Origin of the sequence: Sphingobacterium sp. DR205, from assembly GCF_011064245.1 — a bacterium.
Lineage (GTDB): Bacteria > Bacteroidota > Bacteroidia > Sphingobacteriales > Sphingobacteriaceae > Sphingobacterium > Sphingobacterium athyrii.
In genome coordinates this window covers 2,768,228-2,998,913 of the sequence record NZ_CP049333.1, presented here as the reverse complement: position 1 = coordinate 2,998,913, position 230,686 = coordinate 2,768,228, and the positions used below count along the sequence as shown (strand labels likewise).

At 41.1% G+C, this 230,686-nt stretch carries 200 protein-coding genes and 8 tRNA genes (2 of these 208 cut by a window edge); 95 read left to right on the top strand and 113 right to left on the bottom strand.

Features of this window, described 5'->3' with window-relative positions; all coding sequences use genetic code 11:
- Window positions 1-263, top strand: the final stretch of a protein-coding gene (locus G6053_RS12650) for an NAD(P)H-binding protein (protein WP_165306653.1). It extends 397 nt beyond the left edge of the window; 263 of the gene's 660 nt are visible here — the last part of the coding sequence; its start codon lies beyond the left edge, outside the window; it ends in the stop codon at window positions 261-263.
- 105 nt (window positions 264-368) lie between these two features.
- Window positions 369-1,781 carry an alkaline phosphatase gene (locus G6053_RS12645; RefSeq protein WP_165306652.1) on the top strand — a complete coding sequence of 471 codons (1,413 nt, stop codon included), beginning with the start codon at window positions 369-371 and terminating at the stop codon, window positions 1,779-1,781.
- Window positions 1,782-1,821: 40 nt separating this feature from the next.
- Here the strand turns inward: G6053_RS12645 and G6053_RS12640 are convergent.
- The 3 genes from G6053_RS12640 to G6053_RS12630 all read right to left on the bottom strand — a co-directional run bounded on the left by G6053_RS12640 (window position 1,822) and on the right by G6053_RS12630 (window position 2,109).
- Window positions 1,822-1,894: transfer RNA gene (locus G6053_RS12640), tRNA-Thr, on the bottom strand.
- A 36-nt stretch (window positions 1,895-1,930) separates the two neighbouring features.
- Window positions 1,931-2,003 (bottom strand) — tRNA-Thr (locus tag G6053_RS12635).
- Window positions 2,004-2,036: 33 nt separating this feature from the next.
- Window positions 2,037-2,109: transfer RNA gene (locus tag G6053_RS12630), tRNA-Thr, on the bottom strand.
- Between the two features lie 274 nt (window positions 2,110-2,383).
- On the opposite strand from G6053_RS12630, the gene clpB reads away from it, so the two are divergent.
- Window positions 2,384-4,984 carry an ATP-dependent chaperone ClpB gene (clpB, locus tag G6053_RS12625; protein ID WP_165306651.1) on the top strand — a complete coding sequence of 867 codons (2,601 nt, stop codon included), beginning with the start codon at window positions 2,384-2,386 and terminating at the stop codon, window positions 4,982-4,984.
- 71 nt (window positions 4,985-5,055) lie between these two features.
- Here clpB and G6053_RS12620 read toward each other — a convergent pair whose 3' ends face one another.
- Window positions 5,056-5,550 carry a redoxin gene (locus tag G6053_RS12620; protein ID WP_165306650.1) on the bottom strand — a complete coding sequence of 165 codons (495 nt, stop codon included), beginning with the start codon at window positions 5,548-5,550 and terminating at the stop codon, window positions 5,056-5,058.
- Window positions 5,551-5,639: 89 nt separating this feature from the next.
- Complete coding sequence (locus G6053_RS12615) at window positions 5,640-6,746, bottom strand: ISAs1 family transposase (protein WP_165306649.1); 1,107 nt, start codon at window positions 6,744-6,746, stop codon at window positions 5,640-5,642.
- Between the two features lie 205 nt (window positions 6,747-6,951).
- On the opposite strand from G6053_RS12615, the gene purN reads away from it, so the two are divergent.
- Window positions 6,952-7,524 (top strand): phosphoribosylglycinamide formyltransferase, encoded by a 573-nt coding sequence (gene purN, locus G6053_RS12610; protein ID WP_165306648.1) that lies wholly within the window; start codon window positions 6,952-6,954, stop codon window positions 7,522-7,524.
- 253 nt (window positions 7,525-7,777) lie between these two features.
- Here purN and G6053_RS12605 read toward each other — a convergent pair whose 3' ends face one another.
- Window positions 7,778-9,013 carry an MFS transporter gene (locus tag G6053_RS12605; protein ID WP_165306647.1) on the bottom strand — a complete coding sequence of 412 codons (1,236 nt, stop codon included), beginning with the start codon at window positions 9,011-9,013 and terminating at the stop codon, window positions 7,778-7,780.
- 92 nt (window positions 9,014-9,105) lie between these two features.
- Here G6053_RS12605 and G6053_RS12600 point away from each other — a divergent pair, with 92 nt between their 5' ends.
- The 9 genes from G6053_RS12600 (at window position 9,106) to G6053_RS12560 (ending at window position 18,494) form a co-directional block, all read left to right on the top strand.
- The gene (locus G6053_RS12600; RefSeq protein WP_121124591.1) at window positions 9,106-9,603 is read left to right on the top strand and encodes a DUF4442 domain-containing protein; all 498 of its coding nucleotides are present in this window, start codon (window positions 9,106-9,108) and stop codon (window positions 9,601-9,603) included.
- Window positions 9,604-9,643: 40 nt separating this feature from the next.
- Window positions 9,644-10,060, top strand: a complete 417-nt coding sequence (locus tag G6053_RS12595) for a transposase (RefSeq protein ID WP_165306646.1) — start codon at window positions 9,644-9,646, stop codon at window positions 10,058-10,060.
- A gap of 81 nt (window positions 10,061-10,141) precedes the next feature.
- The gene (locus tag G6053_RS12590; protein WP_108631889.1) at window positions 10,142-10,789 is read left to right on the top strand and encodes an SCO family protein; all 648 of its coding nucleotides are present in this window, start codon (window positions 10,142-10,144) and stop codon (window positions 10,787-10,789) included.
- Window position 10,790: 1 nt separating this feature from the next.
- Window positions 10,791-11,210 (top strand): cytochrome c, encoded by a 420-nt coding sequence (locus tag G6053_RS12585; protein WP_165306645.1) that lies wholly within the window; start codon window positions 10,791-10,793, stop codon window positions 11,208-11,210.
- 220 nt (window positions 11,211-11,430) lie between these two features.
- Complete coding sequence (locus G6053_RS12580) at window positions 11,431-12,021, top strand: TetR/AcrR family transcriptional regulator (RefSeq protein WP_165306644.1); 591 nt, start codon at window positions 11,431-11,433, stop codon at window positions 12,019-12,021.
- Between the two features lie 4 nt (window positions 12,022-12,025).
- Window positions 12,026-13,351 (top strand): TolC family protein, encoded by a 1,326-nt coding sequence (locus G6053_RS12575; RefSeq protein ID WP_108631892.1) that lies wholly within the window; start codon window positions 12,026-12,028, stop codon window positions 13,349-13,351.
- Between the two features lie 28 nt (window positions 13,352-13,379).
- A complete protein-coding gene (locus tag G6053_RS12570) occupies window positions 13,380-14,537 on the top strand; it encodes an efflux RND transporter periplasmic adaptor subunit (RefSeq protein WP_165306643.1) in 1,158 nt (385 codons plus the stop codon).
- Window positions 14,538-14,573: 36 nt separating this feature from the next.
- Window positions 14,574-17,744 (top strand): multidrug efflux RND transporter permease subunit, encoded by a 3,171-nt coding sequence (locus G6053_RS12565; RefSeq protein ID WP_108631893.1) that lies wholly within the window; start codon window positions 14,574-14,576, stop codon window positions 17,742-17,744.
- Between the two features lie 138 nt (window positions 17,745-17,882).
- Window positions 17,883-18,494 carry an HAD family phosphatase gene (locus tag G6053_RS12560; protein ID WP_108631894.1) on the top strand — a complete coding sequence of 204 codons (612 nt, stop codon included), beginning with the start codon at window positions 17,883-17,885 and terminating at the stop codon, window positions 18,492-18,494.
- A gap of 136 nt (window positions 18,495-18,630) precedes the next feature.
- On the opposite strand, the gene G6053_RS12555 is transcribed toward G6053_RS12560, so the two are convergent.
- A complete protein-coding gene (locus G6053_RS12555) occupies window positions 18,631-20,016 on the bottom strand; it encodes a hypothetical protein (protein WP_165306642.1) in 1,386 nt (461 codons plus the stop codon).
- Between the two features lie 14 nt (window positions 20,017-20,030).
- Window positions 20,031-20,636: an RNA polymerase sigma factor gene (locus G6053_RS12550; RefSeq protein WP_104382096.1), complete on the bottom strand. Its 606-nt coding sequence runs from the start codon at window positions 20,634-20,636 to the stop codon at window positions 20,031-20,033.
- Window positions 20,637-20,862: 226 nt separating this feature from the next.
- Between G6053_RS12550 and lysS the strand changes: the two genes are divergently transcribed.
- The 6 genes from lysS to coaA all read left to right on the top strand — a co-directional run bounded on the left by lysS (window position 20,863) and on the right by coaA (window position 27,304).
- The gene (lysS, locus tag G6053_RS12545) at window positions 20,863-22,581 is read left to right on the top strand and encodes a lysine--tRNA ligase (RefSeq protein WP_165306641.1); all 1,719 of its coding nucleotides are present in this window, start codon (window positions 20,863-20,865) and stop codon (window positions 22,579-22,581) included.
- Window positions 22,582-22,855: 274 nt separating this feature from the next.
- Complete coding sequence (locus G6053_RS12540) at window positions 22,856-23,911, top strand: patatin-like phospholipase family protein (RefSeq protein ID WP_165306640.1); 1,056 nt, start codon at window positions 22,856-22,858, stop codon at window positions 23,909-23,911.
- Window positions 23,912-23,942: 31 nt separating this feature from the next.
- Window positions 23,943-25,175, top strand: coding sequence for a spore maturation protein (locus tag G6053_RS12535; protein ID WP_165306639.1), 1,233 nt, complete (start codon window positions 23,943-23,945; stop codon window positions 25,173-25,175).
- Between the two features lie 170 nt (window positions 25,176-25,345).
- A complete protein-coding gene (locus tag G6053_RS12530) occupies window positions 25,346-25,726 on the top strand; it encodes a methylglyoxal synthase (protein ID WP_108631899.1) in 381 nt (126 codons plus the stop codon).
- 18 nt (window positions 25,727-25,744) lie between these two features.
- Window positions 25,745-26,149, top strand: coding sequence for an OsmC family protein (locus tag G6053_RS12525; RefSeq protein WP_241254989.1), 405 nt, complete (start codon window positions 25,745-25,747; stop codon window positions 26,147-26,149).
- Window positions 26,150-26,344: 195 nt separating this feature from the next.
- On the top strand, window positions 26,345-27,304 hold the full coding sequence (coaA, locus tag G6053_RS12520) for a type I pantothenate kinase (RefSeq protein WP_108631901.1): 960 nt from the start codon (window positions 26,345-26,347) through the stop codon (window positions 27,302-27,304).
- Here the strand turns inward: coaA and G6053_RS12515 are convergent.
- On the bottom strand, window positions 27,301-28,143 hold the full coding sequence (locus G6053_RS12515; RefSeq protein ID WP_108631902.1) for a mechanosensitive ion channel domain-containing protein: 843 nt from the start codon (window positions 28,141-28,143) through the stop codon (window positions 27,301-27,303). The two genes, coaA and G6053_RS12515, sit on opposite strands and share 4 nt — an antisense overlap.
- 178 nt (window positions 28,144-28,321) lie before the next feature.
- Between G6053_RS12515 and G6053_RS12510 the strand changes: the two genes are divergently transcribed.
- The 5 genes from G6053_RS12510 (at window position 28,322) to G6053_RS12490 (ending at window position 35,980) form a co-directional block, all read left to right on the top strand.
- Window positions 28,322-30,421, top strand: coding sequence for a cation-translocating P-type ATPase (locus G6053_RS12510; RefSeq protein ID WP_165306638.1), 2,100 nt, complete (start codon window positions 28,322-28,324; stop codon window positions 30,419-30,421).
- A 163-nt stretch (window positions 30,422-30,584) separates the two neighbouring features.
- Window positions 30,585-33,152, top strand: a complete 2,568-nt coding sequence (gene gyrA, locus G6053_RS12505; RefSeq protein ID WP_165306637.1) for a DNA gyrase subunit A — start codon at window positions 30,585-30,587, stop codon at window positions 33,150-33,152.
- A gap of 5 nt (window positions 33,153-33,157) precedes the next feature.
- Window positions 33,158-34,258: a tetratricopeptide repeat protein gene (locus G6053_RS12500; RefSeq protein WP_108631905.1), complete on the top strand. Its 1,101-nt coding sequence runs from the start codon at window positions 33,158-33,160 to the stop codon at window positions 34,256-34,258.
- Between the two features lie 2 nt (window positions 34,259-34,260).
- Entirely contained in the window at window positions 34,261-35,433 is a 1,173-nt protein-coding gene (locus G6053_RS12495; RefSeq protein WP_165306636.1) for a tetratricopeptide repeat protein, read from the top strand.
- 31 nt (window positions 35,434-35,464) lie between these two features.
- Window positions 35,465-35,980: a hypothetical protein gene (locus tag G6053_RS12490; protein WP_165306635.1), complete on the top strand. Its 516-nt coding sequence runs from the start codon at window positions 35,465-35,467 to the stop codon at window positions 35,978-35,980.
- A gap of 239 nt (window positions 35,981-36,219) precedes the next feature.
- Here G6053_RS12490 and G6053_RS12485 read toward each other — a convergent pair whose 3' ends face one another.
- Both G6053_RS12485 and G6053_RS12480 read right to left on the bottom strand, forming a co-directional pair.
- Window positions 36,220-36,654 (bottom strand): FKBP-type peptidyl-prolyl cis-trans isomerase, encoded by a 435-nt coding sequence (locus tag G6053_RS12485; RefSeq protein ID WP_165306634.1) that lies wholly within the window; start codon window positions 36,652-36,654, stop codon window positions 36,220-36,222.
- Between the two features lie 199 nt (window positions 36,655-36,853).
- Window positions 36,854-37,264, bottom strand: a complete 411-nt coding sequence (locus G6053_RS12480) for an OsmC family protein (protein ID WP_108631909.1) — start codon at window positions 37,262-37,264, stop codon at window positions 36,854-36,856.
- A gap of 199 nt (window positions 37,265-37,463) precedes the next feature.
- On the opposite strand from G6053_RS12480, the gene G6053_RS12475 reads away from it, so the two are divergent.
- Window positions 37,464-37,715 (top strand): hypothetical protein, encoded by a 252-nt coding sequence (locus G6053_RS12475; protein WP_108631910.1) that lies wholly within the window; start codon window positions 37,464-37,466, stop codon window positions 37,713-37,715.
- Between the two features lie 53 nt (window positions 37,716-37,768).
- Entirely contained in the window at window positions 37,769-38,953 is a 1,185-nt protein-coding gene (locus G6053_RS12470) for an MFS transporter (protein ID WP_165306633.1), read from the top strand.
- Between the two features lie 65 nt (window positions 38,954-39,018).
- On the opposite strand, the gene fabV is transcribed toward G6053_RS12470, so the two are convergent.
- A complete protein-coding gene (fabV, locus tag G6053_RS12465; protein ID WP_108631912.1) occupies window positions 39,019-40,221 on the bottom strand; it encodes an enoyl-ACP reductase FabV in 1,203 nt (400 codons plus the stop codon).
- 161 nt (window positions 40,222-40,382) lie between these two features.
- On the opposite strand from fabV, the gene G6053_RS12460 reads away from it, so the two are divergent.
- Complete coding sequence (locus G6053_RS12460; protein WP_108631913.1) at window positions 40,383-41,321, top strand: multidrug resistance efflux transporter family protein; 939 nt, start codon at window positions 40,383-40,385, stop codon at window positions 41,319-41,321.
- Window positions 41,322-41,339: 18 nt separating this feature from the next.
- Here the strand turns inward: G6053_RS12460 and G6053_RS12455 are convergent, their stop codons facing one another.
- The 3 genes from G6053_RS12455 to G6053_RS12445 form a co-directional block, all read right to left on the bottom strand.
- Window positions 41,340-43,130, bottom strand: coding sequence for an ABC transporter ATP-binding protein (locus G6053_RS12455; protein WP_165306632.1), 1,791 nt, complete (start codon window positions 43,128-43,130; stop codon window positions 41,340-41,342).
- Between the two features lie 132 nt (window positions 43,131-43,262).
- The gene (locus G6053_RS12450; protein WP_108631915.1) at window positions 43,263-44,057 is read right to left on the bottom strand and encodes a S1/P1 nuclease; all 795 of its coding nucleotides are present in this window, start codon (window positions 44,055-44,057) and stop codon (window positions 43,263-43,265) included.
- Between the two features lie 22 nt (window positions 44,058-44,079).
- On the bottom strand, window positions 44,080-44,541 hold the full coding sequence (locus tag G6053_RS12445) for a DUF4268 domain-containing protein (RefSeq protein WP_108631916.1): 462 nt from the start codon (window positions 44,539-44,541) through the stop codon (window positions 44,080-44,082).
- Between the two features lie 100 nt (window positions 44,542-44,641).
- Between G6053_RS12445 and G6053_RS12440 the strand changes: the two genes are divergently transcribed.
- Entirely contained in the window at window positions 44,642-45,178 is a 537-nt protein-coding gene (locus G6053_RS12440) for a lipocalin family protein (protein WP_241254988.1), read from the top strand.
- Here the strand turns inward: G6053_RS12440 and G6053_RS12435 are convergent.
- Complete coding sequence (locus G6053_RS12435; protein WP_165306631.1) at window positions 45,175-45,480, bottom strand: hypothetical protein; 306 nt, start codon at window positions 45,478-45,480, stop codon at window positions 45,175-45,177. The two genes, G6053_RS12440 and G6053_RS12435, sit on opposite strands and share 4 nt — an antisense overlap.
- A gap of 117 nt (window positions 45,481-45,597) precedes the next feature.
- The gene (locus tag G6053_RS12430; RefSeq protein WP_108631917.1) at window positions 45,598-46,902 is read right to left on the bottom strand and encodes an ammonium transporter; all 1,305 of its coding nucleotides are present in this window, start codon (window positions 46,900-46,902) and stop codon (window positions 45,598-45,600) included.
- 256 nt (window positions 46,903-47,158) lie between these two features.
- On the opposite strand from G6053_RS12430, the gene G6053_RS12425 reads away from it, so the two are divergent.
- Complete coding sequence (locus G6053_RS12425; RefSeq protein ID WP_108631918.1) at window positions 47,159-48,211, top strand: outer membrane beta-barrel protein; 1,053 nt, start codon at window positions 47,159-47,161, stop codon at window positions 48,209-48,211.
- A gap of 190 nt (window positions 48,212-48,401) precedes the next feature.
- On the opposite strand, the gene G6053_RS12420 is transcribed toward G6053_RS12425, so the two are convergent.
- Together G6053_RS12420 and G6053_RS12415 are read right to left on the bottom strand one after the other, a co-directional pair.
- A complete protein-coding gene (locus tag G6053_RS12420; protein WP_165306630.1) occupies window positions 48,402-49,736 on the bottom strand; it encodes an OmpA family protein in 1,335 nt (444 codons plus the stop codon).
- 78 nt (window positions 49,737-49,814) lie between these two features.
- Entirely contained in the window at window positions 49,815-50,222 is a 408-nt protein-coding gene (locus G6053_RS12415; protein ID WP_165306629.1) for an NUDIX domain-containing protein, read from the bottom strand.
- 103 nt (window positions 50,223-50,325) lie between these two features.
- Here G6053_RS12415 and G6053_RS12410 point away from each other — a divergent pair, with 103 nt between their 5' ends.
- Together G6053_RS12410 and G6053_RS12405 are read left to right on the top strand one after the other, a co-directional pair.
- The gene (locus tag G6053_RS12410) at window positions 50,326-51,345 is read left to right on the top strand and encodes a L,D-transpeptidase (protein WP_165306628.1); all 1,020 of its coding nucleotides are present in this window, start codon (window positions 50,326-50,328) and stop codon (window positions 51,343-51,345) included.
- A gap of 81 nt (window positions 51,346-51,426) precedes the next feature.
- On the top strand, window positions 51,427-52,188 hold the full coding sequence (locus tag G6053_RS12405; protein WP_241254987.1) for a murein L,D-transpeptidase catalytic domain family protein: 762 nt from the start codon (window positions 51,427-51,429) through the stop codon (window positions 52,186-52,188).
- A gap of 59 nt (window positions 52,189-52,247) precedes the next feature.
- On the opposite strand, the gene G6053_RS12400 is transcribed toward G6053_RS12405, so the two are convergent.
- The gene (locus tag G6053_RS12400) at window positions 52,248-52,946 is read right to left on the bottom strand and encodes a prolyl oligopeptidase family serine peptidase (protein WP_108631922.1); all 699 of its coding nucleotides are present in this window, start codon (window positions 52,944-52,946) and stop codon (window positions 52,248-52,250) included.
- 223 nt (window positions 52,947-53,169) lie between these two features.
- On the opposite strand from G6053_RS12400, the gene sbcD reads away from it, so the two are divergent.
- From sbcD to gap (G6053_RS12370), 6 genes are all read left to right on the top strand, one after another.
- A complete protein-coding gene (gene sbcD, locus G6053_RS12395) occupies window positions 53,170-54,375 on the top strand; it encodes an exonuclease subunit SbcD (protein WP_165306627.1) in 1,206 nt (401 codons plus the stop codon).
- Between the two features lie 4 nt (window positions 54,376-54,379).
- The gene (locus G6053_RS12390) at window positions 54,380-57,418 is read left to right on the top strand and encodes an SMC family ATPase (RefSeq protein ID WP_165306626.1); all 3,039 of its coding nucleotides are present in this window, start codon (window positions 54,380-54,382) and stop codon (window positions 57,416-57,418) included.
- An 82-nt stretch (window positions 57,419-57,500) separates the two neighbouring features.
- Window positions 57,501-57,701, top strand: coding sequence for a hypothetical protein (locus G6053_RS12385; RefSeq protein WP_165306625.1), 201 nt, complete (start codon window positions 57,501-57,503; stop codon window positions 57,699-57,701).
- A 259-nt stretch (window positions 57,702-57,960) separates the two neighbouring features.
- Complete coding sequence (locus G6053_RS12380; protein ID WP_165306624.1) at window positions 57,961-59,055, top strand: AI-2E family transporter; 1,095 nt, start codon at window positions 57,961-57,963, stop codon at window positions 59,053-59,055.
- Between the two features lie 233 nt (window positions 59,056-59,288).
- Window positions 59,289-59,924, top strand: coding sequence for a redoxin domain-containing protein (locus tag G6053_RS12375; RefSeq protein ID WP_165306623.1), 636 nt, complete (start codon window positions 59,289-59,291; stop codon window positions 59,922-59,924).
- A gap of 6 nt (window positions 59,925-59,930) precedes the next feature.
- A complete protein-coding gene (gene gap, locus G6053_RS12370) occupies window positions 59,931-60,938 on the top strand; it encodes a type I glyceraldehyde-3-phosphate dehydrogenase (protein ID WP_108631928.1) in 1,008 nt (335 codons plus the stop codon).
- A 353-nt stretch (window positions 60,939-61,291) separates the two neighbouring features.
- Here the strand turns inward: gap (G6053_RS12370) and G6053_RS12365 are convergent, their stop codons facing one another.
- On the bottom strand, window positions 61,292-62,071 hold the full coding sequence (locus G6053_RS12365; protein WP_206531932.1) for a TIGR02757 family protein: 780 nt from the start codon (window positions 62,069-62,071) through the stop codon (window positions 61,292-61,294).
- 9 nt (window positions 62,072-62,080) lie between these two features.
- Window positions 62,081-63,115, bottom strand: coding sequence for a quinone-dependent dihydroorotate dehydrogenase (locus G6053_RS12360; RefSeq protein WP_165306622.1), 1,035 nt, complete (start codon window positions 63,113-63,115; stop codon window positions 62,081-62,083).
- Window positions 63,116-63,175: 60 nt separating this feature from the next.
- Between G6053_RS12360 and G6053_RS12355 the strand changes: the two genes are divergently transcribed.
- Both G6053_RS12355 and G6053_RS12350 read left to right on the top strand, forming a co-directional pair.
- Window positions 63,176-65,095, top strand: coding sequence for an ABC-F family ATP-binding cassette domain-containing protein (locus G6053_RS12355; RefSeq protein ID WP_108631931.1), 1,920 nt, complete (start codon window positions 63,176-63,178; stop codon window positions 65,093-65,095).
- Between the two features lie 131 nt (window positions 65,096-65,226).
- Window positions 65,227-65,299: transfer RNA gene (locus G6053_RS12350), tRNA-Lys, on the top strand.
- Between the two features lie 905 nt (window positions 65,300-66,204).
- On the opposite strand, the gene G6053_RS30915 is transcribed toward G6053_RS12350, so the two are convergent.
- The 10 genes from G6053_RS30915 to G6053_RS12300 all read right to left on the bottom strand — a co-directional run bounded on the left by G6053_RS30915 (window position 66,205) and on the right by G6053_RS12300 (window position 81,116).
- Entirely contained in the window at window positions 66,205-66,339 is a 135-nt protein-coding gene (locus tag G6053_RS30915) for a transposase (protein WP_165306621.1), read from the bottom strand.
- Window positions 66,340-66,747: 408 nt separating this feature from the next.
- A complete protein-coding gene (locus G6053_RS12340) occupies window positions 66,748-68,601 on the bottom strand; it encodes a carbon starvation protein A (protein ID WP_206531931.1) in 1,854 nt (617 codons plus the stop codon).
- 47 nt (window positions 68,602-68,648) lie between these two features.
- The gene (locus G6053_RS12335; RefSeq protein WP_165306620.1) at window positions 68,649-70,571 is read right to left on the bottom strand and encodes an FAD-dependent oxidoreductase; all 1,923 of its coding nucleotides are present in this window, start codon (window positions 70,569-70,571) and stop codon (window positions 68,649-68,651) included.
- Complete coding sequence (locus tag G6053_RS12330) at window positions 70,561-71,502, bottom strand: hypothetical protein (RefSeq protein ID WP_165306619.1); 942 nt, start codon at window positions 71,500-71,502, stop codon at window positions 70,561-70,563. The genes G6053_RS12335 and G6053_RS12330 overlap by 11 nt, the downstream gene beginning before the upstream one ends.
- Complete coding sequence (locus G6053_RS12325) at window positions 71,495-73,972, bottom strand: hypothetical protein (protein WP_165306618.1); 2,478 nt, start codon at window positions 73,970-73,972, stop codon at window positions 71,495-71,497. Before G6053_RS12325 ends, G6053_RS12330 begins: the two co-directional genes overlap by 8 nt.
- Window positions 73,972-75,654 (bottom strand): RagB/SusD family nutrient uptake outer membrane protein, encoded by a 1,683-nt coding sequence (locus G6053_RS12320; RefSeq protein WP_165306617.1) that lies wholly within the window; start codon window positions 75,652-75,654, stop codon window positions 73,972-73,974. The genes G6053_RS12325 and G6053_RS12320 overlap by 1 nt, the downstream gene beginning before the upstream one ends.
- A gap of 9 nt (window positions 75,655-75,663) precedes the next feature.
- Entirely contained in the window at window positions 75,664-78,762 is a 3,099-nt protein-coding gene (locus tag G6053_RS12315; protein ID WP_165306616.1) for a TonB-dependent receptor, read from the bottom strand.
- Between the two features lie 72 nt (window positions 78,763-78,834).
- Entirely contained in the window at window positions 78,835-79,929 is a 1,095-nt protein-coding gene (locus G6053_RS12310; RefSeq protein ID WP_165306615.1) for a FecR family protein, read from the bottom strand.
- An 88-nt stretch (window positions 79,930-80,017) separates the two neighbouring features.
- Window positions 80,018-80,611, bottom strand: coding sequence for a sigma-70 family RNA polymerase sigma factor (locus G6053_RS12305; protein WP_165306614.1), 594 nt, complete (start codon window positions 80,609-80,611; stop codon window positions 80,018-80,020).
- A 202-nt stretch (window positions 80,612-80,813) separates the two neighbouring features.
- Window positions 80,814-81,116: a hypothetical protein gene (locus G6053_RS12300; RefSeq protein ID WP_165306613.1), complete on the bottom strand. Its 303-nt coding sequence runs from the start codon at window positions 81,114-81,116 to the stop codon at window positions 80,814-80,816.
- Window positions 81,117-81,395: 279 nt separating this feature from the next.
- Between G6053_RS12300 and G6053_RS12295 the strand changes: the two genes are divergently transcribed.
- Window positions 81,396-82,331 (top strand): 1-phosphofructokinase family hexose kinase, encoded by a 936-nt coding sequence (locus G6053_RS12295; protein ID WP_108631938.1) that lies wholly within the window; start codon window positions 81,396-81,398, stop codon window positions 82,329-82,331.
- 95 nt (window positions 82,332-82,426) lie between these two features.
- Complete coding sequence (locus G6053_RS12290) at window positions 82,427-83,140, top strand: hypothetical protein (RefSeq protein ID WP_108631939.1); 714 nt, start codon at window positions 82,427-82,429, stop codon at window positions 83,138-83,140.
- A gap of 42 nt (window positions 83,141-83,182) precedes the next feature.
- On the opposite strand, the gene G6053_RS12285 is transcribed toward G6053_RS12290, so the two are convergent.
- The 5 genes from G6053_RS12285 to G6053_RS12265 all read right to left on the bottom strand — a co-directional run bounded on the left by G6053_RS12285 (window position 83,183) and on the right by G6053_RS12265 (window position 90,572).
- Entirely contained in the window at window positions 83,183-84,193 is a 1,011-nt protein-coding gene (locus tag G6053_RS12285; protein WP_165306612.1) for a YihY/virulence factor BrkB family protein, read from the bottom strand.
- A gap of 96 nt (window positions 84,194-84,289) precedes the next feature.
- Window positions 84,290-85,573, bottom strand: coding sequence for a hypothetical protein (locus tag G6053_RS12280; RefSeq protein WP_108631941.1), 1,284 nt, complete (start codon window positions 85,571-85,573; stop codon window positions 84,290-84,292).
- The gene (locus G6053_RS12275; protein WP_108631942.1) at window positions 85,566-87,584 is read right to left on the bottom strand and encodes a hypothetical protein; all 2,019 of its coding nucleotides are present in this window, start codon (window positions 87,582-87,584) and stop codon (window positions 85,566-85,568) included. The genes G6053_RS12280 and G6053_RS12275 overlap by 8 nt, the downstream gene beginning before the upstream one ends.
- Before the next feature lie 96 nt (window positions 87,585-87,680).
- The gene (locus G6053_RS12270) at window positions 87,681-88,313 is read right to left on the bottom strand and encodes a response regulator transcription factor (protein ID WP_108631943.1); all 633 of its coding nucleotides are present in this window, start codon (window positions 88,311-88,313) and stop codon (window positions 87,681-87,683) included.
- A gap of 12 nt (window positions 88,314-88,325) precedes the next feature.
- Window positions 88,326-90,572 (bottom strand): ATP-binding protein, encoded by a 2,247-nt coding sequence (locus G6053_RS12265; RefSeq protein WP_108631944.1) that lies wholly within the window; start codon window positions 90,570-90,572, stop codon window positions 88,326-88,328.
- Window positions 90,573-90,717: 145 nt separating this feature from the next.
- Here G6053_RS12265 and G6053_RS12260 point away from each other — a divergent pair, with 145 nt between their 5' ends.
- Complete coding sequence (locus G6053_RS12260) at window positions 90,718-90,939, top strand: SMR family transporter (RefSeq protein WP_108631945.1); 222 nt, start codon at window positions 90,718-90,720, stop codon at window positions 90,937-90,939.
- Window positions 90,940-90,992: 53 nt separating this feature from the next.
- Window positions 90,993-92,288 (top strand): DEAD/DEAH box helicase, encoded by a 1,296-nt coding sequence (locus tag G6053_RS12255; protein WP_108631946.1) that lies wholly within the window; start codon window positions 90,993-90,995, stop codon window positions 92,286-92,288.
- A gap of 161 nt (window positions 92,289-92,449) precedes the next feature.
- Here G6053_RS12255 and G6053_RS12250 read toward each other — a convergent pair whose 3' ends face one another.
- From G6053_RS12250 to recQ, 3 genes are all read right to left on the bottom strand, one after another.
- A complete protein-coding gene (locus G6053_RS12250) occupies window positions 92,450-93,523 on the bottom strand; it encodes an SGNH/GDSL hydrolase family protein (RefSeq protein ID WP_165306611.1) in 1,074 nt (357 codons plus the stop codon).
- Window positions 93,524-93,620: 97 nt separating this feature from the next.
- Complete coding sequence (gene kdsA, locus G6053_RS12245) at window positions 93,621-94,436, bottom strand: 3-deoxy-8-phosphooctulonate synthase (protein ID WP_046672855.1); 816 nt, start codon at window positions 94,434-94,436, stop codon at window positions 93,621-93,623.
- Between the two features lie 18 nt (window positions 94,437-94,454).
- The gene (recQ, locus tag G6053_RS12240) at window positions 94,455-96,644 is read right to left on the bottom strand and encodes a DNA helicase RecQ (RefSeq protein ID WP_108631948.1); all 2,190 of its coding nucleotides are present in this window, start codon (window positions 96,642-96,644) and stop codon (window positions 94,455-94,457) included.
- A gap of 101 nt (window positions 96,645-96,745) precedes the next feature.
- On the opposite strand from recQ, the gene G6053_RS12235 reads away from it, so the two are divergent.
- From G6053_RS12235 to G6053_RS12220, 4 genes are all read left to right on the top strand, one after another.
- A complete protein-coding gene (locus G6053_RS12235) occupies window positions 96,746-97,711 on the top strand; it encodes a KpsF/GutQ family sugar-phosphate isomerase (protein ID WP_108631949.1) in 966 nt (321 codons plus the stop codon).
- Window positions 97,712-97,809: 98 nt separating this feature from the next.
- Window positions 97,810-98,184, top strand: a complete 375-nt coding sequence (locus G6053_RS12230; protein ID WP_104382153.1) for a DUF1573 domain-containing protein — start codon at window positions 97,810-97,812, stop codon at window positions 98,182-98,184.
- A gap of 96 nt (window positions 98,185-98,280) precedes the next feature.
- Window positions 98,281-99,480, top strand: coding sequence for a pyridoxal phosphate-dependent aminotransferase (locus G6053_RS12225; protein WP_108631950.1), 1,200 nt, complete (start codon window positions 98,281-98,283; stop codon window positions 99,478-99,480).
- A gap of 160 nt (window positions 99,481-99,640) precedes the next feature.
- Window positions 99,641-99,934, top strand: a complete 294-nt coding sequence (locus G6053_RS12220) for a hypothetical protein (protein ID WP_108631951.1) — start codon at window positions 99,641-99,643, stop codon at window positions 99,932-99,934.
- A 59-nt stretch (window positions 99,935-99,993) separates the two neighbouring features.
- Here the strand turns inward: G6053_RS12220 and cmk are convergent, their stop codons facing one another.
- From cmk to topA, 3 genes are read right to left on the bottom strand one after another with little or no spacing between them, the layout of a single operon-like run.
- The gene (gene cmk, locus G6053_RS12215; protein WP_108631952.1) at window positions 99,994-100,689 is read right to left on the bottom strand and encodes a (d)CMP kinase; all 696 of its coding nucleotides are present in this window, start codon (window positions 100,687-100,689) and stop codon (window positions 99,994-99,996) included.
- Complete coding sequence (locus G6053_RS12210; protein ID WP_104382157.1) at window positions 100,689-101,102, bottom strand: hypothetical protein; 414 nt, start codon at window positions 101,100-101,102, stop codon at window positions 100,689-100,691. The genes cmk and G6053_RS12210 overlap by 1 nt, the downstream gene beginning before the upstream one ends.
- A 2-nt stretch (window positions 101,103-101,104) precedes the next feature.
- Window positions 101,105-103,504: a type I DNA topoisomerase gene (topA, locus tag G6053_RS12205; RefSeq protein ID WP_108631953.1), complete on the bottom strand. Its 2,400-nt coding sequence runs from the start codon at window positions 103,502-103,504 to the stop codon at window positions 101,105-101,107.
- Between the two features lie 363 nt (window positions 103,505-103,867).
- Here topA and G6053_RS12200 point away from each other — a divergent pair, with 363 nt between their 5' ends.
- Window positions 103,868-104,779 carry a glycerophosphodiester phosphodiesterase family protein gene (locus G6053_RS12200; RefSeq protein WP_108631954.1) on the top strand — a complete coding sequence of 304 codons (912 nt, stop codon included), beginning with the start codon at window positions 103,868-103,870 and terminating at the stop codon, window positions 104,777-104,779.
- A 99-nt stretch (window positions 104,780-104,878) separates the two neighbouring features.
- Here G6053_RS12200 and G6053_RS12195 read toward each other — a convergent pair whose 3' ends face one another.
- Window positions 104,879-105,694, bottom strand: a complete 816-nt coding sequence (locus tag G6053_RS12195) for a patatin-like phospholipase family protein (RefSeq protein WP_108631955.1) — start codon at window positions 105,692-105,694, stop codon at window positions 104,879-104,881.
- Window positions 105,695-105,804: 110 nt separating this feature from the next.
- Here G6053_RS12195 and G6053_RS12190 point away from each other — a divergent pair, with 110 nt between their 5' ends.
- The 3 genes from G6053_RS12190 (at window position 105,805) to ppk2 (ending at window position 111,505) form a co-directional block, all read left to right on the top strand.
- Window positions 105,805-106,509 carry a DsbA family oxidoreductase gene (locus G6053_RS12190; RefSeq protein ID WP_165306610.1) on the top strand — a complete coding sequence of 235 codons (705 nt, stop codon included), beginning with the start codon at window positions 105,805-105,807 and terminating at the stop codon, window positions 106,507-106,509.
- Window positions 106,510-106,578: 69 nt separating this feature from the next.
- Window positions 106,579-110,121, top strand: a complete 3,543-nt coding sequence (gene smc, locus G6053_RS12185) for a chromosome segregation protein SMC (RefSeq protein WP_108631957.1) — start codon at window positions 106,579-106,581, stop codon at window positions 110,119-110,121.
- Between the two features lie 574 nt (window positions 110,122-110,695).
- A complete protein-coding gene (gene ppk2, locus G6053_RS12180; protein ID WP_108631958.1) occupies window positions 110,696-111,505 on the top strand; it encodes a polyphosphate kinase 2 in 810 nt (269 codons plus the stop codon).
- 75 nt (window positions 111,506-111,580) lie between these two features.
- Here the strand turns inward: ppk2 and pckA are convergent, their stop codons facing one another.
- Window positions 111,581-113,197, bottom strand: a complete 1,617-nt coding sequence (gene pckA / locus G6053_RS12175) for a phosphoenolpyruvate carboxykinase (ATP) (RefSeq protein ID WP_108632893.1) — start codon at window positions 113,195-113,197, stop codon at window positions 111,581-111,583.
- A gap of 245 nt (window positions 113,198-113,442) precedes the next feature.
- Here pckA and G6053_RS12170 point away from each other — a divergent pair, with 245 nt between their 5' ends.
- Window positions 113,443-114,279 (top strand): MBL fold metallo-hydrolase, encoded by an 837-nt coding sequence (locus tag G6053_RS12170; RefSeq protein WP_108631959.1) that lies wholly within the window; start codon window positions 113,443-113,445, stop codon window positions 114,277-114,279.
- 107 nt (window positions 114,280-114,386) lie between these two features.
- Here G6053_RS12170 and G6053_RS12165 read toward each other — a convergent pair whose 3' ends face one another.
- The 4 genes from G6053_RS12165 to rpe form a co-directional block, all read right to left on the bottom strand.
- Window positions 114,387-115,259: a hypothetical protein gene (locus G6053_RS12165; RefSeq protein ID WP_108632894.1), complete on the bottom strand. Its 873-nt coding sequence runs from the start codon at window positions 115,257-115,259 to the stop codon at window positions 114,387-114,389.
- A 176-nt stretch (window positions 115,260-115,435) separates the two neighbouring features.
- Window positions 115,436-117,703: an aconitate hydratase gene (locus G6053_RS12160; RefSeq protein ID WP_108631960.1), complete on the bottom strand. Its 2,268-nt coding sequence runs from the start codon at window positions 117,701-117,703 to the stop codon at window positions 115,436-115,438.
- Between the two features lie 50 nt (window positions 117,704-117,753).
- Window positions 117,754-120,516, bottom strand: a complete 2,763-nt coding sequence (locus G6053_RS12155) for a bifunctional aconitate hydratase 2/2-methylisocitrate dehydratase (RefSeq protein WP_108631961.1) — start codon at window positions 120,514-120,516, stop codon at window positions 117,754-117,756.
- Window positions 120,517-120,883: 367 nt separating this feature from the next.
- A complete protein-coding gene (gene rpe, locus G6053_RS12150) occupies window positions 120,884-121,564 on the bottom strand; it encodes a ribulose-phosphate 3-epimerase (RefSeq protein WP_108631962.1) in 681 nt (226 codons plus the stop codon).
- 152 nt (window positions 121,565-121,716) lie between these two features.
- On the opposite strand from rpe, the gene G6053_RS12145 reads away from it, so the two are divergent.
- Both G6053_RS12145 and G6053_RS12140 read left to right on the top strand, forming a co-directional pair.
- Entirely contained in the window at window positions 121,717-123,834 is a 2,118-nt protein-coding gene (locus G6053_RS12145; protein WP_108631963.1) for an HDIG domain-containing metalloprotein, read from the top strand.
- A gap of 127 nt (window positions 123,835-123,961) precedes the next feature.
- Window positions 123,962-124,051, top strand: a tRNA-Ser gene (locus tag G6053_RS12140).
- Between the two features lie 104 nt (window positions 124,052-124,155).
- Here the strand turns inward: G6053_RS12140 and G6053_RS12135 are convergent.
- A complete protein-coding gene (locus tag G6053_RS12135) occupies window positions 124,156-126,171 on the bottom strand; it encodes a site-specific recombinase (RefSeq protein WP_165306609.1) in 2,016 nt (671 codons plus the stop codon).
- Between the two features lie 243 nt (window positions 126,172-126,414).
- Between G6053_RS12135 and G6053_RS12130 the strand changes: the two genes are divergently transcribed.
- The 9 genes from G6053_RS12130 (at window position 126,415) to G6053_RS12090 (ending at window position 136,702) form a co-directional block, all read left to right on the top strand.
- Window positions 126,415-127,284, top strand: a complete 870-nt coding sequence (locus G6053_RS12130) for an SH3 domain-containing protein (RefSeq protein WP_108631965.1) — start codon at window positions 126,415-126,417, stop codon at window positions 127,282-127,284.
- Window positions 127,285-127,337: 53 nt separating this feature from the next.
- On the top strand, window positions 127,338-129,713 hold the full coding sequence (locus G6053_RS12125) for a hypothetical protein (RefSeq protein ID WP_108631966.1): 2,376 nt from the start codon (window positions 127,338-127,340) through the stop codon (window positions 129,711-129,713).
- A 714-nt stretch (window positions 129,714-130,427) separates the two neighbouring features.
- On the top strand, window positions 130,428-131,270 hold the full coding sequence (locus G6053_RS12120; protein WP_165306608.1) for a DUF3347 domain-containing protein: 843 nt from the start codon (window positions 130,428-130,430) through the stop codon (window positions 131,268-131,270).
- Window positions 131,271-131,556: 286 nt separating this feature from the next.
- A complete protein-coding gene (locus tag G6053_RS12115) occupies window positions 131,557-132,489 on the top strand; it encodes a TIGR01777 family oxidoreductase (protein WP_108631968.1) in 933 nt (310 codons plus the stop codon).
- Between the two features lie 58 nt (window positions 132,490-132,547).
- Window positions 132,548-133,408: a fumarylacetoacetate hydrolase family protein gene (locus G6053_RS12110; RefSeq protein ID WP_165306607.1), complete on the top strand. Its 861-nt coding sequence runs from the start codon at window positions 132,548-132,550 to the stop codon at window positions 133,406-133,408.
- A gap of 168 nt (window positions 133,409-133,576) precedes the next feature.
- Window positions 133,577-134,596: a methionine ABC transporter ATP-binding protein gene (locus tag G6053_RS12105; RefSeq protein ID WP_165306606.1), complete on the top strand. Its 1,020-nt coding sequence runs from the start codon at window positions 133,577-133,579 to the stop codon at window positions 134,594-134,596.
- Entirely contained in the window at window positions 134,589-135,242 is a 654-nt protein-coding gene (metI, locus tag G6053_RS12100) for a methionine ABC transporter permease MetI (protein WP_165306605.1), read from the top strand. Before G6053_RS12105 ends, metI begins: the two co-directional genes overlap by 8 nt.
- A gap of 254 nt (window positions 135,243-135,496) precedes the next feature.
- Entirely contained in the window at window positions 135,497-136,309 is an 813-nt protein-coding gene (metQ, locus tag G6053_RS12095) for a methionine ABC transporter substrate-binding lipoprotein MetQ (protein ID WP_108631972.1), read from the top strand.
- 12 nt (window positions 136,310-136,321) lie between these two features.
- The gene (locus tag G6053_RS12090; protein WP_241254986.1) at window positions 136,322-136,702 is read left to right on the top strand and encodes a YchJ family metal-binding protein; all 381 of its coding nucleotides are present in this window, start codon (window positions 136,322-136,324) and stop codon (window positions 136,700-136,702) included.
- 83 nt (window positions 136,703-136,785) lie between these two features.
- Here the strand turns inward: G6053_RS12090 and G6053_RS12085 are convergent, their stop codons facing one another.
- Window positions 136,786-138,222 carry a cation:dicarboxylase symporter family transporter gene (locus G6053_RS12085; RefSeq protein ID WP_108631974.1) on the bottom strand — a complete coding sequence of 479 codons (1,437 nt, stop codon included), beginning with the start codon at window positions 138,220-138,222 and terminating at the stop codon, window positions 136,786-136,788.
- A 175-nt stretch (window positions 138,223-138,397) separates the two neighbouring features.
- Window positions 138,398-138,748 carry a 4Fe-4S dicluster domain-containing protein gene (locus G6053_RS12080; RefSeq protein WP_046672889.1) on the bottom strand — a complete coding sequence of 117 codons (351 nt, stop codon included), beginning with the start codon at window positions 138,746-138,748 and terminating at the stop codon, window positions 138,398-138,400.
- Window positions 138,749-138,905: 157 nt separating this feature from the next.
- On the opposite strand from G6053_RS12080, the gene G6053_RS12075 reads away from it, so the two are divergent.
- From G6053_RS12075 to G6053_RS12050, 6 genes are all read left to right on the top strand, one after another.
- Window positions 138,906-139,919, top strand: a complete 1,014-nt coding sequence (locus G6053_RS12075; protein ID WP_165306604.1) for an acyl-CoA reductase — start codon at window positions 138,906-138,908, stop codon at window positions 139,917-139,919.
- Between the two features lie 55 nt (window positions 139,920-139,974).
- The gene (locus G6053_RS12070) at window positions 139,975-140,178 is read left to right on the top strand and encodes a fructose-6-phosphate aldolase (protein WP_108631977.1); all 204 of its coding nucleotides are present in this window, start codon (window positions 139,975-139,977) and stop codon (window positions 140,176-140,178) included.
- 5 nt (window positions 140,179-140,183) lie between these two features.
- Entirely contained in the window at window positions 140,184-140,864 is a 681-nt protein-coding gene (locus tag G6053_RS12065) for an ATP-binding cassette domain-containing protein (RefSeq protein ID WP_108631978.1), read from the top strand.
- Between the two features lie 158 nt (window positions 140,865-141,022).
- Window positions 141,023-141,571: a nucleotide exchange factor GrpE gene (locus tag G6053_RS12060; RefSeq protein WP_108631979.1), complete on the top strand. Its 549-nt coding sequence runs from the start codon at window positions 141,023-141,025 to the stop codon at window positions 141,569-141,571.
- Between the two features lie 10 nt (window positions 141,572-141,581).
- On the top strand, window positions 141,582-142,739 hold the full coding sequence (gene dnaJ, locus G6053_RS12055; RefSeq protein WP_165306603.1) for a molecular chaperone DnaJ: 1,158 nt from the start codon (window positions 141,582-141,584) through the stop codon (window positions 142,737-142,739).
- Between the two features lie 314 nt (window positions 142,740-143,053).
- The gene (locus G6053_RS12050; RefSeq protein WP_108631981.1) at window positions 143,054-143,641 is read left to right on the top strand and encodes an outer membrane beta-barrel protein; all 588 of its coding nucleotides are present in this window, start codon (window positions 143,054-143,056) and stop codon (window positions 143,639-143,641) included.
- A gap of 65 nt (window positions 143,642-143,706) precedes the next feature.
- On the opposite strand, the gene G6053_RS12045 is transcribed toward G6053_RS12050, so the two are convergent.
- Window positions 143,707-144,480 (bottom strand): C40 family peptidase, encoded by a 774-nt coding sequence (locus tag G6053_RS12045; RefSeq protein WP_108631982.1) that lies wholly within the window; start codon window positions 144,478-144,480, stop codon window positions 143,707-143,709.
- Between the two features lie 73 nt (window positions 144,481-144,553).
- Between G6053_RS12045 and G6053_RS12040 the strand changes: the two genes are divergently transcribed.
- Window positions 144,554-145,027 (top strand): universal stress protein, encoded by a 474-nt coding sequence (locus G6053_RS12040; RefSeq protein WP_165306602.1) that lies wholly within the window; start codon window positions 144,554-144,556, stop codon window positions 145,025-145,027.
- 91 nt (window positions 145,028-145,118) lie between these two features.
- Here G6053_RS12040 and G6053_RS12035 read toward each other — a convergent pair whose 3' ends face one another.
- The 6 genes from G6053_RS12035 to G6053_RS12010 are packed head-to-tail and all read right to left on the bottom strand — an operon-like array spanning window position 145,119 to window position 151,347.
- A complete protein-coding gene (locus G6053_RS12035; protein WP_165306601.1) occupies window positions 145,119-146,294 on the bottom strand; it encodes an RsmB/NOP family class I SAM-dependent RNA methyltransferase in 1,176 nt (391 codons plus the stop codon).
- Between the two features lie 7 nt (window positions 146,295-146,301).
- The gene (locus G6053_RS12030) at window positions 146,302-147,585 is read right to left on the bottom strand and encodes an ABC transporter substrate-binding protein (protein ID WP_165306600.1); all 1,284 of its coding nucleotides are present in this window, start codon (window positions 147,583-147,585) and stop codon (window positions 146,302-146,304) included.
- Entirely contained in the window at window positions 147,542-149,092 is a 1,551-nt protein-coding gene (gene guaA / locus G6053_RS12025) for a glutamine-hydrolyzing GMP synthase (protein ID WP_165306599.1), read from the bottom strand. The genes G6053_RS12030 and guaA overlap by 44 nt, the downstream gene beginning before the upstream one ends.
- A gap of 42 nt (window positions 149,093-149,134) precedes the next feature.
- On the bottom strand, window positions 149,135-149,971 hold the full coding sequence (gene pyrF, locus G6053_RS12020; RefSeq protein ID WP_165306598.1) for an orotidine-5'-phosphate decarboxylase: 837 nt from the start codon (window positions 149,969-149,971) through the stop codon (window positions 149,135-149,137).
- Window positions 149,972-149,990: 19 nt separating this feature from the next.
- Window positions 149,991-150,584, bottom strand: a complete 594-nt coding sequence (locus tag G6053_RS12015) for a TlpA disulfide reductase family protein (RefSeq protein ID WP_165306597.1) — start codon at window positions 150,582-150,584, stop codon at window positions 149,991-149,993.
- Window positions 150,585-150,603: 19 nt separating this feature from the next.
- Window positions 150,604-151,347 (bottom strand): RluA family pseudouridine synthase, encoded by a 744-nt coding sequence (locus G6053_RS12010; RefSeq protein ID WP_165306596.1) that lies wholly within the window; start codon window positions 151,345-151,347, stop codon window positions 150,604-150,606.
- Between the two features lie 83 nt (window positions 151,348-151,430).
- On the opposite strand from G6053_RS12010, the gene panB reads away from it, so the two are divergent.
- The 6 genes from panB (at window position 151,431) to G6053_RS11980 (ending at window position 158,730) form a co-directional block, all read left to right on the top strand.
- Complete coding sequence (panB, locus tag G6053_RS12005; protein ID WP_108631990.1) at window positions 151,431-152,246, top strand: 3-methyl-2-oxobutanoate hydroxymethyltransferase; 816 nt, start codon at window positions 151,431-151,433, stop codon at window positions 152,244-152,246.
- 9 nt (window positions 152,247-152,255) lie between these two features.
- The gene (locus G6053_RS12000) at window positions 152,256-152,858 is read left to right on the top strand and encodes a hypothetical protein (protein ID WP_165306595.1); all 603 of its coding nucleotides are present in this window, start codon (window positions 152,256-152,258) and stop codon (window positions 152,856-152,858) included.
- A gap of 85 nt (window positions 152,859-152,943) precedes the next feature.
- On the top strand, window positions 152,944-153,099 hold the full coding sequence (locus G6053_RS11995) for a 30S ribosomal protein THX (protein ID WP_108631992.1): 156 nt from the start codon (window positions 152,944-152,946) through the stop codon (window positions 153,097-153,099).
- Between the two features lie 170 nt (window positions 153,100-153,269).
- Complete coding sequence (locus G6053_RS11990) at window positions 153,270-154,331, top strand: efflux RND transporter periplasmic adaptor subunit (protein WP_165306594.1); 1,062 nt, start codon at window positions 153,270-153,272, stop codon at window positions 154,329-154,331.
- Window positions 154,332-154,337: 6 nt separating this feature from the next.
- On the top strand, window positions 154,338-157,421 hold the full coding sequence (locus G6053_RS11985) for an efflux RND transporter permease subunit (RefSeq protein ID WP_165306593.1): 3,084 nt from the start codon (window positions 154,338-154,340) through the stop codon (window positions 157,419-157,421).
- A gap of 7 nt (window positions 157,422-157,428) precedes the next feature.
- The gene (locus G6053_RS11980; RefSeq protein ID WP_165306592.1) at window positions 157,429-158,730 is read left to right on the top strand and encodes a TolC family protein; all 1,302 of its coding nucleotides are present in this window, start codon (window positions 157,429-157,431) and stop codon (window positions 158,728-158,730) included.
- A 70-nt stretch (window positions 158,731-158,800) separates the two neighbouring features.
- Here G6053_RS11980 and G6053_RS11975 read toward each other — a convergent pair whose 3' ends face one another.
- Window positions 158,801-159,067 (bottom strand): hypothetical protein, encoded by a 267-nt coding sequence (locus tag G6053_RS11975; protein ID WP_172394354.1) that lies wholly within the window; start codon window positions 159,065-159,067, stop codon window positions 158,801-158,803.
- A 325-nt stretch (window positions 159,068-159,392) separates the two neighbouring features.
- Between G6053_RS11975 and G6053_RS11970 the strand changes: the two genes are divergently transcribed.
- Window positions 159,393-160,118, top strand: a complete 726-nt coding sequence (locus tag G6053_RS11970; RefSeq protein ID WP_165306591.1) for an acyl-ACP thioesterase domain-containing protein — start codon at window positions 159,393-159,395, stop codon at window positions 160,116-160,118.
- 47 nt (window positions 160,119-160,165) lie between these two features.
- Here G6053_RS11970 and G6053_RS11965 read toward each other — a convergent pair whose 3' ends face one another.
- From G6053_RS11965 to G6053_RS11890, 16 genes are all read right to left on the bottom strand, one after another.
- Window positions 160,166-160,795 carry a gluconate 2-dehydrogenase subunit 3 family protein gene (locus tag G6053_RS11965; RefSeq protein ID WP_165306590.1) on the bottom strand — a complete coding sequence of 210 codons (630 nt, stop codon included), beginning with the start codon at window positions 160,793-160,795 and terminating at the stop codon, window positions 160,166-160,168.
- A 19-nt stretch (window positions 160,796-160,814) separates the two neighbouring features.
- A complete protein-coding gene (locus G6053_RS11960) occupies window positions 160,815-162,248 on the bottom strand; it encodes a Gfo/Idh/MocA family oxidoreductase (protein ID WP_108631998.1) in 1,434 nt (477 codons plus the stop codon).
- A gap of 20 nt (window positions 162,249-162,268) precedes the next feature.
- Complete coding sequence (locus tag G6053_RS11955) at window positions 162,269-163,954, bottom strand: GMC family oxidoreductase (RefSeq protein ID WP_108631999.1); 1,686 nt, start codon at window positions 163,952-163,954, stop codon at window positions 162,269-162,271.
- A 42-nt stretch (window positions 163,955-163,996) separates the two neighbouring features.
- The gene (locus tag G6053_RS11950; RefSeq protein ID WP_165309623.1) at window positions 163,997-165,241 is read right to left on the bottom strand and encodes an MFS transporter; all 1,245 of its coding nucleotides are present in this window, start codon (window positions 165,239-165,241) and stop codon (window positions 163,997-163,999) included.
- A 94-nt stretch (window positions 165,242-165,335) separates the two neighbouring features.
- Window positions 165,336-166,259, bottom strand: a complete 924-nt coding sequence (locus tag G6053_RS11945; protein WP_165306589.1) for a TIM barrel protein — start codon at window positions 166,257-166,259, stop codon at window positions 165,336-165,338.
- A gap of 16 nt (window positions 166,260-166,275) precedes the next feature.
- Entirely contained in the window at window positions 166,276-167,298 is a 1,023-nt protein-coding gene (locus tag G6053_RS11940) for an FAD:protein FMN transferase (RefSeq protein ID WP_241255012.1), read from the bottom strand.
- Between the two features lie 13 nt (window positions 167,299-167,311).
- Window positions 167,312-168,625 (bottom strand): Gfo/Idh/MocA family oxidoreductase, encoded by a 1,314-nt coding sequence (locus G6053_RS11935; RefSeq protein ID WP_108632002.1) that lies wholly within the window; start codon window positions 168,623-168,625, stop codon window positions 167,312-167,314.
- A 29-nt stretch (window positions 168,626-168,654) separates the two neighbouring features.
- Complete coding sequence (locus G6053_RS11930) at window positions 168,655-169,623, bottom strand: SUMF1/EgtB/PvdO family nonheme iron enzyme (protein WP_108632003.1); 969 nt, start codon at window positions 169,621-169,623, stop codon at window positions 168,655-168,657.
- Between the two features lie 237 nt (window positions 169,624-169,860).
- Window positions 169,861-170,451: a hypothetical protein gene (locus tag G6053_RS11925; RefSeq protein WP_165306587.1), complete on the bottom strand. Its 591-nt coding sequence runs from the start codon at window positions 170,449-170,451 to the stop codon at window positions 169,861-169,863.
- 5 nt (window positions 170,452-170,456) lie between these two features.
- On the bottom strand, window positions 170,457-171,200 hold the full coding sequence (locus tag G6053_RS11920; RefSeq protein WP_165306586.1) for a hypothetical protein: 744 nt from the start codon (window positions 171,198-171,200) through the stop codon (window positions 170,457-170,459).
- 406 nt (window positions 171,201-171,606) lie between these two features.
- On the bottom strand, window positions 171,607-171,870 hold the full coding sequence (rpmA, locus tag G6053_RS11915; RefSeq protein ID WP_046672918.1) for a 50S ribosomal protein L27: 264 nt from the start codon (window positions 171,868-171,870) through the stop codon (window positions 171,607-171,609).
- A 43-nt stretch (window positions 171,871-171,913) separates the two neighbouring features.
- The gene (gene rplU / locus G6053_RS11910) at window positions 171,914-172,225 is read right to left on the bottom strand and encodes a 50S ribosomal protein L21 (RefSeq protein WP_028068281.1); all 312 of its coding nucleotides are present in this window, start codon (window positions 172,223-172,225) and stop codon (window positions 171,914-171,916) included.
- Between the two features lie 149 nt (window positions 172,226-172,374).
- On the bottom strand, window positions 172,375-174,417 hold the full coding sequence (locus G6053_RS11905; protein WP_108632005.1) for a M13 family metallopeptidase: 2,043 nt from the start codon (window positions 174,415-174,417) through the stop codon (window positions 172,375-172,377).
- Window positions 174,418-174,484: 67 nt separating this feature from the next.
- Window positions 174,485-175,993, bottom strand: a complete 1,509-nt coding sequence (locus G6053_RS11900) for a bifunctional GNAT family N-acetyltransferase/carbon-nitrogen hydrolase family protein (protein ID WP_121121925.1) — start codon at window positions 175,991-175,993, stop codon at window positions 174,485-174,487.
- Between the two features lie 151 nt (window positions 175,994-176,144).
- Window positions 176,145-176,486, bottom strand: coding sequence for a DUF3467 domain-containing protein (locus tag G6053_RS11895; RefSeq protein ID WP_104382326.1), 342 nt, complete (start codon window positions 176,484-176,486; stop codon window positions 176,145-176,147).
- 37 nt (window positions 176,487-176,523) lie between these two features.
- Window positions 176,524-177,642, bottom strand: coding sequence for a M42 family metallopeptidase (locus G6053_RS11890; protein ID WP_108632007.1), 1,119 nt, complete (start codon window positions 177,640-177,642; stop codon window positions 176,524-176,526).
- Window positions 177,643-177,805: 163 nt separating this feature from the next.
- On the opposite strand from G6053_RS11890, the gene lgt reads away from it, so the two are divergent.
- The 4 genes from lgt (at window position 177,806) to G6053_RS11870 (ending at window position 181,681) form a co-directional block, all read left to right on the top strand.
- Window positions 177,806-178,621 carry a prolipoprotein diacylglyceryl transferase gene (gene lgt / locus G6053_RS11885; protein ID WP_108632008.1) on the top strand — a complete coding sequence of 272 codons (816 nt, stop codon included), beginning with the start codon at window positions 177,806-177,808 and terminating at the stop codon, window positions 178,619-178,621.
- Window positions 178,622-179,089: 468 nt separating this feature from the next.
- Window positions 179,090-180,280 (top strand): tryptophan synthase subunit beta, encoded by a 1,191-nt coding sequence (trpB, locus tag G6053_RS11880; RefSeq protein WP_241254985.1) that lies wholly within the window; start codon window positions 179,090-179,092, stop codon window positions 180,278-180,280.
- 123 nt (window positions 180,281-180,403) lie between these two features.
- Window positions 180,404-180,946 carry a L,D-transpeptidase family protein gene (locus G6053_RS11875; protein ID WP_165306585.1) on the top strand — a complete coding sequence of 181 codons (543 nt, stop codon included), beginning with the start codon at window positions 180,404-180,406 and terminating at the stop codon, window positions 180,944-180,946.
- A gap of 162 nt (window positions 180,947-181,108) precedes the next feature.
- Window positions 181,109-181,681 (top strand): AraC family transcriptional regulator, encoded by a 573-nt coding sequence (locus G6053_RS11870; RefSeq protein WP_165306584.1) that lies wholly within the window; start codon window positions 181,109-181,111, stop codon window positions 181,679-181,681.
- Window positions 181,682-181,789: 108 nt separating this feature from the next.
- Here G6053_RS11870 and G6053_RS11865 read toward each other — a convergent pair whose 3' ends face one another.
- The 7 genes from G6053_RS11865 to G6053_RS11835 form a co-directional block, all read right to left on the bottom strand.
- A complete protein-coding gene (locus tag G6053_RS11865) occupies window positions 181,790-183,970 on the bottom strand; it encodes a DUF4954 family protein (RefSeq protein ID WP_165306583.1) in 2,181 nt (726 codons plus the stop codon).
- Window positions 183,971-183,977: 7 nt separating this feature from the next.
- A complete protein-coding gene (gene glmS, locus G6053_RS11860) occupies window positions 183,978-185,819 on the bottom strand; it encodes a glutamine--fructose-6-phosphate transaminase (isomerizing) (RefSeq protein WP_165306582.1) in 1,842 nt (613 codons plus the stop codon).
- Window positions 185,820-185,971: 152 nt separating this feature from the next.
- The gene (locus tag G6053_RS11855; RefSeq protein WP_165306581.1) at window positions 185,972-189,154 is read right to left on the bottom strand and encodes an efflux RND transporter permease subunit; all 3,183 of its coding nucleotides are present in this window, start codon (window positions 189,152-189,154) and stop codon (window positions 185,972-185,974) included.
- Window positions 189,155-189,219: 65 nt separating this feature from the next.
- Entirely contained in the window at window positions 189,220-190,275 is a 1,056-nt protein-coding gene (locus G6053_RS11850; protein ID WP_108632014.1) for an efflux RND transporter periplasmic adaptor subunit, read from the bottom strand.
- A gap of 14 nt (window positions 190,276-190,289) precedes the next feature.
- Window positions 190,290-191,633, bottom strand: a complete 1,344-nt coding sequence (locus G6053_RS11845) for a TolC family protein (RefSeq protein WP_108632015.1) — start codon at window positions 191,631-191,633, stop codon at window positions 190,290-190,292.
- Between the two features lie 28 nt (window positions 191,634-191,661).
- On the bottom strand, window positions 191,662-192,261 hold the full coding sequence (locus G6053_RS11840; protein WP_108632016.1) for a TetR/AcrR family transcriptional regulator: 600 nt from the start codon (window positions 192,259-192,261) through the stop codon (window positions 191,662-191,664).
- Window positions 192,262-192,433: 172 nt separating this feature from the next.
- Window positions 192,434-193,105 (bottom strand): NUDIX domain-containing protein, encoded by a 672-nt coding sequence (locus G6053_RS11835; RefSeq protein WP_077434873.1) that lies wholly within the window; start codon window positions 193,103-193,105, stop codon window positions 192,434-192,436.
- 182 nt (window positions 193,106-193,287) lie between these two features.
- Between G6053_RS11835 and pfkA the strand changes: the two genes are divergently transcribed.
- From pfkA to G6053_RS11805, 6 genes are all read left to right on the top strand, one after another.
- Window positions 193,288-194,268, top strand: coding sequence for a 6-phosphofructokinase (gene pfkA, locus G6053_RS11830; RefSeq protein WP_104382337.1), 981 nt, complete (start codon window positions 193,288-193,290; stop codon window positions 194,266-194,268).
- Between the two features lie 18 nt (window positions 194,269-194,286).
- Complete coding sequence (locus tag G6053_RS11825) at window positions 194,287-195,138, top strand: hypothetical protein (RefSeq protein WP_104382338.1); 852 nt, start codon at window positions 194,287-194,289, stop codon at window positions 195,136-195,138.
- Between the two features lie 4 nt (window positions 195,139-195,142).
- Window positions 195,143-196,141: a type I glyceraldehyde-3-phosphate dehydrogenase gene (gene gap, locus G6053_RS11820; RefSeq protein ID WP_108632017.1), complete on the top strand. Its 999-nt coding sequence runs from the start codon at window positions 195,143-195,145 to the stop codon at window positions 196,139-196,141.
- Between the two features lie 177 nt (window positions 196,142-196,318).
- Window positions 196,319-196,394 (top strand) — tRNA-Phe (locus G6053_RS11815).
- 48 nt (window positions 196,395-196,442) lie between these two features.
- Window positions 196,443-196,515, top strand: a tRNA-Gly gene (locus tag G6053_RS11810).
- Between the two features lie 5 nt (window positions 196,516-196,520).
- Window positions 196,521-196,605 (top strand) — tRNA-Leu (locus G6053_RS11805).
- Here the strand turns inward: G6053_RS11805 and G6053_RS11800 are convergent.
- The 26 genes from G6053_RS11800 to G6053_RS11675 form a co-directional block, all read right to left on the bottom strand.
- Entirely contained in the window at window positions 196,571-198,181 is a 1,611-nt protein-coding gene (locus G6053_RS11800; protein WP_165306580.1) for a recombinase family protein, read from the bottom strand. The genes G6053_RS11805 and G6053_RS11800 overlap by 35 nt on opposite strands.
- Window positions 198,182-198,502: 321 nt before the next feature.
- On the bottom strand, window positions 198,503-198,808 hold the full coding sequence (locus G6053_RS11795; protein ID WP_165306579.1) for a hypothetical protein: 306 nt from the start codon (window positions 198,806-198,808) through the stop codon (window positions 198,503-198,505).
- 51 nt (window positions 198,809-198,859) lie between these two features.
- Window positions 198,860-200,020, bottom strand: coding sequence for a hypothetical protein (locus G6053_RS11790; protein WP_165306578.1), 1,161 nt, complete (start codon window positions 200,018-200,020; stop codon window positions 198,860-198,862).
- A 32-nt stretch (window positions 200,021-200,052) separates the two neighbouring features.
- Window positions 200,053-200,853 carry a DUF3560 domain-containing protein gene (locus tag G6053_RS11785; RefSeq protein WP_165306577.1) on the bottom strand — a complete coding sequence of 267 codons (801 nt, stop codon included), beginning with the start codon at window positions 200,851-200,853 and terminating at the stop codon, window positions 200,053-200,055.
- A 25-nt stretch (window positions 200,854-200,878) separates the two neighbouring features.
- Window positions 200,879-201,694 carry a DNA adenine methylase gene (locus tag G6053_RS11780; protein ID WP_165306576.1) on the bottom strand — a complete coding sequence of 272 codons (816 nt, stop codon included), beginning with the start codon at window positions 201,692-201,694 and terminating at the stop codon, window positions 200,879-200,881.
- A gap of 37 nt (window positions 201,695-201,731) precedes the next feature.
- The gene (locus G6053_RS11775; protein WP_165306575.1) at window positions 201,732-202,649 is read right to left on the bottom strand and encodes a hypothetical protein; all 918 of its coding nucleotides are present in this window, start codon (window positions 202,647-202,649) and stop codon (window positions 201,732-201,734) included.
- Window positions 202,650-202,659: 10 nt separating this feature from the next.
- On the bottom strand, window positions 202,660-202,926 hold the full coding sequence (locus G6053_RS11770; protein WP_165306574.1) for a hypothetical protein: 267 nt from the start codon (window positions 202,924-202,926) through the stop codon (window positions 202,660-202,662).
- A gap of 21 nt (window positions 202,927-202,947) precedes the next feature.
- Window positions 202,948-203,781 (bottom strand): hypothetical protein, encoded by an 834-nt coding sequence (locus G6053_RS11765; RefSeq protein ID WP_165306573.1) that lies wholly within the window; start codon window positions 203,779-203,781, stop codon window positions 202,948-202,950.
- 24 nt (window positions 203,782-203,805) lie between these two features.
- Entirely contained in the window at window positions 203,806-204,342 is a 537-nt protein-coding gene (locus G6053_RS11760; protein WP_165306572.1) for a hypothetical protein, read from the bottom strand.
- A 16-nt stretch (window positions 204,343-204,358) separates the two neighbouring features.
- Complete coding sequence (gene traN / locus G6053_RS11755) at window positions 204,359-205,192, bottom strand: conjugative transposon protein TraN (protein WP_165306571.1); 834 nt, start codon at window positions 205,190-205,192, stop codon at window positions 204,359-204,361.
- A 30-nt stretch (window positions 205,193-205,222) separates the two neighbouring features.
- Window positions 205,223-206,473 (bottom strand): conjugative transposon protein TraM, encoded by a 1,251-nt coding sequence (gene traM, locus G6053_RS11750; protein WP_165306570.1) that lies wholly within the window; start codon window positions 206,471-206,473, stop codon window positions 205,223-205,225.
- 58 nt (window positions 206,474-206,531) lie between these two features.
- Window positions 206,532-206,759, bottom strand: coding sequence for a hypothetical protein (locus G6053_RS11745; RefSeq protein ID WP_165306569.1), 228 nt, complete (start codon window positions 206,757-206,759; stop codon window positions 206,532-206,534).
- A 2-nt stretch (window positions 206,760-206,761) separates the two neighbouring features.
- A complete protein-coding gene (gene traK / locus G6053_RS11740) occupies window positions 206,762-207,379 on the bottom strand; it encodes a conjugative transposon protein TraK (RefSeq protein ID WP_165306568.1) in 618 nt (205 codons plus the stop codon).
- Window positions 207,380-207,474: 95 nt separating this feature from the next.
- A complete protein-coding gene (gene traJ, locus G6053_RS11735) occupies window positions 207,475-208,464 on the bottom strand; it encodes a conjugative transposon protein TraJ (protein WP_165306567.1) in 990 nt (329 codons plus the stop codon).
- A 10-nt stretch (window positions 208,465-208,474) separates the two neighbouring features.
- Window positions 208,475-209,113, bottom strand: coding sequence for a TerB family tellurite resistance protein (locus G6053_RS11730; RefSeq protein WP_165306566.1), 639 nt, complete (start codon window positions 209,111-209,113; stop codon window positions 208,475-208,477).
- A 22-nt stretch (window positions 209,114-209,135) separates the two neighbouring features.
- Window positions 209,136-209,780, bottom strand: coding sequence for a hypothetical protein (locus G6053_RS11725; protein ID WP_165306565.1), 645 nt, complete (start codon window positions 209,778-209,780; stop codon window positions 209,136-209,138).
- A 34-nt stretch (window positions 209,781-209,814) separates the two neighbouring features.
- A complete protein-coding gene (locus G6053_RS11720; RefSeq protein ID WP_165306564.1) occupies window positions 209,815-210,237 on the bottom strand; it encodes a hypothetical protein in 423 nt (140 codons plus the stop codon).
- Window positions 210,238-210,241: 4 nt separating this feature from the next.
- The gene (locus G6053_RS30590) at window positions 210,242-210,940 is read right to left on the bottom strand and encodes a conjugal transfer protein TraI (protein ID WP_241254984.1); all 699 of its coding nucleotides are present in this window, start codon (window positions 210,938-210,940) and stop codon (window positions 210,242-210,244) included.
- Complete coding sequence (locus tag G6053_RS11710; RefSeq protein ID WP_346774524.1) at window positions 210,937-213,483, bottom strand: TraG family conjugative transposon ATPase; 2,547 nt, start codon at window positions 213,481-213,483, stop codon at window positions 210,937-210,939. The genes G6053_RS30590 and G6053_RS11710 overlap by 4 nt, the downstream gene beginning before the upstream one ends.
- On the bottom strand, window positions 213,480-213,818 hold the full coding sequence (locus G6053_RS11705) for a DUF4133 domain-containing protein (RefSeq protein ID WP_241254983.1): 339 nt from the start codon (window positions 213,816-213,818) through the stop codon (window positions 213,480-213,482). Before G6053_RS11705 ends, G6053_RS11710 begins: the two co-directional genes overlap by 4 nt.
- Window positions 213,815-214,642 carry a hypothetical protein gene (locus tag G6053_RS11700; RefSeq protein ID WP_165306563.1) on the bottom strand — a complete coding sequence of 276 codons (828 nt, stop codon included), beginning with the start codon at window positions 214,640-214,642 and terminating at the stop codon, window positions 213,815-213,817. The genes G6053_RS11705 and G6053_RS11700 overlap by 4 nt, the downstream gene beginning before the upstream one ends.
- A 7-nt stretch (window positions 214,643-214,649) precedes the next feature.
- Window positions 214,650-215,042, bottom strand: a complete 393-nt coding sequence (locus G6053_RS11695) for a hypothetical protein (RefSeq protein ID WP_165306562.1) — start codon at window positions 215,040-215,042, stop codon at window positions 214,650-214,652.
- Window positions 215,043-215,053: 11 nt separating this feature from the next.
- Entirely contained in the window at window positions 215,054-215,371 is a 318-nt protein-coding gene (locus tag G6053_RS11690) for a DUF4134 domain-containing protein (protein WP_346774523.1), read from the bottom strand.
- Window positions 215,372-215,402: 31 nt separating this feature from the next.
- The gene (locus G6053_RS11685; RefSeq protein ID WP_165306560.1) at window positions 215,403-215,822 is read right to left on the bottom strand and encodes a hypothetical protein; all 420 of its coding nucleotides are present in this window, start codon (window positions 215,820-215,822) and stop codon (window positions 215,403-215,405) included.
- A gap of 526 nt (window positions 215,823-216,348) precedes the next feature.
- Window positions 216,349-217,197 (bottom strand): RteC domain-containing protein, encoded by an 849-nt coding sequence (locus G6053_RS11680; protein ID WP_165306559.1) that lies wholly within the window; start codon window positions 217,195-217,197, stop codon window positions 216,349-216,351.
- A gap of 270 nt (window positions 217,198-217,467) precedes the next feature.
- On the bottom strand, window positions 217,468-218,349 hold the full coding sequence (locus G6053_RS11675) for a LytTR family DNA-binding domain-containing protein (protein ID WP_165306558.1): 882 nt from the start codon (window positions 218,347-218,349) through the stop codon (window positions 217,468-217,470).
- Between the two features lie 87 nt (window positions 218,350-218,436).
- Between G6053_RS11675 and G6053_RS11670 the strand changes: the two genes are divergently transcribed.
- The 6 genes from G6053_RS11670 to G6053_RS11645 all read left to right on the top strand — a co-directional run bounded on the left by G6053_RS11670 (window position 218,437) and on the right by G6053_RS11645 (window position 227,376).
- A complete protein-coding gene (locus tag G6053_RS11670) occupies window positions 218,437-218,781 on the top strand; it encodes a hypothetical protein (RefSeq protein WP_165306557.1) in 345 nt (114 codons plus the stop codon).
- A gap of 132 nt (window positions 218,782-218,913) precedes the next feature.
- Window positions 218,914-219,555 (top strand): RNA polymerase sigma-70 factor, encoded by a 642-nt coding sequence (locus G6053_RS11665; RefSeq protein ID WP_165306556.1) that lies wholly within the window; start codon window positions 218,914-218,916, stop codon window positions 219,553-219,555.
- 81 nt (window positions 219,556-219,636) lie between these two features.
- Window positions 219,637-220,800, top strand: a complete 1,164-nt coding sequence (locus G6053_RS11660; protein ID WP_165306555.1) for a FecR domain-containing protein — start codon at window positions 219,637-219,639, stop codon at window positions 220,798-220,800.
- Between the two features lie 131 nt (window positions 220,801-220,931).
- Window positions 220,932-224,513: a SusC/RagA family TonB-linked outer membrane protein gene (locus G6053_RS11655; RefSeq protein ID WP_241254982.1), complete on the top strand. Its 3,582-nt coding sequence runs from the start codon at window positions 220,932-220,934 to the stop codon at window positions 224,511-224,513.
- Between the two features lie 3 nt (window positions 224,514-224,516).
- Window positions 224,517-225,911, top strand: a complete 1,395-nt coding sequence (locus tag G6053_RS11650; RefSeq protein ID WP_165306554.1) for a RagB/SusD family nutrient uptake outer membrane protein — start codon at window positions 224,517-224,519, stop codon at window positions 225,909-225,911.
- A 19-nt stretch (window positions 225,912-225,930) separates the two neighbouring features.
- Entirely contained in the window at window positions 225,931-227,376 is a 1,446-nt protein-coding gene (locus tag G6053_RS11645) for a TlpA disulfide reductase family protein (protein WP_165306553.1), read from the top strand.
- Window positions 227,377-227,411: 35 nt separating this feature from the next.
- Here G6053_RS11645 and G6053_RS11640 read toward each other — a convergent pair whose 3' ends face one another.
- The 3 genes from G6053_RS11640 to G6053_RS11630 form a co-directional block, all read right to left on the bottom strand.
- The gene (locus tag G6053_RS11640) at window positions 227,412-227,714 is read right to left on the bottom strand and encodes a hypothetical protein (RefSeq protein ID WP_165306552.1); all 303 of its coding nucleotides are present in this window, start codon (window positions 227,712-227,714) and stop codon (window positions 227,412-227,414) included.
- 68 nt (window positions 227,715-227,782) lie between these two features.
- Window positions 227,783-228,091, bottom strand: a complete 309-nt coding sequence (locus G6053_RS11635; protein ID WP_165306551.1) for a hypothetical protein — start codon at window positions 228,089-228,091, stop codon at window positions 227,783-227,785.
- A gap of 273 nt (window positions 228,092-228,364) precedes the next feature.
- Window positions 228,365-228,508: a hypothetical protein gene (locus G6053_RS11630; RefSeq protein WP_165306550.1), complete on the bottom strand. Its 144-nt coding sequence runs from the start codon at window positions 228,506-228,508 to the stop codon at window positions 228,365-228,367.
- A gap of 391 nt (window positions 228,509-228,899) precedes the next feature.
- Here G6053_RS11630 and G6053_RS11625 point away from each other — a divergent pair, with 391 nt between their 5' ends.
- On the top strand, window positions 228,900-229,679 hold the full coding sequence (locus tag G6053_RS11625) for a sensor histidine kinase (RefSeq protein WP_165306549.1): 780 nt from the start codon (window positions 228,900-228,902) through the stop codon (window positions 229,677-229,679).
- Window positions 229,676-230,392, top strand: coding sequence for a LytTR family DNA-binding domain-containing protein (locus G6053_RS11620; RefSeq protein WP_165306548.1), 717 nt, complete (start codon window positions 229,676-229,678; stop codon window positions 230,390-230,392). Before G6053_RS11625 ends, G6053_RS11620 begins: the two co-directional genes overlap by 4 nt.
- Here G6053_RS11620 and G6053_RS11615 read toward each other — a convergent pair whose 3' ends face one another.
- A protein-coding gene (locus G6053_RS11615; RefSeq protein ID WP_165306547.1) for a lantibiotic dehydratase crosses the window boundary here: on the bottom strand, window positions 230,393-230,686 show its 3' portion. 2,517 nt of this gene lie beyond the right edge of the window; 294 of the gene's 2,811 nt are visible here — the last part of the coding sequence; its start codon lies off the right edge, out of view; the stop codon is at window positions 230,393-230,395.

Genomic DNA, 230,686 nt, shown 5'->3' with positions numbered 1-230,686 from the left:
TTAAGGCACTTGATTTTGGCAAGCTTATTATTGTACAACCCGGCGGTTTAATCCGTCCAAACACAGATCGCGTAGGTGAAAAGATTGGCATAAGTGCATTAAAGGCCTTTAATCGCATTGGCCTTTTCAAGAACTACGAAGCGCTTCCTGTTGCCCGCGTAGCCTCGGCGATGCTGCAGGCTATTCGCAACTGTAGAGAATCCGTCAACATCATCTCCGTAAAAGACATCAAACAATTAGCAGAAACAGCAAATCAGCAGTAACTGCCACATCTCAGGGCTGTATAAAGAACATTCATAATAATGAATTAACAATTAGCTAATGCTGACTTGTTAATTTGCGGTCATTTATTATTATTTATCACGCTAATGAAAAAACATTTTTTATTCCTCCTTCTCTTTGCCTTTATCCAGGTATTTCCGGCTTTCAGCCAAGAAGCGAAATATATCTTTTACCTGATTGGTGATGGAATGGGCCTCAATCAAGTCAACCTGACTGAAATATACCGCGCCGAAACCCAGCAAAAAAATAGTACCGTACCGCTCGTGTTTACTCAATTCCCCCATGTTGGCTTTGCTTCAACACATTCACAATCCAACGGCGTTACCGATTCTGGAGCCGGTGGTACTGCACTTGCTGTAGGTAAAAAAACAAAGAATGGTGTTATCGGGATGGATAGCACAGGAACAGTACCTTATAAAAGTATCGCTTATGCAGCCAAAGAAAAGGGAAAAAAAGTCGGCATCATCACTAGTGTAAGCATTGACCATGCCACGCCAGCATCGTTTTATGCCCATCAGCCTGACCGTGATATGTACTACGAAATCGGAAAAGAAATTATCAGCTCCAATTTTGACTTCTTCGGCGGATCCAATTTCCTAAAACCTGAAACAAGCTTTGACAAAAAGACAGCACCCTACCTTTTTCCATTATTCGAAAAGGCAGGATATCAGGTCTTAAAGGGAAAAGATGCCTATACGCAATACCCGCGCAAATCTGATAAAATTATCCTCATGAACACCGAGGGAACGGCGACTGATGCGTTAAAATATGCCATAGATCAAAAGCCCGCTGACCTAAAGCTTGCCGATATTACTGCCGCAGCTATCCAATCGCTGGAACTGAATAACAAAAATGGGTTCTTTTTAATGGTCGAAGGCGGAAAAATAGACTGGGCCTGCCATGCAAATGATGCTGCTACTACCATCCGGGAGGTGCTGGACTTTAACTCCGCTGCGGAACTGGTCTTTGAATTCTATAAGCAGCATCCCAATGAAACGCTTATTGTCGTGACAGCAGACCACGAAACAGGCGGATTGGGTATCGGCAACGGCAGCTCGACATTAAAAACTAAATTGCTGGCAAATCAAAAATTATCGCATGCCGAACTGTCTAATGAAATCGGTAATCTGCGCAAAAGTAAAGCAAATGCTTCCTGGGATGATCTAAAAAACTTACTTTCGGCACAAACAGGGCTGTATAATCAGGTAAAAGTAAATACAGATGACGACAAAATGCTGAAAGAGGCCTTTCAGCGAAGCTTTGTCGACCATCAAAATGAGACAGCAAAAAGTCTATATGCAAGTGATGACAAAATCGCCGCTTTAAGCATCGCCATACTGAACCGCATGGGCTCAATAGCCTGGGCTTCCAACAACCATTCGGCAGCCTATGCACCCGTTTATGCCATTGGTGTGGGCGCTGAACTGTTCAATCAGAAAATGGATAATACCGATATACCGAAGAAAATAGCAATAGCTGCCAAGCTGAGTCTGGATTAAAAACAAAAAATCCTCAGGAATAATTCCTGAGGATTTTTTGAGCCTCTTATCGGGATCGAACCAATGACCTACTGATTACAAGTCAGTTGCTCTACCAGCTGAGCTAAAGAGGCCTTTTTTAAATGAATTTTAATGAGTGTCGCTCAAAGAGCCTCTTATCGGGATCGAACCAATGACCTACTGATTACAAGTCAGTTGCTCTACCAGCTGAGCTAAAGAGGCTTTTTAAAGAAGTTTAATGAGTAGTACTCGAAGAGCCTCTTATCGGGATCGAACCAATGACCTACTGATTACAAGTCAGTTGCTCTACCAGCTGAGCTAAAGAGGCATTCACTTCTTTTCAATCTTTAAAACGACCGTCCGTTTTAAGATGCTGCAAATATCGAAAGCCTAAATCAAAAATGCAAGTCTACCGCTATAATTTTTGTCCTTGGCATTGACAAATAATTCAAAATCAACAGCATTATTTTTACAATATGAAGATTTGTCATGATTCAATAAATATTAATGCCATTTTTTCCGAAATAACCCATAAAACCCGAATGGCATTTCAATTGTTATAGATGAAGCACAGCAACAAAACTTTAATTAAGCGATACAGCATGAACTTTAACAACTACACAATCAAAGCCCAAGAGGCTATACAAAAAGCTTCGGAGATTGCCGCTGGAAATCAACAACAGGCCATCGAGACAGCACATATCCTAAAAGCATTACTATCTGTGGATGAAAACGTTGTCAGCCACCTCTTAAAGAAACTGAACGTCAATGTCACTTACCTTGGCACTGAGCTTGACAAGCAAATCGAGGGTTTCCCAAAGGTAAGCGGAAGCAATATCTACCTGAGCAGTGGTGCCAACAATGCGCTACAAAAAGCGCAGGGATACCTCAAAGAATTCAACGATGAATTTGTCTCTGTTGAGCACTTGTTATTGGGTATATTGGCCACTTCGGACAAAACATCCACCCTATTGAAATCCCAAGGTGTGACCGAAAAAGATTTAAAGACGGCCATTAAAGGACTACGTGGCAACAGCCGCGTCACCGATCAAAATGCGGAAGCTACCTATAATGCATTGGGCAAATACGCCCGTAATCTAAACGAGTATGCTGAATCCGGTAAGCTCGATCCGGTCATCGGCCGGGATGAGGAAATCAGACGTGTGATGCAGATTCTTTCACGGCGTACCAAAAACAACCCTATACTCGTTGGTGAGCCCGGAGTCGGTAAAACAGCTATCGCTGAGGGAATCGCCTACCGGATTATTAAAGGCGACGCACCGGAAAACCTCAAATCCAAAATTGTCTTTTCTTTGGATATGGGTGCCTTGGTGGCCGGAGCCAAATACAAAGGTGAATTTGAGGAACGTCTAAAAGCTGTTGTCAAAGAAGTCACCGATTCCAATGGAGAGATCATTCTATTCATAGATGAAATCCATACCTTGGTCGGTGCCGGTGGCGGCGAGGGTGCAATGGATGCCGCAAACATCTTGAAACCCGCATTGGCCAGGGGGGAGCTACGTGCCATTGGAGCCACTACACTCAATGAATATCAAAAATACTTTGAAAAGGATAAAGCTTTGGAACGCAGATTCCAAAAAGTCATGGTGGAAGAGCCGGACACCCAGGATGCGATATCCATTCTTCGGGGATTAAAAGAGCGTTATGAAACACACCATAAGGTGCGAATCCTCGACGAATCCATTATCGCTGCAGTGGAACTGTCACAACGCTATATTTCAGACCGCTTTTTACCGGACAAAGCAATTGATCTGATTGACGAAGCAGCTTCAAAATTGCGCCTGGAGATGGATTCCGTACCCGAAGCGGTCGATGAGCTGGAACGTCGTATCATGCAACTGGAGATTGAACGCGAAGCATTGAAACGTGAAAATGACGACAAAAAGGTACAGGAACTCTCAGAAAGCATTGCCAACCTATCCGCTGAACGCGATACGCTACGGGCTTCTTGGCAAGAGGAGAAAAGCTTAGTCGACAATGTAAACCAGGAAATTGAAAACATCGAAAACTATAAGCTTGAAGCCGAACAGGCGGAACGTTCTGGTGATTACGGCAAAGTAGCGGAACTGCGTTACGGAAGAATCAAAGAGGCACAGGAAAAAGTAGAGAAACTGAAAGCTGAACTGGCTGAGAAACAGGAAAGCAAACGCATGCTCAAGGAAGAGGTAACTTCGGAAGATATTGCTGATGTTGTTGCCAAATGGACAGGCATCCCTGTCAGCAAAATGATTCAGTCTGAACGTGAAAAACTGCTGAATCTGGAAGAAGAGCTCCACAAACGGGTAGCGGGTCAAAACGAGGCCATCGAAGCCATTTCAGATGCGATCCGCCGCTCCAGAGCTGGACTGAACGATGCGAAGCGTCCGATAGGCTCATTCATTTTCCTAGGTACAACTGGGGTCGGAAAAACCGAACTTGCTAAAGCCCTGGCCGAATTTCTCTTCGATGATGAACAGTCCATGGTGCGTATCGACATGTCCGAATATCAGGAACGCCATGCCGTATCCCGTTTGATCGGTGCGCCTCCGGGATACGTAGGTTATGATGAAGGCGGTCAGCTCACAGAGGCTGTACGGAGACATCCCTACTCGGTCGTATTGCTCGATGAAATCGAAAAAGCACATCCAGATGTATTTAATATCTTATTGCAGGTACTGGATGATGGTCATCTGACGGACAACAAAGGCCGTACGGTCAACTTTAAGAACACGATCATTATCATGACCTCCAATACGGGTTCACACATTATCCAGGATAATTTTAGTCATTTGAATGACGGCAATAAAGAGGAGATCATTGCAAAAACACGTACCGAGGTATTTGACCTGCTTAAACAGTCGATCCGTCCGGAGTTTCTGAACCGTATTGACGAGGTGATCATGTTCACACCATTGAGCAGAGATGAAATCGCTGATATTGTGAGACTTCAATTTGCCCATGTCCAAAAACAACTGGCCGAACAGAATATCTTTATCACGGCGTCTGACGAAGCGATGGACTGGTTGGCACAACTCGGTTACGATCCGATCTATGGTGCCAGACCGTTGAAACGCGTCATTCAGAAACGTATTCTGAATGAACTTTCCAAAGAAATCTTATCCGGCAAAGTCAGCCGCGATTCCATCATACGGCTGGATGTGTTCGACGGAAAATTTGTCTTTATCAATAAACAGCAAGATTAACACCTGTTGTTTCATAAAGTAAAAGCCCCGCTTCATCAGTGGGGCTTTTACTTTTAGGAAACAATGATCGTTTAATTCGGAACCCCTATGGCTTTGAGCAATTTTTTCACATCGTCTTCACCATCAAGATGCTGCACCAATGTTCTGGTTTTCCCATCATAAATATAAAGGGAGGGATAATTACTCGGGTTAAATTTTTCAATAAACTGCGTTCCGCCATCATACAAAAATTTCACGTTGGCCGCCCCCTTCAATGCTTTGGCATGCATATTAATAAATCCATCCACATAAACCTTATCATTCATCGAAATAAGGTAAAAACTAACATTTTTGAGCTTCTGTAAATTCTGTGCGATGCCCGCTCCCATTTTTTGACAATGCCCACAGCCCGGATCGTAAAAATCAAGGACGATATAGCCTGTTTTAGGCAACCTGTCCGAACTGAACTTACCCGTCTGATACACCTCTTCGAATGTAAATGCGGGTATCGTTTTTGGCGCCTGGGCAAACACGGGCTGAAAAAGGAAAAATCCACAGGCAAGAAATAGGGAACAGAGTAACTTCATGTTAGAGAATTTTAAACAGACAATGAATATTCAATTAAATTTTAATCAATTATACTAAAAACGCGGTTCTATTCGCAGGGTCAACGCATTTAAATTTGATTAAAAATTTGCATTAGATACTTATCATCCCATCCCGCTTTGAGTCTCTTTGTGACCAATGAGCCCTTTGATGTATCCTTTTTGAGCAGATTGAGTCCTATTTTTCTAATATATGAGAAGTTGTCGGCGGCATTCTTTGTTCTCTTTCTTTGCCTGTCCTCATTAAATATCATATCCAGTGACCAGTGCAACTTGTTTTCCACGCCCCAGTGTAACCTGATATAACTATTGAAATGTGCAGCTTTTTCATTCAAGCTGCTGATATAATAGCGCTGTTCTGTGGTCACCTTGTTTCCTATCTCCCTTGTGGAACTTATGCGTACCACCGATTTTATTGAAGCCCATGAAATACTGTTGTCTATGAAGGTAAGGTCGGTGATCACCTCGCATTTACGGCTTTCTATGCGTCCGTGCCCTTTCTCCTGGGCGAGATCTGCGTCTGCTGGAAGCTGGTTTTCAAATCGACCCTTTATCTGATCCAATAGTTCCTGTTGGTTTCCCTTGACCGATAGGATATAATCCGCCTTGTTCTCTACGATCTTCTGTGCAATATCGACTTGGGTACCCATAGCATCTATGGTCACGATACTCCCTTCTATGTCCAGCAGTTCCAATAAAAGGGGGATTGCGGTGATCTCGTTGCTCTTATCAGAGACTTTCAATTGTCCCAATACCAGCTCATTACTGGATGCCCATGCGCTCACCATGTGTATTGGACTCTGGGAATGAAAACTATCCCTTGAACCCCTAATGCTCTTCCCATCTATACTGATGACCTCCTTTTTGATCGACTCATTCTTCAGGCTACCTGCCCATTCTACGAACATTTTTTCAAACAACTTGGGCCGAAGACCGCTAAAGACACGATTGATCGTGTCGTGTGAGGGAATCCCATGAGGCAGTTTGAGAAAACCTTTGAGAAAACCAAGCTTGGTTTTACCGAAAGCCTCAATGGAATCCCAGGATTCAGCACCACAAAGTACACCAAGGATCGACAGAATGATGATGTCACTCAAAAGATGCTTCTTGTTCCGGCTAATCCGGTGGTCGGGAAACTGTTCAAAATAGTGATGGAGGGTACTCTTTTTCTCTAACATGATGGAACAAAGATACCTCCATCAGAGCATTAACGAAACACATATTACCAACATCGAAAACCTAAAAATGTGGAAACTCTCCTGAATTTTTTATTTTTAATGCGTTAGCCCTGGTTCTATTCGTCAATATTTTAGTTTTTTTACAAAAAATGCGTAAGTTTGGGCTAATTTTTAAATCGATCAAATCTATTAACACTCATTAATCGTGAAAAAACGAATTGCCATTTTTGCTTCAGGTTCAGGATCCAATGCTCAAAAAATAATGGAACATTTCAAATACTCAGATGAAGCTGAGGTTGCGCTGATCCTATCCAACAATCCTGATGCTTACGTTATTCAACGCGCTGACAATTTTGAAATTCCAGCACATATATTCGATCGCAATGAATTTTACAACACAGATAATATCGTTAACATTCTTAAAAATTTAAATATCGATCTGATTGTTTTGGCCGGCTTCCTATGGCTGGTACCCAATAATCTTTTAAGAGCTTATCCGAATCAGATCATTAACATCCACCCTGCTCTCCTGCCTAAATACGGCGGTAAGGGCATGTACGGAGACCATGTGCATAAAGCTGTTTTAGCCAACAAGGAAGAAGAACACGGTATCACGATTCACTTTGCCAATGAACACTTTGATGAAGGTGAAATTATTTATCAAGCCAAGTTTAAGGTAGATCCCAATGATACCCTGGATATCATTAAGTTTAAAGGTCAACAATTGGAACATCAACATTTTCCGAAAGTGATTGAGAATCTAATCAAAAAAATGTAAAAACATTATTTTTTATTTAGAACTATTTTAAACAAATAGTAACTTTGTACCATGAACGAAGTTATTGAATCCTTTGTGGAACCGTGTGAGGGTGAGGGCAAAGCAAGCCCATTTCAATTTAGAAGCGCTGCAATGAATCCTTTTTCTGATTTTTCCTGCATCTGTTTCAAAAAATGCTGCAAGAAATACAAAGAAGGGAAACGTTGCAAAAAATGTCCCGGCCGAAAAAAATAGCCAGTTTAGATCCAGCTCGTTATTCCTCGAGATAGTTGAGATCTTTATCAAAGCTCTCCTCAAGTTGCGAGAGGGAATATATAGCAATACCTGAAAGCAGCAATACCATCGTAATTGCCGCAGGTACAATACCAAAAGAATTTACTAAAAGTCCATATAACATGGTCGATGGGATCAAGGCTCCTCTGACAAAATTAGGAGCGGTCGTTGCGACCGTAGCCCGCAGATTTGTACCGAATTGCTCCGCCGAGATCGTCACAAAGGTTGCCCAGTACCCTACTCCAAGCCCCATAATAAACGCCAAAATCAAAAACTTATCGGCGGTAATTCCAGTACTTAGCAGATACCATAATGAGCTGGCAACAATAATCAATTGGCAGATAAAAACAACTTTCTTCCGTGATTTTAAAACCTGTGCAAATACTCCTGCCAAAACATCACCTAAGGAAATTCCGATGTAAGCAAACATCACCCCTTTGCCTGCGCTTAAAGTCTCAGATGCACCCAACGCCTTTCCGATTTCCGGAGCCTGTGTCACCAACACCCCGACCACAAACCAGATTGGCAGACCGATGCAAAGACAATTAACATAACGTTTCAATCGGCTCTTATCTGTAAAAAGCATCCTAAAATCACCTTTCGGCACATCCTTTTTATCCTGTTCTTGAAATAAGCCCGATTCAAAGGAACCGACACGTAATAGCAGTAATAATAGGCCCATTCCACCGCCAACAAAATAAGCGGTGCGCCAATTGAATTCCTCGGAAACAAAGTAAGCAAGAATAGCACCCATTACCCCAACACTGGCCACCAGCATTGTTCCATAACCGCGTTTCGACTTATGCATACTTTCCGAAACCAAGGTAATCCCCGCCCCCAGTTCACCGGCCAATCCGATTCCCGCGATAAACCGGATAATGCCATATTGCATGACATCGTATACAAAACCATTGGCAATATTCGCTAATGAATACAGGAGAATAGAACCGAACAAGACCTTTAAACGCCCGAATTTATCCCCGATAATCCCCCAGATAACTCCGCCCAAGAGCAGACCGCCCATTTGCATATTAAGTACAAATTCGCCTTTTACCCGCATCTCCGCTACCGGAACCCCAATATCCGTAAAGGATTGAATGCGGACAATGGAAAAAATAATGAGATCGTATATATCGACAAAATATCCCAGCGAAGCTATTGTCACCAATAACCATACTTTCTTGCTCTCAGCCTGTTTATCTTTTAATGTTGACATTTTAGGTTTTTTGATGCCGTAAAAATACCATAGTGAACGAAGAAAACCAAGATTTCAGAAAATAATCCGCCACATTGTTTTATTTTTGCAAGATGAGATACAGTCCGCGTGCATTAACATGGCTCTTGCGCTTTTACCCGCCTTTTTTATTCCAGGGAATCTGGGTAAAAAAGATCAGTCCCGGCTTCAAAGGAGCCGAGGTAAAAATTTACAAGACCCCATTCAATATCAATACCAATAGAACCTTGTTTGGCGGGACCATCTTTGCTGCGGCGGATCCTATATTTCCGATCCTGATTGATCAGTACCTTCAAAAAACTGGCTTTAAAAAAACCATTGCCTGGCTTAAATCATCAAAAATAGATTTTAAAAAACCGGGCAAGACCAGTGTGGGCTATTCGGTGCAGCTTTCGGACGAACTGCTTGCGGAATGTACCCAGACTATACGTACAAAAGGTAAAATCATAAAAAACCTGAGTTTGGAAATCAAAGATAAAAATAATGAGCTATGCGCTGTAGTGCATTGTGAAACCTACATTCGTGACTTGAATTTTACATTCCCGGATAGAAATCAAAAGCTCGGGCAATAAGAAATTGATATCTTTGTCCAATTACCAAAAAAATAGAAACATGAACAAAATCGCTTTCATGGCTATCGCATCCTTGGCAATAGCGGCATGTGGAACCACCGGCACAAATAATGTAAAGGCTTTACAGGATTCAACAATTAAAATCCATGATGAAATCATGCCTCAGATCGCCCATTTTGACCGCGATGCAGTCAAAATTGACTCCATCTTAAACAACTTAAAGACGCTTAAAGCAGCTAAGGCCGATTTGGACACTACAGCTACAAGGAAAGATCTCGGCATATTAAAAGCGAATTTGGAAAGTGCGACGGACCATATGATGGACTGGATGAAAGATTATAATCCAGATAGCACCGATGTTAAGTATTTTGAAGTTGAACTGCAGAAGGTGTCAGACATGAAAAAAATATTTGACGAAGTTTCCAAGGAAAGCCAGGAAAAATTAAAAAATTTCTAAAGCAGCCGCTCCATGCGCCAACAGCTTGTAGCTGGAGGAAATACCCCCGCGGGTGAATCGATAATAAAAGAATAAAAACAGATGAAATCTATAATTAAACTTTGTTGTGCCACAGGCCTATTGCTTGGTTTATTCTCCTGCAAAAACACGAGTCAGTCGAGCTTGCCCATTTACGGCGAACGTGAAGCCGTCGAGAAAACCGTTGACGGAAAGCAAGTCGTAGATACGGTCTATCATACCATCCCGGCATTTAAATTTTTAAATCAAGACAGTGTGATGATCTCAGACCAGAATTTTGAGGGCAAGGTATACATTGCCAACTTCTTTTTCACCCATTGTCCGAGCATCTGCCCAACAATGAACCGTAATCTATTGAAAATCTACACACAATATAAAGACAACGATGCCGTCCGTTTTTTGTCCCATAGCATAGATTTTAAATACGATCAACCCTATGTACTGAAAGATTACGCAAATAAGCTGGGCGTGAGCAACGACCACTGGCAATTTGTTTCAGGCACAAAAGCTGACATATATGGCATCGCCAACCAATACCTTGTGTATACAGCAGAAGATAAAAATGCCCCCGGGGGTTACGACCACCAAGGCTACCTGGTCTTAATTGACAAGGATAAACGTATCCGTGGTGCTTATGACGGGACAAATGACGAGCAGGTAAAAAAGCTGATGGAGGACCTACCAAAGTTGTTGAACGAAGCTAAAAACTAATATGCGCGCGCTTTTTACGACCTGTTTTATCATTGGTGCCCTCCTATTGGTGCTCATCGGCTGTCAGAATGAAGTTGACATCAGAACAGCACAGTACAGCGTCAATGGTCAAAAAGTGTATATTACACATTGTCAGAATTGCCATGGCGAAAAGGGCGAAGGATTAGGAAACCTGTACCCTCCCCTGACGGATGTCAAATTCCTGGAAAGCAATCGGCAAAAACTTGCCTGCATGATCAAGTACGGGGCTACCGGAGCATTGGAAGTCGCAGGAAAGAAATTCAATTCCACCATGCCGGCTTCAAATCTTTCGGCAGTTGATATCGCCTACGTACTGACCTACATCAACACAAAGATCAATAAAGGCAAGGATATCTTTCCCTTGGCGGAAGTAGAAAAACAGCTGAAAAACTGCCAATAAAAAAGGAACTTTAAAAGTTCCTTTTTTATTGCCCTATCCGCAGCATATGCCTCAAATTAAGCCACTAAAAAATAATTGCCCGAAGCCAAAACAATTTAAATCTTTTTTCCTTATTGTAGTATTGATCCAAATTGTTTAGCTTTTATTGATTTATAACAATAATCTGACATTTTGCATTCAAATTAATTGTTAATTTTGCACCCGAATGAACGTTCGATTGATGCATACAAATGAAAAAATAGCAGCTGTCTTTGCTGCCACACTTAAACTTATCCATACCAACGGCTTCCATGGGACGCCGATGAGTAAAATTGCACAGGAGTCGGAAGTAGCGATAGGTACAATCTATCACTATTTTCCTTCTAAAGATGATCTGATCTTTGCGCTTTTCAAACATTGTCGCTCGTTACTGAATGATTACATTTTTGATGGCATCAAAGAAGACTTTGACTACAAAGCGTCTTTTTTTCATGTGTGGCGCAATTTTGTCAAGTTCTATTTAGAAAATGCCCAGATCTTCAGTTTTTTTGAACAGTTTTTTTCTTCTCCATACTATGAAAAGAATAAAGCTGAAATACAAGAACCTGTAGGTGGTCAGAATAAAGTCCTGGATTTTTTGCAGGAAGGCATTGATAAAAAGATTCTAAAACAAGTAAATGTCCACCTGTTGGTGGCTAGTTATATTGGGGTAGCTTTGTCTACAGTACACAACATCAAATTCAAAGATCTTCAATTCTCTGAACAAAATCTGAAGGAGCTGATGGAAATTATCTGGGACGGTGCTGTTAATAGAAATAAAATAATTAATTAGATATATGAAGTTCAATAAAATCGTTTATTCCTTAGCGACCCTATCGCTTTTGAGTAATACAGGATTTGCACAACAGCAATCTGAAAACTTGCCGCCAAATGCGACGCTTCAGCAGCTGATAGATTATGCTTTGCGGAATAAGATTTCGGTCAAACAAGCAGAACTCGATGAGTCCATAGGTGAAAAAGATATAGACATTTCGCTCTCTGGCTGGTATCCGCAACTTGGTCTGACGGGCAATTACAATCACAATGTGAAATTACCAACCATGTTTTTCAATGGTGCTAATATTCCAATGGGGACTAAAAATAGTAGCGCTTTAACGCTGCAGGCAGACCAACAGATTTTAAATCCTGCGTTAATGCAGGCGAAAAAAGGTGCTGATTTGCTCCGCCTGAGTAACAAACAGAACACGGAGAGTCAAAAAATTGACGCAGTGGTTGACGTGAGCAAAGCTTACTATGACATTCTGACTTCAGAAGAACAGATTAAAATCGTACAGGAAAATATTGCGCGTCTGCAAAAGCAATACAATGATGCCCATTCGCGCTATGATGTCGGTGTAGTCGATAAGACCGACTACAAACGTGCTCAGATTGCCCTCGCAAATGCCAGAGCAGATGAAAAACGTACCGTTGAGCTCCGTAAGTATAAATATGACTATCTAAAACAGCTGCTTGCCTTGGATAAAGGGCAAAACCTGACACTTTCCTTCAACAATACGAATATGGAAGGGCAGGTTTTATTGGATACGACTGCCGGTATCAATGTTACAAATCGCATTGAATTCCAACAATTGCAAACTTCCAAAAAAATTCAGGAATTAAATACTCAATATTATAAATGGACATATCTTCCCAACATAAGTGTTTTCTATAACTATGCATTTAATTATAGAAATAACAGCTTTGGCAAATTGTACAATGATAATATTCCGAGTTCTGTTGCGGGTCTGAACTTATCGTTACCTATTTTTCAAGGGTTCAAACGCAAGCACCAAATTAACAAATCAAAGTTGCAGGAAGAACGCATCGATTGGGACATCAGGAATTTGGAAAATACGGTCAACACAGAATATTCGATGGCCAGGGCAACTTATAACGCTAATCTAAATGACTGGAAAACAGCGCAGGAAAATGTTGTCCTTTCCAAAGAAGTTTATGAAACCATCAAATTGCAGTATGATGAGGGGATTAAAACTTACTTGGACCTCATGACTGCGGAGACTGATCTTAAAACAACACAATTAAACTATTTGAATGCCCTTTATGCGCTATTGTCAAGTAAACTGGATGTTCAAAAAGCAATTGGAGCGATCCAAACTAATTAATCAATTCAAACGGAAACTAATACAAATCATGAATAAAAGACAATTATTATTCGCTTTCTTCCTTGGGACGGCTTTAGTATGGACCTCTTGTGGAAATAAAGATGCAAAAAAGCAAGGTGCAGCACAGGCTCAGGCTGAGAAGGTTGTTCCTGTTACCTTTGGCGCAGCATCACATGAGATTGTTACGGGAACAATAAGTTATCCCGCAACAGTCAAACCGTTGAACGAAGCAGATTTATTTGCCGAAGTAAGCGGTTATATTACCAAAATATATGTTTCAGACGGTGCTGTGGTCTCTAAAGGACAAGCCTTGTATGAGATTGACGGAACACGTTATAATGCTGCAGTACAACAGGCAAAAGCAAGCCTGCAAGTAGCACAGACCGAGCTTGACCGTCAAAAAAGAGATTTGGCACGTTACCAGACATTGGCTGACAAAGATGCGATCGCCAAACAAGTATTTGACAATGCAGTATCCGCTGTCGCTTCGTCACAGGCGCAGGTAGAATCTGCCCGCGCAGCGTTGGTTACGGCGAGTACAAACTTGTCACGCTCTACGATACGCGCACCATTTGCAGGAACTGTAGGTATATCGCAAGTACGTTTAGGTGCTTTGGTCAATCCAGGAACTACCCTATTGAACACTTTATCTTCAACAAGCCCTATTGCCATTGAATTTCAGGTGAACGAAAAAGATATCAGCAAATTTGTTCAAATGCAGAGCAGCCGCTCTTCATCGGACCTTTCACTTCTATTGCCGGACGGAAGCACTTATGAAGGAAAAGGCAATATAACAACAATTGACCGCGCTGTTGATCCAGCAACAGGAACAATTAAAGTCCGGGCTACTTTCCCCAACAATTCCAATGCATTAAGAGCTGGTATGAACATTACGATGAATGTTTCTACGACTTCAGCAAACGAGGAAATCGTTGTGCCTTACAAGGCGGTTTTTGAGCAATTGGGTGTATTCAATTTATATGCCGTTAATGATAGCAGTAAAGCAGAAATCCGTCAGGTAAAATTAGGCATTAAAGCCGGTGACAAAGTTGTCATTAAAGAAGGTGTCAAAGATGGTGAAAAAATCATTGTTGATGGTGCCATGAACGTCCAAAATGGTGTTAAAGTTGTCGACGCTGCCACTGCCGCCCAACAAGCTGCAAAAGGTGCTCCACAAGGAAAATAACAACATTAATTTTTAAGAGAATCTAAAAAATATAGAATGATTTCAGAAGTATTTATTAAGAGGCCAGTTACCGCAATCGTTATTTCGATATTGATTTCAATTATCGGGATTATTGCTGTTTCTACGTTGCCAATTAGCCAGTATCCTTCTATTGCACCTCCAACGGTAACGGTAACAGCTAATTACACAGGAGCAGATGCACAGACGGTTGAACAGACCGTGACGACTCTGATCGAGAGTCAGATCAATGGTACACCTGGCATGATTTATATGTCGTCAAATAGTACTTCAAATGGTCAAGCAACAATTACTGTCACATTTGAAGTAGGTACTGACATTGATATTGCAACCCTAGACGTACAAAACCGTGTCGGGATTGCCGAGCCTGCCCTTCCAGAAGCGGTAAGACGTTTGGGAATCACTACCCGTAAGGCCAACAACGATATCTTGATGTTGGTTGCTTTAACTTCACCAAAAGGAACAAGATCCGAAAATTTCTTGGCCAACTACAACAACTTATACGTAAAAGATGCGCTATTACGTGTTAAAGGCGTCGGTGATGTGACCGCTTTTGGGCAACCATTTTCAATGCGTGTATGGCTAGATGCAAACAAATTAGCCAATCTAAGCATGACTCCTGCTGATGTATCGACAGCAATTGCGGAACAAAATTCCCGTATACCTGGCGGTAGCGTTGGTGGACGTCCACAAGAGTCTTCGACAGTATTTGAATATCCGGTCATTACCGATAGTGACCTTTCAAATCCCGAAGACTTTGAAAACATCGTCGTTAAGACCAACAAAGATGGGTCGATCGTACTTTTAAAGGATGTTGCGCGTGTTGAATTAGGTCAATTCAATTATGGTACATCGTCTACCGTAAATGGCATGACCTCATCTGCGATGATGATCAACCAAACGCCAGGTGGAAATGCCGTAGAATCTGCAGAAGGTATTGTTGCGGCTTTGGAAAAATTAAAACAATCTTTCCCAACTGACGTCGATTATACCATTAGTTATGAGACCGTGTCTGTGGTAAATGCATCTATTTCCTCGGTTATCCACACCTTGGTTGAAGCATTGATCCTGGTAACCGTCGTGGTTTTCTTCTTCCTACAAAGCTGGAGAGCAACTTTAATCCCTGTTCTGGCGATTCCTGTATCGATTATTGGTACATTCATCTTCTTCCTGATGTTTGGTTTCTCTGTGAACAACTTGACCATGCTTGCCTTTGTACTGGCCATCGGTATTGTGGTGGATGATGCCATCGTTGTGGTGGAAGCCGTGCAGCACTATATCGACCATTATAAGCTGGACGCAAAAGAAGCAACACGCCGTGCCATGGGTGATATTACAGCACCGGTTATCGCAATTGCCTTAATCTTGGCGGCAGTATTCGTTCCTGTAGGTTTTATCCCGGGGATGGTCGGTAAATTGTATCAACAATTTGCGATCACCATTGCGGTATCGGTTATGTTATCCGCATTCATTGCCCTTTCGTTGACACCAGCATTATGTTCGATTCTTTTGAAACCAACAGCCGTACATGAGGGTGCTAAAGGTTTGAACAAGTTCTTCTACAAATTCAACGTATGGTTTGAAAAAGTAACGATCAGATATTCAAAAGGTGTACAACAATCGATAAAAAAAGCGCCACTTGTATTGATCATCCTTTTATGTATTTTCATCGGTACAGGCTGGATGTTTACGACCAAGCCAACAGGATTTATTCCTTCCGAGGATGGTGGTGCCTTTTTTGCAGGTATTACGCTACCAGAGGGTTCTTCTTCCGCACGTACAAATGAGGTGCTTAAAGAGATTGAGGCCGATCTACATAAGACTTTTCCTGAAATCAAATATGTGACCGCGATCTCTGGTATCAATATCCTGAACCGTGCCTTCAAATCCAATGGTGCGACAGTTTTCGTGTCGCTCAAACCTTGGGAAACACGGACACGTACGGCCAGCGATATTGCCGGTATGATCATGGGTAAATACATGGGTTATACCAAAGCAAGGGTATTAGCGGTAACACCACCAGCTATTCCGGGCTTAGGTACATCCGGAGGTTTCTCCTTGCAGGTACAAGATTTACAAACGGTAAATATCAAGGATTTCGAAGCTACAGTGGGTAAATTCCTCATGGCTGCCAACCAACGTCCAGAAATTGGAATGGCTTATACGATGTTTAATACCAATTCTCCAAACTACAAATTGGAAGTCAATCGTGAACAGGCTAAACGTATGGGAGTTCCGATATCAAGTATTTATTCGACGATATCGTCCTATTTGGGTAGTAGCTATGTTAATGACTTCACCAAGTATGGCCGTAGCTATCGTGTCGTTACACAAGCCGATATCCCTTATCGTATGAATATCGAAGACATCAACAAACTTTATGTCAACAATACGATGGGCAACCCGGTACCAATGGGTACGCTCGTTAAATATGAGCTGATAACGATGCCGTCGATCATCAACCACTACAATATCTTTAGAAGTATCGAGATCAATGGTAGCTCGGCTCCGGGTTACTCGTCTGGGGATGCATTGAAAGCCTTACAGGAAGTTGCAGCACAGACTTTACCGGAAGGGTTTGATTATCAATTCTCCGGACTTTCACTACAGGAAATGCAGTCGGGATCAAAAACCATTCAGATCTTTGCCTTATGTATCCTGTTTGTATTCTTGCTGTTGGCGGCCCTGTACGAAAGTTGGTCAGTACCATTCTCTATCCTTCTATCGGTTCCTTTAGGGGTATTTGGAGCGATTTTGACCCTAACGTTGATACCATCTTTAGATAATAATATCTATGCACAGATCGGTTTGGTAACCATTATCGGTCTGGCGGCCAAGAATGCGATCCTGATCGTGGAATTTGCCAAAGAACGGGTTGACATCGGAATGAATCTCTATGAGGCAACATTGGATGCTGTAAAATTGCGTTTACGTCCGATCATCATGACTTCTTTCGCCTTCATCCTGGGTATTATTCCATTGATGTTGTCACACGGTGCCGGTGCCATCTCCCGCCAAACAATCGGCTGGACGGTATTCGGTGGTATGACCGCAGCGACACTTTTGGCAATCTTTATCGTTCCCGTCCTGTTCGTTGTGATTACACGAATGGCCTACGGTAAGAAAAAATTAGCTGAATTAGAAGCCAATTTCGATGAAGAAAAAGCAAAGAACTTAAGTGCACACTAAGCAAACAACGGTTTGCGGCATACGGTACTAATTCTAACAGTACGCTTAAGCGGCCTTTCTTTCCGACGAAAGAAAGGCCGCTTGTTTTTTGCGCTTCCAATTATAATTTTTAATTTTACCGCACACGATTAAAAACATATGTCACCTGAATCACAACGCAAATTTGAACAACTAAATCTTCTTGCCGAATCCTATGATGCCTTACTATTTGATGTCGATGGCACATTGGCGGACAACATGGATGCCCATAAACAAGCTTATAAAGCTGCCGCCAAACAATATGGCGTTGAGCTTGATGTCAATCTCATTGACGAAACTGCCGGCTGGCCTACGGTAGCCGTTGCTGCGGAAATCAGCAAACGCTATGCTGTCGACTTTGACCACGAGGAATTCTCCACACTTAAGTCCACGATATTTAGAGATGAATATGTTTTTAAAACAAAACCGGTCGATTATGTTGTTGAGCATTTGAAGTACCAAAAAGGTAAAAAACATATTGCTGCCGTCTCCGGCGGAACAAGGACAACTTTGTCCATGACCCTAAATACTATCGGAGTATGGGATGATCTTGAAACGTTAGTCTGTGCGGGAGACACTCCAGAAGGTAAACCATCCCCACAACCGTTTCTGCTTGCAGCTTCGCAGTTGAACATCGCTCCAGAAAAATGCTTGGTCTATGAAGACGGGGTTCCCGGCGTTGAAGGTGCTAAAGCCGCAGGAATGGGCTGGGTCCGCATAGATGAACTATAAACAGGCTCAATGATTCAACATAAAAAAGCCCTTGAATTGAAATTCAAGGGCTTTTCCTTTATGACTGACTCCTCAGTTTTTTTGCGGACTGCTCAACTCGGGGAGGATCCGCTTTTTACGTTTTCGACAACTTGTATTAGAAGCTGGTGATAATTTTCACACCGCCATTGCTGTAATTCAGATCAGACGACCGCAAACCTCCAACGGGTAGTTTGTAATAAGGTTCCACAGAGATGGAAAGTTTGCCGACTTTCTGTTTTCGTCCGACCGAGAAGTTCACAAACCCATTCACACCTTTATCATCTACGTTCTTATCTGCGGATGTTTGTTTATACTCTTTATTGTTGGTTTCATAAATCGTAGCCCGTTCCTGATCCAGTACACCGACATAGGAAACCCCTACTGAGGTATAGAAATTTTTACTGATCGCATAACGGACATCAACAGGAATATCCACGGTTAAGATTTTACCGGAAACGCGTTCGTTACTTTTAGCATCTTTAGCATCCGCTGTGCGCATCACCAAAGGATTATTCAAACTGCTGGGCTGTGAAAGATAACTTGGGGCATCGGCAACAAACGAATTGGAAGCCATCGCCGGTGTGATGGGCGTATTTCCTGACATCGCTCCATAATGCTGGATAGAAGCACCGGATCGGATACTGATCTTACTCGAAACATTATAAGCCAGGGCAACTCCGCCCCCGAGGGTGATGCTCTCCGAAGTAGAAGCCGGTGATACAAATGCCCCCAGTTCCCATTTGCTGTCAAGATCATTCCCGTTTCTCAGAGCGACAGTACTCTTCCCACTTCCCTGCTGCCCAGCATATAGCGCAGAAAGGCGTGCAGCTTCGAGCTGTGTCTGTGTGTAGGATGAAACGGTATTTGAATTTGTTGATGCCACAGTTGAATTGGATGGCGCACCAACCTTTGTTGCCCCCGGGATAGCCGACGAAGCAGCAACTGTAGGGTCATCCAGATTGATCCTTGCGGAAAGGGTACTGTTGCGCAATTGCATGTTCTGCCCCGCACCTAAAGCGGCAAGATTATTTGATACACGAATATTATTCCCGCTTACTGCTTTTCCATCAAATAAGACAAACCGTTGTTTTTGACTATCATCAGCAGAAGGACTTTCCACTTTCGAATAGGTAAACGGTCGATCACGCATCAGTTCCTGTTCACTCAATCCCTGTGCCCCGGTCACATCGGACAACGAACGTTGAATAGACTCCTTTAAATCTTTGTTGTCCGCGAGCACCTCACTATCTTTCTGTTGCTGGGTTACAACCGGCGAAGATGGAATGACTGCAGAATTATTTTTCACCCCCCAATAGCCCGCACCAAAACATAAAAGTACCGCGGCAGCCGCACTCCAATATTTCCATGCGGAAGAAGGTGGTGTTGCTACCTCATGCGTTGATGCAAATTTTTCCCAGGAACCTTCCCGATAAGGTAGTTCATGGTCTTTTAATTGCCCAATGATCTCTTCTATCAATTCTTTTTTCTTATTGCCTTCCATGGTAACAACACTATTTATCTTATTTCTTGCACTACACCTGTATAGTCCAAGTATAATTTTCTGAGTTTTTGCTTTGCCCTTGTCAAGTACGTACGTGACGTACTATCCGGTATATTTAGCATTTGGGCAATTTCATCATGCGAATACCCTTCTATTTCATAGAGATTAAAAATAGTTTTCTGAATTTCGGGGAGCTGATCCAACAAGCTCAAAATCTCATTTACCTCCAAGCGGCTATCCAATTGCACCGATGGCGTATGCATATCCCCTTCGGCCATATCTTCAACGGAATACAACTGTTTTTTGCTCCGCAGAAAGTCAATTGAGATATTTGCAGCAATTCGACCGATCCATGCCCGAAACGATTTTTCGAGGTTCTCCGCATCAATATCCCTATTGAAGGACTCCAATTTTCGAAAAATCCGGACAAAGCTCTCATTCACAAGTTCCTCGGCATCGACATCCTGTTTGACATAGCGGATGATGATTGCCATTAGGTAGCCATAATATTTTTTATAGACAAAAGCCTTGCCGTCCTCGCGATTTCGCAAGCAACGTTCCAAGGCATCATGTAAAGATGATAGCTTCTTGTTATAAAAATATGACTGAATAATTCCCACTTAAACTATTTAAATATTAAGCTTCAAATAACGAAAATAAAATTATAAAACTTAAAATCAAATAGTCGAATGTCCCCGCTTAATATCACTATTTAACTATTTTTCTTCTTTTAACGGTCGCCATTTGTATTTCGCTACAGCGCTTTTCAAAAAAAATCAATAAAAAGAATTGAAAAAAATGGCTATTTTTGCATGATTTTCACATTTTAAATATTATTCAGACCGAATGAGTACTGTATTATCCGAACAGGAACAACTTAGAAGACAGGCGATGCAATCGTTGTTGGATATGGGAATCGAGCCTTTTCCAGCGAATGAATTTGTCGTCAATGCACATGCTGCCGATATTTTAGAAAACTACGATAGAGATAAATTGAATTATAAGAACATTACCATTGCCGGCCGCATTATGAGCCGTCGTGTGATGGGAAGTGCTTCATTCTTTGAAATCCAAGATTCTACCGGCCGTATTCAAGCTTATATTAAGCGTGATGATGTATGCCCTGATGAAAATAAAGATCTCTACAATGTTGTTTTCAAAAAACTATTGGATATCGGCGATATTGTAGGTGTCAAAGGATATGTTTTCACGACACAGACTGAAGCGATTGCAGTACACGTAGAGGAACTTACGGTATTATCCAAATCCTTACGTCCCCTTCCAGTGGTTAAATCCGCTGAAGGCAAAACATTCGATGCCTTTACGGATCCGGAGCAACGTTACAGAATGCGCTATGTTGACTTAATTGTAAACCCTGCCAATAAGGATATATTTGTCAAACGCACCAAACTTTTTAATGCCATGCGTCAATTTTTTAACGACGCCGGTTATATGGAAGTAGAAACACCCGTTTTACAGTCTATTCCCGGAGGTGCCGCAGCACGTCCGTTTATCACCCACCACAATGCATTGGATATTCCATTATACCTTCGTATTGCGAACGAACTTTATTTAAAAAGACTGATCGTAGGTGGTTTTGACGGGGTGTACGAATTTTCCAAAAACTTCCGTAACGAAGGAATGGACCGCACGCATAATCCCGAATTTACGGCCATGGAAATCTATGTAGCTTACAAAGACTACAACTGGATGATGGATTTCACAGAACGCCTTTTGGAGCATTGTGCACTTGCAGTAAACGGTACCACACAAGCAACTTTTGGCGAACATAAAATTGATTTCAGGGCGCCATATAAGCGTATCTCGATGACCGATTCCATCAAAGAATTCACAGGATTTGATATCACCGGCAAAACCGAAGAAGAAATCCGTTTAGCCGCAAAAGGTATGGGTATCGACGTTAACGAAACAATGGGTAAAGGCAAATTGATCGACGAGATCTTTGGTGCGAAATGTGAAGGCAACTACATCCAGCCAACATTTATCACCGATTATCCGAAAGAGATGTCACCATTGACCAAAAAACATCGCGATAATCCGGATTTAACAGAACGTTTCGAGTTAATGGTCTGTGGAAAAGAGATTGCCAATGCTTACTCCGAATTGAATGACCCAATTGATCAACGCGAACGTTTTGAAGATCAATTGAAACTTTCAGAGAAAGGGGATGATGAGGCCATGTTTATTGACCAGGATTTCTTGCGTTCTTTAGAGTATGGTATGCCACCTACTTCCGGTTTAGGAATAGGTATGGATCGCCTGATTATGTTTCTGACCAATAATGCTTCTATTCAGGAAGTATTGTTCTTCCCGCAGATGCGCCCTGAAAAGGTAACAAAAGTTGCGGACGTAAAGGACTATGAAGAGCAAGGTATTCCTGCCGCTTGGGTACCGGCATTACAAAAAATGGGCTTTACAACCATCGAAGCCTTAAAAGAAGCCAACCCAAATAAGGTTTTTAATGATCTTGGCGGCATGCGTAAAAAATTAAAACTAGACATAACTATGCCGAGTAAAGACGAAGTACTGGCTTGGTTTAACTAATACAATGACACTAACAGCGGCGGACTAACATCCGCCGCTGTTATTTAGGGTATCCTCCCATATCCCCACAGGATAGTGCCTAAATATCCCGGTCAATAAAACCTAAAATTCCCGATTAAGAAACAGTGGCCCCTCTCATTTACCATCCAACGCAAACATGCGCCTGATTGTGATCGGCTATATTTTTATTACAAAAACCTTCGCCTCAAAAGGGCAATCTAAATTGTAAACATTTTCTATATTTACGTATCTTGAATTAAAATAGCGTTAGCGTATGAAGAGCATACTCGCCCTTGATGGAGGTGGTATTCGAGGGATTATCCCAGCTATGATACTCGTGGCTTTGGAGGAAAAATTACAAAAAAAAACAATGGATCCCAATGCGCGGATCGCCTCTTATTTTGACTTTATTGCCGGCACCAGCAGTGGCGGAATTCTTACAAGTATCTTATTGTTTCCGGACGAACGGGATCCTACGCATCCCAAGTTTTCAGCCCGCGATGCTTTAAATCTATTCGTCAACCACGGGACAGAAATCTTCCACACCTCCAAATGGCGTCGTTTTCTGGGTGAATTCGGCCTGGTGAGTGAATTGTACTCTTCGGCCGCCTTGTCTAATGTGCTGGACAAATATTTCCAAAATGCGCGGTTAAGCCACCTGATCAAGCCCTGCATTATCACAGCCTATAACATCGAGCTCCGTAAAAATCATTTTTTTAGGCAACAGAAGGCAATCACCCATGGCGAAGCGCGGGACTTTTACCTCAAAGATGTCTGCAAAGCGACTTCGGCAGCCCCGACGTTCTTTCCCGTTGCCGAAATCTATTCCATATCCAATACCAGATATCCGCTCATAGATGGTGGAGTGTTTGCGCAGAATCCCTCCATCTGCGGCTTGCTTGAGGTGTTAAAAGCCTTTAACAGTACACAGATCAACGATATGTTTATGGTTTCCTTGGGCACCGGGGTATCGAAGACAGCCTACAATTACGAACACTTCAAGAAAAAGCTTGCCATTCAGATCGGCCCCGCACTTGTGGACATCATGACGAGTGCCTCTTCCGAAAGTACCGAATTTTTTATCAAGCAATTATTCAGAAGCAATGGGAAACAGCAGAATTACGTTCGTCTGGAGCCGGCAAATCTATCCAGTATCAATGCTTCCCTTGATGCAGCCTCACCAAACAATATCCAAAAACTCATCTCCTTATCGGATAAGCTGATCAGTGAACATGAGGATACACTGGATTATATCATCGAACACCTCATCAAAGAAAAGAATCAGAATAAGAAGAAAAATCCTTGGAGCCAGTTGATGGATAAATTCTAAAAGGTTACTTTTACGCATATTTAAATCTATTATGGCATTAAACTACGTATGGGTTGCATTTTTTTTAATCACATTTGCCGTAGCCCTGGTAAAACTTATCTTTTTCGGAGATACCGAAATCTTCCAACAAATTGTCAATTCCATCTTTGACAGCGCTAAAACCGGAGCTGAAATCTCCTTGGGGCTGGTCGGGATGATGACTTTCGCCCTGGGAATCATGAAAATCGGTGAGAAAGGCGGCATGATCAATATCTTCGCAAAAATCGTAGGGCCTTTTTTCCATAAATTATTTCCCGAAATCCCTAAGAACCATCCTGCTCTCGGATCTATTTTAATGAATTTTTCTGCCAATGCGCTGGGTCTGGATAATGCAGCAACACCTTTGGGCCTTAAGGCGATGAAGGAACTCCAGGAACTGAATCCCAATAAGGAAACGGCAACGAATGCACAGATTATGTTCATTGTGCTCAACGCATCCAGTCTTACCTTATTACCGATTTCCATTATGGCTTACCGCAAGGAAGCGGGTGCACCGGATCCCTCCGACGTCTTTCTTCCGATTTTGATCGCAACCTTCTTTTCGACTTTAGTAGCTTTGATCCTTGTTGCCCTTTATCAAAAAATAAACCTATTCAACCGAGTCGTTTTAAGCTATTTAGGCGCCATGGGTTTATTTATCGGTGGATTATTATATTATTTCTCGGGACTACAACAAGCCGAAATAGAGATCTTCAGCAAAGTATTTGGTAATGTGATCCTGTTTAGCCTCTTCACTTCTTTCATAGGTTTGGCGCTTTTTCGCAAAGTCAATGTCTACGATTCTTTTATTGAAGGTGCTAAAGAAGGATTTGAAGTTTCTGTCAAAATTATTCCTTATCTGGTGGCCATGCTGGTCGGCATCGCTGTTTTTAGAGCCTCAGGAACAATGGATTATATGGTTGCGGGAATATCCAAAGGTATTGCCTTATGTGGTTTAGATACTTCCTTTGTTGATGCTCTGCCAGTCGCATTTATGAAACCGCTCAGTGGGTCAGGTGCGCGTGGACTGATGGTTGACTTAATGAATGCCAAAGGGCCTATGGACTTTGCGGCACGTGTCGCCTGTGTTATTCAGGGTTCCACTGAAACAACTTTTTACGTACTGGCGGTCTACTTTGGCGCCGTGGGGATAAAACGGACCAGACATGCCTTGCCTTGTGCCCTATTGGCTGAATTGGCGGGCGTGATTGCCGCTATTATTATATCCTATATTTTCTTTAAATAGCATTTTACAAGCATTGCTTAAGTTTAGAAGATACAGGTAGACATATTATAAAAAACAAATCTGACTGTGCCCTGTCGTAAAAAGATACTTGCCGATAGACACATAAATCTGTTGAAGATGGCTTTTTAGCCATCGGACGCAAATACAAATGAACAAATAATTAGATAGGGATGAAAAAAACAATCGCACTGATCGCCCACGATGGCAAGAAACCAGAAATGGTTGCTTTTGTCAAAGACCACCAGGATTTACTGGAGCATGCTCATATTATCGCAACGGGAACGACCGGTTCCTATGTGCGGCAGACAGGACTTCCAGTGGAGTTAAAATTAAGCGGCCCGATGGGGGGCGATGCACAGATCGCCGCACTAGCCGCTGAAGGTAAAGTAGATGGCATTATCTTCTTTCGTGATCCACTTGGTAAGCACGCCCACGAACCTGATATTCAAATGTTGATGCGTGTGTGCGACCTTTACAATGTTCCCTTGGCCACCAATCCTGCCACCGGAAGCTTAATTATTGAAGGATTATTGGAAGATCTTGTCGACTAACAAACCATTTTATTTAAGATGATGGAAAATGAAGTTATTGTCACCATAGGTGAAACACCTTATACCACGACCGTACAATATGGTAAACACCAGATTATTGCCGATGAGCCCGAGGACTTGGGTGGACAGGATCAGGGAATAAATCCCACACCGCTGCTGCTCTCTTCGTTAGGCACCTGCAAAGCAATCACCGTAAAAATGTATGCCGACCGAAAAAGCTGGCCTCTGGAAGAAGTTATTATCCGCCTTTCGCATGAAGTGCAGACCAGTGAACAGCAACAGACCACCTATATACAATGTCATATTAGCTTTAAGGGTAATCTGGATGACGAACAAAAGAAGAGACTGTTTAAGATTGCCGAAAAATGTCCTGTACATAAAATCTTAACTAATCCTATTGTAATAACTTCAAATCATTTGTAATTGTTTCTTGGGATAACGGGCGACACTAATTATATTTGTCCGCACAAAAAATCTTCGCACAACAATACCTGCCAATTGCAGTAAAAGATAATGAAGGTTCTTATATGCCGCTGAATAGTTGAAAAGTGCGCTGTAACAGCGAAAAATAAGCAGGACATCAATAACATATAAACGTTCAATAAAAATAGCAATTCGATGCAATTGGATCCACAAATAGCAATAGACTCTCCTTTTAGATCAATTAAACGGGAAGACTGGAAAAATCTAAATGGAAAGGTATTGCACAACTTCAGTTCCGAAGATCTTGACAACCTGCATGCGCTCAATGAGCCATTGACAAACCAGGAGATCGAAGAAGTCTATTTTCCGCTGAGCCATTTGCTGGAAATTCACATTGACCGTTTCCAAAGCCTGCATCAGCGGACAAATCGTTTTTTTGGGAAAGAAGAAAGTAAATTACCTTATATCATCGGTATTGCGGGCTCTGTCGCTGTCGGAAAAAGTACAACGGCCAGGGTGTTGCAACGGGTGCTGAGTATGCTGCCTTCAAAACCAAAGGTGGATCTGGTGACCACGGATGGTTTTCTCCATCCCAATCAACAACTGATCGAAAAAGGAATTCTGAACCGCAAAGGATTTCCGGAAAGTTATGATGCCAAACGGCTGATCCATTTTCTTTCTGCGGTTAAATCCGGAGCACCTAAAATTATGGTTCCGGTATACAGCCATCTGGTTTACGATGTATTACCCGATGATCAGCACCAGATCATTGAACAACCGGACATCTTAATCGTCGAAGGAATCAATGTGTTACAGGTCAATTCACAACGCCCCCGCAAAGGACATAGTGTCTTCGTTTCCGATTTTTTCGACTATTCGATCTACGTACATGCCAGTGAGAAAAACCTCATCGAGTGGTATACCAACAGGTTTGAATCCCTACGGGCGACCGCTTTTCAGAATCCGGCTTCGTTTTTCCATAAATATGCAGATATGTCACCCGAAGAAAGTCATGCGATGGCCGTCAATATCTGGAATGAGATTAATAAGCCAAACCTGATCAAGAACATCTTACCGACCCGCTATCGCGCCGATCTTATCCTGGAAAAAGGCAGCCATCATTTTGTCAAAAATGTGAAAGTCAGAAAGATCTAACTGACCGTTCCCTTAAATTGAAGAACCTCATTCAGAATCTTGCTCTGCACTTGCTGGTGAATCCGGTTACTTGAGGATATCGTGCTGACCTCAACTTTATATTTTACATAGTCTTTGGCTAAGTCAGCTATTTTCACCGTAAATCCCTGGCCATGATCCAGATTGGAATTATGCTGAAATAAGGGGTTAAAGTACTCTTCCAGCACTTCTACAGGAACGGCACGATCCATCGGCAATTCAAATTTTACGACAATTTTATTGGATTTCTGCGATGTTTTATTGACCAGGGTTGCCGTAAACACCAAGTTGTTCGGGATCATGACCGCATCATCATCCTCGTCCCGGACGACGAGATTGGCCAGCGTAATGTCGACGATTTTACCTTGATATTCCCCTATTTTAATGCGATCACCGACGGAAAACTGATCCGAAAACATAATGATCAGGCCCGATATCATATTGGTGATATATTCCCTGAAGATAACGGCGATGGCCATCGCCACAATCGTCATGCTGGTTATAAAATCTTTCGGGTTGATACCGACTGCAATCATCAAACTAACAATGATAAAAAACACATTTCCCACAGTTGCCACACGTGTAATTCCCAGTACAAAGTTACCACGGACAACCTGATGTTCATTGCGGCTGTTGTAAAGCTTGACGAGGATAAAATGACCGATCGAAATTAGTACACTGGCCGTCAGAAACGTATTCAGTCCGTAGGCCATGTTCAGTATGACCTCCCGCTGCTTATAAAAAGACTCGAATTGTACAAATGAAGCCGTCAATGCAACGAGTAGAATAATCCGTATGATAAAGGAAATAGATTTTGTCATTTTTAAACGTTGATGATTTGCAAATAAAAACAAATTTATCGTTTTTCTCCACGGTGCCGAAGATTTTTTTTCCTGTACAGTAGCGCTAAAGCAGTCGTGGAACTAAACAATTTTACTTTACGTAAAGAGCATTATCAGGAAATACCTATCTTTGCCTAAAGACATTACATGCTATTAAATGAAGGAATCCAACGTGCAAACTGAACTCAACGTAACCGGAATGCACTGCACAAATTGTGCTATTTCAATCCATAAATACCTAGAAGACAAGGGTGCTAAGGAGATCTACGTTGATTTCGCTTCAGATGAAGTAAAGTTCTCCGCTATCCCCCAAGATCAGGTTCCGCAGCTTGTCAAAGGTATCGAGTCATTGGGCTATAAAGTCATTAAGGATAAAGACAGCAAAGTAAGCTTTTGGAAGTCCGTTGAACTCAAATTTTTGATCTGCCTACTTTTTACCATTCCGCTATGGAGTCATATGTTTGTGACTCTCCCCTTGCTCCACGATCCCTATATACAGCTGGCTTTCTGTACACCGGTTTATCTTGTCGGTTGTTTCTACTTTGGTAATAGTGCCCTGCGTTCGCTATGGAATAAAATGCCCAACATGGATGTGCTTATCTTTGTCGGATCCACTGCGGCATTTGTCTACAGTGCTATTGGCACTTATTACCATATGGGGCACGATTATCAGTTTTACGAAACCTGTGCAACAATTATTACCTTAGTCTTTATGGGTAATGTGCTTGAAAAACGCGCTGTTACCAAAACCACATCCGCCATCAAAGATCTGGTCAAATACCAAGACATTAAAGCGATTAAAATTGAAGGCGATAACGAAATTGAAATTAGGGCTAAAGAGATCAAATCCGGGGATATTCTGAAAGTGAATACGGGAAGCCTGATTCCGGTGGATGGTGATATTCTGGATGGCCATGCCTGGATCGACGAATCCATGCTGACGGGCGAGAGTCTCCCGATCGAAAAAACAAAATATGATGCCGTGATCGGCGGCACATTGCTGAGCGCCGGCAATATCCGCATTTCGGCCACTAAAGTAGGGTCTAAAAGCGTTTTATATCAGATCATTCAGTTGATTAAAGACGCACAGAGCAAAAAGCCGCCCATTCAAAAATTTGGTGATAAAGTGGCGGCCTATTTTGTACCTATTGTTGTCATGATCGCATTTTTCACTTTTTTTATCGCCTACTTTATTGCCCAATTGCCGCTACAGCAGGCATTGATGAATGCCATTGCGACACTTGTGGTCTCCTGTCCCTGTGCGATGGGCCTGGCCACACCTACAGCAGTGATGGTCGGTCTGGGCCGGGCAGCCAAACAGGGCATCCTCATCAAGGGCGGCAGCACAATCGAAGAGCTGTCAGAAATCAAACAGATCGTTTTTGATAAAACGGGAACGCTGACAACAGGCGATTTTAATATCAAAGCCATTCAGACCTTTGGTATAGCGCAATCGCAGGTGGAGTCAATCATTGCACAGCTGGAAAGTTATTCCAGCCACCCAATTGCCCAATCTATCCGCAAGCATCTCAAGGAGATCAAGTCATACCGCATTATATTCAAAGAAGTCAACGAAATAAAAGGACAGGGAATATTTGCCACGGACACCAATGGAAACAGCTATTCCATCTGTAATGCTAAAATTGGCAGGAAAGATTATTCCAACAGGTACGACCTGACGCTGACCATCAATGAGGTTGTCATTGCAGGTATCGTGCTGGAAGATCAGATCAAGCCCTATGCAAAAGAACTTGTACAGTACCTAAAAGATAAAGGAATCCGTCCTATCCTATTGAGCGGTGATAGGCAAAGTAAATGTGAACGGGTGGCACAAAAACTTGGTATAGCGGATGTTTACTGGGAAAAATCACCCAGCGAAAAATTGGCGATCCTTTCGGATCTCAAAAAAACGGCCGCTACGGCAATGGTAGGCGACGGCATTAACGATGCCCCTGCCCTTACGGCAGCGGATGTCGGTATTTCACTCGGCGACGCAACACATATTGCCATTCAGTCCGCAAAAGTCATACTGCTGAACAGCGATCTGAAATCTATCGAAAAGCTACTGCAGATAGGTCATCACACCTTACTGACCATCAAGCAGAATCTTTTTTGGGCATTTGCCTATAATATTATCGCAATCCCATTGGCAGCAGCAGGATTCTTAGGTCCTATGCTGGCGGCTTTAAGCATGGCCTTCTCCGATCTCATTGTCATCGGTAATTCGATCCGCCTACGCTTTAAAAAAATGAAATAAAAACGATACGGCATAAGTACCAAGACAATCCATAAAAGATTGTCTTTTTTGTGTATATTAGGGCTCAATTCATTCGCTTTTGAGGTTAAATTTTTGTAACTTCGCATGCGTAGCAAGCCAATTAAAAAGGCTTGCTTACTAGTTTTATTGAAACCAAATTCATATGGCTGAAGAAACAGAAAACGACAACAATCTTGTTCCGGCAAACGACCGGATTATCCCAATCAATATCGAGGATCAGATGAAGTCTGCTTACATTGACTACTCCATGTCTGTCATTGTATCCCGGGCTCTTCCTGATGCACGTGACGGCATGAAGCCTGTACACAGACGTGTTCTTTATGGTATGTTGGACTTAGGGGTTACCAGTGGTAAACCTTATAAAAAGTCTGCCCGTATCGTTGGTGACGTATTAGGTAAATATCACCCACATGGTGATTCCTCCGTTTACGACACCATGGTTCGTATGGCTCAAGATTGGAGTTTGCGCTACCCGCTGGTGGATGGTCAAGGTAACTACGGTTCCATTGACGGTGACCCTCCTGCGGCAATGCGTTATACAGAGGCGAGGTTAAAGAAGATCGCCGAAGAAATGCTATCCGATATCAACAAAGACACCGTTGATTTCCAAAATAACTTTGACGACTCCTTGCAGGAGCCTACCGTATTGCCAACACGTATCCCTAACCTCCTGGTCAATGGAGCTTCAGGTATCGCCGTAGGTATGGCAACCAATATGGCCCCGCACAACCTCTCGGAGGTCATTGATGGTACTATAGCCTTCATCGATAACCGTGATATTGAAGTACCTGAATTGATGCAACATATCAAAGGCCCTGACTTCCCTACGGGAGCATTGATCTACGGGTATGCCGGTGTTCAGGATGCTTGTAATACAGGCCGTGGCCGTATTGTCATGCGTGCTAAAGCCGAAATCGAAACGACCAAATCCGGAAAAGAACAGATTATTGTGACCGAAATCCCTTACCAGGTGAATAAGGCCAATATGATCGAACGTACTGCCGATTTGGTCAATGAAAAGAAATTGGAAGGTATTTCGGCGATCCGCGATGAGTCTGACCGTACTGGTATGCGTGTCGTTTATGACATTAAACGTGATGCCAACGCCAATGTTGTTTTAAACAACCTATTCAAATATACAGCGCTACAAACTTCTTTTTCAGTCAATAATATCGCCTTAGTTAAAGGAAGACCTGTACTGATGAATCTAAAAGATATGATTCGTGAGTTTGTTGAGCATAGACACGATGTTATCGTCAGACGTACACGTTACGAATTGGCGGAAGCTGAAAAACGTGCGCATATCTTGGAAGGATACTTGATCGCCCTGGATCATTTGGATGAAGTCATCAAATTAATCCGTAACTCCGATACACCTGAGGATGCACGTGTTGGATTGATGGAGCAATTCGGTCTATCCGATCTCCAGGCCCGTGCTATTCTAGATATGACCTTGCGTCGTCTGACAGGACTGGAACGTGATAAGATCAAAGAAGAATATGCTGAATTGATGAAAACAATTGACTATTTGAAATCTATATTGGCAGACGAAGAGCTCCGCATGAAGATCATCAAAGATGAGTTAATTGAGATCAAAGAAAAATATGGTGACGAACGTAGGTCGCAGATTGTTCATTCTGCCGAAGACATGCGTATGGAAGACTTTATTGATGACGAAGAAATCGTGATCACAATCTCCCATAACAGCTATGTAAAACGTACGCCGTTATCCGAATATAAACGTCAAGGTCGTGGTGGCCGTGGATCAATCGGAACAAACACGCGTGAAGAGGATTTCACCGAACACATCATTACAGCCTCAGCGCACAACTACATGCTCCTATTTACCGAGGCAGGTCGCTGTTTCTGGTTGCGTGCATTTGAGATCCCTGAAGGAAGCCGTACTTCGCGTGGCCGTGCACTTCAAAACATCATCAATGTACCGAAGGAAGAGAAAATTAAGGCCTTTATCTTAGTGAAGAACCTGAAAGACCAGGAATACCTGGAAAACAACTTCATTATCATGTGTACTAAAAAAGGTACCATCAAGAAAACGTCTTTGGAAGCCTATTCCCGCCCGAGAGCAAATGGTATCAATGCGATCAACATCAACGAAGGTGATCAATTGATCGAAGCTTGTTTGACTACAGGAAGCAGCGAAATTGTGATGGCACTGCGCTCAGGAAGAGCTATTCGCTTTAATGAGTCTACCGTCCGCCCAATGGGCCGTACAGCAACAGGCGTTCGTGGTATTACCCTTTCTTCCGAAAGTGATGAGGTGATTGGCATGATTAGTGTCAATGATTCAGAAACAACGGTGTTGGTGGTTTCGGAGAAAGGCTACGGAAAACGTACGGATATCGAAGATTACCGGGTTACAAATCGTGGTGGTAAGGGTGTCAAAACAATCAATGTAACTGATAAAACAGGTGAATTGGTTGCCATAAAAGGCGTTACAGACGCAGAAGACCTTATGATCATCAATAAATCAGGTATTGTTATCCGGATAGCTGTAGAAGAATTACGTGTCATGGGCCGTGCAACACAAGGTGTAAGACTCATTAACCTGAAAGACAACGACGAGATCGCTTCGATCACAAAAGTAGATCGCGAAGAAGAATCGGATGAAGAGTCTGGCGATGAAAATTCAACAGAAGCGGATAATGAAGGATTAACTTCTGGAGAAAATATAGATTCAAACGAAGAATAAACTGAATGAAAAACTTACTGATATCATTGTTCATATCTGCAAGTAGTTTAACTGTTGCTGCCCAATCAAATTTGAAAGAGGGCAGCAACAGTTTTGCTTTATATACCAAAACTGGCGATTTTAAAAATCTTGAAAACGCCAGAAAGTTTGCAGATGCTGCATTCCAATCCAAAAAAGATTCGGCATCTGTCAACAACAACCTGCTGAGGGCTTTGGTATATAGCTCACTGGCAGTTGCGGATTCAACTCGAAAACAGCAGTATAAATTAGACCCTATCGACATATCCATCAAATCATTAAAATTGCTGGATGCGAAAAAAGCACGTCGAAATTTTCCGGCTGAGATGGATTATATTCGTCAAAATCTTGCTGGTGCCATCTCCTATCAAGGCGGTGCTGCTTTAAAGGACGGAAAGTTTGATAAAGCATACCAGGCTTACCTTCGCATAGACTCGCTCGGTTTTAAGAATAGCGACCTCAAATATAATCTTGCGGTACTCGCCGGAAAAAACAAAGATTATATGAATTCCATCAAATATTATGATGAACTCATTAAAGGAGAAAACCCTAAGCCGGGCTACTTTCTGGAATTAGCACAAATTTATGGCCTGGGAGGTACTAAACAGGATGTCTTAAACGTTTTAGAAAAAGGACATGCTGTATTCCCTGAGAATAAGCAGATACTTTTTAGATTGATCGATGTGTATTCAGCCAACAGTTCGTATGATGCCATATTGAATGTGATTGCTGATGCCATTCGTCTGGAGCCTGAAAATGTTGAATTAAATTACATTGCCGGCTATTCTTACGAAAATGCAAATGATCTAAAAAAAGCAAAAGAGTATTACAATAATGTATTGCGGTTAGATCCAAACAACTATGAATCTAATTTGGCACTAGGCTTAATTAATCTTGAAACGCTATTAAAAGATCCGACGAATCAAGATATTCAGGATTTAACGGTCGAATATCTATTAAAAGCAAACGAGATCAAACCCTATGATGTAAATGCCTTGAAGGCACTGGCAAAATATTATACACTTATTGATGATGCCTCACAATTAGACAGGGTAAACTTATTATTGAATCAATTAACAGTTAAATAGATATGAATTTAAAATCTCTATTATTATTAGCGGCAATAGGTACTGTATCTACATCAGTTTCTTTCGCCCAAACGGGTAACGTAAAAAAGGCAAAAACTGGTCTTGCAAAATTTCAGGAATTAAAAGAAGCCGGTACTGCTCAATTAGGCCTGCCTAATCTTAAATCAGCAAAAGAAGCCATCGACGCTGCTGTTATCAACGAAAAAACAAAAGATAATGCAGAGGCTTGGACAGTTTATGCTCTCGTTAACGCAAACCTATCAACTATAGATAAATCCTCTGAACTGGCAAAATTAGCAGAAGATGGTATTGCCAAAGCAAAACAATTGGATACTGATGGTGCCAACAAAGCGAACATCACTGTGGCTGAGCAAATTCTTGGACAATATAACTTCAATATCGGTGCTGAAGAGTATCAGGCACAGAAATATGCCGATTCTTATAATTCATTCACCAAAGCATTGACTTACCTTCCCGGAGACACATTGGTGACTTACTATAGCGGTGTAGCAGCATTGTCCAACAAGGATTATAAAAATGCAATCGAGCGTTACAAAGAACTGATCCCTAGAAAAGACTTTTCTTCACATAAAACAATTATGGTTGATCTACCTAAATTGTATTTAAATGTAAAAGACACGACTTCTGCTTTGGAATACGCGAAGAAAGCTGCTGAGGCTTATCCGGATGACAATGCGGCAATGACGCAAAATATCGAATTGAATCTGATTACAGGTCACGAAAAAGAGACTATTGATGCCATCACTGCCCAATTGGCGAAAGATCCTTCAAACAAAAGTTTGAACTATTATTTAGGAATTGCACAGTCATCCGCAAAAAATGACGAAGCGGCAATTGCGGCTTATAAGAAAGCATTGGAAATCGATCCGAACTTCTTTGAAGCCAATACAAATTTAGCGATCACGTTGATGAACAAAACACGTGAAAAGCTTAATGTCGTAAACAACAACAGAAAATTGACACAGGCGCAATATAACACCGAAGTGGATAAGATCAAGGCAGAGTTGAAATCGGTATTGCCTTATTTGGAGAAAGCGGTTGCCCTACAGCCGAAAAATGCAGACGCTTTAACAAATCTTAAAAACTATTATGTTTTCATGCAGGACGAAGCTAAGACAGCTGAGATCAATGCGAAAATCAAAGAATTGCAATAATAACTGGAGTAAATTTTTCTAAAATAGATAAATGAAATCCTCGGTTTTTCCGGGGATTTTTTATTGCTTTTCCCCGAAGGAGCCGCAACATTTCCCTGAGGGAATTCCAAATACACCAAGGAGAATTTACTTTTTCCAGTGGGGGACGCTCCATCCCCTTAGGGGAAACCTAAATACACCAAGGGGAATTTACTTTTCCCAGTGGAGGACGCTCCATCCCCTTAGGGGAATCCAAAAACTCCTTAAGGGAATTTACTTTTCCCAGTGGAGGACGCTCCGTCCCCTTAAGGGAAACCTAAATACACCAAGGGGAATTTACTTTTCCCAGTGGGGAATGCTCCGTCCCCTTAGGGGAATCCAAAAACTTCTTAAGGGAATTTACTTTTCCCAGTGGGGAACGCTCCGTCCCCTTAGGGGAATCCAAAAACTCCTTAAGGGAATTTACTTTTCCCAGTGGGGAACGCTCCGCCCCCTTAGGGGAGTTCAAAAACTCCTTAAGGGAATTTACTTTTCCCTTAAGATTAACCTAGAAAATAAGCGTGATTAAAATCCGCCTTGAAGACATCTAAAACAGCGATTTTAGCAAATATTTTATCACAAATCAATAAATTTTAGGGGTAAAATAGTGCCAAACCGAATTTTGTGCTTTTTGCATTTTGGCACAATTTTACCCCTTTTATCTTCATTTTTTTTTGTATGAGGCAGTTCCTATTACAAATTTCGGGTAGGCTCAAAATTCGGTGCGAAGCTACGCATTTAACTCATAGTAATCTTTTCAATAAATCCTCACAGAATCGCAATCAGCTCAATCTGAAAAACCAAGGTACACTCTCCGCCTTTTCGTGGCAGGAGCTCTTCCTTGCCGTAAGCCAAATGTGGTGGAAGATACACTTGCCATATCGATCCCACGGGCATCATGCACATCGCCTCTTGCCAGCCACGGATAAGTTCATTGATATAAAATGTTTCCGGACGTTTACGTTTATAGGAGCTATCAAATACCGTTCCGTCCAACAGTTCACCCTTGTAATGACAGATGACCTTGGAAGCCTTCGTCGGAATCTTGCCCGCACCTTCTGTCAATATTTTATACTGTAAACCTGACTGACAGACGATCACACCGTCTTTCGTCGCATTCTCCGCTAGAAATACGAGACCTTCGGCCCTATTCTTTTCAAATAATGCCGTAGCATTTAGCTTACTTTTCTTTTTTTGTACCAAAATAATTTCGTTTAACTTTCCCTCACCGCAATCAGTTGGATTTATACATACCCGCGAAGTTTACCGGTATACAATAGACTGATCAGAGACCAAAGTAACGGCTTTTTATTTTTTTAATGAAAAAATGCAGTGATTTTTAGGATTTCCTAAAACATCACTGCATTGCTATGGTCGTTAAACCATTTTTATTCCGGCTTCTTTATACCAAAGTAGCCTGTAACGTTTTTTCGAAGCTAAATGCTTTGCTTACGGGACAATTCTCTTTTGCTTTTTGAGCGAGTGCCTGAAATTCCGATTCATCAATGGATGGCACTTTCGCCGTCAATTCCAATTCAGAACGGACAATTGCGCCATTTTCAAAAACAATGGTCGATACGGTTTTGAGTTCATCGGGAGAAAACCCGGCTTCGGTTAAAAATGCGCTCAGCTGCATGGTAAAACATCCGGCATGCGCAGCGGCCAACAACTCTTCCGGATTGGTACCCACACCATCCTCAAATCGTGTTGAAAATGAATATTGGGTATGATCTAATACGGTACTGTCTGTTGTTAAATTCCCTTTACCTTCTTTTAGGTTCCCGTTCCATAGGGCTGTTGCTTTTCTTCTCATGATTGCTCTTTTGTTGTTATATGATTATTAATGAATACTATTCTGATCTTCAAAACTTCGCGATAAAGTCTCATCATCCATCATCTGACTCCCCCCTTTTATTGAACAAACAACAGAATAAAAAGTTGTGTTTTATTCCGCAAAATCATGTCGCACATCCGAATAAAGTCTCGTTATTCAATATAATAAAACTAAACTCATGAATAAATTAGCGTATCTCCTCATCCTAACAGCAGCATTTACTTCTTGCAAAACCCCTCAGCGCAGCCAGCAGGCACTTATCCGGGAATGTCCTGAAGAGAAAATTGTCAACAAAATCCCGGGGCCGCCGGTAAAAGGAGAATCTGAAAAAATCTATTATATCTATCAGGGTAAAAAGGTCTCACCGAAACAATTCGATCAGGAATGGCTCGATAAAAATTGTGAGATTAAAGAGACAGTGGTGTACTAACTTTATTTTCAAAAGCAAGGATAAACAGGTATTTTTGCCTAAAATTTTTTAAAATGACAATTTCTCTTCCCGAGGTCAATAAAAAGATTTTAGGCTATGTATCTTTAACTTTCCTTGGTTATTTCACGATTGGCTTATCACTTGCGACCTTACCCATTTTTATCCATCAAATTCTAGGGTTTAATACAATTGTCGCCGGACTGGTCATCAGTGTACAATATATTGCCACCTTTTTACTTCGGGGTTATGCCGGCAAAATCGTGGACACCAAAGGCCCAAAAGTCTCCGTCCTCCGCAGTATGCTCTTTTTTGCGCTTTCGGGAATTTTACTTTTGCTGGTCTTTTTATTCCGGTCACAACCGTTGATTAGTTTAAGTTTATTGCTGGTCACCCGGCTGTTCACCGGTATTGGCGAGGGGCTGGTCGGAGCCAGTCCGATCAACTGGGCTTTATTGGAACTCGGGGATGAACACGCAGCCAAGGCTATTTCATTTAATGGGATTGCGAGCTATGGCGCACTTGCCCTCGGAGCACCGTTGGGTGTACTTATGGTTGACCATATAAATTATGAATCGCTGGGGATACTCACCTGTTTAATAGGGATCCTGGGTTATCTCTACAGCAGATCAAAAACGCCTTATCAGGTAATCAGCAAAAAAACAGCTGCTGTCAGTTTCAGGCGAGTGCTTCTTACTGTGGCTCCATTCGGAATTTGCCTGGCCTTGGGTGGCCTTGGTTTTGGGAGTATTTCCACCTTTATGACGCTATATTATGAGCACTTCAATTGGCAGAATGGTGCGGCTTGTTTGACGGTCTTTGGTGTTTTCTTTATTCTGACAAGACTTGTATTCAACAAAGTAATCGATCAATATGGCGGTCTAAAAGTAGCCTTAATTAGTCTTTTTGTCGAAACATTGGGCCTCCTGGTCATCGCCCTGGCCTTCCACCCCCTTTGGACCCTTGTTGGGGCCGCACTGACGGGACTGGGATTTTCGCTTGTTTTCCCGGCTCTTGGTGTGGAGGCAATCAAAAGGGTGCACCAGAATCAACAGGGTTCAGCATTAGCTGCCTACGGACTATTTATCGATATTTCCCTAGGCATTACAGGCCCTCTGATCGGTTTCGTTGCCAACAATGTCGGCATGACGGGCATCTACCCTTTCAGTGCCATCATGGTATCCATCGGTTTTGCAGTCGTCGGAAATTTATTATACAATCGAAGGACAAAGCTTGCCTGATGATCGGCACCAACAAAAAAGGCTAACCAAATTGGTTAGCCTTTTTTATTACCATATATCTTCAATTAGCTTTCGATACTTGGCACAGCAACCACCTCATTGGTATCTGCGTTGTAATCTATACCATCGAAGTTAAAACCAAATAAATTGAAAAATTCATTACGGTAACCTTCGATATCGGAGATTTCTTCCAAATTTTCTGTAGTTGCTTTTTCCCACAATGCAGCAACTTCCGCCTGAACATCTGCACGCATCTCCAGGTCGTCAACACGAATTCGGCCTTTATCATCAAGCAATACATTGCCATCAGCAGTATAAAGGCGCTCGGCAAACAAACGTTGCATCTGTTCGATCGTACCTTCGTGGATTCCCTTTTCTTTCATCACCTTATACAATAGGGAAATGTACAAAGGCACTACCGGGATCGCAGAACTGGACTGTGTCACCAATGCTTTGTTAACCGAAACGTAAGCCACACCGTGCAGATCACTTAAGATCGCATTGATAGCAGGCACAGTACCTTCCAAATCGTCTTTCGCACGGCCAATTGTTCCGTTACGGTAGATCGGATAAGTCAGTTCAGGTCCGATATAAGAATAAGCAACTGTTTTTGCGCCATCAGCCAAAACGCCGGCAGCTTTCAGATCTTCGATCCAAAATTTCCAGTCTTCCCCACCCATTACAGCAACCGTATTCGCGATATCCTCATTATTTTCTATAGGTTGGATCGTGATATCCGACACAACGCCTGTGTGAAAGTCTACCGTTTTATTGGTAAAAGGTTCCTGAATAGGTTTTAAAACTGAAGCATGTGCGACACCTGTTTTCGGATGCGTACGACGTGGAGACGCTAAACTGTAAACCACTAAATCGACCTGTCCCAGATCCTTTTTGATCAATTCAATGGTCTGTTTTTTTATGTCATCTGAAAATGCGTCACCATTGATACTTTTGGCGTATAGTCCAGCTTCATGGGCTTCTTTTTCAAAAGCTGCAGAATTGTACCAACCAGCGGTTCCCGGTTTACCTTCTGCCGCAGGTTTTTCAAAAAATACACCGATTGTAGCAGCTCCAGAACCAAATGCTGCAGAAATCCGGGACGCAATACCAAATCCTGTTGAAGCACCTATGACGAGGACTTTCTTTGGACCATTCGCGATCTCACCCTTTGATTTCACGTATTCAATTTGATTTTTAATGTTTTGCGCAGCCCCTTGTGGATGCGAGGTTAAACAAATAAAACCTCTAGTTCTTGGTTGTATAATCATCTTGATTAATTTTCTTACTACTTGTTTTATTGATTAGGCAAAATAAGGAATTTTAAATGAGAAAATTGCCATAAAAATCAATTACTTTTTGTTTCATTTCCGATTAAACGGCCATTTGCGTACTTTCACCATACGAAATAGACATCGCATTCATTTTATTTATGTCCTCCCAATTTACAATAAAAAACAATAAAAGTACGGCACTTTTTTTAGGAATATTAGCCGCATTATTTTTCGCAAGTACTTTTGTCCTCAACCGTATCATGGCTGTTTCGGGAGGAAGCTGGCAATGGACAGCAGCCTTACGCTTCCTTTGGATGCTTCCTGTCCTGTTGCTTATCGTAGCTGTACGGGGCAACTTAGGCCCGCTCTTCCATGCGATCAAATCCAATCTGCTGCAATGGCTGCTGTGGAGCACCATAGGTTTTGGTGTATTTTATGCCACGCTGACATTTGGTGCGAGCTTCGGTCCCTCCTGGCTGGTTGCCAGCACCTTTGAATTCACCATTATCGCCGGGATGTTTATAGGCCCTTTACTGGAGAAAAAAGGGCATCGAAAAGGAATATCCAAAGCTTCACTTCTTTTTTCGATCATTATTTTTTTGGGAATTGTACTGATGCAAATCTCCGAAGCACGGGCCACTTCCTTTAAATCCATGTTATTGGGCACGATCCCGGTATTGATCGGAGCAATTGCCTATCCCCTGGGCAACCGTAAAATGATGCAAATCGCGGGAAATAAATTGGATGCTTTCCAACGAACGTTGGGCATGACCCTATGTAGTATGCCTTTTTGGATCCTGCTCAGCATCTTTGGTTATATGAACAATGGCCTTCCAACGGAAAGTCAGCTGCTACAAACCCTAATGGTTGCCCTCTTTTCGGGTGTAATTGCCACGCTCCTATTCTTTAGCGCAACGGATATCGTGCGCAGCGACCCCAAAGCACTCGCCGCCGTAGAAGCGACGCAAGCCATGGAAGTCATCTTTACGCTATTGGGTGAAATCATTTTATTACATGCCGCGCTTCCAAATAGCTATTCCTGCATAGGGATTGGCCTGGTCGTCATTGGAATGATCTTGCATAGTCGCTCAAATTAAAATGCGAGAACAGCACTATTAATTTTCATTTGCCTGTAAGGTCTTACTGATCTTGCTTAAATTAAGGCTATTGGCCATGGCCGAAAAAATCTCATGGTAGGTACCTTTCGCCAGGTAGAGGTCTTCATGTTGCCCCTGCTCGACAACGCGACCTTTCTCCATGACAATGATCGCATTGGAGTCTATTATCTGGGAAATGCTGTGCGACACGATAATTACCGTACGATCTTTCTTAATCGCATCCAGGCTATTTTTAATCTGCTCCGTAGCAATCGCATCCAGATTTGCAGTAGGCTCATCCAGAAAAATAATGGGCGGATTTTTCAGAAACAGCCGTGCGATGGCAATACGCTGTTGCTGTCCACCGGAAAGCGATTGTGCATCCGTCTCATATCCTTTTGGCAATTCCAGGATCTGCTGATGGATATAAGCTTTCTTTGCGGCTTCCACGATCTCCTCAGGCGAACTTCCGATCTTGCCATATTCAATATTTTCAAATATTGTTCCTTTAAATATATGATTGCGCTGCAGCACCATGCCGATATGCTGCCTGAGGAATGCGGTATCATAATCCGCAAGATCAACACCATCCAGTAGAATCTGGCCCCGTGTCGGCTCATAAAATTTATCCAACAAATTGATAATCGTACTTTTACCGGCACCGCTTAATCCGACCAGGGCAGTAATTTCATTGGGTTTAATGGCAAAACTGACATCCCTTAAAGCCTGTGTCCCGTTAGGATACGCAAAGAAGACATTCCGCAATTCCAGGTGTCCTCGAATTTGCACCGGTCGATAAGTTCCTTTCGATTCAATCTGATCATCAGATTCAAGTATCTCAAAAAAAGATTCCGAATAGATTAAGGCATCATTGACCTCATCGTAAATGCGGTGCAATTGGCGAATCGGTGCCGAAACATTATTAAATAGCATAATATGAAACATAATCGCTCCAATCGTAATCTGACCGGATAACACTAGATAAGCAGTCAGGACGATAATAATTACAACCGCGATCTGTTCCACAAAATTTTTAATGCTATCGTAAAAGAAGCTTGTCTTGCGAGTTTCCATCTGATTTTCGGTCATTTCGTATTGGATCTTTTCATGCCGTTTCGCTTCTTCGGGTTCGCGCACAAAAGATTTAATAACGAGAATGGAGTCAATCAGACCGATGATCCGGTTATTTTTCGATTCGCGGTATTTGCGCATCTGTCGCCTAAAACCTGTTAATTTAGAAGCCTGCGTCTGACTGATATAAAGATACAATGGGATTACCGCCAGCCCCACCAGTCCCACGTATACGTTAGCATAGAACATGCAGGTCAGTGCAATGATGGCATTGGCAAACAAGGGCAGAATATCGATAAAGAAATTCTGTACCAAACGTGTAAGTGAGCTGATGCCTGCGTCGATACGTGTCGCCAGCTTTCCGCTTTCATTATCCGTGGAGGTGTAAAAAGCAAGTTTATAGGTCAAAATCCGGCTAACAATAGCCTGTGAGAAATCACGCGCGATATAAATCCGAAGTTTCTCGCCATAAAATTTTTGTCCAAACTGTACCAATGCGTAAACAATTTCCTTCAGCAACAGCACCGCACTGATGACCCCGACAATATACATTCCCTTAGAAAGCGGCTCTTTGGCCACCATCAAAGCGTTGATGGTATCTACCGTATACCGCAAAATAAAAGCATTGATCTGCGCAGCCAATGATCCGACAACGGTCAAAAGCAGGGTATAAACAATCAATTTACGGTAAGGACGGGCAAAGGGAATAATTTTTTTAAAGAGCTGTGGAATGGTCATGAAGAAAGATTTACAATGAGCAAATAACAAATAAGCGTGGTGCTTTGTTTAAAAATAAACGGAAATCCTGTCACAAAAAAGTCGTACCATGAACCATGGCACGACTTAGGCTGCATATTTACTTATTTTAGACTATCCAAAAATACGGTTCAGCACCTTAGCTAAGCGTAATCCGCCTTTTAATAAACATTGTTCCATCGTATCTTTATTTTGATAAACATACGAATACGACAAATTCGCATTATTCGCTACGTCGGCATAAATTTTCTCAGCAAGCTGATTGGATTCGTATAGCCAATTAGACAACTCTCCGGCGGCCAATTGTTCATTTTCCTTTTTTCCATTAACATCCAATACAGTTGCATATTCGGTATAGCTATATTTTTCATTGTCTACCAAATCACTATCCCAGACACGGTGAATATTGGATTTTTTTCCAAACCAGCTTACCTCAATCTTATTTCCCCCTTGGTCTTCGGCACGACTGACATGCATGGGCTGATGGGCATCCCCCAGGATATGGATCAAGAAATAGAGATTCTGTTTCTGCTGATCCAGCGACATGTTTTTATCTGCAAAAGATTGCTCGATACGGATGGCCGTTTTGTATAAATTCTCGTCAGCCGAACGTTCGAGTCCCTGTTGAAACTCTGCCCATGGCAGATTTGAATTTAGATTTATAAAATGTGAATTTCCCAATTTCTTAAATTCAGGATTGGGATCCGACTTGATAAAATCTCCCCAATTTGCCCAATATGCCAGCTTTTGCTGTCCAATGATTTTTCCGATATTCTTCTTTGCTTTTCTGTTCAAATGACGCTCCGCAATTTCTGCGACAACGCGATGCCCAATGGTCCCCCAGGCATATACCGATGAAAGTTGAAAGCATAAAGCTACAGCCAACAGACCCTTAATCACTTTTTTCATTGCTATATTTATTTTATTGTAATTATTTAAAGATATCGAACGCATATTTTGCCGAAGACCAGAACTCATCCAGCGCAATCATCCGTGGTTTAAAGAAAGCGATCAGTTCTCCCCATTCCGCTTCCTTAAAAATGCTATGGCCCACCAACGTTTTATAGATCTGACAGTAGGGCTTACCGTACGCATCATAACTATCCAAATCCCATTCCCAATCCTCTCCAAGCGTAGCATGAAGCAACCCTTTATACTGCATGAATTGCTCTGCCATTAATGTACGGATCCCGGCATCCGAATGAGACCAGATAATTGCTATTTTCGCCGTATTATTATCAGCATCCATCTTAAAATACAAATGCTTGACACCGGTTTTATAGTTAATCCAATTGACCTTTTCGCCGTCCGCAGCTGAATGTAGGGACATGAATTGTCCAAATTTGGTCCAGAATAGCTGTTTTAATTGCTTTACCTCTTCTCTAGAATACACAAATACAATTTTTAAGTCAACAAAATTAAGAAAATAGCGCGGTATGCCTAAACCATATTGGTATTAAAATTGTTGTTTTATCAACAAACAACTCCAAAAGATGAATATAGACAAGAAAAAATCGCTCTTACTGCTGACCGCTGTGGCTTTGGGAACGGTGGCATACAATGCCTTAAAGCCCGTCATCTCGCGTCCAGATGTAGTAGATCCTTTTGATTTAGATAAATACCTCGGAAAATGGTTTGAAATTGCCCGGCTGGACTTTCGCTGGGAAAAAGGGCTCAGTCAGGTTTCGGCAGAGTACACCAAGAATAAGGATGGAACAATCCGGGTCAATAATCAAGGTTACTCGGAAGAAAAAGAACGCTGGAAGCAGTCCATCGGAAAAGCTAAATTTATCAATGGTCCCCACGAAGGCGCATTGAAAGTATCATTCTTTGGCCCATTCTACAGTGGTTATCATATTGTAAAAATAACGCCCGATTACAGCTATGCCCTTGTCTTTGGAGACAACCTCGATTACATGTGGATTCTGGGCAGAAATACCGAAATTCCGGACAAGATCAGGAATGAATTTCTTACTTATGCTTTACAATGTGGCTACGAAACCGGCAATCTGGTCTGGACAAAGCATTAATCAAAAATTGGCGCGAGTACCTGATAATTGAGCGTTGGATCCTGGGCTAAAACATCTGCGATCTCCTGAAGGTCCTGCTGATTGATCACATTTTTGATGCCTGCATTATACAGACTCGCAAGAAATAGTGCAGCTTCACGCTTTTCAGCTAACCCTAAGATGGAGCTTCCAACATAGAAATTGAGTACAGATGCAGCGTAGTCACCAAATATATGGAAACCAAAATCACCATTTTTTTGTAATGCATGACGCATCATTTTCTCAAAATCCGAACGCAAGGTTTCTTTTGTTGTATCTTTCATAACAAAAACTAAATAGTGCAGATATTCGCCCTGTTGGGCAAAGGTGCAAAAAAAATCCCAAACAATGCCGTGTGAAAAGCATTGTTTGGGACAATTAAACGATTTTGACCTTAGTAATTAAAGTGCTTCAGCGTGCTGAGAAACGTCCAAACCAAGTTCCTCGTCTGTTTCCTCTACACGTAAAGGAGAAATCAGATCCGTTACTTTTAATAATACTAAGGAGCCTACGAAAGCAAAGAATGATACCGCAAACAAGGCTACCGTATGCACAAAGAATAATTTCGTTTCACCAAAAAACAAGCCATTGTCAACAACCAATGGATTTACATTATGGTGTGCAAATACTCCAGTCAGCACCATCCCTACCATACCACCTACACCATGACAAGGAAATACATCCAACGTATCGTCGATGCTGGTTTTGCTTCTTAAATAGACAACTAGATTACTAATCAATGCAGCGACTAATCCAATGACCATGGCGTGAGGAATGCTCACAAATCCTGCTGCTGGCGTAATTGCTACAAGTCCTACAACTGCGCCGATACATGCCCCCATTGCAGATGGTTTTTTACCGCGGATAATATCCACAAATATCCACGCCATTGCCGCCATAGCCGAAGCGGTCGTTGTGGTTGCAAAGGCATAAGCTGCTAGCGAGTTTGCACCGCCGGCCGAACCTGCATTAAATCCGAACCAACCGAACCACAACAAAGCAGTTCCTAAGATGACATAACTTATACGCGCTGGATTATGTGTCTGTGATTTACGGCCTTTTAGATAAATTGCAGCAGCCAATGCCGCCCAGCCTGCTGACATATGCACAACAGTACCGCCGGCAAAATCAAGCACACCGAATTTTGCTAAAATTCCTTCCGGATGCCAAGTAGCATGCGCCAATGGCATATAAATAAAGACACCGAACAAGATAATAAACAACATATAAGAGTTAAATCGGATACGCTCAGCAAATGCACCGGTAATGAGTGCTGGCGTAATGATCGCGAACTTCAGCTGAAACATGGCGAATAAGACCAAAGGTATGGTCGGTAATGCACCCCAAGCGACATTCCCTAAGGTACCTTTCATCATAAAGAAGGTGCGTGGGTCACCTATAATTCCGCCGATATCATCACCAAAGGCTAAACTGAATCCAACAATAACCCATAGGATCGTCATCAGACACATACAGATAAAACTCTGCATCATCGTTGAGATCACATTCTTTTTACTGACCATTCCCCCGTAAAAAAATGCCAAGCCGGGTGTCATAATCAACACCAATGCTGAAGAAGTCAATAACCAGGCTGTATCCCCCGTGTCAAACTCTACTTTATCCAATGCAGATAAATCTATCGAAGGAAATACAAGTCCTAATACGCCCAAAAGTACCAGAACAAAGAGTGGAATAATTTTTTTCATTTTTTTAAACTGATTAGTGTTTATTAATACGTCAATAAATTTTAAATAAAATACAAAAACAAAACAAAAACCCTTTCTTACTTATTGTTTTGACAAATATAAACTCTTTTTATTGAAAAATTACTATCAAATATTATTTTTTATGATATTTTTTACATAATTTCACAGAAAACAAAAACAAAACCACAAAAACCTATAAAAAAACAAAGAAAAATCAACAAAAATTCAAACAGATCAAACTTAAAACCTTATCAACATGAAAAAAATATTAACAATCATCATTTTTTCAATAATTTTCATACAAAAATCAAAATCACAAGAAGAAAACAAAGAAAAACCTATTGAAATATCCGGATCTGTGGATACTTACTGGAAATATGATTTCCAAAACAAGCCTAATATCAACACCTATTTTACGGAGGACAATAATTCAGTCTCGATCGGAATGGTTGACCTCGCAGTAAAGAAACATTTTAAAAAGGCTTCTTTTGTAGGAGAACTCTCCTTCGGTCCACGTGGACAATATCGTTCTATTATTAATGGAGACGGCCAGCCAGGTGATGATAAGAACAGCTTTCACATTCAGAATTTATATGTGGGCTATGATCTTACCGACAAACTGAATCTGACTGCCGGATTCATGGGTACATTCGTGGGGTTTGAAGTCATCTCTCCCACTTACAATTTTCATTACTCCACTTCTTATTTATTCGGAGCCGGCCCTTTTCAGGATGCAGGTTTGAAAGCGACTTATAGTTTTTCTGACAAATTTGCGTTAATGGTCGGTATATTTAATGACTGGAACGTTTATCAAGATCTGAACGGGGTCTCACATATCGGCTCACAACTAGCGTATAGACCTAACGAGAAAGGCAGCTTCTACTTAAATTTCCTAAGCGGATCTTCTGTTGGGGGCAAAGAGAACTACAGCTCGGGCACGCTTGTGGACTTTGTGGGAAATTACGACTTCACGCCTAAATTCTACCTTGGCGTAAACGCCACACATTATAAGAGAAGAGCAGAAGGCGGATACACAGGGGTAGCACTTTACCCAAGAGTTCACCTGTCAGAACATTTCGGAATTGGATTACGGGAAGAGTTCTTCCAAACGCACAAAGAAGAAGCCAATGGTATTCCAAGTTCCAATATGTTAGCCACCACATTGACCGCTGAATACAATTACCATGGTTTCAAATTCATTCCCGAAATAAGAATTGATAAAAGCAATACTGAAAAGTTCGTTAAGAATGACCTATCTCCGACAAAATCAGCCGGCCAGTTTTTATTAGCCTGTGTATATAGCTTCTAGATCAGCGATGCAACACTTTATTCTCCGCTATAATACCCATAAAATGAGTTTAAATTATCTCGAAATTGATATAATACCATAAAATTCCAACTATTAACAGAAAAAGCGGATTCATTAGGATCCGCTTTTCTATCTTACATTTTTTACGCCAAACTTATCTCGCTAACCTCAGTTCCATGTTCAAGCCGCATCACCGGACACTGACAGAGACATGCCGATCTAAAATCCGGTCAGTTTCCGGAGCATCGGCTGCGTATTTCGCAAATTGTGATCCATAGCCCTCCGCTCCGACGATCTGTTTAGAGAGTCCCGCCTTATCCAAATAATCTTTCACGGCATTTGCCCGATCCAATGATAATTTTTTGTTGAAATCTTCATTTCCGGTTTTATCGGTATAACCACCAATTTTCACGTTGGCTGCAGGAAAAGCTTTTAGTATTTCCGCCAGGTTACTGAGCTGCACCTGACTTTCGGGCAAAACCTTTGCCGTGCGGGTTTCAAAATTAAGATTATCAAAATCAAACCAGGTATTTTTCAGGGAATCTTCACCCAAGGATTTATAATCGGATTTTAAGAACTGAACCAATTGCTCCTCTATTCCGCTCTTAAATGCGGCAAGTTTTCCTCCATTGGGCAACATCACATCTAAATGCTCACGACCAATCTGGCCGGCAGCTCCGCTAACCATTGCATTTCCGGAATCAACCTGTCCCCGATTGACACTCGTGTCCGTAGCACCTTCTTTTTTACCACTGCTACAGCCCTTGCCAAACCAAAACCAAAGCAGCGCAATAACAATCAACGCAATTAAGATTTTCCACCAGCCGCCACCCGAAGAACCCGTCGAAGCAGCCGCGGGCCTGGCAGCTTCCGCCCGCGGTAATGCCAACGGCTCTTTATGTGCTTCCAGTTCATTCGCCGGATTAATAAGCGGCGTTTCAAGCAAAGCTTCCTCGGGCGCGGAAAAATGTCCGCCATCAAATAATTTCCCAAAAGCACCTAAACTTAATCCCGCAGGGATAGCTGCCGCAAATGCAGTTTTATTCGCTTTTAGTTTCTGGCTCACCCCTTCCACATCCCAATTTTGTCCTTTATTAGTTAAACTGGAAAAGATCGCCGGCAAAGAAAAACCCATCAATTTCTTCACCGAATCAGCATTAAAACCCAGATACGCAGCAACAGTAGTTAATACGGTGTCCAAGCCGTCACCGAATATTGACGTCAGTATATTGCCATACCCAGCATTTCTTTCCTCCGGCTGCCCTTCGAGGTCCCCAGCATCCGTGTGCCCACCCAGTATCTGACCGGGATCAAAACTTGAAAAATGCTGTTTTGCCTGTTCCAAAATCGCTCCGATCCCGCCACTATTTTCTGACTGTTGACTCAACCCCAGAAACAAAGCCGGGACGACAGCATTTAAGCTCTGCTTTACCTGTTCATTATCCTGGTTTAAACTTTGTCCGACCCTGGCAAGCAACTGTTGATCAAAAAAGTCTTTTGCCGATTTTAAAAGCTGATTTTCCATAACCTTCGTCTATTAATTATTAATTGATAAAGCACTAACAAACAAAGCCTTAATTTGTTCACATCAAGCTACGCTACTTTAAAAATCCCCGGATAGCCACTTGGGCACGACAAACTCTGCCGCCAGATGTGCCAGCTGATAATTTTGCCAGTTATCTTTTCTGATCCATTGCACTTCTTCCAATTCCGCCTGCGGCAGAAAAGTAAATTGAGCGTCGAGTTTTATCAGATAGATACGCCCCTCCACAAGGGTGTCTATCTCATTCACGGCCTGTGTACAATGTTGCCCAATAAACTGTAAGGGCGTACCGCTTGCGTCAAATTGCAGTTCCTCCCGGAGTTCCCGGACCAATGCTGTCACATCATCTTCACCGACAGCAATCTTCCCACCGGGTAATTGAAAATAGTAAGATCCTTTTTTTCTCACCATCAGCAGATCGCCATCCGGACCGATCATCATTGCTGAACAAATTACAATCTTATGCATACCTTTTACTTGAAATTACAAAACTAACTTTTTGTCAATCATTTAAAAAATGTGTTTTATTCTTATATTTAAAGAATAAAACAATAATTTATATAGCCCATATATGAATAAAGGATTAACGTGTATCGTATTTAGCCTATTATTTCTGGCATTGGCATGCCAACAGGAAAAGAAAAGCACAGTACAAAAAGAACAGCCAATTAAGCATCAGGAAGCTGTCCCCGACAAAAAACAGGAGGAGAAGCCGAAGATGGTCACTGCAGAAGATATTGTTATCAAAAAAGATCTGCTCTACAAAAAGTACACGTTGGAAGATACCTACCCTTATAAAGATACTACACGCGGTTTTCAGTGGGATAAAATAAAGGAAAAGCTGGCTTTCGTTGAAAATTTCCAGCAGACTCCTTCGCGCTATGCCGTTCTTCAGAATTATCAGAATGAAAAAGGAGAAGCTCCTACGATTAAAGATTTCAAACGAGATGCATACAAACGCGTTGCTGACAGCTTCAATGTGGCTCGCTATCAAGCCGCCCCGTTATACGACCCGATTACGGATAAGCCGGTTCGTTATGGACGTGACGGATGGCTAGTCCGCGTCAAAGGAGCAGATACCCTCGCCCGGGTACCTATCGCCGGTGTTTCATTTGAAGGAGAATACACTGTCCCCAAACGCTATCTACGCCTGATAAGCGATAGTGTGCAGTTTAACATTATTAACGTTGTCGATGTTAAAAACCAAAACATCTGCACACTGGAAAAAGTGGGCAAAGAATGGCTTATCCGCAGCATGAACCCGGTCACCAGCGGCCGCCACAAACCTCCACACGCACAGGAAACACCGACAGGACTTTTTGTTGTACAGGAACACAAATCAAAAATGTTCTATTTCGAAGACGGCACACGCACCTATGCGGGCTTTGCCCCTTACGCTACCCGATTTACCGCCGGAGCCTATATCCACGGGGTACCGGTCAATAACCCCAAGGGCAGCATCATCGAATATAGTGAAAGTTTGGGCACCACACCCAAGTCACACATGTGTGTCAGAAATGCGTCATCTCACGCCCAATTTGTCTATAAACGGTCAAAAGACCTCTCCTCACTGGTCATCGTTATTGATTAACAATATTTAACATTCTGTAAATCAAATATGTATTAACTTTAATAATTATTTTTGTAAACATCTACACAGAAAAGGAGGAGAATGGGAAATACGTTTATGTTTCTTTTGATGGCACTAAATACAGCACTGTCGTCAAAAGAAGATTTAAAAACAACAGTTCAACAGACCAATGCCCATCATATAAATGTAGAACGTCAACGTACGGAAGTTGATTCTTTATATGATGAAATGAATTTAAGCCCTGTATTAAAATACGAGGCGTTTCGACAAGCGATGGAAGGCAGAAAAAAGCTATCCATTCACAACAAAGCTATTATGACAGTCATTGACTTTTCCTTGGCATCCACGGAGAAAAGACTTGTTGTGCTTGATCTGGAGAACAAAAAGGTGCTTTTTAACACCTTGGTGTCACACGGTAAAAATAGTGGCGAAAACTATGCCACAAATTTTTCAAATCAACAGGAGTCTTTAAAAAGCTCGCTGGGATTTTTTATGACCGAAAATACCTATAATGGGGAAAATGGCTACTCACTGGTATTAAATGGTCTTGAGGAAGGAATAAATGACAATGCCAAAGCACGGTACGTGGTCATGCATGGTGCAGACTATTGCAGCACAGGAACAATATCCAGCCTGGGAAGATTGGGTAAGAGCTATGGCTGTCCTGCCGTACCCCGTGAATATGCGGGCCCAATTATCAATACCATTAAAGACGGCACCCTGCTCTTTATCTATGCAGATAATCCCGATTATCTAGCTAAAACCCATATCATCCATCAACCGAATGTATTAATGGCGCAATTCAGCCGAAAACAACGGCTTGAAAATGCAGATGAGGGTTAAAATAACAAAAAGGCTGATGAACATCAGCCTTTTTGTTTTATAATACCCATTTGTAAACCTTAGGATTTATGCTTTTTCTTAAATTTTAACATCCAGTCATAAATCGCATCATCGTGAAATAAACGTTCGACACTGCCGTGCGTTCCGCCTTTGATCACATTTAAGCTCACATCAGCATCGGGATCGGCCTTTTTTATGGCATTCATAATTTTTTTGGACTCTGAAATTGGTACAGCACGATCAGCCGTTCCGTGATGCAACCAAATTGGCACCTGGCTCAGGTTGGAAGCATATTGACTCGATCCACCCCCACAAATCGCCACGGCCGCCGCAATACGGTCCGGATATTTTCCGGCAACATCCATGGTACCATAGCCTCCCATACTCATTCCACATACATAAATACGATCAGGATCAGCATGATAATGTGCGATAACATAATCTATAATTTCGATCACTTTATCCGGATCCCAACCGCCGCGGGATTGGGGAGCGACAATAATTCCGGGCACCTCCTGCCCCTTATTGATTGCATATAACACCCCATAGCGTTTGACGCGATCTAAATTTGTACCCGATAAGCTCCGCCCATGCAAAAACACAAAAACAGGCTGCTTTTCAGATTCCGCAGTATCCCTATCGGCATCTTTCAATAAAAAAGGATAAGCAGTTTCCCCTTTGATTGCTTGTATCTCCTGTGCATTTAACTTCGTAAAAAACAGAAAGAAAACACATAAACAGAGGTAAATTTTACGCATAAATTTAATTTATCAACGATTACTTAGCTTAATTTTGGAAGACTAAAAATACAATTAAATGATTTTTACCGACCGCTTTTAACAACTTTTAACATTTCAGTAGTATCCAGCGACACCGTTTAAAGCTACGCCAGCATAAATTTAGACGGATATGCAATTATAATTGCATATCCGTCTAAATTTATCTTAGTTTGTACTATCTGGTAAAAATTAAGGGCTCATCATGAAAATACTTCATACTGCCGATTGGCATTTAGGAAAGCGATTGGACAGCTTTTCCCGCATGGATGAACAACACTTGGTCATGGAAGAGATTATCCAAATAGCTGATCAACAAGAGGTGGATCTGGTGCTTATTGCAGGTGACCTTTTCGACAGCTTCAATCCCGGTGTAGAAGCCATCGAGCTTTTTTACAAAACCATCAAGCGACTGGCAAAAAATGGTATGCGCCCTGTAATCGCCATTGCCGGGAACCACGATTCGCCGAATCTGATCGACGCACCGGATCCCTTAGCCCGTGCATCGGGCATTATCCTTATCGGTCATCCCAATGCACTTGTTACACCATTTACTACCGAAGGTTTCACTGTCACCCACACGGACAAGGGTTTTATCGAGCTTCATATTGACCGCCACGACTATCCTATCCGAATACTCCACACAGCTTATGCCAACGAGATCCGGCTCAAACAATATCTCGGCGAAGAGAAAGAAGTTCAATTAAATAGAGCGCTCGCAGAAAATTGGCGAAAGCTGGCTGAAGCTTATTGTGACGACAGGGGTGTCAATATTCTGACGGCACACCTCTATATGAATAAAATTGGCACCCCGCTGATCGAAGAGCCTGATGGAGAAAAACCCATTAAAATCGGAAATGCTGACCTGATTTATTCCGAATCTATCCCCGATCAGATTCAGTATACGGCTTTGGGCCATATCCACGGATTCAAAAATATCGGTTCCGCGCAAAAGCCTGTTGTATACGCTTCATCACCGCTTTGCTATAGTTTTGCTGAAGCGGGACAGACAAAGTATGTGAACATCGTCAATGCTGTACCTGGCGAAGACGTCACATACGACCAAATTGCACTCCGTCAGGGAAAATCACTGGTCCGAAAATCATTTACGGATATTGGCCAATGTATCACCTGGCTGTCCGAAAATCCCGAAACATTCGTGGAGTTAACGCTAAAATCGCAAACATTCCTGAAAGCTGAGGACCGTAAACTGATTTACCAGACGCATTCAGGAATCGTCTATTTAATCCCTGTTGTTCAACATGATCAACAAAATACGCTGGATAAAAAAGAAATTAATCTGACCCAAGATATCGCCACGCTCTTTACCGATTATTTCAAATCCAAAAATGCCAACCAGGCGCCCAATGAAGACATTCTTAACCTCTTTCGCGAAATACTAAATTCTTAAGCCCATGATCCCTTTAAAGTTAATTGTAGAAGGTATATATTCATACCAGGAACGTCAGACAATAGATTTCTCAGCATTGACAGAAACTGGCCTTTTTGGGATCTTTGGCGCTGTCGGTTCCGGAAAATCTTCAATTTTGGAAGCAATTACCTATGCCTTATATGGCGAAACGGAGCGATTAAATGCACGGGATAAACGTGCTTATAATATGATGAACCTCAAATCAAACCGTTCGTATATCGAATTGGATTTCATTAATTTCGAAAACCGCAGGTTCAGGGCCACCCGGGAATTTAAACGAAACTCCAAAAATTTTGAGGATGTCAAATCGCCAACGGTAGTATTATACGAAAACATTAATGAAGAATGGATTCCGCTGGAAAGCAGTAACGTACAACCTATCATAGGATTAAGCTACGAAAATTTCAAAAGAACGATCATTATCCCCCAAGGACAGTTTAAGGAATTTATTGAACTGGGTGCAAAAGAACGCACCGATATGATGAAGGAAATCTTTCAGCTCCATCGCTTCGACCTGCAGGACAAAGTCGCTACGTTATATAAAAAAAACCAATCCGAGCTGGATCAGCTCAACGGTCAATTGATCGGTTTCGAAGAGATCAACGGCGACCGCATCCAGGCAATGCAGGACAAGTTGCTTGAAGAACGTAAATCTTTCATCCAGGTGCAAGATAGCAACACGATCCTTCTGGAGAAATTCCAGGCCCTTAAAAATCTGAAAGAAGATTTTCTGGAATTGCATAAAATGAAGACGCGATTTCAGCAGCTGACAAACCAGCGGGCAGAAAAAGAACATTTACGTCAGCGCATGATACGCTTTGAAGAGGCCTGGACAAATTTCTACCATATCCTCCAGGCACAGGAGAAATTGAGGCAGGAACAAGTTCACGAACAGGGCAGGCTGCAGCACGAAGAAACGAAAGCCAATGAAATCCAAAAGCTTACCCAACAGTTGTCGCTGCAACTCCAACAGATTAGACCCCAGTACGACCGCTTAGCAGAACGGCGAATAAGTGAACTGGATCTGGAGCTCATTCTGCAGCTGATCCAGTTTTCGGCAGAAATAAAAGTTTTAAAAGAAAGTGCTGAGAAAGGGCGAAACTTTGTCCTGGAGACCAAAGAGCAGCAGACGCAATGCAAAATCAGCATCCGAGATACAGAAGCCTTGCTCCTTGATCTAAAACAATCGCGACCATCGGCCAATGAACTGATGGAGCTGGGCCAGTGGTATACTCAGCAACAGTCTATCCTTCAGCGAGAGGTTGAACTCCATCAGCAACTTCTTGAACTGGAGACCGCAATAGCTGACCTGAAAAACAACTTGCTGAGCTGCGGATTTGATGCCCTCGAATTTGAATCCAAGTATAACAGTGAATTACGAACGCTTGAAAGCAGACTTACCAAACTAAACGACGAGAAAGCACATCTTTTGTTACAGCAGAAGCTGACACAATTTGCTGAGAATCTAAGTGCGGGTTCCCCCTGCCCTTTATGTGGAGCGCTGGAACACCCGGCCATCGCTGAGCATATGGACATTAGCCAGGAGCTCGCCGATAATCAAAAGGCGATCACGGAAATTACCGCAAATATAAAATCCAGGACTGATCAAAAATTTGAGTTTGAAAAACTCCTGCTCCGACTGCAGTCACTAGAAGCCCAGAAAAATGACCTTAATGTAAAAAGTCAGGTAAACGAATCCCTTAAATCCAGCCACCTACTTCAATTTACCTGGACAGATTACAGCAGTACAGATGCGTCAATTTATACACAAAAAAAACAAGAACTTACCAAAATTGAAACCCAGATCGTAGCGACGGAACACATGCTGACCAACCACCAGCTGGTCTTGGTCGATATTGAGAAGAAGCTTGAAAGGGCTAACAAAAGACTAAATGAGCTAGAAGTTGATGAAGTGCGAAAACAAACTCAAATCAACCAAAATATGGGCCATTTAAAACATTTGAAATGGTCAGATTACCAGTCTTTGGAACAGACGTCCATCGAAAGTGAGTACAAGACGCTGAAAGCAGAAAATCTGCAGATAGAACAGCATTTTAATACCTTAACGGAGCAGTTAAATGGATTAAACAGCCAATTTGCAGCACAAAATAGCTTGGTACAAGCTATTCTTGAAAGGATTGACAAAATAAAAGCTGAGGCCCTTCAAACCGAAACCACGCTTGGGCAACTGCTACAGACTTCTACATTTGACACAATAGATCAGGTCAAAGAGACTTTGGCGGAGAACCTTCCTGTACAACAGATCCGGGCAGAACTGGAACAGTTTCAGATCCAGTTTGAAACCCTCAAAGCCCAAATCGCGCAGCTGGACGAAAAGCTTACAGATCAAGTTTACGATGAGGAAGCTTTCATCGCGCAGGAGAATGCTTTGAAAGAAAGCTCCCATCAGCTAAAAGTGCTCACAGAGAATGTTGCCAAATACGAGCAGGAGCTGCATCAGCTGGAAACTGCTTATAAGAAAAAGGAGGTTTTACTTCAACAACAAGCAACGTTAAACTTGCGTAATGACAATCTAAAACAGCTCTTTAACCTCTTTAAGGGTGCAGGGTTTGTGCAATATGTATCTTCGATCTATTTACGTCAGCTCTGCGATCATGCGAATATCCGCTTTCATCGCATGACCCGCAACCAACTGAGTCTACAGATCAATGAAAACAATGAGTTTGAAATCATCGACTATCTGAATGAAGGAAAAAGCCGGAGTGTTAAGACACTCTCCGGGGGGCAAGCTTTTCAGGTGTCATTGAGTCTGGCCCTGGCCCTGGCCGAAAGTGTACAATCCAATACCAAAGCCACAAAAAATTTCTTTTTTATTGACGAAGGTTTTGGCACCCAAGACATCGCCTCCGTCAATATCGTCTTTGAGACCTTACTTGATCTTCAAAAAGAAAATCGGATCGTAGGTATTATCTCCCACGTGGAAGAGTTGAAAGAACGGATTCCACTATCACTTTCCATAGAAAAGGATGAAGAACGGGGCAGTCAAATTTTTATCAATTAATTGCAAATCTTAAGGAAATTTTGTAAATTAGGGATAGCACCGGTAGCCAAAAGACTGGTGCCATAACCAAAAACGAAAGATTATGGGCTTATTTTCAAATAACAGAAAAGGGAAAGGGTCGCATCCTTTTTTTCATAAATCAGCTAAATCAACCGTTCATCCAGCTGCTGCAAATACCAATCCATCCATTGTGCAACGGACAGCACGATCCGTGCTCTTCGTCAAGCAATATGATATTATGAGCATCTTAAAAGAAATTTTAATGCCACAGAATCAGAATTAACGATACTAAAAATCCAATTTATTTAAGCGGAATGATCGTTGTTCCCTTCTCGTTTATATATATCGCTGCCTGTTAGATGACATTGTTGTTTGTCTGCATAGTGTTCGCCACCTATTTACTGGATTCGCCCACCTGAAAAAGAAATAAAAAAAACCATTGAAATTCTAAAAAGGAAATTTAATTTAACAATATAAAACATTTACAGAAAAATATTGTCATACGATACATACAAATTTAGAGCGATACTTATTCCAGACACATGAAATACAAACAGATAAACAACAATTCCATTAACCAGATCATGCTTATCGTCATTATTCTGCTGATATGCATCTTAATATTTACGAGTTTATTCTATTATCTTCCCGGCTTTTTGGGCGCGATAACATTATATGTTCTGTTCCGAAAAATCAATTTTAAATTAACCGAAGAAAGAAAATGGAAAAAATCCCTCGCAAGTCTTTTATTAATTCTGCTCACAATTGTATTTCTGGTCGGCCCGCTTTACTTGCTGATCAATTATATGGTCCCTCAGGTAACTGATGCAATCAGCAATAAAGATGAGATTATGGAAAAATTTGATTCCATTAAAAACTATTTCAAGAATAGTCCATACCTCAGCAGCATTGATCTATCGGATACCGCTTTGATGGGCGGACTACAGCGGGCGGCAAAGTTTATTCCGAATATTCTGAATTCCGTTGCCGAAGTTGGTGTTAATGTTTTGGTCGCCTTATTTGTACTTTATTTTATGTTGGTAAGCAGCAAGGAGCTAGAACGGACCATCTATAATGCCATCCCATTTTCCACTGGCAGTAAAGCAGAACTATGGAAAGAATTCGACATGATGGTCAAATCAAATGCTATCGGTATTCCGATCCTTGCCATGTGCCAAGGTGTTGTTGCCGGTGTAGGCTATTGGATTTTCGGGCTTGAAAGCCCCATTTTTTTAGGCATCTTAACGGCGGTATCGACCATTATCCCCATTTTAGGCACAATGGTGGTCTATCTTCCGGCAGCTGTATTTCTTTTGGCAAATGGACAATCTGGCAATGCCATTGGACTTGCACTATACGGTATCATTATCATCGGGAGTATTGACAATGTTCTTCGTTTTACGATCTTAAAAAAACTTGGCGACGTCCATCCTTTAATTACTGTTTTTGGTGTATTGCTGGGATTAAATCTATTCGGCATGCTTGGATTGATATTTGGACCTCTAATTCTTTCTTGCGTGGGCGTACTCCTTAAAGTCTATAGCAATGAATTTGGCCGTGGTACACCAGAAATCATCCAATCCACCTCGCTGATAGACCCAAACAGTCCACCTGACATCAGAGACAGATCAGAGTAAGACAAATCCCGGGACTAATGGCGGTGGCCAGTGATATCGATGTTTAACCAGTAAACTGTCATAACTTAAGATTAGACACTGCATAATCCCATTTTTTTTATAGTTTTGATCCTTCATTGATATCGTTGAGGCATGGCTGATGTTCAGCTAAAGTTGAGTTAAAAAACACATCCTGTTGACGAATCTAAAAAAATAAAAAATCACGGAAACTGATTTAAAATCAAAGGTAGTCTATGAACAAAAAAATAATCTTAGGAGCAGCCGCTGTATTCGCTGCAGCCATGCTTTATTCATGTGACAATAAAGGCAGTCAAAAGGCAGCTGGTACGGAAAGTAACACAGCGCAAAATACCGCAGATAGTCACGATCATGCTGGTCACGATCACGCAGGTCACGATCATGCTGGCCATGACCATGCGCAAGCGGCCCCCGCGCAGTCGTCAGAGCCGGCAGCAATTCTTCCTAATTTCACTTTTTATCAACTTCGATCAGGTATACGGGTCAGCAATGAGAACCTTGCGAAAGATAAGAATACCGTTTTTATTTTATTTGATCCGGGATGCAGCCACTGCCAGCATGAAGCAACTGAACTTGAAAAAAATATCGATCGTCTAAAAGATGTAAACATCTTCTACATTTCCATGAATGATCCGGCATTGGTTTTAGGCTTCTTCGACAGTTTTGCCCCCAAATTATCCAAATCCTCCAATGTGGAGGTGTTGATAGACAAAGATCAAACCTTTATCCAAAGCATACATGTCCCTTCGCAATTCCCGGCAAACTATGTCTACGGTGCTGATGGCAAACTAAAAGCACATTGGGAAGGTGAAAAAAATATTAATGAGGCGATAAGCCAATTTCATAAATAAGCTGAAATGCTGAATATAGCAATAAACGGATTCGGACGTATCGGAAGAAACACTTTGCGCAATATTTTTCTGCGTGATGTTTTTGACCAGCTGCAGGTAGTCGCCATCAATGATTTGGCTGATACTCAGACTTTGGCGCATTTGTTCAAATATGATTCAGTACATGGGCCTTTCCGTGGCACGGTGACACACGATGAAGATCATATTATCGTGAATGGTCATCCCATTTTGGTGACCAATGAAAGAGATCCGGCTCTACTGCCCTGGAAATCCTTACATATTGATGTTGTTATTGAATCCACAGGCCATTTTACAAGTCGCGATAAAGCGACACTACATTTAACTGCCGGTGCGAAAAAAGTGATCATCTCCGCTCCGCCGACGGACAAAGATATTCCAACAGTGGTATTGGGCATCAACGACAATGCGGTGGACCTCTCCGACTCCATTCTCTCGAATGCCTCCTGCACAACAAACAACGTCGCACCCTTGGTCAAAATATTAGACGACAATTGGGGGATAAAAGACGGATATATTACGACTGTACACTCCATGACGGGAGATCAGAATCTGCATGATGCACCGCATAAAGATTTGAGACGCGCACGGGCAGCCTCTTCGGCGATCATACCGACAACGACAGGTGCTGCCAAGGCAATTACCAACGTCTTTCCGCATTTACAGGATAAATTGGGTGGCGCGGGTATACGTGTTCCTGTACTGAACGGATCATTGACAGATTTTACCTGTACCTTGGAAAAAGAAACAACGGTTGAAGAAATCAACAGCGCATTCAAAGCTGCAGCAGAAAATGAATTAAAGAATGTATTGTTTTATACGGAAGATCCTATTGTATCTGTCGATATCATAAACAATCCCTACTCGTGTGTTTTCGATGCACAGTTGACCTCGGTTGTGGGAGGATTGGTAAAAGTCGTGGGTTGGTATGACAATGAATTTGGTTATTCCAATCGTTTGGTTGACCTCTTGATCAAAATCGACCAGCTCGTTTAATATCTGTCTGCTGAAAATAAAGAAAGCCCGTATCTTAAAAATACGGGCTTTCTTTATTTTCAGCTTTTAGATGCATATTGGATGCATATCAACGACATAGATCAAGCATAGATAAGATACAGAAAAAGTACTTTTCCCTTTGTTTAATATTGGTCTATCACGACTAGCTCACTAGTACATGTTTCGGACGATCAGTATGCTGAAGAAGACATTCCACGCCCCTGTGTACCTGTTGGCCGTATGCCCCGTTGTTGGGATAATACTGCTATATGAGTACAAGATCTGTGTAATATCTGTACCGGAGTAAGGTAGTTGAAGGGACTTGAACAGAGTTCAACGGACTTGAAGGGACTTTAGAGCTCCCTTTCCACCCCTAAGCCAAAAAGTGCAAAATCATACTTTACCGGATCATTTGGATCCAGTAGACGAAGGTTTGCCGTTAGTTCCTGAGCAGTCTTCCAGTTGACTTTTTCCAGTGTAATCAGTCCAAACTTGCGTGCGACACGCTCCACATGGACATCACATGGACAGATAAGATCTTTTGGTGACAGCCGATTCCAGATACCAAAATCAACGCCATTGTTATCTTTTCGGACCATCCAACGCAAAAACATATTGATGCGCTTGACAGTGGATTTTTGTGCCGGGCTGCTGATATGCTTACGCGTACGTTGCGGATAGTCCGGTAGCGAAAAGAAATAGGTTTTAAATGCATTCAGCGCCTGTTCCAAATCTACCTCCGCAACACTTTCCTGTCCCATTAGGAAAGCGTCTTCCAATGAATCGAAGTGGGTATAGTGGTACCTAAAAAAAGCAATAAAATAGAGTATGTCCGTATCGTTAAATGTGCGGTGTTTAAAACCGAGCAGGCTCTTTAAATCCTGATCCTTATGATTCATAATATAATCATAAGGTGTACCATCCATCCTCCCGATCAACTCATTACATTTATTGATGATGGTTTTACGTTGTCCCCAAGCCATAATAGCTGCCAGGAATCCCATAATTTCAATATCATTCTTACTAGAAAACTGATGCGGAATGGAGATCGGATCATTGGGAATAAAATTAGGCTGATTATATTCATCAACCTTTTTATCCAAAAAATCTTTTAAATTAAAATCTACGGCCATTATCCCGATCTATCGTCCTGTCTGTAATATTCCTTTGCAAATATTTGCAATCAAACCCGGTCCCTCATAGATAAATCCGGTGTAGACCTGAACAAGGCTAGCGCCAGCATCCAGCTTTTCAATAGCGTCTTTTGCAGAATGAATGCCACCGACACCAATAATCGGAAATGCTTTATTGGATTTTTCGCTTAAGTAACGGATTACCTCGGTAGAACGCTTGGTCAATGGGCGTCCGCTTACCCCGCCCGCTTCTTGGGTCAATTCTTGTTGGCTCTTTAAACCTTCTCTAGAAATTGTGGTATTGGTCGCGATAACTCCCGCTATCTGAGTCTCCATGACGATTTCCACAATATCATCCAGTTGGCTATCGGTAAGATCAGGAGCGATCTTAAGCAAGATAGGCTTTGGCGCCGGTTTTGCTTTGTTCAGATCCTGCAGCGTATTTAATATATTTTTTAACGGTTCTTTTTCCTGCAGGTCCCTTAGCCCTGGTGTATTGGGCGAGCTGACATTGACAACAAAGTAATCCACATAATCAAAGAGTGCATTGAAGCAATAAATATAATCGTTCACCGCTTCTTCGTTCGGTGTCACCTTATTTTTCCCGATATTACCGCCAATCAAAAGCCCTTTTCGGTCTTTTAGATTCTTCAAGCGATTTGCAGCGACATCCGCTCCCTGATTATTGAATCCCATGCGGTTAATCAACGCTTCATCTGGTACAAGACGGAACATCCGGGGTTTGTCATTTCCAGGCTGTGGTTTTGGTGTTACTGTTCCAATTTCGATAAAACCGAATCCTAAATTAGTCATGTCGGATATATATTCGGCATTTTTATCGAAGCCCGCAGCCAGGCCTACCGGATTTTTAAATTTCAATCCAAATACCTCACGTTCCAGGCGAGGATCTTCCACGGTAAAAATAGCATTCAATAATTGCTTGGCGCCCCAGATTTTTGAGAAGACATTCAATCCGCTGGTCACTTTGTGGTGAGCCATCTCCGGATTCATGGTAAAGAATATAGGTTTGACTAATTTATACATAATCGCAAAGTTACTCAAACAAGAAGAAATATTCATTACTTTTGTACTTTTGCATTTGAAATGATATCAATAAATAACTTAACATTTGAAATAGGGTCCCGTGCGTTGTATGACGAGGCAAACTGGCACATTAAACCGGGTGATAAAGTAGGCTTAATTGGCGCCAATGGAGCCGGAAAATCCACCTTATTACGGTTGATCGTGGGACAGTACGCCCCAACTTCGGGAACGATTTCCATGGCAAAAGATCTTAAGATCGGTTACCTCAACCAAGACTTACTGTCCTATCACTCCGATAAGAGCATACTATATGTAGCCATGGAAGCGTTTGAACGCCAAAATCAATTACATGCCGAGATCGAGGACTTACTTGCTAAATTAGAAACAGATTATTCGGACGATATTCTAAATAAACTCAGTGACAGACAATTGGAATTTGAAGCGCTGGACGGTTACAATGTGGAATTCAAGGCCCACGAAATCCTGGCCGGTCTAGGTTTTTCAGAAGAAGAACAAAAAAGACCGCTAGCGACATTCTCAGGAGGCTGGCGTATGCGTGTGATGCTGGCCAAAATCCTGTTGCAAACTCCTGATATCCTCTTATTGGATGAGCCGACCAACCACATGGACTTACCTTCGATCAAATGGCTAGAGAATTATTTACAGGCATTTGACGGCGCTATTGTCATCGTATCGCACGATAGGTATTTTCTCGACCGTATCATCAAAAAAACAGTTGAATCACGAAAAGGAAAATTAACACTTTATGCGGGCAACTACAGTTTTTATCTGGAAGAAAAGGAATTAAGAAACGAATTACAGGCCAACCAGTTCAAAAATCAGCAAGCGAAGATCAAACAGGAAGAGCGACTTATCGAACGTTTCCGTGCCAAAGCTTCCAAAGCAAAAATGGCGCAGTCGCGGATTAAAGCCCTGGATAGAATGGAGCGAATTGAAGATGTGGATGATGATAATCCAACGGTCAACTTTAGCTTCAAGTTTTCAAAACCTTCCGGCCGTCATGTGGTAACTTTAGACCATATTTCTAAATCTTATCCGAATTTAGAAATATTAAAAAATACCTCTGCAATCATTGAAAAAGGGGATAAGATCGCTTTGATCGGTGCAAACGGAAAAGGTAAGTCTACCCTACTCCGTATTGTGGCTGGCGCAGATAACCAATTTGAGGGAAAATCGGAACATGGGCATAATGTGTCGCAAACGTTCTTTGCACAGCACCAGCTCGAAGCACTTCACCTCGAAAACTCGATCTTGGCCGAACTGCAGGCTTTTGCTCCAAAGCATACGGAGACCGAATTGCGTTCGATATTGGGCTGTTTCCTATTTACAGGCGACGATGCCTTCAAAAAAATCAAGGTATTATCAGGAGGTGAAAAATCCCGTGTAGCTCTTGCTAAGGCATTGACTGCCGATGCCAATTTCCTGGCACTCGATGAGCCTACCAACCACTTGGATATGCAATCGGTCAATATTTTGATTCAGGCCTTGCAGCAATTCGAAGGCACCTTTATTGTTGTTTCCCACGACCGCTATTTCTTGGATCACGTGGCCAATAAAATTTGGTATATCGAAGACAAAGAGATCAAAGAATATCCGGGTACGTATCAGGAGTATGAGGAATGGGCTTCAAAGCGCCTTGTAAAAACAGAGGTCAAACCGGAGAAAAAAGTCAAAGAAGAACCAAAAGTTAAAAAAGAGAAACAAGCGCCATCTGAAGACCGCACCCGACTGCTGAGCAAAAAGAACAAGGAACTTTCCACATTGGAGAAAAAGATCGAAGAACAGGAAATATCGGTCAAGGACCTTGAACAGAAGCTGGCGGATGAAGCTGTTTATTCGGATGCGACTAAGTTACAGGAAACTACGCGAGCTTACAATTCGGCCAAGGCCGAGTTAACCCATTATCAGGAACAATGGGAGCAATTGGCCGAAGAAATTATGGAATTGGAAAACGATTAATTTTTTTTGCTTAAAATCAGCTTTTTAAGCTGATGAGTGCGATTTAAAGCCAGAAAAATTTGCAGGAATAGGATTAAAGCCCTACTTTTGCATCACTTCAAAAAAGGAACGATAGTTCAAAAAAGAAGTACGATTCCGTAGCTCAGCTGGTAGAGCAATACACTTTTAATGTATGGGTCCTGGGTTCGAATCCCAGCGGGATCACAGAGGAAAAGCTAATCGCAAGATTAGCTTTTCTTGTTTAAGCAGATTAGGATTCGAAAGAAGGGCCGGCCGGGTTCGATCCGTCGGAGGCTCAGGGATGTGCATGGGAACTGTGGGGCTGAGCCAATCCCAGCGGGATCACAGAGGAAAAGCTAATCGCAAGATTAGCTTTTCTTGTTTAAGGGGATTAGGATTCGAAAGAAGGGTTGGCCGGGTTCGATCCGTCGGAGGCTCAGGGGTGTGGATGGGAACTGTGGGGCTGAGCCAATCCCAGCGGGATCACAGAGGAAAAGCCAATCGCAAGATTGGCTTTTCTTGTTTAAGGGGATTAGGATTCGAAAGAAGGGTTAGCCGGGTTCGATCCGTCGGAGGCTCAGGGATGTGCATGGGAACTGTAGGGCTGAGCCAATCCCAGCGCTTTTTTGATTTTTAATACTGAAAATAAATAATTTATAAAAACAACCATATCTTACCTAAGCATATAAAACACCCCTTTTTTGGTGGCCCATTTTATATTCAAAATTGGGGTACCATTTTTTAAATTCTGGATTTGTGAAGTTTGGATTTAAAGATCGGAAATTATTTCCTGCTACTGGCAGGAGCATTTTTGAATCTTTAAAATGTGTGCGGAATGAAGAATCAGAAAGTAAGCATTTTTTTTGGCTAAAGAAGTCAAAAGTAACGAGTGATAGCACAGCGCCTTTGTACGCAAGAATTACCATCGCCAGTAAAGAAGAACGATATCACTCAGCATAAAAATTAAACCTGAATTTGGGACACTAAACTAAAAAGAGATATAGAGCCATGCGCTACTTTATTTCCTGCCAGTCCTACGTCATAGTGCAGGATTCAGCTACCGAAGTTGGGTTTTGTTTTTAACAGCTAGAATATAATCTGTTTCGTTCTCAATAATGGTTTCTGGAATAGCTCTCTGTGCTCATGGCGTCGATATTGATGATACTCCCGTCAATATCCAGTAGTTTTCGAAGTTCAGGAATAGCGCAGATCTCATTTTTTTTGCTGAAATAAATATGATCCATAAATTAACAGGTTTCCATTATCGGATCGTATCCTTAGGTGATTTATCCATTTCGCTACTGCTCCCTTGGCTTAACGACATTTATATCGTCTACGGGATATGAATCCAAAACCATAAGTATTGCTGTTTTAAAAATTAATTCGAAAGCTTCCCAGCAATCTGCTCAAAGAGTATACCTCGTGTTTTATCGGCAATGGTCGTTGGATAGATGAAATAAAATGGAAAAATGACGGATGAATTAGATCCCTTAGGTCACGAACCTTGTCATTACAGCTACTTTACAACACATATCAAATAGCATTAAATGATAATTGAGCTCCTACGCCAATGTTCATCAAATCGCACCTGTCTCCGAATATGTATAAGGGGAATCAGCCCACCGTATTATCAATGGGCTGAAGAATGGCTATTAACGTTCAACTAAAACCTTAACTGATTCACCATTTTGGTCGGTCAACTTTGTTGGGGTCTTAAAAAGCAGGTACCATTTTCTGAATGCTCCAATAAAAACAAGTATCATCAGAAACATCGCTAATACGGCCAACGAAGCCAACAAGGTTTGTCCTCGAGGGATATAGATATCCATTACTTGGAGATATCCTGCCCAAAATGTAATACAGGCCATAAATATCCCCGGAATTGCCGTACATAATGCATATTTTCCGCGATTCATTCGGATCAGCATCGTTGTACAAACAATAAGTCCACAAGCGGCCAATAGCTGATTGCTTATTCCAAAAAGCGGCCAAATGCTGCTTACATTACCTGTATAAACAAGATATCCCCAAGAAAAAGTAAACAATGCACTACAAAACCAAACTCCAGGTTTCCAGTCCTTATCCCTAAAGGCAGGGATAATATTTCCAAGCATTTCCTGTAGAAAAAAACGTCCCACTCGTGTTCCCGCATCGATGGCGGTCAGAATAAAAACCGCTTCAAACATAATCGCAAAATTATACCAATAAGCCATCACATCGTCCATAAAGGGAACTTTATCAAAAATATGTGCCATACCGACCGCCAGTGAGACAGCACCTCCAGTACGGCCATGGAGATCGACACCAATGCGATCAATAAAATGTTGCAGATCGACAGCTTGCCATTCTGGGTGCTTTACCAAGAACTGGGCATAGTCCTTTACTGGTGTATTGATGGCAAAATAGTCTCCAGGCATCAAGGTACAAGCTGCAATAAGGGCCATTAATGCCACGAAGCCCTCGACCAACATCGCCCCGTAACCAACAAATAGGATTTCTCTTTCCGTGCCCAACATTTTGGGTGTGGTTCCTGTGGCAATAATAGCGTGGAATCCCGAAATTGCCCCACAGGCGATTACAATAAAAATAAAAGGAAGTACTGGACCACCAATTACTGGGCCACCACCGTGAATAAAACGGGTCAATGCTGGCATTTGTATTGTAGGGGCCACAAAGATAATTCCCACCGTAAGCATCAATATTGTACCTATCTTCAAATAGGTTGAAAGGTAATCCCGAGGAACCAATAGTAACCAGATCGGCAGTACAGAGGCAAAAAAACCATATATGGCAATCGCTATAGAAATTGTTTTGATATCCCAATTAAACAGATTATGGATGGCATGAGTTTCCATTAGGCGGTGTCCCGCGATAATGCCTACGATCAGTAGAATACCACCTAAAATACTAGCCAAGGTGACTGATCCTTCACGGTACCGCATCAATAATCCCATAAATATTGCTATCGGCATTGTTAAAATAATTGTGAACAAAGACCAGGGAGCCTCATGCATAGCACTAATACAGGCCAACGATAGCCCTGCTAAAGTCAAAATCAAGATAAACAGGACCGCAATGCCAGCTATCCCACCGACCGTAGAACCAATTTCCTTAGATGCAATTGTTGCCAAGCTCTGCCCCTTATGACGGACAGAGGCGAAAAGCACAACCATATCATGCACCCCTCCACCTAACACACAACCAATCAAGATCCACATAGCCCCAGGAAGATAGCCAAATTGAGCAGCCAGTACCGGACCTACCAAAGGTCCTGCAGCGGCAATCGCCGCAAAGTGGTGCCCAAATAACACCTTTCGATCCGTCTTCACAAAATCATGTCCATCGGCAAACTCTACAGCAGGTGTCGCCACCATGTCGTTCAGTCGAAGTACCTTTTTTGCTATAAAAATCCCATAAAAACGGTAAGCGATTGCGAAAATCAGGATTGATGCAAAAATTAACGTTAAGGCATTCATTTCATTAAAAAATCCTTCTGTTGAAGCCATAAAATAAAATTGGTTATAGTGAGATTACTTTTTAATCCTTATTAAATTTACGAATAGCATCTGATTTCAAATAATTTGGCCAACTTATCTCCATGGGTCTTTTTAGCCACAAATCGAACGCGATCCACCTTGACTTTATCGAAGCGATGATCTGCCTTCCGTAAGAAGTTATCCGCTACCACAATTTTGTTCAATAACTTATCCTTCAGATACAATTCAATCTCATAATCACTTATTGTTTCCGGTTGGGGTCCACGTACCTGGTTTTTCATAGTTCCATTTTCGCCGGACAATCGCAAATGTCTATTTAACCCCGTATCGAAAGTAAGTTCAACTAATGCTAAATCTTGTGTTTTTTTCCATTTCAATTCCAAAAATTGTTCACCTTGTGACAGATCGGCCTGCCATTGATGAAGCTTACCGTCAGCGATATCCCGGTTAATGCCATCTATCACGAGCATCGCCTTGCCGGTATCTGTTTCACTGCTGGCTGATATTGTGGCTAATAACGCACGGTCATTAGTATCAGAATTTTTAATGTTCAAGATCGCTTGGTCTTGTCGAAGCAACAACTGTTGATATTCAGTTAACTTAGATTTGTTTGCGACAATTTCATTCACTTTGATTTTATTATTGACGGCGAAGGCCACTGCCGTACCGATTGCTTGTCCCAAAGTTGCGCAAGTCGCCATAACCCGTGTAGTCGATAATGCGACATGTGTCACTGAAATATTGCGCCCCGCCATGACCAAATTATCGACTGAATTACTATAAAGACAACGCAGAGGAATAGAATATGGTCCCTTAAGTGGAATTGACCGAAAAGGACTCAATGAAGTATCATCCATACCAGCCGGCAAATGATCATCTAGAGGCCAACCTCCATAAGCAACACGATCGTCAAAGTTCTCTTGTTTGAGTACATCATTTTGTGTAAGTACGTAAACACCTTTAATGCGGCGGCTTTCACGTTTACCGGGAATTGTCCCATGCCAAGATAATGCCCAGTTGGCAGATTCAGGGTGATTGCCCGAATTTTTGATATAATCCCATACACCAAACACGACCGCCATCAAATCATGTCGTATCTTTTGGCCGTCATTCACAATATTTTCAAGCCCTCCTAATTCAATCCACCAATACCCATATTCCCAAGAATGTATCTTGCGATATTTAAAATCCTCAAATTGATATTTTCTCGCCCAAGTAGGTGCTTTAAATGGCATCGGTTTATCATGTTTTGTCGATTGAAACAAAAGGCTGTTACCCATAGTAATATCGTCACGTTTTTCTAATCCCAATGGTTCGTTGTATTCCGATTTAGCCTCCCTACCCCGCATAAAATCCGCTCCCGCCAATGCAGCCAATGTACCATCACCCGTGCAATCGGCAAAATATTGAGCTTTTACATCGTAAATTTCCTCTGTTTGTGAGCAATAGCCTTTAATGGATTCTATTTGATTGCCATTTTTTACGGCCTCGTATAGTGACGTATCCAACAAGAGTGTAATGTTGGGGTCAGTAAGTATTTTGTCATACATGACATAATCTAGCATTTCCCAACAACGTTGCGGGTTTATTGCGGCTTCGGTCAATAGAATTTCTTCCAATAGGCCAGTTTCTCTCCACACTTGGTTTAGTTGAGAAGCGCCACAGATATGCATTCGAATCTCTGAGCTTGCATTCCCGCCCAAGCGCGAACGATTTTGGATAAATACAACTTTCATCCCATTTCTGGCAGCAGAAAGTGCCGCGCAGACACCAGCCATTCCTCCACCAACTACAACAAAATCTGTTGTTAGATTTCTTTTTGCAAATACTTCAGGGGGGACAAAAGATTCTCCTCCAGATGTTAGTCCAGTGCGATCTACGCCGGCTTCGGCTCTCGTAAATCCCAAAACAGGTCCCGCTATAAGTGCTCCAGAACCTATTCCTAAATTTCTTAAAAATGATCTTCGGTTATTTTTCATAATTCATCAGTTTATACATGAGTTCTTTTAATTTTTGTGATAAATCAGCATCAAGGGTTTTAATACGTAAAATTTCTTTGGTTTCTTTATTTGGGTTTTTTAAATTTTTCAGAATGGCCAATTGCGTATGTGGTTTAAGTACTTCTAGTTGCGTCAGTATTCGGTTGTATTTATCCGGGTTCCCATAGAAGTTATGTCCCAATTTATTCCATGCATAATGCGGGACATACTCATCCTTTGAATATAATAGATCTACTAGTAGCTTTTCATTTTCCCGTATCTGTTCGCTACTTAAATTTTCCAAAAAATATCGCTGATAGTCCGCTTGCATTGAAGTGGCGAAATAGGTTTCCAATTGAGCTTGTTTATACAATTTATCCAATCGCTGACGGATCATACTTTTAATAGGTCCATTAACAACATGCCATAAAGCATAAACGGTATATAATGCTCCCGGTACGGCTACATTTGAAAAAACCTTAAGTGTAGGCCTGGTCACAGCATCTAGCTGGACAGAATACTTTTGGCCTCTTTTGTCCAAAAAATCCTCTACGGCATAATCCCGCATCGGGGAAATTGTATCCAATAAAATTTTATGCAACAGGCTATAGTCACTTTTATCAAAATGTTGATGGTCAAACTTTGTAAATGCATGCCCGACAGGAACGGAAAAATGATCATATTCTCCCATTAAATTCCAATACAGATCCACTTGGATAGGAAGACATACTTTGTCGTTACATATATCGGTTGACAGGAATGTATGATAAAAATAAGCTCGGCTCGCACTATCCTGAATCAATTCCACCATTAAGTCCAAGGTATCATTAACTTTATACTCAATCGAAACTTTGGGTGCAATAGACTTTTGTTGCCCCATCAACGGAAAGGACAATAAACCAGTAAAAAAAACAAACCAGTATTTAATCATATTTTAATTGAGTTGAAACTTTACAATCACGATCAACGGCAAATCTGATCCATCGCGCCTCGATATGTTTCGGAAAATTCAAATTGATTGTATCATTTCCCTTTACCTTGACCTCTTGATAATCCATCCAAGTTCCATTTCCGACAGGATCCAATTGAATTGTAAACTTAACCGGTAAAGATTCATGATTCGATAACGCTAAGTTTCTATTTTCATAAAAGCCAAATAGGTAAGGATCACTAAATTTTCTTCTTGCCAACACTTCCCTGTCAAGGGGGCCACCGTATCCTTTAGGTTTTCCAAGTTTCCATAGATCGTCAATTGCCCCGACCCATACCTGACATTGTCTATCAGCAGAGCTGATAATATGCGGATTATTTTCCGTTGTGGCACGGATTCCAGAAAAAACCAGTAGGCCCCTATATGAGGTATAATCCACAATATTGAGATCATGCGATGCGATAGGTCTCACTTTCGCAAATCCATCGGCATTTTCCGCAGGAAGTTCATAAAAAGTCCCATGTAGATTTAACAAATCTCGCTCTGTTGCTACTTCCCTACATATTCTTGCCGTTCCATTTGCGATGATACTATCATATTTTTGATCCCCTTTAGGGAATCTCCATCTTCTTCCTTTTTCGTCCACAATAAGAACTGAAGAGGATTCCACTTGTACGAGATTTTTACTCAGGGCAAATTTATGCTCGATATACGCTGCTTCCTCACGATTTTGTCGTGGTTTTAACTCCATAGTCGAGGTCAGTTCGTAATATCCTATATTTTCCGAGTTGGTACCTGTAGATTTTCCAGCGACTATCCCAAGTGTTCTCTTATTCTCTCCAAGTCCCGCCATTAATGCCGTTGAAATGGAAGTATCCGTTATCTTAGCAATTCCCCGAAAGAGATTCTCATCCGTGGAATAGTCCCAACGATTACTATAGGTAAATTGAGCTGTAAGTTTGGAATCGCTGTGACTCACTAATCTGATCCATTCACCTTTTAGATCGCTCGGAAAGGCTTCAATGAATGATTTGCCTGGTAAAACTGAACGTTTCCCAAGTGGTGCCCATTCACCCTTACCATTCTTGTCCAATTGTATTTCAATATCGAGCACGGAATTACCCTCATTCTTTAGCCAAAGGCTCCTTATCGACCAACCAGCAAATAGAAAAGGTTCAGAGATTTCATTTTTTTTGACAGATTCATTCAGCCATACTGCTCCCTCTGCGGTATTGCTTCCAAGTTTATTTATCGTATTGAAATCGGTGAACCATAAGTTAGAATTAGATTGCCCAGGTCCTTCAATCTCTCCCTTGACCGCACGTTTATTGAGAAACTCCTTCTGTGCGGAGTCATCACAACCAAATACAAGCTGATCGTTCCATCTGGCAAAATCACCGATTACCTTTAGATAGGCTGATAAAGGCCGTAGTCCGCTAGTATTACCATTGGAAAAACGCTGTGGAAAATGCCAAAATATACCATGCATTGTCATGAGGAAGTAAGGATGATCGCTCGTCCCTACATCTCGGATACGTGGCCATTCTGTATTCCAACCATGAGCCCCGTCATAACTGTGACTGCCTTTCGGAAAGCGATAAAATTGCCAACCGGATTTGATATCTCTTACCGCCAGAATAGCTGATTTATGATCCCAACCTGTCGCCCAGATAGGATCTTCATCATCCAAATTTCCATATACCCCCCCAGGGCCTGTAATCTCAACAAATTGATTTCTCCTGACCAATTTCCATTTTTTTCCGTCCCATTCTGAGAGCGAGCCCGCCGGTATGTCAAATTGTTTTAAGGCAAGGTCACCTGATTCACCATTATTCGAATAAACCAGCACGCCTTGTCCGCTGTAGAGTCCTTTTCCATGAGCACCAAATAATTCAGCAAATTTTTGTGGTTTAGGACTTGTAATTTTTGCTAGTTCGGCCCGATAATTTGCGTTCTTAAAATTACCATCTGTATAGATCTCATCAACATGTTGATTATAAACATTAACAGCGTAAATTCCCTCTTCCATCGTACCATAATAGACCAACGAGTCTGGATGATGGAGATGTTTGGCTGTACCTGTCAATCGACCTGGCATATCTCTCACTGATATAACTCGAATATTGTCTTTCTGGTCGATCATATAGGGACCTATCAGCAACTGCTTAGAAGCACGGTGTATAAACCGATTTGCTGGGGTGCCGCCAATACTTTGAGGCATTATTTCCTGCTTCAAATCCTTTGTGATCTTATATAATTTATCACTGGATCCAAGTGGCAAATGTGGTCCATAAGTAATCACATACAGCGAATTATTCCAAGGAACCACTGCTCCAGTACCACATTCACCTTCATTATTATACATCGCCAGATGTGGATAAATACCGCTATATTGTTTTATTTGCGCTATTAACGGCGTTAAGCAAATAAAGTTAACGGCAAAAAAAAGACATTGTTTTAAAGATTTCATTAATAATTGGGATTTTGTTTTAAACCACTTGTCAAGACTTCCGTAGACGGGATAGGCCACAGGTATTGTTTGGAGGCGTCAAACTTTCGAATCGCGATCGTTTTGATTAGTCCCTGTTGATTAAATTGATTAAAATCTGGCAAACCATCCGCATCTATGGTCGGTGCGCTGGGCAAAAACCATTTTCCCGTTTTCACAACTTTAGCCACTAGGTCAGCAGGGTCCAATAATCCATAATTAGGTTTATTTAATGCTTTCTCGGCCAACTTCCAGCGAATGAGATCCATATAACGAAGGCCTTCCAATGCGAACTCCATCCGTCTCTCATTCCGAAGAATCTGTCGTAGCGCATGTTGATCTCCAAGTTTCACCGCAGGAAAGTCCAATGAAGTAGACGCCACCCCATAGGCTCTTGCTCGTACCTGATTGATCGCATCGACAACGGTCTGGTCAATTTCATTTAATTCAATTTTAGCCTCGGCATAAATCAACAGTATATCCGCATACCGTATAATAATATTATCGGGCTCTGTCCGCCAGCTATTTAATAACCATTCATTATCAACGCCTTTTTTCCATACCAACCCATTAAATGAAGCATATTGCGCATTGGCCCTATTGTCATTATTTTTTACTAGTGTACCTGTCGAGATCTTCATGACATTCAGAGCCTCGGGATGTGGTGTATAAATATAATCCAATAAGGGCTCGTCAAATGCGGCGATGGTTGCCTTACAACGTGGGTCTCGATATAGAAAGGGATTACTAGGATCGAATAAAGGTGATTTTTCTACGGTTAGACCGTCAGTACAGATAAAAGAGAACAACAAGTCCCAAGAAGGGTCTTTTGCGGCCCATCCTCCCGCATTCCGACTAATATAATTTTGACGATCGTCTAATACAACGTTTAGTGCTATCGATCTTGGTAACAAAAAGATACTTTCAGGTGAATTTTTGGTCGAAGACAAAAATAAACTAGCAAAATCAGTATGTAAATTATATTGCTTCAGGTCTATACAATCTTTAGCTGCATTGCGCGCTGTAGCAAAATCGCCCCTATACAATGCGATACGAGCTTTCATTGCCATTGCTGCCCCTTTCGTCACACGATGTAGTTCGGTCGTTGTGTATTTTGTCTTCAGGTTGGCTATCGCAAAATCAAAGTCTTCGTAGATTCTTTGCAATACAAATTCAGGTTCGACCTGTTTTAAATTTTTCGCCTGCTCGATATCCAGAATATCATCCGTGTAGATAATATGTCCAAAATGGCTCAATAAGCTGGAGTACATACAGGCTCGTACAAATCTCGCTTCTGCAATAAACATATTGAGTTGTTCCACCGAAAGTTTGTCTTTTGCCCTATCCGCTCCTTTTATAATCGTATTGGCCCGGGCAATTGCCTTATAAGTATCCAGCCACCAGGTCTTGATAAATGCCGACTGTCCGTTCAGAGTCGCGTTTGTAACCTCGGTCAAGCCATCACGATAAATCCAATCATCCGACCAATCATCCAAATCTTTTTTCCAAAAAACCTGCTTATACAATCCATTCAATGACATTTCGAGTTCCTCAGGAGTACTATTCCATGTTTCACTGGATCCATCAGAAAGCGGATTAAGGTCAAGTGAGTGGCAGCCCTGCAAAAGGATAAAACCACAAATTAAGAGAAGTAAATTTTTCATAGCGACGATTTAAAATTTTAATGATAAACCCAATAAAAACGAAGTCGTGATTGGATAAGCAAAACTTGCCATTTCCGGGTCCCACCCTTTTGGGTATTTATTTGCAGTGAATAGATCGCTTATTGTTCCAGAAATACCAAGCCCCTTAATTTTATACCTTGTCAAAAATGCTGTCGGGACATTATAATTGACTCCAATTGTTTTTAAGCGAAAATATCGTCCATTAAACAGCCAAAAATCGGACATTGCATAGTTGTTATTTGCTGACGTATTGGAATAACGAGGATAACGTACAGTATTATTTTGTGCAACGGAATTGTATCTGGACCATGTCTCCCCATCAAGAAAAAGCGGAAAGTTGCCCCAGTTTTGTTGATAGGGTTGCACCATATCCGTGGTGAGACGCGCATTTTGTTTTCCCACACCTTGAAAAACAAAAGAAAAGCTCAAGTCCTTAAAGCCAAGATTGATAGTACCACCATACATATAGCGAGGAAGAGATCCACCTAATAAAATACGATCATATTCTGGTGAAATTTTGCCATCAGGCACACCATCTGGTCCCGAAATATCGCGATAACGCACATCCCCTGCTTTGACATTTGCATTAAGCACAGCAGAACCACTGACCTCTTCCTGTGTCTGATATAGACCATCAGAAATATAGCCATACCATTCATTGAATTGACTCCCTTGAACCTTAATTTGATCACCCAAAAATTCTGTCCCTCCCAAATCGCCCATGACCGATTTAAAATCGGAAAGGTTGACATTGATTCCATAGGAAAAGTTTCCTATTTTGTCTTTCCATCCAACCACAAAATCCCACCCCTTCGTATGCATTTTACCCGTGTTTTGATTTGGATTATCAAAACCAATATACTGAGGTATTTGCAATTCAAGCAACATATCATTTGTGATTTTTTTATAGTAATCAAACGTGAGATTTAATCGACTATTCAGTCCAACGTAATCCAATCCCACATCGAACGACTCCGTTTTTTCCCAAGAAATATTCCGAATTGCATACTGCCATTGTGCTGCTGATTGCGCTGAAACCACCTCGTTTCCCTTGTAGAACAAGGAACTATTTTCAAATTTGAGCAGTGCTTGATAAGGATAATTCCCGATACGCTCATTGCCTAGGGTGCCATAAGACGCTCTTACTTTTAGAAAATCAATCCAAGATGCCCCCTTTAGAAATTCTTCTTCACTTAATGTCCATCCGGCAGAGAAAGAAGGAAAAGTACCCCAACGGTGTTTAGGAGCAAATCTAGAGGAACCATCATAGCGAATATTTGCCTGAAAAAAATACTTATTGGCATAATTGTACATTAAACGTCCGAAGTACGAACGGTAGGCATTTTCATAAGCTCCACCTTTATTATCCCTAAATTCCAAAGGGCCAAGATCCAAATATGGGTAATTGGTCAAGAGGTACTGATCCCTTGATGCAGCTAAGTTTTCATTGAAGTAGTAATATGATTCATACCCCCCCAAGACATTGACATTATGGCTACCAAAACTCTTTTGATAGTTGGCCAAAAATTGGGCTGTGTATTCATAACTTTCTACACGAGTCTCATTCAGATTTGTTTGATTATAGCCATTGATAAAGCCGATATTTTGATTGGGATTGTCCCAAGCGGTATATGGAATTTTCTTGGTAAACAATTTCGATTTATCAAAATTCAGCAATGGCGAAAAAACACCTGTTAACTTTAGTCCTTCGATCGGTTTAATATCAAGTGCCAGTTTACCAGCGATCTGATTATATTGGTAATTTTTGAAACCACCTTCAGTGATCATCCCATAAATATTATCTCCATCTTTGCCCGATGCGACACGGCCATCCTGCCATCGAGCCGCATAGATCGGTGCGGTAATGCCAATTCTATACATGGGATCAATTGATGGGTTATCGTTTAGGCTACGTTTAAAGTTTACATCAACTATGGTTGATATATAATCGTTAATTTTTATATCATTATTGACCCGAGCAGTAATACGCTTATAGCTTCTATCTATATACAGACCTTCCGCATTGTCATATCCTAGCGAAAACCTTGTCCGCAAGGCCTTTCCAGCACCAGTTACTGAAAGAAGATGAGATTGACGGGCTGCCGAATTTTTCAGGATCATTTTTTTCCAATCTGTCATTGGATATTGATCGGGATTCTGGTTGTTATTTTGATGATAATTTTCAATCAAGTCTTTAGCATAGATCGGATATTCATTGTCATTATTGTTATTGTCGTTCCATCGCAGTTCATTACTTAATTGAAGGTATCTTACCGCATCAACATAGTCAGGTAACTTTGTTGGCTTTTCAAAGCCATATTCACCGTTATATTCAAGGGCCACTTTCCCCTCCTCACCTCGTTTTGAGGTAATTAAAATAACCCCTGCAGCTGCTCTGGCACCATAAATTGAAGCTGAAGCGGCATCCTTCAGAACAGTAATATTCTCCACGTCATTGGGATTTACGGCGTTCATATCGGCTATAGGCACCCCATCCAATATAATAAGCGGGTTCATCCCACCTTCGGTAATTGTTGTAATACCCCGAACACGTACTTGAGCAGTACTCCCTGGCGAATTATTGGATCGAGTAACCATCACTCCAGGAATAGATCCCTGTAATGCCTGAGATAATTGAGTCGACTTACGGGTCTGTACATCTTTGCCCGACACGGTCGAAATAGCACCTGTCAGATCTTTTTTCTGTACTGATCCATAGCCAATGACAACTACCTCGTCTATTGTCCCCGCATTGGATTTAAGCCGAATAAGAACTGTATTCTTACTGGTTGGAGTTGCAACAAAATGTTTGACGGAGTCCGTCGAATAGCCTAAGTGATGAGCGAAAATACTGTAATTTTCACCGACTACAAGCGGGCTCAAAACAAACAAACCTTCGTTGTCTGCAACAAAATTGAGTTTCTTACTTGTTCTTTCGTGGACAAGATCCACGGTTGCTCCAGGTAGTGCATTTCCCTCCGCATCCACGACCTTTCCAGTTACCCGTAAACTGGATTGTGCAAATCCTATTGAAAAATATGGAAATAGCAATCCCAGTAGCATAAATTTGATTAGAATATGCTTCATAATTGTTTATATTGGTTTATTTAGATTATAAAGTAATTTGGTCTGTCTTTTTTCCTTTAGGGTGTTCTTATCCTACTGAGATCCCTCCTTTCCTGCTGGATTGTCAATATGAACTATACCATTGTCGATACGGAATGAACAGCCATTCAATTGACAAAAATTAGCTAAGAATTTTTCCAATGACTCCTTTCTACTAAGACTTCCTGTAAATGAATTGGTTAACAAATCAGGATTATCACAGATGATAGATACATCGTAAAGGCTCTCTATAACCTCTAATAGTTGGGCGTTCTTAGTTTGAGTAAAGCTCACAGATTGATTGGTCCACTCTACATCGGCATTTAAGTTCGGTATTAATTCCTTTAACTTTTTGTCTACACGAGACAAGTGTGTGCGTGTCAATTCAGTCTCCGAAGATTTAGTCATCTGATGTGAGAGCAAGTTGATCAAGACCTCTTCATTTGGGTTCAGATAAAGTAATTGCTGGTTATGTATCACTGCTGGACCGACAGAAATCTTTCCTTCCATTAATTTTATCCGCACCTTATCGTCCGTTTGTGGATCAATACTGAAAACTGTTCCTAAGGCAGTAGTAATATATCCTTTATAATCAACCTGAAAAGGTGCTGCTGGATTTTTGTGCACCTTATAAATCACACGTCCTCGTAACTGTTGTATAACACGATTCCCGAGCTTATCATACACAAAACTGACTTTCGAATTTGGATAGAGAATGACCCCTGTGCTATCCGGAAGTTGTACGTTGATGGCATAAGAGTGATTATTCTCATACCAAGTGACGTCCGCTATACGCTCGACCTTTGGAGGCATATTAGGATTTATTATATATAGCACTGATAGGGCACAAATCAATAATGCGGCGCAGGAAGCCCAAACCCAATAATTCAATCTCAGTATACGTCTGGTTTTTGGAGGATCCATGGAATAGATATTCGCAAGTACCTTCCGATGTATATTGGATAAATCAGGTATGCTGATTTTCCTTGTGTTTTGTATGTCTTCTTGGTCAAGTATTCCCTCGATCCAAGATTGAAGGAGTACAGGATCTATCTTGGCCATTTCGTCAAAGAAAGCCTCATAATATTCTGCCTCCAGTCTATTGTGGATATACTCCACCAATTGATATCTAAAAGATTGTTCTCTCAAAACTGTTTATAATTAGTTCAATACATTGCTGTATTTAACCCTCTATACGTTTGGCGGAAAGAATCACACTATTACTTTTTTATATTTTTTAAAGTTTGAATAAAAAAGTTGCCAAAAAACTGATAATATACTCATTACGGTAGTTTTTTTGAATATATTTTTTGATATCTTTTAGTGCGCTGACCAACTGGTTACTTACGGTGGAAACTGAAATCCCCAGTTGATCGGCTATTTCTTTATAACTTTTTTCCTGAAATTTGTTGAGCATCAAAATTTCTTTTCGTTTGGGGCTCAATGATTCAATAGCCTTAGATAACATCTGTTGGGTATCTTTAGCAAACACTTTCTCCTCAGTGTGATAATAAAGTTCGACAGCGGATGCCCATATTTCCAATTGAAGAACTTTATCCCGTTGTACCTTTCTAAAAAAATCCATAGCAAGATTGTCCGAAATATGATTAAGAAAGGATACGAAACCTTTAACCGGATCTATTTTTTCTCGGTTAAGCCATATCTTGGTAAATACATCCTGCAGAATTTCCTCCACAACTATTGGATTCTTTACAAGCTTGATCAATCTAATATAGATTTTAGGAGAATATTGAAAATAAATTTCATTAAATGAGTCAATATCCCCATTCTTCAATTTTTCTAGTATAGCGGTTTCTAAGGGAGACATCATTGTTTGTATTTCTTCATATAATTGGCGCGAACAATAAATTTAAGATAAATATAATTTTTCCAAAATAAAAATAGAAATAGTCTTAAGCTTCCTATTTCCAAATCTCAGGTCAGTTAGCTTATCCTCCCATAGAAAAGGTCGAATAAACATAATATGTTTCATTTGTATCCATCCTACCAAGTACATATTGACTTAAGTTCGTTCAGTGGTTAGCTTTGTTGCTATGAACAACCTTCAATAAAAACGTGAGCGTGGTTATAGCATGACAGCTATGTTCCTTTTCATCTTTAATGAGAACATATTCTGAAGTTTCCATTAGTCCACCTTTTCGATTGAATAAACTATCGGTTCCAATAGGTACCCCACAGCCCATAAAAATTCCCTGATGCTTAATCGATAGAACAGTCCCATTTTTATAATATTCCTTCTCTGTCTTCGTTTGTGCCGCAGCTTTAAGGAGAGAAATAAGCTGCATGATCATGACAATAAAAAGAATGGTTTTCATACTTATATAATTATAGATTTAATGAGAAGATAACAGATCAAGATAAACAAGACATTTACTCCTGAGGGTTTTATAGCAAATCATAACTTCTAGCCAAAAAAATATACCCAGATTTACCTATTTTATTCGGCCCAAATCTGTAGACTTACTGTTGGTGGACATGTTTCTCGGCAATGACTGTTTATAGAAATTTAACGGGGGCAGCATCATTGCATTATTATCGCTTGTTCCTAGCAATAATATGCTAGGAAAATCCTAAATTTAAATAAAAGCAATCGGATGAAAAAAACTGTTTTAACCATAACATTAAACCCCTCGGTCGACAAGAGTACCAGCGTTCAAAATATTGTTCCCGAAAAGAAATTGCGCTGCGATCGCCCAAAGTATGAAGCTGGCGGTGGCGGCATTAATGTAAGTCGGGCGCTCAAGCGACTTGACATACCTTCAGATGCACTTTTCACATCTGGCGGAAAAACGGGCAGTATGCTCGAGAATTTATTGAAAAAGGAAGATCTCGATATCCTACCCGTGCATTTAGGCAGTGAAACAAGGGAAAATTTTATCGTAGTAGACAAGACCACTAATCAACAATACCGATTTGGATTTCCAGGCGAGGCGTTTTCGAAAAATGAACAGGATGAGATTCTGGCTCTTATCGACCAAATAAGCCCAGCACCGGATTTTGTCGTCATTAGCGGTAGTCTCCCCGGCGATGTTCCTGCTGACTTTATTGGACTTCTTATCAATAAATATAAAGCGAAAGGAAGTAAGGTAATCGTGGATACTTCAGGCGATGCACTGAAAGTAGCACTTAAAGAAGGAGTATTTTTATTGAAACCCAATGCCGGTGAGTTGGCGGCCCTTGTTGGAAAAGAGGAACTGGAAAACGCCGATTTAGATCACGCTGCTCAACAAATCATTATGCAAGGTCAAGCTAACATTGTTGTCGTCTCTTTGGGCGCTCAAGGAGCTGTATTGTACACCGCGACAGAAAAAATTCAGATGGTACCACCACTTGTAAAAATACGGAGTACTGTCGGTGCCGGGGATAGTATGGTTGCCGGCATGGTATCCGTCTTGGTCAACCAGGGCACAACTGAAGAAATACTCCGTATGGGAATCGCATGCGGTTCGGCCACCACAATGGCTGAAGGAACTGCGCTCTTTCAAAAGAAAGATGTTGACAGGTTGTATAACGAGGTCAGAAAACAATAAAAATGTAAACCTCTGCTAGCGCTTAGCCTGTCTTATCATTGTTGGTTGCTAACTTACAAAAAGGAGATTTTTAACCTATTCAGTTACCATTATCTATGCATTTTAATAAAATTCAGCACCAAAATCTTTTTGCCTATCGAAGATTACGCAGGGCGATCGGTTATTTGGGCATTTTTTTACCCATTATCTTAGTATTACTTTCGCTATTCAAGTTTTTCGGCACCGGTATCCAACCTTCGATAAGTCACTATTACTTCTCAAACCTGCGGGAAATTTTTACCGGAACATTATGTGCTGTAGGTCTATTTTTAATTTGTTATAAGGGTAATGGCAACAAAGTCTTCTGGAAGAACGACAACTACCTCACAAACCTTGCGGGATTCATGGCTATTGGAGTTGCATTTATACCGACGGATCCGATCGGCACCAGCTGTACACAATGTACATTGATCTCTTTTGGCTTAAAGGAACTGCATTATGGATTTGCTGCAGTGCTTTTTCTCACTTTTGCCTTCCTCTCTATTCACGTATTTACGATTGGCCAGGCGCTCAATACAGCAATTCCAATCAGCATGGTCAATGAAAATAACATCTACAGATTTTGCGGCTATGGTATAATCTTTTGTATTGCCTTAATCCCATTTAAGCTTTTTGAGTATGCCACATTGGTCTTTGAAGCACTTTCACTGTTTCTATTTGGCACTTCATGGCTTATTAAAGGACGGGCCTTGGGTGACAAAGGTATTATTGGCAGAAAATTGTATCGTGAGCAAAATATCATAGACACCGAAGAAACGGTGCCTCAATAGGAATTTAGCAGCTGCTCCCCTCCCCGACAACCTCCGCCTAGCTCATGGCGTCCTAGCTCCGGAATCAGATTTCTGATCAGATACGACCTGTTTCTCCTCCTGCGTAAGCGGGGCTGGAGGAATCTCTCCGCCCGAGCGTTCGATCTCCTGAGTTTCGACATGTACCGCAAATTGAGCCGGCTCAATCGGAATACCCATCACGGTTGCATACTCTCTGGTGTAAATCGCTCCAAAATATAATATAGCAGCCGTATAATACACCCATAGTAAAATCAGGACAAAGGAACCTGCAGCACCATAGGTATCCTGGGTTGCCGAATGTTCCAGATATATTCCAATCAGGTAACGGCCCAGCACAAATAAGATGGAAGTAAATAGGGCTCCTGCACGTACATTACGCCACTGAATATTGACGTCGGGAAGAACCTTAAAGATAATGCTAAAAAGTACGAATATAATACCAAACGATAATGCAAAGTTGATTCCGTCAACCAACATGACGGTCATGTCAGGAAAATAGCGCTGTAACTGTCCAGTCAATGCCAAAATTATACCATTGATGATCAGGGTAACCACCAGTAAAAACCCTAGGCCGATGACTAAGGAAGAAGATAACAAACGATCCTGAATTAACTTCAACCAGCCTTTCTTTGGCTTGGCCCGCACATGCCAGATTTTATTGATCGAATTTTGGATATCCCCAAATACACTTGTTGCCCCTAAGATTAGGGTGATACTACTGATCAGCAGGGCCATATTGGATTTGCCCGATAGTTCGAGATTTTGAATAACTTCCTGAATCTGTTTGGCGGCACTGTTACCGACTAATCCCCGTAACTCCATAAATACCTTGCCTTCAATGGCATCTTCGCCGTAAAATATGCCCGCTAGGGAAATGATCAACACGAGTATCGGGCCAATGGAAAAAACGGTATAGTAAGATAAGGAGGCACTATATTTCATGGAATCTTCATTCAGAAACCCGGCAACTGAACTCTTCAAAATTCGCCAGTAGGTCTTTATTTTACTTCGACTTTTAGTCCTTATATCCATATTGATGGTCTTTTTTAATATGAATAAACCACCTACTGGCAAAGAATGTTTTGGATTTACGAAGAAACGCTGCCGGGTAACTGGCGAATTCCCTTGTTATTCATACGAATAATCCCGAATGGTCCCCTGAAGAATAAGCTGATTGGACCGGACAACTTTCAAACTCAGATCCATATCCGATGCAATGGCCTTTAGCATTAAAACCGGAGGCACTTTGAGGCCATTCGGCCAGTCTGCAAGATGAATCGCCAGGTGCGAAAGACTATTGGTCTTCGCGTATTTTGACTGTAATTTATCTATCGTTGGGGCAGTAGATAAGATACTGACCTGATCATCTCTTTTCTGAAACCATTGGTAAAATAACTTATTGGGCAAAAATTTTGGTAATCCTGCATCACCTCTTACGCTCAACCTAACATTAGGCACTTTACTTTCATAAGGGGTTTTCTCCTCCACGGTTTCAAAATTGTCGTTGACGGCATAATTAATAATGGTATCCGTTTGTACAACTTGATTATTCAACACTTCAATGTCAACATAATCCCCATTTGCATGCGCCATAATCGAGTCCGCGGCTAACGGTAGATCAATAAGAATATCCTTTATCAGGGTTTTCAAACGTTTGTCCGGAAAATTGACCCAGCCTTTGCCAATATAATCCGCATCGACCAGCTCACGGACAAGATATTCTTGCGGAAAATTCCATGTATTTGACTGAAGCTCCCCCATAATTTCAATGCGGCTGCCTTTCAGGTCAAATTCTATGAAATTTTTTGTTGAAATATCGCTATAACGCAACGATTTACGTGTTAATTCACTCGGGTGATTAATGAAACTTTCAATGGAGATACGATCAGAGTCTGATTGGATTAAGCGCAGCATCTCTTCCTTCTTTTTGTCAAGATGAAAGCCCAGTCCTACCAATAGAGCGTCTCCTTTCCAGACAAATGCTATTTTATTCGCCTCCTGGTATGCATAATTTACTCCCGGAGCAGCATTATTTTCAATGGAATCCACAGAAAGGCCTTCTTTTAAAAAGGTCAGAAATTGCTTTTCATTTTTCAGATCCAAAAATGCATAGAAGTTCTTCGCGCTATCTTCAAGAGAAAAAAGAAATACATTGGCCTTGATATCGATTCCATTATCCTTTAGCTTAGTCAATTTTTTAGCGAAGTCCTGTCCTCCCTTTGGTGCCGTCTGCCAATTATCAAAGAGTTGGTTAAGCAAAATATCATCCAATGAGATGGTTAATAATGCCTTACTCTTTTTATGAACGACAGATTTATACGACTGCTGCTGTCGAACGATATAGATGCCCCAGCCTATTATCGCTAATCCTACGATAATTCCTAAAGTCCAAATTATTCCTTTTTTAATCATTGTCAGTTACATCAATTGGTTCATCCAAGTTGTATTGTTCATCCGGCACAATTCCATCTAGCAATTGGTTGATCACAAACTGTAGCGCATTGTTTGCCTTTGTCGGTAACTCAAGTTGCAAATCTGTTTCCAATCTATCACCAACAATTCCTTTCGAACTCAACGTAAAATTACCATAATTATTCAATTCATCTAATGTAGCGCGCCAACTATTGCCCAATATGAGATTCAAATCTTTTGTTAACCCTGGTATTTTCTTTGTTTGGAAAGCCGCAGAAAATTTACTTCCTTTCATAAGCTTAACAAAAGATGCATTGGATTTGGTCGAATAGCTATCTTTGTGCAAAATTTTATTTAGCTGCAGGCTATCGTTGCTGATCATCACCAGATCTTCATGGAACATCAGGTATAAAGGAAATTCTTTGCCATTGCCTTGTTTGATTTTGTAGATACCTCCAGCAAAGCTTGCATCGGCCTTTGATACCGCGACATCCAATGCCTTTTTAAAAATCCTTTGATCTTCAGATGTAAACATCCAGATAAAAGACGGTACCCGCTCCTCCTTGGTTTTATGAACCTCCTTTACATCGTAATTATCGTCGTAATCGTAATCAACATAGTCGATCTTTAAATTAGTGATTCCATTGACGACAACCAAATTATCGCCGGGCATAATTTTGGCGATAGCCTTTTCATCCAGTGCAATTTCAAGTCCAAGGGCCATAAGCTCAAGGACCTCATTTTCTTTTCCAAAATATTTTTTCAGGTTTTTTGTAAAAAATACTGGTATTTCCTTCAGGTAAGCTTCGGTGTTCACATTGACATTAAAATATGCGAATGTTTCCGCTGTTAAATACTTAGCGAACTTCGGATTGGGCTTCCTGGCGTACAATTTTTTGGTTAGGCTTATCAAGTCTTTTCCCAAAGTCACGCTGGTTTTCAGCATAATTTTATTGCGTTGCTGGGCCAGATCAAAAAACATGTCCCTATATCCTCTTTCCAAAGAAAAATTACTGGTATTATAATAAGCGTCCACAATCGAGCGGACAGAATGAAGCTCGTTATAAAAGCCGTCAATTTTTGGTAGCCACACACGCACAAGATCGATATTTTTTACTAATCGAGCCTGCTCCTGCGCACTTATACCTGGATATTTACCACTCAATAATTGCTCTTGTTCATGCAGCAGCCATTTTTCCAACAATATATTTTTAATGGAATCATTTCGTCTATCCACTTCCTCAAAAGTCGTATCAAGTGAATCATAGTTGATAGGGTTGTCATAAATCTCCAACGGTTCTCCTTCCTCTTGCTGTAGCTCAGTTTGCAATGTATCAAAGTCAAACGCGTCCCACTCCATTGTGGCGGAATCCGTTAATACAGAATCAGCACAATTAGCAGCAGCCTCATCTGCCGCAGTAGCAGCAGATACCGCAGCTGCGGCATAATCTATATTTTCAATACCATATACCCCTGCGATAGAATCGTTGGCAAAATAAGTTGGTCCAACCTCTCCCTTCAGCACCCTAAGTTCCTTTGCATTCCAAGCGAGCAATTGACCATCCGCCGTTCTAAGTCGGCTATAACCGTTCAAGACCGGAAGCGAAGTCCCTTCCATCTTCAGCAATCTTTCAAAGTGATCGATATCAGCGATCGGGAGAATCAGCTCGCCATACAGCAAACTATCCCTATTATTTCTGTAATATACAGCGACACCTTTTGCGTCCACGCCAGTCTGCTGAAAATCATTTTGCAGATCAAGGTCTTTCTTTTCAAAGTATTTGAAAAAACCAATACGATCCAACAATTTATTCAATGTGGCAGCTTCAGCGGGTTCAACGACCTTGGCTAAATTAATAGCCACTACTGTATTCGAGCCATCGGGTATTTTGCTCACAGATCCCTGCGCATAAACGGTACCGAAACCAGCTCCCAAGCACAATACTACGCCAAAACCATAACGCAGCAGTCTTCTTCCCCGATAACTCGACAAACAATTTGATATAACCATACATTTGATACTTTCTACTACTTATCTATCGCATCAAAAGTATCAAATGCAAGAGGCTATTCTCATCCCTGAATTCAGGTAATTCGAGGATTTCCTTTAAGCTTCTCGTATCAAACCGTATTCTATGGCAGATTTCACCGCCGCGGTCACACTTTTTGTCTGAAATTTTTCCATTAAATTTTTACGATGGCTTTCCACGGTGTGTGAACTGATAAATAAGGATTCAGCAATCTGATTGGTTGTCATTCCTTTAGCCACAAAGGTCAGTATCTCTTTTTCGCGACGGGTAAGTTTGGGAACTTGCTTCAGTCCCGCTTCCGTCTTCTTATTGAGTATAACCTGGGTTTTCGCACAGATGTAGCGCTTACCGACCAAAACATCGGATATAGCGGCAATGATCTCCGTGCCGGTGGCATTTTTTTGAAGATAAGCATCCGCCCCCTCATTTAATATACTGTTGATTACAGCCAGTTCGTTATGAACACTAAAAGCTATAATTTTTAGTTCTTTATAGTTCTCTTTCAATCCCTTTACCAGATCAATTCCATTTGCATCTGGAAGGTTGATATCCAGTAACAATACAAGCGGCGCATCCGATGCAATGTTTTTGGATAAGTCCAGAGCACTTGCATACATACCCACCACCTCAAAATCTTCATGGGTATTAATAATATTTTTTAGTCCCTCCAACAAAAGAGGATGATCATCTGTAATCGCTATCTTTATCATTTTACACTATAATTAAACAAGCGGCATTTCAATTTCTATCGTAGTTCCCTCACCTGGCGCGGACATAATCTTCATATCACCATGTAGAAAAGAAAGCCTTGACTGTATGTTGTGCATTCCTGCGGAATGTTGCAAATCTATCTTTTCAATATCAAATCCCTTGCCATCATCTTCTATCGTTATATGTAAACGCTCATTGTATACAGAAAGTTGTATGATGATATTGCTTGCTTCGGCATGCTTCAATGCATTGTTCACAAGCTCCTGAATGATTCTGTACAGCGAGATCTGGTGCTCTACACTAAAATTGGATTCAAACTGAAGAAATTCGCACTCTACCTGACAATTCGGCTGACTCATCCGTGCGGCATAATCCCTTAGGGCTTCCTGTAAACCGTATTTGACAATCAGATCCGGCATCAGGTTATGTGCGAGTTTACGAAGCTCATCGACGGCATCATCCAATAGTTCAATACTCCGCGTAATGCCCTCCTTCACTGCGGGCTGATTGGCTCCCTTATCGCTGAGCGAGGACAACCCAAGTTTTGTACTCGACAATAATCCCCCCAAACCATCATGTAAATCCCGAGCTAAACGTGTCCGCTCTTTCTCTTCTCCGGCCAGCATGGCGGTCAGATTTTTGATAGCATGCTGCTGGTTATTCTTCTCGATTTCAAGGCCATGTAGGTGCTCCTTTTGCCTCAACGTGTTGGAACGCTGCCAATAGGCATAAAAAAGTAAGATAACAGCAATTAAACAACTAATAAATAACCAGATATAGATCGAGTTCATACGCGATTTAAAAGCAATTTCCTGTTTGGAGACATCAAGTTCCTGCAATCGCTGTTCATTTTCCAGGCGGCTTAATTGCAGGTCTTTTTCCTTTTTGTCTCGTTCCAGCTGAAGTACTTTCAACTGTTGCGTCCGATTTAGTTCGTTTAGCTTTAAATTCTCGACCAATTGATTTTGTCGGTCATTAAGGGCTTTCATCAACTTGATCTGTTGTTCTTTTTTCTCCCCTTCCAATCGCAACCGCATTAATTTTTGGTTCTGCAGTTCCCGTTCATATTTAATTTCAAGTTGTTTGGTTTTATCCAGCTTATCTGAATTGAAAGCCTCCTCGAACACTTTGATATAACTCTTTTGATACTGAAATGCTTCCTCATATCTACCTTCTTCGACGCTCACTTCAGCAAGTCTACTGTAGAGACTGAGCCCTACCTGGTAATCGTAATGTGGTTCCCGCTGTAAGTTATATAGCGCCTGCTGTAAATACTTTTTTCCCTGATCCCGACGTCCATTTTTGAATGCTTCATCAGCCAATATGCCATAAGCTGGTACAGTAAGCGAATATTGTCCGGTCTCCTGCGCAATTTGCAAGGCTTGTTGAGCAAATGAAGTGGCTTTTTTAGCCGAATTTTCGGGATAGAATTCGTGATATAGATTCGCTAAATTAACGGAAACATAGGCCATATCCGTTGGGTTGATAAGATTCTTCTGGTTATTCTTAGCTATTCGATAAGCTTCGAGATAATGTTCCTCAGCTTTCTTCAATATGTTTGGGTCCGTTCGATCTGACCGATATTCTTCCTCAAACAGATAACCTGCCTGCATATAGGCATCGAACAAACTATTTATATTTCGGCCGGCTTTGGCTGTCTCCAGCAAAAGGTTTGTGTACTTCTCCTGAAAATCATAATTCCGCTGATTGGCGTAAATGGCTGTTAACTCCTTATAAATAGCCAATTTCCGCGCTATGTTGGCATCTGTTTGTGGTGCCTTTTCCAAAAAGGTAATTGCTTTGTGAAACTGTGAAACCGCCTGATCCTCTTTGCTCTGTCTTGTCATAATCCAGCCATCACAATAATAAACATACCCCTTGGTACTGTTGTCATTGATAATGGGCAGCACGGACTTTGCATGCTCCAGATAAAAACGTGATTTCTCAAAGAGATGATCGTTGTAGCTATTCATTGCTGCAATGCAATTTAAATAAGCGTAGTACTGTTTATCCGGATAATTTTTGGCCAGTTGAATATTATCGTTGAGCAACTGACTTGCCAATGCTTTCTCATTCGCAAAATATAGCGCCTGTGCATATTTTCCGGTCAGCAGAAAACGCTCTTTACTTCCTAAGGGAAGATTATAATATGATTTCTGTAGCTCCTGCAACTGCTCCTGTGCATACAGCTGACAGCAAGAGAATAAGAAAACTAAGCATATAATAAAGGTTTTAAAAAAAACATGAATACACCCCATAAAGTCTATTAATTCCCATTAGTGGATTGGTCAAACTTAGATAAATTTACTTTTATAAACAATTATAATTGCTGCCAAAATCTACCAAAACCACATAGATCCGCGTCATTTGCGCCATTTCAATAGCCACAATTTCGCAATTACAATGCCCTATACTTACTCTTCGCTATCGCAGCTGAAATTTTTGCCACCACTTTTACCAGTAGGTGCCTCCTATGCAATCTGGTCGGGCATTGGTATTGTCGTCATCACATTGATTGGTATGATTTTATTCAAACATATCCCAGATACAGCTGTAGTGATCGGAATGTTACTGATTTTCGCCGGTGTTATTATTAATGTATTCTCAAAAATGGACACACATTAGCTGATCTCAAAAGTAAATGTGTATTTTTGCAACTTACATAAACTATAGGATACGTGTCGTTAGAGAAACTAAAACTAAGCAAAAGATTGACTGCAACAATGACCGAGCTCGGTTATTTGGCTCCAAAGGAAATTCAGAGTAGGTGTATTTCCAGAATTCTTGGCGGACAAGATGTGATTGCGATTGCTCCTGAAGGTGCTGGCAAGACTACAACTTATGTATTATCGACCTTGATGAAATTAAAGTTCACAAATGATGAAGCACCTAAGTTTTTAATCCTTGCTCCCAATGAAGAGCGCATCGACGAGATCGTTGAAAAATTCTATCAACTCAGCAAAAATAGAGATCTTCGCATCATCGGCTTACGGGCTGGCGGAAGTATGGAAGATGAAATAGAAGAATTAGTTGCCGGAAAGGATATTGTCGTAGCAACACCTAACCGTGCGCGGGCAATCTATCTCAAATTAGCCCTCAATCTGAACCGTATCCAAACATTAATTATCGATGATGCAGAAGAAATCATCAAACAGGGAATGCAAAATCCTGTAAGGGAATTGGCCGAAAGCTGTGGTAAAGTACAACATCTGGTCTTCAGTACCGTTGCGCATCAGAAACTATATGACATGATAGATACGCATCTAAATGAGGATTATGCATTGGTGGAAGTCGATGAACTGGAAAGCGAAGCTATTGACACCTTGGATCTTTTATTGTATCAGCTTCCCAATTTCACCACCAAGATAAATTTGTTAAATTATCTTTTGCAGGATAAAGAAGTTTTTCAGAAGGTGATTGTTTTCGTAAATTCAAAGCTTACGGCACAAAAGTTGGCAACGAGCTTGTTTCAACAGAACAAAACGGAGATCGCAATTTTAAATCCATTGTTTTATGATGATTTTGGGTACGAAACAACAGCAGATTTTATAGAAGACGAACAAGCCCGCGTATTGATCATTGCCCGCGAAAATACCAATGCGGTTGATCTCGCCAATATCCCTTTTATTTTTCAATTTGAATTACCGAATGAAAAGGAGGAATTTTTAAACCATTTAGTCAAAAATGAACAGAATGAGGATAGCGTGGTATTGACATTTTCGACCGATCTGGAACTTCCTATGGTCAGAAAAATAGAACAGGCCGTCGGCAAGAGAATGGACGTATTGGATCTGCCAGAAGATCTTCAGATCTACAATCCCGCAAATGATAAAAAGAAAAAAGCAACTAAGGAAGAACAGGAAGATAGTTCCCGTGGTGGAGCATTTCATCCAAAGAAGGAAAGCAATGCAAAAACTTTCAATTATGGCGGGGGTGAAAAAGCAAAGATGACGATGAAATTGAAAAAGAAATAAAAAAAGGAAGTTAAAAACTTCCTTTTTTTCTGCATGTATCTTTTTTATTGATCCGTATTTATTATTCCGGTATCCATGAGCTCGCCAAGTCCGGATGATTGCCCAGGAAAAATACTTCAATGGATTTTCATCGCTTTTATACTTGTGAAAGCAAGAATGTTTTATTTTAGCACTTTCTTCAGCAGCTTAATATAAGCATTGGCGATACGTTCCATCCCCTGATCATTCGGATGGGCATAATCTACCGTAGAATTTAAGTCCAGCCTCAATTCGCCGCTGGATAGCATAAAAAGCTGGCGAACACCCTGAGACTGTAATTTTTCAAATGTTGCTTTTAGTACACGGCTGCTCTGTTGGTATTCTTTATTTTTATCTTCATTAAAAACCGTATGAATATTTCCCGAACTGTGCTGTGTTAAGATGATAGGCGTTGTTGGATGCTCTTTTCTCAGGTAGGTAACTGCGTTGACCAATAAGGAGTCCAGCTGTTTTTCTGTCAGTGATTTTGTAATCGCGAGATTGGGGATACAGTCCAAAACATAACATGCTGCGTCCACTTGATTCATGACATTTAGGATAGGCTGTTCAAGACGGCCGTTCCCCGAAAAGCATAAATTCACCACTTCGTTATCGAAAGCACGCCCTACCTGACTTGTCCAGGCAAGTCCCGGGCGACTGGTACATGCCCCCTGACCGATAGAGGTCCCGTAGACCACAATGGGTTTTAACGTAGCTGTATGTGTATAGGTCAATTTCGCATGCCCCGGGATACCAATCTTCAGCCATTTAACTGTATTATATAAAGGAAGGTATAAACGATAATTAAAGTTATCATTGTTACCAATATTTTTCCAGGTGTAAGAAATGGTATCCGAAAAATGATAATTACCATAGGCCCATTTCCAGTCTTTATTGGTTCTATCGTAGGCGTAGAGATCCAGACCACTCACACCTGTAGTAGGCATGTGGGGCATATTTAATCCACCAGCAACTTGATATTGCACTGTTATTTCTGACGCCGATGTCTGAAAATCAATGTAGACTCCGGCAGCATTTTGCCCCAGCTCCCATACGGGCTTACGGACCTGCTTCTCCAGTTCATCTGGAAGTCGGCTAAAAGCGGTCAGCGTTTGGTTGTCAAGCCGGCCTTCGACGTGTTTATCTTCAAGCGGAGAAAACCAGGTATAATTTTGCTGTCCTTTGACAGCCGAAAGCGAGAACAGCATGAATGCCATGAAAGAAACTTTTGAAAACATGCGGTAATTTAGATCTAAGTTTGATTGATTAAAAAAGGAGCCTATTGGCTCCTTTCTATTGCGATTTATTATTATACTATAAAATAGCTTGTCTAACACGTACTAATTTTTCCATCAGTCCTTCGAGTAGGTCAAGGTGCAACATGTTTGCGCCATCAGATTTTGCATTTGCAGGATCAGGATGGGTTTCGATAAATAGGCCATCAGCACCCACAGCAATCGCTGCTTTGGCAATGGTTTCGATCAATGCTGGCTTTCCGCCAGTTACTCCGGATGTTTGATTCGGTTGTTGAAGTGAATGTGTACAATCCATTACTGTGGGTACATTAAAGGAACGCATTTCAGGAATCCCCCTGTAGTCAACAATCAGATCCTGGTAGCCAAAGGTATTCCCACGGTCTGTCAAAAAAACTTTCTCATTGCCAGACTCCACAATCTTATCTACAGCAAACTTCATGGATCCGGCACTTAAAAATTGTCCTTTTTTTACATTAACGACTTTATTGGTTTTTGCCGCAGCGACCAATAGATCCGTTTGTCTGCATAAAAATGCCGGGATCTGAAGGACATCGACATATGCTGCTGCCATTTCTGCCTCGTGGCTTTCATGGATATCCGTTACGGTCGGAACACCGAAAGTCTTCCCGACTTTCTCCAAAATTTTCAATGCTTTTTCATCACCGATACCCATAAAAGAATCCAAACGCGAGCGGTTGGCCTTACGATACGAGCCTTTGAAAATATAAGGGATATTAAGTTTATCTGTAATAGTAACAATTTTTTCAGCAATCCGCAAAGCGATTTCCTCACCCTCAATCGCACATGGTCCTGCCATTAAAAAGAAATTCTGCGAAGTTCCATTCTTTATTTCAGGAATGTATTTGTTGATCATATAAATTATATAAAAATTTTAATTACCCAATTCAGATAAGAATTTGATACGCATCAATTGGAGATCTTCAAACGTATAATCGTCTCCTCCCAATTCTTTAAGCGCATCGTTGATCGAATCAGTTTCAGCTGTTTTAAAGTAATCGTATACTTCATCCTGACGATCCTCATCGATAATCTCATCTATAAAATAATTGATATTTATCTTCGTACCGGCATTAACGATCGTTTCGATTTCCTTTAATATTTCCTCGTAGGTAATCCCTTTTGCTGCAGCAATATCATCCAGAGCGATCTTGCGGTCAATATTTTGGATAATCGCCACTTTCAGTGCAGATTTATTTGCTGTACTTTTGATAACCAGGTCTACAGGACGGTCGATTTCATTTTCCTCCACATAGTCTTTGATCAGCGCAATAAAGGAAGCGCCAAATTTAATCGCTTTACCATTTCCTACACCTTGAATCTGTTTTAATTCGTCAATATTGACGGGATAATGTGTACACATTTCTTCCAAAGAAGGATCTTGAAAGATAACAAAAGGTGGCAGGGATTTACTCTTGGCAATCTTTTTACGCAGGTCTTTGAGCATACCCAGTAAAGTGGTATCAAGCGCTCCGGTACCATGACCGGCATCTTCTCCACTTGTACTCTCTCCGCCTTCAATAGGACGGTTTAAAACAAACTTTAACTGATATGGATTGTCCAGATAACGTCGGCCGATGTCGGTCAGTTTCAGTAAGCCATAATGATCAATATCTTTCTCAATGAAATTATCCAGTACAGCCTGTCTTACCAAAGATTTCCAATAAATGACGCCTTTGTCTTTTCCTGAACCGAACAAGCGGTGTTCGTCATGCTTATAGGAAGATACAGGTTGATTGTTCTGTCCGATCATTACATTAATGACATGATGATCATCAAATTTCTCGCCCTGCTCCTTAATAAAGCCTAATATGTCTTTTAAGGACTCTTCAGCTTCAAAATATTCTTTTTCCGAACGACAATTGTCGCACATGTTGCTACAGCCCTGTTCGTCAAAATTTTCACCGAAATAATGAAGAATCTGTTTACGGCGGCAGACCGCTGATTCGGAATAATCAATAACTTCTTTAAGTATCTGTGTACCGATCTCTCGTTCGGCCACAGGTTTATCTTTCATGAATTTCGTCAGCTTCTCCACATCTTTCTCTGAGTAGAAAGCCAAACAATAGCCATCTCCTCCATCCCGGCCTGCCCGGCCAGTCTCCTGGTAATAGCCTTCCATGGATTTCGGAATATCGTGGTGAATAACATAGCGGACATCCGGCTTGTCAATCCCCATTCCAAAAGCGATTGTAGCGACAATCACTTCTACATCTTCCATCAGAAATTTATCTTGTGTATCAGCTCTGGTCTTCGCATCAAGTCCGGCGTGATACGGCAGTGCCTTGATCCCATTCAGGTTCAATACCTCACTTATTTCCTCCACCTTTTTTCTGCTCAGGCAATAGACGATACCCGTCTTACCGGATTTTGTCTTGATAAACCGTACAATTTCTTTGACGACATCTTTTTTGGGACGTACCTCATAGTATAAATTGCTTCGATTGAATGATGATTTGAACAATACTGCATCATTCATCTGTAAGTTTTTGCGAATATCGGATTGCACTTTTGGAGTAGCAGTTGCTGTCAAGGCAATAATAGGAATATTTGCCCCTATCTCATTGATAACCTGACGTATTTTACGATATTCCGGTCTAAAGTCGTGTCCCCATTCGGAGATACAATGCGCTTCGTCCACGGCCACAAAAGATACGGTTATCTGATGCAAAAACTCGACATTATCTTGCTTTGCAAGTGACTCCGGAGCTACATACAGTAACTTGGTCTTGCCCGCAAGCACATCCTCCTTTACCCGGGTGATTTCACTCTTGTTCAGTGAGGAGTTCAAAAAATGAGCGATACTGTCTTCGCCGCCGAATGCACGAAGCTGATCAACTTGGTTTTTCATTAAAGCAATCAACGGGGAAATTACAATTGCGGTTCCCTCACTCATGAGTGCTGGCAGTTGATAACAAATTGATTTCCCTCCCCCGGTTGGCATAATAACAAACGTATCCTTCTTTTGAAGAATACTGGTTATAATAGCCTCTTGATCTCCTTTAAAAGTATCAAAACCAAAAAAATCCTGTAAATTGTCGAAAAGTGATTTTTCTATTTCCATTGCGCCTTGGGCAAAAATAAGATAGATAAATGAAGAAATAATCCTGAAAAATAATCTATTTTTGCAATCTATTCTAATACATAAAAGTAAGAGTATTTTTTGTGAAAAACAACTACGAAATAAAAAATATAGCTATTGAGGCTATTCAGGAAGAAGCGAAAGCAGTAGCTGCTCTGGCTCAATATATTGATGATGATTTTGTTACCGTGATAAATAAAATCCTCCACCTCCAAGGCCGGGTAATCGTCACAGGCATCGGAAAAAGTGCAATCATAGCACAAAAGATTGTTGCAACTTTGAATTCCACCGGAACACCGTCCATCTTTATGCATGCTGCCGACGCCATCCATGGGGATTTAGGTATTATTCAACAGCATGATTTGATCATTGCCATCTCTAAAAGCGGCAATACCCCAGAAATCAAGGTGCTGGTTCCTTTTCTGAAGCAAACGAAAAACACGCTGGTTGCTTTGGTTGGCAATACAGCATCCTACTTGGCCAAAAATGCGGATTATATCCTGAATACCACGGTGGAGAAAGAAGCCTGTCCAAACAACTTAGCGCCAACGTCAAGTACGACAGCGCAGTTGGCCATGGGTGATGCACTAGCTGTCGCGCTACAGGAATGTCGTGATTTTACGGACCAGGATTTTGCCAAGTACCACCCCGGTGGTGCCCTGGGCAAAAAGCTCTACTTAAAAGTGGCTGACTTATCTGATCAAAACGGCAAACCGAGCGTGCAATTGAATGCTAATGTCAGAGATATCATCATCACGATCACGCACTTTAGGCTCGGAGCCGTGGCTGTCTTAAAAGACACACAGATTGAGGGTATTATTACCGATGGTGATATCCGTCGCATGCTCGAGAGACACACTGATCTGACAACAATCAGTGCTGCAGATATTATGGGCAAATCGCCAAAGGTGATCGACAAAAACGAACTTGCGGCCAACGCACTGCATATTATGCGAGAGAACAACATCACGCAGCTGCTGGTATCGGATCAGGGGAACTATGATGGTGTCATTCATATACAGGACCTGCTCAAAGAAGGTATAATCTAACTGTAATAAAGTTGTTAGATGAGTAATAAATTAGCAATAAATACTACATTTGGCATATCAGTTGTACTATTTTAATCACAAAGTAATATCTTAGAAGCATGAAAAAGTATATAACAATCTTAGCAGTGATCATTTCCTTTATCGGTTTATCGTCTATGCAGGCTGGCCAAGGGGAATTTAAATTTGAAAAAGAAACACATGATTTCGGCAAAATTCCAGCCGGAACACCTGTATCATATAATTTTAAATTTTCAAATACAGGCAGTGAGCCTATTATCATTTCGAACGTAGTGCCTACCTGTGGTTGTTCGGTGGCTGAATTTACCAAAACGCCTATCAAACCGGGGGAAACAGGAACAATCAAGGTTACTTATAACGCCGCGGCGAAAGCACCTTTTACCAAAAGTTTTACGGTACAATCAAATACAAAAACACCTGTAAAGACACTTTATATTAAAGGGATTGTGGAATAAAAATCCGACAGATAAAACGAAAAAAGCCACATCCTGATGTGGCTTTTTTCGTTTTATTTTGGTTAGCTTTGCACAACTAATTTTAAAAAAACTATAATGCCAGTAATATCAGAAAAAGGGCTGAATATGCCTGCGTCACCAATCAGAAAACTGACGCCTTATGCTGATCAAGCAAAAAAAGATGGTAAAAAAATATACCATTTAAATATCGGGCAACCTGATATCCAAACACCTGAAATTATGCTTAATGCATTGAAAAATATTGATTTCAAAGTTTGGGCTTATACACCTTCTGAAGGTACGGCCTCCTACCGTAAAAAATTAGCCGAATACTATAACAAGCTAAATTACAATATTGAACCTACGGACATCTTGGTGACCAATGGTGGCTCTGAGGCAATCACGATTATCATGCAAGCATGTTTGAATGAAGGTGAAGAAGTAATTATTCCGGAACCTTTTTATGCGAATTACAACGGCTTTGCCTGCTCATCTGATATTGTGATCAAACCGATCATGTCCTATATCGAAAGTGGATTTGCATTGCCTTCCATTGCTGAATTTGAAAAAGTAATTACGGAAAAAACAAAAGCAATCTGCATCTGTAATCCCAACAACCCGACAGGTTACCTGTATTCGAGAGAGGAGCTGGAAGCTTTGCGTGAACTTTGTCTTAAATATGATCTTTATCTATTTTCGGATGAGGCCTACCGTGAATTCTGTTACGATGGCAGGGAGTTTATATCCCCTATGCACCTAGAAGGTCTTGAAAATAATGTCGTCATCTTTGACACCGTTTCTAAACGTTATTCAGCATGTGGTGCTCGTATTGGTTGTATCATTACCAAAAACAAAGCGCTTTATCAGACCGCATTAAAATTTGCGCAGGCGCGCTTAAGTCCGTCCATGGAAGGCCAAATTGCGGGAGAAGCTGCTGTAGATACACCTGATAGCTACTTTGAAGCAGTATCCAAAGAATATACAGCTAGAAGAGACACCCTAGTCAAAGGATTAAATGCAATTGAAGGCGTTTACTCCCCTAATCCCGGCGGTGCATTCTATGTGGTTGCCAAGCTCCCCATCGATAACGCGGATAAATTCTGCCAATGGATGTTGGAAGAGTTTTCTTACAATAATGAAACGGTCATGATGGCTCCAGCAACTGGTTTCTACAGTACAGAAGGCGCCGGAACAAATCAAGTTCGCTTAGCTTATGTACTGAATCAGAATGATCTAAAAAATGCATTGACCTGTCTGGAGAAAGCGTTAGAAGTATATCCCGGAAGAACAAATTAAAAAGCAAAGTTACGCTTTGCTTTCAGCCAGCCCAAAATAAGGGCTGGCTTTTTTTGCGCCACAACAAGTGATAAAGCCTATTTTTTCTAGTTTTGAAAAAAAACAAAACAAAGTTTCGAGCGGCATTGTTCTTATTACAGTATAACTAAAGATATTGCATATGGATAAATTGAAGAAATTCCAATTGATGGAAAAAATAGCAAGAGAGTTAGAAGATGTCAGAAACAGTCAACAAGCTGTTTTAGAAAAAATAGGCAAAATCGAAGTTGATAACATCGAACTTGGAGATAAGAATATTGAAAAGACAATTCCTGAGATTTATCAACGTACAGCGGATAATTCAGAGGCTATCAAAGCGCTACTGGAATCTTTTCAAGAACAGACTGCAGAGTTTGGAGAAAAAAACAATGTAGGCAAATTACTGGAGCAACAGCAAATTAATAGTATTAAATAGCTGGGCCAAAATACAAAAGATGCCGATTTTTCAATCGGCATCTTTTGTTATGTACTAATTTATACTTGTATCCTGGCTGCTTTGACTTTCAGATATTCTTCTTCGACAAAATGCAGCTGTTGTTCTGGAGTCAAATTTGAGTTATCCAGCACGATGGCATCTTCGGCTTGCCGCAAAGGACTCTCTGCACGGGTACTATCAATTCGGTCCCGATTGGCAAGATTTTCCACCACCTCTTCAAGTGTGACATCCTCCCCTTTTTCCGTTAATTCCAGGTATCTTCTGGCGGCCCTAACTTTAGGATCAGCTGTCATAAAGATCTTGAGATCGGCATCCGGAAAAACCGTGGTACCAATGTCACGACCGTCCATAATGATATTTCGGCGGCTGCCCAGCTTTTGCTGTTGCGCAACCATGGCGGTACGTACCGCTTTAATCGCACTGACCTCGCTCACCTTATCGGAAATATACATCTGACGGATCTCTTCCGAGATATCTTCATCGTTCAGGTGGATCTCCGTTTTGACAGCGTTTGGAATAAAGTCAATATGAATATCATTTAGGGCACTATCAATCGCTTGCTGATCGTCCAAAGCAATATGATGGCGTATAAAATAGAGCGTTACTGCTCGATACATCGCGCCACTGTCAATAAAGGCAAATTTTAATTTTTTAGCCAGAGCTTTCGCCAGTGTACTCTTTCCACAGGAAGAAAAACCATCTATGGCAATGATAAAATTGTGTCTTGTGCTCATTATTCGTTTCCTCCTATGATGACACCGGGTTTATTGACCAAGGGAACCTTAGTCAGGTTGCCATCGACGATGCTTTCGGGTAAAAAGATATATTTTTTATCGTAAATAATATTGTCAATATAAAAACTCAACCAATATTCATTGGTCAGGCCAAATACCTGCTCGTCGATTGCCTCGACCCGATCAAAGGATTTTGCTTCAATATTTCCGATGAAATGCCGCAAAGTGGTGGTGGTTACTTGCCGACCATCTTTTTCACCGTAACCTTTTGAGCTGATCAGCACATTCTGTATCGCTATATTTTTATCGTTAATAACGTACACTGTCCAGTTTTTTGTCTCCACGGTCTCGCCTTCCAAAACCACGGCAATCATAATATCTTTTACTATATTTTCTGGCAAATCTGCTTTCATCCTTATTTAGACTTTGTCGTTTTCTTTGCTGGAGCCTTCTTTGCTGTCGCTTTTTTAGCAACTGTTTTCTTTTCGGCAGTTTTTGCTTTAACAGCTTTACCTTTCGGTGCATCCGCTTCCGCCCACTTCAGCACATCTTCATAGCTGATTTTTTCGATTTCTGTTCCTTTCGGAATTTTCAAGTTCTGCTTTCCAAAACGGATGAACGGTCCCCAACGGCCCTGTTCGATCTGTGCATCCGGATTTTCATCAAAAACACGGATCACTTTTTCAATATCTTTCTGACGTTTCTCCTGAATAATCTGAATGCATTCCTCTTCGGTAACGTCCAAGGGATCTACGCCTTTTGGCAAAGAATAGAAAGCGGAATTATGACGGATATAAGGTCCAAATCGACCGATAGCAACTGTCATCTCTTTATCTTCAAATACACCTACTTTTTTGGGGAGTTTAAATAGCTCCATGGCATCTTCAAAGGTAATCGTTTCAATCATCTGTCCTTTGCGCAACGATGCGAATCGAGGTTTTTCCTCATCATCTGGCGAACCGATCTGAACCAGAGGCCCGAATTTTCCGATACGTACAGAAACCGGTTTTCCGGAAACTGGATCTATACCCAGTTCACGTTCATTATTGGCACGATCCGCATTTTCCAGCGTATCCTCCACTTCGGAGTGAAAAGGGCCATAGAAATCGTGTAGCATTTTTGTCCACTCGGTCAATCCATGCGCAATATCGTCAAACTCTTTCTCGACATTCGCCGTAAAGTGAAAATCTACAATACCATTGAAATGCTCCACCAAGAAATCATTCACGACAATACCGATATCAGTGGGGAACATTTTCCCTTTTTCGGCACCTGTAATTTCTGTTTTTGTAACGGCTTTCAGTTCGGCATTCTCGAGAGTCAATACCCGATAGTCGCGTGATCTTCCTTCCCGTTCTTCTTTAACAACATAACCACGATTTTGAATTGTAGAAATGGTTGGCGCATAGGTAGACGGTCTACCGATACCTAGTTCCTCTAATTTTTTCACTAATGCCGCTTCCGTATAACGTGCCGGAGGTCTTGTAAAGCGCTCCGTCGCTGACATGTTTTTCAACGTCAGCTGTAATCCAACCGTCAATGGTGGCAGGATGGCGTTATCGCTATCTTCATCCAGTGTTGTCTCCTGATCATCATCTACGGATTCCATATAAACTTTCAGAAAACCGTCAAACTTCATCACCTCTCCTGAAGCATTCAGATCTTCCGGACGTGTAGAAATAGAAATCTTAGCCAGCGTACGTTCAAATTCTGCTTCACTCATCTGAGATGCAATTGCTCTCTTCCAGATCAGTTCATATAACCTTTTTTCAGCCGAATCACCTTCAATGGTATGTTCCGAAAAATAGGTAGGACGTATAGCCTCGTGTGCCTCTTGCGCACCCGAAGTTTTTGTTTTATATTTTCTTACTTTATGGTATTGATTGCCATAAGCCGATTTAATTTCTTTTTCTGCCGCTTCAATAGCCGTATCACTCAAATTGACGGAATCTGTACGCATATAGGTAATACGTCCCGACTCATATAAACGTTGAGCAACCTGCATCGTCCTTGCGACCGAGAAGCCAAGTTTTCTACTTGCTTCCTGTTGTAAGGTTGATGTGGTAAATGGCGCAGCCGGCGAACGTTTTGACGGTTTTGTTTCCAGATGTTTAACCGCAAACAAAGCGGCTTTACAATCTTCCAAAAATCGTGTCGCTTCTGCTTCCGTCGCAAATCGTTGTGGAAGCTCGGCTTTAAAACTATCTTTAATCTTGCCCGTATGGAAAAACGCAACAATCTTAAAAGCCGCCTCCGGTTCAAACTTGTTAATCTCACGTTCGCGGTCTACAATTAATCGAACTGCAACAGATTGTACACGACCTGCTGATAAAGAAGGTTTCACCTTTTTCCATAAAACCGGGGACAGTTCAAAACCCACCAATCTATCTAAAACTCGTCTCGCCTGTTGTGCGTTGACAAGATTATAATCTATTTTACGGGGATTGTCGATGGCTTTCAATATCGCCGGTTTGGTGATCTCATGAAACACAATACGTTTTGTACTTTCGTCTTTCAATCCCAATGTCTCAAATAAATGCCAGGAAATAGCTTCTCCCTCGCGGTCCTCATCGGATGCAAGCCAAACAGTTTCCGCTGCCTTAGCTAATTTCTTCAGCTCACTCACGACTGCTTTTTTATCAGAGGGAACTTCATACTTCTGTTCAAAATTCTTCTCTGTATTAATCGCATCATCGGTTTTCACCAAATCACGGATATGCCCATAACTCGACTTTACCAAAAAATCGCTTCCTAAATATCCTTCTATCGTTTTTGCTTTCGCCGGAGACTCAACTATCAATAAATTTTTCGCCATCTAATTTGAGATTTGTGCAAATAAAGGGAATTCTAAAAGGAATGACAATAATTTCTTGCAAAAAAGACAAAAAAAATAGATTTCCTCCTTATATATATGTGTATTGTATTATTTTCAGTCACGCTACAATCGTCCTCTAAGCGTCTTACTGCTTCTAAAAAATGATATTAACAGAACTTCAAAACTTCGTTTTTTTTCATTTCAACAATTTCGACAATTCATTTTAGTTTATTCTCTTTCGAAAACACTTTCGAAAGAGAGGAAATCAACGATTCAAAATTGTCAAAAATAAAATAGGTTATGTATATTCGCCTATTCAAAACGGGATAATTTACCCTTATTTTGTTTTAAATATAATAATAAATGAAAATATTTTTTCTTAGAATAGCCTTTTTGGGCCTATTATTACCGTTTGCATCTTGTTCAGTTAGGAAAGATTCGGCAAAAACAGAAAACAGCTTTCCTAAACTTAGTTTGGAAGCCCACCGTGGAGGGCGAGGTCTGTACCCCGAGGAGTCCATTGCCGCAATGAAAAATGCCATTGACTTACCGCAAGTGACGACGCTGGAAATGGACTGCCACATCACCAAAGACCGTAAAGTTGTTGTTTTTCACGACGACTATCTCAATCCAAAATTTGTCCTAAAGCCGGATGGCAGTGAGCTCGCAGAGAAGGACAAATCCTTGAAAATTTTTGCAATAAACTATAAAGATCTCCTTAAGTATGATATCGGTTCGAAGTTTTACAAAGAATTTCCTGAACAAAAAAAACAGGTGACGCGCATTGCAAAACTCGCTGACCTCATTGATAGTACAGAAGCCTATGCCCTTCAAAAGAGTAAGGCCCCCTTGTTTTATAACATCGAAGTAAAAAGTAGCGAGAATAAGGATGGTATCTATCACCCTAGAGTGGAAGAATTTGTTGATTTAGTGGTACAGGTGATTACTGAGAAAAAGATTGCTGCCCGCACTGTTATTCAGTCCTTTGATATTCGAGCAGTCAAGTATCTAAACAAAGCTTACCCCCAAATAAAAGTATCGTATCTGATTGATGCCAATTATGCAAAAAATGCAACGGAGACAATCGCAGCGTTAGGCTTTACGCCTTTCATCATCAGCCCCCAGTATAAGTTGGTAAACCGCGACTTTGTCAAGCAATACCACAAAGCAAATGTTAAAGTTATTCCATGGACGGTAAATACAAAAGCGGAGATAGAACAACTAAAAGTACTGAAGGTGGACGGAATAATCAGTGATTATCCGAATCTGTTTTAAAATCCTGATATTTTAATAGCATAACAAATCGCCGTATGTAATAGAAGACGGCGATTTAATTATACATAGACCAAAATTAAGCTGGTGCAATGCCAATGACTACTTTATTTTGGTTTTATTTTTAAGAGCCTTATCGATATACTCCCTACCCTTTTGAACTAAAAATTCGGCACGGTGGTAATCCCACAAATTACAGATATTATAAGGAATATCAACAACGACATCCGGACGGTAGAGATCAATAATCATACGGCTCATTTTTCGGCGCATGACATAATAGGATGCCTGAAGAATATCCAGGGAATTTGAGGTCTTTGTGTCCAGCTTTTTGATAACGGAATATTGTTTATCGGGCTTCGATTCCAGATTGACCGCGATAATTAAATTCTCTTTTTTTGTGACATGGTTAATCGGCAAAGGGTTGAGCACTCCGCCATCCACATAGACATGGGTATCATCCTCGACCGCAGTAAATACAGCTGGTATGGCTATGGAGGCCCGGATCGCATCATACATGCTCCCAAAATCCAGGACAACTTCTTCCTCATAGTTTAGGTCTGTCGCGACAGCCTTGAATAAAATAGGAAAAGTTTCAATATTTGCATCGGGAATCACCGATTTCAACGCATTGAAAACTTTGATCCCTTTCATCATCCCTAGTCCCTTCCAACTGAAGTCCATCATATTGAAAACCGATTTCTTTGTGAGATTATGCATCCAGTCTTCCAGTACATCCATCTTTCCCTGGGCATAGATCCCCCCCACCAGCGCACCGATAGAGCAACCGACGATCTCATCTATCTCGAAACCCATTTCCTCCAATTTACGGATAACACCGATATGCACCAATCCTCTTGCTCCGCCACCGCCCAGGACGAGTGTTACCTTTCGGTTCAAAAAATCTTTCTCTGACATATGCTTAAACCTGCATTATAATGATGTTGACATTGACCCAACAATGTAATCCGATAATCATCGTTATAATATGTATTTTTGATTACAATATACGGAGTAAATTAAGAATTATGAAAATAGAAATTTGGTCGGACATCATTTGTCCATTTTGTTATATTGGTTTGACAAAGCTGGAGCTGGCACTACAGGAAGCTGCGCCTGAGGTTCAGACAGAGATGATTTGGAAATCCTATCAGCTCAACCCTGAGTTTCCGGAAGATGCCGCAGGCATGCCAACATACGATTATCTTGTCCGGACAAAGGGAATGAGCATGGACGATATCGTGGCAATGACAGGGCAGCTCAGTGCGCAGGGGAAAGAACTGGGGATTGCGTTAAACTTCGATCAAGCAATCGTTGTAAATACCAAAAAGGCACATCGCCTTCTCCATTTTGCACAGGCACATGGCAAGGGAACAACATTAAAAAAAGCATTATTTAAAGCACATTTTACCGATGGTCTGGATGTCAACGATAACCCTACCCTTATTGAGCTGGCCGGACTTGCGGGCCTGCCCGAGCAGGGTGTCCGGGAACTTCTGGCCTCCGACAATTATGCTTACGATGTTAGTCAGGACATTCAAGAAGGAGTCAACCTTGGTCTCCGCGGCGTACCTTTCTTTGTGTTTGACCGTAAATACGCGATTCCCGGCGCACAACCCATGGAGGTTTTTCACAATACGATTCAAGAATGTTTGGCTAACCAAGTCACCCCGCTGCAACAAAGAGGCGAAGATGGACCTTCCTGTGATCCTGAAACCGGAAAATGTGAGTAAAGAAAGAAAAAAGTTTTAGTTTAATTTACTATTTTCGCAAGCTTATAACGACAAACAAATTTGGTATAAATGCAGTTAACCAAACTAGAAATAAAGGGATTTAAAAGTTTCGGAGACAAAATCACGATCAACTTTAACGATGGTGTGACCGCTATTGTTGGACCAAACGGATGTGGAAAGTCCAATGTAGTGGACGCAATACGCTGGGTACTTGGTGAACAAAGTACAAAGATGCTACGTTCTGATAAAATGGAGAATATTATTTTTAACGGAACGAAAAATAGAAAACCAGCCAATCTTGCCGAAGTTTCCTTAACCTTCAATAACAATAATAATATCCTCCCAACGGAATTCTCGACCGTCACTGTCACCCGTAAATTATTCCGCAATGGCGATAGCGAATACCGTTTGAATGACGTAAAATGCCGTTTAAAAGATATTACGGATTTATTTTTGGACACGGGAGTTGGTGCGGATAGCTATTCCATCATCGAATTGAAAATGATTGATGAAATCATCAACAACAAGGACAATTCGCGTAGAAATCTTTTTGAGGAAGCCTCCGGAATCTCAAAATATAAAGTGCGTAAAAAACAGACACTAACAAAATTGAGAGATACAGAAGCTGATCTCAGCCGCGTGGACGATCTACTCTATGAAATCACAAAAAATCTCAAATCGTTAGAAAATCAAGCAAAAAAAGCAGAGAAATATACCCTGCTCAAGCAAGAATACCGTCAAAGCAGCATTGATCTCGCTTATTATAGAATTGCTGATTTTTCGACAGAGCTTGACCGGCTTCAAACACAGGAGTCTAAAGTTCAGAAAGACGCCGCAAATTCTCAGGAATTGATCCTGAACGCAGAAACGCAATTGCAGTCGTTGCGTCAGGTAAATTTGGAACAGGAGAAAAACCTTTCCGTACAGCAAAAGGCAACACAGGAATTTGTGAACAAAATCCGTGGCTATGAATCGGAAAAAAAGATAAAAAATGAGAAAGTAAAAAATCTTCAGGACAAAGAAAACAGATTAAATCTAGACATCAATAGCGACAAACAACAACTTAATCACGTTCTCTATACGATTAAAAGGTTAAACGAGGAGTTGTTTGATGAACAGAATAAACTTGATTCATTAAAAGACAACCTGGAGTCCAATAAATCTGAAGTGGAAGCTTTACGCGGCCAGCAGCAGTCTGCCAAAGGTAAATTGGATATCTTCAACAAAAGTAACGCTGAACTTCAATCCAAAATTTATAAACTGGAGAAAGACCTAGCTGTTTTTAATATTCAAAAAGAAGCCCTTCTTCAGGAAGCTGTGCGCAACAGCGCGGATACCGAAGCAAAGGAAACCGAGCTAGTACAATTTGACAATGCTGCAGCTGAATTGGAAGGCCGTGTTGAGGCCCAACAAGCACATTATGAATCGGCCAATGCACTTGAAGAAGAGTTACAGGCGCAAATTCTTCAATGCCAGACAAATCTGGAAGAGTTTAAAGCACAGCTTGCGAAAGACCTCAGGTTAGTTGATGCCAAACAAAATGAATATAACCTGACAAAATCACTTATTGACAACTTGGAAGGTTTCCCGGATTCCATCCGATTTTTAAAGAAAAATGCAGGCTGGAAAAAGCAACCGCCACTGTTCTCGGATGTACTCTTCTGTCAGGAAGATTATCGCGTTGCAATTGAAAATTACCTGGAACCGATCATGAACCATTATGTTGTCGAAACACAACAAGATGCTGTTCAAGCAATCCAGCTACTGAGCGATGCCGCAAAAGGTCGAGCTCATTTCTTCGTATTGGAAGCAATTGATACCGCGGTTACTTCGTCCATTCCTCCAAATAATAATCTCATGTCTGCACTGGATGTGATCACGGTGGATGAAAAATATAAAGCCCTCTGTACCCTACTTCTTCAGCATGTCTATATATTAAAGCAGGAAGGTGAAAAGGAACTGGAACAAGCGCTACCTGAAACAGGTCGAGTGATTCTACAAAAGAATGGTCGCTATGCCAAACATCATTTGGGACTTTCGGGTGGATCTGTCGGATTATTTGAAGGAAAGCGCATCGGCAGAGCGAAAAACCTCGAGGTTCTTGCCCAGGAAATTAAAACGCTCAACCAAGAGATTGCAAAACTTGAAGACAAGATAACAGCCGAAACAGCGCGTGTGGAGGCTTTACGCAGCAACTCACAAAAAGAACGCATTGATGAACTCCGTTTTCAACTCAATAGACTTAACAATGAGCTGATCACGGTAAAAACGAAACAGGAGCAATACCAGTCTTTCATCAGCAACTCGCAGCTACGTAAAAGAGATATCCAGGAAAAAATTGCAGGTATCGAAACTGATCTTACCCTTGCCGAACCTCAGCTGCAGGAATTGCGTATACAAAAAGATCAGAGTGTGGCGGAGCTATCGGAATTACAGGATCAGTTCCATGAAATTTCGGAGATTTTGAATGAAAAATCCATCGCCTATAATCAGGAAAACATTAGTTATCATCAACAACTAAATAAAGTCTCCAACATCAGCAAGGATCTTGAATTCAGGGAGACTCAAAAAGATGATCATGAAATCCGTATTGAGCGAAATAGTGCTGAACTTGTTGAAGTACAGGAAGCGTTGCGAACGACAATTCCTTTTGAGGACGAAGAAGATGCGGACCTTATAGCGATGTATGAGCAAAAGATTGCATTGGAAGATGGTCTAAAGGAGCTGGAAGAAAGGTACTACGCAGACAAACAACAGATCAATAATCTGGAGGATTCGCTCACACAACAACGTCGTTCCAAAGAACAGAGTGATTTTCTTGTCAGTGAAATTAAGGACAAGAAAACGGCCTTACAAATAGACCTCAATGCGCTTAAAGAACGCCTGTCTGTAGAATTTAATATCGAACTTAAAGATCTGATTGAGCGCGAAGAGGTACCAGAAATTGCGGAAGATCAATCTACGTTAGCGACAAAATGCAGTAAACTCAAAAAGCAGCTCGATGAATTTGGAACGATTAATTTAATGGCGAAAGAAGCCTTTGATGAGATGAATGAGCGCTATGATTTTATCAATAAGGAAAAAGCAGATCTGATCGAAGCCAAAGGCTCTTTAATGGCCACAATTAAAGAAATCGACGATACCGCTAAAGTGCAATTTATGTTCACCTTCAATGCTGTAAGGGACAATTTCATTAAAGTGTTCCGTTCATTATTTAACGAGGAGGACAGCTGTGACCTCGTCCTGACTGATCCAAGCAATCCATTAGATTCGGATATAGATATCATTGCTCAGCCAAAAGGAAAACGTCCGTTATCAATCAATCAGCTTTCGGGAGGTGAGAAAACCTTGACTTCAACAGCATTGTTATTTTCACTCTATCTTTCAAAACCAGCACCTTTCTGTATTTTCGATGAGGTAGATGCGCCTTTGGATGATACCAATATTGACAAATTCAATAATATCATTCGTGATTTCTCCAAAAACTCTCAGTTTATTGTTGTATCACACAACAAGAAAACGATCGCAAGCACCGACATTATCTATGGTGTGACCATGGTAGAACAAGGAGTCTCACGTGTTGTTGCTGTAGATTTAAGGGAAGTGGCTTAAAAAATATAGACTTAAAAATAAAAAAGCCTTACATAATCGTAGGGCTTTTTTATGCTTATAGAATTCCGACCCTTGAAAACAACACTTATTTTTTGGCCATAGATGAAAATAAAAAGCCCAGAGTGGGGAACTCTGAGCTTTCGTTAGCCATATATTAACCTATTTTATGAAAAGTATTTGCAATTAAAACGACACTTGTTTCAATTAATTATATAATTACTATTCCTTTAACATTTTTTAACATTTAAACAATATCAAGTGCAATCACTAGTATCTTTCAGCTATAGGTTCAAACCATGGCTATAGGAAAGTATTTCGCATATGAATTGCAAACAGTTTTGAATGTATAAAAAAAGCCCGAAGTTGAGAACTCCGAGCTTACCTAACCAATTATTAACCTAAATTTATGAAAAGTCCAATTACTACTAAAAGCATCCTTTTGCATTGCTTTACCTAATAACGCTCGCCTTTCCGTCAATATTACATTGGCTGGTCGGATTTATTCGAATTTTGACATTTTTTAACAATTCAATAACTAACTTTAGATGAATAAACTTGATAAAACCAATATATTATGGCAGAATATGATTTAAAAGAGCTTCAAAAAATCCGTCAAAACAAAGATGTTCTTGACTATTTAGAGCAGCATAAAATTTTGGAAATCAAAAAATTTAACGATGTCTGTGACTATGAACAAGAGCTCTATGATCTACAGGTTACCCTGCTCAAATTACAATATGATATTATTGAAAAAGGGAAACGTGTTGTCATTATATTTGAAGGAAGGGATGCCGCTGGAAAGGGTGGTACAATTGGTCGGGTGACCGAACATTTAAATCCAAAAAAGGTACGTGTTGTAGCATTACCGAAACCAACCCCCGAAGAAAATGGACAGTGGTACTTTCAACGGTATATCAAACATTTGCCCAATGCAGGAGAAATGGTAATCTTCGATCGAAGTTACTATAATCGCGCTGTGGTAGAACCGGTATTTGAATTCTGTACCAAAGAACAGCACGAATTATTCATGAAACAGGCCCCGGAATTTGAAAAGCAATTGATTGACGATGGAATTATCCTGATCAAACTGTTTTTGAGCATCAGTAAGGAAGAACAGGCTGAACGGCTGAAAGAAAGACAAGAAGACTTTCTAAAACGTTGGAAAATTGGAGTATTAGATCAGCAGGCTCAAGAAAAATGGGATATTTACACCGGTTATATTGAAAACCTATTTAAAACAACAGGCACAAAAAAATCACCTTGGTTTGAAATCGACAATGACAATAAAAAGAAAGCCCGTCTGGCCTCCTTTCGGATACTTATCAACGTAATTGTCGGCAATGAACAGGAAAAGCTGGATTCTTTTGTCAAAAAACATGATTAGCAAATCTTTGTAAAAAATACTTCCAGAAAGAGAGCCCCTTTCTGGAAGTATTTTCTTGTGAAATTCGCTATACTTTTATACGAGCACTGTCGCAGGAATTTTAGGTCCGGCCATCTGTACCGAAGCAGGCATTTCGTTGTCAAATTTTTCGAAGTTTTGAATAAACAGTTTTGCTAAACGTCTGGCTTGCATATCATAAGCTTCATTATTATTCCATAATCCTCTAGCGTCCAGAATCTGTTCAGGAACAAATTCGCCACAACTTGTTGGATAGTCCAATCCGAAGATCTCGTGTTTGTTAAATCGGGACTCTAACAGCGATCCATCCATTGCCGCACGGATCAAAGCACGGGTATAGTTCAATTTAATTCGACGTCCGATACCGTATGGTCCGGCAATCCAACCTGTATTAACCAACCATACTTTAATGTTGGGGTTTTGCTCCAATTTAGCGCGCAGTAAAGAGGCATACCTAGCGGGATGTAAAGGTAGGAATGCCTGGCCGAAGCAGGTAGAGAAGGCAGCAGTAGGTTCTTTTACTCCTACTTCAGTACCGGCTACTTTTGCTGTATAACCACTGACAAAATGATAGACAGCCTGATCTACTGTTAACAACGAAATCGGCGGCAATACGCCGAAGGCATCCGCCGTCAGGAAGAAAATATTTTCAGGAGCATTCCCGACCCCGGACATTTCAGCGTTTTCCATAAAGTCTATCGGATAGGAAACCCGTGTATTCTCCGTTTTACTAATATCATCGTAATCCGGTTTATCACATTCGTCCAGGACCACATTTTCAAGCAATGACCCAAAACGGATCGCATGATAAATCTCCGGTTCCTTTTCTGCTGTGAGTCCAACACATTTGGCATAGCAACCACCTTCAAAGTTAAAAATCCCCTTCTCACTCCAACCGTGTTCATCATCACCGATCAACTTCCTATTTTTATCTGCTGATAGCGTTGTCTTTCCGGTTCCGGAAAGACCGAAAAATAACGCTGTTTTGCCATCCTTGGAGGTATTTGCCGAACAGTGCATGGATAATACATTATGCTCAAATGGCAAAATAAAGTTTAGAATCGAAAAAATACTTTTCTTGATTTCACCGGTATAGCCTGTACCCGCGATCAGCACTATTTTTCTTGTAAAATCGATTGCTACAAAATTTTCGTTGCGAATACCATAATTCTTTGGATCGGCAATAAGCAATGTTGGTGCAGCTAATATGGACCATTGCGGTTGATTGTCGATATCGACCTCCGGTCTCAAAAATAGGTTATTTGCAAAAATACTTTGGTAGGCAGTTTCTGTAATCACACGAATGGATAACTGATAAGCTGGGTCCGCCCCTGCGGCACAATCCCGCACATAAATTGTCTTGTTGCTCAAGTGTGCTGCAACCTTCGAATATAAAGCATCAAAATTAGCCGGAGTCATGGGCTGATTGATTTCCCCCCACCATACTGTATCCTTGGTCAGGGAATCCTCCACCAAAAAACGATCTTTGGGGGATCTTCCAGTAAATTTTCCCGTATCAGCAGCCAATGCGCCAGTATCAGATAGTCTTCCTTCTTGATTCGCTAGCGCATGCTCGACCAACTCTGAAACAGGTAATTGATAAAATACATTTCCTGTATAATCAATTTTCAAATATTTCAAATCAGGCGCGTTTCCAATGTTACCCTTTTTCATATTTTTTGTTTGTTTTAAAATGTGCCCAAAGTTAAAGGCAAATTTCGCTAAAAACAAAACCTAATTATCTAAAAATCAGGCTTATTGTATAAAAAACACAAAAGCAAACAGTTCATTACCAAACACTTATATAGATAAAAAAAATTAAAATTTTTAGCATATTTTTTTAGCACAATATCTTCCTGTACCGTCCTTATGATTTAGATTTTTCGTAAATTGTTCCAAGCTTTACAAATATTAATAAAATGAAATTACACGCGATAGAAACAGGCTTCTTTAAATTGGATGGCGGTGCGATGTTTGGAGTGGTTCCAAAAAGCATTTGGAACAAAACAAATCCAGCCGACTCCAACAATATGTGCACATGGGGCAACCGTTTACTCCTGATTGAAGAAAGTAATAGATTAATGTTGGTAGACACTGGCCTCGGCGACAAACAAACTGAAAAATTTTTCAGTTATTACTATTTACACGGTGATGCCACACTGGACAAATCGCTCACAAGTCTAGGTTTTGAAAGAAATGACATCACGGACGTCATCCTGACACATTTACATTTTGACCATTGCGGTGGTGCGATCGTTCGTGAAGGTGAAAAACTATCTCCTGCATTTAAAAATGCAAATTTTTGGAGCAATGGTGATCATTGGGCTTGGGCAACAGCTCCGAATCCGAGGGAAAAAGCATCCTTTCTGAAAGAGAACATTCTTCCTATTCAAGAAAGCGGCCAGTTAAAATTTGTTGAAGATATTGAAAATCCTTTTGGCAAAGATATCAGCATTCGGTATGCCAATGGCCATACCGAAGCGATGATGTTGCCGCAGATTCAATATAAGGGAAAAACGGTACTCTATATGGCAGATCTATTGCCTTCTGTTGGTCATATTCCCATTCCCTATGTCATGGGCTACGATGTGAGACCGTTGGTTACCATGGAAGAACGCAATACATACTGGAATGAAATCGTAGACAATGAATATATTCTTTTCTTTGAACATGATCCGATTAACGAATGCTGTACCTTACAACATACAGAGAAAGGGATTCGGGTCAAAGATATCTTTAAATTAAGTGATATTTAGGAAGACTTCGTTGCGCTCATGAAATGATCTTGTTCCCCGACGGAAATATCATAAGAAAGGGGCTGTTGTTGACAGCCCCTTTCTTATGATATTATAAATTGAAATCGTTAGAATCTAAAGCCCAGGGCCCAATAGTTTTCAAAAAACCAGATCTGCTGTGTGGCTTTGTCGACGCCTCTTCTACCTGTTGTGCGGATATTGTACAGATCTGTCCAACCCGTTTTAAAGTTTCCTTGCAAGTAAAGTCCTTTATAAAAACGGTAGTGTAAGCCTACTTTTGCCGAAGCACCGTATCCAGCTATATTCCAGAAGTGATTGGCGCCCTCGCCAAAAAGGCGAACATCAGATCGTGGTATCAAAAGCCCAACATCTATACCAGACTCCATGGTGAGCACCTGTTGACCTTTGCGGTTGTTGATGATATCATCGTATCGCTCTAACCCTACCGAAGCAAAATTGTAGCCGTCTGTATGTTCAAAAGTTAGCATCGCAGAATCCACCGTAATCATTTCGCCGTTGTATTGTCCAGCCCGGTTTCCCGTCGGTATACTGGGATTGGAGATTTCATCGCCAATATATCCTGTGATCTTAACCTGCTGTGGGATATCCATTACATATTTCATGTGATCCCAACCTAAAGAGATGGAATAGTTATCTTTGATATAATAGCCAAAGTGCAGATTAAATTGTGGAATAGTCAAACGGCTGGGATCAAAGTAGGTTGATCCAAATTTGGTCGGGCGATCTCCTGCTTTTACATCATGGAGAATGAAGTCATAGTTTGGACCTGTAAAATGTATATCAGATTTTGCATACGAAGAAAAGTTATATCCCCAAAAGAAGAAAAACTTCCCTTTATTACTTTCTGTCCTTAAATTCTTTGGCTTAAAGATGCTTTTTCCTATCTCGGGATTTTCCTGTGCAAATAAACTCGAAACACTTAATGCAAGTGCTCCAATCGTCAAAAATATTTTTCTCATATCAGCGCTAAAAACGTTGGGCAAAAGTACCCCCATTCTATTTTATAACCAAATAAATCATGTGGAAATTAGGAAAATATGACGAAGATCACAGAAATGTTTTTATGTAGAGCTTGCATAAAAAAAGCTGCTTTCGTTGGAAAGCAGCTTTTAAGCTAAAATTTTATGGAATCAATTTATTTCGCTTGATTTTTACGAATAATATTCAAAGCACCACCTGCTTTAAACCATTCGATCTGTTGTGCATTATAGGTATGGTTTGCCAAAATTTCTTCTTGTGTTCCATCTGCATGGTGTAAGACAAGAGTTAATGGTTTTCCGGGAGCAAATTCAGTCAAGCCGAGGATATCAATCGTATCATTTTCTTGAATTTTGTTATAGTCATCCTTGTCAGCGAAGGTTAACCCTAACATACCCTGTTTTTTCAGGTTTGTCTCGTGAATACGAGCAAAAGATTTAACCAATACTGCACGGACGCCTAAATGACGAGGTTCCATGGCAGCATGTTCACGGGAAGACCCTTCACCATAGTTCTCATCCCCTACTACAATTGATCCAATACCGTTTGCTTTATAGTCACGTTGTGTTGCCGGAACAGGACCGTACTCTCCTGTCAACTGGTTCTTCACATTATCGGTTTTTTCATTGAAGAAGTTTACCGCACCGATCAGCATATTATTTGAGATATTATCCAAGTGACCACGGTATTTCAGCCAAGGACCAGCCATAGAAATATGATCTGTCGTACATTTACCTTTAGCCTTGATCAACAACTTCAAACCTTTTAAATCTGTACCTTCCCAAGCGGCAAACGGCTCCAGCAATTGAAGACGATCTGATGTTGGCGCAACGTCAACGACAACTGCACTACCATCCGCCGCTGGGGCCTGATAACCTGGATCATCTACAGCAAATCCTTTTGTTGGTAACTCATCACCCACAGGTGGATCCAACTTCACTTGCTCGCCTTTATTATTTGTTAGGGTATCTGTAACCGGATTAAAGCCCAAATCACCGGAAATTGCTATCGCAGCAACAAGTTCTGGCGAGGCAACGAATGCATACGTATTTGGATTACCATCCGCACGTTTCGCAAAGTTACGGTTGAATGAATGAACAATTGTGTTTTTCTCTTGCTTATCCGCCCCCACACGATCCCACATACCGATACATGGACCACAAGCATTGGTGAATATCGTTGCGTTAAGATCTTCAAATGTCTTTAACAAACCATCACGATCTGCCGTAAAACGAACCTGCTCAGAGCCTGGATTGATACCGAATTCAGCTTTGGTGATCAGCCCTTTATCCACCGCTTGTTTCGCAATGGAAGCAGCACGCGATAAATCCTCATAAGAAGAGTTTGTACAAGATCCGATCAATCCCCATTCCACTTTCAATGGCCAGCCATTCTTATCGGCCTCCTCACGCATACGTGATACCGGCGTATATAAATCTGGCGTGAATGGACCATTCAATGAAGGTTCCAGTTCCGAAAGATTGATTTCGATCAATTGATCAAAATATTGCTCAGGATTAGCATAGACTTCAGCATCAGCTGTCAAATGTTGTTTGATGGCATTGGCAGCATCAGCAACTTCAGCACGACCTGTCGCACGAAGGTAACGCTCCATGGACTCATCGTAACCGAATGTTGAGGTTGTAGCACCAATTTCAGCGCCCATATTACAGATTGTTCCTTTACCTGTACAAGATAGAGACTCTGCACCTTCGCCGAAATACTCCACGATAGCACCAGTTCCCCCTTTTACAGTCAAGATACCGGCAACTTTTAGAATAACATCTTTTGCTGCTGCCCAGCCACTTAATTTACCGGTTAATTTAACACCGATCAATTTAGGGAATTTTAGTTCCCAAGGCAAGCCTGCCATCACATCACAGGCATCAGCACCACCTACACCGATGGCTACCATACCCAGACCGCCAGCATTCACGGTATGTGAATCGGTACCAATCATCATGCCACCCGGAAATGCATAATTTTCCAATACAACCTGGTGGATAATACCAGCACCGGGTTTCCAGAAACCGATACCATATTTATTTGAAACAGAGCTCAAGAAGTTAAATACTTCTGAACTTTCGTTTTTAGCACGGGCTAAATCTTTATCTGCCCCTTCTTTGGCCTGGATCAAGTGATCACAATGAACCGTAGAAGGAACTGCTACCTTAGGACGTCCGGCCTGCATAAATTGCAATAAAGCCATTTGTGCAGTTGCATCTTGCATCGCGACACGATCAGGAGCAAAATCAACGTAAGAAACGCCGCGTTTGTAATCTTCTGTCGCATTACCATCCCAAAGGTGGGCATATAAAATTTTCTCAGATAAAGTCAAAGGTTTGTTCACCACCTGACGAGCCGCAGCAATGCGTTCGTCATAACGGCTATATACCTTTTTTATCATATCTACATCAAAAGCCATATCTCTCTTATTTATGTTATTTAATTAAGTTACTGAAACCCTGATAGCTTTTATTTTGTCGGAATAGGCGCAAATTTAGTTAAGTTAATGCCTTCGACAGCAGCTTTATATTCCTCAATATTAGGGATACGTCCTAAAATCGCTGAAAGCACAACAACAGGTGTAGACGCTAATAAGGATTCTCCTTTTTTACCATCTCTATCTTCAACGACACGGCCTTGGAACAAACGCGTTGACGTAGCCATCACCGTATCACCTTTTGCAGCTTTCTCCTGGTTACCCATGCAAAGGTTACAACCGGGACGCTCCAGATACATGATATTTTCATATTCTGTACGGGCAGTACTTTTTGGCAATGCATCGCTAAATTCAAATCCTGAATATTTTTGCAAGAATTCCCAGTCGCCTTCTGCTTTCAACTCATCGATAATATTATATGTTGGCGCTGCAACAACCAATGGAGCTTCAAAGGTAACGACACCTTTTTGCTGCTCGATATTACGCAACATTTTGGAAACGATTTTTAAATCGTCCTTATGCACCATACATGAACCAACGAAACCTAAATCTACCTTTTTGTTTCCGCCATAGTAAGAAAGGTCACGAATCGTATCGTGCGTATAACGTTTAGAAACGTCCGCGTTATTTACATCTGGATCTGCAATCATTGGTTCTTCAATTAGATCCAAGTCAACCACAACCTCAGCATAGTATCTGGCATTGGTATCTGGCGTCAATGCTGGTTTAGCACCAGATCTGATTTCTTCGATACGTTTGTTAGCCTTATCGATCAAACCTTGTAAAACATTGTTTTTATTTTCCATACCCTTATCAATCATGATTTGGATACGGTTTTTAGCAATTTCTAACGATTCAATTAACGTATCATCCTGAGAAATACAGATGGATGCTTTTGCTTTCATCTCCGCAGTCCAGTCCGTAAAAGTAAAGGCTTGATCGGCAAGTAATGTACCGATATGAACCTCAATGATTCTACCTTGGAAAACGTTTTCTCCAGCAAATTGCTGCAACATCTGTGCTTGTGTTGCATGTACAACATCACGGAAATCCATGTGTTCTTTCATGCTACCTTTGAAAGTCACTTTAACAGATTCAGGAATCGGCATAGAAGCCTCACCCGTAGCCAATGCTAATGCAACAGTACCCGAGTCAGCACCAAAAGCAACTCCTTTAGACATCCGTGTATGCGAGTCACCACCAATGATGATGGCCCATTCGTCAATCGTAATATCATTTAACACCTTGTGGATCACATCGGTCATGGAGTGATAAACCCCTTTTGGATCACGTGCAGTAATCAAACCAAAATCGTTCATAAATTTCATCAATTTTGGAATATTCGCTTGCGCTTTCTTATCCCATACAGATGCGGTGTGGCAACCTGATTGATAAGCACCGTCAACTGTAGGAGAAATTACTGTAGCAGCCATTGCCTCCAACTCCTGAGCAGTCATTAAACCGGTCGTATCTTGAGAGCCGACAATATTCACTTTCACGCGTACGTCAGAACCAGCATGCAATACTTTTCCTGGAGTCACCCCAACAGCGTTTTTGTTGAAGATTTTTTCTACAGCAGTTAAGCCTTGACCGTCAATGGTAATTTCTTTCGAAGGAGCAAATACTGTCGGCGCTTGGATACCTAAAGTTTGTGCAGCAAAAGTTTGGATTTTTTTACCAAATACAATGGCATAAGAACCGCCTGCTTTGATAAACTCCATTTTTTGTGGTGTTAGCGCTTTTGAAATATCAATAAGCTCTTGTTCACCATTATATAACTTCTTTGTTTTTGTATTGATGGTTAACACAGTACCTGTGGCAACAGAATAAACCTCTTCTAGAATAGGCTCATTCTTTTCATTGCGAACCACATTTCCGTTTTCATCAACTTTTTTCACCCAGTTTTTAAGGTCGATACCGATACCGCCCGTAACGTCTACTGTCGTCAAGAAAATTGGAGAGATACCATTTGTACCACCTACAATCGGCGCAATGTTTACAAAAGGAACGTAAGGGCTTGCCTGTTTACCGGTCCATAAGGCCACATTGTTCACTCCTGACATCCGTGAGGATCCGACACCCATTGTACCTCTTTCAGCGATCAACATGACGCTTTTACCGGGATGTTGTGCCTGTAAGTCCTGAATTTGTTGTTGTGCCTCTGGCGTGATCATACATTTACCATGTAATTCACGGTCAGAACGGGAGTGCGCTTGGTTACCCGGAGACAATAAATCCGTAGAAATATCACCTTCACCCGCAATAAAAGTAACCACCTGAATTTCTTCTGCTACTTCAGGAAGTTTCGTGAAGAATTCAGCTTTTGCATAGCTCTCCAAAATATCTTTTGCAATAGCATTACCTTGTTCAAAGGCTTCTTTCAAACGAGCCGTATCAGCATCGTATAAGAAAACCTGCGTTTTAAGCACCTCTGCCGCCTGACCTGCAATCGCAAGATCAGTACCCAGCGCCAGGTCCAATAATACGTTAATAGAAGGCCCACCCTTCATGTGAGACAACAGCTCAAAAGCAAAATCCGGTGTGATTTCAGCAACAACTGATCCCCCTAGAATAATCTCCTTTAAAAACTGCGCTTTAACACCAGCAGCTGGCGTAGTGCCCGGCAAAGTATTATAAATAAACAATCTTAAAGATTCTGCTCTATTTTCATTGTTTAAATCTTTAATCTGAGCAATTACCTCACTTAGTAATTCTGCTCCGTCAATAGGCTTAGGATGTAACCCTTGGCCTTCTCGTTCTACAACCTCTTGTACGTAATCGTTGTAAATACTCATAGATATCAATCTTTCTATTTTAAGGGTAGTTCAGAAGATATACTCTTACCTTCCTGCGCTACCGTGTCTGTAATATAATTAAGCAAATATAATAACTCCTGTAGTTCACTACATTACATTATAAATCAGCCCCTTCAGTTCGTGTTTTTAAGTTGATTCATTTACCGTAAATCAACTATTATGACTAAATACAAAAATAGTGAAAATCCAACTTTAAACGCATGCATTCCATTTATTTAAATCAATTTGGAATTGTTCTAAACAGTACTTATGCAATCCGGCCATTTTTTTTTGAATCTATTTTTTCACCCTTATCAATCTTAAAAAAAAGAGGTGATTTATTTTATTAAATCACCTCTAAATACCGCTATATGCTTTCTATATTGATATCTATATCTTTCAATTTTTTGATGGTCTCCAATGGATCCGAAGCATTAAAAACAAAAGAACCAGCAACGAGTACATCAGCACCCGCTTTCAACAGCTGCGCTGCATTTGCAGTCGTAACCCCGCCATCAATTTCAATAAGCAAACCATCGTTTATGCCGGCAGCCATTGCCCGGAGCTCCTGAACTTTTGTATAGGTATTTGAAATGAACTTTTGTCCACCAAATCCAGGATTGACAGACATCAGACAGACCAGATCCAAGTCAGCTAAAACATCTTTCAAAAGAGCAACCGGCGTATGTGGATTCAATGCAACCCCTGCTTTACAGCCCAATTCTTTAATAGCTGCCAATGTACGGTGCAAGTGCGTGCAAGCCTCATAATGCACGGTAATTATCTCGGCACCGGAATCTTTACACACTTGCAAATAACGATCAGGATCAACAATCATCAAATGTACATCCAATGGTTTTGTGGCATGTTTCGCAATAGCTTGCATTACCGGAAATCCAAAGGAGATATTCGGCACAAAAACACCGTCCATAATATCTATATGAAACCAATCAGCCTCACTATTGTTTACCATGATGATATCATCATATAATTTTGCGAAGTCTGCAGCAAGAACGGATGGTGCAATAAGATGTGATTTTGTTGACATGTTGTATTTTTTTTCGCAAAGATAACAAGTATTTTTCTTTCGACACAGCGTTGTACATATTTAACATGAATCAAACTGTACCCAATAGAATTCACAAAAAATAAATTATAACTACATTTGTATATTAACTTAATATAAAAACATCGTTCACAGTGGGAAGATTAAAAATAAAATACAAAAGAGAGCTCAATACAACCGAAAATCTCATCCGAAAAATTGGATTAATACTAATCACAATCGTCCTGATTTGTATTTTTCTTCCCAAACAACCACGATTCCGATATGAGTTTCAAAAAGGAAAAGTCTGGAACCATGAAAATCTCATATCACCTTACAATTTTGCGATCCTGAAGACACAGGAAGAGCTCAATGCAGACAAAAAAAGTATCTTAAATACGATCCAGCCGATTTATAATGCCAATTCGACAACAAGTAAAGAGCAGATCGACCAATTCAATACCGATTTGTCCGAAAAATGGCAAAGCAGCAAACTGGATACAACACATGAAAATATCAACGATTATCGCAGTGCCGGAAATGCAATATTAAACCACCTCTATGGGAAAGGTATTCTCTCGCTGAATAACCGGTTTCAAAACCGCAACAATGACAAATCCCCAGCTTCGAAACATTATAATTTTACATTAATACAAGATAAGGTTGCTTCACAAAAAAATACGGCGGACTGTTACACCATTGAAAGCTCTTATGAATATATGGACAATTTAATGCCCAAGCTGACCAAAATCAAACAGAAAGGCTGGCTCGAGGAGACATTAAAAAATTACATCACGATTAATTACATTTATAACGATCAGCAAACCGAAGCGCTTGAACAAAATGCGATCACAAATATATCCGCCACGCGAGGTGTAGTTCAGAAAGGTGAACTGATTGCGGAAAAAGAAAAAATTATATCCAATGAGACTTACCAGAAGCTCGAATCGCTACGTAAAGTGTATGAAGATGAAGGCAAAATAAGCGGAAATCAAAACTATGTCACTCTGGGACAATTTCTGATCATATCCCTCGCTCTTTCGATACTCATGGTATTTCTTTTCCTTTTCCGAAAGGACATTTATTTCAACAATAGGTTATTGATGATTATTATGATTGTCATCATCGGGATGCTTGCCGTACTCTCTTGGGCTATCAAGATCAAAATACCCAATTTGTATTATATTCCGTTTTGTGCCGTCCCCATTATCATTCGCATCCTGTTTGACACCCGTGTCGCGCTGAATATCCATCTGTTGATGGTGCTTTTGGCCGGACTCTTTGTACCGAACAGTTTTGAGTTTGTCTTTTTACAATTTATGGCAGGCATTGTTGCAATCTATAGTATCAAAACATTGGTAAAACGTGAGCAGCTGTTTGTTTCTTCGGCAATTATCTTGGGGACATACTGGATCGCTTACATCGGGCTAGTGGTCACAAGAAATGGCTCTATTGACACCATCTACTGGTCGGACCTCCTTCCATTCCTGGTCAGTGTCATGATCACGTTGCTGGCCTATCCGATGATCTATGCTTTCGAAAAACTCTTTGGAATAGTATCTGACCTGACCCTGATGGAGCTCACAAACAGTAACTCCAAATTATTACGGGAACTATCGTTCAAAGCACCGGGTACCTTTCAGCACTCCCTACAGGTAGCAAATCTGGCTGAGGCCGCAATTTATAAAATTGGAGGCAACCCGCTGTTGGTTCGCGCCGGAGCACTGTACCATGACATCGGCAAATTGACCAATCCACAATTTTTTATTGAAAACCAAAAAACGGAAAAAAATCCACACGATGAACTTTCTCCGGAACAAAGCGCACAGATCATTATCTCCCATGTCATCAAAGGTGTGGATATCGCTAAGAAACATCAGCTTCCCGAAGTGATCCTCGATTTTATCCGGACGCACCATGGCACCACCCGTGTGGACTACTTTTACAATGTGTTTGTTAAAAACAATCCGGACAAACTCGTTGACGAGTCTTTATTTACCTACCCCGGCCCTATTCCTTTCTCTAAGGAAACGGCTGTACTCATGATGGCCGATTCAGTGGAAGCGGCGTCCAGAGCTTTAAAAGAACCGTCAGAGGAGTCCATCAATAATCTTGTGGATAAAATAATCGAACATAAACTGATGCGCGGACAATTCAATAATAGCAATATTACATTGAAAGATATTACCGAATCGGCCGTTATCTTCAAGGCTATGCTCAAAAGTATTTACCATGTACGGGTGGATTACGATTTAAGCAAAAAAACATTGTAATTTTAATTGCTAAACAACAAATTGAAATTCAAATGCTTATTGTAACGTTACGTTTTTTTTGCATTTTTTTTGATATTTAGGCTTTGCAGATTCAAATAATTGCCTTATGTTTGCAATGTCAAAACACGGAAGGGTGCCTGAGTGGCCGAAAGGAACAGTTTGCTAAACTGTCGTACTGGAAACGGTACCGCGGGTTCGAATCCCGCCTCTTCCGCCAAGACTTTAAAAAAGCTCAGCTAATGTTGAGCTTTTTTAATTTAAGTGCAATTCCCTAAATCCCTTCTTCCCGCAACCGCCAAAGAACCTCCAACAACTGGCTAGTTATTTTTTAGGTGGAAAGAAAAAAGATTTTGGATTCATCTTAAAATAAATCCATACCGCCTTGGCCATTTTCGCCAGCTCCTTAGACGACAGGTTTCGCGAACGGAACGCGAGCACCAATGATAAACCAAAGCTTACCAGAAAATTAAAAAGTCCAATTATACCGATACCCAAAATTCCCCATATCCAAATATCCGTGGACAGCTCCATATGATGCCCAAATAGACCAAGCGCCAGATTCCCGCTCGCAAAAGTGATATGTCGAATATCCAAATTCAGACCAAGAAACATCCCGATCGAAGCAGTTGACCCCATAAAAACACCAAACCAGAGATTGGAAACGATACCAGCCCATTTCTTCTCATAAAAAGAGGCTATCTTGTCCGTCTTCGTTTTCCCAAATATCTTTTTCAACAAGGGATGCTCCTGAATTCTGTAGTAAACAGAATTATGTTTATCTCGATTTGAAATACTTCCAGCGATAATCCCCGACAGAAATAAAAATACACCCGCAATAGAAGCATGCAAGATAACGGGAGTCTTCGTCGGGTTTAAATCGTCGACCAGATGTAGCCATTTTGCACTTGCTATATTTACACCTGACAGCTGCTCTATTCCCCAAATTAACAACAGACTAATGGGAAATGCCATAACCACATTACCAACGAAAGCGATAAACTGCGAACGAAATAAACGTGCAAAAAATTGCGCAAAAATCCAATAACGGTGTCTGTCTGCACCTTGATCAGAAGCCCCCTGTTCGATCGCGTTCACCAGCGATGAGGCTGTCATCGCCGGCTGCTTCGTCGCCAAGGTCGCACCAAAAAGATAGATCATCGTAAAACCGATCGCATAATTCAAGCTATACAAAAACGCATGTCCGAATTCGCTTGTCTCCACTTTTCCCAACAATAGTTTTACGATACACATCGCCCCCACAATTACACCGCCGCCGCAGGCAGAACGAAACATCTTCCAATACTCCCGATGGGTCGATGTAATATAGTGTTCCCCCGTCTGCGCTGTATGATGCGTAATTTCATAGGCCAGCAACTGCGTGCTCTGCCCTATTAATTTACGGATATTGCTTTTTCTGGAATTATATCCAATCAGCGTCTTCGCCAATTCAATGCTTTTATCTGCTTTTTGGGATTCCGTATCAATCACCAAAAAAGAGAGCATCTCCTTGATGCGCTCCAGCTGTTGACGAATTCGCAATAAGGATTGATTCACTTTGATAGAAATACCAAAACGATGTGAATTGCTAAAAGCCGTTTCTATATATGTTTCGCATTGCTTATGAAGCACCAACAACTGTTTGTATGAAAGATCCTCAGATGTAATGTATTTTGTCTCCGACTGTAAAATACGATCATTTAACTCAGTAAACTCCCGCATGATTGCGATAAATGGGCTATCGAAGTTCTGAAACTCAGGCACCATTTTATTCACATCAGTTTCCATGGCACGCCCCGTGATACGTTGCACCAGCAGTTCTATGCCATATAAGATTTCTATCATTTCAAAATCCGTCTCATCATCATAAATCGAATTGAATTCACATAATCGAAAAAGCTCATGCAATTGCTCCGCAGGAATCGTTGACACCCAATCTCCGTCTTTCACGGTATAAAACACCTGGTTCAGTAAATATTGTAAGGTCGGCTTCGCCGGTTGATAAGGCAGATAGCGCTCCGTTATTCGCTTCTTGAGTTCATAAATAAAGTCGGCATAACTAATAATTCCCGTATCGGACACCAATTGATCAAAATCTCTCCGCCAGAGAACACGTTTGAGATACTGAACAAATTGACGCCTTGTATCGGGCAACTCCTGCAAAAAATCAAGAAAAAACCGGATATCAACCTGATAAAATAACTGAACTCTTTTTGGACGAATAATGGCTACAATTAAAACCAAAAGTTCAATTTCATCAAACGCTGGATTATCCAGATTATTTTTATAGCGATCAAACAATTCAGCCATTTGCTGTTTCTGATCCATTTTTTTTCTCATAAATTCTTATTATTCGCTTTCAATGGCCCTTTGAATAGCCTGTATAAACTTTAACGTCTTAAGATACCATATTTAGTACCAAATTGTTTTAAAATATACAATCTATTTGCTCCAAAACAAGGAGATTAGGGAGCATATACCCTGTCGCTATTCCCACCGGCGTTGCAGGCAGGAAAATACCTGAAACCAGTGATAAACCTCCGTAAAAATTCTTCTATTTTTGCAGCAGCAAACAGGACAAAGATGAATTTAAGAAATTTCACACTCGTATGCATAAGTTTATTGCCCATACTGCTAAAAGGACAGGAAGGCATCTCATTTGACGACGATTTTAACCTTTGGAATATACAGAAAGGGCAAACCACCACTATTTTTGTTGAAAAGGCCTACATCCGTTCCGCTCCAGGACTCAGCTCAAAAGCAATAGATTCATTAAGCCATGGCGCAACCGTTACCATCACCAGCGATCCATTTAAAGGCTGCACAATCAAAAATTTCTATGCCCCCTGGTATCAGATCAGCTATACGAAGAATGGCGAGCTTAAACAAGGTTTTATCTGGCTTGGCTTATTGGCGCTTGGTAAGCAAGTCGACAAGGAAGGTTTTCAATACCTATACGGTTTTGACCGCTTTATCAAACAGGGAAATGACGAAGAAACTGCGTATTTTTTAACCAGAGTAAAAATATTGAATACGAGCGACTCGCTAATCGCAAGCCAGTCCTACACATTTGCATTTACCGGCCAGCTGAACTCCCAAAGTAAATTGTTACCCGACATGGGCTTAACTAATGTAAAACAGATCTTACGAATGGAGTTTCTTTCGGGCGCATGTGGCGTTCCGACTGAATATTATTACACTGCCTGGACCGGCCGGAAATTAATCAACTTACCCAGCAGGTATACTGTCGCTGATGCAGGTGTCTTCTATTACGACGAGAAGATCCTATTTCCTTCAGAACACAAAAAAAATAACCAATTGATCTATAAATACATCGAACAAGGGGAAGTAAAAGATGATAGTCGGGAAGACCCCAACTATAGTGTTTCAAAAAGAGAAGAACATTTTCAATGGGATGGCAATAAATTCAGAAAACTCTCGCTGTTGAAATAATTTTCAATAAAATTTAACATATTAGGGAAAATAACAAAAGAAAAAAGCAAGGAATGGAAGAGCAAAATATATACGATTTATTTTACAGTGGACAACTGGATTTATTTATCATTGAAGGTGAAAATCAATTAAGACAAAACAACCGAGATGTGCCGCTTTGGACACATCTTGCCGTTGCGTATCACGACCAGGTATTCTACGAAGGACATGAAGCTGTTTTTGATATCATCCAGGAGAAGATGATTCCTTATCTTCAGAAGGCACTAAGCGTGGAGCCTGAAAATGAAACAACCCTTTACCATCTGCTCAACTACGTCCTAAGTAATGAGGCTTCACTGGCTCTGATCAATCGCCCGAGGAAACACATCAACGAGAACAACAAAGATCAGTTTATTCGCTATGCAAAACAGTTGATCGCCATACCAAAAATGACTTCGTATGGTTATGGCTTTCTGGCGAATATTTATGAAGGACTTCAGGACGATGCAGCCTTGTTGACGGTATTGGACGAAGGGATCAATTATTTCAACGAAGCTTTTAAAGACGATCGGGAAAGTGCAGATCATAATTTCTCCCTATTTTGGATGAAGAAAATATATCTCTTGGACCGCACAAAGCAAATTTCCGGAGCTGCATTAACAGCATTAATCCGGACGCATTTTGACCGTTTCGTCAGCAGTCATGAAATGCAGTATGTGGACCTTGCTGAAATCGCTTATGAAAACAAGGATATAGACCTGGCTTTAAAGGTATTATTAAAACTTATTAAAGGCGAAAATTCAGCTGCACATATCCACCGCGAATTGGTCAAATGGCACAATCGTTTTGAAGATCTGATCGCTGACGGTTATGAGAATCCTGAGGTATTCTATTATCAGCTGATCATTGAACGTAATTATTCCGAAGATATCGGTATACCATTCGATTATTATTACCTACATGCATTAAAACTGATTGACCAATACCCTGACTTGTACGCTGGCTATCATTTTGCAGGCGCATACCTTTACGACGATGGACAGCACGAAGCTGCTCTACCTTATCTCCAACAATCTGGAGAACGCCAATGGAATGCGACATCTTGGCGACGTCTTGTGGAATGTACCTACCTAACGACAGGTGATATATATACGCATATTCCGGTTTTTGAAGACCTCCCGCGCGAACTCTATAATGAAGCGATTAATCTGTCCGACTTTGTCGATGCGTTGGATACGCTGTCAGCTGAAGATACATTGGCCTTGCGACAACTATACCTTGCTATTTATCGCCAAGCCTATGATGCATTTGCGGCTTATTTCGAGGCGGGAAAATATGAAAGTGATTATTTCGGGGGAAGCCACAATCGTGCAATGAATTGCAATAACCTGGCAATTGCTTTAAAGAATGTGGATCTCCTCGAAGATAGTTATCAAATCGCAACTGAAGGATTAAACTACTCAGATTTTGAAGAACTACATCAGACGAGAACAGATGCATTGTCGAAATTGAAGGATTATGAACGCTTAAAAGACGCCCTCGTACTATATTTCGACACATACCAAGTCACTTTGAGTGACCTCAATGAAATGCGCGATGAGGTAATGGAAGAACAGTCTACTGAAGAAGACTCAGATCTGGTATTTCCCAGCTGTTATCAAATGTTTGTCCACCAGCTCGAAGTGAATTATCACCTGGGACTTTCTCCCGATATACAGGCAGAAGCACAATATCTTCTCGAGCACATTTATCAGTTTTATATAAACCATCCTACCCTGAACGACTATCATTACCGGGATTTTGAGGCCGCTAAAAATGGTGTGGAGGGCATTATTTATGATATCCTCGAGCCAAACGATCGTGATTACCGTATCCATTATTATGAAGGTATGGCACAGCAATATCCGCATGAAGCACAACCGCAGTATATCCTCATGCAGCTATACAATGAGATATCCGACTATAGCGATATTATAGCTGCTGCACAAAAATACCTCAAAAATAAAAAGGAATTTATCATCGATGACTTTGATAAAGCAAAGACTTTGTATTTGATTATAAAGGGGCATTACTTCCTATCCGAATTTAGATCGGGTGAAGAAGTATTTCAACGCCATGACAGTTGGGTTGCAACCGTCATGGATCCGGAAGATTATGTGCTCTGGCTTAAATTCGGAATCCTGTTGTATGCTGAGCAGAACAAGCTAACGGAAGTAAGTCGTTGTGTAATGATCTTTAATGGAATATATACACAACATGAATGGGGGTATGATGATGACTGTGAGTCGGTAAAGCTAGCAGAAGCTCTAGTCAATTACAAAACAGGTAACCTAAAAAAAGCCCATAGCCTGCTCAACGAAGTGCTGGCTTATTCCGATCATAGCCCGTTGGCTGATGAATATAAAAAGACCTGGAGGAAACCCGGATTTTTATCGAATTTCAAATTCTAACGGGACCTTTAAAGCCTAAATAAAGGAAAAGAAGCGTAGTAGATAGTAAAACTTTCTGCTACGCTTTTATACTTTACGGAACAACTGGAATCCCAATACAGTATCCCCTCTCCCCGGCAGCAACACTAGTATGAATAGAAAGAAAAAGCTCGAACAGACATAAGAATGAATGTATTACTTATGCAAAAAAACTTATCTTTGAATTGTGACCGGACTGAAACATCTAATCGGATTATTGCTCTTTCTTGGCTTATGGTTCAAGCCAATAGTTGCGTTACCCTGTCATCAAAGTAAAGTTCAGACTTGCCGTATGGACAGTACGGAATCTGGGAGTAAAAAAAATAATTGTTGTAAAAAGTTCCAAGGTAAGGAGAAAAGCATGTGCCAGCACCGCAGGCAATGTTCTGACTGTAGCTGCCACTGTGCTTCTGTAACAAGTGTATTGGCTGTCTCGACAGTGCCCGTACAGCTTCCTAAAATTTGCTCTTCATTCTTAAAAAAATCATATCGCGGCTTGCTATCCGTTTACCTTTCGGACGGTTACTTTTATCCTTGGGTTCCGCCAAAAATAAGCTGACCACAAACTTATTAAGCTTAAAAATGGAGATCGGGGCATACATTGACAAAAAAAATGTATCTCAAAACTCCAATGGGAACCGGATAAAGTCGGTTACAAGTCCATTAAATCAACAAAATATTTTAAAAATTGGATACATGAGAATTCTAAATAACATCATAACAGCTGGCCTTCTCTGCGTGAGCATAACGACTTATGGTCAGCATACTACCATGACAACCCCAACCGTAAAAATCAGTGGCAATTGCGGCATGTGCAAAAAAACAATAGAAAAAGCTGGAAACTCTGCGGACTCCAAAATAGATTGGAACGAGGATAACCAGACCGCAAGTATCTCTTTTAATGCAGAAAAAACCTCGCTGGATGCTGTTTTGAAAAAGGTCGCATTGGCAGGTTATGACAATGAAAAATACCTAGCGCCAGCAACGACCTATGCCGACTTGCATGGCTGTTGTCAATATGACAGAACCTTAAGTGCCCCACCGGCCAATCCTGAAAATACGCCTGAAAGCAAAGAAGAAAGCAGTGGATTGACATCTGTCGTTAAGGCGGGTAGCTTCCAGACGATTTATGACCAGTATTTCCAGTTGAAAGATGCACTGGTTGCCTCCGATTACAAGACTGTATCTACTGCTGCTGCAAAACTTTCAAGTCTGCTAACGGCCTTAAAATCGAATGACTTAACTGCCGCCGAGCAACAAGCCTGGAAAGCACAGGCAAACGCCATAACACAGCATGCGAAGGCGCTCCAGGAGGCGAAAGATCTTGCAAAGCAACGTGTGGCATTTGTTTCGGTCTCCGAAGAGGTCTATAAGTTGGCAAAAAGTTCCAAACCTGCACTTCCGGTTTATCAACAAAAATGCCCCATGTTTAACGGCGGCAAAGGAGCAACCTGGTTAAGCCTCAATAAAGACGTCAAAAATCCATACTATGGCGCCCAGATGCTAACTTGTGGAAGTACAATCCAAACCATACAATAAAGAGACCAGTACCTCAAAGAGATCAGTCTCTATACCAAAGGTTCGTCCGCAATGCAGACGGGCCTTTTTTATGACATATTCCAATTTGGCTGCTCCATTTTGACTCGGGATATAAATTACCAAACGAAATTCGTAAAAACAGATTATTTCAAAGGATAAACCTTAAATTGTAGCTTCTTTTATTGATTCAAAATAGTATATTAGGAGGAGTATCAGGCTAAGCACACAAAAGATAATTAAGGAAAATAATAAAGATATCGTGATCAAATAAGATGAAATTTAATCCATGGAAAAAGTAATTATTACAGGAGGAACAGGTGCTATTGGCCTCCATTTAGCAAAGTTGCTGGTCGCCAATTTCTATGAAGTAATCATCTTCACGAGAGATCCAAAGGCTCATCCGACACAACATAACGTCCGGTATGTCGACTGGAACCCGAAAAAGCAAATCATTGATATAAAATCAATCCAGGAAGCTGATTACATCATCAATTTAGCTGGCGCCAATCTCAATGCCGCACGATGGAGCAAAGCGTACCAACAAGAAATTATATCCAGCCGCGTAGAGAGTGGGCAGCTGATTTATCAGACATTAAAACAGATTCCAAACCAGGTAAAGGCCGTTATATCAGCATCAGCAATCGGGTGGTATGGAGCCGATGACAGTTATCAAAAAAAGCCGTTTGAAGAAGGTGATCCTCAGGGCGGCGATTTTTTATCCTGGGTCTGCAACCTTTGGGAAGGCAGTGTCAAACCTATCGAAACCCTCGGAAAAAGGCTCGTCGTCTTTCGATTCGGAGTTGTGCTCAGTAAAGATCAGGGTCTATTGAAAGAGATCAATCAGTTGTTACGTTTTCGGCTGAATCCCATTTTGGGATCAGGCAAACAGATGTTGAGCTGGATCCACATGGAGGATCTTGCCCGAATGCTTCTATTTGCAATACAAAACAACGCTGTCGCCGGCGTTTATAATGCCTGTTCATCCGAACCTATGCCGATTGGCCAATTCACCAAACGGATTGCAAGACGACGATACGGCATACTGTACCTCCCTTTTCCTGTACCAGCATTTTTGATTAAGCTATTTCTTGGAAAAAAAGGACAGGAAATGGTACTCAACGGAACCTGGGTGAGCAACAAAAAGATCCTCGATGAGAAATTTCCGTTTAAATATCCGACTTTGGACAATAATTGTATAGATAATTTACACATTGGTTAATTGTTAATTCCCGTTAATTTCGGCCCTTTTTGGGACAAAATCCGTATATTTGCGGCTTATGAAGATTTTTAGATATGGCGCAAAGGGCTCCGAAAAAGCGGGAGTCATTTTGAATGAAAAGAAATATGATGTTTCAGAAGGAAATTTTCAATATAACCGTGATTTCTTTGCAAATACGGCAAATTTGGAGAAACTTCAGGCATATGTAGAAAAGAACAGTGAAACCCTAAAAGAAATAGATGTCAATGAACGTATCGGCACTCCTTTAGAAACTCCTTCCAAAATTCTTTGTGTTGGATTGAACTTCGACGATCACGTCAAGGAAACCAACTTGCAACAAGCTGCAGAACCTATTGTATTCATGAAATCGGTTTCTGCGTTTAATGGACCTTTCGATGGTATTACATTACCTAAAAATTCCGTGAAATCCGATTGGGAAACTGAGCTTGCTATCGTTATCGGTAAGAAAGCATCTTATGTCAGCGAAGAAGAAGCGCTGGATTATGTATTTGGTTATGTCTTGCATAACGATGTGACCGAACGAGAGTTTCAGATCGAAAGAGGTGGTACCTGGGACAAAGGTAAGGGTTGCGACACCTTCGCTCCTATAGGTCCGTTTATCGCCACAAAAGATGAGATTCAAGATGTAGATAACATGAGAATTTGGCTTAAATTAAACGGTGAACTGATGCAAGATGGTAATACAAGCGATTTTATATACCGTGTACCAAAATTAATATCTTATTTAAGCCAGTTTATGTCCCTCCTTCCCGGTGACATTATCTCAACAGGGTCGCCAGCAGGTTCGGGTATGGGAAAATCTCCACAACGATTCCTCCGCGATGGCGATATTATTGAATATGGAATAGAAGGACTTGGATTTGGAAAACAGGTTGTATCAGCTTACTCCTTGTCCTAGAAATTTGTTCCTGTAGACCGGTCTTTCCATAGCGTAACTGCAGTATGGAAAGACCGACTCAACTGCCATTTTTTTTCGTCATTTCATTGTAATTTATCAACCGCATTTATGTACATTTATATCGACATCCACTTTGTTAACATAAATGCGTAAATCCCTAGAGGGTCAATGATTCAACTAAACAACATATCTAAATCATTCCAGGTCAAATCCAGACGAATCGATGCATTGAAAAGCCTTTCGCTGACCATCGGTAAAGGAGAAATATTTGGTGTCATAGGAGCTTCCGGCGCCGGAAAAAGTACACTGATCCGCTGTGTCAATCTTTTGGAAAGACCGGATACAGGCCAAGTCATTATTGAAAATGAAGACTTGATGTCCATGTCGCCCAAAGTCTTAATGATGAAAAGGAGAAAAATTGGAATGATATTTCAGCATTTCAATTTACTGTCGTCCCTAACGGTCTTTGAAAACATCTCTTTTCCATTGCAGCTTGAAGGCAAATCAAAAACGTTTATCCGGCAAAAAGTTTCCGAGTTACTGCACTTGGTAGGCTTGGAAGACAAGGCCGAAAGCTATCCGGCTAACTTATCCGGAGGACAAAAACAACGGGTTGCTATAGCACGGGCTTTGGCCAATGATCCACATATTCTGCTTTGTGATGAAGCGACCAGCGCATTGGATCCTGCAACGACCAAATCTATCCTTACTTTATTAAAACAAATTAATAAACAACTGGGACTTACCATCTTATTGATCACCCATGAAATGGATGTGATCAAAAGAATATGCGATCAAGTCGCCGTTCTGGATCATGGAACTTTAATTGAAAGTGGTTCCGTTGAAATGATTTTTGCAAACCCGCTGCAGGAAACTACGAAAAATTTTATTCAGTCCTCGTTGCAGGTTGAAATTCCTTTAGGTTTTCAGGAGCGATTAAAAGAGCAGGGAAATCCTCTTGTAGAGATCTACATGACATCGAGCGAAGAATCTATTCCTTTTATTCAACAATTGGAACAGCAATTTCAGGTTAAAACAAATATTATCACCGCACAGATCGACTATGTCGGTGACATGAAATTCGGTGTTATATTAGCTGAATTGTCTGGTGATATCGAAAATATAACAGCAAGTCTCTCTTATTTGAAAGAACAGCATCCACAAACTAAAATATTAGGTTATGTCTGATCAAGTACTGGATTTACTTTTATCAGGAACGCTCGAAACACTCATGATGACATTCCTGTCGGGCTTTTTTGGATTTATAATCGGGCTTCCACTTGGAATCTATCTATTCCTCACACGGAAACATCAACTGCTGGAAAACAAAACCATGCATCAGATTGTTTCGCTCTTAGTGAACGTGTTTAGATCTATTCCATTCATTATTCTCATTGTCTGGATGATCCCATTTACACGTCAGCTTGTAGGAACATCAATAGGTATGTCGGCAGCATTGGTACCCTTAAGTATTGGCGCAGCACCATTTATTGCGCGATTGGTGGAAAACAGCTTACTGGAGATTCCCAACGGATTAATTGAAGCCGCCAGAGCCATGGGGGCAAGCACACAGCAGGTTATCTTCAAAGTGCTGCTCCCCGAGGCGCTCCCATCATTGGTCAACAATGCGACGATCACCTTAATTACACTTGTAGGTTATTCCGCAATGGGCGGTGCCGTTGGAGCCGGAGGACTAGGACAGATCGGCTATCAATATGGATATGTAGGTTATGACACCTTTATCATGAATTCTGTTCTTATTTTATTAATTTTAATCGTATTCCTGTTACAGTATACAGGTGATTACATATCAAAAAAAGTAAACCATCGTTAACATTAATTGTATCTTATGAAACCATCATGATTTATTCGATCATACTTTGGAGTGAATAACCGAGCAAAAGCGACCTCATCAATGCCGCTTAAAACATACACTAGATGAATAAATCTGATAGCTTCATCACAACTTGAAACCGCCAAAGGCAGCATGAACCGAATGAAATGAGCTCATGAATACCATTGAAAATAAATATTTATGAATAATGCCTTAAAGGGAAAACTGACTAATGAATAAACAAATTTATACAGATGAAAAAATTGAACTATGCATTTGCAATCTTAGCCTTTAGTCTGACGACTATTGTAGCTTGTAATAACAGGGAAAAGAAGGAAAATACCCTTAAGGTTGGTGTGGTAACAGGTCCTGAAAAGGAACTTGCTGAAACGGCTAAGAAAGTTGCAAAAGAAAAGTTCAATCTGGATGTGGAACTAATTTCCTTCAATGATTACGTTGTGCCAAATGAAGCCTTGAATCAAGGTGATATCGATGTCAATGTATTTCAGCACCAGCCTTATCTACAGGAGCAGTCCAAACAACGTGGCTTTACCAAATTAACTATCGTGGGCAATACGTTTGTATTCCCGATTGTCGCCTATTCCAAAAAGATCAAAACCATTACCGAACTTCAGCCGGGTGCGACTATCGCTATCCCAAACGACCCTACAAACGGTGGGCGTTCGCTCTTACTTCTCCAGCGTGAGGGAATCATCGGCTTAAAGGAGAATGTGGGCATACAACCAAAAGTGACAGATATTGTCAGCAATCCGAAGCAGATCAAAATTATTGAGATGGAAGCTCCACAGCTCCCACGCGTACTAGATGATCCTCAGGTTGTAATGGCGATCATCAATAATAGCTTTGCTTCACAAGCTGGACTGGACCCTGAAAAACAAGGATTATTTACAGAGGATAAAGAATCCCCTTATGTCAACTTAATCGTTGCACGGGCAGATAATAAAAATGACGAAAAAGTACAGCAGTTTATACAGTCCTATCAATCTCCGGAAGTAGAAGCAACAGCGAAAAAGGTGTTTAAAAACGGTGCCATTAAAGGCTGGTAAACGTTAAAAATTGTGACTGAAACAACTCATTCTTGCCCTTGTGGCTCAGGACTAACTTTTGCGGAATGCTGTCAGCAAGTGCACAGCAACTACACCAAGGCAACTACTGCCGAAGCACTTATGCGGGCACGCTACAGTGCTTTTGTCGTGGGAAACATTGACTTTTTGTACAACACATTCCACCCTACAACAAGAAGATTCCAAAATAAGAATGCTATTGAGCAATGGGCTAAGGAAAATAAGTGGATGCAGCTCAATATACTGAAAGCAACATTTTCCACGGTAGAATTTGAAGCGCATTATTTGGATTCGGAGCTGCAAGTACAGATCCACCATGAAAAGTCTACATTTAAACAACAAGGCGACCTTTGGTATTATGTAGATGGCCGGTAAACTAGCCTGAGGATTTTATACAAAAAAAGCTGCGCTAACATTTCTTGTTAGCGCAGCTTTTTTATATATGTTAGAACGGATAACTAAACCAATTCCTCCGTATCTTCGCGGTAAGGCGCTTCTTCATCAAACTCACCCTCCCACTTTGCGACAACTACCGTTGCAAGGCAGTTACCAACAACATTAACTGAAGTACGTGCCATATCCATCAATTCATCTATACCCAAAATCGCGGCGATAACAAAGGTTGGCAGACCAAACTGATCAGCCGTTGCTATTAAGATAATTAACGAAGCACGGGGCACTGCCGCTACTCCTTTAGAGGTAATCATTAATGTGAACGCAATCATGAGCTGCTGTCCAAACGACAAGTGAATACCAGCTGCCTGCGCAACAAAAATTGCAGCCAGCGATAAATACAGCGAAGTACCGTCCAGGTTAAAGCTATAGCCTGTAGGGATAACAAACGAAACGATCTTACGCGGAACGCCAAATTTCTCCATTGCACTCATCGCTTTCGGTAAAGCAGCATCTGAACTTGTCGTGGCGAAAGCAATAGACACCGGTTCTTTGATGGCATTAATAAAACGTCTGACAGGAATCTTTAAGTAAAGTGCAACAGGAAGCAACACCAAAGTCAGAAAGCAAAACAATGCAAAATACAATGTTGCCAACAGCATAAATAGGTTTTTCAAAATATCAACACCAAGATGACCTACCGTATAGGCCATTGCAGCTCCCACCCCAACCGGCGCGAAATACATAATGATATTCGTGAACTTAAACATTGTCTCAGACATGCTTTCCGTAAAATCCACCAAAGGTTTCCGCTTCTTCTCATCAACCATTGCAAGCCCGATTCCGAATAGCACCGAAAAGACAACAATCTGTAACACCTGATTATCGGCAACAGATTTTACGATATTTTCAGGAAAGAGATCTCGGATAAATGAAGTGAATTTGTAAACGGGATGTACATTATCGGGCAGCGATTTCAAGACATGTTCATCCATACTTTCTTTAGGTGCGGGCAGCTCCTCATGTGGCATATGTGCAACATCCACACCTACACCGGCACGGGTCAGATTAATCGCACCCAAACCAATAAAAATAGCACAGGTCGTTGCACAGAAGAAATACAGCATAGATTTCCAGGCCATACGTCCCACCTGTTTCAGATCAGAATGCCCAGCAATACCATAAACCAGTGTAGCAAAAAGAATAGGCCCTACAATTGTTTTCACCAGCTTGATGAAACCTTTGCTCAATGGCTGCAAAGAGATTGCCAGATTGGGAAAATCCAGCCCGACAAAAATACCCAGGATCATACAGGTCAGGATCCAGGTAGTCAAATTTTTCTTATAAAGCGCATTCACAACCAAAACGGTGGCAACTATCCAACGGACAGCCATTAGAAATTCATGCGAAAAGCCTACAACATCAAATTCGTATAATACAGCAATGATACAAGCTAATGTAACTGTGATCAGGGTGATGTACCCTATTTTGGTTTTTAACATTTAAAAGATTTTAATGGTCAAAAGAACAAAAATAAAAAAATCCTATGCTTTTGCAAATATTATTATTTAAACGGCCGCTGTTTCACAACAAAATACCGATTTCCCAGAAATGCAGGAGCATAAAAAAAGCAGGATAATTTCTTACCCTGCCTTATATTTTAACGGAATCAAAAAATTATTCCGCGTGTAACCAAGCTTTTTTCGCTAATAGCTCATCGTTAGACTCGCGTACATCTTCGTCATCCACACAACAGTCTACCGGACAAACAGCCGCACATTGCGGCTCATCGTGGAAACCTACACACTCCGTACATTTATCCGAAACAATATAATAGACTTCATTTGAGATCGCTTCCTGTGATTCATTCGCATCGAGCGTAACGCCATCACCAAAATCTATAACACCATCTAAAGCAGTCCCATCTGAGAATTTCCAAGTTACACCAGCATCGTATATTGCATTATTTGGGCATTCTGGTTCGCAAGCACCACAGTTAATGCATTCGTCTGTAATTTTAATCGCCATTTATAACCTCACAATTATGATAAATAAACTATTTTTGCATTATCAATATGAAAACAAAGTCTGATTGTACAATAAGGCTAGTTGATTCACGTTGATTAATGTTAACAGCACAAATATAACACAAATTTGTGTATTCATCTTTTAAAAATTTAATATTTTGACAAAGCAACAACGAATAAATGCGTTTGTAAAACTGGGTGAACTGTTGAAAAAGCAGCCTGAAGATCTTATTCAGATCATTCAACTGGCGCAACATAAAAACCCTTGGTATACCATAAAAAATGTTGAAAATGCCCTACATGCGATTACTTCCAACTTAACGGCAGAACAGCTCAATTACTGGTTACAGGACTATCCGGATAACGAGTCGGCTAAAACAGTAGGCTTAATTCTCGCCGGAAATATTCCACTGGTTGGTTTTCATGATATCCTTTGTGTATTAATCAGCGGATTTAGGGCAAAAATTAAAGTATCCTCAGATGACGCTGGTTTAACAAACTATGTACTCAATCGTTTAAAACAAATCGAGCCCGCTTTTGAAACAGCTTTTGAAATCGTAGATAAACTCAAAGACTTCGACCTTGTCATTGCGACCGGATCAAATAATACGGCCCGTTACTTCGATTATTATTTTGGAGTTAAGCCGCATATTATCCGACGCAACAGAAATAGTGTTGCCGTTATTACCGGTACGGAATCCGCTGCACAACTACAGGCTTTGGGGCACGACATCTTCAATTATTTCGGACTCGGCTGTCGTTCCGTTTCCAAAATTTTTGTTCCGAAAGGCTATAATGTTTCCCATTTTTTTGAAGGAATAGCAGATTTTAAAGATGTGGCTGACCACTATAAATACAATAACAATTACGACTACAATAAATCCATCTATTTGATCAATGGAGACAAACATTTTGACAATGGTTTTCTATTGCTCAAACGGGATGAGCGTACAGCATCTCCGCTATCTGTCGTTTATTATGAAGAATACAACAGCCTTGGAGATGTCGAAAACGAGTTGAATCAACAAGCTGAAAATATCCAATGTGTGGTCTCGGAAGTGCAATTGAACATTCATTCGCCAGTTTTTCATTTTGGTGAAAGTCAGTGTCCTGCTTTGAATGATTATGCAGATGGGATAAATACCTTAGACTTCTTATTTGCAAATCAGTAAGCTTCGGTTAATTTCGTAGTACGGAAATTGCATTAAAAATACTAACTTTGAAATCATGTATATCATTAAAGTAAGAGGTGTCGCCAAAATCCCCGACTATGTGCAGCTGCGAGATGATGCCTTCACCTTGTTGGCATATTTTAGAGTGGATCGGCCTGACAAGTCTCTTGATAAGATCGGATTAGGAGAAAAGGCAGAATATATCATGCAATTGGTCAAAGAAATGCCTTTTGGCCAAATTAAAAAATTAGAGTTTTAACGCCCATGATTGAAAATAAAGTAATTACATTAAAGAACGTTGATATCTTTCAACAGAAACATCTGGTATTATCCAATGTCAATTTAAGTATCGGCAAAGGAGAGTTTCTCTACCTTATCGGACAGTCTGGCAGTGGAAAAAGTAGTTTATTAAAAATCATCTATGGCGATTTGTATATCGGCAATGGCGAAGGAATGATTGCTGGCTTTGATTTAAAGAAACTTCATGAAAATGATGTCCCCTATTTACGCAGGAAATTGGGAATTGTCTTTCAAGATTTTCATTTACTCTCAGACCGGACGATCGAAAAGAACTTGGAGTTTGCCTTAAAGGCGACGGGCTGGAAAGATAAAAAAATGATCGATGCACGTATCTTGGACGTCTTGGAAAAAGTCGGACTCCGTTCCAAATTAAAGAAAATGCCCCATGAACTTTCAGGTGGTGAGCAACAACGGATCGTTATTGCTCGTGCACTACTGAATAATCCGGAGATCATTTTGGCGGATGAGCCTACGGGTAATCTGGATCCGGCAACGTCGGAGGAAATTGTCCTTTTACTGCGTGACATTGCCAATTCTGGAACTGCAATTTTAATGGCTACCCACGATTATACCATTATTCGCAATATGCCATCCCGGATTATCAAAACCGGGGACGGTATTCTACAGGATGATGTCAGCATCTAAACGAAAAACTGACAGTTAAAAAGACATTTTTACAAATTCCGACAAATTGTTAGGCTTTTTTGATAAAATCTGACAAGCTGTCGGAATTTTATTGTTTGGCAAAAACTTTGACAAAGGAAGGTATAGTAAATTTTTGAATCTATTTTAGCATTGAAGATATGAATGAGCAAGATAATTATTATGATGAGAGTCAAGATCAAGTAGAAACTAATTCTTCTGATCAACAGGAGCAGCCTTCGGAAAATCAGGTAGAATTGTCTCCTGAAGAGAAGCTGGCAGCCGAATTGGCAGAGGCAAAGGATAAATACATTCGTCTATCTGCTGAATTTGACAATTACAGAAAACGTACGAGCAAAGAGCGTGTTGAATTGATTCAATCAGCCGGTAAAGATGTGATCGGAAAGTTATTACCTACCTTAGATGATTTTGACCGTGCCTTAAATGCCATGGAAACTGCAACAGATGTGGCATCTGTCAAAACGGGAATGGATATCGTTAACAACAAACTAAGACAGACATTGTCTCAATTGGGGTTAAAAGAAATGGAAACGATCGGTCAGGCATTTGACCCTGAATTGCAGGAAGCTATTACATCTATTCCAGCACCAACGGCAGATTTAAAAAATAAAGTAGTGGACGTTATCGAAAAGGGGTACTACCTAGGTGACAAAGTGATCCGTCACGCGAAAGTAGTTATAGGTCAATAATAGTAAGACGATGTCAAAAAGAGATTATTACGATATACTTGGTGTCGCGCGTTCAGCGGACGAGAAGGAGATTAAATCAGCTTATCGCAAATTAGCGATTAAATATCACCCGGATAAAAATCCCGGTGACCATGAAGCTGAGGAAAAATTTAAGGAAGCTGCTGAGGCATACGATATCTTGAGCAATCCACAAAAACGTCAACGCTACGACCAATTTGGCCACGCCGGTAATTCAGCAAGTGGTGGCTACGGTGGTGGCGGCGGCATGAATATGGACGATATATTCAGTCAGTTCGGTGATATTTTTGGTGGTGGACATCCGTTCGAAAGCTTCTTTGGAGGTGGCGGCGGAGGTCAACGTGGAGGACGTCGCGTAGCGCGTGGAAGCAATTTACGCATTAAAGTTAAATTGACTCTTGAAGAAATCGCTAAAGGTGTTGAGAAAAAAGTTAAAGTAAACAAACAAGTTTCCTGTCATAGTTGTGAGGGCACAGGAGCAAAAGATAAATCGTCTTTCCATACCTGTAAAACCTGTGGTGGCTCAGGATCAGTACGCAGAGTGACCAACACCATCTTGGGACAAATGCAAACCACCAGCACCTGTCCTACCTGTAATGGCGAAGGTGTTGAAATTACCGCAAAATGTACAACTTGCCGAGGTGAAGGATTAGAACGCGGTGAAGAAACAATTGCGATCAATATTCCAGCAGGTGTGAGCGAAGGAATGCAGCTCTCAATGAGCGGTAAAGGTAACGCAGCTCCACGCGGCGGTATTCCGGGAGACCTGATCATATTAATCGAAGAAGTACCTCACGAAAGCTTAAAACGTGATGGCCTAAATGTCATTTATGATCTGTACATCAATTTTGTGGACGCTACATTAGGTACTAGTGTAGAAGTACCTACAATTGACGGAAAAGCCAAAATAAAAATTGAACCCGGAACGCAGGGGGGCAAAATATTACGTCTAAAAGGAAAAGGTATTCCCGAGGTCAATTCCTACCACAAAGGGGATCAACTTGTTTATGTGAATATCTGGACACCAAAAGCTGTATCCAACGAAGAAAAAGAACTATTAAATAAACTCAAAGAATCACCGAACTTCAAACCGCAGCCCGGTAAAAGTGAGAAGTCATTCTTTGAACGCATAAAAGAATATTTCGAATAAAAAGTCGGATTTAAACAACGACATGGAGAGTCCTATATCAATTGATATAGGACTCTTTTTTTGCTTTCTTACGTCAAATTGACAAATAGTTACAAAAAGTCAACACTCTTCAGACATTGTTAAAACAATAAGCAATCTATAAAAAAAAGCATAAAATTTAATCAATTGAACCACTATCATTTACGATTTTGGTAAAATATCTAGACAATATAGTGACAATAAAATAAAATAACTTTGCGATATTTGACTAATGAATTTAAAAAGTCAGAAAGTAATTACTGGCTCATCAGAACAAACTATTAAATAAAAAAGACATGAAAAAAGTTTTACTTACATTAACTGCCATTGCAGGTTTAACAATTGCAGCAAACGCACAAACTGAAAAAGGAAAAATTATGGTTGGTGGTCAAGTTGGCTTCGAAACTTCTAAAGTTAAAGATACAGACCGCAAAGATAATTCATTCTCCATCAACCCAACTGTTGGTTACTTCGTAAGTGACAACTGGGCAGTAGGTACTGGCGTTGGTTACAACTGGAGCAAAAACGAAGTTGACAAAAACCACAGTACTAAAGTTGATGCTTTTCAAGTAGCTCCATTCGTCAGAAAATACTCTGCTAATGGTCCATTAAGATTCTTTGCACAATTATCCGTACCAATGTCATGGGGAAAAGTGACAGCTGAATCAAATAACGTTGAAACAAAAAACAAATTCGAAAACTATGGTGTTGAATTAGCACCAGGATTGGCGTACTTCCCAACAAGTAAAATTGGTATCGAATTAAAAGTTAGAGGTTTATACTATAACTATAATAAAGATAAAACCAACGATATCACAACAAATACATTTGGTTTAGATGCGAACTCTTTAGCACCAACTTTAGGTGTACAGTTCCATTTCTAATAGGTAGTTGATAAGAAAGAAAGAAAGGGGCTATAGGTACTGATACTTATAGCCTTTTTTCATCATTAGGTATAGCGTTTAATAATTCGCAATTTATGGGAATAGCGATTTAGTTCCTGATTAAAAATGCCTTCATTGTCCATTCGGTCAATACGTACTTTCGCTGAGGCATGAATAATGGTATCCCGATCCAGCATAATGCCCACATGAGTAATCCGTCCATCCGCGTTGTCAAAATAAGCTAAATCCCCGACTTTAATTTCCGAGATAAAATCAACTGTCTCTCCTAGTTCTGCTTGCTGATACGCATCCCTAGGCAGAGCTATGCCAAAACAGCTATAGATCAACTGCGAAAAACCAGAACAGTCTATTCCCCACTGAGAACGTCCACCCCATAAATAGGGTGTATCCTTATAGCTCATGGCCAGTTCGGCAACTTTAGTTTCAAAATCAGCCCCAGAAAAAGAGTTGATACTGCCTTGGTAAGTCATATCCAGCTGTGCTACCCGAAACCGATCTCCCTCAGCTAAATAGAGCTTTGTACCATGGCAGAGGTATAGCCGCTCCGTACCATTCAGAAGCAAGCCTCCTTCCCTGCCAACCAGTCTTAGATCTGCGGCAAGATATTCCTCCATTTCCATAGGATCAAGCTTCCTAAACTGACCATTCTGAATCCAGCCCAAGTAACCTGTTTCTAACAGCCTTATCGATGTCCATTCCGTCTGTATTTCCAGAATTTCAAATAATTCAGCAAACAATACCTGGGAAACCATCTCACTCCGATGTGCCTGTTCCGCACGCAACGGAACGAGAGCTAACGTACAAATACCATATTTCATTGGCCCAACAAAACAAAATTGTCAAATATGTGATTATATATTATAAAACGAAGATAAATTAATTATAGTAGATATGGAGAATACAAATTTAAAATTCAAAAGAATACTCGTTGCAGTCGATGATGCTCCATGTTCAGAGAAAGCCATTCTCTATGCGAAGGAAATGGCTCAGGTATTTAACGCCTCAGTTGCGCTCGTCACGGTTATTCCGCCCACCTCACCGACTAATTTTGGAGCTGATCCCTTATTGGGTCAGCAACCGATCATTGTGCCGGAGGTATCCGAAATGGAACAGGAAAATGCGCAAAAATATCTTGAAAAATTAAGCCGCGAATTTACGGAATCGGGAGAAGTATATCTTTTCAATCGAATTGGATCCATCAAAGAGGAAATTCTTGCTGCTTCGCATGAATGGTCGGCAGATCTCATCATTATGGGATCAAATGGACGAACTGGGTTCGACCATTTTATTTCAGGTTCTGTATCGGAGTCCGTTATCCGCAAAGCTACCTGTCCGGTGCTGGTCATTCCAAGCAAATGCGATTAACGGATCTGTCCGAATTGCAATGGTCGAGATAAAATAAAGAGCCTATTCTTAGAAAAAGAATAGGCTCTTCTATATTTCTAGGCCAATCTGCTTATTTTTTGATCAATCGGGCGACAAACATACTATCCGCTCTTTCCGTATAACCATCCAGACAACGCATGCTTTCCAGTTCAAAACCTAAATTATTTAAGATGTAATCTACCACCTCTTCATTCTCAGCCTTAAATATCGAGCAGGTAATATAGATCAGTGGCTTCCCCACTTTCACATAACCGGCGACATGACTTGCAATTGTCTTCTGCAATGTGCTAAACTCCTCGATCTTGACGGTTTTAAACTGCCGGATCATCTCTGGTGTGCGCCCCCAGGTCCCGGAGCCCGTACAGGGTGCATCCAATAATACCCCGTCAAATTTTTCATTCCCCAATATGGGATATGGGTCTTTTGTCAGGTCCAGTATTTTCTTTCGGTAATGCTTAATTCCCGCCAGGTCAAATCGCTCGTCCAGATTTCGGAGGATACTCATACGAAGATCAGATACCAATAGGTTTATCGAGGGACAGGCATCCATTAACAAAAGAGATTTACCCCCGGATGCTGCGCAAGCATCCCACCAAGATTCCCTTTCCGCCGGTTTCATAAATGCAAGTGTACGCTGTGAAGATAGATCCTGCACTTCAACAAGTCCTTCTAATGTGGAAAATCGCTGCAATGAGGTACCATTCGCTAAAGCGATAGTCTGATCGTCCAATTCGTGATAGGGAATCTGATTTTCGTCCAAAATCGCACGTACGATTTTATTTTTACCCCTTTTTATTCGAATATAGAGATGTGGTTGTACCAGTTGGCTCTCCAAAAAAAGTTTGGTATCAATCTGGGGCGAAAAATATGCGGTAAATGGAAATAGATCCTCGCTTTTTATTAGTCCTTCAGATTCTAGAAAAGCAATCTTTTCGCCTACGGATAAACCCAGCTTTTCAAGATATGCAGGTTCGAGTAAGCTCACCAATGGGCTGTCTTTTTCACATAAAAACTCAGCAAGGACCAGTCGTCGCTGCTGTGACAACTGTGGGGCCGCTGCCCCCAAACGAAAATAGTTATAGCACAAACGGGAAGTAGACTTCCGATCCGAGGATCCCATCTGTTTATTTTCCTTAAAAAAAGTCGTCAAATATCGTGAAAATGGCTGATGTCCCTCAAAACCATCCATTGCACGCTCAAAATTACGTATTTGTTGGTAAACACGTTTTTCACTGAATTCAGCCATTCAAAGATTATTTTCTTTCAAATTTCTTATTGTGATAGACCATTATCCCTAAAGCTCTATTGGCATAGCCCCATTTTGGATAAAACTCAAACTTATAATCACTATTGAGCCCCGAGAATTTTTCCTGGGTGATATGGCTTACATAGTCAACACCATATTTATGGAGCAAACGGCCAAAATAAACAGCCGCATCGTAGCCCTTATAGGAAAACTCAGAAGGATCGACTTTATACAGCGATTTATAATTTGCTATAAACTTTCTCGTATCACCATCTGATTCATCGGCCAGACTCGAAGAAGTAATCGTTAAGCCATAAAAGTCCATATTTTCAAAATTTTCAAAAGAAAGCTTCGAAAAATTTGGATGTCCATACAATTTGAATTGATTACCCGGATTCAAGAAACGCTCATCCATAGCATCCAACAATCCTTTGACGAGATTCTTATTAGCTGTTCCGGACACAACATGATTCGTTCCTGCAAGTACAAGGCTATTATTGAGCTCATTGATGCTCATCACTGTTTTAATCTTTGCCTGCGCATTTGCCTTTGTAACTTCATTAGCAAAATTAACCAAAAACTGTTTGCTCTCATCATCACCGGCATCATAGATCAAAATTTGATCGCCATTATAATACTGATCGGCAACGTATTTTGCCAAGGTTTCAGCATGTGTCCGTATCGACGGTGTCATGGACACAAGGTTGGGCAGGCTAAATTCTGAAGCCATCGTTGCTGCCAATGGAGAAACCTGAAGAACATTTTTGTTGGCAAAAGTCTGCGCAAAACTTCGAATTTCCCTTGGATAGACAGGTCCGACAACAAGCGCGGCATCCTTTACTGCCGCCGCGGTTCCCAGCGACGCATTATAGGCAACATTATCGCGCGAGTCGATAACCTGCAAATCAAAAAGCATCCCGTCTTTAGCGATCTTATCCAGACCTAATTGAAAACCTTGGTAAAAATCCAGTGCCAGAGCAGAGCGCTCGACATCTTCTGTAGTCACCATTTTAGCGATGCTATTTAATTCAAACGGCAAAAGCAGTGCAATTTTATTGTTCTTAACCGAATGGCCATTTACATTTTGCACATCACCTACCTTTACGGCAGGTTTATCTTTCTCACCGTTTGGTTTAGTGACAGCAGTTTGCTGTTCGCCCCGACTAGAAGAGGGCGAACGCAATACTGTGCTTTTTTTGGTTGTACAGCTCGCTAGGCATAATGCCACGAGTGCTGCAACCCATATTTTATTCCCACTCAATCGTAGCGGGTGGTTTTGAACTGATATCATATACAACTCTGTTAATTCCTTTCACATGGTTGATAATTTCATTTGAAATTTTTGCCAACAGGTCATATGGTAGATGTATCCAATCTGCAGTCATCCCATCAAGCGATCCTACAGCTCTTAAGCTCACGACATGCTCGTAAGTACGTTCGTCACCCATTACCCCTACTGACCGTACAGGTAAAAAGATCGTACCAGCCTGCCATACTTTATCATACCAACCGGATTCTTTCAAGTTATTGATAAAGATCGCATCTGCTTCCTGAACAATCCGTACTCTTTCGGCAGTAATATCACCTAAAATACGAATGGCCAAACCTGGACCGGGGAATGGATGTCTGCCCAAAATCGCCTGATCTACCTCTAATGCCCTACCAACTCTTCTGACCTCATCTTTAAATAACGTCTTCAATGGTTCAACAACTTTCAATTTCATAAAATCAGGCAAACCGCCTACATTATGATGTGATTTTATGGTTGCTGAAGGTCCTTTAACCGAAACTGATTCAATAATATCAGGATAAATTGTACCCTGTCCCAACCACTTGGCTTCAATTCCTTCCGGTAATTCTTTTTGAATTTCCTTCGCAGCTTCGTCAAATACATCAATAAAGGAATTACCGATGATTTTACGCTTCTCCTCAGGTTCAGAAACTCCTGCCAAACGACCATAGAATAAGTCTTTTGCATTAATTCCCTTAATATTTAAACCCATATTTTTGTAAGAATCCAATACTTGCTCGTATTCATCTTTACGAAGCAAACCATGATCCACGAAAATACAATGTAATTTCTGTCCGATTGCGTGGTGTAATAAAACTGCAGCAACAGTAGAATCCACACCTCCGGATAAAGCCATGATCACATGGTCATCACCCAGCTGTTCTTTCAATGATGCTACGGTTGTCTCTACAAAAGCATCTGGAGTCCAGTCCTGCGCACAACCACAGATCCCGACAACAAAATTTTTCAATAAAATAGCACCATCCGTGCTGTGTGTTACTTCTGGATGAAACTGTATACCATAAGTGCGTGTGCCTTTTATCTGGTAAGCCGCTACGCGTACTTTATCTGTACTGGCAATGATATCAAAGTTTGCTGGCACCTCCTTAATCGTATCGCCATGCGACATCCATACTTGAGATTGTACGGGTACACCTGCCAACAATTCATTTTCACTATTGAGAAATTGCAGATTTGCACGACCATATTCACGGATTTCAGATGGCAATACATCTCCACCTGATTGTTGAGCAATGTACTGTGCACCATAACACACCCCTAAAAGAGGAAAGCGCTCCTGAATAGCGACAAAATCAATTTGAGGTGCATCATCTTGTCGAACCGAAAAGGGGCTTCCGGAGAATATAACACCTTTCACAGATTCGTCAAAATCTGGCAATTTATTAAACGGGTGTATCTCACAATACACATTTAGTTCTCTGACACGTCTTGCAATTAATTGCGTGTACTGAGACCCGAAGTCTAGAATGATAATTTTTTCTGGCATGCTGCAAAGGTAAGTATTACGAATGAATTATTAAATGTCAAATCAGGAAATAATACCTGCTTTTAGCAGTTCAATTTCCATCTCTTTTTGTAATTTCAAGGCTTCCTCACGCGCGCGTTCCGCAAAATCACGTCCTTTTGAAGCATATATAATTCCTCTGGTACTATTCACCAAAAGTCCACAATCTCTATTCATCCCATATTTACAAACATCTTCTAGCGAGCCGCCCTGTGCACCTACCCCCGGCACCAATAGAAAATGTTCCGGTGCATGTTCACGAATCTTAATAAAGCCTTCTCCCCTTGTCGCCCCCACTACATACATTAAATTGTCTATATTCCCCCAAGTATTTACTTTGTCAATAACCTGCTCAAATAACTGAAGCCCTTCCTTATTCTCAAAATTCTGAAAGTCCCGGCTGCCTTCATTTGATGTTAATGCCAGTACAATAGCCCACTTATCCTTGAAATCCAAAAACGGTGTGACCGAATCTTTCCCCATGTAAGGAGCAATGGTAATACTGTCGAATCCCAGACCTGAATTTGACTCATCAAAAAATGCCATTGCGTAACGGCCTGAGGTATTTCCGATATCGCCCCGTTTGGCATCAGCGATACTAAAACAGTCTTTCGGTAATGCAGCCCAAGTTTTTTGAAGCGACTGCCATCCCTTTAGTCCGTAACATTCATAAAAGGCGATATTTGGTTTATAAGCGACACATAAATCAGCTGTAGCATCTATAATTGCTTTATTAAAACTATAGATCGGGTCCTCATCATCCAAAAGATGCTCAGGAATCTTAGTAAGGTCTGTGTCCAATCCGACACATAAAAACGAACGTTTCTCTTTAATTTGATTAATAAGTTCTGCTCTGGTCATGCTAATGTATAGATCGTAATTATTTATTGATTAAATCTTGAATAAAGGTTGCCACATCGGGTGTAGAATAATCGGCCATACCCTCATGCCGTGTCGCTAAGTTGCCGTTCTTATCCAAAATAACTGTGCTTGGAATAGACTCCGAAAGCCATTCTTTAGGAATATCACTGTTCGGATAACTAATTGGCAGGGTTAACTTCTCATTCTTGACAAAAGCAGCAGCCTTCTCTTTATCACCCTCTATCTCCACAATCAGAAATACAATATTCGGATTGTCCTTAAATTTATCGTAAAGCACATTAATAGAAGGCATCTCGGCTCTGCATGGCCCACACCAAGTCGCCCAAAAGTTGATAAAAACGACCTTACCCTTTAAGTCCGCTACTTGAATGGTTTCGCCCAAAGGATTAACAAAAGAAACGGTGTTGCTCACAGGTTTTGCTACAGCATCAATCGGCTCCGCAACCTGTTTTGGTACTTCCAATTTCGGTTTAAATAAACCGATCTTCATCAACAGCTGTTGAAAATAACTCCTGCTGGTCGGCCATATCAATAAACCAATGAACAGCACAAACACAACATTGCCAATTATCTTTTTTGTTTTTGGATTCATAAAGAATAATTACGGCAGATTAAGCGTCAAATTTGTCCAACAATTTTAGCAAAGTCGCAAAGTCTTTTGGATAAGGCGCCTCAAACACCATCTTCACACCGTTCAATTCAAACTCAACATGTTTGGCATGTAGGGCAAAACGTTTCATAATTGGTTGCTCCTCCTCGTCCTTGGATAAGGTATAGCCCCTTTTCTTTATTTGTGACAAATAAACGGGTTTACCGCGGTACATACTATCCCCTACGATTGCAGCGTGCTGCGTTGCCAAGTGGATACGGATTTGGTGCATACGTCCGGTAATCGGTTTACACTCCACCAAGGTGTAATTCTTATAGTATTTAAGCGAATTAAAGATCGTTTCGGCTGGTTTACCATTGGCACGGTCAATAGAGACACTTTTGTTGCCCTGATTCAAAATAGGCAAATCAACCACGAGATCCTGAAAAGTGTGTGTACCACCAATGATTGCATGGTAGATCTTGTTAACTCTCCTTTTTTCGAATGCAATTGAAATCGAGCGGTAAGTTTCCGGATTTTTCGCAATCAACAAAATACCTGAAGTCTCCTTATCCAAACGATGGCAGACTTGAGCGTCAGCATGATATTTCTTTGCCAAACGGAGAATGTTAATCTCTCCCCCCTCCCTTTCGTCCAAAGAAGCAACAAAAGGTGGTTTATTTATAACAATCAAATTTTCATCCTCATGGATTATTAATTCTGAAAATTTGGGAAATTTAAATAGACGGGTTTCATTCTGTATCATTTGACAAAAATACAAAACACAAGGCAGAATATTGGCCAATGTATGATAAAAACCTTACTTTTGGGTTTACAATATAAGTTAAGATGTCTGTAAACAAAGAAATAAAAAGAGTAAGCACAGCGATGCTGCAAGCAATGAAAGAACGTCAGGAGAAGATTTCGATGCTGACCAGCTATGATTACTCCATGGCCCAAATGGTAGACAGTGCCGGTGTGGATGTTATTCTGATCGGAGATTCTGCAGCCAATGTATTTGCTGGCTATGAAACCACCCTACCCATCACGCTCGACAATATGATCTACCATGCAGCGGCCGTTGCACGGGGCACTGAACGCGCCATGGTCTTGGCAGATTTACCTTTTGGTAGCTACCAGGGTTCTGCAAACGAAGCCTACAACGCAGCTGTACGCATGATGAAAGAATCCGGTGCCCATGCCCTGAAATTGGAAGGCGGTCTTGAAATTATTGAAAATATCAAAAAGATTATTTCCGGCGGAATCCCAGTTTGTGGGCATCTGGGTTTAACGCCACAGTCCATTAACAAATTTGGAAATTTTGGTGTCCGTGCCAAGGAAGAACAAGAAGCAGCCAAACTTATTGAAGATGCACTGGCCCTACAAGAAGTGGGCTGTTTTGCCATTGTATTGGAGAAAATTCCAGCAGCTTTAGCCAAAACGGTAACCGAAAAATTGGATATTCCAACAATCGGAATAGGTGCAGGTGCCGATTGCGATGGCCAAGTATTGGTCATTAATGACATGTTGGGGATGAATGCGGATTTTAAGCCCAAGTTTATGCGACATTTTGCCAATCTTCACGAGCAGATTACAACAGCGGTGAGCAATTACGTTGCTGAAGTCAAGGCTGTCCAGTATCCAAATGCAGAAGAACAATATTAACAAAGCATCATGAAATTGTTGATCGTTGGACTAATTCTCCTAGCTGCTTATCTTCTGATCCGGAAAAAATTTAATTTTTCCGGATCAGAAGATATAAATTCCAAAAATTTAAAATCGGGCTTCCAATTGATCGAAGCACCCGCTGCACTCATTCAATCCACCCTCAAGAAAACAATCTCCAATGTCATTATGGGTGTGGTACTTATTCTCATTACGATATTACTCTTTGTAAAAATCAAAATTGTATTGTTTCTGCTTCCAATCGCCTTTTTTTTAATTGGTTACCTTTTTCTTTTCAACAATCACTTCCGCAAGATCAAGAGTCAGCAGATATGGTTTAACGCCAAAACAAATGAGGTTTTTGTGGAACAGCTTCGTGCGGATAATTATACTTTCAATATTTTCCGGGACATTCAGGGCGTACAACAGGTTGAGTCCATTCAGACCACCAGAGGTCTGCTCTATGGTTACTATAGGATCAAATTAAAAGATCACATCCTGGAGATCCCGTATCTGCTGTCCGAAAATAAACCGGCCAATAACCTGTTCTTTGATACCATCAGCCAAAACTTTAAAATAGACATACAGAAAAGAATTTTCCCAATCATTTAATATTAAGTAAATTGCAAATCCAAAAGGAATATAGTATATTTAAACTTATCAATAATGTATTGTTAAAACCAAAATATTTTATACTATGGGAAAAGGTGATATCAAAACCAGAAGAGGAAAAATATCAAACGGTTCTTTTGGAAAAAGAAGACCACATTTATCGAAAGCTTCCATCAAACCAAAAGTAGATGATTCGACGCAAAAAGAAGTCGAAAAGAAAACAGTCAAAGCGAAAAAATAATAAGCATAAAGCTAGAACAGGTTTCTAGCTTTTTTTATAGCCGGCATATTGCGCCATCAACGGATAGATGGTTGCTTCGTATTGTAAAATCCTTTTGACAACCGGTTTCATCATTAGAATAAACCTATCTTTATCCGTCAAATCAAAAACCACATAAGGACTATACCACAATGAATAAAAAAACGACCATCTACATCCTTCTAGCCTGTGCTGTTATCGGAGGTGGATATTTCCTCATAAATTCAAAAAAAGACAAGAAAGAAAGTGGCCAATCTGCTGTCAAAAAAGATGCTCCTGTCGCCGCGCAAGCGATTATTGCGAAGTCATCCGTAGCAGATCGGTCGATCAATTTATCTGGGAGTATCGATGCCGAAGAAAAAGTTGAAATCAGAAGCGAGGTCAATGGTCGAATTACAAAAATTTACTTTTCCGAGGGGCAACGTATCCAACAGGGACAGCCGTTGATCAAGATTGATGATATTGAACTTCAGGCACAACTGAAGCAAGCACAAACGACAAATCAGCTTAATGCAGAAAATGAGCGTAGGGCAAAACTATTACTTCAGAAAGGCGCAATCAGTCAGGAAGAATTTGACATTGCCAGTGCGGCGTTAAAAACTGCACAGGCGCAGATCCAGTTGATTCAGGCGCAGATTTCCAAGACAACCGTGCGCGCACCATTCAGCGGTATGATCGGCTTAAGAAACATTTCCGTAGGTGCGATCGTCTCATCCAATACCCTAATCGCAAATTTAGTCAAAGACAATTCAGTCAAGATTACATTTGCCATTCCTGAAAAATACAGTAATATGGTTAAGTTAAATGCCCCGATCGAATTTAGCGTCGCCAATGATCCAACAGTCATAAAAGCAAATATTTACGCGATCGAACCTGAAGTATCCCTTGACACCCGAACATTGACTGTCCGTGCCCGGACAGCGAACGAACAAGGTCGGCTTCGGGTAGGGTCCTTCGTCAATGTTATCCTGCCGATTGAAGTAGAAAATGATGCTATCGCCATCCCAACGGAGGCCATCGTTCCTGTTCAAGACGGAAAAAAAGTATTTATCCTTCAGAATGGGCTGGCTAAAGAAACCAAAGTTGAAACCGGTTCGCGCACGGATAAAGAGATTGTAATTTTATCTGGAATAAGTGCCGGAGACACGGTACTGACAACAGGTGTTCTCGCATTAAAAGATGGAGTGAAGGTTAAAGTTTCACTAGCTAACTAACTGTACATGAATTTATCCGCCGTTTTTATAAAGCGCCCCGTTTTAACCATTGTTGTCAATATCACAATTATTCTATTTGGCTACATTGGCTTTAGTTTTCTAGGCGTTCGTGAATACCCCTCCATTGATCCGGCCATCGTATCGGTTCGTACCAACTATGCTGGTGCCAATCCCGACATTATCGAGTCCCAGATCACTGAACCTCTGGAAAAGGCGATCAACTCCATCGATGGAATTCGCAACATATCCTCTTCGAGCAATCAGGGATCAAGCAATATTACAATTGAATTCGATTTAAAGAAAAATCTGGAAGAAGCTGCCAACGATGTGCGTGACAAAGTATCGCAGGCTGTCAGAAGCCTGCCTCAAGATATTGACGCCCCTCCTGTCGTATCAAAAGCAGATGCAGACTCCGACCCGATCATTACGCTGACTCTACAGAGTGAAACCAGAGATAAGCTTTCACTGAGTGATTACGCTGAAAACGTTATTTCCGAAAGGCTACAGACTATTCCCGGGGTCAGTAGCACGCAAATTTATGGTCAGAAACGTTATGCTATGCGCCTCTGGCTCAATCCCGACCGAATGGCTGCCTACGGCATTACCGCTTCCGATGTCCGGACTGCGTTGAACAACCAAAATATTGAACTCCCTTCTGGTAAAATTGTTGGTAATACCACTGAATTAACTGTAAAAACAGTTGGCAACCTTTCCACTCCCGAGCAGTTTAACAACATTGTCCTAAAAGCAGATAGCACACGACTGGTCAAATTTATTGACATCGGCCGTGCTGAAATTGACGCTGAAAATTTAGAGACAAAAATGGTTAGTAACGGTAAACAGCTGGTCGGTGTGGCCATTATTCCTCAACCGGGAACAAATTACCTGGATATCGCCGATAATTTTTACAAGATGCTGGATCAGATGAAAGAGGATATTCCTCAGGATATCAGCATCAATATCGCTTCTGACAATACCAAATTCATCAAAAAGTCCGTTGTTGAGGTAGCGGAGACCTTACTGATCTCCATTATATTAGTTACACTGATCATCTATTTTTTCTTCCGTGACTGGGGAATAGCTCTACGGCCCTTATTGGATATCCCCGTATCACTGATCGCAACTTTTTTCATCATGTACATTTTTGGGTTTTCGATCAATGTGCTTACCCTACTGGCGATTGTTTTGGCAACAGGACTCGTCGTGGATGACGGAATTGTCGTCACCGAGAATATTTTTAAGAAGGTTGAAGAAGGCATGTCTCCTATTGAAGCTGCTTTAAAGGGTTCAAAAGAGATTTTCTTTGCGGTCATTTCCATTTCAGTCACACTTGCTTCTGTTTTCTTACCGGTGATATTTCTGGAAGGCTTCGTCGGTCGTCTGTTTCGTGAATTCGGGGTGGTTATAGCTTCGGCCGTCCTGGTATCGGCCTTCGTTTCCCTAACCTTGACCCCCATGCTCAATGCTTACCTGATCAAAGGTGGAGGACATAAAAAGACCCGCTTTTATGAATGGACCGAACCTATGTTCGTGAAAATGAATAAGGGGTATGCCAATAGCCTAGATAAGTTCATGAAGATCAAATGGATCAGCTTCCCGATCTTACTGGTCTGTTTTGCCATTATTGGAGTGATCTTCTCTTCCATCAAAAAAGAAACCGCCCCTTATGACGACCGAAGTAGCATTATGGTCAATGTCACAGGTCCCGAGGGAGCCACTTATGAATATATGGACCGTTACATGCAAGAACTGGACAAGCTCGTTTACGATTCCATTCCGGAAAATAAGATTAGTTTAAATATCACTTCTCCGGGTTTTGGCGCCAGTTCCGTCAACTCCGGACGGATTCGTATGACCCTGGTCGATCCGGAAGAACGTACAAAGTCGCAGGATGATGTTGCAAAAGAGCTAACCAAATGGACAAAAAAATACGATGGCGTGCGTGTCAATGTTTCGCAGACACCAACCATTTCCATGAACCGTAGAGGTGGTTTACCGGTACAGTACATTATTCAGGCACAAAATTTTGAAAAGCTCCAGGAGAAGATCCCGGAGTTTATGAATGAAGTGAATAATGATCCTACATTTTCAACAACGGATATCAACCTGAAGTTTAACAAACCCGAACTTCATGTCGAAATTGATCGTTTAAAAGCCTTGAGTATGGGTGTGTCCGTACTTGATGTCTCTCAGTCTCTTCAGCTGTTGTTAAGCGGTCAGCGTTTCGCTTATTTTATGCGTGACGGAAAGCAATATCAAGTAATCGGACAGGTGGAAAACGATAGACGGGCCACGCCAACAGATCTAACCTCAATTTATGTCCACAATAATATCGGACAGCTCATCCAATTGGATAACGTCGTCAATGTCAAAGAAGAAAGCAGTCCGCCACAACTTTACCACAATAACCGTTACATGTCAGCTACTGTTTCCGCCGGACTTGCACCCGGTATGAGTATGAGCGATGGCATCGCTGCGATGGACCGTATCAAGGAGAACGTACTGGATCAGAGTTTTACAACCGACCTTAGTGGCGAATCCCGCGATTTTGTGGAAAGTAGCTCCAATACCCTATTTGCTTTTGGGTTAGCCCTGTTGCTGATCTATTTGATATTGGCGGCTCAATTTGAAAGCTTCCTCGATCCATTTATCATTATCCTTACCGTGCCGATGGCAGTAGCAGGTGCCCTGATTAGTTTATGGCTATTTGATCAGACCTGGAATATATTCAGCCAGATCGGAACCATTATGCTGATCGGCCTGGTGACGAAAAACGGTATTTTAATTGTTGAATTTGCCAATCAGATGCGGGAAGAGGGTATGGAAAAATTTGAGGCTATCATGCATTCGGCCGAGTCTCGCCTGCGACCTATTTTAATGACCAGTCTAGCCATCGCACTAGGCGCCTTGCCAATTGCCATGTCCCTGGGAGCCGCCTCGACAAGCCGTATTGGTATGGGAGTTGTTATTGTTGGCGGTACCATATTTTCGTTGATACTGACCTTGTTCATTATCCCTGCAATCTATTACATGTGGTCAAAACCGAAGAAACACAGACCTGAATTTGATAACATTAAAAGCTACGAATAGATCAGACATGAAGAGAAATATAATCATCACACTGTTGCTTAGCTTCATCCTGTTTCAAGCCCGTGCGCAACAAGTACTAACGCTGGAGGAGGCTTTGACAACCACCCTGAGCAACAACTTCAATATCCTGTTGGCAAAAAATGACTACAAAATAGATATCGAAAATACAAGTCTCGGTAGTGCCGGAATGCTCCCTGCGGTCACCGGAAGCTTTAGCCGGAGCAATTCTATTCAAAATTCCCGTCAGGTAAGAAATGACGGACAGGTGCAGCAGATCTCCAACGCCAAGAACGACAACATGTCCTATGGAGTCAATCTTAACTGGACAGTATTTGACGGATTTGGTATGTTTGCCCGTCGCGATAGATTCAAAGAAATACAGCGCCAAGGTGAAGCCGAAATCAAATTTGAAGTGATCAGTCAGTTAAGCGAGGTCATTGCCACCTATTACAACCTGGTACAGCAAAAACGTTTATTGAATGCCTTAGACACGACCATTACGCTATCTCAATATCGTGTCACGCTGGCCGAAAACCGTCTGGAAATCGGAAAGGGATCCAAACTGGATCTGTTGAATGCAAAAGTCGACCTAAATACAGATCAGACCAATTTACTCCGTCAACGCGAGAGCTTCCAAAATACCAAGACCTACTTGAATCAGCTAATGACCCGCGATCTGGACATCGATTTCCAGGTCGAAGATGAGATGAAACTGGATACGGATCTTAAATTGGGTGATCTGATCCAGATAGCGGATCAGCAAAATCCACAAATTCAATTGGCACTCATCAATAAAAGAGTCGCTGAACTGAATCTAAAATCCGTCAAAGCGGAACGTTATCCCAAAATCGGACTGAATACAGGGTATAATTGGAATGAATCCCACTCCTCTTTGGGTTTCTCGACTGAAAACAAAAATAAAGGGCTCAACTATGGTGTGACGGCTTCACTGAATATTTTCAACGGCTTTATCCAAAACAGAAATGAACGAATCGCGAAATTTCAGATGCAAAGCACAGAAATACAGATACAGCAGCAAAAACAAAATATACAGGCACAAGTTCGGACACTCTTCCAAACCTATATGACTAATATCGAATTGGCGAACGTAGAAAAAAAGAACGAAGAGCTGGCCAAAGAAAATCTAAACATTACCATGGATAAGTTTCGTATCGGAACGATTACGACCTTGGAAGTAAGGACAGCACAGTTGAATTACATCAATGCAATGACCAGGAGCTATACGGCGCAGTACGATGCGAAAGTTTCAGAAATACGCCTGAAGGAACTCACTGGCGAAACCTATTAACTATGATAGACAATCCTTTCAGTATGAATTGCCAAGAGAAAGGCTCCTACGAATGTAGGAGCCTTTCTTATTAATAGTCAATTGCAATAATCGACCGAAGCGGGATTAATACCCCACTTTTAATCTGGATATATCTATCGGTTAATGACCACACTGTGGTTTCGATACGCTTTGGTCCGGAATCTGTTTGAAAGGCTATTTCAGTTTTGGACTTAAATTCATTTCCCAACCGAAGGGCCCCTTTCAATTTATCCATAAACGTTGCTGACTTATCTTCGCTCGCAGGGATAAATTTAAATTGAGGAATTTCCTCTTTAGCTATTAGTTCTCCAACCATAATATTAGCATTTAATGTGTAAATTTAATGTTTCGCGCTACACTAGATATAACGCGATAAAACCAATCTTATTTTATTATTTTATGCCATTGGCTTATTTAAATCTACCTAATCTGATGATAATAATCAATTAAATAATTGAAAACTATCATTTATTTTACAATAAAAAAACGATTGGCGGTTTTCGCTTTTTTCTTCCGTTAATGCCTGAAATTTGCCATGCAATACAATATTATCTGAATATCTTAAAATTATGTCATTTCATTTTGATTTAAGGGATCAAATCAGTCATATTGCCTAATTTTGCAAAAAAACTACACAACAGATGGAAAAATCAGTCTTTGAGAAAAACTGGGAAATTTATTTCACACAATGTTACTCCAATGGTCGTATACGTTTCTCCGACTTATCAAATATTCTTCAGCTTACTGCTGGCGAGCATGCAACTAATATCGGTTTCGGTTTTAAGGAAATGGCCAAACACAACCAAACCTGGGTGCTCAGCAGAATGCGTATTGAAATCAACAGACTGCCCAAATGGATGGACATTGTTCAGATAAGAACATGGATACAGGAACTGGAAGGTGCGCGCTCTACGCGTAATTTTGAAATTCGGGTAAATGGACAAGTATATGTCACGGCCACAAGCTATTGGGCGGTGATCAATACGGTTAAAAGAAGTTCTGAGGATCTGGCCATTTCTACAGATGATTTTACAACTTATCCGGATCGCCCTGCTACACAACGACCTTTCTCAAAATTGGATATTTCTCAATCTGTCAAAAATATTGATCAATATAGCGTCAAGTTATCCGATCTTGATATTGTCAACCATGCCAATAATGTCAAATACCTGGACTGGTGTATGGATAGACTGCCAATCGAACTGGTTCTGACAAATCAGATCAAATCGTTGGAGATGAATTACCTCAGAGAACTTCGTTATAATGACACAGTTGACATTAATGGGGATTCGACCGACAAGGGCTATTTCATGACCGTCACAAAACAACAACGTATTCATTTTGCACTGGAGGTAGAGACAAAATAAAAGCGGAGGCCAAGGCCTCCGCTTTTATTTGACACAACGCATAGGTATTATGCGAATGCTTTATCACCTTTTTTGTACGGAAAGTTTCCGTCATATTTTCCGGGGATTTTAACAAAACGCAATGCTTTTGTACAACCTAATTCCGAATTAAAGAAACCCGTCAATGTCAATTGTTTAAACATCGTGAACCAGTGTGGTGGATCATTTTCTACGTAATTATACAATTGATTTTGTTTTTCTTTATTTTTCTCCAGGATATCTTTTTGCTCTTCGCCCTGTTTCTTGTTAAACTCGTTTGCTTCTTTATCCAAAGCTGCAGCTACCGCTGTCCGATCTTCAGCTGAAAGTTCAAGGAAAGGTTTTCCCTTCACTTCTTTCGCTTTATCATCCAAACTAGCAAAACCAGTTAAAAATGCTTTTTGCTGCTTTTCTGTGTAACAGTCACGGACCATTACAGGAATAAAGCTTCCTACACCAGCTTCTTTCGCTCCAGGAGTAGCTGTTGCAGGTAAAATAGCCTCAGCTAAATCGCCCAACAAATCTGTCGTTTTTGCTTCAAATAAGCCTTCCACATCCTTTGTAGCCGAACGCGTACAGCCTTCCAAAAATAAATTGGCGCCGATAACAGTACCTCCTAAAATCAAGGCAACCCGTTGTAATGCTTCTCTTCTATTCATACTACTAAATATCTTAATTTTAGAAATTATATTTCATTTCCCAACCTTGTCTGTAATTACGTTTGACATACTGATTCACATGATCAAAGTTTGTCACACGCATATTGTCATTATCCCATAACAATTTTAGATTACGTCCTGGATATTTTCCATCTAAACGTAAATCAGCGCCTCTAATTGCTAGGTTAGCCATCAACAAAGCTTCAGTTAATGGACCAGCAATTTCAAATGGTGAACTTACTTCTTTTTTACCATAACCAGCTTGACAAGCTTCCACCCATTGTGCATAGTGACCAGCTTCTTGTCCGGGTACACGAGCATATTTCTGCGCAACTTGATCTTTTCTTGATGTTGGTAACAAACGTGCATTTTGACCGTAAGTATCAGCCAAGATCTTACCTTTGGTACCGACCAACAAGATGCCGTTACCACCGTCACCAAAGATTTCATTCGGACCTAATTCATCCGGACGTGCAGGTTGAATACCACCGTCCATCCAATGTAATGTTACAGGACCATTTGTACGCGGAGTTTTAGGGAACGTCAATGTCGCATGACTTGACGGCGGACAGCTTTCTGGGAAATAACCACGTTTGAATTCATCCACATAAACAGAACCTACTGTTGCCTGTACATCTTGTACATAAGTCAGGCCTAAGGTGCTGAAAGGAACTTCCAATAAGTGGCAACCCATATCACCAAGTGCTCCGGTACCATAATCCCACCAGCCGCGCCAGTTGAATGGTACCAATTTATCCACATACTCTTTGTATGGGGCAGTTCCCAACCAAAGATCCCAGTCCAGCTCTTTCGGAATTTCCGCTTTACCCGTTGGCCATGCAATTCCTGAAGGCCACACCGGACGGTCAGTCCAACAGTATACCGTGTGTACATCGCCGATTAAACCAGCTTCGTACCACTCACGGACAAAACGAGGACCATCATTTGATGCACCCTGATTTCCCATTTGGGTAACCACTTTGTATTTCTTGGCAGCATGCGTCAGTGCTCTTGCTTCCCAAACATCATGAGTCAACGGTTTCTGAACATAAACGTGCTTGCCCAGTTGCATTGCCGCCAATGCCTGGATTGCGTGCTGATGATCCGGAGTCGAAACAGAAACAGCCTCAATGCGTTTATGTTCTTTGTCCAACATCTCACGATAATCTTTATAATATTTTGCTTTTGGGTAACGTTTCAATGCTCCAGCAGCACGACGATCATCCACATCACATAAGAACGCCAGATCCGCTTTGCCTGAATCATGAAATGCGTTAATGTCGCTGAACCCTTTACCACCTACACCTATACCAGCCACTTGTAACTTGTCACTAGGAGCAATGAAACCATTTCCTCCTAATACATGACGAGGAACGATCATGAAAGCTGCCGCAGCAGTTGCCGCAGTCTTTAAAAAATCTCTTCTACTCGACTTATTTGAGTTATTTTCCATTTGTTATCAATCTTTAGCTATTAGATATTACCTTTTTTCAATTCACTAACCGCAAAATCGACTGCACGTGCAGTAAGCGCCATATATGTAAGTGATGGGTTGACACAGCCTGCAGAAGTCATACACGCACCGTCCGTAACAAATACGTTCAATGCATCCCAGACCTGGTTATTCCCATTTAATACCGATGTTTTAGGATCGCGTCCCATACGAGCTGTTCCCATCTCGTGGATACCTTGGCCAAGTCCATATACATTATCATAAGTATACGTATCTTTTACGCCAATGCTTTCCAGCATTTCCTTCATCTCATTTTGCATGTCACCACGCATCTTCAATTCATTATCTTTGATTTCGGCATCGAACGATAGCACAGGTAACCCCCATTTATCTTTTTTGCTCTTATCCAGCGTAATTTTATTTTCATGGTACGGTAAAGTCTCTCCAAATGCCGTGAAACCTACATTCCAGGTACCAGGTTCACAGATCGCATCTTTCCATGCACCACCAACTTCCATCTCGGCAACAGCACCGGACCAACGGCTGCGGCTTGCAGCCCCCTGATAACCAAATCCGCGAACATAGTCACGTTTTTTCGTATCGCCTTCAACGTTTACAAAACGCGGCACATAAAGACCTGTCGGACGACGACCAAAAACATAGCTATCCAAATATCCTTCTACATTACCACCGGCACCACAACGGAAATGGTGATCCATCAAATTGTGTCCAAGCTCACCGCTGCTACTTCCAAGACCACCTTCCCAAACATCGGTCGCTGAATTCATCAGCACCCAAGTCGAGTTCAATGCCGACGCACAAACAAAAATTACCTTCGCAAAGAACTCATAAGTCTGATTCGTTTCAGCATCAACAATTTCAACACCTTTTGCCTTTTTGGTGTTTTTATCGTAAATAATCTTTGTTACGATAGAAAACGGACGTAATGTTAAGTTATTCGTTTTTTTTGCGGCTGGTAAAGTTGCCGATTGTGTACTGAAATAAGCACCGAAGTTACAACCCAACCAACATTGGTTTTGATATTGGCAGTTGACACGGCCCTCATGTGGAACCGTTATATTCGCTGTACGTCCCATGATGAAATGACGTTGGCCTCCATATTGTTTTTTCAAGCGCTCAGCCAAATCTTTTTCAACAATGTTCATCGCCATTGCAGGCATATAATCACCATCTGGCAAAGATGGCACGCCATCTCTATTTCCCGAGATACCAGCAAATTTTTCAGCATAACTATACCAAGGAGCAATATCTTTATAACGGATTGGCCAATCTACACCATGACCATCCTTTAAATTTGCCTCGAAATCCAAATCTCCCAAACGATAAGATTGTCTTCCCCACATTAAAGAACGACCACCGACGTGATACCCACGGTACCAGTCAAAGCGTTTTACTTCTGTATAAGGACTCTCTTTTTCGTTCACCCAAAAATCCAGGTTCTTTTCATTCAAGGGATAATCTCTACGCAAAACCGGATAATCTTCGATCATCTGCTGCGTACGACCACCAGCATGAGGCCATTCCCATGGATTTTTATTTGGCGCAGTATAATCTTTGATGTGTTCGATGTTACGACCACGCTCTAGCATAATTGTTTTCAGCCCTTTCTCTGTCAATTCTTTCGCAGCCCATCCACCACTTATCCCAGAACCGATTACAATCGCGTCATAAGTATTTGTTGCCATCTCTCTTCTAATTATTTGTTTTTAAATAGTTATTTTTTCTGTTTAGTGTGCAGCGTTCGCATTATCCACTTTCTCATCTTTAAAAAGAGCTAAGAAGATAAAAAATACCACCGCGGCAATAATTGCGGGTACGACCCAAGTATGATTCCAAAAACCTGCCAAATCAGTTGCCTTTAAATCTTTGTATTTGTCCCCTACGTAACTTGCTACCCAGAAGCCGATCAACTGACCAACACCATACGTTGCCAAAGTGATTAAACCCTGTGCGGCAGATTTGTATTTAATACCAGCTTTACTGTCTGTATAAATCTGTCCCGAAACAAAGAAAAAGTCATAGCAGATACCGTGTAAAGCGATACCAATAAGCAACATAAATGAAAGTTCACCCGCATTACCATAAGCAAACAGCAGGTAACGGATCACCCATGCCAACATCCCTACCAAGATCGTCTTCTTGAATCCGAACTTTGTAAAGAAAATCGGAAGAGCCAATAAGAACAAGACCTCAGAAGCTTGCCCAATAGTCATCTTACCTGTTGGATTTTCCAAGCCGATTTCCGTAAGGAATAGGTTTGCATTTGAATAATAGAATGCCAATGGGATACAGATTAATACTGAGGATACAAAAAAGATCAAAAAGTTCTTGTCTTTCAACAGTTTAATGGCATCTAAACCAATAATTGATGCAAATGATGGTTTTTCACCTTCATCCAGTTTAACTGGTGGTGTTTTTGGTAAGGCAAAGGAAAATACCCCCAATACCAAAGAAGCCACACCCGACATCAAAAATGTGTTTTTCAATGCACCATCAGATGCCGCTGCGTCCCATTTAAAGATATAGCTAATTGCTAAACCTGCCACAATCCAACCAATTGTTCCCCAGATACGTATAGCTGAGAACTGTTTTTCTGGATTTGTTAATTGGCGAAATGAAACTGAGCTCGCTAAAGCCAATGTTGGCATATATAGCACCATATAGGCCAAGACATAGGGATAAAAAGTAGACATATCGGCCGCACCATACATCTGATACATTAATACGGCACCCACCAAATGCAAAACACCTAGAATACGCTCGGCATTAAAATAACGATCGGCGATCATTCCTACAATAAAGGGAGCGATAATAGCGCCCAATGACTGCGTCGAAAAAACATTGGCCATTTCGAAATCCGTTGCATGCAGATTCTTACTCAGAAAAGTGCCTAATGTGACAAACCATCCCCCCCAAATAAAAAATTCAAGGAACATCATGAAGGACAGTTTAAATTTTATTGTTGATGAAATCATAAATAAATGGTGTTTTACAATACTACTAATTGGTTTTACCTGCTCAATTTAAGAAATTAAATCTAATTGTCAATAGTACACTATTAAAATATTACAAAAAGCTATCTACCTCACGGTAGGCAGTGACCAATCGATCTTCGCCCTCCTTGCCTGGCTTAGAATTACCATGTTCCATCCCCATGATACCTCTATATCCCTTACTATGAATGTGTTTGAATACGTTTTTGTAATTGATTTCGCCCGTAGTGGGTTCTTTCCGTCCCGGATTATCGCCAATTTGGATATAAGCAATTTCATCCCAGCAACGGTTCATGTTAGCAATCAAATCTCCCTCCGTACGTTGCATATGATAGATATCGTACAAAATCTTACAGGATGGGCTGTTGACAGCCTTACATAGGGCGTAGGTTTCATGCGTTTGTTGCAAAAATAACTCCGGGGTATCGCTCAGCGTTTCAAGCACCATCACCAACCCGTGGGGCTCGAAGATCTCTGCACCTTTACGCATTGCTGTAAGAATATTGCTGAATTGATTTCCCCAGGGAAGTCTTCGCTCATAGAATCCAGGGACTACCGTAAGCCATTTTGCGTTACAGCGTTTGGCCGCTTCGACAGACTTATGACAAGTTTCGACAAATTTATCCAAAAATTCCTGTTTGCCTGTTGCCAAGGAAGGCATCCAATTTTGGCCGCCATCAACCACAAATACCCCCATGGTCATCCCCAATTTGGCCAATAGTTCCCCTATTTTCTTTTGCTCATCTAATGAACGGCCGAGATAGCCATTATCTTCAATTCCACGAAATCCCAAATCATACATGTAACGAATTTCGTCCAGAAAATTGTCTCCTGCATGATTCTTGAACATCCCTTGATGGGGTGCATAATTTAAATTAAATGTCTTTCCTTTATCCATCATATTGGTTGCATTTTGATTTGTTGAGGCAAATGTATGCCCAGATAATCCGGCTCCAGCAGCCAAAAGGCCACTTTTAATAAAATCAGATCTTTTCATTTTTGTTTATAGTTGATTAATTTTTAAATAATTTACCAAATCCATCCGAATAAACCGTCTGAATGGCTTGGTTTTTATTTTTATAAATGACAAAAACCTCCACATCTTTAAGTTTCTTGGCCTTAGCGATAATTTCGGCAGGCTCCATGCTCATAAAGTAATTGTCCAGGGCATCGGCATCCATGGCCGTTCCGGCGTACACCGTAACGCTTAAGATGCTGGTCGTATAGGGAAAACCTGAAATGGGGTCTATGTGGTGTCCCAGTTTTTTATCTTTATATTTAATAAACTTCTCAAAACTACCGGCCGTAGTTAACGCCCCGGACCGGAGCTGCACAACAGCCGTCATAGTCTCTTCCTGTCTACTTTCATCGGGTTGTACAATACCGATTGAAAAACCTTGTTGCCCGGGAGCTGTTCCTGAAACCCGGATTTCGCCCCCCACTTCCACCATGTAATCCGACAGCCCTTTATGTTTTAAGTATTCTGCCAGCACATCCACCGTATAGCCCTGTGCGATACCATTTACATCAATCTTAACGCCCGGTTTTTTCTTTACCAATTGATTGTGATTGACTTTGAGGTAGTGCATTCCGACAAATTGCTTTGCCTGGTAGACGGTTGCCGAATCTGGTACTACTTCGCTTTTTCTCACACCAAAGCCCCAAAGGTTGACCAGTGGGGCAATGGTAATATCGAATTGGCCTTTGGATAGTTTGTTGTATCGAAATGAAGCAGCAATGACACGAGCCATATGTTGATCCATTTCGATATGCGTCACCGTATCCCGGTTGAACAGCGATATCTTAGAATCCTTGCGGTAGACCGACATGGATAGATCAATAACTTTTAAGATACTATCTATTTCCGACCGTTTGACAATGCTATCCGTAGCAAAATAAGTAAGGTGAAACTGTGTGCCTTGTGCAGGGCCTTCCAGTCGAATCTTGCTTAATTCTTTTGAATCCGTTTGCGCCTGTAAACCAAGCGACCAGATGATAAAAAAGAATATATGGCAAATTTTCCCTTTTAGCCCCATCACCGCACAGCTATTAAATATAAAGGTTTGTATTTTGACCCGGATTAGCTACTGCATAAAAGCCCTCGGTATCAGGCAACAACTTCGGTTTAGCATCCCAAGCCAAGACATCTGGGCCCAATTTGATCGTTGATTTCAATGCCTCATCCCATTTGATGACCTTACCTGTATAACAAGCAATACGGCCAATGATACCAGTTAAAGTACTGTAAGCACCGTACTCCGCATTATCAAACTTATACTCCCCGTTGGCAATCGCTGCGAAAAGTTCTTTATGTTCCTGTTGGTAAGGGTTAGGATTACCTTTCGCATCATGACGATAGATTTCTTTACCTTTCCAATCATACAATATGGCTTGTCCACCGGCAGAAAGGTATACTCGGCCTTTTGTGGCCTGAAACTGCTCATCAACACGGTTTTGTATTCCTTCAAAATGTCTACATTGGCTATATACCACACTGTTGTCCGCATAGGTTAATTCCAACGCAAAATTATCGTAGATCTCACCATATTCTTTGCCTGTACGGTGCGCCCTGCTTCCAGTTCCCTGGATAGATACCGGATAAGAACCTTTCACCCAGTTGGCAATATCAATATTGTGTACGTGCTGTTCAACAATATGGTCACCGCATAACCAGTTGAAATAGTACCAATTGCGCATTTGATATTCCATTTCTGTTTGCTCAGGCTTACGTGGGCGTACCCATACCCCGCCTGAATTCCAATACACCTGTCCCGAAGTTACATCACCGATTGCACCATCGTGAATACGTTTGATGGCCTCACGGTAATTCGTTTGATAACGGCGTTGCAAACCTACGACAACATTCAATTTTTTACGTTTAGCTTCAGCAGCCGCACGGATAACTTGTTGCACTCCGGGAATATCCACAGCAACAGGTTTTTCCATGAAAACATGTTTTCCCTGACGGATTGCTTCTTCAAAATGTGCTGGTCTAAACCCTGGAGGCGTAGCCAGAATAACCACATCTGCCAATTTGATTGCCTCTTTATAGGCGTCAAAACCCACAAATTTATGGTTGTCGCTGACATCAATTTTATCTTGCCATTTTTCCTTAAGGGTATTATATGTACTATCTAAATTATCTTTAAATGCATCAGCCAAAGCGACAACTTTGATGTTCGCTCCCGAACTTAGCGCATCAAATGTAGCCCCTGTCCCCCTACCTCCACAGCCTACTAAAGCTACTTTGATCACATCGGAACCAGCAGCATAGGCTCCAGATAAAGGCAGCGAACTTAACATGGCGCCGCCAGCAACCATGGCAGAAGTTTTAATAAAATCTCTTCTTTCTAGATTTTCCATAATAGTTTTATATTGATTATTTTATTTTTTTAAAAATCTTTAATTGGTTTTTTATCATAATAAGCCATAATCTCTTCATGGCTAGGGGGATTGAGCGGTCTAACTAAACGCATACCAACGAAGGGGGCCTCAGGGAACCACCAATTACTTTTGGGAACCTGCGGGTCCAATTGTTTCCATATAGGATCCGATGCGCCACGGGCAGCCGAACGCAGATCAGCAGCGGCACTGTCAAATGCACCACCACGGACAACATTAGGATACAACGTCGTAGGAACAACAACAGGATTAGTCAATACCTTATCCTTACCTTCCGCATAGCTATCGGCCTTGTATTGGTCGTAAGTCCATTCACCCACATTTCCATAAATATCATAAAGCCCCCAAGGATTTGGCTTTTTCTCTCCTACCACATGCGTTTTTTGCTCAGCATTATCCTTAAACCAGGCATATTCGCCTAATTGTGTATCGTTGTCGCCAAAAAAATAAGCCGTCTTCGCACCAGCACGAGCCGCATATTCCCACTCTGCCTCCGTAGGAAGACGATAAAACACACCCGTACGAACATATAACCACTTGCAGAATTGAATCGCATTATAGTGGGTCATAGCAAGTGCGGGATGCCCCTCTTTACCAAAACCAAATGTCATATCAAGATAGGGCTTCGTAGGCCGGGTTACGGCGTCTATTTCCGGAGCAACCTTACCATCCTTACTTTTCGCGATTTCGTAATCTTTGTACAAAAAGGGTTCAAACAAGTCCCAGGTTACTTCATATTGTCCCATCCAAAAAGGGTCGAGCTTAACCTCGTGCGCTGGCTTTTCATCTTCCTTACCGCCAGATACAGATCCCATTTTAAAGCTTCCGCCGGGGATAGCCACCATTTTAAACGAAAGATTGGTCCCCGCAATGGTCTGCTCATAAGGATCCAACTTGTTTTGAGCAATGGCATGTACTCCAGCAAACAGTAAAACAGGAATTAAGAATCTTTTTAACATATTTAGGTTTCTATTTAAAGACTAAAATATAAAATAAGGTGTATACTTTACACTTTGGCACTATAACTTTTTTATTACAGTTTAATTCTTAATGGAAGAATCTATTTATAATAACGGTTTAGCAAATTGACTTACCGCGTCTTAAGACGAGTACAGTGAACAAAAAACTTCCGTCAATAAAAAAGGTTTTCCATTAGAGTGGAAAACCTTTTCATCTTCTCGCTGGTCTATACCCTTTTACAGCAGAATTTTCCGGCTCACCGTCTTATCTATGGTAATGTATCCCGGATAAAATACCGACTGCCCAGCGATATTGATTGAAGGTTTAATTTTTAACGTAAATATTCCCTTTTTATTCTCATCACTGGACATTAAAAAATTTTGCAGGTCAGAATTTACCAAAAGGTCATAAATATTGGTCGCAATACGCACATTGGCCATCGTTGACCCCCCGGGTTCAATTTGCAAGGATTGATTGACAATTCCTTCGACAAGCTGTTGACCGCCATACAGGATGATATACTGAAACTTATTGATTGACGCCTTTTTTAAGGTTGGGTTATCAATTTTAAGGCGAATAACCGCATCCAATGGAATATCTTTTCGTAAATAGGCCAAAGCCAAACTGGGTGCTGCCCCTAGATCAATCTGATTATTTTTTATCAGACGTTGCAATGATGTTCCTGCCAATCGAATACTGTCTACAGACTCTACATCAAACTTACATTTCGCCAAGTTCTCGATCTGTGCCTTTTGTCGATTCACGCCGCATCCGGAAATGAATAAACCCAAAAAGACCAAACATCCAAATAAAATTTTCTTGCTCATAACCGCTATTTTCCTCCAAATTTATACAAAACTCCCAGTGTAAACAATGGGTAACCCGCTTTTAAATAGGTATTACTTTTAAAGCCGAAAACCATTCCGTTCGTATACTGCAACTTCCACCCTTTCCCAAGCCCCATCCGTGTATAAAATACGGGCTCAATCAGCATGTTATCTTCTTTCGCTACAGGAAGACCATCAATAGCGAAGTTCTTCATACGCATATTGCTCAGTCTGATAATCGTTCCATAGTCAATATCATGTCTATTTCCGAACAATTTCAGAGCGTCTTTCTTCTCCGATGAAAAGTTCACCTGTACAAACACTTTGTCAAAATCCATATCCTGTGTCTCGACAATAGCCTGCCCCATGGTAGAAGATCTTTTATCAACGACACTCGTGGTCCCTAGTCCATATCCGCCATACACTTCAAATACACGATTATTTTTTCGGCCAAAACGCGTGTAGTACCCGATCCCCGCTTCCCCCATTTTCTGTGCATAGTCTTTCGTATTGGATCTATTATCCATATAAGATCCATTGGCAATAACAGCCACATGATCGGTCACGGCTACCCCCAGGTTTGCAGAAACGTTTGCCTTTGTGTTTATATTTCCGGAAACATAAACCTCACCAGCTTCCGTAAACATAGGTGCCGAAGGCACATTGGGCATATAGATCGAACTACAGGAATATAATGAACAGGCAAATAATCCAACGCACAGGCCATATCCAAACTTGTTATATTTCATATATAAGTAATTATTCAGTTGTGTCTGCATTCAATGGTATCCACGAATGCTTCGCATTTTGTATTTTAATGGCCATATGGAATATCCTCATTATATATGCCCCAGTGCTTAACCCCAAAGGGCATGCATGCTTAAAAACACATATCCTTTATAAAAATTGTACCAAAGCGGTTACATTTAACAGAAAATAACAATTCATCGCAGGATTTAAGCGGATAATTTATGAACAGACATCATATTTACCGCTGGCACTGCTCAGCAAGTAACTCGTATCCAGACAGATGAAACGCCGCAGATTTTTAACAAAATCATTGCAACTGTTAAAAAAAAAATTAAATAATAAAAGTGACGTGCATAAAAAAAGGCATCAATTGCTTGATGCCTTCTTCAAATATTGTTGCAAACCTTATGCTTGTTCTGTAGGAACTACAGATACATAAGATTTATTGTTAGCTTTTTTACGGAAAACTACTTTACCGTCTACTAAAGCGAACAATGTGTGGTCTTTACCAATACCAACATTCGTGTCAGGATTGTGTTGTGTACCGCGTTGGCGTACGATGATGTTACCTGCGATTGCTTGTTGACCACCGAAGATTTTGATACCTAAACGCTTGCTATGTGACTCACGGCCGTTCTTAGAACTACCCGCACCTTTTTTGTGTGCCATTTCTTTATCTTAATTTAAGACTGATGTCTGATTAAAAATTCAATTATAACGTAATACCAGTGATCTGGATTTTAGAAAATTGTTGACGGTGACCGTTTTTCTTTTTGTAGCCTTTACGACGTTTTTTCTTGAAAACGATAACTTTATCGCCTTTTAAATGAGACAAAATTTTAGCCGAAACTTTTGCACCAGCAACGCTAGGTGTACCAATGGTAAATTTACCACCGTCTTCTGCTAACAATACATTGTCAAATTCAATACTAGCGCCTTCATCTCCTTGTAAACGGTGTACAAAAAGGAACTGGTCTTTTGCAACTTTAAATTGCTGTCCTGCTATATTTACTATTGCGTACATTGTTAATTAATTAAATGTGTTATTAAATGAAGGGCAAAAGTAATTAGTTTTTACCACAATTCAAAGATAAATCTATCTTTTCCATTAATTTATTCCCAGCTGATCCGCTACTACCATCGGGAAATAACAGAATAGCAGGTAATAACGACTTACCAAACTAAAATTCTTTTTTCTGGAGCAACGTACATTTTAGCTGTTGGCTGTACATTAAATGCTTTATAAAATGCTTCCATATTATAGACAGGGCCGTTCACACGGAATTGCTCCGGACTATGTGGGTCGACCTTCAATCGTAAACGCATGCGCTCGTCGCTGCTTTTGACCCGCCATACTTGTGCAAAACTTAAAAAGAAACGCTGATCCCCTGTAAAACCATCGATCTTCTCATTCCCCTGCCCTTGTTTGGTCAGTTTAAACGCATCGTAAGCAATGTTCAAACCGCCGATATCAGCCAGATTCTCTCCTAAGGTCAATTCTCCATTGACATGTTGATTATCCAATAAGGTGAAGCTTCCATACAATTTCGCAACCTGATTTGCACGTTCGGTAAACTGTTTGGCATCCACAGGTGTCCACCAGTCGTTGAGGTTACCAGCCTTATCATACTGTCTCCCTTGATCATCAAAACCATGGGTCATCTCATGACCTATGACAGCACCAATAGCACCATAGTTGATCGCATCATCCGCATTGGCATCAAAGAATGGAAACTGTAGAATTCCTGCAGGGAATACAATCTCGTTGTATGGCGGATTATAGTACGCATTGACCGTCGGCGTAGTCATCAGCCACTCTTTTTTGTCAACAGGTTTGCCTATTTTACCGACCATCTCCTTATAAGCATGCTTGGCCGAAGATTGTAGATTCGCATAATAGGTATCTTTTGCAACTTCTACATCGCTATAATCTTTCCATTTTTCAGGATAACCGATCTTTTTAACAAAAGCTTCCAATTTTTCGATTGCTTTTTTCTTGGTTTCCGGTGTCATCCAGTCCAATTTTTCAATTCTTGTCTTGTAGACCTTTTGCAAATTATCGACCAATTCCATCATGCGCTGCTTTGCTTCAGGCTTAAAATAATCATCCACATAGAGCTTGCCAACAATCTCACCCAAATTTTCATCAGCTGAGCTGACCATCAATTTCCAGCGTTCTTTCTGTTGCTTCTGTCCATTGAGGGTTTTGCCAAATAGTTCGAATTTTGCATCGCGAAATTCTTTGCTCAGTGCAGTCGCAGAAGCATTTGCCAAATCCGCTTTTAACTTTGTTTTCCAAACCTCTACAGGCTGCGATTTTAACAGATTGTTTAGCGCTAGATAGAACTTAGGTTGCTGCACCAAAATCGTGTCGGTCTTCACCTCCAAACGGCCGAGAATATCTTTCCAGTTCAAATTTGGGGTTTGTTTCTGGAAATCCTGAACCGCAAACTTATTATAATTTTTAATCGGATCCCGCAACTCAACAGGAGTCAGATGGGATTTTGCGATTTCTGTTTCCAGTTTGAGTACTTCTTCGGCAGATTTTTGAGCATTTGCGCCCTCGCCGATCAACCCAAACAATTTAATCAGATAAGCGAGATAAGCTTCCCTGATTTTTTTGGCTTTGTCATCCTGATCCAAATAATAGCTAGCTTCGGGTAGATTCAACCCGCCCTGAAAAAACTGCAGTGCATTTTTAGTGCTGATTCGATCATCGGCAGCTACATAAAAACTAAACAGGTCTCCATCCCCCTCTTTGAATCCATCAGCCGCATAAGCGATTAATTCATCGATATTTTTCAATGCGTTGATTTTTTGGATAGTCCCCTCTATAGGCTTGGCACCAAGTTTATCAATGGTCACCGTATCCATACCGCTCGCATAGAAATCGCCGGCTTTCTGTTGATCCGAACCTTTTTTGCTGTTGGACTGAGCCGCATTTTCCAGCACCGTTTTCAATTTCTGCAAATTTTCATCTGCCAGAATATAGAACGACCCCCAACCGGTTTCAGAAGCAGGTATCTGGGTATTTTTCATCCATGCGCCATTCGCATATTGGAAAAAGTTATCACCGGGACTGACCGTTGTATCCATGCCAGAAACATCAAAAAAATTGGTTCTGACCTCTTGCGGATTCTCCTTGCTCTTGTTGGACTGACATGACAACATCATTAAGACGACAGAGAGCGTTCCCCATTTGACTTTTTGTATCATACTTTATTAGATTAAGAATATAATTAAAGCTAAGCATATTTTGAAGCCCTTCAAAAATACCAGCCAATTATTTCAAAAGTTTTACTTCGTATAAATCCTTGCGTCGATCTTTTTTAACTTTTACCGTGCCATATTCATGCAGGTCCCGCAAAGCATACAGGTCCACATCGGCAATCAGCACCATCTCGGCATTGGGAGTCGCTTCGGCCTTGATGGCATTATTTGGAAAGGCAAAATCCGATGGTGTAAAGACTGCAGATTGCGAATATTGGATATCCATGTTGTTGACACGTGGCAAGTTGCCGACAGACCCTGCTATGGCCACATAACATTCGTTTTCAATGGCACGGGCCTGTGCACAAGTCCTGACCCGAATATAACCATTTTGCGTATCGGTCATAAAAGGCACAAATAGGATCTGCATGCCCTGATCAGCCAAAATACGGCTCAATTCCGGAAACTCCACATCATAACAAATCAGTAGGCCGACCTTACCACAATCCGTATCGAATACCTTCACCTCACTTCCACCAACCATACCATAGTATTTAAATTCATTTGGCGTAATATGAATTTTCTTGAATTCATCCAGCTTACCATTACGATGGCATAGGTAAGAAACATTATAGAGTTTCTTATTCTCCATCAGTGGCATAGAGCCTGCAATAATATTCACGTTATAGGAAACCGCAAATTGCTGGATCCGATCAATAATTTCGGAAGTATGCCGCGCCAGTCTTTCCATTGCCAATCGCTCAGGAAGGTCGTTATATGGACTCATTAATGGCGTGTTAAAAAACTCGGGAAACATAATAAAGTCTGTTCCGTAGTCGCTTACCGTATCCACAAAGAATTCGATCTGGTCATAGAACGCTTCGATATTATCGAATAAACGCATCTGCCACTGCACCAATCCCAGACGGATCGTCTGTTTGGTCGTTGAGATCGACCGGGTTTCCGATTCGTAATAAATATTATTCCATTCCAGCAAAGTGGCAAATTCCATCGACTCGGCATCTTCCGGTAGATAATGTTTCAGCACCTTTTTGACATGAAAGTCATTGGAAAGCTGAAACGTCAATGTAGGATCATAAATCTCTTTGCGTTTTACCTTCTCAATATAGACTCTCGGACTCATCTTGTCCGCATAATTATGGTAATTGGGAATCCGTCCGCCGGCAACGATACATTTTAAGTTCATCTGCTCGCACAGTTCCTTACGTGCATCATAGAGGCGCCGGCCCAATCGCAATGCACGATGTTCTGGATGGACAAATACTTCGATACCATACAAGGTATCTCCGTCATCGCTATGTTTGCTGAATTTACCGTCATCAATAATATCATAATAACTATCATAGATGTTATTCTTTTTGGAATTGAGGATAATGGACAGCGCACAGGCAACCACATGCCCATCGATCTCCACGCACAATTGTCCTTCGGGAAATATCTCGATCAGATCCTGAATATTTTCCTTTGACCAGGTATCCCCTACACCATCATAAGCTTGTTCCATTGATTTTTTCAAATCAACATAATCCTTCTTTGTCAAGTTGCGCACTTGAATATCCATATAAATCTCCTTTTGAAATAAGTTTCTCTAAAAATAGCAAAAGTCGGGCCCAAGCCCAAATACCAAGGTAGCCCAGTAACCACAAATGGAGACAAAAAAAGGTGCCAATTGTTTTATTGGCACCTTAATTATCGATAGATTATGCTATTGACTATGCTTGACCTTGAGGAGTTCCGAAAGGAAATGCTACAGTTGGGTCACCACCTTGTTGAGGTTGCTCAGCAACACCTACATCCATTTTAATCGGACCATTCAAAGCTTCGAAACGATTCACGTTATCAACCAATGCACCTAACAAGCGTTTTGCGTGCTCTGGAGTCAAAACGATTCTTGATTTCACTTTTGCTTTTGGCACTCCTGGCATCACACGGATAAAGTCAACCACAAATTCTGTATTAGAGTGAGTGATAATCGCAAGATTTGAGTAGATTCCTTCTGCTACTTCTTCTGTCAACTCGATGCTCAATTCGTTTTGATTTTGGTTATTTTCCATAATAATTCTAAATGATAAGTTAATATAATCCTAAATTCTATTTTGTAAATGTTCTAAAGTCCTGTCCATCCTCGATATTCAACAACGTCTGATAGATCAAACGGATCACATTGTCGACATCCTCTTTGTGCACCATTTCAACCGTCGTGTGCATATAACGTAGTGGCAAGGAAATCAGGGCAGAGGGCACGCCGCCATTGCTATAGGCAAAAGCGTCGGTATCTGTTCCTGTATAACGTGAACATGCCTGACGTTGGAATGGAATATTATTTTCCTCGGCAACTTTCACCAACAGCTTATTCAAGTTGACCTGAACCGCCGGAGCATAAGACAATACCGGCCCTTTTCCGGAGAATAAATCTCCTTGTGTGATCTTGTTGATCATCGGCGTTTGGGTATCATGCGTCACATCAGTCACAATGGCAACATTCGGCTTAATGCGATCTGCAATCATTTCAGCACCGCGCAAACCAATCTCTTCCTGCACCGAATTTACGATATATAATCCAAACGGCAATTTCTTTTTATTCTCTTTCAGCAGACGAGCGACCTCAGCAATCATAAAGCCACCGGCACGATTGTCCAAGGCCCGTCCAATATAGTAACGATCGTTTAAGATTGAAAAAGTGTCTTCATAGGTAATCACACAGCCTACGTGTACACCTAAAGCTTCCACTTCCTCTTTGGAACTGCATCCACAATCCAAAAAGATATTTTTTAGGGAAGGATTTTCTTCTTTCTCGCCCGAACGTGTATGAATGGCAGGCCAGCCAAATACAGCCTTCACAATGCCTTTTTCCGTATGGATGTTCACCCGTTTGGAAGGTGCGATCTGATGATCCGAACCGCCATTGCGTACCACGTATATCAATCCATCTTTTGTAATGTAATTGACAAACCAGGAGATTTCATCAGCATGGGCCTCGATCACCACTTTATAAGCAGCCTTTGGATTGATTACGCCAACCGCTGTGCCATAATTATCAACAAAAGTTTCGTCCACATAGGGCTTCAGATAGTCCAGCCATAAACGTTGGCCGTCCCATTCAAAACCTGTGGGTGAAGCATTGTTTATATATTTTTCAAAAAATGAAAGCGAATCTTTTGTTACGACTGCTGTCGTTTTCGGTTCTTTTTTCTTATTCTTTTCAGCCATCTTTTCCTTTTCTATTTACTTTCGTCAAAATATGAAAATTTCAATGAAATGCAAAAGTAAAAATGTTTTTTGGAATATTCCTTTTACATTTCACTTTCATTTTATTGAAAAATAAGATTAAACCTTATCTTTACCTTAGTAATTTAAACAGACATAAAAAAATATGAATTCAATACTAAGTGCAATACATTGGAATGTAGATCCTGAGATGTTCAACTTTGGCGCATTTGCCCTACGCTATTACGCCTTATGTTGGCTCCTCGCTTTCTTTGTGTCCTATGTTATTATGTTGCGCATTTTCAAAAAAGAAGGCCGCACGCAAGAGCAACTGGATCAGCTCTCCATCTATATCTTCCTCGGCACACTGATCGGCGCACGACTTGGTCATTGCCTATTCTACGATTTTGACTATTATAAAGACCATATCCTGGAAATTTTCCTCCCTTTCAAATGGGATAAAAACGGATTCCAGGTGACTGGTTTTGCAGGATTGGCCTCCCATGGTGGAGCCATTGGTATCCTTGTTGCACTCTACCTCTTCTGCCGCAAGACCAAGACTGACTTTTTATGGTTAGCGGACCGATTGGTAGTGGTGGTACCTATCGCCGGTGCGTTGATCCGGATTGGTAATTTTTTCAATTCGGAAATGGTAGGGACACCTACAGATTTGCCCTGGGCAATAATTTTTGAACGACACGACAATATCCCCCGCCATCCGGGCCAGCTCTATGAGGCCATTGCCTATATTATCATCTTTATTATTATCGGCTCCTTATTCAAATCGAACCCGAATCGTCAAAAAGGAAAATTGTTCGGTATTTTTATGGTTTTATTATTTGGTGCGCGGATGGTGTTGGAGCATTTTAAAATTGATCAAGAAGCCTTTGAACAAAGCATGTTGCTCAATATGGGACAGCTTTTGAGTATACCTTTTATTTTGGTCGGTTTCTATTTTATTTTCCGAAAACCAAAAGCTTAAAATACACGGCGATCTGAGACAGTTCGCAACGTCAATATAAAGCTGGCATCTTTCTTACGAAAGATGCCTTTTTTTATCGTTATACTTCAGCTTCTGTTCGACCGCGGTAGCCGCCTGTTCCTACCATGCTCCGCCCTCTAACCGCGATGAATCCGCAGTAAATCCGACATGAGTCCGTGGTAAGTCCGAGTCTATCACGCATTTACCATAAACCCATCCCGCTTCCATATTGCTGGCACCTGCCTTCTGATACGAAGCAGCCCCGAATTATTCTGCTATCAAGAGTGAATACTCCTCAATTAGCGCTAATCACATGGACTGTATATGCGATAAAAATAAGTCAAATCCAATAAGCTAAATTCGATTCATAAACAAAATCACCTTGTTTTTTTTCAAAGACTCCAAAGATTACTATATTTAGGCTTCTTTAAAGAGCAAAATTTTTACAACAAGAAACTTAAGCCTAAAATGAGTCTAGAAAAGTGCGCATCCGTCGAAGCGAACGAAAACATGCTTCAATACAATGGTAAATATGGTGAGTATGGTGGATCTTATATCCCACCTGTCCTAGAAAATCAGTTAAACAAATTAGCCGATTTTTTTGACAGCCATGTTCAGAAAGAAGAATTCCAAAAAGAATTCATCTCCATCCTCAAACACTATGTAGGACGTCCCTCACCTTTGTATTTTGCAAAAAATCTGAGTGAATATGTAGGATCCAGGATCTACTTAAAGCGGGAAGACCTGAATCATACCGGTTCACACAAAATCAACAATTGTATCGGTCAGATCTTGTTGGCGAAACAAATGGGCGCGACGGAAATTATTGCCGAAACCGGAGCTGGTCAGCACGGAGTTGCAACCGCGACTGCCGCTGCTCTCTTAAATATTCCATGCAAAGTCTTTATGGGCGAAATTGATGCCGCCCGTCAAGCCTTGAATGTGAAACGGATGGAGTTGTTGGGTGCTGAGGTTGTCACAACAAATCTAGGAAGCCGAACACTTAAAGATGCTGTTGACGCCGCGTTGATGTATTATGTCGAAAATCCAACATCGTATTATCTTCTTGGTTCACATGTCGGACCGCATCCCTATCCTAAAATGGTGGGCTATTTTCAGAGTGTGATCGGTAAAGAAGCCCGACAACAAATTCTTGAACAGGAAGGACGCCTTCCAGACAGTATCTTTGCCTGTGTAGGCGGTGGATCAAATGCCATTGGATTATTTTCAGGTTTTCTGGAAGATCAAGAAGTTGAGATCAATGGCGGTGAAGGCGGCGGCTCGGGTACTTACCCTAAAACAGCCGCTACCCTATCTTTTGGTAAACCGACCGTATTTCAGGGCACCTATTCCTACTGCCTTGTTGACGATACAGGCAATCCGATCCCATCCACATCCGTATCAGCTGGACTGGATTACCCGGGCATCTCGCCACAGCATGCCGCTTTAAAAGACAGCAATCGGGCCAACTATTATCCGGTTACGGACGACGAAGCGATCGCCGCCTATAAATTGCTTTCCAAATTAGAAGGGATCATCCCGGCAATTGAGTCTTCACATGCGGTTGCCCTAGCGGTCAAACTATTGAAAGATAAAAACAAACTTGCTATCGTTAATCTGTCTGGCCGCGGAGACAAGGATGTCGACCGTGAATTTTAATAGATCACTGAATAATTTAGATAGCCATAGCAGATTGCTCATAAGGCACCTCGCTATGGCTATTGATATAAATCCGGGTTTTCCATGTATGCTAACCGTTCCATTTAGATAACAGCGATTCTTATGAAACGAAATAAAAATCGCCACAACTGGCTAAAAATCATTACTACGGTATTCCTCCTATTGATTCTTGGGATTACCGCCTATAACTTTTATCCTGAACCCCGCTTACCAAAAAATGCGGTGGTTGACAAACTTGTGGTCTATAAATCCAAACGAATCCTATCAGCTTATGCGCAAGGCAAATTGCTCAAATCCTACCGAATATCGCTGGGCGGAGAGCCGATTGGAGCTAAAAAAATCGAAGGTGATTTAAAGACACCGGAAGGATTATATTATATCAACGATAAAAATCAGTACAGTGGATATCACAAGAACCTAGGGATTTCGTATCCGAATGATCAGAATATCGCCTATGCCAGATCTTTGGGCAAAACCGCGGGTGGTGACATCAAAATCCATGGCTTAAGAAATGGAATGGGCTTTATCGGGAAATTACAACGTTGGACAGACTGGACATTCGGCTGCATGGCGTTAACCAACACAGAAATTGATGAACTTTATCAGGCCGTTCCCATCGGTACCCCTATTGCGATTAATCCCTAACGTTGATCTGCATAGCAGTTCCATCGGCTAGACAGGCTGTATGGATGGCTCGGCAGAAGGCACCAAAAAGCTACAACATATCACCTAAATCTTACAACAGAAATGTCCGATTAATTTGCGATTTTTGGGTTTGGATTTGTAACTTGTATTAAAAAAAATCGGATGAAACTCGCAATAAAGAATATGGTATGCAATAGATGCATCATGGTCGTCGAAAACGAATTGGCCAAGCTTAATCTTCACATTAAACATATTTCTTTAGGACAGGTCGAAATTGAAGAGACATTAAACCGGGAACAATCGGCTCAGCTAGCCGAAAACTTCTCCGCCCTCGGTTTTGAACTCATCGATGACAAAAGAACGGTATTGATTGAGCAGGTCAAACATTTGGTCCTGGACTTAATCCGCAACCAACATAACAATACCAATCTTAATTTATCGGAAATAATAAGTAATCAGATTTACCATGATTACAATTATATTTCGAATTTATTTTCGGATGTTGAAGGCATGACGATCGAAAAATATTTCATTAGCCAAAAGATTGAATATGTCAAGGAGCTTTTGGTCTATGATGAATTGACACTAAGCGAAATCGCCTATCAGTTGAACTATTCCAGCGTTGCTTATTTAAGCAATCAATTCAAAAAGGTTACCGGACTGACCCCTAGTCATTTTAAGCATATCAAAGAGAATAAACGTAAACCATTGGATAAAATACATGACGCAGGATAAATTATTCAGCTCCAGCTGTTTTCGATAGGCCAGCTCACCATTTGACTCCCGATAAAAAAACAGGTATTAAAGATAACAGAAAAGGCCTCCGAGCGGAAGCCTTTCTTTTTAAAATTGCCCTTTCAAATTTGCAACCCTTATTTTAAATATCTCTAATTCTTTTTGCTGTTGATTGATAAAAGAGTTTTCTGTTAACTTCCCGACAACTATATCACGCTCTTCATCATTGGCATATACCATATTCTTGAACGGATTTTTGTAATCTTTCGCACGGGATTTATAGATCTGCTCGCCTATCCAGATTCGGTGCCCCAAAGCCTCATCCAACAAAGATACAATTTTATCTCCGGATATTTCCACACCTTCCAAAGTCAGAATTTCAATCAGAGACAATAAGGCATGCTTTCGCTTATCCAATAGATACTCCTTGCTACGTTCATGATAAAACTCATGAATATCATCCCAGGAGTCTATCTTTTTGGATTTGATATCATCCAGAAAAACCTGTAATGCAGTACTTTCGATAAGCTGTCCACCGATATTTTCCCAATTTGTCCGTTTTTCACCGGCAAGGCTAGCAATGATTTCATCGATTGATCGGCCTTCCTCCAGTGCATCCATTAGGTGCAGTACACCATAATACTTGATAAATGAACGATAGAGATGATAAGCTTCACCTACTTTTTGAATCACTGTAGGTCTGCGCGAATTTTCTGCTCCGGATAAAACAATAGTCTTATCTTTTAGATCAATATTGTTGGCAAGTAAGGTACGCCCGGCTAAAATATGTTCCTCCCGTGTCTTATTCCCTTCGTGTTGAAGGCTTTCCGACACAGCAAAAGCAAGTGTTTCCATTCCGCCAAACATCTCATTGACAGTATCAGGGGCCAACATATCGTACTCAAAATATTGATTTTTAAAATGCCTATTGTCCCGGGCTTCATACTTATTGGCATTACGCACCAGTGCATACATATTATACATAAACCAATATCCCGGAATAAGCGAAAGCCGATCATGCTGCACATCATTGCTCACTAACGTGAAGGGCAGCTGAATATCCAGCTCGTGCAGAAAATCACCCTTGACGATCAAGCAATAAGAGGCGAATCTCGAATTATGTTTAAGACTTACACACAATCCAGGCCAAAAGCCACGTCCTGCAATAATCTCCCCGTCAGCAGCTCGGGAATTGTGGTTCGACCCCACTGTCGCCCCGGCAGCCATATTGCTTTGCCCCATCACCAATGCTGCGCACAGAAAAGAATTATTATGATGTTGCTCATGCGCCGGAAAGATCAGGGAATTAAGCACTTCACAACAGGATATCGTCGAATTATCGCCGAGATAAGAATTGATCAATCGTGCACCATATTTCAGCTGCGAGTAAGAGGCTAAAATAAAACGTACCGCCTTTACCCCGTAGAATATACGGCAACCGTAACCAATGATACCATTGACCAACTCACAACCCTCACCAATTTGCGTATAGGATTCCCGGGAAGAATTGACGGTCACATTTTTCAACTTGCTTACTCCTTTAATATAAGCATCGGTACCAATCTTCACATTTTTGATTGTGAATGTATTTTTAATGACACAACGATCCCCTATCTGACTATAATACCCACGTTGTGTACCAAATTTTTGGTCCGTCAGCTCTTCAAAACGATGCTGTAGCATACGATCATGACGATTTCGCGTCCACAGGTAAACATCGGCGGCCTGCATACCGTCGAAAGGATAAACCGAGCGCGCTCCATTTTCATTGCAAAGCTCCAATTGGATGCGTTTATCGGATTCTTCACCATCCCGCAGAATACCATTTCCGAACTTGGCTGTGCTACCGGTTTCCATCTCCTTGATCTGACTTAACAGCACTTCATTCCCCACAATAAAATAGGATAAATAACCTATATGATGTACAGCTACATCATCGCCAAAATCCGAACTGATAATGGTCGAATGATATAAACCGATGGGAAGCTGCAGGTTTCGATATTCGAGGTAACTAGGGCTTAAATTTCCGATGCGTACCAAGCCGTAGAATTTACAGCCCTGAACCTGCTTGGGATCAAAGATCGCCGAAACTTTCACTTTGGACCAGTCACTCGACCAATTACCATTAGCAATAAGTTCCTGAACCTCAATTGCCGTGAGATCACGGTAATCATTACGTGGATTCTGCTGAAAACGCAGGGTGTACTCATCCTGCCCTTCATGGAGAAATTCATTTGGGATAAAATCATATCCCAAATGCTCCAAAGGTATTTTCTTTAATACACTCATGCGCCTCCTATTCTACTGTGACAGATTTGGCGAGATTACGAGGTTTGTCAACATCTAAACCTAACTCAACACCAATATAATAAGACAATAACTGCAAAGGAACAACAGAGATTAAAGGAGCAATAACCTCATCTGCCTCTGGAATTTCCATAAAGTCATCTGACAGATTTTCGGAAACGGCGTCACCTCTGGTAACTACGGAAATAATCTTCCCTTTTCTGGCTTTTATCTCCTGGATATTGGAAACAATTTTTTCATGATAAGCATCTTTGGTTGCGACGAAAACAACGGGCAAGTTTTCATCGACCAAAGCAATAGGGCCATGTTTCATCTCCGCTGCCGGATAACCTTCGGCATGAATATAAGAGATCTCTTTTAGCTTTAGTGCACCCTCCAAGGCAACCGGGAAATTATAGCCCCTGCCAAGAAACAAGAAATCCCTCGCGTCTTTATATTTTTTTGCTATTTGTTGAATCTTTTCGATTTGCGTATCCAAAATCCACTGTACTTTCCCGGGAACGTCATGCAATTCTTCCGACAGTTTCAGAAAACGCTCGTCGGAAATCGTTCCTTTTAACGCCGCAATTTTTAATGCGATCAGGTTGAGGACAGTCAGCTGCGCCGTAAATGCCTTTGTACTTGCCACGCCGATTTCAGGTCCCGCATGCGTATAAGCGCCTGCATCTGAAAGACGTGCTATGGACGAGCCGACCACATTCACTACGCCCAGAATGATCGCGCCCTGTTTTTTTGCATTCTCCAACGCAACTAAGGTATCCGCAGTCTCCCCACTTTGTGAAATGGCCAAAATAACATCTCCGGGATGGATCACTGGATTACGGTAGCGGAATTCAGAAGCATATTCCACTTCAACGTTGATGCGGCATAATTCTTCAATGACATATTCCGCAATTAATCCGGCATGCCAGCTTGTACCACATGCCACAATCACAATCCGATTGGTGTTGCTGATCTCATTCGCATACTTCTCGATTCCACTAAGAATAATTTGTTTCGCCTGCAGATCCAGACGACCACGCATAGAATCGTAGATGGTATCCGGCTGTTCAAAGATTTCCTTGAGCATAAAATGGTCGTAGCCACCTTTTTCAATAGCCGATAACTCCAGATCCAGCTTTTGGATATACGGGGTGATACGTTCATTCCCCAAATTCTTTAGAATCAACTCTTCGGGCGTAATAATCGCCAGTTCGTAGTCATTGATATAAACAACCTCTTTGGTATACGCCAACATGGGCGAAGCGTCTGAACCTAGAAAGTGTTCGTTTTTGCCTATTCCGATGACCAACGGGCTCCCCTTTCTGGCTGCAATAATCCGATCTGGATGACCAGCTTCTAAGACAAGGATCACATAAGCACCGACGACTCTTTTTAAAGCAATACGAATTGCCTCTTCCAGAGGGCACTCATTCTGTAATTGGATTTCTTCGATAAAATTAACGAGTACTTCTGTATCCGTATCACTTTTAAAATGATAACCTTTATTAATTAATTCTGATTTTAAAGATGCATAATTTTCAATGATACCATTATGAATCATTGCGATGCGTCCACTGTTTGAGTAATGTGGATGGGCATTTCGGTCAGAAGGTTCACCATGGGTGGCCCATCGTGTATGCCCTATTCCTGTTGTTGACTGAAGATCCTGACCGTAAACGAATTCTTCCAAATTCACGACTTTTCCTGTCTTTTTGTAAACATCGACATGTTCACCTTTGTGTAGTGCGACTCCTGCACTGTCATAACCACGGTATTCTAATTTTTTCAATCCGTCAATGACGATACCATACGCCTGACGGTAACCTGTGTATCCTACAATTCCACACATGCTTGTCTCAATTTTAAGTATATATATATTTTGTTAATGCGGTCGCAATGTAATAAAAAATATTTATGCAATCGATTGATTAACCTAAATTTAATACAAAAAAAAGGAGGCCAATGACTTAGCCTCCTTTCCTTTGTAAAATTGATATATGTTTAATGTTCTGCGACATCAACATGGTCGTAATTTTCTACCATGAGCGCCTCATAATCAGTCTTTTCCTTTTTTCCGAAACGGCGTTGCAAACTATCGAAGATTGAATAGACAACTGGGACGACAACTAACGTCAAGAACAAAGAGGACAACAGACCACCAATGATTACAATGGCCAAGCCTCTATTCATATCGGCACCATCACCTGTGGCGATCGCTATTGGAATCATACCGAATACCATCGCGATTGTCGTCATCAAAATCGGACGAAGGCGGGCATGGTTCGCTGCAACTAATGCATCGTGGGTGGTATCTCCTGCTTCTTTACGGTGATTAGCAAAGTCAACCAGCATAATCGCATTCTTGGCTACCAATCCGATCAACATAATGATACCCAAAATCGTAAATATATTCAATGTTTGATTTCCCAAAGCCAAGAACAATAATGCCCCGATAAATGACAATGGAATAGAGAACAAGACAACGAATGGAGTGATAAAACTATCATATAAAGCAACCATTACCAAATATACTAGGATAATAGATGCCAATAAGGCAATTCCTAAAGTTCCAAAACCTTCGGTTTGATTTTCCATGTTACCACCCCAGATAAATACGATTCCTGGTTTGCGCGGTAGTTTTTCAAACTGCGCTTGCCATTCCTGAGCTACTGTACCCATCGGTCTACCGATTGCCTGTCCTTGAATGGACACCGCCGGCGATTTGTCCCGGCGTTCCAACAAAGTTGGGCCAGAACCATAAGTGACGTTGGCAAATTGCTCCAATGAAATCGAAGCCCCCTTATTGTTAATAAACTTCAAATCACGCACATTGTCAATATTTGCACGACCACTTTCGGTGTAACGGATATTAATGTCATACTCGTTATCCCCCGCCCTATATTTATTATCGGTATTTCCCGAAAATGCAGTTTGCATAGTCATACCGACAGTCGACACATTCAGGCCCAGGGATGTCATTTTATTGCGATCAATTTTCACATTAATCTCTGGGTTACCCGCCTCAGAGGTCAATTTTACTCCCGCAGCTCCCGGAATTTTGCGCAATTGGTCAGCAGCTTTCTCCGCAAATTCTTGCGCGTCTTCGACAGAGGCACCAATGATGGTCAACTTCAACGGCGCCTGCTCTGCTCCCATAATACCAACGTTCACAGTTTTGACTTTGGCACCAATCAGTTTATTTTCCAATTCACGTTTTAAGGTTGCAGAATACACCTGGGAATTTCCTTCAAAATTCTCCTTGTCCAGAATAACATGGATTTCGGATTTATAACGAGATCCTGTAGTGGAAGCCATACCGTCCGAAGATTGTCCGACTGTAGTGATTATTTCTTTAACGTCTGGCTTGGATTTAAGATAAGCCTCCGCCTTTTGCGTCAATAAGTTTGTTTTTTCCAAAGAAGCGTCTTTATCGAGTTCCAATTGGATAAAAAATTCCTTACGGTCGATACCCGGGAAAAAATCCGAACCGATATAGCCCTTCACTACCAATGAAAATGAAGCAATCAAAAGTCCTATCGCTAGTCCTAGCGTAGCCAGTTTAGTCAATCGTGTTTTTAAAGACCATACCAACAATCCGGATACCCAATGCGTAAACGCAGTCAAACCACTTTCAAATCCATGGATTATGCGTCCAAACAAAGATGTTTTGCTCAAATGTTCAAGTTTTCCGAAACGCGAGTACAACCAAGGAACTACCGTAAATGACACAAGTAAAGATAACATCGTAGAGATAATTACGGTCACACAGAATTGTGCTAGGATATTTGCAACCAGTCCTGTAGACATCGCAATTGGCAAGAACACTACCACGATAACCAAGGTAATCGCCGTAACGGTAAATCCAATTTCGGAAGCACCATCAAATGCCGCACGCACCTTGTTTTTACCCATCTCCATATGGCGGTGAATATTCTCGATAACAACGATCGCATCATCCACCAGGATACCCACCACAAGGGATAAACCCAACAGTGACATCAAGTTTAACGTATAGCCCATCAAAAGTAAGCCAATGAAGGTTGCAATCAACGACAGCGGAATCGCTACCATTGTAATTGCAGCATTTCGCAAACTCTGTAAGAAAAACAACATAATAAAACCTACTAAAGCAATTGCGATCATCAAATCATGGATTACGTTGTCGGCTGCATTCAAGGTAAAGTCAGAAGAGTCATTGGCCACCAAAATTTTAATATTTTGCGCAGCATAATCCTTCTCAACCCCGCTAATTATCTTTCCATTTTTATCATGTACTGCAATGGTTTTCTTTACCGCTTCGGATACAGCTACTGCATTGGCGTCCGATTGTTTAAAGACCTGCAGCAAAATAGTATTCTGGCGGTCCAAACGAGCTACTTTTTCAATTTCTTTGATACCATCCTGAACGTCTGCAATATCACGTAAATAGATCTGAACCCCTGCCGGAGTTGTAATCGGCAAGTTACGAAGCTCCTCAATTGAGGTAACCTTTCCGGCCAACCGGATTGTAGTCCTATTATCACGTGTGCTTACGTTACCTGTAGGAAAATCCAAATTAGATGCCGCTACAGTTTGTTGCACCTGTGAGATTGTCAATCCATAACCTTCGATTTTCTTTGGATCCACAGAAATTTGGATCTCGCGTTCTTCACCTCCAATCATGTCTACTTTTGCAACCCCATTAATACGTGCAAAAACAGGCTGGATTTTATTGTCCAGGAGATCGTATAACTCTTTCTCGGACAAGTTTGAGGTAACAGCCAAACTCATGATCGCTACATCGTCCAACGAGAACTTGGACAGGGAGGGTGTCTCCACATCGTCAGGCAAGTCGTTTATGACGGCATTGATCTTCCGCTGGGCATCAGTTAGCAGAAAGTTGACGTCAGCGCCATTGTTAAGGGTAATCATAACGATCGACACCCCTTCAAGCGAGGTCGATTCTACTTTTTTGATGCTTTCCAAGGATGAAATAGCATCCTCAATTTTCTTGGTGACAGAGCTCTCCACCTCAGCGGGGGATGCTCCCGGATAAACCGTCTGCACCGTGATGACGTTGATCTCAAATTTAGGGACTAACTCGTACCCTAATTGAGTATAGGAAAACAACCCGCCTAATGTGAGTATTATAAATAATACGATAATTATACTGGGACGTTTTATCGATATTTCGGTAATTTTCATTAGAATTATTTGTTTTTAATGGTAATGAAACCACGACTTCATTTGCTACTGGTTTTCAGTAAACATTATTTAATAATTTCAACAGGGCTCTGATCAAACAAATTGATTTGACCCGAAACAATCACTTGATCACCATTTTGCAGGCCGCCCAAAATTTCAATATAATCGCCGAAATTTCTTCCGGATTTCACATTGGTTTCGATTGCTTTACCATTTTTAAGAACGAATATTTTATTGTCGCTCACACTACCGACGAATGCGTTACGGGGCACGATCAAAGTATTGCCGGCAACACCCTCGCCAAACATCGCTGTGCCATACATACCGGCACGCAATTGATTGGATGAGTTATTGACTTCAATTTCTACCGGGAAATTTAAGCTTCCGTCTGATTTGGGTGCGATAAATGTCACTTTACCAGTGAATCTTTGGTCAGCATAAACACTTGCCGATACATCCACAGATTGACCGATTTTTAACGTTGCCACATTTTTCTCATCCACATTGACACGTAATTTTAACGTGCTTACATTCACGATATCGAATGCTGCAGCTCCAATATTTAAATAAGTTCCGGGTTCTATTTTACGTGCATTGACCACTCCTGAAACAGAAGTTTTGATGGTTACATCGCCTGCATTCAATTTTGAAGCCTTTAAATTATTTTTGGCATTTTCATATTGTAATTTCACCTGATCCAATTGCTGTTTGGTAACACCACCCGTAGAATAAGCGCTTTCAAAACGATGTAGGTCGGCCTGGGCATTGGTAAAGGCTGCCTGAGCATTCGCTACATTTACATTCAGCTTATCCCCTTCAATGATCGCCAATGTTTGCCCGGCACTCACACGTGATCCCTCATCAACCAATACCTTAACTACTCTACCGGCAGTTTCTGCAGAGACTGTTACTTCTTGCTTCGGTGCAAAGGTTCCATTCGCAGTATAACGCAAATCCATCGAAGTGACCTTTGCGGTATCGATACGAACAGCAATAGACGCATTAGTTTTGGCGACTTCAGCAGTCTCAGCTTCGTTCTTCTTTTTATTTTTATTTAACACAAAAAATATTCCTGCAAGACCAGCAGCAATAATAAGTAGGGTAATAATTCCGCGTTTCATATTGTATTAGTCAATTATTCGTTAATTAGTGATTTGAGATTGCCGTTTGCTTTAATCAGTTGAACTTCCGCCACTTTATAATCAAGCAAAGACGTATTTAAATTATTTTGTGCATCAGCATAAGCTTTTTCTGCGTCGAGTAGATCTGTTAACGTCGCCAAACCATTCTTGTAGTTATTGTTTGTATCCTCCAAGACGGACTTGGCCAAATCCACGTTTTTGCGATTCGACTCAATCGTCAGAAGGGTATTCTTGATTTGCACTTTGGAATTTTCCGCAGCCATACTTAGCGCTAATTTTGTATCAGCGATATCGACCTGAAGCTTATCAATATCAATCTGAGCTTGACGGACCTTGGATTTTGTCAAGAAGCCATTAAAAATAGGAACGGATAAATTCAAGCCGATTCCCGAGAAACTAGACCAGTTTACACCTTCAGCCTTTGAAAATATAGGAAATACTGGCCCCAGGCCTTGACGTCCATAATTGGCAGTCAGCGACAATGTTGGATAGTATTTTGAAATCTCGGCTTTTTTATTGAGCTCCAATAAGTCATTTTGTTTCGCCAGCACCTGAATCTCTGTTCTATTGGAAACATCAATTGGATTATAAACGGCATTTAATGCAACCGTCTCAAAGGTTGAGCTTGGCATGACGATCTGCTCATCCATGGACATACCGATAACAAATTTAAGTGCATTTTCTTTAAGTTCAACTGCATTAATCAACTGCTGCCTAGATGCTTTTAAATTTGTAACTGCTACATTTGTACGATCCAAGTCAATTTTCTTAGCCAGTCCATTCTTGTATAGACCATCGATCACGTCTCTTGTTTTTGTCGTGCTTTCTAAGTTATTATCAACTGTTTTTAATTGTAATTTGGATTGATAAACATCATAATAGCTATTAGCTACTTTTTCAATTAACTGTTCATCTGTCAATGTTTTATTAATCAGGTAAAATTCGCGTGTGGTTTTCGCTGCCTTTAATCCGGTAAATACTGTTTGATTAAACAATTGTTGATTCAAACTTATCGAATTTGTTGATTGCCATTTTTGTCCGAAAGCGGCCATTACCGTTGTTCCGGGCTGACCGACGAGCTCTCCGGGCAATGCAACTTTTTGAATCATGGGATTATACGTTATTCCCCCTGTAAAATTGATCTGTGGCAATGCCCCCGATTTAACCTCAGCGATCTTATGCTCCGCATTCTGCACATCGAGTGTCGCTTTTTTTGCATCAGCTTTATTCTGCAGAGCAAATTTGATCGCATCACTTAGGCTTAATTGCTGTTGTGCATGACTTTGGAAAACCATCGTACCTAATAAAAGGCTGGCTAGTATTCTGATTGTTTTCATTCCTAATTTATTTGTCCTAATTTTATATCTACTTTTTATTTATACCATTAAAAAACAGCTTCGTAGCCAGTTTTTGTTTCTGTAACACTTCATCAAAACGATCCTGATTTGGTATCCCAGAAATGATATCTGAAATATTGCACATCAAGGAAAGACTCTTCATCAGTTCCACATAGATTTCCGCTGTTTCATACAAATGTTCTTCGTTGAGTTCACCCTTCTCCGCGCCTACCTTAAATATTTCATAGAGCGCCTTTACATCACGATTATGAAGACACTGAAAGAAATCCTGCATCGAAAGCCCTTTAATCCATTCCAGGTTCTCGTTCATGTGCAACATATAATACTTGCGCACAAAAGCATCCCGCATCTCTAAAATTTTCATAATCAGATCATAAGTTGTCCCTGTATGTGCAGCAACCAACTTTTCCTCCTCCGCTCTATACTCATCTGTCAAACGTATAAGAACGTCCCGTATAAGCGCATTCTTCTCCGAGTAATAATAATATAAATTCGCCTTGGTGATTTTTATATCCTCTGCAATTTCATTCATTGTTGTCTTACTAAATCCATAATGCATAAAGCGTCTTATGGCAGCATCAATGATCTGGTCTTTTCTATCTTCCATTCTTCAAAAAACTCCTTTCTACTTTCTGACTTTTATCAGAAATTGTTCAAAAATATAAAAAGTAACATCTCGCACAAAATATATTTTGAAATCGATAATAATTTGATATTTAGTTGACAACAAAAAAGGCAAACTTTAGAAGTTTGCCTTGCCCTTAATAACTCAGATTTTATTAAAACGCTACAGTATTCTGAAAATGTTTGAGGAATTTTCTTTTATCCAGTTTGTACAGACGGGCCGCCCGATAAGCAACTCCGGTCTGAACTTCATCCAGCTCCTTTAGAAAACCGTAATTCTGCATTTTCTTTCTAAAATTGCGTTTATCCAATGTTTTATTTAATATTCCCTCGTATACCAATTGCAACTGGGTAAGGGTGAATTTTTCAGGTAACAGTTCAAAAGCGATCGGTTTATAAGCCAGACGACGCTGCAATCTTTCCAGACATAGGTCCAAAATCTGCTTATGGTCAAATGCCAGTTCAGGAACATTTCTCACCGGAAACCATTTTGCCTGTTTCATGTAATTTGTAACAGGCTTTGTTTTTAATTTTGTATTATCAAGTTGAACAAGGGCATAATAAGCTACGGTCAGAATACGTCCCTTTGGGTGCCGTTTGAGGCCCGCAAAAGAATGTAACTGATCCATAAATACATCTTTCAAACCTGTATTTTCATACAAAATTCTTTTTACGGCATCTTCCATCTCTTCGTCATTATCCACGAAAAAGCCTGGCAATGCCCACCAATCCTTAAAAGGATATTCATTTCTTTCAGCCAAAAGAACTTTTAATTCTCCTTCATGAAAGCCTAATATGACACAGTCTACGGTAAAATTACTATACAAAACTTCTAAATTTATTTATGTGCAATATACTGAGCTAAATTTATCGGCTACTAATCATCGGGTTATCTGTAACAATTATACGCTTCCTAAACGTGATGCGCAAAAAAATAATGAAAAATTTATTCAAAGTGTAGAATATACACTATAAAAATCTTATATTCGTAAAACCTAAAATATAGAGTGTGATAAAAGAAATTAAAAAAATAGGCGTATTAACATCTGGCGGTGACGCACCCGGCATGAATGCCTGCATTCGTGCTGTTGTCCGTACAGCGCTACATAAGGGCCTCCAGGTAACCGGGATTTATCAGGGTTATCAAGGTCTGATTGACGGAAATTTTAAAGAAATGGATACCCGCTCAGTGAGCAACATCATACAGCGCGGTGGTACGATATTAAAAACAGCACGTTGTCTTGAGTTTAAAACAACCGAAGGACGAAAAATCGCTTACGATAATTTGAAGGCAGCAGAAATTGATGCTTTGGTGGTGATCGGTGGTGACGGAACCTTTACCGGTGCGAATTTCTTCTCCAAAGAATTTGAGATTCCGATTGTAGGTATTCCCGGAACAATTGACAACGACCTTTACGGATCTGACTATACTATTGGTTATGATACCGCCAATAACACCGTTATCGAGGCCATTGACAAAATCAGAGATACGGCTGCCTCCCATGAGCGTCTTTTCTTTGTTGAGGTCATGGGCAGAGACTCGGGATGTATCGCATTAAACGCTGGAATTGCCGGTGGTGCAGAGGCCATCTTGCTTCCGGAGAAAGAGACGGCTATTGATGATCTGATTCGTCACCTGGAAGATGGTGCGATTAAAAAGAAATCCTCATCCATTGTTATTGTTGCTGAAGGTGACCAAAATGGTGGTGCATACTATGTTGCAAAAAAAGTAAAGGAAAAATTTGATCATTACGACACGAAAGTTAGTATATTAGGGCATTTACAACGTGGTGGATCTCCAACGAGTTTTGACCGCGTATTAGCCAGTCGATTGGGGTTTGCTGCCGTGAATGAAATTTTAGCAGGCAATACACGCATCACCGTGGGGCTCCGTGGTAATGAAATCAAAACTACACCGATTGAAGAGGCTATCAGCAACAAGGAAATTAAACTTAGCCCTGATCTATTGGAAATGGCTGAGATTTTATAATATAAAGCAAAGCAGACTATGATAGCAGTAGTATACAGTGGATCTCGATTCTCAGACTGGCGGTTGGCTGACAAAGGCCGGATAACCACCGGATTTCGCATGAATGGTATCAACCCCTATCTTCAGGATGAACGGTCCATACTACAGCATTTAAATAGAAACACCAATCTGATCAATAACGCTGAAAAAATTAAGCGTATTTATTTTTTTGGTGCCGGTTCTTCCTCCAAGGAACGCAAAGATAAAATCAAAAATGTCTTTGAACGTTTCTTTGTCAACGCAAGGGTCAAGGTAGACCACGATGTCATTGCTTCGGCTATTTCAACTTTCGGGGATGAAAAAGGCATTGTAGGCATTATTGGAAGCGGATCGAATGCGGCTTATTATACCGGAAAGAAAATCATAGAGAACAACTATGGCTTGGGCTATATCCTCGCGGATGAAGGGGCGACAAACTGGAATAGTCAGCAGTTGCTGAAACACTATATGACAGACACCCTCCCGCTCGATCTGAAAGAAAAATTGGAAAAAGAGTTTACCCTGGATAAGAAAAGTATTTTGGAGAAGGTGTATATTGCACCGCAACCTACTAACTTCTTAAATTCATTTACGGATTTTGTACTTGAAAACAAAGAGCATCTCTTTATCAATCAGTTGATCAAAAATGGATTACGTATTTTCATTAAAACCTATATTAAGCCATTAATGAAGGAATATCCGGATAGTGATGTGAATTTTACGGGTTCGGTGGCATTCAATTATGAAAATATCCTCCGGGAGGTAGCGACAGATGAATTTAATATCAGTATTGGCACCGTGGTCAAGGAGCCGATACATAATTTAATTAAATATTATATCAATAAAAATTAAGAATATGAAAATTGGAATTAACGGATTTGGCCGTATTGGTCGTTTAGCATTCAGAGCTGCTATCAATCGTCCAGAAATTGAAATTGTTGGTATCAATGACTTAGTTGAGCCGGATTACATGGCTTATATGTTGAAATACGATTCAACTCACGGTAAATTTGACGGTACTGTAGAGGTGAAAGACGGTAACTTGGTCGTGAATGGCAAAACAATCCGTGTGACTGCTGAAAAAGATCCGGCAAACTTGAAATGGAATGAAGTAGGTGCTGAAGTAATCATCGAATCTACAGGTTTCTTCCTGACACAAGAGTTAGCGCAAAAACACATTGATGCAGGTGCGAAAAAAGTTGTGATGTCAGCTCCGGCAAAAGATGATACACCAACATTCGTAATGGGTGTAAACCACAAAGAATTAAAAGCTGATCAACATATCGTTTCGAATGCTTCTTGTACAACAAACTGTTTGGCGCCTATCGCTAAGGTATTGAATGACAAATTCGGTATCATTGAAGGTTTGATGACTACTGTACATGCTGTAACAGCTACACAAAAAACTGTAGATGGTCCTTCTGTAAAAGACTGGAGAGGTGGCCGTGGAGCTTACCAAAACATTATCCCTTCTTCTACAGGTGCTGCTAAGGCTGTAGGTCTAGTTCTTCCTGAATTGAAAGGTAAACTGACAGGTATGTCGCTACGTGTTCCTACTGCTGACGTTTCAGTTGTTGACTTAACAGTACGTTTAAACAAAGGTGCTTCTTACGAAGAGATCAAAGCTGCAATGAAAGAAGCTTCTGAAGGTGAGTTGAAGGGTATCTTGGGTTACACTGAGGATGACGTTGTTTCAACAGACTTCTTGGGTGATGCGCGTACTTCAATCTTCGATGCTAAAGCTGGTATTTCTTTGAATGATAACTTCGTTAAAGTTGTATCTTGGTATGATAACGAGTGGGGTTATTCAAACAAAATCGTTGATTTAGTATTAGAAGTAGGTAAATTATCTTAATAAGATCCACCTAGACAATATTGGAGGGCTATTCAGATCGAATAGCCCTTTATTTTTTCCGCTTAGGAATCAACAGGTTGGCGTTTAAGCGCAAAAAAAAGCGCTTTTGCCTTTTGAATTTCAAATAATCCCTCTATATTTGCAGCATCAATAAGGCAATTGTCTCCCATTGAAAAAGGTGCCATAGCTCAGTTGGTAGAGCAAAGGACTGAAAATCCTTGTGTCGCTGGTTCGAATCCAGCTGGCACCACCAAAAGAAACAGAACGCGATGTTCTAGCTTACTTTGAAAAATAATTCCATGCGAAAATAGCTCAGTTGGTAGAGCACAACCTTGCCAAGGTTGGGGTCGCGAGTTCGAATCTCGTTTTTCGCTCACCTGCCTAGGTGGTGGAACTGGTAGACACGCAGGACTTAAAATCCTGTTCCCGTTAAGGGAGTGCGGGTTCGATTCCCGCCCTAGGTACTAAAGTTGCAAAAGAGGAATAATCCAGATCTAATTCTGGTATTCCTCTTTTCTTTTTTGTAATAACTTGTTGAGAATAAGCAAGGTACAAAAAGACAAAATTTATCCTCTTGGTTCGACATTTGTCTGAATTCTTCGAATAGTATAATCCCTCAGGAAATATCAAATTTTGAATACTTTGCTTAGTGACATAATCGCTGGAAGCCCACGTGGACGGCATATTCACCGCAAAATCAATAGCTGCTTGTATGCATTCATCGAGGTTCGACACCTTGTTTGACGCTTTCTCCAGTTTAGCTTCCAATTCACTCTTCTCCACTTTATATTTAGCATTAAATTTTTGATATAACTCTTTATCGATTTCCTCTTCAATGAACCGCTCCTCTAATCTATAAATTTTATCCTTTAAGGTTTTGTATTCCTTTTCCAGCAAATAGTAATCTTCCTGAGATTCTTTTGTCAGTTGATTAAATGTAGCTGTCATTTGCTCTTTTAATAATTCCATCATCTCCGACTGTGGGTAAAGGCTAAAATGGCTAAGAATGGATTCAAACTGTGTATTTAAATCTCTGGCGCTTTTATTTACGCAACAGTGCTTTGTATTGCATTTATAGTAATAGAGCCCTTTCTTTTTGACCAAATATCCTCTAAGCGGTTGATTGCATTTCTCACATAAAACAAATCGTTTTAAAGGTATGTGTTCGTTTTCTTCATTTACAGTGTATCCATGAGCATTTTGACTCAGTAAGCCATTTACTTTAAGGAACACTTCCTGTGAAATCATTTTTTCATGTTTGCCTTCGACAATTTGGCCTTCTAAGGAATTGTGGACGATCAGTCCGCAGTAAAATGGATTATGAAATATCTTAGAGAGCATCTGATGGCTTATACGAAGTCCTTTTTCCGCTAATCTTTCGCGTATTGCTTCACTGGTTAATCCATGATTGGCTTTCCAGAGGAATGCCTGTCGGATAAGTTTCCCTTTAGCGTTCACTATTATCCGTCGCTCTTTTTTCTTACCTATTATATCAAAGCCCAATGCTGGTTTTGACGGCCACTCTCCTTTCAAGAGCATTTCTTTGATTCCATCCCGACATTTCTGCTTACGTAATTGATTATCAAATTCTCCAAATAAAAACAACATTTTTTGCTGCATTTGCCCGGAGGGATTTGATGTATCGATGGGCTGGGTAACTGATATAATTTCTATACCGAGTTTTCTAAGCTCTGAGCTTAGCCAAATTGAATTGTCATTTCTTGAAAATCGCTCCAGGCTTGCAACCAGTATTGATGATACTTTTTCCTTTGATTTTTTAACAAAGGAAATCATGGCAGAAAATTCCCTTCTTTCATCCGTCATTGCACTTTCATAGGTACCACCAAAGTTTGCCAAAACTGTAAGACCGTGCTGCTCCGCGTAATTATTACAATATTTTAATTGTGTATCGAGGCTAAGATTCTTTTCCTGGTCTTTACTGCTTACACGGGTATAGATTACGCAATTTTTGCTATTCCTGAAATTTCCTTTTTTTGTACCCTTTGCAAAGGATTTAAAAAATATAGATAATTTTTCCATAAACCACTGATTTGGAGTAAATAACTGTATCCCAAGGTAACCATTAATCCTCGGAACTCCTCCTCTTTAGCAGAAGATTATACCGTCTGAAAACAATTTCTGTAAACCGCTTTAAAACCGATATTAACTCGGCAGCCTCATCCTCAGAAAGATTAGAAAATATGCCTCTGGATTTTACCTCTTGTGTCGTAAGGTCGTGCTTCCTTAACGGTTTAATTTTTCCTTTTCTTCTCACATTTCCGTTTCTCATGTCTTAATCTCCTAAAGGAAAATGGCCCATTAGGGCCATTGTTAATAAAAAAATTTACTGGATCCCAGCTTTTATAAAACTGCTTCTTTATTAAATAGCTTTGTATTATTTATACCATGTTTTCTTACGGAATCTTTAAAATCCATCCATAAGCGGATATTTAAATCTGCTAACTCTTGCAATTCGTCGGCGCTAAGTTTATGCGGATTGAATACAGCGCCTGCTTTGTCATCACCTACTGGTGCTGTAAATCCGAAAATATTGGGCGCATAGGCTTCTGCGATCTCCAGACTTTTTCCAATGGCAACACTATTGCCATATAATTTTATCGTTTTACCGTTGCTGAACGACAAAACCCGTTTTTTAATTTCTGCCATAAATGTTTCTTCTGTGTTTTACGTTAGTAGGTCAATAATGCTACTGCTGCACTATCGCTTAAGTATAGGGGAACGCTTTAGGCTCTTTTTTAATTCTTTTTGTCGTTCCAAATATTGATCACAGGTCACCATACATAGTTTTGAAAGACCGGCCTTTTGAATATGATGCATTGCTTCGAGCAGGTTATCCTTTTTTATCATTGACAGAGCTTTTAATCCCGCCGCTTTAGCAGATTCATTTATTGTTCCGTCTTTTGACAAGAGCGTATTTAAAATATCATGAGTAGGCGCCAATACAGTTAGCCGGTTAAGTTCTTTCTCAATATAGTTTCCATTATTGAGTTTAAGAACAAGAGTTCCTTGCTCTTGCTGATGCCCTACGACTCTGCCAATACCATCTTCTGCCCATCTTTTAGACATGAAAACAGGTTTCCCATAAAACGTACTTAGCCCGTCATCCAACGATGAACCTATAATACGGAGCCTGTTTTTATAAAACTGGGTTTGCTCCTGAAACGTACGGAATCTGCCGGCTACCAGTAAACGCTCTGCCGCTATATTATCAGTAAATGGCAAATAATCCTCTATACTGATTTTTCCGGAATACTTTACCGAAACAGGATTACTACTTTTCTGATAGAGCTGATTTTTTAGATATTTTGGGTTGCTCAGGTTTAATTCCAGGACAAGTGACTTTTGCCTGAATTCCAGTGCTTGTGCAGCGGCATCAGTCGCTTTATCCAGTGCAACAGCCGCTTTATCTTCGGCAAGCTTTATCCGGGCTTTCAGATCCAGCTTGTTAAAGCGGTCCGTTTCTGTTTTAAGTACTTGCCGGATTCTCTCAGCTCTGCGTAGATGGACGACATGGTTATCCCTGCATTTTTTTTCTTTAATATCATACTTAGCCGCGATAAGAATATTTTTATTGAGCCGCTGCATGATCTTTTTTTCAAAGGGAATTCTTTTTCCTTTGAAACCCTGATCCTTAAATCCGATTTTAGTAAACCGTTCGATAACGGTTTTACACAGATCGAAGTCAGATTTTGATATCCAGCAGTTACTAGGATTGCTCCATCGCAATTTATATTTCAGTAACCGCTTATGTCGCGCAGGAAGTTTAAAGTATGCTTCTTTTCCAGTATGGATTTCAAGGAAGCCCGTTTCTAAGTTCCGTATTAAATAATTCTCTTCTTTGTTTTCTTCACTCATCATTATTCCTCCAGGCCATGTTGTACAAATAACAACTATAGGCCCTTTCCTTTTCTATTCGTTCTCGTTTTCTTTTCTAGAGTTATCTGTCCAGGAATCTTGCTTAGGCACTTCTTATAGAAATCCAGTTTTTCTATGATATGTCCCAGCCGCTCTTCATAAAAGACCCTTTCTTTATCACTGACTGGTTCTGGTTTCGAGTGAGCATAGAATTTACCTTCTAATCTTCTATTACAAACCTTGAGATCGCGTTCGCATTCTTTGATCCTGTTTCCCAGGTAAAATGGATCTTCGTATTTTTTTCCATCAGCTTCTTTTCTCGCCCATTCTGCCTGTTTTCTATAGAAATCGGCCTTATCCATTTCTTCGAAGGCTTTACCAAATTTGTTGTGGATTCTATCCCTGAAATTCCGATCAGCTTTTTCACTATGGTGGCCAACGAGAATCGGTTGCCCTAAAGGGATCTGGCCAGCCATTGATTTGGCCTGACCATAGAGTTGCTCTGATCGCTCATCTGATTTAGCAGCCCTCGCTAATGCCCGATCAGCTCTTGATTCAGATTTTTCTTTTTCCCGTTGTATCTGCTGTTCAAAACTCAGTTTTTCGCCGATAGCCTCCTTATAAATAAAGCCCATGCTATCGAGCTGACGTCTTAAATATCCAGCATTTTCACTCTTTGCTTTTGATATCCAACAATTTTGAGTCCTACTCCATAAGCAATATCTTCTAATCGTATCTTTCTGTTCCGTGGTAAGCATTTCGAAAAACTGCTTTTCGGAGAAGATATTGACTTTGCCGGTTTCCAGGTTTATTAAGTAATGAGGTGGCTTTTCCATATATTTTCCGTTTTATTTTTAATTCCTACCCAGGCAACACGATGGGATAATTAGCAACCAACATTTCTACTTTTTTTTTCGGGTTGCCCCCTTTTATATTTACGGTAACGAGCATTTCCTTTTTCAGTACCTGCCATTTATACTTCTTGATAAACCGGTCCAAAATTTCAGACGGGTAAGAAGATAGTAGGAACTTACCTTTAATGCGGGCGAGCATTTTAAGTAAAGATTCGTAATCCTGTTCCGTGTAACCTTTATAGTGTCCCATATTGGAACCGATATAAGGTGGGTCACAGTAAAAGAATGCATCCTTATGATCCCGGCTCTGAATGATATACAGTGCGTCCGCACATTCGATCTGGGCATTGCGCAGCCGTTGCAAATACCGATCATCGAAACTTTGCCGTTTTACGGCGATTCTTTTTGAAGTTGAATTCTGCGTTTTATCAAAGCCGAAAGGACCATCCAGTTTACCTGCGAACCCCAGCGCAGATAAAGTCCATACGGCCCATGCCCGTTTCACCTCATCAAAAAGATCCGGGTTATTATAAATAACGATAGCAGAATGATGTGCATCTCTACTGTGCAGGGTTTGCTCTATCAATGCAGCCAACTCATCGAATCTCTTACTTGCCACCCTGTAAAAATTCATCAGCTCCTTATTGGTATCGTTGATAACCTCTATTTCTGAAGGAGGTTTCATAAAATAAACCGCGCCGCCGCCCAAGAAGGGCTCACAGTAAAGGATATGCTCGGGTATGAGCGAAATGATCCATGGGGCGAGTGTTTGTTTACCACCATAATAGGTTAAAGGTGGTCTTAGTCGTGTGTTTTTTTCCATGCTCACTAATGCGTTCTCACTTATTTAAAAATTGTTATTACAATCCCGGTCCTTTTTTGCCTTTGCCCGGTTTTTTATTCTGATTCAATTTTGTCCACAACTGCCAATTCACAATTTTGCCCTTATCATTACGGAATTCAAGAGTTTTATCTTCTGGCTTGACATAAATACTGCCAGAAACTATCCGGCTGTTAATCATCAGGGATGTTTCATATTGCTTTCCTTTTCCAAGCCCTGCAAGCATCTCAGATAACTCGATAATATCCGGCTGCTTGACAAAAGGCATCTGCTTTATTGTTTCGGAGACATCGAAATCGGGATATACTTTCAAATAACCTTTTTCTTCCTTAACCCAGCAAAGCTCTCCTGACTCTTCATTACCGTGGTACTTTAACAGCGATCCTCCTTTCAGTAACAGGACTGCCTGTTCAATGTCTATATCGTTACCGTTATTATGAATGGGAACAACAATCATTTTCTCATAGGGCGAGCGGTCCGGTAATGGAAGGATTTCCTCTAATACAGTATTGGCAAAGTACTTCAATGCAAGCTTGTCGGCAATGTCATTGGCTGTGGGATCGCCGCTGGTACGGAGCTGATCGAGTTGCTCAAAAAATTGGAGCAGAGACTCTTTTTTATAAATCGGATAAAGTGCCCATTTTATGTCCTTCATCTTTTTTTCCAATTCAAGGGTATCGATTCCAGCATAATGGCCATGCTCAATGGGCACGACAAGCATTTTAGCCATGTAATCATGGGAAATATAGTCACCATTGGTTTCCCTTTGTATAGAAAATCGGTAATACACAGATTGATCATGGCTTCCATCCATTATATTGAGGTTTATTTCCTCGGAATGGACGTTAATATTTTCCCTTGAAATGATCTCTTTAAATGGCAGGCCAAGTTTGCTCAGGTAATCCGCCATGGTTTCAAAATCTTTTGCTCTTATCATATCAAACCATTTAAAAGTTTCTTCCTTTGCTTTTGCCAACTGTTTTCTTTTGCGCGGTTTCCTTTTCTATACCGTCGGCCGGGAAATTTTTACCTAATTCATGGTTTCTGCGGTTGAGTTCCATGCCTGCCAAAACCCTGGCATCCAGCTCACCGCTTAGGATACGGATGAGCAGATGCGTATGGGTAATGCTGAAAAGATAGAGCGGGTTCATCTCGTCTGATATAGCACCGGTCTCGGATGCTTTTCTGTAAATTTCAACTTGTTCTGGTGTCATAACTACGCTGTTTATCTATCTTTATCTTGACAAACCTTTATTCTGTTTCGGTTTCCAGGCCACTTTCTGTGGGCCCTGGTTTACCCAGGGCTTTTTTTTTACATAAGCTGTTTGCTTTGCATCCAGGTTTTCTTTTTTTACCGGCGAGGTTTCAATGCTGATGCCATTAGCGTCCATAAAGTTGATTTTACCGCGACGGGCATTGATGCCCAGAAAACCCTCTTCTTTGACGCCATTGCGTTCCATAACGATCTCGATCTTGTTGGCATGTTGCAGATCCTTGGCAAGCGCTTCAACAGAATCATATCTTTGTTTCGTTTCAAAATGGATCTCCGGCTTCTCCAATTGATTGATTAAATCAAAAGGCCGCTTTGCGTAATAATTATCGTGATAAGTATTAAGCAACAGGTTTCCTTTGTCGTCTGTTTTTCCTTCAGGATCAAGTGAGATATAGGCATTGAATCTGAATTGCTCTGCGGGTTGATCCTCTTCAACCTGACGGTAACCGATTATATTTTGCTTGTACACGGCTACGTTCTGACCATACTCCATCAGCCTGGCTGCCTCCTCGACCTTAATTTTCCAGGAAGGCCTTATCGATATCTGTGACATGACCTCCTCTCCTTTCATCAGAGTCGCCTGGCATCGGTTAAAAAAATAACGGTCATCGCTTCCATGCTTCTCAAAGGAAAGCTGGCAAAGGATGCTTTTGTCTTCATCCAAACGCTCTGCGTAATGGAGGACAAAATCCATTTTGCCTTCTTGCATTTGCCGTTCTAATTCCGGGAAAATAGACGGGGCAAAGCCGCGGATTTCCAGGCTTGTTTTTAAGTCTTCAAAATTTTCTACTTGCATAATATTGTTCCTTTAAATTTTTAATTACATGGATGGCCCATGGTTACGTTGTTGCTCACTTTGACTTCTGGAGCCAAGATCGGCCCCGTACCGTTTTTGATTTAAGCTGTTTGCTTGCTCCTCGGCAGTACTTTGGGAGGAAGGTGGTTTTAAGCTACCTTCCTGCAGGTTTTGCGGAATGCTGATTTTCGTATTGATGATACGCTGATCACTTGCCATCTTTACTCTTTCCATTTCTTTGTTATAGAAAAGCAGGTTGTCCACCCCTTTTGAAACCAGGTAGAATATCCGGCTCAGCAGTCCCGGATAGAGGGAACGAACCAATGATCCGCGTTGGAATTTCATTACAGTCATCAGCGCCTGTTCATCCTGGGTCAAGCCCACTCCGCTGTATAATCTTATCATCTGGTTATACTGCCGCAACTTCATATTGCGAAAACGACGGCTCTGCAAATCTTTTTGGCTGAGCTGCTTTGTAAAATATTCCTCCAGCCGGCTCCATTGTCCGAAATCATTAAACAGTGTTTTTGGGTTTCCTTGTTTTTCCAGTGTATATTCCATAATACAGGTATTGATATCAGTAGGAAAATGCCTTCGCTTTTAATAACTGCTTTTGAGATAACTTACAGTTCAGATTCCTATCGCCATTTGATTCCGAAAGCGCCATTACCAGGTTCTTGTTTTCGGCAATAGTAAATTTCGCGAAAGCAACGACGATGGATTGTCCATTTGCATCTTCAGGCTTGCCTTTGAATTGGATATAGATGGGCTCAATTTCAGTATCCTGGATAGCAGTCCTTTTAGCCCTGGACCGGTCCCTTATTGAAAAGCGTGGTTCATAGGCATTATAACCGATATGAGTATCATTGCAGAGGTTATAGCGAAAGAAAAGCACGTCGTCCTTTATATAAATGGATTCCAGTTTTATTTTCAGGCCATTTGCTTTTGCCTTTACACCGGTAATAAAGGGAGCAGCACCCAGCATTGTTGCTGCATAACTTTCAATTTCTTTTTCATTAAGAGAAACCCCTTTAAAGCTGGCCTTGGTCCTGTACGGCAATTTTGAAACATCAATAGTCAGCTGAGATGGCGCCGGACTATAGGTGACATTAAAGGAATAAATTTTCCCGTCAGAGGTAACTACATGCAGTGTACTTTCCTGCATCGTACTATCTACCGCTTTTACTTTAAGCAGGTTGCTTACCTTGGCAACGCGTTCGGCAGAGATCGATCCATCTCCCCTGTCTCCATCTTCTATCGGTGCCGGGAAAATGAGCATTGTAGTTTTATGAGCGCTTATCTGAAGCGGGTAAGAACCCGCGATATCGAGCGCTCTAACTTTTTGCTGACAGAATGCTGTCAGGCTACAAATGGATAATAATAGAGCGAAAACAAATTTTAAGTTCTTCATTGTTGTTTTTATTTTTTATTAAATGTTATACTAATTCGCGTCGCCACCTACCAGCAATACCTGCAGACCAGCATTTACAGTGGCTTTAATAAGTTTTACCTTCTTAGAAAAAAGGCTTTTGGCTGCCTCGATGCCGGCGCCAGCCGCCTGAGCGCCTATGGAGGGATCAAGGCTCATGAGCTGCATACTTTGAACCGCCCGGTCCGCGCCATCTTTGGCTGCATCCCTGGTAATTGCACCGGGAATACGGATGCCGGGCATGGCGTCCAATCCATATACTTTGAGCTCAACTGGAAAATGGCGGTTACCCAACCTGATACCGGTGATAGCAACCATGAGCCTTTCCCCTTCAAGCATACACGAACCGTATATAGGGGTTCCTTTCGGAATTTGGAAACCGGCGATATAGATTTCTTCCGCCAGTTGCATTTTAAGACTCGAACCGGAAACGACAGTCTGGGTTTCTGCTATAATGGCGGTAATCGACCTGCTATCGATACTATCGCCCGCCGTACTTGCATCAAAGCCGAAAAAGGCGCCTGTCTGCCGGACCTTCGTTAAGTTAAGAGCAGTAGCTGCCGATAAGGCATTGCCGGAAACCGGAACCGAAAGAATTTCTGTTTCCTTACCTACAGGCAAAATTCTTCCTCTTTTTTCCAGGGTATAGTCCTTAAGCCGCTGGCGATAGCGTTCCGGGTGCTGGATGTCGAGCACACGTTCCAGCATACCGTTGAGCTGGTCCAGTTCTGCATCCGGCTGCTGGCTATCGCCGGTCGCATTGTTAACCATTTGCTCGATACGTTGCAGCCCAGCAGATGACTGGAAATCTCTTTCCGGTTCGTTTCTGTAAAATCCGGGACTAGAATAATCTGGTGCGGGCGGTTGCCGCATGAGCCGCTCGAGATCATCGAGGCGCTGTTGAAGCCGTTGCTGCTGCATATCCTGGCCCATTAGGTTACTCCCAGAAGCCCCGGCATTGTTCCAATCACCGTTCCATGAAAACACGCTACCGGAAGCGGCGATGGTATCGGTCTTTATGGGTTCATTAATTGCCGTATCGCCTCCGTTGCTCTGATAAAGGCTCAACTTGTCCTCATTTTTATTTTTAAGCTGGGCATCGGGTAGCGTGGTATTGATACCGATCAGTTTCTGTTCAGGCTCCGGCTGGCTTCTTCCGCCGCCTAAGGCCCAAAATCCCAGCGTTATAAAGGGTAGGGTGATAAGAGGCAGCACCAGCAGCAATTTGCGAAAGCGCAATTGTTTTTGTGTCATGTTTTTCATTTTTGATTGTTTTATTTTTTATTCATCAGGTCGCACGAAACCTTTCCATATTGGATATTTAGCTCAGGATAGCAGCTACAAGTATGTAGATACAGTACAGCAACCAAAGGGTGCCGACCACCAATAGCAAGCAATTGCGGTTCCTCAATGAAACTTCAGACTGCCATTGGGCGAGCTTTTTTGCTGCTGATACCTGGAGGGCGACAATCCTGTGAGCAATTGATTTTGCTACTTTTTCCTTTAATGGATTGAGCTTAGGCCTTCTGGTTTTTCTGAAAAATCCCATAATTATCGGTTTTGAAGTTCAATATCCCTGTTGTCTACAATGCGCCAGCGCTCTACCAGGAAGCCATGGGAGTTGTTATCAGACCGGCTGACGTTGCGTAGCGTTCCTTCAGTGATGAGTGTCCTGGAAAGTATCGCTGTGGGCCTGATGATTTTTTGCTTGCCGAAATACCTGAACCGGAAAGGATATTGCTCGAAATCAATCTGGATGCTGTCCGCTTCCACATTCTGGCTCACATTTCCGCTGATGATGGAATTATAATAACCGTTCTCTTTCAGACCCCGGTATTGGCTTGCAGCAGAACCATCCGCCAGATATAGCGCTTTGGACATATTACTTTCAATAACTTTATCATCCGGATCCAGGGTAAAGAAGTAATAGTGAAACATCTTGATGTGATCTTTGGCTTCCACGGCAACGTTATCTTTTCTTTCCCCCGCAATAGCCTCCAAAGCTTTACCATTGGACAGGACATATACTCTTTCTTCTGCTTTGCGGACCATGCGGTAGCTTTCATAGACCGTGAAAGCACAAAGTATTGTACTGGCAACGACCACGACGTAAGTAAAGAGTTTTACGTGCCGGAATGCTGATTCTATATTGCTGAACTGTTTGAACATTTTTACTGAATTTTAAACTCGAAGTCACATTTTTTAGGCAATAAGAGTCCCCAACAGGTTTTCGCCTGTTTGAAATTTTCTGAATTGCCTAGTTTTTAAATAAGTGCTTTGGCGGCTACGGTCGCGGCTGTTTTTGCATAGTTGTTAACTTTGTGTAGCAAGGTGTCTCTACTTCCTGCCTGAACAATATAGCCCGCGACATTCGGTACCGTGGTATAACCAACAATAGCGATAACCATAAATATGAGATAAGCTGATGTACTCATGAAAGTCTGGTCCATGTTGATCATGTTTTCCAGTATTTTAGAGCATATAGCTCCGAAAATATTGGATACCGGCAGCCACATAAATACATGGATAAACCGTGCAAACCAGCTGGACAGACTATTCTGAAATCCGTCGAAGACCGATAGACCAAAGACGATGGGTCCGATGATTGCCAATACAATAAGGTAAAAAGTTCTGATAGTATTGATACAAAGGCTCGCGGCCGCGTAAAGTATATTTAGGATCTCACTGATCATGGTACCGATCATATGCTTGATGGAAAATTTGCTAAAGACGGATTTTAATCCCGAGAAAAAACCGTCTTCGGATGACCCATCCGGTTGCTCATACTTTTCTAAATCCTCTGGACCGGAATCTGTGATCACCCCTGGATCGCTTTTCATGGCTTCCTGTTCCTGATGAAAAATATGTTTTGCTATGGCTTTATGCGAGTCCTTTGCCATTTGGCGAGTACCTACTTCAAGAGGCCGAAGGACGCCCATCATCAGTGAAATGATAAATGGATACAGCATAATGGCCATACCTATCGCAAATGGCCGGAGTAAAGGAAAGAAATCAATCGCTTCCGCGGCAGCGATATGCTTCCATACCCTTAATCCAATATACCAGAGTGCGGCAAAGCCAGCGATTGCACGAGCCACGTCGATGAGGTCTTTGCATAAGGGCATCATCTCATCGAAAAGCTTTTCCAATATCGTGTTGAAACTATATATTCCATCTCCCAGCACCTGGGCTTGCACCCAATTAGGCAAAAGAAGTGTGCATACAAAAGTTATAATCAAAAATTTATTTTTCATGGTAGTAAGGTTATGGCCTAAGCCCCGTCATTTTTTCAAGTTTCTTTAATTCTTCAATTTTGTTTCTGCGGGCTGATCCCAGTTTGTCGGCCTTAGATGTAAAGCGTCTTAACTGGACAACTTTTGCTTGCATATCATCAAATATGCGATCGATAGCGCGTAGCCGTTCATCATCGGACATGCGCATATTGTTGGCAGTAATGACCATAACCAGTTCATCGAGGTTACCAAGACTTTCGTCCAGCAATCCCCCCAGTACCCTGCTCAGGTAATCAAGTTCATTGGTATTAAAATAACTGCCGGACTGATAGCGCTTCAAAGCAGCTTTGCTTTGGGATAGTATTTCAGCCTGATACCGGATAATGTCGGCAACCTTTCGGTACCTGGCGATTTCAGGATTAACCAGCCACAGACCACTCAGGAATGTTCTGTGCAGGCTGAAGTTGCCCTCAGAAATATCGCGGATCGTTCCATAGCCTTTGCTCACCAGGTCGTATCCCTTTTTCATGTCTTTGAGGATCTGTTTAAACTGCGCCAACTTTTCAACATTGAGGATCAATTGGGTCACCTCCGCCGATTGGGCGGAAACAAGGTGTAGCTGCAGGCTGCAGCAGATTGTTATGAATAAGAATTTGATATGCTTTCTCATAGTATATTTATTGTAGCGCGGATTATAGTCCATACATCTTTTTTAAAATTTTCGAATCCTCAATTTTTTGTTCCCGTTGAAGGATCGTTTGTTTGAGGCTATTGCTGAATTTCCGCTGCTGACTGTATTTATGTTGAATACTGTTGTAAACAGCCTCTATCCTTTTGATCCGCTCAGCTCCTTCGAGTTCCAGGCTTCCATCGGTAAGGAGCGTTTTAAGGTCCTGGAGGTCGCCATCCGCATCTGCCGCAATATTGGCGTACCAGTTTTCATATTTTTTCTTTTCCCCGATGGTAATAAAATCTTTTCCTGAAATTAGCTTATCCATTTGTCGCCGATCCTGCTCCATCTGGTTTCGAATCTTTATGATTTCTTCCGCTTTGCTTTTCTGTTTCAGCTCAGGGCTTACGATCTTGAGCCCGTTAAAAAAATCGGCATGCAGATTCCATTCCCCCCTGGTTATGGTTCCGATCAGGTTTGTTCCGTCCTTTACGATCCCGTATCCTTTTGACAGGAAAGACTTATAAGCTTCCAGTGCAGCGATCTGTTCGATAAGGTATCTCTTTTGGGTTTTCTTCTGGTTGAACCACTCCCCAAGAGTTTGGGCATTTAGAGACTGGCTGCAATAAAGCAGCGGTATGATTATAATGCACAATAATTTTTTCATGTCGTAACTGTTTTATAATTTATTATTGCTATCCTTACGGCCTCCGTTTCCCTTTTTTCAAAAAATCCCAAGGTTTCGGTTTGGGAAACATGCCTTCCAGCGTCTGCGCCCCCGGCAGCTCCCTGTTGCTACGCAAACGGAACTCATGCTCAACATCCGTTTTAAGATTTTTGATCCACACAGTTTTTATATTAAAACCCTCATGCATGCCAAATTCTATTTTAAAGCGGCATTGGATTGCTGTATTGTACGGTGCTTTTGTGCGTAGCTCAAACATAGGATAGCTTTCTACCTTTGTGTTAGCTGCCAGATACCGGTTCAGACAATCATTAAGGTTTCCTAAATAGTCGTTTTTACCGGGTAGCGATATCTTGAAGCTATTCCTATACCCATACTGTCTTAGTTGTGTCGCAAAGTCTGTTACAGCTTTTTCCAGGTCTATCGGTTTCTGTTCCATTGTGTCATGGGTTAAGTCCATATATCTTTCTGATCTGTTCGGCTTCCTGGCTGCTCTTTGCCCTTGCCAGGCTCAGTCGGAAGTTATGGTCACTGAAGCTGCGCAGTACAGCAACGTTCTTATCGAGTTTTGCTGCGATAGCGGAAATAAATTCCAGCCGCTGCCCATCGGTCATCTGGGTACGAAAGGCATTGACCACCATTGCAAGCTGTTCAATATTCTTTAAGCTCTCATCCAAAAGGCCATTGTAAACCCGGTACATGTATTCTATTTCCTGAGTGGAAAAACGGCGGTCCGACTTCAGTAGGTTCCATGCACGTTTATATTCTTCGACGAGATCTAACTGCCGCTTAATGATCTGTTTTACTCGGTTCCAGGTACCGATAGAGTTTTTGATTTTCCATAGTTCCTGGAAATAGCTGTCATACTGGGCGCGCTGCTTTTCGGTCCATTCAGAAATCTCTTTCAATTTGAGCTTGGACATGACATTTTCGAGTTCCTTTTGAGCGTTCTGGAGCCAGATTACCTTATTCTGCTGGCGCTGGATCTGGAGGTCAACGGCCTTGATCACTTTTTTTATCCCTGCTTTAATGACTTCGATAATGGCAAGCGGCAGTACCGCATCTGCTTTCTTAACCGGCCCTATAGTAATGCTTACCATGAGCACTACAGTGAGTGCAATTTTTAAAGATTTTGTTCTCATGCCCTTAATAGTTTATGCTGTGCGTAATACTCGGCAGCAAGGACCCGGAGCGCTTTTTCGATGCTGCCATATTGCTCGATATAACTTTGCAGTTTCAACTTTTCTGTCTGTTCGGTGGTATAAGCAAAATACTCCTGCGGGCTGGGCTCGTAGCGATATACCTTCATCAACTGATTGCCCAGTTCGATATAAACTTCCCGGTAATTGCGATTTTTCTCATTTGCCCTGTTAATGGACAGTACCAGGTCCCTGCCTTTATCTGTCATGCCCAGTACTTGCTGTATCGCCTCGAATTTGTTCTGGAATTTTTTCATATCCAGGATGATCTTGCAATCGGCATTGTTTATGATCGCTTCCTTGATGATCGGCGAGCTGATAATATCGTCGATTTCCTGGGTCACGGTAATCGCTTCCCCGAAATATTTACGGACGGTCTTATAGAGATATTTCATAAATTCAGCCATACCTGACTTGGCTATCGCCTTCCAGGCTTCCTCTATGACGATTACTTTTCTTATGCCTTTAAGCTTTCTCATCTTGGAAATAAAAAGCTCCATAGTGATCATCGTCACAATACTAAAAAGGATGGCATGGTCTTTAATATTATCAAGTTCTATGACCACGAACGGCTGGTTGAGTACATCTAGGTTTTCCCTGGCATTAAGTAAATAGTCAAACTCGCCACCCCTATAAAATGGCCTTAGCACATATAGGAAGTTGGCCATATCAAAATCCCGATCCTTTACCTTGTCAGCTTCCAGCTCTTTTACAAAATGCTCCTGTAGAAACTCATAAAAGGAATCAAAACATGGAAATAAATCTGTATTGTTTTCCAGGAATTCATAATACGATTTCAGCGCATTTGAAATAGCCACATATTCGCTTCTGCGGTAACGCTCGTCGCTTTGTTTCCAGAGCGCAACCAGCAGTGATTTGATACTCTCCTTTTTCTCCGTGTCCAGCACTTCTCCGGGGGGTAAATAAAAAGGATTGAACCTGATGGGGTCTTCCTCGCTATAGGTAAAATAATAGCCGTCCACCAACTTGTTCAGGCCTTGATAACTATGACCAACATCTACCACAACGCAATGGGCACCTTGCTGCAGGTATTGGTAAAGCATTGCCGACATAAACATGCTTTTACCAGATCCTGACCCACCAACAACTATCTTATTGCGGTTTTGAGTGATCCCTTTCATGGGTTCATCCGATATATCGACGTGCAGGGGAACGCCGGTGAGCCTGTCTCCCAACCGGATACCAAATGGGCTGTTCGAAGATCGGTAGGCCGTTTCCATATTCAGAAAGCAACTGCAAGGCTCCGCAAAAGATTCAAAAGTGTCATTTTCCGGTAGATCGGCAGCATTGCCAGGGATACCAGCCCACCAGAGCTGAGGAGCGCCATCGGTTTCCTGGTGAGGAACAATATTCATCTTTGCCAAGGCCGATGCTGTCAGGTTCTGCATTTCTTTTACCTGCGAAGGCTCATCTGTCCAACATAGCACATTAAAATGGGCACGAATGGGCGTCCTCGCTTCCGAGATTGCTTCGTTCAAAAAGTCCTGGGTCGCGTCTCTGCCAATAGCATTCTCTCTGCTATAGGCTGAAAGGGACTGCAGTCTCCTGCGTTTACCTTCCAGCCTTTTATAGGTAGCTGCAGGGTCGCCAATAACCATATACTGGTTGTAGATATGATTGGTAGGAAGCAATAAGCCAACTGGAGTGGAGAAACCGACACTAAAGCGGGTTCTGTCCGTTGAATAGGGATCATAATGGATCCTTGGTCCTACGGCTCCGGGAAGATCTTCTACATCTGCCATAGAATATAGGCGGCAGGTTTTCGTTCCGACTTTCCATTCCGGCTTGAAGGATACTTCGCTTAGTTCTGGCCCATTTTGTCCACCGCCCAGATACAGATATTTTTCCAATATGCCGGGGGCAGCCTTTGAGCCTACGATTTCCTGTTCGGTAAGCTGTTCCAGGTGAACAAGGCCTCCGTCGCTAAGGATACGCTTAAACTGGCCGATCACTTCCAGTAGCTTTTCCATGCGTTTGGTATCTTTAAGCTCTGGAGGCACAATATTTTTGCGGAGCAGGGTAGACAGCGCAGAACTCGACGGTTTGCGGTCCGGCCCTTTTAGGGTGATCATCAAATAACAGTCGTGGCTCAAAAAAGGCCGTTCGTTAAAGAACTGATCGCTGGCCTGCATGATCAGGTTATCGTCCTTGTACTGGGGATTGTATTTACTTTTAATAAACCAGTCCTGCTTATGGAGTACGCTGCCAAAAGGAAGCACTTTTATCGCTTTGAGCCAATTGTGATGCAGGCTGTCGTACTCATCGCTTGATAAAGAAAATATCTCGGGTAAGGTAACCTTAAAGGCTACTGTTACATCTCCTTTCTTGGATAGTATACAGTCATTTTCAACTTTCCAAATGGGCAGTACCTGTTCCATGTCGACGCCGCTATCCGAAGGTGGCTTTATCTGTAACAGGACCGCTGCCAGAAATACTGCAGCTATAATAAACAACACCGTCATCATCCCACACTCTTTTTTAATTGTTCAAAAATCCGTTTCCTGTTCATGGAGTAAATAACGGTAGGTACCTTTCGCAGCGCCATGGCTTTCATAAGCCCATATTGCCCGTATTTGGCATTAAGGCGGTACACTATCCCAAACAATCCCGATCCGCACATAAGTACCGCCGGTACGCCAAAGTATAGAGGTACCCCCGCTATATATATTATGGAGAATCCCATCAGCAAGGCAAGTAGGCCGATTGCCAATATGATTATGTATTGTCCCCGAAGGCCCCGAAACTCGATGGGCCTGTTGATTCCTTTATTGATCGAATAATTAATCTCCTTTGGCATCATAGTCCCCTCCTCTTATTTTTTGCTTTAGGCCGTTCAACCTGTTTTGTTTTAGCCAGGTTGCTGGAAATAATTTCTGGTATCGATGTTTGATCCCATCGCAGTACTGTCGCTTCAATGTTGTTTCTTTGTGGATATTCGTTGAAGAATCCAATTAAGCCAGTTGCATTCCAATCGATCTTTTCAATGTCTTCTTTGCGGCCCATAGGATACCTGGATGAAAGCCCTCCCATTTCACTCATTCTCATCGCAAAACCAAAAGGGTCCAGCACATGGTCTACGGGAATTTCTACTGGTATTACGTTTTTGGGAATAGCCTGCATATTTTCATTCCAAAGGAATACGTCATGTTTCTTAGTATGATAAAGGAATTGATATACCGTTCCCGATTGATCAATGTCGAGTTCGCGCAATTCAATGCCCATAGTCGAGAAATCATTTACTGGACGAAGAAGGCCAAGTCTCAAATCGACAATAAAATCTTGGTCATGAATTTTAAAAACCGGCAGTTTGCCTCCAACGCGCTCTTCCAATAACTGTTTATTGAATTTTAGGTCGCGATCTTTTGCCGGTAGGCTTTGAGGTTCAATTCCATATTTTTTGGCCATGCCTTCAGGATCAAGTTGAACCATAAAGGGGATGATGTGCTGATTTGTACCTTTTCCGCCAGCTAATTTACCGTCGGCATCAAAATTGAACGCGTAACCTTCCGGCACTTCTTTCATATCCTGGAATCTGAGAATACAATTTCTGCTGGGCGATTCTACAAGCCGGTTGTTGTCTATATCGACGATGTATTCGGTATTTGAAATTTTTAAAGTTTTCATTTGGCTTTTATTTTTTATGCGCTGGATCCTTTACCTTCTTGTGGCTGATTGCCAGCGTCTTTGTTTGGGCCACCAATGCTTTCGGGCTGAAATTTTTATTACTGCAGAGTACTTCAAAAGGAATATCGTATCGCATCGCAATACCTTCGGGATCCAGTTCCATAAGCGCCTCAATGATCACCCAACAGTACCGGTCCGGATCTTGCATGACCACAGATTTTTTTTGTGGAACGTTTTTATTTTGCAGATCATAAAGGAAGCGGTAACCATTGCCTTCCTGGTCGAAGACCTGGAAAGGAATCCTGTTTTTAGGATTGCCTTTTTCAATGAGGGCTTCTCTGCAGGCATCTACTTCGAAGAGCGTTCCCCGGATTTCTACGGTTGAAAGTTGTCTGCCCATGCTGCTAATTTTTAAACTTTAAAAAATCCTCTTAATATGGTTGCCACAACCACAAGGAATATACAGGCGCCGAACCAGGAAGATGCCACTTTTGCGGTATCCTGCTCGCCATTGCTCCATTTGTTGTAGACTTTTACTGCTCCTACAAGTCCCACAACCGCGCCGATGGCATAGGTCAGGTCTACACCGACATCGAAATACCCCTTAACCTCGTTTGTCGCATTGGTAATGCCTGCTTTACCTTGTGCAAAAATTTCACCGATAGAAATTGCGGTCATTAACAAGGCAGTAATCCATCTGCCCAACACTTTTTTCATTCGTTTTCTCATCCTCATCACGTGTGTTATTGTTATTGAAATATTATTCATCGATATCAGGAAAGCAGTTTTCGATCTCAGAGTCGCTTAATTCAAATCCACATAGATTAGCTGCTTGTGTAGCGATTAGCAGTATCAAAGCATCCTTATGATCGGAAAGATACCCCCGGTTATAACCGGCCAGGAAGGAACGGATTACAGCAAGCAGTTCGGTACGGTCACCCCCTTTTCCGAAAACTGCAAGGAGTTCCTTGACCTCTTCCAGTTTCTGCTGCAGTACCTGGGTATGAGAGGAAGAAATAGTAGATGATTCGAATTGATGCTTGGTGCCTCGGCGCAGCAATTTTTTCGTAAATACGGAAACCTCTGTCCGGAAAAAGAGCAGGATAACGGTCAGGTAGTAAATGCAGGTTACTATGGATACTGCATACAGATACATCTGCCAGGATATTGATTTGAACATAGTGCTTTTCGTTTTCGGCAGGATCCATTTCCTGTCCGTTTACGAAAGCAAAATTGTCCAGACGGCGAGACGAAAAATGATACTTTGGTGATAGCTACCCTTTTTTTATTCATTTTTCTTCAAATTTTTGACGACAGAAATTCGAAGGAAAATGAATGTTGGTAGCCCCATTGATATTATATTATATTGATATTGACCAGGCTGTGAATGTTGATCAAAAGAGGAACCAATTTCAAAATTGGCATGAAGCATATGTCTGTTCAGGTTTTTGCCTGGAAAAAGAGATAGAAAAAGGGTAGTTGTTAAAAACTACCCTTTTTATTGCTGTCAATAATTGCTTTATTGCCGTAATGGCCCAATTATAATTGAGTAGGTTTTAGTCAAAAGCATATTATAAATTGTAAATGAACTAATTCTAACCGGCGGACTGCATGATAGAGTGCGTGGAATCCGGGAAAGTTAATGTGTCCAGACAAAAACGAACAGTAAAAAGGGTATTAAAAAAAATACCCTTTTTGATCAATTATTAATGAAATCTCGGATTTTCATCACTTTCATCCATCCTCCGGATTAGGCATTCACTTAAATAACTCATAAACTGAGCCCTATCTTTTTTCTTAATTCTCATCCTCTGGAAATAGGGATAATAATGGGTAACCTCAGTATGTAAGAATTCCGATAGGATAAGAAACAACTGCTTTACATGGAGCTTACCGTGGTTAATAACACCGCTGCTGGCAAGGGCATAAACCAATTCGATGAGCTGCGCCTTTGTACCGGTCCATCTTAATCTATGAGTGTGCTCCTGGCCGTTTTTTTCTCCACCACCGCTTTTCAAATTGACAATACTATTTTGAATTTTTGCCGCCAGTTTTTCATAAGCAATAAATTTTGCAAAAAGGGAACTGTAAGCGGTAGATATTTTACTGTCCAGTTCGGGATTCTCTTCTACTGAGAGCAACTTTTCGTCCGGGTACCGTACAAAGAGTTGACCGTCGTGTAACTTCAGCTGTTGCTTGTAATATTTGTACAGCTCTTTATGCCGCTCGAAAAAATTATTGATCCGCTTAAGCTCCTTTTTCAAAAACCTGATCTGCCATTTTTTTCCAACCGGAAAATTGGATTCAAGAAAGAAGACCTCGTTCCAAAAAATATATTCAGCATAGAATAACGGACGTTGTTCCTTAAAGAACCGGATCTCGTCTTCTATGGATTGGAACTCATATTTACGGACAAAGTCGTTGAGCAGTTCCATCGTTTTATTGAGACAATCTTTATTGCGATTTGCCAATTCAAGATCGTGTTCTGATTCCTTAGAGATGGCGTGCATCGACACCTCCATATTTTGCTGTAAGTCTGTGAGAAATTGATTCATAATTCGATTATTTAGTTTAGAAGGCAGTGTGCACCCTGCCGGCTTTGATCCAAAATTAGGAGCATGGCAGGGGTATCTAAAATCTTTATCAATCAGAAAAGTCCGAATTCAGAATATTGGTTTCTGAATTCAGATTATGAGCAATTACTTCATCTAAATAAGAAGACTGGGCCGATACTACCCGTAAATTTTACCTTAAATAAATGGTATTATAATATGAATCCGGTAAAAGGGACCTTGAATTCAGGGATAGGCTTACTGAATTCAGCATCATCGGATGATCCAGTTTTTAAAAGCGCTGACTTTCGTTTCGCTGACCAAAACAGGATCTGAGGGAGCTGGAATCAATCCCAATTCCAACCTTGGGCCATCGGTAGGTCTGAATTCCTTGCAACTGCTAAAGCTAATAATCATCTGGCGGTTGATTCGAAAAAAAGCAGATGGAGCAAGACTGGCTTCCAGCTCATCGAGCGAATGGCTGATCTCAAATATTTCGCCATCATATTTACGCAGGTAGTTCTGTTTCTGCTCCCGAAAAAAATAAGCGATATCCGAAGTGCGTACCGGAATACTTTTAAGGGGGGTCTGAACAAGAATTACACTTCTATACTGTTCCTGAAGGGGTAGACTTCCCTCCTGCTCAATTTGCGGTGTTGGTTTAGAAATATATTCCCTAATTTCTGTACTATCGCGCGGCCAGAAAGATACGACCAGGTAATATAAAAAGTAATAGATATTGGCCAGGAAGATAAAGAGTAAAATCACGGGGAAGTCACTGTCAAAATATGGTGTATCGCGGATATCATGACCGTACATACTAAAATATACCCATGCAAGCAGTACTGCAATTGCGGCAGGAGGCGCTAGACCAAGAGCAAGTTGTGCTGCTATCCGTTTATTGGTGTCCTGGAACCAATCGAGCCTGGCATCGAGGTACCGGGTTATCATCCAGATGTAGTACAGTACCAGGAAAGCAATCACAAAACTTGCAACCATAGCATTGTAATAATCAAAATGCCTGATTATTTTCCCTATATCCTCATGGTCACCGTAGACCACGATAAAATGGGCTCCTACCAAAGCAAGAATTACCCTTTTAAAAACATCATTATACGCGGGGCGATTTTCATTCGTATAAACCCTGTTTTCCATAATCGTCTATAATCGTTCTTACCTAACAAATATTAAAGTTAGTAAATATTTATTATATTAGTTACTTTAAATTCAACATGTTAAGATATGGAACAGGTCTATTTTACCCCCGTTGGAATAGCGTTAAAACAACATGAGCTGTATGGCCTTGACGACAATCTGCTCCAGGAGCAGGCCATGTTTCTAAGATCAAATATCATTGCTTGGGCACAACAACATTTTATTCTAAATGATCAGCAGCTGAACTGGTTATTCCAGCAGGACTCCAGTTTCACTGTCGATTTTGCAGTAACGATTTCGAATGGGCTTCTTGGCAGGTATGATTTTGATATTCGATTCGGCGGCTCCGAGATATGGAAGAGTAAGCGTATCGATGCCAAAGCGGATCTGCCTTTCAAAAAGATTAAAATTTTTGTGGAGCGGAAAAACTGAGCCGGTTTACATGCTGTTGCGAAGACTCGTCTGCCATTTTTGTTATAAAGCCGGTTGCATAGAAAATTAAATGTTTGTTTTTGGCCCCATAAACCGTTTTGCAGCATTTTTTTCTTGCATCCGGCCACAAAAATGACCACATTAGACCCACCAAGAGACTTAAAGATGAAGATGCTGGCATTAGAAATGGAAGCGGAGCGCACCATTCTCGAACAACTCAGGGCGGGGAACTATGAAGCCTTTGAACAAATTTATGACCGCTATAGCCCTAAATTAACCGGCAACCTGTTGAGGCTGCTCAAAGATCGTGACCTGGCGGCAGAATGCCTGCAGGAAATATTCGTCCGCCTATGGGAACATCGGGGAAGCATTGATCCTGAAAAATCCATCAAAGCCTACTTGTTCCGTATTTCTGAAAATATGGTATATGATATCTTCCGGAAGGTAGCAAGGGATGAAAAAATGCGGGCCCATTTTATCGCCTTTACCACGGAGGCTTATGACCATATTGAAAAAGCCCTATTCGACCAGGAAGGAAGACAACTCCTTCATGAAGCCATTGACAAATTGCCGCCGCAGCGAAAAAGAGTGTACAGCATGTGTAAATTGGAAGAGAAAAGTTATAAGGAGGTTGCCGATCTACTAGGGATTTCCCAAGCGGCGGTGAACGATCATGTGACCAAGGCAAATGCATTCCTTAAAGATTATTTCTCCAGCCACCCTTCGCTACCGCTACTGATCCTGGCCTCTCTGTTATACAACAGTCTTTCTTGAAAATAAAAAAATAAAAAATTATAACGCTCAGCTATTGATTTCTCCACATAGTCCGTAAATGCTATAAAAAAGGAGAAAGCTGTGGAAAATAACCAAATCCAATACCTATTCGAAAAGTACCTAAAAGGTACTATAACCGGGCAAGAGCTTGGCACTCTCCTTGACCTATTTAATGCCGAAACCGTTGACGAAGATCTGATGGCAAAGATCAGGTCTACGCTATCCGAAGAGAATGTACACAATAATGACCAGGTCAAAGAAATAACCGGAAATGTAAAGGAAATTCTTTCTATCCAATTACGTCCCAGACCAAAAGCAAATGTTCTTTGGATCTACCTTTCTACCGCAGCAGCAATATTACTGGCCCTTGGCATAGCGGTCTTTTACTTTTTTGACCAGCAGCAAAAAAGCGTTGCTCCAACGACTAGCGCCCAACAAGTTGAAATTCATCCCGGATCTGATAAAGCAGAGCTTATTCTTTCCGACGGCAGCCAGGTCTCACTTTTTGATAGAGGTTCGCTACAAAATAGCAAAGATGGTATTGCGAGCCTAAAAGATGGAACATTAACCTATGGACAGCAGACAAGGGAAGCTGCCCTGCAAAACGATGGATTTAATACCGTAAGGGTTCCAATGGGCGGCCAGTTCAAGGTGGTACTTGCCGATGGCTCCAAAGTGTGGCTGAATGCAGGTTCCTCCATTAAATACCCAGTCTCCTTTGGTATCACTTCACGCCAAATAGAGCTTACCGGTGAGGCCTACTTTCAAGTTGCAAAAAACAAAAAATTACCGTTCACAGTAAAGTCCACAGATATGGAGGTGACTGCTTTGGGAACAGAATTTAATTTCAATACCTATTCCAATGAGCCTTTCGGCGCCGCCACATTATTGGAAGGCTCCTTAAGGATTCTTAACAATCGATCACAGAAGACCGTCATCATAAAACCTGGCGAGCAAGCTATTGTCAACGGAGATGAGCTTCGGGTGCTGCAAGTTAACGGCGACGATTACGCGGCCTGGAAAGACGGTCTTTTCGTGATCAACAAAGCAAACCTTAACCTATTTCTCAGACAAGTCGCTCGATGGTATAATGTTGAAATAGATATCTCAAAGGATCGAGAAATAGGAACCGTCTCTGGTGAGTTTCCGAGGGACATCCCTATTGGTGACCTGATCCAATCATTGAGGACAACAACAGGCGTAAAATTAAAAATCGAAGGAAGGAGGATTGTAGAAGAAAAGTAAAGCAAGTTTCATATGTGTTTATAGACCTGGCAAAATAAAGAGCCGGAAGTTAGCGCTTCCGGCTGGTGCCAGGCAAAAACAAGAATACCGTTCAAAGCAAACTAATTTTTATTACCTAACGAATCAAATTTATGAATTCTAAAATTCAAAGGAGAATTGTGCACGATAAAAAGTGTAACAATGACTGGAACCCAGCCATACCTGATAAATACGGTCTGGCGAGATGGCTTCGATTTATCTTCTTGGTTGCGCTGCTCCTATTACTATACTTTGCAGCTTCGGCTCAAAAGATCACAATTGTAGCCAAAAATCAACCGCTTAAAGAAGTCTTGCAACAGTTAAGAAAGCAAAGTGGATATGCCTTTATTTTTAGCGATCAACTTATGGCAAAATCCAATCCTGTCACCATAACTGCTAAAGAGAAAGAACTATTGGAAGTTTTACGACAAATCTTTACTAGCCAACCTATGAATTTTGAGATGAACGGAAAAGTAATAACCGTCATTGCAAATAATTCGATACAGCAGCCTAAAAGTAAAAGCAAGAGACCAATTAGGGGGCGCATTATTGACAGCTTGGATCAACCACTGGCAAATGTTACAGTAAGGATAAAAAATTCGGACCAGGTTACCCGATCAGATGAAGCCGGAGCTTTTTCCCTTGACGATGTACCAGTGGGATCAATAATTACTTTTAGTCTTTTGGGACATAGTGGCCGTGAAATAAGTGAATTTCATGACGGAATAATTGTCACCCTAAATGCCGTTCAAGGCATGTTAACTGAAGCTGTCGTAAATGTCAATACCGGCTATCAAAGTATACCCAAGGAGCGTTCTACAGGTTCATTTGTCATAATAGATAGCACTTTGCTTAACCGACAGGTATCCACAAATATCCTCGATAGGCTTAATGGTGTCACTCCTGGTTTATTGTTTAATGGACGGAATTCTTCAGGCACTCTTTCGACAGGTGCTGATCAGAAAGATCTCGGTATAAATATCAGAGGGCGAAGCACAATTTATGCTAATGCAAACCCATTAGTTGTCGTTGATAATTTCCCTTATGAAGGCGATATCAATAACATCAATCCTAATGATATAGAATCCATAACTATTTTAAAAGATGCTGCAGCTGCTAGTATATGGGGGGCAAATGCCGCCAATGGTGTAATTGTATTGACCACAAAAAAAGGTAAGTTAAACGAACGAATAAATTTTTCGGTGAGCAGTAACGTTTCATTTATCAATAAACCCAATTTTAAAAAAGACCAAAATTATATCAACTCAAAAGACTTCCTGAGTGCAGAGAAGATTTTGTTTGACAATGGATACTATGACTATGACCTCACCGACACCTATTCTATGACACCCGTTACTCCTGGGGTAGGAATCTATGCCCTACTTCGGGATGGCAAGATCACTGCTCAGGAAGCCGACAAGCGCTTAAATGACTTGTCAGGAAGAGATGTGAGAAGTGAAATTATAAAAGAATCTTATCGCAAGGCGGTATTGCAACAGTATTCTTTGTCGCTTCGCGGAGGAACCAAGAACTTTACCTATTCGCTATCTTCCGGTTTCGATCATAACCGCGACAACCTTCAACGAAACGGTTTAAGCCGCTTTACAGTTAATAATCTCAATACCTATAACCCTGTAAACAACCTTGAAATATCAACTGCTATAAATTACAGCCGAACAGAGGAAAAACCTAATAATAATCTTTCTGCCAATCTAAAAACAACTGATTTAGGAAACTTCAAAAATAACTACCTATATCCCTATGCTACAATCATCGGTGAAAATGGAGAGCACTTATCCATTACAAAAGATTATTCAAAAGGGTTTGTGGAATCAGCAGTTGACAGGGGCTTTATGGATTGGTCCTATCGCCCACTTGATGAACTGGCATTAAGAGATTTCAGGATAAACAGGAACGACCTTTTAATGAAGTTTATGGCCGCCTACAAGATATTGCCATCACTTAAATTTGAAGTACAGTATCAGCATGAACAACAACAGTTGGATTATCGGGATTACAAAGACGCAAACACATACTATGTTCGCAACCTGGTTAACCGGTTTACCCAATTCGATAATGTAACAGGTGCAAAAACTTATCCATTACCACAAGGGGCAATCCTGAGTCTAAGTAAAAATAATTTATACGCGAATAATGGTCGTGCGCAGCTTTATTTTGATCAGACTATTGGTAAGAGTATTATCAATGCCATTTTGGGTTACGAACTGCGTGAGCGTAAAACAGATGGTATAAATAGGCTGTCTTATGGTTATGACGAACAATTTGGCAGCTCCATAGACAATCTGAATTACAATATAGCCTATCCGAATAATCCAGGTGGAAGCTCCTATATTCCCACGCCGGATGGAAGGGTGTTGGGATCGAACACACGTTACCTCTCGCAATACTTCAACGCAGCTTACACCTATGACAACCGGTATGTGCTATCTGTAAGTGGCCGAAGGGATGGTGCCAATATATTCGGAGTAAAAACAAATGACCGTATTACTCCATTGTGGTCTACAGGTGTAAGCTGGAATATAAACAATGAGAGCTTTTATAATTTGGAATGGCTGCCAAAATTAAAACTTCGCGCTACTTATGGCTATAACGGCAATGTTTACTATGGCTCTGCTTATCTATCAGGTGTTTATTCCATTGCCAATATCACAGGTAATCCTATGATCCAAATAAGAACAGCGCCGAACCCTAGTTTAAGGTGGGAAAAGGTCGGCAATCTTAATATTGGTTTGGACTTCGCTACCAAGGGTAACAGGCTTTCAGGAACGGTAGAATTATACAGCAAAAATGGTAGAGATTTGATTCAACCTACGTCGCTTGCTCCACAGAGTGGTTTCACCACTTATATGGCCAATACTGCTCAAACAAACGCAAAAGGTATTGATCTGAATCTTACATCCCTAAATGTAAAAGGTATTTTTAACTGGAGCACGACGCTGTTGCTGAGCCTATACAAAGACAAACTTGTAAAGTATGATGCACCTCAGACCATTGGTACCATCAGGAATTATGGAGAAGTAACCGGTATCGCCGGGCGATCCATGTACGGTGTATATTCCTACAAATGGGCAGGGCTGGATCATGAAACGGGTAATCCAATGGGAATTTTGAATGGTTTGCCCAGCCAAGACTATACTGCCATACTAAACAATTTTAGTCCAGACTCACTTGTGTACCATGGATCTTCAAGGCCTACAAAATTTGGGGCGTTGAGGAACGATTTTCAGTACAAAGGGTTTTCCCTAAGCTGCAATATCGTTTTCAAACTTGGTTATGTATTTAGACGGCCGTCTACCGGTACTTACTATGCTAAGGTCGTGGAAAATCAGCCACATTTAGATTATGCTTTAAGATGGCAGCAACCTGGTGATGAGGCGAAGACTACAGTACCTTCTATTTTATTGGAGCAAAATGAGAATCGAAATGCATTTTATAGCTACTCTGATATCCTTGTTGAAAGCGGTAATCACATCCGGTTACAAGATATAAGGCTAAGCTATTCTTTGCCGATTGAAGCAACAAAAGGGCTATTTAAAAACCTTCAGTTTTACAGTTACCTAAGTAATTTAGGTATTATTTGGAAAGAAAACAAAAAAGGAATTGACCCCGACACTTTTGGATTTAATTTACCAAACCCGTTTTCGATAGCTTTTGGTGTAAACGCAAAATTCTAAATCATGGAAAGAAAACTTACTTATTATACCCTTTTTATATTGCTAGCCATTATAGGTTTTCAGGGTTGCAAACAAAAGGATTGGCTTGATGAGAAACGGGATAAAAGCCAGGTTCGTCCTGAAACAGTAAAGGATTTTCAGGCGATATTAGATAATGTTTCCTGGATAAATGGAAGATTTACAAACGCAGGTATTGCCGCATCAAACAACGTCTATCTACTCGATAAGGATTATGCAACACTGTTAGATAGAGAGAAGCAGATATATTCTTGGGGAATGAAACCGTGGGATAATACCAATGGTTCGGCTATGGAATGGGACTATGGCTATGCTATAATTGAGTATGCAAACATTGTTCTTGATGGACTGTCTGAATTAAAGATCAGTGGACCTGAAGTTGAAAACCTGAAAGGACAGGCTTATTTCTATCGTGCGATTGGTTTATATAATCTCACTACTTTATTCTGCAGGCAATATAATCCCGTTAACGCCGGCTCGGAACAGGGACTACCGATTCGATTAACGTCTGATGTAAACATAATCATACAACGGTCTTCACTTAAAGCGACAATGGACCAGGTTATTAACGATTGCGATGAAGCTATCAGTAAACTTGACGAAATCCAAAGTGTAACCACACGTCCTAGCAAGCCGGCAGCTTACGCTTTGCAGGCTAAAATACGGCTGAATAATGGGGATTATACTGGCGCGCTTACAAGTGCGGAAAATGCATTAAAAATTAAATCATCGATCCTCGATTTTAACAGCAGCCAGGTTTCCTTAAATAACACTTACCGGTTCCCAGCAAATGGTATTGGTAATGAGGAGATCCTGTTTTTTGCATTTGCCACAATGAATGGAAATATTGTAAGACCAACAACGACGACAAAGGGTATCGTAGATTCCACACTTATAAAATCTTATGAGGATAATGATCTGCGCAAAACATATTTTTTTATCAAGTCAGGCACTACCTATAAGTTCAGGGGGAATTACACTGGGAACTTCAATAACTTCTCCGGCCTTGCAACAAATGAAGTCTACCTAATAAAAGCCGAGTGCCTGGCGAGAACTTCAAAAACTAATGAGGCCATTTCAACCTTAAATACCTTACTAAAAAAGCGTTATAAAGCAGGAAAATTTGTTGAATTAACGGCCAGCAGTCCGGAAGATGCAATAAATCTTATTCTGCGTGAGCGTAGAAAGGAATTACCCTTTACGGGTAATATACCATGGGAGGATATTCGTAGACTTAACCTTGATCAAAAGAGGCAGACGACCCTATCCAGGGTAATAAATGGGCAAACCATTACGCTTACTCCTAATAATGCCCGCTATGCATTACCCATTCCTGATGCTGAGATCAGGTTGAGTGGAATTGAACAGAATACTTATTAAAGAATTTAAGCAACTAATAATGAAATTGAAAATAGTATTGGTTTTGATGCTAATTGGATTAGGTCATGCCTTAAGAGCACAAAATAGCATAAAAGGAAGATTGAATGTAAACCTGTACTGGGATAAAGCTGGTAAAAACGACACACTTTATTTTTTCGTTAAAAATCCCATCCGTACCTCAAAGAATCTTTTTGAAGAGAAACGAACTTTGAAGAATGGAAAATACACATTTGATATTCCCGTAACCGATTCCAGCGGTTTTTTTGAAATCAGGATGAAAGCGAAGAAATTTGACACTGGATCTCCTAAAACTGTTTACTCTTATTTAGTGACCAGGAAATTTTGGCGTATTGGAGACAGCGTAGATATCCATATCTCAAATCATAAAGAAACGGCGCTCGGCGCTCATAATACTTGCGTTTTTAGCGGAAAAGATGCTTTACGATATACGGTGAGCCGTGAGTCAGATTCACTACTCCTTTCGGATAGCGGTGAAAATCCGAAGCACATTTTTTACAATCCACAGGAAAATGCAATCAATAATGCTATTAGTAATCTAAATCGGTATAAAAATAAATTGTCTGAAGAGGATTATAAACTCATTGCTGCAAATATCAATTATTACAATGGCAATTATGTATTTAGAAATATAAGTGAGCGATTAAATGAAATAAAGAATCCGACTGTTAAGAAGAAATATTTGTCGTCCTTAACTGATAGTCTCGCTTTGGTGACTCCCAGATCGAATAATGAGTATCAGCTTATCAATTCCAATTTGATACGTTTTCTTGATTACAAATATAGGTTTGAATCAAAAATCCAAAACAATGGTGTTTTAGATTTCGCGGCAGTTTATAATAATATAAAAGATAAGGAACGGGGAACAATTAGAGATAGACTGATAGCAACGCTGTTTTATTATGACAATTTTAAACCGTTAAATTTTGATCAGTTACAAATGGATGCTGAAAAGTTTGTCGAAGAAAAGTATAGTAGAGAGATTGTAGCGCTCTATAAAAGCCAGGCTATGGGTACAAAATTGAACAACTTTTCTTTTCTTGACACCGCAGACCAAAATGTATCCATTTCGGATTTTAAAGGCAAAGTCACAGTAATTGATATTTGGTCAAACGGTTGCGGAGGATGCCATATTTTATATCGCGATGTAATCAGTAAGCTAAAAAATAAGTTCCCAAAATCTGAAGTCGCTTTTGTTTCGATCGGCATTGATAAGAAAAAATCCCGTTGGTTAGATGGTATTGATGGTGGCCTTTATACATCAAAAGATGCAATAAATCTGACTACTGGAAAGCTTGGATATGATCACCCATTATTTACGGAAAATGTTATTGCTGCAACACCTACGGTAATCTTACTGGATAAGGAAGGGAAAATTGTAAAATTTAATACAACCGATTTATACAAAGAGCAGGGAATGGACGCTTCAATAAAAAGCATATTATAGAAAGATGGGAAACATTGTTTCCCATCTACTACTTACTATAGGTGTGGCTGCTTTTCTATAACCGTAAAGCCATTTGTTTCGGCTTCAACTTGGTTTATTGGTGCCAGGTTATTGGTCAAAGCATTTTGCGATGTGATTTCGCAGGCCATTTCATTCCCATTACCGCAATCAGGATTAGGAGAGGACGATAATATATAATTTGTTCCGGATATTCCAACAACCCAATAGGTTGTTGCTTTTGCAGTTGATTCGGTTTTAGATGGATTTTCCCCCTTTGTTTCTGCAAAAACCACTGTTGACAAGGTTATGGCAGTAAGAGCTAAAAATATCTTTTTCATAAACTTTGTTTTTAATGGATGATTAAAGATGAAAAATCTCCAGGACTTTAAAGCCCTGGAGAAAATTGTTACAGTTGCGGCTGGCGTTCAACAATGCTGAAACCATTGCTCTGCGCATCCACCTGGGATTTGGGGGCTTGCAAGGGGCTGGAGGTAATAGGATTCTGTGATGTGATTTCGCAAGGAGATTCCTCCGCGTCACCACAGAGCGGGTTCGGCGATGTGCTCAACGTGTAGTTAGGACCGCTGATACCGGTTACATAATAGACGCTCAACTTAGCGGTTCCTTCTGTTTTAGAAGGTGTTTCGGTTTTTGTTTCTGCGAAAGCAGCTGTGGTCAGGGCCAGAAGGGACAGGCTGAAGATTACTTTTTTCATAATTAACTGTGTTTGGGGTTAAACAATGGAATGAATAGAAAAAAGATCGTGCATTCACTGCACGGGTAGGTTGGCATTGCCCTTCTGCTTTTATTTTTAAGCTCCGGGTTATATAAAAGTGAACAGGTTTTAAGGTTTTTTCCTTTAAGATTTAAGATAAATACCTGTTTTTCTGAATTGTAATGCGTTTTAGATATGATTAATTTTGAGATTTCCAACAGGTGCCCTAAAGCACCTGGGATAGAAAGCTACCAGATGATTATCGCCGTCTAATTAACAGCAGGTGCTTGTTTTGGACCAAGTCAATGAAATGGTTTCAGTAATGGTTTTTCCATTGTTGCTCATTGCTCCATAGCCTTGAAACGTAAATAATAATCTAACCCTCGAAGGTTTGTTAACAGATGATTTATTTTTCATGATTTGGTTATTAAAATCAACAGCTTTATTGCTATTGAGATATAAAAGTATTTAGTCATATTAAATCAGGCAAATTAAGTTCGTGAATTAAAGGTTTCAGGGTATTAAGTAACATTTTTAGGGGTACTAACTTAGAAATATCATGCAGATTAAAATACAGCATAATCCCAGATCAATAGCTAGCATGTTATTATCCATAATATTTGTAATTGCCGTACAAATATTATGGATTTATAGCGCGGGGGCGACAGTTACACTTGTAGGCTGGAAACTACTTTTTTTACAGGTGTTTTTTTATTTCGCAAACATATTTTGGGCTGTTCCAAATGATTTTACCGATAGGAAATACCTGAGTTTTTGTATTAAGCTATTCGTTGAAATGCTTTTGTATGTGATATTAAGAGCCAGTATTGTATTCAGACAACCCTGGAATGATCGGTTCTGGGAATTGGCTTTTTCTACAGAACAGCTTTTATATGCTTTTACTCAAATTTTTGCAGTTCTTGGCACCAGTTTCTTTGTTGGTTTTTTTCTGCTGAACCAGGCTAATGCAATGAGTCGTGAATTGGCGTTAAAACAGTCCATTGAATCTTTGTCGGAAAAGAGGCGCCTGGAAAGTATTATCCATCAAATGCAGTTGAATCCCCATTTGCTTTTTAATATTCTCAATCTAATAAAAATAGAATCTGCCAGTAAGCTGCCCGATATCAGCCATGTTGCAGCATTACTGGCCGAGTTGCAGAAAATCTACTTGTTTAATCCAGCGAAGGAACATAAGGTTGTACTTATGGAGGAAGTAAAAGGAATTGAAATTTATGTTGAGTTAGAAAGGTATGCTCGTAATCAAAATATACATATTGATATCAGGATTGTTGTACCGGAAAATGAACTAAGGATACCGCACCTTTTACTATTGACACTTATTGAGAATTTGTTTAAATATGGTGTTTTAACGGAAGAAAAATATCCCGCACAGATCGATCTTCAATTGGTTGATAATACTATTATGCTTCACACCTGGAATTTAAAACGTACATCAGTAATTAAAGGAAATGGGCTGGGACAACAAAATGTAATAGCCATTTTGAACCATCAATATGCTGGAAAACATAGTTTGATCATTTCGGACACGGAGTACCATTATGAACTGAAATTAAAAATTGTATTATGAGCCTATCTGTATGTGTAGTCGATGATGACGAGCGTTCTTTAAAAGATTTCGTTGAAACACTAAAGAGGATACCGGAACTTACTGTTTTAACAGCTGAGACCGATCCGGTACTTATTGTGTCGAAGATTCTTTCTGGAGTAATAAAAACAGATATTGTGTTCTCCGATCTTGAAATGCCAGATTTGTCAGGCATAGATCTATGCAATCAAATCGGAGATCGAGCAGTGGTTATCTTCGTGACCGGTCATCCTGGATTTGCTTTGGAGGCATATAATACCGATGCCGCAGATTTTATTGTCAAGCCAGTTAATCTTAAAGATATTTTAAGAGCTATTCAAAAGGCAAAGGAAAAATTGATAGCAAGGAATAAATTGATGTTACCGGCTTCAGACAGATGTATATTTGTAAAGCTTTCGCCAAGAAACGTTAGCCGGATAAAGCTGATTGATCTACTGTATATTGAGGTTGACGGTAAATATATCAGCCTGTATATAGAAAACCAAAAGAAACCGATATCACTTAAGAAATCTCTCGGCAATATTTATGACCAGTTACCCCCGGAGTTGTTCATGAAAATAAGCAAAAGCTGCGTTGTAAATATGAATCGGGTATCTAGCATAGTTGGAAATATCCTCGTGCTGGATACCGGATCAACGCATACAATTGGCTCAACTTTTATGACCGAAGTTTATGAAAAATATGACTCGATATAATTACGCTCTCTGTTCAATTTTCCTTTCTAATTTTAACGTTGCCTTCCTGATTTTTTCTTGCCGCTCTGAAAGGTTGTACATAATCATTTCATAAAATCTCTGATCTTCGATAAAAAGCCTATTACAATGCATGTGCAACAGATCTCCAAACAACTTTGCTCTCAAAGGTTCCGCAATCAGTTTTATAGTATGACCTAATGATAATTTGAAAGACTCAAATTTTTTCCGTCGCTCTTTGGACAAAAGAGGTTTTGGTTCTCGTTGAAAATCTTTAAATATCGCATTGAGCGTCCT

Bases quoted from the DNA above. Each gene is read 5' to 3' on its own strand.
- G6053_RS12425 (WP_108631918.1), top strand. From the start codon at position 47,159: ATGAAAAAAATATTAACAATCATCATTTTTTCAATAATTTTCATACAA.
- G6053_RS12515 (WP_108631902.1), bottom strand. From the start codon at position 28,143: ATGACAAAATCTATTTCCTTTATCATACGGATTATTCTACTCGTTGCA.
- G6053_RS12060 (WP_108631979.1), top strand. From the start codon at position 141,023: ATGAATGAGCAAGATAATTATTATGATGAGAGTCAAGATCAAGTAGAA.
- G6053_RS12570 (WP_165306643.1), top strand. From the start codon at position 13,380: ATGAATAAAAGACAATTATTATTCGCTTTCTTCCTTGGGACGGCTTTA.
- G6053_RS11990 (WP_165306594.1), top strand. From the start codon at position 153,270: ATGAATAAAAAAACGACCATCTACATCCTTCTAGCCTGTGCTGTTATC.
- G6053_RS30590 (WP_241254984.1), bottom strand. From the start codon at position 210,940: ATGAGAACAAAATCTTTAAAAATTGCACTCACTGTAGTGCTCATGGTA.
- gap (WP_108632017.1), top strand. From the start codon at position 195,143: ATGAAAATTGGAATTAACGGATTTGGCCGTATTGGTCGTTTAGCATTC.
- G6053_RS12225 (WP_108631950.1), top strand. From the start codon at position 98,281: ATGCCAGTAATATCAGAAAAAGGGCTGAATATGCCTGCGTCACCAATC.
- G6053_RS11845 (WP_108632015.1), bottom strand. From the start codon at position 191,633: ATGAAAACAATCAGAATACTAGCCAGCCTTTTATTAGGTACGATGGTT.
- G6053_RS12495 (WP_165306636.1), top strand. From the start codon at position 34,261: ATGAATTTAAAATCTCTATTATTATTAGCGGCAATAGGTACTGTATCT.
- G6053_RS12555 (WP_165306642.1), bottom strand. From the start codon at position 20,016: ATGGAAGGCAATAAGAAAAAAGAATTGATAGAAGAGATCATTGGGCAA.
- G6053_RS12375 (WP_165306623.1), top strand. From the start codon at position 59,289: ATGAACAAAAAAATAATCTTAGGAGCAGCCGCTGTATTCGCTGCAGCC.
- G6053_RS12565 (WP_108631893.1), top strand. From the start codon at position 14,574: ATGATTTCAGAAGTATTTATTAAGAGGCCAGTTACCGCAATCGTTATT.
- G6053_RS12130 (WP_108631965.1), top strand. From the start codon at position 126,415: ATGAATTTAAGAAATTTCACACTCGTATGCATAAGTTTATTGCCCATA.
- G6053_RS12440 (WP_241254988.1), top strand. From the start codon at position 44,642: ATGAATATAGACAAGAAAAAATCGCTCTTACTGCTGACCGCTGTGGCT.
- G6053_RS12170 (WP_108631959.1), top strand. From the start codon at position 113,443: ATGAAATTACACGCGATAGAAACAGGCTTCTTTAAATTGGATGGCGGT.
- panB (WP_108631990.1), top strand. From the start codon at position 151,431: ATGTCTGTAAACAAAGAAATAAAAAGAGTAAGCACAGCGATGCTGCAA.
- G6053_RS12085 (WP_108631974.1), bottom strand. From the start codon at position 138,222: ATGTTAAAAACCAAAATAGGGTACATCACCCTGATCACAGTTACATTA.
- G6053_RS12560 (WP_108631894.1), top strand. From the start codon at position 17,883: ATGTCACCTGAATCACAACGCAAATTTGAACAACTAAATCTTCTTGCC.
- G6053_RS11935 (WP_108632002.1), bottom strand. From the start codon at position 168,625: ATGGAAAATCTAGAAAGAAGAGATTTTATTAAAACTTCTGCCATGGTT.
- G6053_RS12585 (WP_165306645.1), top strand. From the start codon at position 10,791: ATGCGCGCGCTTTTTACGACCTGTTTTATCATTGGTGCCCTCCTATTG.
- G6053_RS12080 (WP_046672889.1), bottom strand. From the start codon at position 138,748: ATGGCGATTAAAATTACAGACGAATGCATTAACTGTGGTGCTTGCGAA.
- G6053_RS12620 (WP_165306650.1), bottom strand. From the start codon at position 5,550: ATGAAGTTACTCTGTTCCCTATTTCTTGCCTGTGGATTTTTCCTTTTT.
- G6053_RS12040 (WP_165306602.1), top strand. From the start codon at position 144,554: ATGGAGAATACAAATTTAAAATTCAAAAGAATACTCGTTGCAGTCGAT.
- G6053_RS12400 (WP_108631922.1), bottom strand. From the start codon at position 52,946: ATGCGTAAAATTTACCTCTGTTTATGTGTTTTCTTTCTGTTTTTTACG.
- G6053_RS12460 (WP_108631913.1), top strand. From the start codon at position 40,383: ATGTCCTCCCAATTTACAATAAAAAACAATAAAAGTACGGCACTTTTT.
- G6053_RS12415 (WP_165306629.1), bottom strand. From the start codon at position 50,222: ATGCATAAGATTGTAATTTGTTCAGCAATGATGATCGGTCCGGATGGC.
- G6053_RS12600 (WP_121124591.1), top strand. From the start codon at position 9,106: ATGAGATACAGTCCGCGTGCATTAACATGGCTCTTGCGCTTTTACCCG.
- trpB (WP_241254985.1), top strand. From the start codon at position 179,090: ATGAGTCTAGAAAAGTGCGCATCCGTCGAAGCGAACGAAAACATGCTT.
- G6053_RS11680 (WP_165306559.1), bottom strand. From the start codon at position 217,197: ATGAATCAATTTCTCACAGACTTACAGCAAAATATGGAGGTGTCGATG.
- G6053_RS11710 (WP_346774524.1), bottom strand. From the start codon at position 213,483: ATGATGACGGTGTTGTTTATTATAGCTGCAGTATTTCTGGCAGCGGTC.
- G6053_RS11785 (WP_165306577.1), bottom strand. From the start codon at position 200,853: ATGGAAAAGCCACCTCATTACTTAATAAACCTGGAAACCGGCAAAGTC.
- G6053_RS12110 (WP_165306607.1), top strand. From the start codon at position 132,548: ATGAAGATTTTTAGATATGGCGCAAAGGGCTCCGAAAAAGCGGGAGTC.
- G6053_RS11780 (WP_165306576.1), bottom strand. From the start codon at position 201,694: ATGGAAAAAAACACACGACTAAGACCACCTTTAACCTATTATGGTGGT.
- G6053_RS12195 (WP_108631955.1), bottom strand. From the start codon at position 105,694: ATGTCAGAGAAAGATTTTTTGAACCGAAAGGTAACACTCGTCCTGGGC.
- G6053_RS11725 (WP_165306565.1), bottom strand. From the start codon at position 209,780: ATGAAAAAATTATTGTGCATTATAATCATACCGCTGCTTTATTGCAGC.
- G6053_RS12365 (WP_206531932.1), bottom strand. From the start codon at position 62,071: ATGGCCGTAGATTTTAATTTAAAAGATTTTTTGGATAAAAAGGTTGAT.
- G6053_RS12315 (WP_165306616.1), bottom strand. From the start codon at position 78,762: ATGAAGCATATTCTAATCAAATTTATGCTACTGGGATTGCTATTTCCA.
- G6053_RS12410 (WP_165306628.1), top strand. From the start codon at position 50,326: ATGAATAAAGGATTAACGTGTATCGTATTTAGCCTATTATTTCTGGCA.
- recQ (WP_108631948.1), bottom strand. From the start codon at position 96,644: ATGGAAATAGAAAAATCACTTTTCGACAATTTACAGGATTTTTTTGGT.
- G6053_RS11895 (WP_104382326.1), bottom strand. From the start codon at position 176,486: ATGGAAAATAACCAAAATCAAAACGAATTGAGCATCGAGTTGACAGAA.
- gap (WP_108631928.1), top strand. From the start codon at position 59,931: ATGCTGAATATAGCAATAAACGGATTCGGACGTATCGGAAGAAACACT.
- G6053_RS12135 (WP_165306609.1), bottom strand. From the start codon at position 126,171: ATGAGAAAAAAAATGGATCAGAAACAGCAAATGGCTGAATTGTTTGAT.
- G6053_RS11700 (WP_165306563.1), bottom strand. From the start codon at position 214,642: ATGAAAACTTTAAAAATTTCAAATACCGAATACATCGTCGATATAGAC.
- cmk (WP_108631952.1), bottom strand. From the start codon at position 100,689: ATGAGCACAAGACACAATTTTATCATTGCCATAGATGGTTTTTCTTCC.
- G6053_RS12190 (WP_165306610.1), top strand. From the start codon at position 105,805: ATGAAAATAGAAATTTGGTCGGACATCATTTGTCCATTTTGTTATATT.
- G6053_RS12530 (WP_108631899.1), top strand. From the start codon at position 25,346: ATGAAAAAAACAATCGCACTGATCGCCCACGATGGCAAGAAACCAGAA.
- G6053_RS11675 (WP_165306558.1), bottom strand. From the start codon at position 218,349: ATGGAAAACAGGGTTTATACGAATGAAAATCGCCCCGCGTATAATGAT.
- smc (WP_108631957.1), top strand. From the start codon at position 106,579: ATGCAGTTAACCAAACTAGAAATAAAGGGATTTAAAAGTTTCGGAGAC.
- G6053_RS11940 (WP_241255012.1), bottom strand. From the start codon at position 167,298: ATGGGGCTAAAAGGGAAAATTTGCCATATATTCTTTTTTATCATCTGG.
- G6053_RS11620 (WP_165306548.1), top strand. From the start codon at position 229,676: ATGAGCCTATCTGTATGTGTAGTCGATGATGACGAGCGTTCTTTAAAA.
- G6053_RS12390 (WP_165306626.1), top strand. From the start codon at position 54,380: ATGATCCCTTTAAAGTTAATTGTAGAAGGTATATATTCATACCAGGAA.
- G6053_RS12320 (WP_165306617.1), bottom strand. From the start codon at position 75,654: ATGAAAAATTTACTTCTCTTAATTTGTGGTTTTATCCTTTTGCAGGGC.
- gyrA (WP_165306637.1), top strand. From the start codon at position 30,585: ATGGCTGAAGAAACAGAAAACGACAACAATCTTGTTCCGGCAAACGAC.
- G6053_RS12010 (WP_165306596.1), bottom strand. From the start codon at position 151,347: ATGATACAGAATGAAACCCGTCTATTTAAATTTCCCAAATTTTCAGAA.
- G6053_RS11665 (WP_165306556.1), top strand. From the start codon at position 218,914: ATGACCACATTAGACCCACCAAGAGACTTAAAGATGAAGATGCTGGCA.
- G6053_RS12430 (WP_108631917.1), bottom strand. From the start codon at position 46,902: ATGAAAAAAATTATTCCACTCTTTGTTCTGGTACTTTTGGGCGTATTA.
- rpmA (WP_046672918.1), bottom strand. From the start codon at position 171,870: ATGGCACACAAAAAAGGTGCGGGTAGTTCTAAGAACGGCCGTGAGTCA.
- G6053_RS12385 (WP_165306625.1), top strand. From the start codon at position 57,501: ATGGGCTTATTTTCAAATAACAGAAAAGGGAAAGGGTCGCATCCTTTT.
- G6053_RS11945 (WP_165306589.1), bottom strand. From the start codon at position 166,259: ATGAAAAGATCTGATTTTATTAAAAGTGGCCTTTTGGCTGCTGGAGCC.
- G6053_RS11925 (WP_165306587.1), bottom strand. From the start codon at position 170,451: ATGAGCAAGAAAATTTTATTTGGATGTTTGGTCTTTTTGGGTTTATTC.
- G6053_RS11705 (WP_241254983.1), bottom strand. From the start codon at position 213,818: ATGATGCCAAAGGAGATTAATTATTCGATCAATAAAGGAATCAACAGG.
- G6053_RS11770 (WP_165306574.1), bottom strand. From the start codon at position 202,926: ATGACACCAGAACAAGTTGAAATTTACAGAAAAGCATCCGAGACCGGT.
- G6053_RS12300 (WP_165306613.1), bottom strand. From the start codon at position 81,116: ATGAAAACCATTCTTTTTATTGTCATGATCATGCAGCTTATTTCTCTC.
- G6053_RS12420 (WP_165306630.1), bottom strand. From the start codon at position 49,736: ATGGAAAATCAGCTTTTAAAATCGGCAAAAGACTTTTTTGATCAACAG.
- G6053_RS12455 (WP_165306632.1), bottom strand. From the start codon at position 43,130: ATGACCATTCCACAGCTCTTTAAAAAAATTATTCCCTTTGCCCGTCCT.
- G6053_RS12335 (WP_165306620.1), bottom strand. From the start codon at position 70,571: ATGAAAAATAACCGAAGATCATTTTTAAGAAATTTAGGAATAGGTTCT.
- G6053_RS12325 (WP_165306618.1), bottom strand. From the start codon at position 73,972: ATGAAATCTTTAAAACAATGTCTTTTTTTTGCCGTTAACTTTATTTGC.
- G6053_RS12275 (WP_108631942.1), bottom strand. From the start codon at position 87,584: ATGGTTATATCAAATTGTTTGTCGAGTTATCGGGGAAGAAGACTGCTG.
- G6053_RS11970 (WP_165306591.1), top strand. From the start codon at position 159,393: ATGGAAAAATCAGTCTTTGAGAAAAACTGGGAAATTTATTTCACACAA.
- G6053_RS11905 (WP_108632005.1), bottom strand. From the start codon at position 174,417: ATGATACAAAAAGTCAAATGGGGAACGCTCTCTGTCGTCTTAATGATG.
- G6053_RS12355 (WP_108631931.1), top strand. From the start codon at position 63,176: ATGATATCAATAAATAACTTAACATTTGAAATAGGGTCCCGTGCGTTG.
- G6053_RS11640 (WP_165306552.1), bottom strand. From the start codon at position 227,714: ATGAAAAAGATATTTTTAGCTCTTACTGCCATAACCTTGTCAACAGTG.
- G6053_RS11955 (WP_108631999.1), bottom strand. From the start codon at position 163,954: ATGGCAACAAATACTTATGACGCGATTGTAATCGGTTCTGGGATAAGT.
- G6053_RS12605 (WP_165306647.1), bottom strand. From the start codon at position 9,013: ATGTCAACATTAAAAGATAAACAGGCTGAGAGCAAGAAAGTATGGTTA.
- G6053_RS11745 (WP_165306569.1), bottom strand. From the start codon at position 206,759: ATGGGATTTTTCAGAAAAACCAGAAGGCCTAAGCTCAATCCATTAAAG.
- G6053_RS12490 (WP_165306635.1), top strand. From the start codon at position 35,465: ATGAAATCCTCGGTTTTTCCGGGGATTTTTTATTGCTTTTCCCCGAAG.
- G6053_RS12050 (WP_108631981.1), top strand. From the start codon at position 143,054: ATGAAAAAAGTTTTACTTACATTAACTGCCATTGCAGGTTTAACAATT.
- traM (WP_165306570.1), bottom strand. From the start codon at position 206,473: ATGAAAAACATGACACAAAAACAATTGCGCTTTCGCAAATTGCTGCTG.
- G6053_RS11790 (WP_165306578.1), bottom strand. From the start codon at position 200,020: ATGATGAGTGAAGAAAACAAAGAAGAGAATTATTTAATACGGAACTTA.
- G6053_RS12030 (WP_165306600.1), bottom strand. From the start codon at position 147,585: ATGATATCAGTTCAAAACCACCCGCTACGATTGAGTGGGAATAAAATA.
- coaA (WP_108631901.1), top strand. From the start codon at position 26,345: ATGCAATTGGATCCACAAATAGCAATAGACTCTCCTTTTAGATCAATT.
- G6053_RS12575 (WP_108631892.1), top strand. From the start codon at position 12,026: ATGAAGTTCAATAAAATCGTTTATTCCTTAGCGACCCTATCGCTTTTG.
- lgt (WP_108632008.1), top strand. From the start codon at position 177,806: ATGAATTCAATACTAAGTGCAATACATTGGAATGTAGATCCTGAGATG.
- rpe (WP_108631962.1), bottom strand. From the start codon at position 121,564: ATGTCAACAAAATCACATCTTATTGCACCATCCGTTCTTGCTGCAGAC.
- G6053_RS12065 (WP_108631978.1), top strand. From the start codon at position 140,184: ATGATTGAAAATAAAGTAATTACATTAAAGAACGTTGATATCTTTCAA.
- G6053_RS11870 (WP_165306584.1), top strand. From the start codon at position 181,109: ATGAAACTCGCAATAAAGAATATGGTATGCAATAGATGCATCATGGTC.
- G6053_RS12615 (WP_165306649.1), bottom strand. From the start codon at position 6,746: ATGTTAGAGAAAAAGAGTACCCTCCATCACTATTTTGAACAGTTTCCC.
- G6053_RS12435 (WP_165306631.1), bottom strand. From the start codon at position 45,480: ATGAAAGATACAACAAAAGAAACCTTGCGTTCGGATTTTGAGAAAATG.
- G6053_RS11855 (WP_165306581.1), bottom strand. From the start codon at position 189,154: ATGAAAATTACCGAAATATCGATAAAACGTCCCAGTATAATTATCGTA.
- G6053_RS11760 (WP_165306572.1), bottom strand. From the start codon at position 204,342: ATGGAATATACACTGGAAAAACAAGGAAACCCAAAAACACTGTTTAAT.
- G6053_RS11850 (WP_108632014.1), bottom strand. From the start codon at position 190,275: ATGAAACGCGGAATTATTACCCTACTTATTATTGCTGCTGGTCTTGCA.
- G6053_RS12405 (WP_241254987.1), top strand. From the start codon at position 51,427: ATGGGAAATACGTTTATGTTTCTTTTGATGGCACTAAATACAGCACTG.
- G6053_RS12070 (WP_108631977.1), top strand. From the start codon at position 139,975: ATGTATATCATTAAAGTAAGAGGTGTCGCCAAAATCCCCGACTATGTG.
- G6053_RS12285 (WP_165306612.1), bottom strand. From the start codon at position 84,193: ATGGATATAAGGACTAAAAGTCGAAGTAAAATAAAGACCTACTGGCGA.
- G6053_RS12210 (WP_104382157.1), bottom strand. From the start codon at position 101,102: ATGAAAGCAGATTTGCCAGAAAATATAGTAAAAGATATTATGATTGCC.
- G6053_RS12360 (WP_165306622.1), bottom strand. From the start codon at position 63,115: ATGTATAAATTAGTCAAACCTATATTCTTTACCATGAATCCGGAGATG.
- G6053_RS12535 (WP_165306639.1), top strand. From the start codon at position 23,943: ATGGCATTAAACTACGTATGGGTTGCATTTTTTTTAATCACATTTGCC.
- G6053_RS11630 (WP_165306550.1), bottom strand. From the start codon at position 228,508: ATGAAAAATAAATCATCTGTTAACAAACCTTCGAGGGTTAGATTATTA.
- G6053_RS12270 (WP_108631943.1), bottom strand. From the start codon at position 88,313: ATGATAAAGATAGCGATTACAGATGATCATCCTCTTTTGTTGGAGGGA.
- G6053_RS12480 (WP_108631909.1), bottom strand. From the start codon at position 37,264: ATGAGAAGAAAAGCAACAGCCCTATGGAACGGGAACCTAAAAGAAGGT.
- G6053_RS12165 (WP_108632894.1), bottom strand. From the start codon at position 115,259: ATGAGAAAAATATTTTTGACGATTGGAGCACTTGCATTAAGTGTTTCG.
- G6053_RS11730 (WP_165306566.1), bottom strand. From the start codon at position 209,113: ATGAGAAAGCATATCAAATTCTTATTCATAACAATCTGCTGCAGCCTG.
- G6053_RS11995 (WP_108631992.1), top strand. From the start codon at position 152,944: ATGGGAAAAGGTGATATCAAAACCAGAAGAGGAAAAATATCAAACGGT.
- G6053_RS12380 (WP_165306624.1), top strand. From the start codon at position 57,961: ATGAAATACAAACAGATAAACAACAATTCCATTAACCAGATCATGCTT.
- pckA (WP_108632893.1), bottom strand. From the start codon at position 113,197: ATGAAAAAGGGTAACATTGGAAACGCGCCTGATTTGAAATATTTGAAA.
- G6053_RS11635 (WP_165306551.1), bottom strand. From the start codon at position 228,091: ATGAAAAAAGTAATCTTCAGCCTGTCCCTTCTGGCCCTGACCACAGCT.
- sbcD (WP_165306627.1), top strand. From the start codon at position 53,170: ATGAAAATACTTCATACTGCCGATTGGCATTTAGGAAAGCGATTGGAC.
- G6053_RS12115 (WP_108631968.1), top strand. From the start codon at position 131,557: ATGGAAAAAGTAATTATTACAGGAGGAACAGGTGCTATTGGCCTCCAT.
- rplU (WP_028068281.1), bottom strand. From the start codon at position 172,225: ATGTACGCAATAGTAAATATAGCAGGACAGCAATTTAAAGTTGCAAAA.
- G6053_RS12015 (WP_165306597.1), bottom strand. From the start codon at position 150,584: ATGAATCCAAAAACAAAAAAGATAATTGGCAATGTTGTGTTTGTGCTG.
- G6053_RS11690 (WP_346774523.1), bottom strand. From the start codon at position 215,371: ATGAGAAAACGAATGAAAAAAGTGTTGGGCAGATGGATTACTGCCTTG.
- G6053_RS11775 (WP_165306575.1), bottom strand. From the start codon at position 202,649: ATGATAAGAGCAAAAGATTTTGAAACCATGGCGGATTACCTGAGCAAA.
- G6053_RS11685 (WP_165306560.1), bottom strand. From the start codon at position 215,822: ATGTTCAAATCAATATCCTGGCAGATGTATCTGTATGCAGTATCCATA.
- G6053_RS12035 (WP_165306601.1), bottom strand. From the start codon at position 146,294: ATGGCTGAATTCAGTGAAAAACGTGTTTACCAACAAATACGTAATTTT.
- G6053_RS11960 (WP_108631998.1), bottom strand. From the start codon at position 162,248: ATGGAAAATAACTCAAATAAGTCGAGTAGAAGAGATTTTTTAAAGACT.
- G6053_RS11650 (WP_165306554.1), top strand. From the start codon at position 224,517: ATGGAAAGAAAACTTACTTATTATACCCTTTTTATATTGCTAGCCATT.
- G6053_RS11720 (WP_165306564.1), bottom strand. From the start codon at position 210,237: ATGGAACAGAAACCGATAGACCTGGAAAAAGCTGTAACAGACTTTGCG.
- G6053_RS12105 (WP_165306606.1), top strand. From the start codon at position 133,577: ATGATTCAACTAAACAACATATCTAAATCATTCCAGGTCAAATCCAGA.
- G6053_RS12450 (WP_108631915.1), bottom strand. From the start codon at position 44,057: ATGAAAAAAGTGATTAAGGGTCTGTTGGCTGTAGCTTTATGCTTTCAA.
- G6053_RS12340 (WP_206531931.1), bottom strand. From the start codon at position 68,601: ATGGCTTCAACAGAAGGATTTTTTAATGAAATGAATGCCTTAACGTTA.
- G6053_RS12580 (WP_165306644.1), top strand. From the start codon at position 11,431: ATGCATACAAATGAAAAAATAGCAGCTGTCTTTGCTGCCACACTTAAA.
- G6053_RS12250 (WP_165306611.1), bottom strand. From the start codon at position 93,523: ATGGCATTCATGCTGTTCTCGCTTTCGGCTGTCAAAGGACAGCAAAAT.
- G6053_RS12305 (WP_165306614.1), bottom strand. From the start codon at position 80,611: ATGATGTCTCCCTTAGAAACCGCTATACTAGAAAAATTGAAGAATGGG.
- ppk2 (WP_108631958.1), top strand. From the start codon at position 110,696: ATGGCAGAATATGATTTAAAAGAGCTTCAAAAAATCCGTCAAAACAAA.
- G6053_RS11695 (WP_165306562.1), bottom strand. From the start codon at position 215,042: ATGGGCAGACAACTTTCAACCGTAGAAATCCGGGGAACGCTCTTCGAA.
- G6053_RS12260 (WP_108631945.1), top strand. From the start codon at position 90,718: ATGCCCTATACTTACTCTTCGCTATCGCAGCTGAAATTTTTGCCACCA.
- traK (WP_165306568.1), bottom strand. From the start codon at position 207,379: ATGTTCAAACAGTTCAGCAATATAGAATCAGCATTCCGGCACGTAAAA.
- metQ (WP_108631972.1), top strand. From the start codon at position 135,497: ATGAAAAAATTGAACTATGCATTTGCAATCTTAGCCTTTAGTCTGACG.
- G6053_RS11965 (WP_165306590.1), bottom strand. From the start codon at position 160,795: ATGAATAGAAGAGAAGCATTACAACGGGTTGCCTTGATTTTAGGAGGT.
- G6053_RS30915 (WP_165306621.1), bottom strand. From the start codon at position 66,339: ATGGATCATATTTATTTCAGCAAAAAAAATGAGATCTGCGCTATTCCT.
- G6053_RS11840 (WP_108632016.1), bottom strand. From the start codon at position 192,261: ATGGAAGATAGAAAAGACCAGATCATTGATGCTGCCATAAGACGCTTT.
- G6053_RS11765 (WP_165306573.1), bottom strand. From the start codon at position 203,781: ATGCAAGTAGAAAATTTTGAAGACTTAAAAACAAGCCTGGAAATCCGC.
- traJ (WP_165306567.1), bottom strand. From the start codon at position 208,464: ATGAAAAATAAATTTTTGATTATAACTTTTGTATGCACACTTCTTTTG.
- G6053_RS11900 (WP_121121925.1), bottom strand. From the start codon at position 175,993: ATGGATATTCAAGTGCGCAACTTGACAAAGAAGGATTATGTTGATTTG.
- G6053_RS12265 (WP_108631944.1), bottom strand. From the start codon at position 90,572: ATGGGGTGTATTCATGTTTTTTTTAAAACCTTTATTATATGCTTAGTT.
- G6053_RS12120 (WP_165306608.1), top strand. From the start codon at position 130,428: ATGAGAATTCTAAATAACATCATAACAGCTGGCCTTCTCTGCGTGAGC.
- fabV (WP_108631912.1), bottom strand. From the start codon at position 40,221: ATGATTATACAACCAAGAACTAGAGGTTTTATTTGTTTAACCTCGCAT.
- dnaJ (WP_165306603.1), top strand. From the start codon at position 141,582: ATGTCAAAAAGAGATTATTACGATATACTTGGTGTCGCGCGTTCAGCG.
- glmS (WP_165306582.1), bottom strand. From the start codon at position 185,819: ATGTGTGGAATTGTAGGATACACAGGTTACCGTCAGGCGTATGGTATC.
- G6053_RS12540 (WP_165306640.1), top strand. From the start codon at position 22,856: ATGAAGAGCATACTCGCCCTTGATGGAGGTGGTATTCGAGGGATTATC.
- G6053_RS11875 (WP_165306585.1), top strand. From the start codon at position 180,404: ATGAAACGAAATAAAAATCGCCACAACTGGCTAAAAATCATTACTACG.
- G6053_RS11795 (WP_165306579.1), bottom strand. From the start codon at position 198,808: ATGGCAGAAATTAAAAAACGGGTTTTGTCGTTCAGCAACGGTAAAACG.
- G6053_RS11800 (WP_165306580.1), bottom strand. From the start codon at position 198,181: ATGGAAAAATTATCTATATTTTTTAAATCCTTTGCAAAGGGTACAAAA.
- G6053_RS11930 (WP_108632003.1), bottom strand. From the start codon at position 169,623: ATGTTAAAAAGATTCTTAATTCCTGTTTTACTGTTTGCTGGAGTACAT.
- pyrF (WP_165306598.1), bottom strand. From the start codon at position 149,971: ATGACCAGAGCAGAACTTATTAATCAAATTAAAGAGAAACGTTCGTTT.
- G6053_RS11985 (WP_165306593.1), top strand. From the start codon at position 154,338: ATGAATTTATCCGCCGTTTTTATAAAGCGCCCCGTTTTAACCATTGTT.
- G6053_RS11655 (WP_241254982.1), top strand. From the start codon at position 220,932: ATGAATTCTAAAATTCAAAGGAGAATTGTGCACGATAAAAAGTGTAAC.
- kdsA (WP_046672855.1), bottom strand. From the start codon at position 94,436: ATGATCAACAAATACATTCCTGAAATAAAGAATGGAACTTCGCAGAAT.
- G6053_RS12330 (WP_165306619.1), bottom strand. From the start codon at position 71,502: ATGATTAAATACTGGTTTGTTTTTTTTACTGGTTTATTGTCCTTTCCG.
- G6053_RS12645 (WP_165306652.1), top strand. From the start codon at position 369: ATGAAAAAACATTTTTTATTCCTCCTTCTCTTTGCCTTTATCCAGGTA.
- G6053_RS12125 (WP_108631966.1), top strand. From the start codon at position 127,338: ATGGAAGAGCAAAATATATACGATTTATTTTACAGTGGACAACTGGAT.
- G6053_RS12220 (WP_108631951.1), top strand. From the start codon at position 99,641: ATGGATAAATTGAAGAAATTCCAATTGATGGAAAAAATAGCAAGAGAG.
- G6053_RS12470 (WP_165306633.1), top strand. From the start codon at position 37,769: ATGACAATTTCTCTTCCCGAGGTCAATAAAAAGATTTTAGGCTATGTA.
- G6053_RS11920 (WP_165306586.1), bottom strand. From the start codon at position 171,200: ATGAAATATAACAAGTTTGGATATGGCCTGTGCGTTGGATTATTTGCC.
- G6053_RS12525 (WP_241254989.1), top strand. From the start codon at position 25,745: ATGATGGAAAATGAAGTTATTGTCACCATAGGTGAAACACCTTATACC.
- G6053_RS12160 (WP_108631960.1), bottom strand. From the start codon at position 117,703: ATGGCTTTTGATGTAGATATGATAAAAAAGGTATATAGCCGTTATGAC.
- G6053_RS11645 (WP_165306553.1), top strand. From the start codon at position 225,931: ATGAAATTGAAAATAGTATTGGTTTTGATGCTAATTGGATTAGGTCAT.
- G6053_RS12045 (WP_108631982.1), bottom strand. From the start codon at position 144,480: ATGAAATATGGTATTTGTACGTTAGCTCTCGTTCCGTTGCGTGCGGAA.
- G6053_RS12280 (WP_108631941.1), bottom strand. From the start codon at position 85,573: ATGATTAAAAAAGGAATAATTTGGACTTTAGGAATTATCGTAGGATTA.
- traN (WP_165306571.1), bottom strand. From the start codon at position 205,192: ATGAAGAACTTAAAATTTGTTTTCGCTCTATTATTATCCATTTGTAGC.
- G6053_RS11975 (WP_172394354.1), bottom strand. From the start codon at position 159,067: ATGGTTGGAGAACTAATAGCTAAAGAGGAAATTCCTCAATTTAAATTT.
- G6053_RS12590 (WP_108631889.1), top strand. From the start codon at position 10,142: ATGAAATCTATAATTAAACTTTGTTGTGCCACAGGCCTATTGCTTGGT.
- lysS (WP_165306641.1), top strand. From the start codon at position 20,863: ATGAGTACTGTATTATCCGAACAGGAACAACTTAGAAGACAGGCGATG.
- clpB (WP_165306651.1), top strand. From the start codon at position 2,384: ATGAACTTTAACAACTACACAATCAAAGCCCAAGAGGCTATACAAAAA.
- G6053_RS11670 (WP_165306557.1), top strand. From the start codon at position 218,437: ATGGAACAGGTCTATTTTACCCCCGTTGGAATAGCGTTAAAACAACAT.
- metI (WP_165306605.1), top strand. From the start codon at position 134,589: ATGTCTGATCAAGTACTGGATTTACTTTTATCAGGAACGCTCGAAACA.
- G6053_RS12230 (WP_104382153.1), top strand. From the start codon at position 97,810: ATGAAAAAGTATATAACAATCTTAGCAGTGATCATTTCCTTTATCGGT.
- G6053_RS12500 (WP_108631905.1), top strand. From the start codon at position 33,158: ATGAAAAACTTACTGATATCATTGTTCATATCTGCAAGTAGTTTAACT.
- guaA (WP_165306599.1), bottom strand. From the start codon at position 149,092: ATGCCAGAAAAAATTATCATTCTAGACTTCGGGTCTCAGTACACGCAA.
- G6053_RS11980 (WP_165306592.1), top strand. From the start codon at position 157,429: ATGAAGAGAAATATAATCATCACACTGTTGCTTAGCTTCATCCTGTTT.
- G6053_RS12475 (WP_108631910.1), top strand. From the start codon at position 37,464: ATGAATAAATTAGCGTATCTCCTCATCCTAACAGCAGCATTTACTTCT.
- G6053_RS12595 (WP_165306646.1), top strand. From the start codon at position 9,644: ATGAACAAAATCGCTTTCATGGCTATCGCATCCTTGGCAATAGCGGCA.
- G6053_RS11890 (WP_108632007.1), bottom strand. From the start codon at position 177,642: ATGGCTGAAAAGAATAAGAAAAAAGAACCGAAAACGACAGCAGTCGTA.
- G6053_RS12155 (WP_108631961.1), bottom strand. From the start codon at position 120,516: ATGAGTATTTACAACGATTACGTACAAGAGGTTGTAGAACGAGAAGGC.
- topA (WP_108631953.1), bottom strand. From the start codon at position 103,504: ATGGCGAAAAATTTATTGATAGTTGAGTCTCCGGCGAAAGCAAAAACG.
- G6053_RS12200 (WP_108631954.1), top strand. From the start codon at position 103,868: ATGAAAATATTTTTTCTTAGAATAGCCTTTTTGGGCCTATTATTACCG.
- G6053_RS12295 (WP_108631938.1), top strand. From the start codon at position 81,396: ATGAAAAAAACTGTTTTAACCATAACATTAAACCCCTCGGTCGACAAG.
- G6053_RS12290 (WP_108631939.1), top strand. From the start codon at position 82,427: ATGCATTTTAATAAAATTCAGCACCAAAATCTTTTTGCCTATCGAAGA.
- G6053_RS11865 (WP_165306583.1), bottom strand. From the start codon at position 183,970: ATGAGTGTATTAAAGAAAATACCTTTGGAGCATTTGGGATATGATTTT.
- G6053_RS12000 (WP_165306595.1), top strand. From the start codon at position 152,256: ATGAAATTGTTGATCGTTGGACTAATTCTCCTAGCTGCTTATCTTCTG.
- G6053_RS12510 (WP_165306638.1), top strand. From the start codon at position 28,322: ATGAAGGAATCCAACGTGCAAACTGAACTCAACGTAACCGGAATGCAC.
- G6053_RS11825 (WP_104382338.1), top strand. From the start codon at position 194,287: ATGATAGCAGTAGTATACAGTGGATCTCGATTCTCAGACTGGCGGTTG.